This window comes from Arthrobacter sp. 2MCAF14 (genome assembly GCF_052115645.1).
Lineage (GTDB): Bacteria > Actinomycetota > Actinomycetes > Actinomycetales > Micrococcaceae > Arthrobacter.
This window is the reverse complement of the sequence record NZ_JBFRHB010000002.1, coordinates 113,429-341,544: the sequence shown is the minus strand read 5'-3', so window position 1 is coordinate 341,544 and position 228,116 is coordinate 113,429. Positions and strand designations below refer to the sequence as shown.

Sequence of the window (228,116 nt, the reverse complement as noted above, 5' to 3'; positions counted from 1 at the left end):
CGCGATCTCGCCGTCGATCCACGTTTGGACAGACCAAGGTAACGGGTACTCTCCGCTTGGCTCACCAATCGCAACAGGCAAAGGGGACGGCACGGTGCTCACTGCGGCGAACTCGCGCATTGCAGAGCGTTCCGCGAGAAGGACTTCGCGGACTTCGCGAGCGTCACCGCCTTGTATTGGGAACCTGGCGGCGCACCCTGTTCCCACCCGGTACAGGTAATTGACCGTTCCGGCACTCTCGACCGCGGTTACTTCCGGTTCTGAGACCGAAGGAAACAGGCCCCCCACCAGGCGCACGGCTTCAGTCCGGCCTACGCTGAGCTGGTTCTCATGCACGGTCACTCCCCAAGCCTACGCACGGGCCGTACCAGCCAGCCGGCAGGCTTGCTGGGCACGCCGCCGGGCTGCCGTCCGGACGATGTCTTTCTCCCGACGTGAATCCGCCGTAAAGTCCCCGGTAGGCTCCGTCTTGGGCCGTGAAACGAACACTTGGAGGCTTTTCCCATGTCCCGAATCATGCGGTTCGACCACGTCGGTGTCACCGTTCAGGACCTCGACCAGGTAACGGCGTTCTTCGTTGGACTCGGGCTCGAGGTCGAGGGCCGGACCTTCGTGGAGGGCGAATTCATCGACACGGTCATAGCGATACCTGATTCCCGCACGGAGATCGTCATGTTGCGGACACCTGACGGAGGAACAGGGGTTGAGCTATCCAGCTTCGTCAGGCCGGACTCCGAGCCGGGATCGCCTGCCGCCATGGCCAACGAACTAGGGCTGCGCAGCCTGTCCTTCGAAGTCGACGACCTTCAGGCCCACGTCGACCGGCTTGCCGCCGAGGGATACGGGTTGGTCGGCGGTATCGGCCAGTACGAAGGAGCCTGGCGCATGGCGTACGTGCGAGGTCCAGAGGGAATCATCGTGTCCCTCGCTGAGCGGATGACCTAAGGCTCGACACGGGCCGCATCACGCCGAGCAGGTTTTCGGTGCATGTCAGCGTTTTTCATCGTTTCCGTGGGGTAAGCGTGGGGCGAACATAGATCTGGATCGGCCCGCGCAAGGGTTCGCGTCGATAGGCGACTCCGTCGCGGAGCATGTTCCAGGGACATCTTCACCGGCCCCCTGTGGCACCTGATCAGGAGGTCCCTGCCGGATCTGGCGAGGTCCTCAAACAGGTTCGCCGACCGCCTCAGAACCCGGTCGGAAAAGCCGAGCCAGTAACCCGGCGGAGCCGGTCCTCGCGTCGTCCACGGCGGACGGTGGCGCGTCAAGGGCCTGACGACGTCGCTAAATGGCCCGCGGATAAAATCCGGACGGCTGATCGGCCCGCGGCGTACCGCATGCAACACCGCCGCCGTCGGGCGTGAGCCAGTCCGGATGCGGCAGCCAGTTGCGGGTTTCTCTGCACGGGGTGCGGGCGTAGGCTGTGACGGGACAGTCAGCCACCACCGCTGAGGAGTGAGCAATGATCGGAAAGAACAAGGCTTCCCACGCTGCGAACGAAGCCGCACTTGCTGCCCAGGACCGTGCCGGACAATGGATCAAGCACGCGGCCGACAAGACCTCGCCGCAGGCGGAAGCCGCCATCCGGTGGGCATTGTCCCGGCTCGACGAGGCCCATGTCCCCGACGTCGTTCACGGGGTGGTTCTCACGCTGACAGGAAACAGCAAGGTCGCCAACCGGGCACGAAAGGCTGCCTCCCAGGCCGTGCTGCGTGCGGAACGGAAACTCCGTCCCGCTGGCCAACCTTCCGGGAAGACATTTCTTGTTTCCGCGCTTGCCGCTGTTGCGGCCGCCGTTGCGGGCGTCCTGGTCTGGCGGATGGCGACCAGCCGTCCCGGCACGAGGGAGTCACAGGCGGAGCAGCGGACCCCCGCCGCCTGAGTCCCTTCTCCAAGTCCCCTGGAGAAGGAACGCCGTGATGCCAACAGGGACGGTCAAGTGGTTCAATGGCGGAAAGGGCTACGGTGTCATAGCCCCCGATGATGGGTCCGAGGACGATTTCGCCCATTATTCGTGCGCGCCTTTGCGGATCCGGTCCCCGTGTTTGGCCACTGACGGCATTGCGGCATCCGTCGGATCAGCCCCGCCAGACCACCGTGATGGCCACGCCTGTGGGCACGGCATTGACGTGCAAGGATACGTCCAAACCGTTTGGGTCACGGCACGGTCGCTGCGGTTACTTCTTGGATCAGCTGGTTCAGGGCGAGGGCCATAGCGCGGCCCCAGTCCGCTGGATGGGTGCTGGCCGCCTCGACGGTCACCGAACGGACGGACTCTGCGGCGGGTTGGGAGTCTGTGTGCATGACCGGTCTCCATCCGGAATCTGCACAGGAAGTGCAGGCCTTGATGCGCAGTCAGACCTCCAAGGCTAACCGCGTCTGACTGGCCTGTCACGGCGGCTTCTCGTCGCCGTCCCGGTGCTTGATTTCGTCAATCACCATGTACTTGATCTTCTTCCGGCGGCGTTTCACGAAACGACGCGGGGTAAGTCCCAGGGGCGGCAATCCGAGCGCCCTTCTCCTGCGGGACAGGCGGATGTTCGCGAAGATCAGATAGAGGAAGAAGCCCAGCGACGGAATGAGCAGGACAAATATCCACGGCAAGTTGCCCACGCGGCGCCTCCTGTCCCAAGTGTCCGGCAGGGCTGGCCTGGACGTCAAGATTACAGCAAGTCCCCTAAAGGTCTCTTCCAGAGCGGTCTAGGACCGGCGCCCAGAATCGAAGCAGCCACGCTTCCAAATCCCCCTCGCGCCAGGCGGAGCAGGCGTGGCCTGGGGGAAGGCGGATGGAAGCGGTGCAACGGACAGCCCTTGGCCGTGTCCCCTCTCCGGGAGGAGTACTAGAGCTGGGTGCCGTAGATGAATTCCTTGGCGTGGTTGACGGCTTTTCTGAAGGCGTCGTTGCGGAGCGTGATCTCTTCTTCGGTACCCGTCTTGCCTGGCTCGAGGTAGGCCGTGTGTCCGGGGTGCAGCACCCAGATGTCTCCGAACGGAGGCAGGTAGAAGACGCCGAAGGAGCGGTGCCGGGGGTCTCCGCTCCAGATGGGGACCACGGCGACGGCCGCGCCGGTGTCGGCGTTGATCCATTGGGCCCGGGGCAAGGGCTGGAGATGGACCTGGACCGCCGGGTCCAGGAACGGGGCCGTGCCTTTGCCCCAGCGTTGTTCAAACCGTTCGTGAAACGCCGGCATCAGAAGATCATCGTAAGGGTGCCAGGCGCTCATGGCAGGCTCCTTCCAGGCTCGTGCGGTGTGACGGTAGCGGTGCAGGGCGTGATTCATTCACCGGCGGATCCACCACAAGATCCGGTAACCGGGGCGAGGCGGTTCATCGGCCCGTCCGGCTTCGCGGTCCGGCAACTGGTGGAACAGATCCCGCTCTCCGGTGACCTCCTCTCCGGTGACCTGCTGTCCTGGTGCCGGTTTCCCGGGGTCTTCCCAGCGCACCGGGCCGATGATCAGGGCAGGACCGGGACGAGGGTGTGCTGCTGCACCGGAGGGGCCGTGTGGTTGCCGCGGAGCCGGCACTGGTTCCGGTCGCGGGGATCCCCGCCGCTGCCGGTCGTAGGCGGCCCGCTTGACCGGGTCGCGGAGAACGGCGTACGCGTCCATGATGTCCTGCAGTTCCCGCGCGCCGGATTCCGGACCGGCGGGCACCGGTCCGGGGGCGCGGGTGTCCGGATGATGGGTGCGCACCAGCGCCCGGTAGGCGTGGGCGACCTCACGGACCGTCGCAGCGGGCCCGAGATGGAGAACCGCATAGGGATCCGGGTTGCGCTCTTTCATGGTCCCGAATTTCCTGCCGGAGTGTTGCTGTCCGGGCCCAAGGACGCGCCAGGGCAGCGGTGACGACCTGTGAGATGGTCCCCGGCCTGTGGGGGCCGGGGACCATCGGTGCGGGAGACATCGTCGGGGGCCGCCTTTTCGGTGCGCAACTGGCGCGGTGGCGTGGCTGGTCTGCATCGCCCTTCACTCTCCTGGCGGCCGGTCCAATGCTCCCGGTCTAGCACGCCTGACCCCGTGCGGGCTCTAGGCGTTGATTTCCTGGCGCTGGCTCTCGGAGGCGATTTCGATCCGGCGTGGTTTGGCTTTCTCTGCCACCGGGATCCGCAACGTCAGCACTCCGGCGTCGTAGCTGGCCTTCACGGCGTCGGTATCCAGCGCGTCGCCGAGGATGAGCTGGCGGCTGAACACGCCGCGGGGCCGTTCGGCGGCGATCAGCTCGGTGTTTTCACCGGCCGGGTCCTTGCGTTCTGCCTTCACGGTCAGGACGTTGCGTTCGACGTCGATGTCCACCGAATCAACGGCGACCCCGGGCAGGTCGAGGGCGACGACGAATTCTTCCCCGTCCTGCCAGGCGTCCATGGGCATGGCCGCCGGCCGGGCTGTGGTGCCGAGATCCTGCTGGGCGAGCCTGTCGAGCTCGCGGAACGGGTCGGTACGCATCAGCATGGTCTTCCTCACTCCTTACAGATCGGTGCGATCATTTCTTCCCAGCCCACTTGGTTGCTGTGGTGGCTGGTATAGATTTTTTATAGCACCGGGGTGACACTGATGCAAGAGGATTTCCGGGGTTTTGAGGAGGAGCGGATGGAGCCGAAGCGCGGGAGAACCACGGGACTGTATGCCATTTCGGTGGCCGCCGAGCTCGTGGGGACGGGGCAGCAGAACCTGCGCCTGTATGAGCGCAAAGGCCTGCTGGAACCCGGACGCACTGACGGCGGAACACGCCGCTACAGCGAACAGGACCTGGACACCCTGCGCCGGATCAGTGAGCTGCTCGATGATGGTCTGAATCTGGCCGGCATCCGCATGGTCCTCGACCTTGAAGCCGTGAACCGGCGATTGGAACGGGAACTGGCGGCGGCCCGGTCCCGGCGCTGAACAGCAGCCGGTCCCTGCCCGGAACCCGGGGGACCGCGTCGCGGCCGGACATAGATGCCCGGCCAGCACCAAAAATCCGGCCTACCCGCCTCGGCGGTTCGATCCGCTCCTGGCGGCAGCGGGACAGAAAAGCGTTCAGAAGCGCTGACTCGCGAACTTCCGGCGGGAACACTCGCTCGGCCAACCACTCTGCCAACCGCGCCTCATCAGCGGAAGCGATCTCACGGGAATCAAATACTGACCGGATATCGGAACGATGACGCTCGATTGTCCGCCCGTCCATAGGGACGAAGCAAGGTTTTCTTCCGGAACGCCGACCTGCTCGCGGCCCAGGAAGCCGAGGATCCCGGCAAGAAAGGCGGGCTTACGGCGCGTGCCCCGCGTCATGGTGATGGCGGGCATCGCAGCAATGACACTTCCCAGGGCGTAGGCACTGACAAACTACCCGGCGGTTCCCTCGGTGATGTTCAGCCCGGCAGCGGTCTGCGGCAACGGGCCAGCGGGCATGGTTTCGGTCGCGACCAGCAAGAGCCCGATCAGGGCCATGATCAGCAGCGCCACCCATGGAAGCGTCCGGCCGGGACCGGAGAGTCACCGACCTGTACCGAGGTCTTCGTGTCCTCATAGGTGCCGATGTTTTCGTAGGGTAGGGTCCACAGGCGCTTTGCCGGCGTCATCCTGAAGGGTTCCGCGAGTCAAAATGGTTCCAATCTTTTTGGGGTGAAGTCTTGCGAGTGCTTGATCGGGCGCTAAAATTCAGGGTGGCCGTGAAACGGCCGCTGCGGTCCCGGATCGCCGCAGGGACATCGAACATTCCGATCCGTACGATCCCCCTGAAGTACCCGACGTGCTCGTAGTACAGGACCAGGACCTGGCTAGGCGCTTAGTAGCCGATGGTGGCGGGACAAAGCGCTCCCGCCAGAACGATCCAACCTTTTCAAGGGTCAGAACGCCCCGAGACCCTGCTGCCGCTAAGCGGTGTATCCGCCGTCGACAGGAAGTGCGACGCCGGTGACATAGCTGGCGTCGTCACTGCAGAGCCAGAGCACGGCTGCGGCGATCTCTTCGGGCCGCCCGAGCCTGCCCAGCGGGATCGACGCGACAGAGTGTTCGGGATCCAGCTCACCACCTGCAGTCATCCGCGCGACCATCGGGGTGTCGATGGTGCCGGGGCAGACGGCGTTGACACGCACGCCGAGCGGCGCATACTGCAACGCGACGCTCTTGACCTGACCGATCACGCCGTGCTTGGTCGCGTGGTAGGTGGCGCGTCCGCTGCCGCCGACGAGCCCGCCGAGCGAGGAGCAATTCACGATCGCGCCGGATCCCTGCTTCCGCATCTGCGCCAGTTCGTGCTTCATCGATGCCCAGACGCCGCGCAGGTTGACGGCGACGATCTTGTCGAAGGCCTCTGCTGTCTCGTCCGCTGAGTCGACGGGCGGAAGCATGATTCCCGCGTTGTTGAACGCCATGTCGAGGCCGCCGAAGGCCTCCACGGTGCGGGCGACAGCGTTTGCCACCTGTGCCTCGTCGGACACATCGCACTGCACTGCCAGGGCACGATGCCCCTTGGCGTTCAGTTCAGCCGCGACACGCTCTGCCGCTTCGCCATCGAGATCGACAATGGCGACGGCGGCGCCCGCCTCGGCGAACGCCCGGGCCGTCGCAGCACCCATCCCGGCACCCGCGCCGGTGACGAAAGCGGCCTTGCCCTTGAAGTCATAACTGACCATCTTCGTAGTTCCTTTCCTATCCGTTTTAGACGTGCTGCCCGTTCCTCGGGGTGACTTCCACTGTCGCTTCCCGCGGCCCTGGAGCGACCATGGGCGGCAAATAAGGGCTTCCGGCATATTTCTCGCGGTAGGCAGCATCGATCCGCCTGTTCAATTCCGGGTCGCCCGGGACAAACTCCACCTCGTGGGTCTCCCCCGCGGCAATAATGCGGCCGGCTCGCTGCCCCATCGCGGAGCGGTACCAACGGGATCTTTTACCGTTCCATGCCCGCACAAACAGCCGCCCGTCCACCACGACCGACCAGATCCAGGTCGGCGTTCCGTACGTGCTGCCGTCGGCGCGGAACGGCGCGATGTGCAGGTCGTCGCTTGCGGCGATGCGTTCGAGCGCCTGGGCCCAGTTCGTCATTTCGGTCCTCCTTGGATCGTGCTTCCCGTGTAATCGGCCAGTGAGTTGAGGAGCGCAGCCTGGAAGCCTTCATCACGTACCGCCCGATGCGGTGCCTGGGTTTTCTGGTGGTGCCAGTAGCGCCCGCTCGTGAGAGCTTCCGGACTGTCGCTTACCGCGAGCCAGGCCTGCGTGACGTGGCCGAGGCGGAGGTCGTCGCCGGCGCCCGGGCCGCCCATCCGGGTCGGTACCCAGCCGGGGTCGACGGCGTGTGCCGACACCTCGGGCCACAGCCTCGCAACGGCCGCTGCCAGGGCGGTGACGAAGAGTTTGCTGTCCGAGTAGGAATGGGTTTCCCGTTCGCCGCTCCAGTCCACGCCGTCAATTTCCGCGTGGCCGCCGTGGTGCATGCTGCTGCTGAGGTAGATAAGGCGGTCAGGCCGCTCCATTTCCGCAGTGAGCACGAAAGGAGCGACCACGTTCACAGGCAGCAGGGACGGCCCGCCGATGACTCCCGCGTTATGGATCACGGCGTCAAAGCGGCCCAGAGCGTTCGCCTGTTCGGCCAGACCACGCACCTCATCGAGCCTGGCGAGGTCGCCAACCACAGCCTGCGCGCCGCGGTCGAGAAGATCCTTGACGGCGGCCAGCCGGCCGCTCGTGCGGGCATGCACGACCACGGCATGGCCATCGTCGAGCAGCGCTTCGGCCGCCGCGCGGCCGAGTCCGTCGCTGGATCCGGTAATGAGGATGCGGGACACGGTTTTCTTCCTTCCGTTATGGAATGCTGCCTCGTGAAACTCAGGAGAGGGGCGTCACGAAGGTGCGGAAGTCCTCCCCTTCGCTGTAGATGCGCCAAAGGGTTCCAGCCAGGGCTGCCGGTTCGTGCGCGGGGTCGCCTCCTCCGATGCCCAACGGAATAATGAGCTGTGCAACGTGGATTCCTTCCGGTGCCAAGGCGTCGTGGAGCATCTGGGCGTACGCGGATTCGGCGGCGAACGCGGCGGAAGTTCCGGCATAGTTATGGTTGGGCCGTATAGCGCTGGAGCCGTTGACGAACAACGCGGTTCCGCGGCCGAGGGCACGCATGCCGGGAAGTACCGCGTTCATGGCGGCCGCTGCACCCAGCGCGGAGAACTCGAGCGCCGAGCGCAGCTCTTCGCGCGTTGATTCAAGCACGGGCCGGAGATATTCCTTGGATGGCACGGGGCTGAACTGAAGGATTTCAACAGGCCCCAGTTCCTCGGCCGCCCGGGCAAGGGCGGTGTTGAGCGACTCATGGTCACGGACGTCGGCGGTGTAGCCGCGGGCGGGGATTCCGGCGTCGGCCAGCTCCGCGGCGAGAGCGTCGACGTGTTCCTGGGTGCGGGACAGAAGGGCAACATTGAAGCCTTCGGCTCCGAAGCAGCGGGCAGAGGCGAGACCCAGGCCGGGTCCGGCACCGATGATCGCGATCGTGGTTTTCATGGTGTTCTTTCTCTCGTGGAAGGTACATCAGGACAAGGTGCCCCGTTCATCGGGGCTGGCGGACGCTGCGGTCCTGCGGCTGTACAGCCCGGCATCAAGCCCATGTGACCGGGCTCGCACTTCCCCTCGACCGCGGATACGCCGCTCAGTGGGGGGTAGCACCGCGGTCGTCAGGGGTCCATCCGCGTCCTTTCGGACACAGACTGGACGGCATTTCCATACTCACTGGCCGCCCATGAGGCGAGCAGCTGCATGCGCTCTGCCGACGGCGACCCGGGCTCTGCGGTATAGATCGTGAGCGTCAGGCCGGGCTCAGCGGCCATCTCCAAACCTTCGAAGGCGAGGGTCAATTCACCCACGATGGGGTGGTTGAAGGACTTGAAACCTGTGCCGTGATGGCGGACGTTGTGCGCACCCCAGCGGCGGCGGAACTCCTCGCTGAGGGTTCCCAGTTCACCAATGAGGTCGTGAAGCTCCTTGTTGTGCGGGTCCCGGCCGGCCTCCGTTCGCAAGATGGAAACCGTCACCTCCGCGAAGGCATCCCAGTCCGGGTAGAACTCGTAGGCACGTTCATCCAGGAAGGTGAACCGGGCGATGTTCGGCGGTTGGCCCGGCATGTCGTAAGCATGCTTGTAAAACGCGCGCCCCAAAGGATTGACCGCCAGCAGATCCATCCGGCCGTTCCGAACGAACGCGGGACCGGCAGTGATCGCATCAAGCGCCCACTGCAGACTCTCATGCGGCGCCCACGACTTCGAATTCCGTCGCCGTGGCGGCCGGGCAACCGGCGTGGCCGCGTACGCAAGATCGAACAGGTGCGCCCGCTCGGCGTCATCCAGGCACAAGGCCCTGGCGATGCTCGCGAGCACCCGGGCAGAGGCGCCGCCGATCGCGCCGCGCTCCAGACGCGTGTAATACTCCACGCTCAAACCGGCAAGGATGGCCACCTCGCTGCGGCGCAACCCCTTCACACGCCGGTTCGTCCCAGCAGGCAAGCCAACTTGCTCCGGGGCTACCTGGGTGCGGCGCGAGATGAGGAAGTCGCGTACTTCCGCTCGATTGTCCATGTCTTCCACGCTAGGCTAAGCCGAACGCCGGAGGGAGTCCCTTCCAGGGCCCCCATCACGCGGGCTCCGCAGCGCGAGTCCTCGAGCACGACCGTGAGCCACGGCCGCGCCCTCTGGCCCTTGTCGTCTATGACCATCAGCATCTCAGGGACGGTCGTTCGAGTAAAAAGGACGAGGCGCGTACCGGCAAGACCATCCCAAAACCAAAGCCGGCTTCCGGACGGTGAAGCTGCGTCCCTTCGCCAAGCAAACACTCAAGCGCAGGTTTTCAGCGGACCAGCCGGCAAACGACGCCGTGCTGTTTCGATCATCAGCGGGAACCGTGCGCAATCCGAACAACTCCGGCGCCAACGGCCGGACGCGGTCCGGCTCCGCATACGAATGGGTGACCCCGCGTCTTCCAAGACGAAGGCCCCCGACCAGGCCAGGGCCCTTGGCCCGCACTCTCGAGAGCGGGTCCGCGACCCTCAGCTTTCGCACCCTCTTCGGACACGTCGCCACCCGGACCCGGGCCGCAGGCATCACGGCCGGCCTTGTGGCGCTCGCGCTGCCCACACCCACCCAGTGCCGACCGCCATCCTCCGAACTCATCGAGCACTGCACCGCCAGCTATCAAAAGTAGCCAGACACCCCCACGAACGACGCCGGAATCCCCGCCAAGACGGGGATTCCGGCGTCTCACACAGCGTGACTTCAGGCTAGAAGGTCCAGGGCATGGCGTCGTGGTTGAAGTCGCGCAGCGAGCCGAACTTGCCGGCGTTGAACGCGAGGCCTTCGCCGTCGCGGTCGCGGCAGGCGACTACCTGGCCGAAGAACACCTGGTGGTCTCCGATGTCGTATTGGTGGACTACCTTGCATTCTGCCTGGGACAGTGCACCGGCGATGACGGAGAGGCCGCCTTCGGTGGTGTCGAACTCGCCGGCTTCGAAGCGGGCGCCGCCGCGGGTGGCGAACTGCCGTGCCACGGCTTCCTGCTTGGCGCCGAGGATGGAGATCGCGAATTTTCCACTGGCCAGCAGGGCGTCTCCTGTGCGGGTGTTGAAGTTCAGCGAGATCATCAGGATCGGCGGGTCCAGGCTGATGGAGGTGAGGGAGTTGATGGTCATGCCGTACTGCTCGCCCTCGTGCTCGGTGGTCACCACGGCCACGCCGGTGAGGAAGCGGCCCATGGTCCGACGTGACCAGCGCATCAACCCGAAGGATGCCGCTACGCTCGCACATGTCGTCTCCGCGATCATGTTCCTCGCGATGGCGTCCGCGGCAAACATCACCAAAACCGTTGAAGACCTTCTCCTCGAGATCAGAGACCAAGTCCGCGTGATCTTGCCGCGCTGATCGGCGCGCGTACGATCACCAGTCCGGAACTGCAACTGCCCTCGTCATAGACGGCGGATCAGACCCCACGCCCCCTAAGGGGTCCCGGGGCGTACAACGGGGTTCGTTGCCGTCGGCAGGTATCCCAACCATTTGTGAATCCGATGTAACTGCATCCACGCGGGACATAGCGCCGGGGGCGGCCGGCGAACTCCTGGACCAGCTGAGCCAAAGGCCACTGAAGGAAGAAGTGCACCAGCAATGTGATCGTGCAAGCCGGCAAGGGAAGTCGAGCTGAAAAGGCGGTCGTGAGAACGCCTAAACTGATGACGGCTCACCAAAGGGAATCGTCATCTTTGTTGAAAGCTGTGTAGTGTCTGGCGGAAAGAGCTAGGCGTCAGCTCGTTCGCCCTCTCCCACCCGGCGTGCGGCTACGGCCTGGATATTGCCGCGTGCGAGGAACCGGCCCAGGACCTGAATCACCACTAGGGCCGGAAGGACACCGTTCGGGAAATCCCCCGTCGTTCGAGATCAGGCTTGGGAAAGACTGACGAAGGCGTGTGGTTAAGCGAGGCTATTCGTCCCAAAACGTGGGGTTTCCGTGGAGTGGGTTCAAAACTCGCCACAAGAAAGACCCTCCGCCCCAGCGTTTCCGCAGGTCAGAGGGCCTTCATTGTGGAGCTAAGGAGATTCGAACTCCTGACCTCTTCTCACGGGAGGGCATATTTCATTGCTTGCCACGGGCTGGTGTTGGCTTGAAAATCCGCGGAATCTAGCCGTCTTTAGGGTGACGGGCAGTCAGTGACATGTCATCGGTTTTCATCGTTTCCGTGGGGTAAACGTGTGGCGGACATGGACCAAACCGCTTCTACTGATTGTCGAGTGCTCCGTCCCGTCCGCGGCGGGAACGAGCGGTCTGAGTCTTCACCGGGAGAGGTCATGCTCGTGCGCGGAGCAGAGCAGTCAGCTCCCAAGGACCGAGGTCGAGGGCTCGGGAATGAGGGTAGTTGCCAATGGTCTTCTGCGCGTCCGCCCAGCTGGGGTCTCCCATGTCGACGGGTTGGGGGTGCGGGGTGAAGTTTCCAAGGACGAGCAACTCGTGGTCGTCGTGTCGTCGCATGAACGCGTAGACGGCCTCGTTTTCGGTAGGAGCGTCGTAAAGTCGCCGTACGCGATGACTGGCAGGTCATGGCAGAGGCCGAGAGGCTCCGGTAGAAGTTGAAAACGGAATCGTCGCGGGTAATCCCTGCTCCTCGGCGTTGATCACCGATGCGTTGTGATTGACGGACATCCAAGGGGTGCCGGTGGTGAAGCCGGCGTTGGAGAGTCATCGTCGCCGGGCGCCCGCGGAGCTCGTCAGTAATCCGGCGCCGGCCCCCGGCCTTCGGGGTGTCTGTTGCGAGGGACGTGCCGGCGCCGGAGGTCTCGTGAGTCTGGGCGGCGGGCCGCGGCCCGCACTCGCAGCACATCCCGATTCGTCGACGGTTCGTGCAGAACCGCACTTCCAAGCGGGTCTTGACGTCTGAGCCCTCCTGCCGGGATCGTGTCAGCCCAGCTTTACGCGCTCCTCAAGCAAGATCTCCTTGGGAAGCGGGAAGTACACACCTTGGTCAAGGATGGCTCGCTGACCGTCGCGGCTTAGGACGTAACGGAGATATTCGCGCGTCCCCTCGGCCTGGGGTCCCTCTGCTCCCGGGTCGATAACAAGGTAGACATTGCGGGCCAAGGGGTACTTTCGCGTCGCGAATGAGTCCGCGTCCGGGGCGTAGAAGGCATCGCTGCCGCGCCGGGCGAGTTGCAAGGGTTTGACCTGCTCGATGCCGTCAGCGTGATACAGGCCTGCGAGGGCGATCCCGTAGGGATCATCGGACAGTGCCGCCATCATGTCTTTCGTGGTCAGGGATCCGGGGGCCTGTTGCTTCGATCCTGCCTCCACATATTCCCGGTAGTTCGGATTCCACTTGCGTCCGCCGCCAAAGACCTCCCGTTCGAAGAATGTGGTCATCCCTGTCTGAGCGAAGCCGTAGGTCTGAATGGGCGTGTCCGCCCAGTTGCCCTCCAGTCCGAGTTGGCTCCAGAAGCGAATGTCACGATCCGCACCCCGTGCTGCCTCGGGATTCCAGCGGATTTCTTTGAACCCGCCTGTCCTCTCGGCACCGAAGATCCCGTCCAGCTGGCTCACGGTCAGTCGAGCGATCGGATTGCTTTCGTGTACGAAGGCGGCAAGTCCGTAGCTGCCCCCTGCGACGTCCAGGGCCCCGGTCGCCACTGCTATCTCGGCGGGCATGCGCTTGAGCTTCTCCCCGAACGAGAGGAACTCGGTGAGTACCGATTCCCGTCCGCTCGCGCCGAGTTCGGCGACCCCCGTCATCACGCCGATGATCCCTGATGCCTTGCAGAGGTCGTCTTCGAACTGGGCATCCGGGTGGAATCGACGGAATCCGTCTTCCCACCGAGGAACCATGTCAGCTAGGGAGACACCGAAATGGCGCAGCACACCGGAGAATCGAGCGCGAGGGACGTAGGGCGGCAGTTCGTCGACCGACCGGACAATTTCTTCGCTGTATTCCACGATCATTCGCTCTGGTCGCGAAGCACAGTGACGGTGCTGTCGTCGTTGAGGATGAACAGGCTTCCCGCAGTGGTGTGGATCAGTCCGCTAATCGCTCCAGGCGCGGGGTCGTGGCCAAGCTCGGTGAGCCCTATGGGTGAGTCGGAGACGAAGTCGTAGACCATCAGTTGACGGCAGGAGGAGCCGACGATGAAGAGCCGTTTCTGAGGGTTGACGACCCAGTTCGCCGGCTCATCGACGACGTCGACGGTGCGCGCCACGACATGGTCCGTCCCGGAGACCGCAGCCACTGTTCCCGCACCCGTTGATGCATCGCCCGCTCCCAGCACCCACATCTCGTCCCGGCCGTTGATGGCCTTAATCGGAAGCATCCGGAACGGCCGATGATTCACCGGAATGGTAGCGAGGACCTCATCATTGGCGATGCGAATGACCGTCACGGTGTCGTCGGCCTCGTTGGAGATAAAGATGTTTCCGTGCTCACGGAAGATCGCATTTCTGTTGGGCCGGTGCCCTACGGGAATCCTTCGGATGACCTGGTTGGTGTTGTCATCGAACACGGTTACGTCATCTGATTCCGTGCTAACGACGTAGGTCTTGCCTACGGGTTCGGTGATCGGCTTGTAGCTCGCGCCCCACGGCTGGCCCCATTTCGGCAGGCCGCCAACTGGGATGGTCGCGACTATCCGAGCAGAAGCCACCTCGACGGCGGTCACCGTTCCGTTTCCCTCGTTGAGGGTATACACGATGCCCCGGTCGAAGGCGGGCATGGTTCCGGTGGGGGCGCTCCCGGCAGGCAAGGCGACCCTATGGAGCACCTCACGGGTCTGCGGCTTGACGATTGCTGCTTGATCGGCGGAACGGAGCGCGACGACCCCGACCGTGCATCCAGCATCGAAGGAGAAGTGCGCCGCACCGCCTCCAATGTGCCACCGATCGATTACGTGACCGTCTGCATGGTCAAGCACTGTGACGGTGTCGCCCCCGGTGTCGGAGACCCAGACGTGCCCGGCCTCCTTCACGTATCCGATATGGAGGTGCGGGCCAGCGCCCACATCCAGACTTGCGATCTCCCGATACCGTACGGCCGTGCCGACGGCGGGGGTCACCGCCGGACCTCCGGACGCTGCAGCCCAAGGTCACCGTGATCGGCGTGGGTTGGCGGCATCCTTCCGATGTCTACTGGCCGTGCGCCATTCCGCTTGGTGTTCTCTACTGAACAAGTGCTCGTCATTGTGCTGCGTTCCTCTCGTTCCGGCATCGAGTCCGCCGACTCCTCACACGATCGGCCACAAGAGACCAACCAAAACGAAACCTATACTTAAAATCAGCCGATTGCTAGATCAAATTAAAACAGCTGTTAGTAACAAGACGCACGAATATGGGGTAGTAGCTGAATGAGATGCGAGAATAAAAGCAGGTCGACGGAAGAACTACCGCAAGTCGGGTGCCCTGTTGAACTGGGCTCTCCTCTGCCGTTCCGGAGCTGGCACCGTCGATCTCTGCTGGGTAGCCGCAGGCATGATCGAGGCTTTCTACCGGCCCGGCCTGAAGATCTGGGACTTCGCCGCCGCGCAGCTCATCGCGACGGAGTCCGGCGCCCACTTCGCACCCGCGTCCGGACTGGGGGCAGCACGAGACAGTAGTCACCGTCGTTCCCGAACTCGAGATCGAGCTTCTCGCCGCGCTTGACGCCTCGGGCGGGCGTCCCGGCATCCACACGACAGCCGGACACGCACGGGACAGAGAATGAGGACCGTTCTTCCTCAGTACGCGGTCTTCGCTCCCTCCGGGGGCGGGGCTCGCCTTCCAAGGCGTGATCTACAGTACGTACCAGTGGTCGCAGCGGACCTTCGACGGTACGGACCAGATCTTCGAGATGTTGAAACGCCCGGACACAGTTCAGATCGTCGCCGTGAAAAACGATGCAATAGTGCTGCTTCGTGAACGGCAACCGGGAGGATCGCCGTACTACCTCGATCCCCGGTGGCAGGCATGACCGGGAGAACGAAACTGAATTGGACGCGGCCCGCAGGGAACTTCGAGAAGAGACCGGCATGGTCTTTTCTGACTGGAGGCTACTGGACGTGACTCAACCGCACCCCAAGGTCGAGCACTTCGTCTACGTTTTCCTCGCTACCGCATTCGAATACTCGACACCGCCTAGCCCAGACAGTGGCGAGCGGATCCAGGTACAACTCGTCGATCTGAACACACTGAAGGCGATCGCAATCCAGTCTGATGCGCGGGGAATGCCTGCCAGAATCCTCAATCAGGCGGACACCATGGAAACACTCCCCCAGTTGCCGACCCATCACCCGTAGAACGTCGCCTGGACAACCTCACTTGGGTGACAGTTTGAGAAGGACGAGCTCGGCGTTGACGCTCCCTGGCACCGGGGCGGCGTACGGGTCTGACGACGACGGCCAACCGGTCACTCGATCGGTCCGCCACATTCCGGCGCCGCCCGAGAACACCAAGGGCAGCCCGGGTAGGTCGTTGACCATGACATCCTGGATCGCCCCTACGGCGCTCTGCTCCTGTTTGCTGCCCGGCGCTGCCGCTGCATATGCGCCGAGCAAACCGGGTGCATTCGAGTTCGGGTACCGCTCGTAGTTGAGCTGGGTCCCCGTTCCGGCCGGGGCGCTGATCGGCTGTTGGTTGATGATGCGGTTGTAGAAGTCGTACACCGAGGGCGTTCCCCCGTTGGTGCGCATGGTCAGGTCATAGTTACCCATCTCGACATCTTTTACATAGGCCTGCTGCTGTTCCGACTTCACCGTGACCTTGATCCCTGCAGCCGCCAGTTCGGGCACCATCACACGGGTCATGCCGAAGAGGTCGGCCTGGGGGTAGGTCGTTGGCACCGTGAGCTTGAAGTCCAGTCGCTGGCCATTCGGGGAGACGAATACGTTGTCCGAGCCGAGTTGGTAGCCCGCGGCGGTGAGAATCTTCTTCGCCTCGTCGGGATCCGCCTTGCCATACTTCCGTTCGGAGTACGGCGCGGCGATCAGATCGCTTCGCGTCTTGACATCCATTCCGGTGGGTGAATCGACCGGGGCGTTTAGTCCCGCCGTGCCGACCTTCGAGATCTCGTTGCGGTCGAGTGCGATGTCGATCGCCTTGCGCACCGGGAGCTGGTCGAGCGGGGCGTGGTCGAAGTTCGGTAGGAGCAGGGCTACTGATGGGTTGATCATGGTGTTCCAGTAGTCGATTGCGTTCGGAGCGAGCTTCTTGACTGTCGCACCGTCAATACCGGCCGTTCCGATCCAGTCGACGCCGCCGGACTGCAGGTTGGCAATCATGCTGCTGGACGAGTCGGCCGCAAGGTACTGCACAGTGGCGAACTTCCCACCCTCTTGCCAGTAGTACGGGTTTTTCTGCAGCGTGATGGCCTGCGGAGCAAACGTCTTGAGCATGTAAGGACCGGTGCCGACCGGGTTGGGGTTGGCGTACTTGACCGGATCCTGGACGTCCTTCCAGATATGCTCTGGCACAGTCTCGGTGCGCCACCACATGACTTGGTAGGCCGGCTTACTGAAGTGGACGACGGCGGTAGTGTCGTCAGTCGCCTCGGCTCCAGTCAGCGGGAGGGATACCGCGTTGAACGCCGGGTTCGCCTTCATCAAATTGAACGTGAACGCCACGTCCTTAGCCGAGAATGCCGTGCCATCAGACCACTTCACCCCCTCCTTCGTCTTCAGGGTGAGGCTCTTGCCGTCCGGGCCCCAGGTGTACGAGGTCACGAGCCAGGGCCGCGTCTTGCCGCTGCCGAAGTCCTCCTGCAGCAGAGGCTCGAAGATCGCGTAGGCCGCAAACCCTGAGGCACTCGACGAACTGGCGATAAGCGCGTTGAAGTTATCGGTGAATGGTCCGGAGGCGCCTGCTGTCACCTTGAGGGTTCCCCCTGCCGCGTTTGAGGCACTGGAGGCGGTGCCGGTGCACGCCGCCGTGGCGAGCACGCAGCCAACCACAGCGACGGCGATGGTGACCCTCGCCCGGAGTACAGGATTCGTTGTCGTCAGGAACTTCATTGTTCTTCTTTCGTTGTGCGCGGCGACCGCGCAGCGCGTGATCGTGCCGCAGCGTGGGGGCCCGGCGGCGCGCCGGCAACACGAAGCTAACGGAAGCTATAGTTCTGCAAGACAAAAGAGTAGACCTTGCTGCAACACAATCTCAATAGAAAAATTAACCATCGTTATTTTCAAAAAAGGATTAGAGTTGAAATGCAACGTAACTAAGCGCGAGGAAGCCCCACAGCGCCACCGTGTCCTTCCTCAGGAAAGGAAAACAATGTCGCCATTACAGACAAGCGCCGCATTATCCTGGAAGACCTTGCCCGGGTATGAGCCCCATGGCGAGTTGAGCGGCAAGCTCGTGGCCTGGGGAGACCCGGCCTTTCAGGAGCTCTGGGACGGCTGGGTCAGCCACTTCAAGGAATTCCATCCCCGACTCGAGTCCGATTCCTTCCTCCGGGGCACGTCAACCGCTGTGGGAGGCCTTTACACGGGTGTCGCAGACATCGGTCTATTCGGGCGGGAAATCCGCAAGCTGGAGCGTACGTCGTGGAAGCGCATCTTCGATCACCAGCCGGAGGGGTTCGCGATCGCAACCGGAGCGTTCGACACGTTCGCCAAGACTGTGGCGGTCGCGGTGCTGGTCAACGCCGAGAATCCGATCACAGAACTAAGCTTCGCCCAGCTGGACGCGATCTACTCGGCCGACCGCCGGCTCGGTTATCCCGAGCCCATCATCCAATGGGGTCAGCTCGGCCTCACTGGCGAGTGGGCCGACGCGCCGGTCCACTCCTATGGTCTGGACCGCGACACCGGAACGGCGCAGCACATGTGGCTGCGGGTGCTGAAGGAAGGACCGTGGTCCGATCGGCCCGTGCTGCCGAAGGGCGCTCCGACGCGCATGTACGCGGGTTCCGGAGGGCACGCCGCCAACGCGCTCGTCACGACTCTTGAGAAGGACCGCTACGGCATCGGCTTAGCGGGTTTTCGGAACGTGACCAAGGAATTGAAGGCCGTTCCGATTGTCGAGGACGCGGGTCATGCGGTCGAGGGGACGCGGGAGACGACGGCCAGTCGCGAATATCCACTCAGCAGGTCAGTGTACGCGTTCGTCCGCGAGGCGCCCCACACCCGCTGGGACCCGAAAGTGATGGAGTTCATGCGATTCGTGTTGAGCCGCGACGGGCAGGCCGTAGTCGCCGCGGAAGGCGACTACCTGCCCCTCCCGCAATCAGTCGCCGGCCCGGAGCACGATCGACTGATGGACCTGTCTTCGCCCACGGAGTAGACGGGTGTCGTGCGGCCCTGGTCGGTTTACCGACCCGGGCCGCACCGTCAGCAACACGCTCACCCGGATGTCGTACTCGAAGTACCGACGCAGGCAACCTCAACGGCAGCTGCTTCGAAGACCCGGCTCGGCTGTAAGCCCTTGAGGAGCTTCGGCACCTTGCCGGTTGTGATTTCCTCGGCAGCCAGCCTCCCGGTGACGGCACCCAGAGTCACGCCGGTAGGCGCGGTGGTGACATACAAGCCTGGGCGGCCGTCCCAGAAGCCGACAACGGGAAGTCCGTCGAAGGAGTACGGGCGGTGGGCGATCTGGATGCGTTCTGCTCGGACCGCGGCCGGGTCGACGTCGGTCACCCCCTCCCCCAGCTGCGCGAACAACTTCCGTACGGCAGGCTCAGGCAGAGTCCAGTTCCGGCGGTTGATCTCCGCGTCGATGTCAGAGGAGCGGACGACAACGCGCCCGCTGGTATCGGGCCGCACGCTAAGCCCGGGAACGTGCAGCACGGTCGTTAGCTTGGACGTACCGGGCGAGGTGGTGACGGTGACTCCAGGGGTGCCCTCTGTGCGCACACTTACCCCTTGCGTTTCCAGAAGTCCCCCGATGCCGGCACCCGCTGAGACTACGACAACATCGCTCTCGATCCGCTCACCGCCCTCAAGGATGACCCCATTGATGCTTTCTGCGTCCGATAGGAGTTCGTTAACTTTGCTCGAGTGACGTACGGTTGCGCCGTAGCCGGTGGCAGCGGCGAGCAGCTCGTGGATGAGCAGGGGCACCGTGATGTGCCCTTCGCCGGGAAAAAATACGCCCAGCTGGTAGTCGTCGCGTACGCGGATCACTGGGTCGAGGCGCGGGATCTCCCGAGGGGCCACGGGAATTGCCGCGTAGCCGGAAGACTCAAGCAGCTCCGCCCGCGCTAGAAGCCTTTCGGCTTGGACCGCGGTTGCGGCCACCTGGAGATGACCGTCCCGATGAAGCCAGGAAGAGCTGCCCAGCTCCCGGGCAACGAGCGCCCATTCGGCAATCGAGATCACGCTCAGCTGGTGGTAGGGGCGGAGCTCCTTCGCGTTGGAGTTAAGCCAGGCGAAGCTGGCTGCACTGGCTCCTTCCCCGGGAATCCCCTTATCAAGCAGGGTCACGTCAACACCGCGTTTTGCGAGTTGGTAGGTGACAGATGCACCAAGGACTCCGGCACCGACGACGATGACTTTCACTATTGATTCTCCTTCTGGTCCACCCTCATTTGATGTGGGCTGTGTGGGCGTGTGCTGGTGGAGGCGTGTGGGTGTCGGGGCCCGAGCACAGCGCCACGGCGCTTTCGGTTCTGTGTAGTGCATCGTGCGGGCAGTCGTCTGACCTCGGGTGGATACGGTCTTGGAACAGGTCCCATTGCGCACGCTCGTGTCAATCGCGACCCCGTGCCTGCTCTCATGGCCCGGGGTCAGGCGCCAGTCCTACTTTGTGCCGGCTGGCCGTATGGCCGTGAGCACTTCCTCGGCATTGTTGTGGTTGGCCGTCGGGACGGCGTATTGGTCATCCTGGCGTGGCCACCCAATGAACCGGTCGGTCCGCCACATTCCTACACCCGAGATGTGGAAGAGGGGGATGATCGGCGCTTGATCGACCATGAGCTTCTCGAGCCCGGCGAGGGCGGCCTTCTCCCCTGCACTGTCAGGCGCGGAAGCCGCGAAGTCGGCGAGAAGCCGGCCCGCCTGCGGGTTCGCGTAGCGCTGATAGTTCGCGTTGGCCGACTTCCCCCGGGGCGTGAGGTTGTCTTGGCTGAAGATCCGCGAGTAGAGGTCGTAGACCGGGAGGATGCCGCCGAGTGCTCTCAGTGTCAGTTGGTAGTTGCCATTTGAGGTGTCGGTGTGCCAAGCCGGCTGTGCCTCGGTCTTGATTGTCGTGGGGATGCCGGCCGAGACGAGGTCAGCGGCAATGTCTTGGCCCGCGCGCACCCAGTCCCCATATGGGTTGGTGGCCGGCACAGTCAGCGTCAGCTGGAGCGGCTTGCCGTCAGGCGTGGTGAAGGTGCCGGACGTCCCCGCCGTGTAGCCCGCGGATATCAGCGTCTGCTTTGCAGCCTCAGGCCCCGTACTGGAGAAGGTCAGGTCCTTGTATTCGGGGGCGATGGATTTCGCCCTGCTCTTGAGGTCCAACCCCGTCGGCGAGTCGGCCGGTGCGTTCTTGTCCCCGAAGGCCAGCTTCGAGACATTGGCCCGGTCAACGGCCTGACTGATCGCCAGGCGAAGATGGGGGTCATTTGTGGGTGCTTGGGCATCGTTGGGGTAGAGGAAGATCATGGCCGGGCTCGGGTTGGTCACCCAGTAGCCGATTTTGGACGGCGCCTGTTTCGCGATGGCCGCCGGGTCTACGGTTCCAGTGGTGATCCAGTCGACTTGGCCCGCCTGTAGGGCGGCGAGCATGCTGCTCTCAGAGTCGAAAGAGAGATATTGTGCTGTATTGACTTTTGGCTGCACGCCCCAGTAGTGGCTGTTGCGCGCCAGGGTGATGGCTTGCGGGCTGAAGGACTTCAGGGCAAACGGGCCGGTGCCGACCGGGTTGGGGTTGGCGTACTTGACCGGGTCGGCGACATCCTTCCAGAGGTGCTCGGGCAAAGGTGTGGTGTTGGACCACAGATACTGGAAAGCAGGCTCAGTGAAGGTCACCACCGTGGTGTCGGGTGCGGGAGACGATGCCGAGGCGATCGGCAGTCCGTAGAAGTTGAGGGCAGGGTGCTTGCCCATCAACTGGAAGGTGAACGCTACGTCCTCCCCTGTCATGGGCTGCCCATCGGACCACTTGACGTCATCTCGCAGCTTAATCGTCAGCGTCTTGCCTCCATCGGACCAGTCACCGGATTTGGCGAGCCACGGCTTGGTCTGAGAGTTTGCGACATCATCGATCATCAGCGGCTCAAAGATCACGTAGGACGAGTTGCCGCTCGCATCCTTCGACGCGTTGAGGAGTGGGTTGAACTGACTGGTGAACGGGCCGGTCGCACCTGCGGCTATCCGGACTGTCAGGTCGTCCGTCCCGGCAGACTTCGCTGTGTTGCTGCAGGCCGCCAAGAGCATCGAGGCTGCCATAAGGACCGTCAGCGCGGCCCTTTTTCTGTATTTGGACTTCGTTGTTCTGTTCCCGGACTTCATCGTCACGAACTCCCTTTCTGGAACTCGAGCGGAAATTCACCGCTACCGCTCGACCGAATCGGTTGGAGCCAGCTCCCGACTAGGGGGCGGTGCGCGGGAAGGCGTCCCGCGCACCGCTCTGGCGCTATTGCCCCTGAATGAGGCTCTCGAGCATTGCCCGGTCATTACGCACCACGCGTTCGGGCAGCGGCAGGAACAGTCCGTCCTTCGCGACGGCCGTCTGTCCCTCTCGACTGAGTGCAAAGCGCAGGACCTCTGCGATGGCTGGCGAAATAGGCTCGCTGCCGGCGCCGGGGACGAACAGATACAGCCGACGGCTGAAGGGATACTCTTGTGAGAGCACGGTCTCGGGCGTGCACTCGACTGCGGGCTCGCCGACTCCCCGCGAGAGCGCGAGGCCCTTCGCTCCGGGGGCGCTCAGGCCGTGGCCGAACCCCGCGTACCCGATCGAGTATCGGTCCTCGGCAACACGCTGCGGAATCGTGTCGACCTGGTCCAGAAGCTCGATGTCTTCGCGGAAGTCGCCACCAAGGAGTGAGCGCTCCTGAACGAACCTGTCGAAGCCGATATCCGGTGTCTGCCCCCAGAGCTTGATCGGCTGGTCTGCCCATTCGCCCTCGAGGCCGAGGTCCCCCCATGTGCGGATGGGGTCTAGGCCCTGGTTGCGGGTTGTCGAGTAGACCGCGTCAAGCTGGTCGAGGGAGATCTGGGTCAGGGGATTGTCCTTGTGGACAAAGACTGCGACGGCGTGGGTGGTTCCAGGAATGTCCAGGTTGCCGCCGCAGCCGGCGAAGCGACGCGGGAGCCCGCCGAAATGCGCGGTGAAGAGGTCGCGCTCGCCCCAGAGCATCTCGCGCCCGATGAAAGCGAGGTCGGCGTCACCGTCAACGAATGTCTGGGCGGCGACACTCGAGGCTACGATCAGCGTCTCGATGTTCAGGTTGGGGTGATATTGACTCAGGGCCTCGACCCACCGGGGGACGGTTCCAATTGTCCTGTCGGAATGGACGAACCGCACGTTCCCGCTGAGTGCAGGACGGTGCGGTTCGAACGCGGGCAGTGCCGGGTCGACCTCGGGTGTGGGGCCGCTCAGGATGGGCATCTCGCGGGGGGTTTTGGTGATGACTGGCATTCGATCTCCCAATATATATCGGACGGGTCTGTGTAGTGATGACACCTCACATAGTGGCAAATTAACAGTTGTTACTGTGAGTTTATATCACCGGCGACGAATAGGTGTCAACGAATTCACATTCAGCGCTGCGGCGACGGAGTCGGGGGGCCGGTGGGACTGTCATCGCCACCGAGTAGAGGCTCGATGGTACGGTCTGGGGGCGGTCTCAGACTTGGTTTCGGGCCTGCGTTGTCATCCGGTTGTCTGCCTCAACTCGACGGGTCAGCTGGCCCGCCGTCGTGGCCGGCCGGTAGTCGATGCCAAGGTGGGGAGTTTCCATGACCTCGCCCCCGAGCTGGCGGGAGTTCATCGCGGCCTCGAGGATGCCGCTGGTGAGCACGGTCCGTTCGATCGGGAACGGTGACTGCCCCGTGAACAGGAATCGGTCGACGAAATTCGCCAGATGGTCGAAGTTCCAGGTCGGCGGCTTCTTCTGTCCCGGTGCCGCCACGCTTGCGCCCACCATCGGGACATCGGTGAGCTTGGACCCGGTGGGCGTCCAGGTGACAAGTGGGTCAGCGGTCTCTGCCGAACTCACAGCGATGGCTCTGCGCAGCATGAATCCGGTCAGCAGCAGCACGCTCACCCGCGTGCCGTCGTTGTAGTTTACGACGACGGCCTCTTCGGCCCCGCGAGGCGAGGTGGCCAGTTCATTGGTCTTGGATGACGGATACCGCGTGTAATATTCGCGGGCGCCGCCGGCATAGTGGGGCACGGCTTCGATCGCAGTATTGGCGAGCTCGCGCGACCACAGGCCGCCCTTGGTGAACGCGTCCCAGAACCGCTCTCCCGAGACGAACTGCACCGACGCCACACCGGTCTCGAATCCGGCCCGCCGTTCGATCATCGACTGGATCAGTTCAAGCGGGTGGAAGATGGGCGGCTCTCCCGAACCCGTGGCGACGGCGACGACCTCCTTCACCCGCGACCCTACGGGGATCTCGACGGGAGGGCAGCGCACGGTCACAGGAACCGAGGAGCCCGCCATGAGCGGGATCGACAGCCGGCGGGACGTCTCGTAAATCTCGCTGATCGCGGCCCAAGTGTTCCCCAGGTGTTTGTCGAGGAATACCGGAACCGGTCGCCCCGACCGCTCGCACTCCGCTGCCACCTGCATGAACATCTCGTGACGCCAATCCTTCGGCCTGCCGCGCCCGTCGAACTCCTCGGGCCGCCCCGACCGGGGGTTGCGTTCTGCGATCAGAACGATGCCGTCGACGTCGACCCCTACGCCGGTCATCGACAGCGCATCGATAAGGCTCCCCGCCGCCCGCACGCCCCACTCCTCCGTACGCCGCGATCCGAGATCGGTCGGTCCAGGATCGAGCACGTGCAGTGACGCCAACTCGCAGAGAGGTTCGGACGGCGTCCACAGGACCTCGTAGCCGTCGTGCAGGCGTCCCAGAATCAGGTCGGCGTGCGATCCAGACCAGAATTCGTTCACCACCGCCGCGAATCTCGGCCGCTTGCCGCGCGAGTCAATGGTTGACACAGCTTCACTTGCCCACATGTTTCGTTTCGCCTCTCTTTCGGACGCGACGATCGCGCCGCAGAATCGGCAGGAGCGCCAGGCCGAGGATCAACGTCGGGATCCCGCCCGCCAGCAGACCCCACCGGCTCCCGAACTCCTGTGCGATCCAGCCCATCAGTGGAGCGCCGATGACCGTGCTTCCGCCCCAGCACATGGCCCACAGCGCCATGACGCGGCCTCGCATATCTGCCCGTGAGGTCAACTGCAGATTGGCCTTCGCGCCGGAGTTGAAGGCAATGCTCGCAAATCCCACAAGGGCCAGGGCCACGAGTGCTAGCACCAGGGTGGGGGCCAACGCAGCGAGAATCATGGTGGCGCCCCAGGCGGCCGCTGTCAGCGACAGTGTGAGAAGGCTGGATGCGGCGCGCCGCCCGGCCGCAACCAGTCCCCCGACTATGGAGCCGACGGACATGGCCATGACCAAGGCACTGTATGTGGCCGCGTTGCCCGCGAACGCGTCCGTCGCCAACAAGGGCAGTGTTGTCGGGAACTCCCAGGCGAGGGTTCCGGTCACAATGATCATCAGGAGCGTGATCGCGAGATCCCGCGTCGTGAAGGCGTACCGCACCCCCTCACGTACCTGACCGGGAGCGCGCGGCGCCCGCTCCGACCGGAACATCTCCGACGGGCGCATCATCACGAGGCTCACGATCACTGAGCCGAAGGAAGCAGCGTTGCAGAAGAAGCAGGCCGGAATGCCGATGATCGCGACCAAAGCACCCCCCACCGCGGAACCGAGCACACGAGCAAGATTGATCAACACGGAACTCAGGATGATGGCGTTGGACAGGTCCGAATCGTCGACCAGTTCAGAGATGATGCTCTGGCGGGCGGGGTTGTCGAACACCGTGAGGCAGCCGAGAATGAAGCTCAGCCCGAGCAGGAGCGGATAGGTCATCAAACCGGTCAGGGCGAGCACGCCGAACACCGCGGAGCAGATGGCGCATGCTGTCTGAGTGAACAACAGCATGCGCCGCTTGTCGTGCCTGTCGGCTATCACTCCGCTGATCGGACCGGCAACAAGATACGGGAGAAGGCGGATACCCACAGCCAGTCCGAGTGCGGAGCCACTCCCTGTCAGATGAAGGGTGAGGAACGCGATCGCCAATGTCTGCATGAAATTGCCGGCGACGGATACCGACTGCCCCACGGTGTAGAGCCGGTAGTTGCGGACGCGCAATGAACTGCCTGCGGCCAGGAGCCTGCCGCGCATGAGCTCCCCCGTGAATGTCATGAGGCGGGAACGCTAGAGATGCGTTCGAGCAGGAGGAGTTCGCCTGCCCTCAGCAGCTCGCGCTGTTCGCGCTGTTCGCGACGGTTGTTTCCCGGGTGACTCACCGGTCGCTGACAACGGCGGCGGACGGCGCGGCGACTGCGGCGCCAACCGGTGCCAGTTCGCGGATCCAGGTTCGCAGCATGAGCCTGTCGCGGTCCTGTGGGTCGTCTCCGAAAGTGGTTCGACCATGCAGGAGTCGGCGGTTGTCGATCACCGCGAGCTGGCCGGGAGCCAGTTTGACCTCGATGCGGTCGGGGGCGGCCACGGCCGAAGCGACCTCCTGGTCGAAGCGGTCGAGCGCGTGGACCTGCTGGTCCGTGAGCGGCGTTCCGAGGGGGTGCTTGTGCCCGAGTTCGATGTATTCTCGCAGGTAGTTCACGTGCCAGCAGCCGTCGGGCTGATGCTCCAGGACGGGCCGCGGAACGGGCGGCACGCCTGCTTCGCGCTGGTCGAAGAGGAACGGTTCTTGCAGCACCGCCAGCGACTCAGGGTCAAGTCCCCGGATGATTTCTTCGGTGGGGACAAGGATGAGGCCGCCTCCGACCTTGGCCTGGCGGATGCACAGAAGGGCAAACCAGTCGGGGGCCGTATCCGGGCGGTGGGGACCATCGGTGTGGAATTGTCCTCCTTCCCGGCTGTCCGAGTAGCGGCCCGTGGCTCCCTCGCCGAGTTTCACGCCGCGGTATTTCACCTCGCGAACGAGCTGGCCGGCACCGTCCTGGGGAAGCAGGCGGCCGAGGGCGGAGGAGGCAGCGGTGGCGCATTGGTCCGCCAGTTGCGGTTCCTCCACCGGGAGGCCATCGATGATGGCCAGGCCGTGCTTGGTCCAGCCCGGGCTTGTGAAGACGTCCTCCCGGAAGGCAAAGACGGAAGGGTCCTCGAATCGTCCGTCTTTGGCGGCGTCGAGGGCGGACTTCGGAAATATGAGGTGATCCATGGGCTGGCTCCTTAAGGGCGGGGGTTGTTCGCGGCGGGGCCGCGCTGCGGATACAGATCCGGCGAAGGCCCACAGCTGGGGCCTTCGCCGGAATCTGGAGGAACCGGTGTCAGGATGCGACGACGCTCTGCTCCTGGACGAAGGCATTGGTGTAGAGGGTTGAGGGATCGATGCCTACGGTCTTGACCTTGGCGCGGGTCTGTCCGCTGACGGTGTCGTCGAACGGTGCGGCCTTGATCGCGTTGATGATGAGCTGTGCGGATTCGGGCGAGATCGCGTAGTCGCCTTGGGACAGGGTGGGCCACCTCTTGGCGATCGCCTGGACGGCCTCTGCCGATTCCTTGCCGGCGAGATAGGTGGAGGACAGGAGCTCGGCAATCTGCTCGGGGGTGCTTGAGCGGACGTATTCAAGGGTGCGACTCATGGCGTTGACCAGGCGTTGGACAACGTCAGGGTGATCCTTCGCGAACTCCGGCGTGACGAGCACCGATTCGGCGGGCCAGACCGCGCCGAACTCGGCGACCGTGCTCTCGCGAGTGCTCAAGTCGTACAGCGTTGAGACGAGCCCCGTTTCCTTCATGTAGCTCGTCATGGGCTCCATGAAGGTCAGCACATCGACGGTGCCGTCCTGAAGCCCCTGGGTCACTGCCTCGCGGCGTCCGTCGACCGCGGCCATCACCGGAGTGTAGCTTCCGCTAGGCAGTCCGTCCCGGGTGGCCAGGTAGCTTGTTACAATGCCCTTGGCCGAGTGGCTGGCGCCCTCGGCGATCCGGCGGCCGGCGAAGTCCGCGGCGGAGCGTATCTCGCTCTTCGACACCTCCGACACCATCACAGTGATGCCGGGCGCGTCGTGCAGGACCATGACAGCGACCTGGGGCTTGCCGTTGACCACGCCGAACACGGCATGCTGGAACCAGTTCACCTGGGCATCCAGATGGCCACCGCCGGCCTCGAGGTCCTTGATCTCCTGCTTATTCAACAGGGTGACGGCGAGATTCTCGTCATTGAAGTACCCGAGATCCTGGGCGACGTAGGCGAGCCACGATGCCTTCGAGCCGAGCCGTAGCGGAAACTGCGGTTCCTGGGATTCAGTCATTGAACCCTCCTTCTGGAGTGGGTTCCGGCCTCGCAGGATGCGGACCGGCCCGCTCGCGTTCGCTAATGCACTACAACCTATCACTAACGAATACTCATGAATAGATCTATCAGCTGTTACTTTTTCAAGAGTCTAAACAGGCGCTGACCGGCAGTGGCACAGAAAGAGCGGCACCCGGGGACATAAACCCCGGAAGCCGCTCGTTCAAAAGGCTCTTGACCAACGGACCTACATGTCAGAGTGCCGCACTGTCAGCCTCGTAGACGCGGGCCGCGAATTCCTCCAAGGTGGCGGCGCAGTCCGCCAACGCGTCCGAAACCTTGTCCGCCAGGGACGCGCCGAGCATGTCGCGGGCCTTGACCTTCTGATACCAGCCCTTGAGCTTTACGAGGTCCTCCTCGTTTTCTTCGAGCTCGCCGTAGGTGAAGTGCTCCTCCCTGACCTCCTTCTCGACACCGGCATGGAAGTCCCTGCACTTGTCGAGGATCTCTTCGTACTCATCGTTGCGGGCTTCGTTGAACATCTCGACGAGGTCCGTTTCGCCGATGATCGACGTGGAGTTGATGAGGAATGCCTTTCCGGACATCGACTCAACGATTTCATTCCGAAGTGCCCGCATGGCCCGCTCGCTTTGCGCGGTGCGGGGCATTGCAGCGGCGGAGTTCTGCATGTAGATCGCTCCCAGATTGCGAAGCTTGCGCCAGACGGCGGCACGCAGCCGGGTCGGTTCACTTGGCACGCGGTAGACAAGGAGCAGCCACGCCGGCGAGCCTTGGGCCCTGGCCCCCGCCTGCCGCTCGGGCGCTACAGCCGCAGGATCCGGCATTACGGCCTCAAGATCCGATGGGGCCTCTTTATTCGTATTGACGCTCATCTGGTCTCCTCACTCGAGCAAGTCAATCGTACCCCGCGGACGCTCGAAAGTGTCGTGACGAACAACCCCTTGAATCATTGACGATCGCCAAGTCCTAAGTGCTAGATGACTTCTTCACCAAACGATCAGCCGTTCCTATCCCGACGTAACCCATTAACTTGATATCGGATTGACCGTTGCTTAATGGATCTAACAGTCGTTAGTATAATCAACGAACGTACATTCTTATAGAAACCAGAAAGGTGGTTGTCATGGGTTCAAGTACCGATTGGGGCTTGGCCATCTCCGTGTTCGTGGCCGCGATCGTGGAAATGGTCGAAGCCCTGACGATCGTGCTCGCCATGGGCATGACCAGGAGTTGGAAGTCCACACTGTACGGTGTCGGCACGGCGCTCGTAGCACTGACCGGCTTCACCGCCGTGACGGGGTACGCGCTGGCAAACTGGCTGCCGCGCTCAAGTCTGCAGCTGATCATCGGGGTCCTGCTGCTGATCTTCGGACTGCAGTGGCTCAAGAAGGCCATCCTGCGCTCAGCCGGGCGAAAGGCCATGCACGACGAGGCGCGGATCTACCAGAACAAGGTCAACGCGGCTGCCGCGGCAGGTGAAAAGGTCCGATTCGGGCTCGACTGGTTCTCCTTCGTCGTCAGCTTCAAAGGCACCTTCCTCGAAGGCGTCGAGGTCGTCTTTATCGTCATCACGTTCGGCCTCAACGCCAACAACATGCCCGTCGCCATCATGGGCGCCGTCGCCGCCGTCGTCGTCGTCCTGCTCGCCGCGATCGTGATCCACGCCCCACTGACCAAGGTCCCGGAGAACACACTCAAGTTCGGCGTCGGGCTGCTCCTAACCACGTTCGGCACCTTCTGGGCCATCGAGGGCCTAGGCGCTCTGACCCCCTCCCACACGAGCCTGGAGTGGGTGCTGTCGGACATGATCCTCCTGCCGATCCTCGCCGGATGGGTACTGCTCTCCGCGATCCTCGTCAAGATCCTGAAAGTGCCCGCGGACCAGGTCCCGGTCATCGAAATCATCCAACCCGTCAGCGTGCGAGAGGACGCCTAAGCCATGAAATTCATCAAAGGATTCTTCCACTTCTGGTACGACTTCATCATTGGCGACGACTGGAAGATCGCAGTGTCGGTCCTCATCCCGCTCGTCATCGGAGCCGGGTTCGTCCTGAACGGATTCGAGGAGTCGCTGCTTTTGCCCCCGATCCTGGCCGTCGCGCTGGCGGCATCCTTCGTCGTGGCCCTGGCCATCGACGTGAAGCAGCACCCGAGCGACTAGCCTCCGTGGAACGCTGCTTCCCCGAATGTGGGCCGGTGCCAGCGCTTGGCCTGGCACCGGGCCGCTTCCATATCCGTTGTAGAAAAGGAGTCGTCGTGACCAAAGCCGCACACTTGCGCAGCCTCATCCGAGAAGGAAGGGGCCCCGTCCTGACGGCGGGAGCCCATGACGGGCTCGGAGCCGTCCTCGCAGAGCGAGCCGGATACCGTGCGGTCTGGGCGTCCGGGCTCGAGGTCTCGGCGGCGCACGCCGTTCCGGACATCGGGCTCCTGGGCATCAGCGACTATCTGGCCGCCGCCCGGATCATGAACCAGGCCTGTGCGCTACCCGTCATCGCCGACTGCGATACCGGATTCGGCAACGAGCTCAACGCCGCCTACACCGTCCAGCAGTACGAGGCGGCCGGCGTCGCAGCGATCTGCATCGAGGACAAGGTCTTCCCGAAGGTCAACAGCTTCGCCGGTCACCGCCAGATGCTCGCTCCGATCGGCGAGTTCGCGCACAAGATCCGCGTAGCCAAGGCCTCCCAGAAAGACCCGGACTTCATGGTCATCGCCCGGACCGAGGCCCTCATCGCCGGAGCCGGCATGGACGAGGCCATGGACCGGGCGCACGCCTACGCCGACGCCGGAGCCGACGCTATCCTCATCCACTCCAAAGCCAAGACCCACGCCGAGGTTGAGGAGTTCATGTCCCGCTGGGCCGGTCGGCTTCCCGTCGTGATCGTCCCCACCACCTACTACGAATGGAGCGCGAGCGACGCCGGCCGCGCGGGAGCCTCGATTGTCATCCATGCCAACCAGGGGCTCAGGGCCACTGTCAGCGCGATGATGTCCGCTTTTGCCGTCATGCTCAACGACGGATGCTCGAGCGCCCTTGAGGGACAGATCGCAAGTGTGAAAGAGATCTTTGACCTGCAGCGCATGGACCAATGGCTGGAGCTGGAAGCATGATCACCTGCTGTGACCTCATCGCCGGCCTCGAAGCCCGGGGCTGGAACCACGGGTCCGGCGTACCCTGCAGCACCTTCGCGGGCCCGATCGCCCACCTGAGCGCGTCCGGACGCTACCGGGCGGCCGCCAACGAGGGCCTCGCGCTCTCCGCCGCGGTCGGCGCCCAGCTCGCCGGTCGCCGCGAGGCGCTCTTCCTCCAGAACAGCGGGATCGGCAACCTTATCAATCCCCTGACATCGCTTTGTCAGCCATACGCCGCCCCCGTGCTCACCCTCGTGAGCATGCGGGGGTGGCCGGACCCCGGCGCAGACGAGCCCCAACACGCTGTGATGGGCCAGACGACGGAGGCAATCCTCTCGACTCTCGGCATTTGGCACACCGTACTTGCCGCCGAATCCCTCGAACCCGCCCTGGATGAAGCAAACCAAGCGATCTCCCACGGGAAGAACGCGTTCCTCCTGCTCCCCCACCGCTCCATCAGCCAGCACCCCGGCGCCTCCGCGGCCATCCGCACAGCCGGGCCGGACACCGCAGAGGTGACCTCCGCAGTCGCGGCCGCCTGCCCGCCCGGCGCTGCAATCTTCGCAACGACCGGCTACACGTCACGCTACCTCCACGACGCCCAGGACCGCCCCGGGAACTTCTACATGCAAGGATCGATGGGGCACGTCTCATCCCTGGCACTCGGCTACGCCGCCGCCAGGCCGGAGAAGACCGTGATCGTGCTCGACGGCGACGGTGCCGCGCTCATGCATCTGGGAAGCCTCTCCACCATCGGCGCCGAGCGGCCGGCCAATCTCGTCCACGTGGTCATCGACAACGGCGGGTACGAGTCGACCGGATCACAACAGAGCACCTCCGGGACCACCGACCTCGCCGCCGTCGCGAGAGCCTGCGGATATCCCGCCGCCTCTACGGTGGACACCGTGGAATCCCTGCAGCAGCAGCTCGCATCCGCAGCCGCGACCCCCGGCCCGCATTTCATCCTCGTCCGGTCGGGCCGCACGGTCAGGGAAGCCCCGCAGCGCGCCGGCGCCTCCCTTTCCCTGCCGCACATCGCGGCGCGGATGCGGAGCGCGGCAATTCCAGAAACGGCAGTCGCCAGCCATGCATGACCTCCAGAGACTACTCTTTAACGCCTCAAAGCTTGGGCGCGCACCGCACCTGCTCGAGGGTAGCGGCGCATCTTCGGCGCTGAGCAAGATCGTTGGCCGCTCCCCTCGCCGGGTACTCGTCGTCGCCAGCCGGCGGACCGTCGAAGAAGTCCCGGGCCTCGCTTCCCTGATACGTCACGGCGCGCACCACTATGGACTAACACGACCCAATCCTTCTGTCGATGACGCCCTGGACCTCTCACAGGCGATCGAGGAGATCCGTCCGAACACGGTACTTGCCGTCGGCGGCGGCTCTGCAATCGACCAAGCGAAGGCAGCCCGCCTGCTCAAACCCGCCCTCCGCTTCCTGGACTCCGGGCTGCGCGGGGACACCTCGTCGCTACGCGCCGAACCCCCGCTTCTTGTCGCCGTCCCGACGACGGCAGGAACCGGCGCCGAGATGACCCCCTTCGCCACCCTGTACCGCGGATCAACCAAGGTCTCCCTCGACCTCCCGCGATGCCGCCCCGACCTTGCCGTCCTTGACGGCGAGCTCACACTGACCTGCCCGGACCGGCACAGCCTCGCTGCGGTCCTGGATGCCGTGTGCCATGCGATCGAGTCCGGTTGGAGCCTGGCCAGCACACCGTCCAGCCGCGTATACGCGAACGCCGCCAGGGACCACCTCCTCGCCCACCTCACCCACAGCGCACCTCCTTCCCCAGATCTTCCTTCCCCAGGGGGCCGTTGGGCGGACCATTCGCCGGCGTCCGACTCCGGGCGCCACCTGCTTTTGCTCGCAACAGCAGTTGCCGGAGTAGCGATCTCCCAGACACGGACAACCGGAGCCCACGCCTTCGCGTACCACCTCACTGCCGCATACGGCGTTCCCCACGGCTTCGCCTGCGCGGCAAGCATGTCGTGGATCGAGGCCCAGGCCAGAGCACGCCAACCCGAGACCGTGGACGAAGCCACCCGCACCGCGGTGGCGGCGCTCAGGAAGCACCTCGACGGCGCCAGGACTTCCCGGCTCGTCACCCTGCCCTCCCTCGACGGCGCGGCCCTCGAGGACTACGTCGATGCCGGCCTCAACGTCCGGTCACGGATGGCAACACACCCGGTCCCCATCGAACGGGCGGAAGCCGTCCGCCACATCGGCCGGGACGGCCGCCTCGGCGGGAACTCCGCCGCTAAAGCTTCACGAAAACTGCCACAAACCGCTTGACCAACCCCTCAACAAAAAGTTAGGTTAGGTTAGGCTAAAAAACTAACAGCTGATAGATAACCCTCGTGGATGAGGACCTTCAGCTTGTTGGATACGTCAAAGGTCATCAGAGTCGAGGCCAGCGTCAACGGTCGCGACCGCGAACGAAAGAGGGCAGCACATGCGCTTCCTCGCACGACGCCTAGCGTTCTATCTCGTCACGGCGTGGGCTGCCATCACCATCAACTTCCTGCTCCCCCGGCTCATGCCCGGGGACCCGGTCCAGGCGGTCATGGAGCGGTTCAACGGCCAACTATCGCCTGAATCCAGCGAAGCGCTTGCCGTTGCTTTCGGCCTGGACCGCAGCAAGAACCTTTTTGAGCAGTACGTGGAGTACATCGAGCACCTGTTCCGCGGAGACTTCGGGCTTTCTTTTACCTACTTCCCGACACCTGTCTCCTCGGTCGTCGCAGACAGCCTGCCATGGACCATCGGCCTACTCGGCGTCTCGACCCTCGTGGCAACCCTGCTCGGGACGCTCCTGGGCTGCATCGCCGGATGGCGCCGTGGGACGTGGATGGATTCGGTCCTCCCTGTCGGGGCATTTCTGCGGGGAATTCCGCATTTCTGGGTGGGTCTGCTGCTGGTCGCGGTCTTCGCTGTTGGATTCGGGTGGTTCCCGGTGAGCGGCGGGTACGACCCGTCAATTCCGCCCAGCTGGAGCCTCGACTTCGTCGGCACGCTCCTCTACCACTCGATCCTCCCGGCGCTGACAATCGTCATTGGCTCGCTCGCCGGCCACATGTTGATGCAGCGCAACATGATGGTGACAACCCTTTCCGAGGACTACGTCGTCGTAGCGCAGGCCAAGGGACTCTCCTCAAGACGGGTCATGCTCAACTACGCGGCCCGGAACGCCATCCTCCCCGCTGTCGCGGGTTTTGCCATGGAGCTTGGCCTCGTCGTCAGCGGATCGCTCCTAGTGGAGAAGGTCTTCTCCTTCCCGGGCATCGGCTACGTCATGTTCCAGGCCGTGAGCAACCAGGACTTCCCGCTGCTGCAGGCGATCCTTCTCGTCACGACGTTCGCCGTCCTGGTCGCGAACCTGTTCGCGGATGTGGCGTTCTTCGTCCTAGACCCCCGTACCCGGAACGCGTGAGGCATACATGACATCCGCAGTCGAAATCACAAAAGTCGTCTCGAGCACCCGCACACGCCGCAAAAAGCGCCACTGGCTCCGCTCCCGCAAAGTACTCATCGGCGCATCGATCCTCGCTGTGTTCGCCGTGCTCGCGATCATCGGGCCCTGGATCGCCCCCTACGATCCCTCTGCCACGGGACCTGACGTCCTCGTGCCGCCCTCCCCTCGGCACCTGCTCGGCACCACCGCATTGGGAGAGGACGTCTTCTCCCAAGTCCTCGCCGGCACCCGGCTCAGCCTTGAGGTGGGCTTCCTCGCCGCGCTGATCAGCGAGACGGTTGCCATCCTTGTCGGAATCACCTCCGGATACCTCGGAGGATCCGCCGACGAGTTCCTGTCACTGGGCACGAACATCTTCCTCGTCATCCCCGTCCTTCCCTTGCAGATCCTGATCATCGCCTATCTCGGGAACGTCAGCTGGGTGGTCACGGCGGCCGTCATCGCACTGACCGCATGGTCCCACGGCGCTCGGAAACTGCGCGCCCAGACAATGTCGATCCGCAAGCGGGACTACGTCGAGGCCGCCCGCGCGGCCGGGGAGCCGGCCTGGCGCATCGTCTGGTTCGAGATCCTGCCCAACGAGACAGCCATCATCGCCACAGGATTCCTCTTCAGCGTCCTTTCCGGCATCATCGTCCAGACGGGCCTGGCGTTCCTTGGCCTCGGCGACGTCGCCAGCTGGAGCTGGGGATCGGTTCTGCGCTGGTCGGAATCAAGCAACGCCTTCCTGACCGGCGCCTGGTGGTGGTACGTGCCGCCCGGACTGTGTCTCGCGGTGGTCGGCATGGGGCTTGCCTTGATCAACCTCGGGATCGACGAGGTCGTCAACCCCCGGCTGCGCGGTGTCGGCCGGGTCAAGACGGCACGCGAACGCTCGCGCCTGACGCGCCGCCTCATCCAGCTGGACCACGACGCCGAGAAGACCGCCGCCGCTTCCGACGGCGGGAACTCGGTCCTGGAAATCACTGGGCTCCGCGTCGACTACCAGACTGCGCACGGAGCGCTTCCGGCCGTCAGGGGCGTCGACCTGACCCTACGTCGTGGAGAGGTGCTGGGCATCGCGGGCGAGTCCGGATCGGGCAAGTCGACCCTGGCCTTCGCCGTCACCCGCCTCCTCCGGGCACCCGGTGAAGTTGTCGGCGGTTCGGTGAAGTACTTCGGACGCGCCAAGGACGGATCCTCGCTCCCTCCGCTTGATGTCCTCTCAGCGAGCCAGGCCCAACTGCGCCGCTATCGGTGGGAGGAGACCGCCGTCGTGTTCCAGGCTGCCATGAACTCCCTGAACCCGGTGCTCACCGTCCGCACCCAGCTTGACGACACCATCCGAGCCCACCGGCCGGCCATGGCTGCCGCCGACCGGGAGGCACGCGTCGGAGAACTCCTTGAGCTCGTCGGGATTGACCGGTCTCGTCTCGGTTCCTACCCGCACCAGCTCTCAGGCGGACAGCGCCAACGCGTCATGATCGCCATGGCACTTGCGCTCGACCCCGCCGTCGTCATCATGGACGAACCCACCACATCTCTGGACGTCGTCGTCCAGCGCGACATCATCCGCTGCATCATGGACCTCCGAACCCGCTTGGACAGCTCATTCATCTTCATCACCCACGATCTGTCCCTTCTGCTGGAGATCGCAGACAGGATCGCTGTCATGTATGCCGGCGAGCTCGTCGAGCTTGGTGACGCAGCCCAGATCCAACACCAGCCGCGACACCCTTACACCCGCCGCCTGCTGCTTTCTTTCCCGGTCCTTCGCGGTCCACGCAGGAAGCTCGCCGCGATCGACGGTTCCGCACCGAACCTGCGGAGCATCCCAACCGGGTGCGCATTCCACCCCCGGTGCTCCCTCGCCACAGACGTCTGCCGGCAGGAAGACCCGCCCTTGCTGTCCCTGCCTGACCAAGCCGGCCAACCCACCACCGGCGGTACCGGCGGCGACGCACGACTCGTTGCCTGCCACCACGTGGATGAGACCCTACAGCTGCGTCCAGTCGACGCTCTCTTGCAAGAGGAGTTGCCCAGATGAACGCCGGAATCGATGTGCTTCCCATGTCCAAGACCATCAAGAAGCCCGTGCTCGAGGCTACCGGTCTCGGCAAGACCTTCAACCTCAGCAGAGCCGTTGGCGGGCAACGGAGGGTCGTGGCCGTCGACGCCGTCAATCTAGCCCTCTGCGCTGGGTCCACCGTGGCGCTCGTCGGAGAGAGCGGTTCCGGGAAATCCACCGTCGCCCGGCTCCTGGCCCAGCTTCTCCCGGCATCAGCCGGAGTAGTGCGACTGCACGGGGAACCCGTGCACCCCCGCACCGGACGCCAGCGGCGCCGCTATGTCGGGGAAGTCCAGCTTCTCCTGCAGGACCCGTTCGCGTCCTTGAACCCTGTCCACACCATCCGCTACCAGCTCACCCGGGTGCTCCGATTGCACGGAAACCGCTCCGGGCGCCAGCGCGTCGAAGAGCAACTGGAAGAACTTCTTTCCACGGTCCAGCTCCACCCGGCATCCCAATTCCTGGACAAGTATCCGCACGAGCTTTCCGGAGGTCAGCTGCAGCGTATCGCGATCGCACGGACCCTCGCGGCGTCGCCCTCGGTCCTGCTATTGGACGAGCCGGTCTCGATGCTTGACGTGTCGATCAGGCTCGGCATCCTGAACCTGCTCGCGACTCTCAAGCAGCAGCAGGAGCTCGCCATCCTCTACATCACGCACGACATTGCCTCCGCCAGGTACTTCGCGGACGAGATCCTGGTGATGTACCGCGGACACGTCGTGGAGCAGGGCCCGAGCGAGAGTGTGACCCAGCATCCGACACACCCCTACACCCAGCTGCTGATCGAGTCAGCCCCTGACCCCGCTAGGCGGGGGCGCAACGCGGCCGAAGTGGCAGGGATCGGCCAAGGCGGAGGTGCCGCGTCCGCGGCAACGCCGACCGGCTGCCCCTTCGCCCGGCGCTGTCCCTACGCGATGCCGGTCTGCTCGACCGAGATGCCGGCCGTCTCCGCGGTGGATACTGAGGGCCACGAAGTGCGTTGCTGGCTTAACACCCCGGAATCGGCCAACCAGCGACGGGTGCCTCTGCACTGAGTCGCCTCTCTGGACAGAAACCTCACATCTCGCCCGTGTCCTTCGGTTCCGGTGGATCCACCGCCTTCCGTCCCGTCCGCACGGCGCTGCGGACCGCGATTGCCGCGGCGCAGGTCACCAGGACCGATATCGAGCCTCCGAAGGCGAGTGCCGCAGCCGGCCCGAACCGTTCGGAGAGGTATCCAAGGATCGGTCCCCCCAACGGTGTACCGCCCGCCGTCGCTATCACGAACGCGGACATCACCCGGCCCCGGAGCTCGTACGGGGTGACCACTTGGATCAGCGAATTCGCGGTTGTATTGACGCTCAGCGCGAGAAATCCCAGCGGGACCAGGATGGTCACAAACCAGCCGTAGCTAGGCATGAAGGCGGACGCGAGTTCGGTGATTGCGAAAAGCGCCGTCACGAAGACGAGGTACGAAAATCGAGGCCCTCCCCGCCAGGCAGAGAACAGCGCCCCGGCCATGGAACCGACCGCGAGCGCCGTCAGAAGGAACCCGTAGCCTTGGACGCCGGTGTCGTAACGGCCTCTCGCACTCAGAGCGAGAAGCACCGGCCAGTTCATGGCGAAGGTGGACGTGACAAAGACGAGTCCGAGCGTGGCCCCGACCCGCCGGTCCTGGAGGATGTATGCCCACCCAGCCCGGATCTGTCGCCGCGCAGGTAACGTAGGCGGCTCAATGAACAGCGACTCACGTCGCATCAGCGCCACCGATGCGATGACCGCAAGGAAGGACACTGCGTTGACAAGGAACGCAGGGCCCGCACCGACCAGAACAATCAGGGCGCCGCCGATGGCGGGCCCGATCATCCGTGAGACGTTGAACGTCGCTGAGTTGAGCCCGACCGCTGCCGGAAGCCGGTCTCGCCCGACCAATTCGATGAGGAACGATTGGCGCGTGGGGTTGTCCAACGCCGTGGCAATGCCCATGACCCCGGCAAGGACGTAGACGTCCATGAGCGTGAGTTGCCCGGTGAGCGCAAGGAAGCCGAGCGCCGCGGCCGTCAGGGCGAGCAGCGACTGCGTGATGATGAGTAACAGCCGTTTGGAATAGCGGTCCGCAAGGAGTCCGCCCCATGAACTCAGCAGCATCATGGGGGTGTACTGGATCGCCGAGACCAGGCCAAGTGCCACGCCCGAACCATTGGTCAGATCCAGGACGAGCCAGTCCTGGGCGACCCGCTGAATCCAGGTTCCCGAGACTGACAGGAGCTGGCCTGCGAGAAAAAGCCGGTAGTTCCGAAGGCGCAGAGCATCGAGGGGACCGCGCGCGGTTGACGTGCGCCTCCGCGAGAAGCGACCAGTTCCACGAGGAGAGGATGGCGTCAGCAGTCGAACTCAACCCCTGCCCTCAACGCAGGGCGCGCAATCGCACGGACAACGATCAGTCATAGATGTGGGCGTAGTTGACGCAGACAAAGCATCGGGGGCCCGTGCCGTCATGTCGGCACTGCGCCTCGCGCGCTTCATGCTCCGCTTTCCGCTTCTCCAAGTAGGCGTGCAGCCGAACCCGCAACCGAGCCAGCATCGATGTCATGCCTTCCTCCTTCAGTGGTTAGTGAAGGCAGCCTCGTCGCCACTTTCTAATGAAGAACACATTAAAAAACGAACAACCGATATATTTCAAACTAATGTCTGCTACACATAACCTATCATTTTTGTTATAACCTAGATAGTAGGAGTGCTGAATGTATCTGCAACACCTGCCCGGCGGCGTAATCGTACGACCAGCCAGGGCTGACGACCTGCCACGCATAGTCGGCCTCCTCGAATCCGACGCACTCGGCCCGGCGGAAGGTCTGCCGGGTGCGACCGAGGAAAGCTACCTCCGGGCGTTCGAAGCCATCTCCGGTGAGCCCTCCAATGAGCTGTGGGTGGCCACCGACGAGGACGGCGATGTGATCGGCACTCTCCAGCTTGTCTTCTTCACGACTTTGAGCTGGAACGCCGCTCTCAGGGCCCAGCTCGCGGGAGTGCGGATTGCTGCGAGCCAACGCGGGCGCGGAACGGGTTCCGAACTGGTCGCGTGGGCCGTGGAGCGGGCGAAGTCCAAGGGCTGCCGCGTCGTCCAGCTTTCGTCTGACAAGAGGCGAGTCGATGCCCATCGTTTCTACGCCCGGCTGGGCTTCGTACCCAGCCACGAGGGACTGCGGCTGGTCCTGCCGTGAAAACCATCCGCGCGCTCGTCGCTCCCGATGCGTTCAAGTCATCGCTTTCGGCTAAAGAAGCCGCCCGCCACCTCGCCGTCGGCATGGCCACGGCACCGGCAGACTACACGACGGTCGAGTGCCCCATCGCCGATGGCGGCGAGGGGACCATCGCTGTTCTGGAAGGCCTGGGCGCGCACATCCACCGCACCATCGTCACCAGCGCACTTGGCCATCCGGTCCCGGCATCGTGGGCCGCACTCGACGGCACCGCATATGTCGAGGTGGCCCAGGGATCCGGCGCCCACCACGTACCCACCCACACCGCGCAGACCTGCCTGGCTGCGACGAGCACCGGCGTCGGAGAGCTGATCGCCGCCGCCCTTGACGCCGGCCACCGCAGAATCGTCCTGACCACGGGAGGCAGCGCCGTCAGCGACGGCGGAGCAGGCATGCTCCACGCCCTCGGTGCGGAATTCTCCCCGGATGATTCGGGCAGCGCCGGCGGTGGGTCGCTCTCGCGGATACGCGGCGTGGACCTGTCGACCATGGATCCGCGGCTGCAGGAAGCGGACATCACGGTGGCCGTAGACGTCCGCAATCCGCTCCTGGGAGACGCGGGATCGGCAAAGACTTTCGCCCCGCAGAAGGGGGCCGGGGCCCGGGAAGTGGAACTCCTCGAGGCCGGGCTCGCCCGCTGGGCGCATCTCATCGACGGTTCCGGACGCGACCGGGCCCATGAGGCAGGCGCGGGAGCCAGCGGCGGAATCGGCTTCGCGGCAATGACGGCGCTGAGTGGTCGACGCGTTGAGGGCGCCGACTTGGTACTGGATCTCCTTGGGATCGACGCGCTGCTCGGCGAAGCCGACGTTGTGGTGACCGGAGAAGGATCGCTCGACACGCAGAGCCTCTTCGGCAAGGCCCCCCTCGCCCTCGCGGCCCGCGCCGCGGCCCGTCGGATCCCAACCGTTGTGGTCGCCGGCCGCGTTGAGCTCACACCATCACAACTCGCCGGTCACGGCGTTATCGCATCATGGAGCCTGGTCGAGCTGGCCGGCTCGACCGAAGCCGCGCTCGACGATCCCGGCCGATGGCTCCAAGAAGCGGGCCGCCTCGTGGCAACCCGGGCATCGCAGCTCACATAGCGCTCCGGGCATACGTCGGCGGCTGGACGCACCAAGTCGTCCAGCCGTCGGCGCACGGGGTGGCGTTGTATCTGCGACGCCGTATCAGTGACGGGCCGGGGCCAGCCGGGCGGCGATGTCGACCACGGAAGGCTTGTTCGCCGTCGGAAGCCCATACGGATCCTGTTCGGAGGGCCAGCCGGTGAACGCTTCGGTCCTCCAGACCCCTGCGGCAGATGGATTGCCGAGCGGAATCACCGGAGCCTCGTCCACGAAGATCGACTGGAGGCCGTCCAGAGCCTGTTTGAAGGCCGGGCTCGAACTCTCGGACGAAGCCATGGTGTTCAGAAGCTCCCCCGCCTTGGGGCTGCTGTAGCGCTCCCAGTTGACCACGGCTTGTTTCCCCGGGGCGGGAACAGGCTGGGAGACAAGCCTGCTGAGGTTGTCGTAGAGGGAACCGGCGCCGCCGGCAGCCCGCATCGACAGCTGGAAGTTGCCCAGGCCCACGTCCGAACGCCAGGATTGCTGCGATTCGGGTTTGACGGTCAGCTTGATCCCGGCAGCTTTGAGGCTTTCGGTCATGAGGGTCCCGGCGCGGACCCAGTCCCCGTACGGGTTCGTCGTGGGAACGGTCAACGTCAAGGCGAGTTGTTTGCCGTCGTGCGAGACGAAGTAGCCATCCGGGCCCAGGGTATAGCCGGCCGCCTGGAGGGCCTGCTTCGACGCCGAGGCGTCGCCGCTGCCCAGCGAGACGTTCTTGTACTGGTCTGCGATCATGCCCGTAGCCCCCGCACCGTCGAGTCCGGTCGGTGACTGGACGGGTTGTGCGCCCGGGCCGAAGGCCAGCTTCGCGAGGTTAGGCCGGTCGATCGCTTGGCTGATCGCCTTCCGGACCGCTGCGTCATTGGTCGGTGCCACGGTCGCGTTGGGCAAAAGGTAGATGGAAACTCCGAACGTCGAAGCCCATGAGGCCAAGGTCGAAGGTGAGTGTTGAGTGATTTGTTTGGGATCAGTATTCGACGACACGATCCAATCCACCTGACCTCCCTGCATGGCGGCGACCATGCTGCTCTCGGAGTCGTAGGCAAGGTACTGTACGCTCTCCACCGCGGGTTTGCCCGCATCCCAGTAACCCGGATTCTTGTCGAGGGTGATCACCTGGGGCGTGAAACTCTTGAGCGTGAAAGGCCCTGTGCCGACAGGCTTCGGGTTCGCATAGGTCACAGGGTCCGCCACCGAGGACCACTGCTTCTTCTGGACCGGCTCAGTCACGTACCAAAGGGTCTGGAACGCCGGATCAGTGAAGGTCACAACAGCCTGCGTCGGACTCGCCGCCGTAGCCGACTTGATGGGCAATCCATTGAAATTCAACGCCTTGAACTTGGTCATCAGCTCAAACGTGAACGCCACATCATCAGCCGTGAACGGAGTGCCGTCCGACCACTTCACCCCCGGACGCAGATCAATCGTCAGCTGCGTGCCATCCTTGTTCCACGTCGCCTTCTGGGCAAGCCAAGGCTTGGTGGTGTCCTTGACATAGTCAACCAGCATGAGCGGCTCATAGATCATAAGCCCCGAATAGCCGCTCGAACTTCCGGACGCTTGCAGAAACGGGTTGAACTGGGACGTGAACGGCCCCGTGGCACCCGCAGCCATCCTCAAGGTGTGCGAACCGCCGGCTCCTTGGCCAGTACCTCCCCCGCCGCATGCGCTCAGCGCCAGGAGCAAGAACACGCTCACGCCGACAACGAACTTCCTGGACAGCTTCATCAATCTCATCGCGCACCCCGTCGTGGCCCTGTCGCATCCCCGTAAACGACCTTGGTTTCAGAATATGTCAATCCCCAAATGTATCAACTGTTAGATTTGAGAGTATCAACCGTCCACTGAATAGGTCAACGGATGTCAGACACAATCACCCAAACATACTGTTTCAGCATCCACCCAAGGGCCTTACAGGGGATTTTGCAGTCAACGACGATCGATGCATTGTCATAGGTTGTCGCTGATTGAGGTGGGTTAAAGGGGAGTCGCTTGCAATTACTCTCACATCCACTAAACCACCAAGGAACAGCAATGACATCTCACCTGACTACGTTTCGAAGGCTCGCCCATGATCCAGGCAAAAATCTCCTCCGTCCGGATGATCGAGCTCTCGGCGCTGCTCCCCGCAGATCCGTCGAACCGGGGATTCCCCCCGCAATCCAGGGCCATCAGCGTCTACGACCAGTACCATCCGGCGGAAGGATGGCCGGCACCGGCAGACCCGCGACGCAAGTCGTCCCTGTATCTGGAGATCGGCACCACCGCTGGCGTCACGGGCAGATACGGACCGACTGACAGGAGGCCGTCGCTCCCCTGGAAGGGTCATCTAGGAAGCCGGCACATCCGTCTCCGAGATGCTGCACAACCTGGGCGGATACATGGCCGAGCGCGCCACGGACGTCCTGGATGTTCGGGCGCGTATCGTGGCCGAACTTCCCGACGTGCCCGCCCCGGGTATCCGGTCCTCAGATGCACTCTTCATTCTGGTGGCCGAGGACCTCGCCCCGGCAGACACCGCCACCCTGAATCCCGTGGAGGCCCTCGCTCTGGGTGCCCTTGGGCCGAGGACCGCAGTCACACACGGCCATCATCGCCCGCTCGCTCGGCCTGCCCGCCGTGGTCGCTGCGCACGGTGTTGATTCCGTTGCGACGGCACCGAGGTTTTTGTGTCGGTACCGCGGCCCGCTGGTCGTAGCACCCTACACCCGTTCTTCGATCAAGCGAGCAGAGCCGGTGCATGTCACGCAATGAAGATGAACCCCGCAAGCTTGCGTTCAGGTTGATCGCCCAGTTCCGCAGCGCACTGAAGAAACGATCGCCGTGGTCTGACTCGGTTTTTTGTCCCAAAGCGTGTGGTTTCCGTGTGGCTAGCCTCGTTTCCGGTACAAATAAGGCCCTCCCACCGAGCGTTTCTGCAGGTCAAAGGGCCTTCATGTCGAGCAAAGAAGATTCGAACTCCTGACCCTTCGAGACGGCGGCCCTACAACCCAGCGTTTCCGCAGGTCAAAGCGCCTTCACTGTGGAGCTAAGGAGATTCGAACTCCTGACCTCTTCTCACGGGAGGGCACATTTTGTTGTCTGCCAAAGGTTAGTTTTGGCTTGGAAATCCGCGGAATTTAGGCGTTTTCCGTGCGATGTCGGATCTACGACATGTCAGCCTTTTTCATCATTTCCGTGGGGTAAACGTGTGGTGAACATCGACCCTGATCGACCTTCTCGGGAGTCCTGCGTCAAGGGCACCAGGTTGAGGTAAAAGGAACCGCCAAACAATGACGAATTCGCAGCTCACTCTTCGCCTCCGACGAACAAACTGATATTCTAGCTGACCATGGCCAACTCGAACATCACCCTTCGTCAACTACGAGCATTCCTCGCGGTCGCCGAACAGCGCAGCTTCTCGCGGGCAGCAGAACGATTGATGGTGTCGAACCCCTGGGTGAGCGAAACGGTGAAAGACCTCGAGCGGCAGCTCGGGTTCCAGTTATTCGAACGCACCACAAGGTCGGTTGAGGTAACGGAAGCGGGCCAGATCTTCGCCCAGCTGGTCGGTCATGTGCTCGAAGACTTAGACTCCGCAGTCAAATCGGCACGACGAACGGCCGAGCGGAAGAATTTTGAACTCACACTGGGTTACACGATCGGGGCAGGCCTTGAGGTCGTGCCCTGGCTCCTGCGATCGTTCGCGGCAACCTACCCTGATCGGCGCTTGAAGACAGTGGAGTTCGATTTCTCCGACCCAACCGCTGGCCTTCGGGACTCGAGCGTACAAGCTGCGATCATCAGACCTCCTATCGGGCTCACAGGGCTGACCATGCTCGAATTGGTCTCGGAGGAGCGCGTCGTGTGCCTCCCTGAAGGCCACCCGTTGGCCGCACGAGCCAGTGTCGAGGTCGCCGATGTGCTCGAATGGCCTATCATTGCGGCGCCGGAGTCTTCGGGCATTTGGCGTGACTACTGGGTACTCGCCGACTATCGCACAAGTCCGGCCGAGATCGTTGGCGAAGCAAGCACTCGTGACGCCGAGCTGCACATGGTCGCTCGTGGTCTCGGAATCAGCGTCACGTCCGCTGGCGCCGGGCGATGGTATTCCCGCCCGGGCGTTGTCTTCCGACCCATTGTCGACATTCCCCCGTGTACCGTCGCTCTCGCCTGGTGGCCGGAGTTCACTCCGGTCGTGGCCGACCTCGTCGGCATAGCCAAAGATTTCGGCTCACATGTGGCCGGAGTCGCTTCCACGTAGTCGCCGGCAGTTCACGAGTCGGTCTCCGGAACCCTTTATTCGCTCCACGTGAACAATGAGTGGTGTTGTTCGTCATTGTTTCGCTTGGTGTTCATAGTTATGGTCAATGAAACCGGGAGGCGCCATTGCCTCTCGTGAAAATCGACCAATTTGTAGGGTGCTTCCATGGCTTCAGCTCCGACTTCTTCCCCCGCAAGCCCCATACTCAAGCGAAGCTTGAAGACGTGGGCGGCAGTTTCTCTCTCGATTGCTGCAATGGGCGCAAGCCTGGCAATCAACCTCAACCCGCAGGGTGCGGGCGCCACAGTCGGGCGCGCCGTACCCCTCACCTTCCTTCTCGCTACCATCGGCGTCTTGCTTGTTGCCTACGGGTTCGCCCGCGTCTGCAGCAAGCTCAGTCACGCTGGTTCGGTATTCGGTCTGACCGGGGCCACAATCGGGCCACGCGCCGGAGTCATTGCGGGATGGTCGCTGCTCGGTGCGTATCTTGCTTTCATCATTACCACCGCGATGACCGCAGGTATCTTCGGTGCTGACTTTCTCCGCTTCCTCGGCGTCTACGACACGACTCCCGACATTGTTCCCTGGCTCCTCGCACTCTTCTCCCTCGGAATCGCACTCATCCTAGGAGTCTCGCCGATCAAGACATCAATGAAGACACTGCTCTGGGTTGAGATAGTCACCATCGCATTGATCGTCATTATCATGATCGTCGTCGTCGCGAAGGTTTCCACTGTAGGCGGGCCGGGAGGACAGCACTTCACCCTCGACATGTTCACTGTGCCCCCGGGAGTCGAACCCAGCGCACTCTTCTTGGGCATCGTGTTTGGCTTCCTTTCATTCGCTGGCTTTGAGGCATCCGCCGCGCTCGGCGAAGAAGCCGAAAATCCCAAGAAGGCCATTCCGCGAGCAATCTTTGCCGTGCCGTTGTTTGGAGGCGTCTTCTACATCTTGGGGACGGCAGTGCAGATGCTTGGATATGGCACGGATGCGTCCGGTGTTCAGACGTTCTCGGCATCAGCATCGCTCTTCGGTGACCTTGGTCAGCAGTACATTGCTGCTCCGGTCGGTGGCCTCGTCACGCTCGGTACGGCGATCTCGGCGATCGGATGCTGCTTGGCCACCGTGGTGGCGGCTGCTCGCCTGCTGTTCGCGATGAACCGTGGTGTCATGCCAGAGCGCGGACTCGCCCGCCTTTCACCCAAATCAGGTGCGCCGATCAGGGCCACCGTCTTCGTAGCCGTTCTAGCTGCGTTCATCATCGCATTGACGCGAGGCGTCTTCACGACGAAGGCGTTCGACCTGTTTGCGGCGTCGGGAACCATCGGCACGCTCGTTCTGCTCGTCGCCTATGCTCTCTTCTCGGCTGGAGCCTGGTACTTCCTTGTTATTCGGAGCCCTCGTCGCGACGCGATCAAAGCGGCTCCCCTTGACTACGTGGTTCCGATCTTGGCTGTAGCGCTGGTGCTATACACGCTCTACAGCAACCTCATTCCCTGGCCATCCACGGGCGCTGGTCAAGCAAACGTGTTCATCGCCGGTGTATGGACTATCGCCATCATCGCGGTCGCCCTCTTCGCACCGCGACTGGCGCGCCGCATCGCCAAATCGATCGATGCCGACGAAGGTTTGACGGTGACAAAAGGCAGCGCGCTGGACGAGGCTGATAGGTTTCCCGCAGACGTCCCAGCATCAGAAATTAGAAGTTGATCCGCTGTGGGCATGCTGTCCATAGATGACGGTTGGACATACAACGGATTGCGGTTGATCCGGCTCGAGAATCGGCACATCGCTCTGGAGGTTCTTCCCGAACGCGGCGCGAACATCCACCGGGTCATCGACAAGGCCCGCGATCTCGACCTGCTCTGGAAGTCACCGCGAATAAAGCCACACATCGCAGCGATCCACGCGGACTTCGATGACCACTGGGCCGGCGGGTGGGACGACGCATTCCCGGGAGGCCGTGCCAGTCGCAACCGCTACGGCGATCTGCTGCCATATATGGGAGAGATCTGGACGGCTCAGGCGAACTACTCGATCTCCTCTTCCGACGACGAGGTCTCCATAACGACGACGGTCGCGACTCCTGTCACTCCGGCGGAGCTCACACGCACGATCACATTGAAGCGGGACGCGCACACCTTCAGTCTCTCGTACTCGCTTCGCAATGTCGGTACACTGCCGTTCGACTACAACTGGGGCATTCACCCCAGTCTGTCGATCCGGCCGGGAATGCGCTTCGATATCCCGGCCACCGAAGGGCTTGTCGACGAGGCTGGCGGACACTGGCTGGGCGAGCCTGGAGATAGGTACGACTGGCCGGAGCTGCGGGGCTTCGACGTGCGCCATAGTGAATTCTCTGATCGGCACGCCTTCGCCCTGCACTACCTAACGGGTCTGAAAGCGGGATGGTTCGCCTCAACCGACACAGCCGATCGCCGTGGATTCGGTCTCAGCTTCGACCGGGAACTCTTTCCCGTCGTCTGGTTGTGCTTGGTCTATGGCGGATGGCGTGGGTACTACCAGGCGCTCATCGAACCATGGACTGGATACCCGAGTCCATTGGATGAAGCTGTCGCAGCCGGTCGCGCGCGCTTGCTCCAACCCGGAGAAGAACAGCACACCGAAGTCACGGCAGTGCTCTACGACGGAGTTCAATCGGTCAGCGATCTTCGCGCCGACGGAACCGTCACAGGCTGAACCGCGAAAGGAAAATCAATGAAGCACGACACACGAGTCCGGCTCGGCCGCACCAACGTCACCGTCACAGTTCTCGGATTCGGAGCGACGGCGATAGGTGGAATGTACGAAGCCGTAGAAGAGGAACAATCCGATTTGACCATCAAAGCAGCCTGGGACAGCGGAATCCGCTTCTTCGACGCCGCACCTCAATACGGCCGAGGCAACGGCGAAACCAGGCTCGGACGGGGACTGGCCAGCTATCCCCGGGACGAATACACCCTCTCTAGTAAAGTCGGGCGGCTCCTGCGCGCTGACGCACCACCGAACAAAGACGATTTTGACTCCGACGGCAAGCCTTATGATGTCGATGCCCCGTCCGTTTCGACGGTCTATGACTATTCACGTGACGGCGTGCTGAGATCCATCGAAGAAAGCCTCAAGCGGCTCGGAGTAGATCGATTGGATATCGTGCATGTGCACGATCCAGACGACTACCTGCCCGAGGCACTCGCCACGGCGTTCCCGACGCTCATCGAGCTTCGTGATCAAGGAGTCGTGGGGGCTATCGGCGCCGGAATGAACCAGACTGCAGCGCTCGAGACGATCGCGCGCGAATCCGACCCGGACACACTGCTTCTCGCTGGCCGTTATACGCTGCTTGAGCAGGACGCGCTCGACACGTTCCTGCCGCTCTGCCTGCAGAGAAACATTGCCGTCATAACTGGAGGCGTTTTCAATAGCGGACTGCTCGCGAATCCGGCGGCCGGCGCGCGCTATAACTATGACCGGGCACCCGACGACGTAATCGAGCGCGCACGGAAACTCGATCAGGTATGTGCGCGCCACTCCGTTCCGCTCAAGGCCGCCGCGCTTCAATTCCCGCTAGCACACAGTGCTGTCGCAGCAGTACTCACCGGAACCCGGACCGCAAGCGAAATGCACGAGAACGTCGAGCTCTTCGACCTCGAGATTCCTTCAGAACTGTGGGAGGAACTTAAAGCCGACGGGCTACTTCGCGCGGATGCTCCGGTTCCGCAGCCGTGAGCGGCAACCTCCGGCTCGTCGACGCACACCACCATCTATGGGATCCGAACGACGGCTCATACCCGTGGATGACCGGGCCATACGCTCCACTGTCGAGGAGGTTCGATCGCGAGGAGCTTGAGCCGATCCTCGCCAGGAACGGCGTGACGGCCACTATCTTGGTTCAAGCGCGGGCCGACATCCATGAAACCGTCAAGTTCCTTGAAGAGGCTCACCGATCGCCTTACATTGCCGGTGTTGTCGGGTGGATCGATCTGACAACTGCTTCCGTTGGGGACCAGATCGACTACCTTCGCTCGCTGCCCTCGGGCAACCTGCTGGTGGGAGTCCGCCACGCAGTTGCCGACGAACATGACTCCGAATGGCTGCTGCAGACCGAGGTGTCAGCTGGCCTGGATGTGATCGCCGAGAAAGGATTGACTTTCGATCTCGAAGTGACAACGCGTGAACTAAACGCAGCAGTGCAGTCGGTGCGCGAGCACCCGACTCTTAACTTCGTTCTCGACCACCTCGGAAAACCGCCCATTGAAAAAGGATGGAACTCGGCGTGGGCCGCAGGACTCGAACTGATTGCAGAGCAACCCAATACCTGGGCGAAAATCTCCGGGCTCGTGACCGAAGCGGCGTGGACCACCTGGTCAACTGCCGATCTCACCCCAGTTGTTGACTGTTCGCTGCAGCTATTTGGAGCCAGTCGACTCATGTTCGGATCCGATTGGCCTGTCTGCACGCTCGCCGCGACCTACGACCAAGTGCTCGCAAGTGCTCGCGAGGCACTCGCAACGCTGTCATCGAGCGAACGCGATTTGATCTTCGCCGGCTCCGCCGAAGCGTTCTACGGCCTAGCACCAACCGTCCCGTGACTTCCAAAGAAAGAATTAGAGAGATGACCGACACCCTTACCATCCAACAGGACCTTCAAAAGCGTGCCCTTCGCGCCCTTGCCGGCGGCGTGTCAAGTAATACGCGGCTACTGAACCCGCATTTGATCGTCGAGCGCGGAGCCGGCAGCAGGCTCTTTGATGTCGACGGACGCGAGTACATCGACTACCTGCTCGGCCAAGGCCCGAACTTTCTCGGATACGCTCCGCCGCGCGTCGTCGAGAAAGTCGCAGCAGCGCAACGCGACGGCATCATCTTCGCGGCAACACATCGTCGAGAAGTTGAGGCAGCGGAGCGGGTGCTGTCCGTGCTGCCGTGGGCGGAGACGCTTCGCTTCGGCAGTTCGAGTAGTGAAATGGTGCAGGCGGCCTTGCGGATAGCTCGTCAAGTGACCGGACGAACCCACATTCTGAGGTTCCATGGCCACTACCACGGCTGGTTCGACAACATCCAGATTCTAACCGGGGACGGCGTCGCCGGGGTTGGGAGCCTCGGACAGGTGCCCGAAGCGCTTCAGCAGGTCATCACGATCCCCTGGAACGACGTCGCGGCCTTCGAGCAGGCGATGCTTGACCACGGCGATCAAATTGCGGGAGTGATCATGGAGCCGATGATGCTGAACGCGGGTGCCATCGAACCCCGGGCGGGATACCTGGAGAAGGTGCGTGATTCGTGCACGAAGAGCGGCACGGTTCTGATCTTCGACGAGACGATCAGCGGCTTTCGACTCGGGCTTGGCGGCGCGGCGGGCCGATACGGCATATTCCCCGATTTAGCCGTCTACGGAAAGGCCATGGCCGCTGGGTGGCCTTGCGCCGCCCTCGTCGGAAAGCGGGACCTCTTTGCGGAGGTCGTGACTGGTCGGCTTACGCACGCGGGCACTTTCAATGGCAACGTCATCGCCGCAGCGGCGGTGCTCGCGTCGCTCGACGAGTTGGAGAGCGGCGAGGTGTACTCGGGGGTGGAAATCGTAGGCACGCAACTAATCGAGGGCCTTCGGGGCTTGACCCGCAAATATGAGCTTCCGATTCGTATCCAGGGTGTGCCGATGGCGTTCCACATGCGGTTCGACGATAGCGAAGCAGAGATCACCGACTACGAGCAAATGCTCGCCCTGGACCCCACGCGGTACGGCGAATTCGCCGAACAACTCATCAAACACGGGGTATGGGTTGCATACCGCGGAATCTGGTACGTTTCGGGAGCGCACTCGCCGGCCGACGTTGAAGAGACGCTCGAACGCATCGAACCTGTTTTTGCCCGGGCCAGTCGAAACTGAGCGTCCACAAACCACCCACTCGGAAATACCGAACGAAAGCGACACAATGAGCACGACAGATACCACATCGGGAGAGCGCGCCGCCTCGCATCGCCGGCGTTTAAGTTGGCAGAGCGGCAGTTGGACGACCTCTCCAGCTGCATTCAAATTGGTGGGCGACGCACTCGAAGTGACCGCCGTTGAGGGCAGCGATGCTTGGCGGGTCACGTCGTACGGTTTCGTTCATGATGACGCCCACGCACTGATAGCCCCGCTCGAGACCGACCAAGCAGTCGAGGTGACGTTCGAGGCCGCCTTTGAGCAGCAGTTCGATCAGGCAGGCGTGTTCCTGCGGGTGGATGACGAAGTCTGGGTGAAGGCAGGCGTCGAGTACGTGGATGGGGAGCTTCAACTCGGCGCGGTCGTCACGCACCATTACTCGGACTGGTCCTCGGGCCCAGTACCCGAGTGGCAAGGTAAAACACTCACTGTGCGGGTCAGCCGCTCAGGGGATGCAGTCACGATCCGCGCCCGCGCCGAAGACGGTCCCTACCGCCTTGTGCGGGTGGCATGGCTCGATCCCGAGGCGCGAGTCGATGCCGGCCCATTCTTGTGCGCCCCATCTCGAGCGGGCCTCACCGTGCGCTTTTTGTCCTGGACCGTTAGCGATGCCGACGCGGCGCTCCACTGACATCCCGACGCCGTTTCGCTGTTCGACGCTAACCGCCGAAAGCACATGTGTTACGAACGCTGCATACGGCGACTTACAGCGGGACAAATCTAGGTGAATTCCAAGCCTGACCAAACGCGCTTCGTTCAACCTGTGAAACGTAACTGCACCCTGATCCGTTGCGGCGACGAGTTCTTCGGCGATGCGCACAGTCCACGAACCCCCGGTTGAATCTGCGCTCAGACCGGTGATCATTGCGTCGGGCGCCAACCACCATACGGGCCCTACCTCACTGAACAGAGTCGGGGGATGAAATGGCCCTAATCAAAGGAACAATCTTGAAGAAACGACCAATTGTGACGCCTGGCCCGAGGCCCCCAAAACTGTACAGCACGGTGTACGGCACGGGTCACCACTGCCCTGAGACTGGCTGGTGGGAACCTGCCGAGAAGACCGGTGAGGCCCTGTTCATCTCCGAAGGAGAGTTGATGCCAGCCATCAACGGCCTGCCGGTCGTCTGGAAGTTATCCCCGGACATGGCACAACGTCACTTTGGCTAGCCCCGGACTTGAAAAGGAAAGCCCCGCTTTCCAGCTGGTGCAGGCTGGGCGACGCCAGAACGAAAACTGCCTGCGGCTGGGAGATCTTCAATGAGGAACATGGCCCCGTCCACATAAGACCCGCATTGACTGTTCAAAAACCGTCTCAATTTCCAAAAACCGTCTCAATTGCAGGAGGGAACGACATGCTAAGAAAAACATCTAAAATACTCGTCGTCGGAGGGCTAGCCGCAGCACTGGTGCTGACCGGATGCACATCCACGAGCACCGGCAGTACACAAGAAGCGGCGTCTTCGCAGAGCCACCTTGCTAAGATCCTCGACAAAAAGTCCCTTCGGGTAGCAGTGAGTGCTGATACTCCAGGCTTTGGTGTCGTGGACGCGACGGGAAAATACCAAGGTTTTGATATTGACTTGGCCAATGCGTTGGCCGAGTCACTCGGCGTCCAAATAGAGTACGTCACGACTACAAACGAAAGCCGAATTCCGCTGCTGCTGACAGACAAAGCGGATGTTGTCATAGCTACCCTCACGGCGACAAACGAGCGGGCTCGACAAATTGAAATGACGATGCCTTATGCGGCCAGTGGTCAGGTGTTTATGGTGCCCGCCGACTCGCCAATTAGAAGCTATAGCGATCTTGTTGGAAAGACAGTAGCCACGTCGCGAGGAAGTACAGGCGAGCAAATCCTTCAGAAAGATTTCGCGACGACTAAAATCGGGGACTTCAATACCGTCGCGGACTCGATTCAGGCAATAAAGAGTGGAAAGGTCGATGCGGTCATTGAGGAGACCCCCATCCTCGCTTCGTTAGTCAAGGAGGATCCAAGTCACTTTCGAATCCTGAGCGGGACTGATCTGATGCCGGTGCTCTTTTCGATGGGAATTAAGCCGGGTGATCAGCAATGGATGAACTATCTGAACACTTTCATCAGGAACTACAACGTTTCCGGAGCCAACCAGAATTCGCTCCGGCATTGGTTCGGTCTGGATATGCCGGCCTTCCTGAAATAGTCCGGAAGCTTTCTGCGACTCTCCCTGAAGGTGGGAAGGCCTAAAGCACCTTCCCCACCTGACTTCGAAAAAGGATCCGCAATGACGCTATTTTTTGGCGATCTGATTCCCTTCATCCCCCAATTTCTGCGCGGCATCGGGATAAGCCTGTACGTTACGATTATTGCGATGTTCGCCGGCGGTGTCGTGAGCGTCTTCCTCTACCTCGGGAAGAGTGGGCGTACACGATGGCTAGCCGTCTTCTGCTCGGTATACATAGAGGTCTTTCGGAACACTCCGCTTCTCGTGCAGCTATACCTGATCTACTTCGGTCTCCCGCAACTGGGCATTGACCTGGATCCTATCTGGGCGGCCATCATCGGTTTGACTTTGAATAATGCCGCATACACGGCCGAGATCTATCGGGCCGGGTTCGAGGCGATTCCAAGAGGTCTTCGTGAAGCGGCGAGTGCTCTCGGACTGAGAGGTGGCGACACCATCAGATACGTTCTGTTGAAGCCTGCAAGCCGAAACGTATTCCCGGCACTTACTAACCAATTCATCCTTCTTTTCCTCGCTTCGTCTGTCGGATCAATAATCTCTTTGCCGGAACTGACCGACGCGATGCTGGGTGCGAGTAATGCTACGTTCAGAGTCTTTGAGTCACTTTCAGTGGGCGGCGTCCTCTACTTCACCGCGTCGGGATTGCTTGCTCTAGGTTCGAGAATATTCGAAGCGCGGCTATTTGTTTGGGCGGCGAAATAATGTTTGAGGCTTTCGGTTGGAATGACCTAATTCCCCTCGCTCAGGGAGCAATTTTGACCCTCGGCCTGTGCGTAACATCGGGGATCTTCGGGACCATCTTTGGATTACTCCTTGGTCTCGCCAGCACTTCACCGAGCAGGATCGCCCGGGCAATCAGCGCCCTATATGTCTACATCATTCGCGGAATTCCCATTCTCGTCATCATCTTCATGATCTATTTTGGACTTCCGTTGATGTTTCCCGAGTTGGAACTTTCCAAATTTTCCTCGGCTGTGGTGGCATTGTCAATCTACGCCGCTGCCTATGTAGCAGAAATTGTCAGAGGAAGCATAGAAGCTGTTCCCCCCGGACAGGGCGAAGCAGCCGATGCCTTGGGCCTCGCCTATTATCCGAAGTTCAGATACGTGATCGTCCCCCAGGCGATGAGGATTATCGTCCCGCCCGGCATCGGCTTCCTCATCGGCCTAGTAAAGGACTCTTCGCTGGTTACAGTCATCGGATATGTCGAACTCACAAAATCCGGGAATATCGTTGCGAATCTCACTAACAATCCGATCGCTACATTTCTGACCGTCGGAGCCATGTATTTTGTCATCTGTTACGGGATATCCCTTCTTGGCCGATGGTATGAGAAAAGGACCGGAATCCATGTTGAGTCTCGAAGGCTCAAGATGACCGCGAACATTTAGATTGAGAGTTAATAATGATCAGCGTCCAAGATTTACACAAAAAGTTCGGATCTCTTGAGGTCCTCAAAGGTATCGATTGCCATGTGAAGGAGCAGGAAGTAGTCTGCGTCATTGGACCATCTGGATCGGGGAAGAGCACCTTCCTTCGTTGCTTGAACGTCTTGGAAGAGATCACGTCGGGCGCGATCGTCATCAACGGCCACACACTGACGGATTCAACAACGAACATCAATCTGGTGCGCACAGAGGTGGGAATGGTCTTCCAGCACTTCAATCTGTTCCCGCATCTGAGCGTCCTTGAAAACATCATGCTGGCCCCAGTCCGGGTGGCAAAGACCAAGAAGGCCGACGCGCGATCGAGGGCTGAGATGCTCCTCGACAAAGTCGGGCTGACCTCCAAGAGGGACGCCTACCCGATCAACCTATCCGGAGGGCAACAGCAGCGGGTCGCCATCGCCCGCGCCCTTGCGATGGATCCGAAGGTGATGCTGTTCGACGAGCCTACGTCGGCCCTTGACCCGGAAATCGTCGGCGAGGTGCTCACCGTCATGAAGGACCTTGCCCGGGACGGGATGACGATGGTCGTAGTTACCCACGAAATGGGCTTTGCGCGCGAAGTGGCGGATCGGGTGATTTTCATGGACCAGGGCCTCATTGTCGAGGAAGGCACCCCTGACGAGATTTTCGGCGCCCCAAAGAACCCTCGGACGCAGAATTTTCTCAGCAAAGTTCTGTCCGGCCAAACCGACGGTTGTCAGCACCCGCCGGCCCTGCACTGACGGGAGCCGTTGCATACAGGCGACCAGGCCAATGATTCCGGTTCCGCGCCGCAGCTTGACCGAGAACCACCCCCACGCCGCAGCAGAGTTCCTCCCGCCACCCACAACATTCTCAGGAGTAGGTTCATGTCCACTAACATCAGCCCAAGCACGTCAAATATCGCCCGAGAGCAGAAGGGCCGCAAGCACACCGAATGCTACTTCGACCTCGAAGGCAAGGTCGCTGCAGTCACAGGCACAACACGCGGCATTGGGCGGGCCTTAGCGGTGGGTCTGGCCAGAGCCGGTGCCAAGATCGTGCATCTCAACCGCTCGTCCTCTGAATCTGTTCAGGACGAGTTAGCGGCACTAGGAGGAAGCAGTTTCCACGTGCCACTTCAACTGGACGATGAAGAAAGCTCATTCACAAAAGCGGCTGAAAAAGCGATCGCCTGGCGGGGCCGGGTGGATATCCTGGTCAACTCTGCAGGGCTAGTCAAGCGAGCCCCTGCGCTAGAACAATCGGCGGACATGATCATGGAGGTGACAAAGATCGACCTTCTCGCCCCCGTGCTCCTGGCCAAGGCCTTCGCGCCATACATGATTGCCCAGGGCTCAGGCAAAATAATCAACATCGCCTCACTCATGAGCTTCCAAGGAGGCGTCGACGTTCTCGGTTACGCCGCGGCTAAGTCGGGATTGGCCGGGGCAACGAAAGCAATGGCAAACGAATGGGCCATCCATGGCGTGAACGTCAACGCTATCGCGCCCGGTTACATTGCGACCGAAATCAACGAGGACCTGAGGAATGACGAGAGCCGAAGGTTGGAGTTTCTTCAGCGCATCCCGGCCGGGCGGTGGGGGACCGCAGAAGACCTAGTCGGGGCGGCGATCTTCCTGTCCTCTGGCGCCTCAAACTACGTCAACGGGCACGTGCTCGCCGTCGACGGTGGGTGGCTCTCACGCTGAATCCTCCAATGCTTGACTAGCGCTGCGGCGGAAGCTGGCCCGTCAGAAAACCTCCCGAAAGCATTTCATATCCTTCAGTTTTCTCACGAGAGAAGAGATTCATGCCTTCCATTACATCCATCAACACCCAGGACGTCCGTTTCCCGACCTCTTTGGAACTCGACGGCTCCGACGCGGTCAATGTGGACCCCGACTACTCGGCCGCCTACGTGGTCGTCCGCTCCGACGCGGGCGACGAAGGCCACGGCTTTGTGTTCAGTTGCGGCCGCGGCAACGAAATTCTGACGGCCGCAATCGATGCCTACGCGCACCTGCTCGTGGGCCGAGACATTGACGAACTGATTTACGACCTTGGCGGAACATCCAGGCGCCTCATCCATGACTCCCAGCTGCGCTGGCTCGGGCCGGAAAAGGGCGTGACGCAGATGGCGTGCGGCGCCCTGATCAGTGCCCTGTGGGACATTCGGGCCCGCCGCGCGAACAAGCCGCTGTGGCTCCTGCTGAGTGAAATGTCCCCCGATGAGATCGTGGATGTGGTTGATTTCACGCATATCCGCGACGCCCTCAACCCCAAGCAGGCGCTGGACATCCTGCGCGCAAGCCAGGACGGAAAGGCCGCCCGGATCGCATCGCTCAAGGCAGAAGGCTACCCGGCGTACACGACCTCGCCGGGATGGCTGGGCTACAGCGACGAAAAGCTGGTCCGGTTGAGCAAGGAAGCCGCCGCCGATGGCTTCTCGATGATCAAGCTCAAGGTCGGCGGCGACATCAACGATGACCGGCGCCGTATGGCCCTCGCCCGCGAGGCCGTGGGCGATCTCCCTATCGCCATCGATGCCAACCAGCGGTGGGAGGTATCTGAGGCCATCGAGTGGGTCAAACAGCTTGCGGAATTCAACCCGTACTGGATCGAAGAGCCCACCAGCACCGACGACATCCTAGGCCACGCCGAGATCAGGAAGGGCATTTCCGGCGTTCGCGTGGCTACCGGGGAAGCCGTGTCCAGCCGGATCGTTTTCAAGCAGCTATTGCAGGTCGGTGCCATAGACGTGCTCCAGCTCGATTCCACCCGTGTGGGAGGCGTCAACGAGAACATCGCCAATCTCTTGCTTGCGGCCAAGTTCGGCGTTCCCGTCTGCCCGCATGCGGGCGGCGTAGGCCTCTGTGAGCTGGTCCAGCACTTCTCCTTCTTTGACTACGCCGCCGTCAGCGGCAGCCAGGAGGGCCGCATGATCGAATATGTGGACCACTTGCACGAACACTTTGCCGAACCGGTCCGGATCATCAACGGGCGCTACGCCGCGCCGGAGCTCCCCGGCACTGGCGCCGAAATGTCCGATGTCTCTCGCACCCGCTGGGAATTCCCAGCAGGTGCAGGCTGGCGGGAAGTGGGCAACCGCGCGGCGGTCACCCGGACGAACCCAGCTCCGGCAGAGCGCACAGCCCTACACCGACCAAACCTGTGAGCCCTCGAAGCTGGGGATGACGACCCACGCCGCCTTCGGCGCCGACGGCAGGCTACGGAATCCGAGAAACACGCCGTCCTTTAACCCCATCCGGAGTGGACCATTCCGCGAGTGGTAGCGGAGGAATATGACGGCGAGGACCTCGAGCCGAACTCAAGCCATTCGGCTGGATCCGCACCTGAATTCTTCTGCACCGGGCCCGTAGGCGGCCGAGTTCGTGCCCATCTTTGCCGTCAACTACATCATTCTCACTTCGATTGCGCCATTGCACCGAAACTCCCTAACGAGACTCCTGAGGAACCCATGCACCTGGTAATTAGCAACAACGACGTTCTGCCTACAGATGCCGGCATCGCGACGCTGGTGGGTCGTGTATTCGATCCGGAAGTAGCCGGTCCCTGCGTTGTCGTCGTTCGAGGAAGCGAACTGGCAGACATCACTGAAACTTTTCCTTCCATGTCGGACCTGCTCGAATCTTCGGACCCTGCACGAGCAGCCCGCTCGGCGAAAGCGAGACGAAGCTGGTCAATGGAGGATATCCTCGAGAATTCCCTCTCCGAAGATTCAAGGGGACCGCATCTGCTGGCTCCTGTTGACCTCTCGGTTATCAAGGCGGCGGGTGTGACTTTTGCTGCTTCTTTGATCGAGCGGCTGATCGAAGAGCGCGCGGGCGGAGACCCCGCCAAAGCTGAACAGTTCCGAGGAGAGCTCGAAGCGGTGATCGGCGCGGAGATTGCCGCTGTCGTGCCGGGAAGCAAGGACGCGGAAAGACTTAAAGTCGATTTGCAGGAGCGGGGACTCTGGTCGCAATATCTGGAGGTCGGGCTCGGCCCGGACCCGGAGATTTTTACAAAAGCACCCGTATTGTCCGCAGTCGGTTGTGGGCAGCTGATCGGCGTCGCCGCCGTCTCCTGTTGGAGTAATCCAGAACCAGAGATTGCTCTCGCCGTCTCGTCGACCGGACGGATCGTCGGCGCGACGCTGGGAAACGACGTCAACCTACGTGATGTGGAGGGCCGCTCCGCCCTGCTGCTTCCAAAGGCAAAGGACAACAACGCCTCTGCATCGGCCGGTCCTTTCATCCGCCTTTTGGATGACAGCTTCACGCTGGACGATATTCGCGTGGCAGAAGTCCGCCTTGAGGTGCTTGGGGAAGACGACGGATTCGTCATGGATGGCGTCAGCCAGATGGACAAGATTTCCCGCGACCCTGCCAGCCTTGCCGAATATGCCGTTGGCGATGCCCATCAGTACCCGGACGGAATCCTCCTTTATACCGGCACCCTCTTCTCTCCCACACGGGACAGGGAAGGCCTGGGCCTAGGTTTCACGCATCACCTCGATGACATTGTCCGTATCTCGAGCCCGAAGCTCGGCATGCTCGTAAACCGGGTCGCCCAGTCGGAAAAAGCCCCACGGTGGGAGTTCGGCCTACGAAGATTTATCAGCAACCTCCACAGCCGCGGACTAAGCGCAAACGTGGGCGCCTGATGCCTCGCATGTTGGGAACTGACCACATTTTCAGTGATCTCGAGTACGAGATCATTGCAGCGACAAGGCAAGGAGATCAATCCTCGCTAGCGGTAGCAAACGGGCGGCCCGAGGACCTCATCACCGAGTATCAGACAGCCACTACAGGAGGAGCAGTTCTATGAAGACCACAGTCGAAGAGACCAACGCCCGTATCGAGGCAGCACACCGGGCGTTCGACCAAACACGCCGTGCAAGCCCACAAGCAAGGTCTGTCTGGCTTGGCGCGATTGCAACGGCGCTGGAAACCCACGCCGAGGAACTCGTCAGCTTGGGCCAACAGGAAACCCACTTGGCCGAAGCGAGACTGCGTTCCGAGCTCAAGCGCGCCGTCTTCCAGCTCCGACTCTTCATCGCGGAAATAGCATCCGGCGAGAATCTTGATGTGACCATCGACCATCTGGATGCGGCCTGGGGGGCTGGCCCCCGGCCGGACATCCGTCGAATGAATGTCCCGCTCGGAGTAGTGGGCGTTTTTGGTGCTTCGAACTTTCCGTTCGCTTTCAGCGTGATGGGCGGCGACAGCTCATCCGCCCTGGCCGCCGGCTGTTCGGTGATCCACAAGATCCATGAAGGACATCTGAACCTGGCATCGCGGACCGGGGAGATCGTCATCACCGCACTGCAAGCAGCCGGAGCACCGGACGGGTTGTTCTCAACGATCACCGGCCGGTCCGCGGCCGAGGCCATGATGGACCACCCGCTGGTAAAGGCTATTGGATTTACCGGTTCGACATCTGGCGGCAGGGCACTTTTTGACCGGGCCGCCTCCCGCCCCGAGCCCATCCCCTTCTACGGAGAGCTGGGAAGCATTAATCCTGTTTTCGTCACAGAGCGCGCATGGGGGCTACGCAGGGACGAGATTCTCTCCGGCTTTGCGAGCTCCTTCACAATGGGAATGGGACAGTTCTGCACAAAACCAGGGCTGCTGTTCGCCCCTGTTCGCGGCAGTGAGGAGGCCGAAGAAGTGGCTGCGTTCTTGCGAGGCAAACTCAACGACAGGGAGTCCTCTCCTCTACTGAGCCCGAAACTCCATGAGGGGTTCACAAAGGCGCTGGCGGCAGTGGGCAGTTCGGATGGGGTCTACAAACTGGTTGCCGGGGATGACGCCGAAGCGCCACGACCAACTATTCTCGCCACGAGCGCCCCGGTCATCCAGCAAAATCCGGAGTTGCTTAGAAGCGAGATGTTCGGCCCGGCGACTCTGCTGGTTCAATACGAGCCGGGGACCAAGCTCGAAGACTTGGCCGCGCTGCTCGAGGGCCAGCTCACCACAACCGTCCACGCTGAACCTGATGAAGATGTAACGGATCTGTTGGCGATGCTCACCAAACGCAGTGGCCGCATCATCTGGAACGCGTGGCCCACAGGCGTCAGCGTCACGTACGCCCAGCAACACGGGGGCCCATACCCGGCCACAACTTCCGGCACCACCTCAGTTGGCACCGCCTCCATCGGCAGATTCATGCGCCCCGTAGCCTACGACTCGTTCCCCCCTTCCCAGCTGCCCGATCCCCTACGCGATGACAACCCTTGGCGCATTGCCCGACGCGTAAACGGCACACACGAACCCGCTCCAAAAACCGGGACAAGGGACGCAGGGTAGTCGGCAACTCGATCATCTCAACCCGCCGATCCCATCCCGTCGCGCCAAGGGGGACCGCTCCGCGTTCGACCGAGACGCGCCGCATCCTGTGAGATCTCGCCGATGTCGCAGATCTCTGTGATTTGACCGTCGACCTCTATTGCGGTCTGGTCGGAGAGGCCAAGAACTTCGTCGTGGTCTGAACTGATCATGAGGACTCCGCGGCCCTTGTGTCGTGCAACCGAGACCTGCTGGTAGATCACGGTGGACGATTCGGCGTCGGTTCCTGCCTGGGCTCGTCCTGCAGAAGAATCACCGTCTGACTATCCAGCTAGCACCTCAGCATCACCTTCTCTGGTTGCCGGTGAAGAGGCTTGAAATTGGGGCCGGATGCTGGCGGGCGAACACCGACGCGGGCGACGATCGCCGTGCCCGGCTTTTCGAGGATACTCGGCGTCCTGAGCCAACAAGCCGGGGAGACCGAGGATCTCACCGCTTCGCCGGGAGGAAAAGTCACGAAGAGGAAGCCGGTGAGGCAGTCGACCATTCGCAGTGCCTCGGGCTAGGAGCAATGTCCAGCCGGCGATAGCGGACACCCCCTTCATTGTGAAGCGCGTGCGCATTTCCTCTACCTCCGCCGCACACCGGCTAAAACCAAAGTCCTTGCGCTGCGACAACTTGAATCACTGGGCTACAGGTCATCCTCGAGCCACTCCTCCAGTGCGGACAGAGCGCCACCGTCTCCGACGCCTCATTTTCATGGAAGATGGGCCGCCTCCGGACTTGTTGGTCTCCGGAGGCGGCCCCTGATTCGGTGATCGGTTCGGCGTGAGTGAGCGCCGGTGGTTCAGCCCATGAGTTGGTGCAGGAAGCGCGCCGTTGCGGGCAAGGTGTTTGCCGGATCGCCGCTCGTCGAGCACTCCAGGTTTACGTAGCCCTTGTATCCGACCTCCTGCAGCGCGGCGAAGATCTCGGACCAGTCGAGGATTCCCTGTCCCGGGAGCAAACGGTTGCTGTCTCCTAGGTGCACGTGGACGATCCGGTCGCCTGCGTGTCTGAGGGCATCTCCCATCCGCTCTTCTTCAATCGACATGTGGAACGTGTCGGGAAGGAGGCCCGCATTCGGGTGGGCGACCGCATCCACGATGCGGGCGTTGTCTGAGATCAGATTAAGGTACCTGCTCTCGTATCGGTTCAGAGGTTCCAGGAGCACGCGGCCTTGGGTGCCGGCCACGATATCGAGCATCTCCCGGTAGAAGGCGACGAACGCGCCTTCCTGCTCTGTGCTGAGCTGTTGGTACGGGTCGAACAGGGGCATCGGATTCTGCGGACCGTACTGGAATTCTATTTCCGTGACCGCTCCGATCTGGGCGCATACTTCCGCCGCCTGCCGATACATCGCCCGGCAGCGTTCCCTCAGCTCCGGGTCGGATGACATGGCATTGCCGTAGACATCGTCGATCAGGACGAACTCGGCCGGCCGGATGCCGGTGCGTTCCTCGAGAGAGACCAGTTCCGCCTTGGTCTCTTCATTCCAGTCGGCAAACGGTTGGAAGACTGCGATCGCGTCGTAGCCCCAAGCGCGCAGGTGACGCGCTTTCTCGGTGATTGTGGCCCCGGGGACCATCGGGGACGAACAGCATAGTTCCACGTATTTTCTCCTTGTTGTCTAGTTTCGGTAAAGGCGATTCAGGTAGTCCTCGTACAATCGGTACCGCGCCGCATGCGTTGGCGTCCCCGACGGCCTGTATCGCACGATTTCGGGCCTGTTGAGTGTCGTGGCCTCTTCGATTCCCCCGAGAAGACCGTCTTCGACCAGAGCGAGGACCGCGGCGCCGCGGCAGGTTGCCTCGCGTTCGTGTGGGACGAGTACGTCCACACCGCACACGTCGGCCTTAAGCTGACTCCAGAAACTCGATGCCGCTCCGCCGCCTGTGGACACCATCTCGTGGATCGGGGTGTCGCCTGGTGAGAGGTATTCGACATTGCGGCGCAGGAGGTGGGCGATTCCTTCCTCTACCGCGTACGCCAGGTCGATGCGGTCGTGGCCCAGATCGATGCCGAGGAATCCGCCCTTCGCGTTGGCGAAAAAGTCTGGAGGGTTCACTCCGGTGAGATAGGGCAGGAAGATCGGGGCGTCGGTGAATTGACGCGCCTGCAATCGCTCCTCGAGGTCCTCGTAAGCCATGCCGGCCAGGCCTTCGCGCCGGTACCACTCGAGGGCGACGCCGCCGCTATCGACGCCGTTGAACAGCAGCGTCTCCTCCGGCCGAAGTCCGGCATGAAATGAGACGCGTCGCGTTGGATCGAACGTCCAGTCTTTCGCCAGCATCGAGAGTGAAAGGACGGTGCCGGCAGATTCACTCACCACACCGTGCCGGTAGGACCCGGTCCCGACCATTGCGCAGAAGTGGTCGAGTGCCCCGGCGTTGACGCGATATCCGGCCGCCTCGGGAAGCCGGGCGAGCACTTCGGCTTTCACGGTTCCTATGTCCAGACCTGCACGGACGACTGGCGGCAGGGACTTGGCGCTTATGGAGCAGAAGTCGAGCATCTCATCCCAGTATGTCCCTGCCGGGACATCATAAAAGTAGGTGAATCCACGCGTGGTGACCTCGCCGACTCTTTCGCCGGTGAGCCTTTGGAGCAAATCGTCTTTGACCATCAGCACGTTCGTCGCCGCAGTTAGTTTGGCGGGTTCGTGCAGGGAGAGCCACCGCAGCTTTGCGGCGGGCCAAGTGGCGGAGGGTTCCGGTTCACCCGTTATGGCGAACGCACGTTCGGCACCGAAGTGCTCCGCGAACTCCCTCGCCTCCGTCGTCGCGCGGTCATCCAACCATGAGATCGCGGGCCGCACCGGGGCGCCGGTGCCGTCGGTGAGCACGAGCGACTCGGCCTGCCCAGTGAGCACGATGATCGCCTGGTGGGCAGCTGTTTGGCCATGACGATCGGCACATCGATGAATGAGATCGAGCACGAGGTCGAACAGGGCCACCGGATCGAACTCGACCCGCTCGCCTTCCCGGTGATACACGGCCGGCGCCTGAGCCATCGCCAGCCGCGTCAGCTTGTCGTCGTACAGCACCACCTTCACGTTTGTGGTGCCGACGTCGACTGCGTAAACCAGCATGTCTACTCGCCCATGACCATGAAGCGGACGGTGCGCTGCCTTGGGCGTACCGAGTCGAGGTCGCCGAAGTACACACGCCCGAACTCGCCCAGCACCAAGCGTCCGCTTTCCACGGGGATGATCTCCGACCGGCCCAGGATCGAAGACATGATGTGCCCGTCCGTGTTGAGCCCCCACTCCGGGAGCTCCCCTCGCAGCTCGGCGGCGTTTCGGATGTGGATCGGTCCGGGGTGGAGGTACTGGCCTTCATGCCTGGTGGGCGGCACGATCTTGGCAAGCACGTTGAGAGTGTCCTGGAGGAGCAGCTGCGTGCCGTAATACGTCCTGTCTTCTGACTCTTCCTGCAGCAGCACGCAGCAGCTGGTGTGTTGTGAGTATGCGACAGCGATCCCGTCCGACACCCCGGTGCCGCTCACGAACTCCTCGAGTTCCCGGGTCACATCGAAGAACTCCTGACGTGCGGGGGTCTCGATGGTGATGGAGTGAAGCTTGGTGGTCATGAGATTCCTTTCATGCGGGTCATTCAAACAGGGACGGCAGCACAGCGGTGGGCGGGGCCGTAACCGATGCCGGGGGCTCAGCTCATCGGCAGGCCCCAGGTCGCATCCGTACTTGGTTTTTCGGCGTTTTTCATCCATCGGCCCCCCCTCAGGAGGCCCTTCCGATGCCACATCATCGACGTCGCCGCCCCAGGAGATGCCCTTCGTCTTCCGAGAGTACTCTCAGCCGGAATCCGGGAGGCTTGACCGACCAGCCGTGGGACATGCCTCCTGAAAACCGCGTCCCGGCAAAAGCACGCCCTGGTTCGAACGGCGTAATCGCGATGCCATGGGAAGTCGGCCCTGAGCCCCCTGAGCCAGTAGTGCCTGCACGGGGCGTCGTGCTCGATTGCAACACGACCATGGGCTCCTCTCCCCCGGGGCGGTCTACTCGATGGCCGAAGCCGGACGTGACCGTCGACGACGTAGGGCCCGACAACGCGGCCAGCCCCCGCGCCACTGTGTGATAGCAACCACTGTATGTGATAAATTCACATCATTGCAACCCAAAGATGTGACTCTTGCAAACTTTGTGATGCTGAGTCACACTATTACTAGGAACTTCGGTGGTCTGATGTGAAATTTCAACAGATTTTGAAACTTCGTACCAACCCCGTCCAGAACGGAGGGAGAGAAGAATGGCTTTGAGCCCCAAGGAGCGGCAGGAGGCGATCGAGGAGTTCGCGCGCACCGGAGGCGAGGTCGAGATCGCCTGGCTTGCCAAGCATTTCGGCGTCTCGGAAATGACGATCCGCCGTGACTTCGAAAGCCTGGAAGATGCCGGCGTGTTACGGCGACTCGTCGGAGGACGCGGGATCATGTTGGAGCCGAAGACCCATGAGCCCGCGCTCATGAACAGAGCGCTCGAACGGTCTGCCACAAAGGCCCACCTCGCACGGGCGGCGGCCGACCTGATCAAGGCCGATGAGGTGGTCTACATCGACGGAGGAAGCACCGCGCTCGCTATCGCTCGCGAATTGAAGACCCGGGAGGTCCCCCTCACAGTCCTTACCAGGAGTCTGCTCGTAGCCGTCGAATTCTCCCAGGCCGCCAATGTCGACATCTACCTCTTGGGCGGCAAGGTCAAGGCTGCCGAGATGCTGACAACGAGTCCCACCGTCTCCGACGATTTGGCGAACTACAACGTGGACACCTACATCATGGGGATCTCAGGCGTGCATCCCACTCGCGGTCTGACCGACTACGATCCGGACGAAGCAGCAGGCAAACGCGTCGCGATTGCGAGAGCTGACCGTGTTGTACTCACGTTCGACCATTCCAAACTCAACAGGGTTCTTCTCGCCAAAGTTGCAACGTTCGATGACATCGACGTAGTAGTGACGGACGCTCCCCCGGGGCACGAGGCTCTCAACGAACTTCCGCAGGACCTGACGCTCGTTCTAGTCGATCCCGAAACAGAGGCGCTCAAGGCGTCATAGCGCCCAAGCGAAACTCCACCTCAGACACGGTTTGTCATCGACGATGCGCCCCCTGAGCAAGCCAAACATCGCAACGCCAATCGCATTCCCCGTCTCTGACAGTCGCCCCATATCGGGCGAATGACCTCCGTCAATCGCAACAACCACTTGGACCGAGTAGCGAAAATGCACACACAACAAACCATCTTCCCCACACTGCGCCGCACAGCGCTCACCAGCCCCTTCTTCGAGATCGGGCCCAAGAGCTTGTTGCGCCGTCACGAACTGGAGGCCCTTGCGTGGGCCGCGGGCGCAGCCGGAACGGAATTCGGGGTTCGTGTGGTGCTCACCGTGCCCACGGCACTAATAGCACCCATCAGTGACCTAAACACCGGAGTGCTCGTGTTCGCGCAGGGAATGGACCCGCAGCCCATGGGAAGCTCCGTTGGCCGGGTGATCGCGGAGTCTCTCGTGGATGCCGGGGCCACCGGAGTGATGCTCAATCACGACAGCAACCCCATGGACATCGCAGACCTCGCCGCCGCCGCAGAGCGAGCGCGGCTCAACGGTCTTGACACGATTCTCTGTGCGAGTTCCGAGGCTGAAGCATTGCGCTTAACCTACCTCGATCCTACGGTAATTCTCTTCGAACCCCCGGAACTGATCGGCAAGGCAAGCACGGGCGCCCGGGAGTGGATTGTGCCGGCGAACAACGCGATCCGTCGTGCTGCCCCTGCCGTGATGATGATGCACGCAGGCGGCGTTGCCTCGCCCGCGACCGCCCAGGCCATCATGGCCCTCGGCGCGGACGGTACCGGCTCGACGAGCGGCGTACTCGGCGCCGAGGATCCGCTCGATGCTGCACGCGCGTTCATCGCCGCAACACGTGCGGGGTGGGACGCGGCCCGAAGGCCGTGATTCCGCCCGTGTCAGACCCCAACAACCAACCTCATGTCCCAACAACCAACCACTTGCCTCGATCCACCAAGGATCACGACACAAGGAGAAACACAATGGACACCAACCTCAACGGCAAGACCGCCGTCGTCACCGGAGGAGCACGCGGCATCGGCCTGGCGGTCGCTCGGTCGTTGGCCGCGGAGGGCGCCAACATTGCACTGCTCGACCTGCTGGACAATGTTGCGGAAACCGCCCAAGAGATCGCTGATAAGTACCGTGTACAAACGATCGGCCTGCATCTCGACGTCACCGACCAGGACGCGACAGCCGCGGCCTTCGACGCCGTCGGTGAGCGACTCGGTGTCCCGCAGGTACTCCTGACCGCGGCCGGAATCGAGATCAATGGCGATTCCGTGGACGTTTCAGCCAATGCATGGCGCAAGGTCATCGACGTGAATCTGACCGGGACATTCTTCGCAGCACAGTCATTCGGTCGCGGACTGCTTACGGCCGGGCTGCCCGGAAGCGCAATACTGATCTCGTCGATGTCGGGCTCCATCGTGAACGTGCCTCAATGGGCGGCTTCGTACAACGCGTCAAAGGCAGCGGTCGCCCACCTCGGTAAGTCGTTGGCGGTCGAGTGGGCCGCCTCAGGCATCCGGGTCAACTCCATTGCCCCCGGGTACGTTCTCACTGACCTGACCCGGCAGATCATCGACCGCGAACCGGCCCTCGAAGCCGACTGGATCTCCCGGATTCCCCTGGGCCGCATGGCAACACCCGAGGACCTTACAGGGCTCGTGGGCTTCCTTGCCTCGGACGCTTCCAGCTACCTGACCGGCCAGCAGATCATCATCGATGGCGGATACACCGCGATCTGAGTGCCGGTCTCGGCTGTGCTCCGGCTGGATGTTGGTAAGCACCTTCCGAAGCCGGGTCCCGGCTTCGCGAAAGAGCATAAGAAGATTTCCCCGATGCGTAGGTTCGAATAATACGGAGGACGGCAACCAAAATGACGCTATTACAGCTTTTTGCGTTGGTCATGGTTCGGGGCGAGGTCGACAATTCACTCTGCCTACGGAATACACGACACCAACCGCCGAAGTCTGGCGCCCGAAAACCCGTCGAGTGAAAACGCGCCATTCCAACTAAACAATTGAAAGGGTGAGACGTTTCTGAGCCGCTGACACAAACCATGCGGACCTCGATTGGTGAATACTTTCAATTCAAGCCAATCAATGCATAACAAACTAATTTCACTGACGCCATAAGGCGTCGATGTGATAGGCCAATACCCCGCACAGGCCGTTCGAAGGTGAACGGCATAGATTCCTAGGACAGAACGATCATGAGCAATGACTTCAAAGCTTCAGTTCCCAGCAGCTCGTCGTCATCGAGCACCAGCGCCCAACTGATTCCTCCCCCCGACGACACTGCAGACGAGAACACTCGCCTCGCCGAGTTCGGGTACAAGCAGCGCCTCGACCGATCGATCGGCCGTGTCGCCTCTTTCGCAATCGGCTTCTCCACGATCAGTGCGACGACAGCCGTCTTCTCCAGCTTCGGAGCCGGCTACTTCACGGCCGGAGCCCCGTTCGTCTGGACACTGCTTCTCGCCGTCGTTGTCTTCGCAGTATGGGCACTGATCGCAGGGGATCTGGCCGCAAAGATCCCCCTGGCCGGATACGCGTACCAGTGGACCAGCCGCATCAACGGCTCGACACTGGGATGGTTCACCGGGTTCGCAGGAATCATCGGATGGGTGTCAGGGATGACCGGCGTGGCCTACACCTTCGCCGGCTACATCGGCTCCGTATTCGACTGGAACGAAACACCAGAGCAGCAGATCTGGATCACGGTCGGCGTGATCATCGTCTGCATGCTGATCAACGCCTACGGCGTCCGACTGACCACGATGATCAACAACATCGGAGTGAGCCTGGAGCTTGTCGTCACCGTTGCCGCGACGCTCATTGTGGGTGTTCTCGCGTTCGCCGTCCCCGAGCATCGCCAGCCGATCTCGGTGCTGTTCAACGGCGGGACAGCGGACGGCTCTTACGCAGCCGCGTGGCTCGCCGCCGCGATCGGCCCGTTCTTCGGCCTGATCGGCGTCGAAGCGAGTGCAGACGTCGCCGAAGAGACAAAAGGAGCACGCCGGGTCATCCCTCGGACCATGTTCTACGCACTGATCGTCTCCAGCGTGATCGAACTTCTCATGTACATCGTCTACGTGCTCGCGATCCGCGACCCTGCCGCAGTAGCGGCCAACCAGGGCGCCCCGATCGGTGAGATCATCGCCCAGCAGGCCGGGCCGGTCTTCTCGAAGATCGTCGTTGCCGTCGCCCTGACCAACATCTTCGTGTGCCTGCTCTCGAACATGCTGCTCGCGACGCGCCTGACGTATTCGCTTTCTCGCGACAACATGCTTCCGTTCTCGCGCCAGCTACGGTTCGTTTCTCCGAAGCACCGCAGCCCAGCCAACGCCGTCTTCGTGATGGCCGCGATCGCCATCGCGCTCACGCTCTCCGCGCTGGCGGACGCCGCAGCCTTCACGTACTTCCTCGGCATCTGCACGCTCGCGTTCTTCACCGTCTACATCCTGCAGACGGCGGGCCTGATCGTCGGCCACCGAAAGGGCCGCATCCCGAAACCGGAGCAGGATACGTTCGACCTGGGACGTTCCCGGATGCCGATCTACATCGTCGGCTTGGTCATGTTCCTGATCGTGGAAGCCGGGCTCCTGTTCCTTCCTCAGTTCGCCGGCAACGGATGGGTCTTCCTCGGAGTCATGGCGGCGGCGGCGATCTGGTTCTTCACCGGGATCCGTCCCCGGCTGAAGAAAGGCGAAGCAGGACCCCTTTACGCCTCAACCCATCCGCACGAGTTCGAAGACTCTCCAGCCACAGGGACCATCGGCCGTGTGACCGCCGCCGACCGGGCCGAGCGGACCAGCTGATCAGAAGCCAAGGCACCACCAATCATCAGCTCTGGCTCCGATCATCGGAACCGAACGACCGACCCCTCAATGTGTGGCTGAGCTGACGCCCTTCGGACCGAACCAAAGCACGAGGGGTCCATCCGGCCCCGCGATGACAAACTCCGGAGGAACCTGTGCCAAAGCACGGACCGGCCGGCCCTAATCAGGGGACAGCCGGAGGGGTGGCCCCGGCGGGCCGGTGTCGAGCCCGCCGGGGCCACCCCGCGTTTGCTCAGCGCAGACCCGCACGTCCTATTGTCGACCCGGCCCGAGACTCCGGATCAGAGCCGACCCGGGCCGGTTTTCGAATCAAGGAGCAACCCGTGAGTGCGATCCCGGACCAACCCGGTCTAAACCCGCCACGCGTCAACCAATGGGTCCCCGAACCCGGCATCTTCGTCGAACTTCGCTGCCAAGGAGTGACGAATCGTGCAGGCCGGATCGAAACCGTCATGCCTGACGGAACCGGATTTTGGCTGGAAGCCCACGGACCCGACACGCGCCTATATGTAGACGTTGACGCGGACCTCCCCGAGATATGGATCCGTTCCGACAGCGCCTCGGGCGAGTTGGAAGAACCCAGGCCCTGCCGGACACCTGCGCTCGGGCCCTTGGCCTCTCCACGAGTTGCTCTCTGGGCGCCGACGCCGTTGCCGCCATCGTGACCGCCCCCCGCTACCCGGCGCTGCTGGCCCGCAGATGACTTGAATCCTTTGCGCTGTGTCGGGGCGCGGAGGATATTCGGTGCGCAAGATTTATTGGAAGCTGCGGCGCGAAGGCCACGACATCGGCCGCGACGCGGTCGGGCGCCTGATTCACACCGGCGGGCTGTGCGGGTGCTTCGCAGTGGACACAAGTCCTTCACCACGCACCGCGACGGGGCAGTGAAAGGTTTGCCTCGTCCGCGAGTTCAACGATGGTTACCCGTCGCAATCCGCCGTCGGGATGGTCATGCAGCGATACTTTCGACAGAGACTTGAAGGTGGTCCTGACCGCGGCAGGTGAGCCGTCTCGCTGGAAGTGTCCATGTTCGCATGCTCCTGGCCGTTCTGGTGGTAGGGGATGGATCCTCGGGGCGACCTCCGTCAATTCGCGTCGCGGGCCGGAGCGGGGCTGTGCTGTCAGGCCTTGGATGGCTTTCGGACGATCAGTTCGAAATCGAAGATTTCCGTCACGATTGGATCGTCGGCGGACCTTTCCACAAGGATCTCGACCGCCCTCCGGGCGATGGCTTGAGTGGGCTGGCGGATGGATGACAGAGAGGGCTCGGAATAGGCGGAGGCCTCGGTGCCGTCGACGCCGACGACCGCGAGTTCCCCCGGGACGCCGAGTCCGAGGGAATACGCAGCGAAGAGCACCCCGTGCGCCTGTTCGTTAGTAGTGGCGTATATGGCGCGCGGGGCATCTGCGGAGCGAAGCCACTCGGCGGTCACTTCGGAAGCTCCTGCCTGGAAATGGCGGAGGCTCGTTCAGTTGGAGGCCCTCCAAGCCGTTGGCTTGGCACAACTCCCGGCGGAGCGGCCGTGGGTGGTCGGTGCCCTTCTAGGCGAGAGAGGACCACGAAACGCCGTCATCACGCTCGGTGCTGCCAGCGCCATCGTCATGGAGAACCTCGAGGCCTGGCAGATCAAACCCTTACATATTGACGCCACGAAAATCCGCTCGCTAGACACAACCGGCTGCCGGGACGCCTTTGCCGGCGCGCTGGCCGCCGAGCTGCCAATGGAAAGGACCCATTCCAGCGGAAAGTAGCGTCAGGCTCACAGCTTATCGCCGTCGCCGGAAGGACGTTTTCGTCCCAAAACGTGGGGTTTCCGTGGAGTGGGTTCAAAACTCGCCCCGAAAAATGCCCTCCGTCCCCACGTTCCCGCAGGTCAAAGGGCCTTCATGTGGAGCTAAGGAGATTCGAACTCCTGGCCTCTTCGATGCGAACTCGGAATAACGCTGGTTCACGCAGACTCACGAATTCAAGGTCTGACCTGCAGCTACTTGGTGTTGGCGTCATACCGGATCACGGAGGATCACATCCGGATCACGTTCGCTCACGGTCAAAGTGTTATTCAAAGTGTTATATCCCCTTGTTCTTCAGCAGTCGTGCAAAAAGTGACACCCGTCAGGCCGTACGGCGAATAGAAGTCCACATGAACACTGAAAGCACTACTGGAAATACCACTGGAAGTACCCGCGAGATGCCGTCGAAGTTGATGACACGAAACGAGGCGGCGGCATATTTGCGCCGGTCTCCCGGAACACTGGCCAACTGGGCTGCACAACGGAAAGGACCCGCGTACTACCGTCAACTGGACGGCGCGGTGGTCTACGCAATCGAAGACATGGCCACGTGGCTGTCCTTGCAGCGGGTAACACCGAGGGCCGCATAATGGCCAATCACGAGACTCGGCCCGGATCATGGGGGAAGATACCTAAGGCCAAGAGACAGCCTGACGGCCAATACCTGGCCAGCGGACGGTACAAGACCTTGGAAGGCAAGCTTGTCCAGCGAATGCGATCGGGTACGACAGCACGTAAGGCCGAGGACGCAGTTCTCTCCGTCTTTCAGGCGATGGCTGCCGAGGACAAGGCTAGGGCGAAGGCCGCCGAAGCCAAGTCGTCCACGAAGATTCAGCAAGGAGCGGAAGCACTATTTGCTGAAGTCGTTGAGAACTGGATCTCATATATCGAGGCGGGCGGCCAGGCACTGCGTGTCAGTACGGCCTACGAGTACACCCGCATGGCGAGGGCCGACATCGTGCCTGCTCTTGGAGCCCTTACACTGGGCGACATCGACATCAAAGCTTGCGCTGACTTCCTCCACGGCATCGTCGACGGCGGCCGCTACTACGCGAAGGCCGAACACAACCGGGTGATCCTCTCCAACATTCTGACTTGGTGTGCCGGACTGGGCCTGATTCCCGGGAACCCAGTCAGGCAGGTTGCCCCCCTGCCGCGGCCTCGCAAGAAACCGGTCCTGATAGTCGAAAAGGAGGACATGGCTCGCGTTCTGGCCTCAGTACGAAAGCACGGAGAAGATCAACTGCAGATAACTAGGCCGGGACCGAGACAGAATCTGGACATCCCCGACGGTGTGGAACTGCTCCTGGCCACAGGAATGCGGATTTCGGAGCTCCTGGCCCTGAGGTGGGAGGACGTATGGATCGACCAGCCCGATGACGGCTCGTACTGGGTTCAGATCAACGGCAAGGTCGGATGGGAGCAAGGACGCCCCATGCTCCGCCATGACTACATCAAGACAGGCATTAAGAAGCTCGATCTTCGCATCAGCCCCGACGTGGCAGCAATGCTTCGTGCCAGGAGAGCCAACGAACGGCGCACCAATCCCAACGGCGCGATATTTCCAGCCCGGGGCGGCGCCTGGATGCAGCTAAACAACTTCCGTCGTCGGTGGCGCATAGTCCGACAGGAGCTTGACATCGCCTACGACCTCCCTGAAGAGGAGCAAGAAGTCAGGGGAAGGAAACAAGAACGCCGGGAGTCCTGCGACATTGCGACCGCAACGCCCCACACGTTCCGACGCTCTGTCGGCACCTTCATCGGCGAAACCGTTTCGATCGACACAGCAGCCCAGCAATTGGGGCATAAGCGCACCGCCGTGACCGTCCGCTCGTATCTGCGAGAGCGGCAAGAGGCACCAGACAGCAGTGAGCATCTGGCCAGCGTCATGTACAAACGCGGCCGGCCTGGGGATCCGAGTGTGAGTCAGCCATCGTAGTACGGCTGAATCTGCCGTTTCGATAACCTCGAAGCTGGCTTCGCATGTTATTCCCATACCTACCAATGTGGTTTTGCTTGGAGTCCACCGGTAACGACAGGCACCCGTCGTTCGCGTCCGGCGAGAGCCGGCGAGAAAGGTAGCAGGCCCGCATCGTGAGCGTCTGCAGAGCGGCCGAAACCGTGCCGCTCTGAACGGCAAACTGTCCGTCCGTGGCACGAGGAGGCTTCCATGCGCTCGGGACCTCGGTTCCGCGACTCCGGCAACGCAGCCATAATGGCGTGATGGATTACGACCTCCGCAGACTAAGGACGCTCACGGGCGTCAGCCAGGCGGAGCTCGCCCGTCTGGCGGGTGTCTCGCGTTCGACGCTTTCAGCCTTCGAATTAGGGCAACGTACACCGAGCCCTGCGATCGCGGAGCGGGTCCTGAGCGAGCTTCGGCGGCCGTCTCTCACGCTGTTCGGGCACCGCAAGGCGTTGCAGCAGCTGGCACGGAAATACGGCTTCCACAACGTAAGCGTGTTCGGTTCCTGTGCCCGTGGCGAGGACGGTCCGAACAGCGATGTCGATCTTCTCCTCGACGGTAGCGGCATCACCCTTTTTGACATCGCTGAGTTCATTCAGGACGCCTCGGAACTGCTTGGCGGCATCAGGGTCGACGTCGTCATCAGTGGTGGCATAGGCGCCGCGATGGACAGGATAGTGGCTGAGGCGGTCCCTCTCTAGCCTTACTGGGGCTTTCCTGCCGTAGGCGGCGCCGATCAGGCTCGGCGAAGATGCCGACAAGTGGGAGAGATTACGAGTCTTCGCACTGTCCTGGGCACATATCAGAGGCTGATCCGGTGTTTTGTTCCCTGTTTCAGGGGTCCAGGTTCCCGGAAATACGGCAAAAAGGGAACAGAAAAGGGAACAGGCTTTTTGGGCCAAGATCCCCGCCGATAAAGGGAAGTAGGGGTGCCTATAGATAGATAGATATGTCTTGTTCCCTCGCGTTCCCCCCAATGGGTATAGCCCCCCTCGTACGGCTTCACTCTCTCTTCACCGCTTTCTCTCACACTCTTCTCTTACGAAGCCCCACCCCCTCTCCCGAGGGGGAACAAGCGGAACAAGCCCCAAACGGGCCCACATCCCTTTATCGGCGCGGATCTTCACGGCAGCCGAAACCGGAACAGGCCAGGAACAAGGAGAACAGGCCCTCAATGGCCGAACGGGGCCCTTCTGGCGCTGCATTTGTACCGTTCAGACAAACAGGGGCTGAAGGTGCCCCTCTTCAGTCTTCCCGTCGAGCTCTTTCGAGGGCGGCTCTGCGTTCAGCCTCCGTAAGCACCCCGGCGAAGGGCGTCATCTGTCGAAGGTCATTTCCGAGGTCGCCCAGCTGCAGCATCCCTGCGGCCAACTCCTCATCGGTGCCATGCAACAACCGCTCCCACTCATCCAGCCAGCCCTCGCGCATACCGCTTCCGGGTCTCTGTCTTTGCCGTGCCAGGTTCCGGAGTCCGATGCGCCGTATCTCCTCACCCCGTTCCGGGAGCAGCGCGGCCACAGTGAGGTGCAGCTCGTAGCCAAAGAGGTCTTCCCGACGTTCCGGCCGTTCGCCCGTCACCACGTCGCCTCGAAGTGGAGGTGGGCAGCCCCTACGACCTGGGCGGGTTTGGCCAGATGATCCGCCGGGGTGTCCTGCTCGTAGAACAGAGAGGAACCATTGACCATCCAAAGGCAGAGGTCAGTGTCCGTGACGCCGGCATCGCGGGCTACGGTCAGCAGCTGCGGGATAACGGGCAATACCGTACCGTCGGCGAACTGATATTTCGGGCACCAAAGCTCGCCAGCGTATTCGAAGGCAAGCAGTCCACCGGAGCGGCGTAGCGCCAGGACGCGGGCAGGATCCGGCGCCGATGGGTCCATCAGTTCAGCGGTCTCCGCCAGCGTGTATGAGCCATCGCAGAGCAGCTGCATCCAGCGTTTCTTGGCGGCCAAAGCGTGAGCCATTGCTTCGTCGTGGTTCATTCCTACACCGCCTTCCGCATGCCGATCGAGTGCCCTGGCGGCGGTTCAATGCCGGGGAGTGCGGCCGCGCGACGCAGTTCTTTCAGGGTCAGGCCCCGTTCCTCATCCGGCCGGACGATGCGGATCTCGGAGATATTTGGATGCATCGCTGCCAGATTTTCCTCGAGATATTCCGTCGGCCCCGTGGCCGGCTCGTCATCGATCCAGATCACTCGGACCCCGGCCTCCCAGTCGTCCTCCGCGGCATTGCTCACCGCAAACCGCTTCCAGGGCCGCTGGGAACGGGCGTACATGAAGATCTCCCCCGGTGACGGCTCGTAGAACAACTCGAGCTCTGGCAGGCCGATCGCCCGAGCCAGCCACGGCGCCCTCCAGCCCCATGAGGTGAGCCAGCGGATGTCGATGCCTGCCGCATGCCAGCTATTGATGGCCTTGATGACGGACGGGCGGACACGCACGGTGGTCGGCGCGTACGGGGGCACGATCAAATCGAACTCCTGAAGGCTGCGAAGCCGCACTGTCGTCCAGGGATGCCTGGTCGGCATAATGGTGCCATCCACGTCCAGCAACACCAGTGTCTTCATGTATCACACATTACGGTGGTGCCGCGGCCGTAAGCGTTACAGCGCCTCGCTCCATGGGTTGACCATCGACCAGTATTCCTCCGGCGGCATCCCCTCAAGGGCGTGGAAGAAAACCATGTCCGGTTCGACGTAATGGGGACACCCGTGCTCAACCCTCAGGATGGCGTCCCGGTCGATAGCCCCGGTAACCATCCCGACCATATTCAGCCAGCACGCCTGGCAGATTTCGTTCGGGAGGACCATGTTGGTCTTCGTGTGAAACGCAAGACGGATCATGTCGGTGAGGCGGCCGATGGGCGGCGTGATGCGTTGGACCTGGGGTAGTTCAGTTGTAGTCATAGTCTTAAATTGTGCGGCAAGGGTCTTTTCTCTCACCGACTGGGCGAAATCAGCCCAGAAAGTTCCTCATTTGTGACCAAGGTCACGGATTTTTGGGCTCGGCGGCAATAGTATCGCCAACACCCGATGACAGTGGAGGCCAGTGATGCCAGGTCGGCACAGCTCTGGCTCGGAGGGCAGCCCTGGACCGGCCCGAATAGGCTGGTCGAATGACAGACGAAGTTTCCCAGCTGGTCGTTGCCGGGGATTGGCATGGCTCGGTCGGCTTCAGCCTTGATGCTGTTCGGGCGGCCTCAAAGATCGGGATACGGCACATGATCCATGTCGGTGACCTCGGTCTTGACTGGCCGGGCCCTAAACGCGGCCGTTTCGAGGCTCGGCTGAATCGTCTGCTCGTCGAGAAGGACATGCGGCTGATCGTTTCCGGCGGCAACCATGACAATTGGGACACCATCATGAAGCTCCCCGTCGGGGCCGATGGCCTGGCCGTCTGGCGCTCAAATATCCTGATCCTTCCCCGTGGTGGCCGAACAGTGATCGAAGGCCTAACGGTCGGCGGTCTGGGCGGGGCCTACAGCGTCGACCAAAGGTGGAGGACCGAGGAGAAGGATTGGTGGTCTGACGAAGAGCCTAAGCAGGAGGAAGCTGACAAACTGGTGGCCGGCGGTCCCGTAGACGTCCTCGTGACGCATGACGTTCCGTGGGGCGTCCCAATGAAGGGCGATTTCGACCTGCCCCGGGAGGTCGAAGAGCGCGCCAACGAGACTAGGCTCCTTCTCCGAACCGTCGTAGACCGGCTGCAGCCTCCTCTGGTATTCAGTGGCCACTGGCATCAGCGACGGATCGCCGAGCTGATGCACGCCGGTTCCGGGAAGACCACCGTGCACGTCCTGGCCGACGAGAATTCCAGGGCAGGCAACGCTGTCCTGTTGCGGGCGGACACCCTGAAGGTCGAGCCGCTGATCGTCCTAGGGAGCTAGGCCGCAATCAGGGTGCCTGACCTGGCCGTTGGACCCTACCCCGGTGACAAGGCAATACGACCCAGCTAGCGGTAGTGCTCCAGCTCAAATGTCCAGAGGGTGTCTGGACAATTGACGCGGGTCACCGGGACATCCCGGAGTCATCGTTCGTTCCGGCACATAGAAATGCCCTCGCCCACGCGGAAGATGAGGGCATTTCTATGCCGGGACCGTGGCAGTGCCGCAAAGAATATCAACCGATTTAGGGTGCCATATTCCCTGCTATCGGCGTTCTGCCAGTTCGCGCCGGCGGGCCAGATGCTTCAGGATCTGCTCCTCGTGCGCCTTGACGTCTTCGACTGCCCACACTCGGCGCTGCCGCGGTGACTTCGTCGTCTTTGCCGGCGCCCCAACCACCCCAACAGGCGGGGGCAGAAGTTTCTTCCGCTCCGCCCATTCACCCGGGTACCGGGGTGCGACTCCGAAGTGTTCGGCGATCATCTCGGCGTCCATCAGGCCCAGGACGTGGGGGATGCCCTCGTAGTCCTCACGGCGCGCGGCCAGGGCTTCGAAAGTGACAGGCTCCCGCTCGATCCGGGGCGCGTTCCGTTTCACGTTCTGACGGGCTTCCAGGATGGCCGGCAGTGCAGCCTCGAGTTCGTGGACATCCCAGATCATCGTTCCGCCCAGGACGCCGACAGGCCGGGGCAGGGCGGCACCAACGCCATGGTCATAGTTGGTGGTAACGACGCCATGGTTATAGTTGGCGGTCACGAGGGCATTCAGCCGGGCACGGTTGAAGCCCAGAGCAGTTTGCACTCGGCCGGAGTCCACGGCGTTTCCGATGGGGTCAAAGTCGATGGTCATTCTTTGCAGTGTACGACACTACGCAAAAATGGGATCCGTTAGGGTGGACACCGATACGGCTTTAGGCTACGTTGAAAAAAAACTGCAGGACCCCAACCAGTAAGGAACGACCGCCATGTCAGCTACCATCATCGCCTTCCCTTCCGAATCGTCCCGCAAGCCCCGCTGGGTGCTTAGCCCGGAGGAGATCAGCGGCCTGCATGGCGGGGAAATCGTGAGTGAGCTGGCGGACATCGTGACTACAACCGAGGCCTTCGGTGACCCGATCGCGGCCGATGCCATGTGGCTGCTCACGGCACTAAACGACAAGCTTCCCGAGCTCTACGAGGTCTTTGAGGAGCTCTACGAAGAGCTCGAGGTCTCCGGCCGTCTAACCGCCGACTTGATCGAAGGAATCCTCAAGGCTGCCGAGCCCGCCATTGACCAGCGCCAGGCCTACTTGGTCCACCAGCGCGAGTTTTACCAGCGCGAGTTCTACGGCCTGGCCGCCGCCTGAGTCGGAAACAGCAAGAGGGACACCCCGCCGGCCATCCGGCGGGGTGTCCCTGTTAATCCCACCCTACATCAACGAATGGACCACCCCTTGCTTCCCGTACCGGACTTCTTCGCGTCCCTCGGCGCCACCCTGCACCCCGTCCAAGTGCCCGGCATCGGCGCCTGGGAGATCGTCCTGGCCTTGCTGTGGGCCGCCGGCGCGTGCTTCATTCCCCGGGTCTGGCGGATCTTCAGCCCCTTCGTCGCCCTGGTCCATGAGGTCGGGCATGCCACCGCAGCCCTCTCTGCCGGTCACCATGACATCAGTGTGAAAGTCCACTCGTACGGCGACGGCGGCTTCGACAGTAAAGTGCTCGGGACGCGCGGGCTCAAGTGGGCCGTTTTCTGGGGCTACCCCATGCCGGCGCTGGTCGGCGCTGGTCTGTTCAGCGCTGCCCTGGCCGGCTGGGCACCGTTGGCGCTGGCCGTCGATACTGCTGCCCTGCTGTGGTCCCTGATGGTCACGCGGAACCGGTTCGGGTTCCTGCTCGCGCTGGGCTGCTTCGTGACCGCCGTAACGCTGGTCTGGCTGGCATCACCCGCCGCGGCCGGGCACGTGGCCCTGTTCCTGGGCCTCGCCCTACTGGTCGCCGCGATCCGTGATTTCTTCATGGTCAAGTCCTTCGGCCCGGAGAATGTCGAAGGGGACACCCCTTCGGACGCCAACATCCTGGCCGAGAATTCAGGCGCCCCGGCCCGCTTCTGGCTGACCCTCTTCGCCGGCACCATCGCCGCCGCCTGGTACGGCGCCATCGCGGCCGCCGCGCCGCTGTTCCTGGCCGCCAGCTAGACGGTCCAAAGGCTCCGCCCCGGAGTCAGAAGGGGATACCAGTTCCGTACACTTGCTGGTAGGCTCACAGATATAGCGCACGTCAAATCGACATATACAATCCATTCCAACGACTCCAGCGCTGAACAGGCCCGGAAAGGCAAGAATGAACACCGCAGTAACGCGAAGCATCCTGACCGGAGCCCTGGCCGCTTGCCTCATCTTCGCCAGTCCCCTGGCGGCCGGCGCCGCAGTGCTGGCGTCGGCGCCCTCCAGCACCCAGTACGACGGCGCACCGATCCCCTCGTCCATTGCCGACCTGACTATGCACGCGACGACGCTCCAGGACGTGTTTCTCAATACGGAGCCTAGCTCCGGGCTTGACGTGATGCTGAAGAGCTCGGTCCACGCAGTAGGGTCTCCGGGCCTCGTCCGCGTCTCGCCGCCATTCACGGCCAACGATGAATCCTGGGTCGCCGTCGAGGTACCTGCCGAGGCCCACGGCACCGACCGCGCCAAGAGCGCCCTCGCCGATCCGGGTGTGGCATATGTCCGGGCCCTCAGCGTGACCTATTCGGCGCCGGCGCCGGTAGCCTCCAAGGCACCGAACGTGGTGAACCCCGTTCAACCGAGCAGCCAGCCGACCACACCGGGCCCTAGCCCCGTCGCTACGCCGAGCGCCACCGCTACTCCTACTGCAGCGCCGAGCGCCACTGCTACCCCGCCAGGCATTGCAGCGCATCCTGCGCCAGTTCGGGATACTGTCCCCCAGCCGAACTGGCTGGCCGCCGGCGGAAGCGTACTCATGGGCGGGCTGTTCATCGTCCCGCTCTACAGGCTTAAGCGCAGCGGCGCCTAGAGGCTCAACCCGAAAGCCGGCGGCCGCCGTTCCCGGCCGCCGGCTTCTGCTGCCACTGCAAAACACAGCGGCCATCAACAGCCAATGTCCATATGGGGTACTCTATTTGATATGGAACACAACAAGTCCTTGGACATGGACGCTGAAGAAAGTCTCGCAGAGCTCATGCTGGCCCTGACCGAGCGAAACTTCGCTCCGCCCGGCGACACCACGTCCGGCAAGCCGCCCCTCACAGCCGTCTCGCTGCTGGCCGCCGGGCATGCCATCCTCAAGGCCTACCAGGCGCGCCTGCCGGACGACGTCAATGACGCCCGGGACGACGGCGCCACGCTGGCCCAAATCGCTCGGGCACTGGAAAAGGCTGACGCTTCCACGATCCACTCAGCCTTCGGCAAGCGCAGGGATCAGGACACGATTGAGGCGAGCCAGGAAGTCCGAAGAGCTGCTGCACGGGAACGCGCCGCCAAGTCCAGGCAGCGGGCCAGGGAGAAGTACCAGATTCCGGAACTCCCCGGCGTCTCAGCACTGAAGGCGGCTGCCATCATGGGGATCGATCCGCGGACCCTCAAGAGCCGCGCCAAGAAGGGCAACGATCCGCACATCAAGGCTGTCACCGCGACGACGGCCAATGGCAAGGAGGTCACGCGCTTTATTGTCACCGCAGCGGGCGCAACACAGAGCTAGTAAACACCCCAGCAGGGGTTCGAAGGGCCGGAGAAATCCGGCCCTTTTCTGTGCCTGACAAGGGGTTACCACTTTTGCACGATTGATGGTAGGGTCAGAAATATAGAGCACATCATATGGACATGGGCAAACATGAATGTACATAGACAACGAGATCGAGAGAGGCTTTCATGAGTCAGACCAAGCAACAGGCACCACCGGCATCCAGCTCAGCAGCAGTCGAGGCGAATAGTCGACTCAATATGTCGGTGCTCAAATTCGCTTGTTTTTTGCTGGTTGTCGTCTTCGGATTCGTCTTCGGATTCGTCCAGGATCGCCCCAAAAATGTCTACGAGCGAGAAGATACGAACAAGAATTCACAGGGTAACCAGCTGGTCTCCACCATCTTCTACTCGGTTGCCGCTCTGGTTGCCGTTGTGGTGCTTGGCCCACTGGGGTTCATCCCCCTGGCGCTTGCTGTTGTAGTTGTTGCCCGCCGGCGCTGCGCTGCAAAATTCGTCCCTTACAAGCTCAATGTCCTTGTTGACAACATCGCCGAGGTCCTAGAAGACCAGCGCCTCAAGTACGCCGTCCTGGGCATCATGGGACTCACCGTGATCCTGCATGTCCTGCGGATGGTCACGGTCCCGGTGGGCGGATTCGATTCCGTCGCGTCAGCGGCCATGTGGGCACTGTGGCTGTTCGTCGCATTTCAGGCCGCGGCAGTGAACTTGTCGGCCGCAACCGAGAAAGCGCTCCTGTACAACGACTTTGCCGCCATCTTCGCTAAGGCCTTCGGCGGCACGACCGACGAATGGCACAAGGCCAAGATCGACAAAGACGGTGAGGACATCGTTGTCACGAATTTCCCGTTGGGAGCTGTGCTCAAGTACGACGGCGTCGACGAGATCCTCGCAAAGATCGCCCCGGACTGGGAGCTCGACCCGGAATCGGACAGGCACAAATTGACCCTGCACCCGGTCTCACACGAAACCGAAGCGCGCCGAGAAGCAGAGACCGTTTCAGGCGGCCTCATCGGCGCCCGGGTCGAGACCGAACAAGCATCCGAGCCGGCCTTCGCCGGCTTCTCCATCACCGACGACGATCTCCGTTAGGAAAGGGGCACCATGCTGAGCTTCCTCAAAACCCGCAACGCTTCCGGCTACAGCCAGAAGGACTACAAGATCGCCAACCAATACGCGGTTCTCTACCGGGAAGGCGATGGCATCGGCGCCGCTGCGGTGCTATCTAAGTACGGCTGGGACCACGATAAGGTGAACGACGTCCTCAATGACTTCGACCCGGACGGTGCAGCAGCTGCCCAGCCCGAAGAGGACGACACGGACCCCGAGCCTTTCTACGGTACGGAAACCCCTGAGCCGACCAGCTCCGCCGTGGAAAAGCGGATCGTGAACGTTCCTGCCACCTACGGCGACTCGCTCGTAGGGCGCGCAAACCTGATCGCCGCACTGTGGGGCAAGTTCGGCGAGGGTTGGCAGGTCGAGTCTTTCGATGCCTCGAACCCCGCAGCCCGCACCGTCACGGTCGTTCGCGGTGAGCTGCCCTCGATGCGTCCCGGGCGCGAGGTCTTCGGCGCACCGAACGCGACGGCCGGAAACGGCGAGGCAATTGCCGCATCCCACGCCGCTTACGGCCGGACCATGCTCGGCTACGATCCCTACAGGCGCTTGGCAGAGACCGCGGTCCTGCCGCCGGCGACGATTGAGCTGCGTAACCGGCTGCTGCGTAAGAACCCGAGGCAGAAGTCCTGGGAGCTCGAGCTCCTTCCGATCTTCGGTGTCCGTAACGGCGAAGGTTACCTCGCGAGAGTCATCATCACCCGCGCCGATCAGCACTCCCCGGATCGGGACAAAGAGGTCGGCTACTGGATCGGTCTCGCCAAAAACACCATCGGGCATCAGGGCTGGTATGCAAAAGTCGATGACCAGCTGGGTACCGTCGAAATGATCGCCGGCGTCAAGCATCACATTCCCGACATGGTTGGTTACGACTACGCCGCAGTGGACGCAGGCTCCTGGGGCGACGTCCCGATCGGCACCGATGGCTACGGCGACCCGGTCCAGCTGGATCTGGCATCGAACCCCCACACCATGGTCGTTGGAAAGACCAACTCCGGTAAGTCCGTCGGCCTCCGCGCAATCATCTTCGCTGCGTTGGTGCACGGCTGGGACTTGGTAGTCATCGACCCGACCAAGCGCGGGCTCGACTTCACCTGGGCGCGAGGTTACGTCCGTGACGGCGGGTGGGGCTGCCTCAACTTCCCCGAAGCCCAGGCCACCATCGAAGCTGTTTACGCAGAGGGGAAACGCCGCCTTGAAATCCTTGTAGAACAAGACGTGGAGAAGTGGACCGAACTTCCCGAAGACTTCCGCCGCGCCAACGGTTTTAAGCCGATCATGGTGGTCATCGATGAGTTCACCTCTCTGTCTAAAATGCGGGCCGTGCCCAAACTCCTTGAGGACCACGACCAGCGCAAAATTGATGCTCTGGAAGCGAACCTGGCGAAAGAGATCCTTCTCCTGACGACCGACAACATCCTTCGCGAGCTGCGCTTCGTGGGAGTCCATGTCTCCATTGGCACACAGGTCTGGAACGTCACCGACATCGGCACGGGTGCCGGCGGCATGCGCACCAACATGGGCAACCGTCTCCAGTTCGGGCGGGCGTCCAACGGCCAGCTGGGCATGGCTTTCTCGGACGCATCAGAGGCTGGGGAAGCCTACGAACTGGCGCATAACATCAAGGCTGAACTGACGGACGCGGCAGCATCCGGCAAGAAGGGGCGCCCGGGGCGAGGGATCGCCGAACTCGACGGCGTCGGCTATGTGCCCTTTCAAGGTGCGTTCGCGACCAAACAGGAGCTCGCAAACGAGCTCGAGAAGCGCGGGATATACCCGCGTGACGCGATCGTCACCATCGGGGGGACGGCGTTGACGGACGCGGACGTGACCGATCTGGGCACGCTGGACTTCGGCGACCTCGATCTGGACGACCTCGAAGAAGATGCACCGGATGCTGAGGTGCCTGTTTTGGCCGCAGCAGCCGAGACGGTTCCCGAGGAGACAAACGACGCGCAGGAAGCCGAATGGGCCGCCACGCAGGTGCCGGCCACGGAGCCCGCTGCAGCGCCGTTCGATGACGAAGACGACCCGTTCGCGGAAGAGGCCACGCCGGTCCGGACCCCCCGGATCATTGCACCGGTCGAAGAGGACCCGTTCGCTAGCCCTCCGAAGAAGGAGAAGGCCGCGGCACCCGTCGCGGATTCCTGGTGGGACTGATCTACCGCACACCCAACAACCCCGATCAAACTAACGAAAGCAGCGTCTTGGAAACCACGATCCGCCCGAATGTCACTCCGAAAGCAGATTCCAATGTGTGACCTGAAGGGTGAGGGCGACCGCTGCGCCAAGCACTCCCCCGAAGCGCGTGCTGAAGATCTCGCTTCCGAGAAAGTCCAGACCATCGCTGGAAAGCTGGTCGCGGCGGGGCGCGCTTTCATTGAGGAAGTCCGCACCGCCAAGTCCGGGGAGCCTACTCCGGCCCTCTCCCGCTGGGGCGCCATGCTCCAGCAGCTGATGATCACCTTCGCCAAGGCACGGAAGGATCTGGCAATGAAACGGGTTAAGGCGCGTGAAGTCCGGCAGGCCCATGACCTGGCCTTCATCGAGCGGCTCCGTCAGGAAGAGCAGGACCGTGTTGCCCGTGATGAGAAGCGGTGGGGCGAGGAAGCGATCGCGCGCGCGGACAAGGCTGCGGTCGCCGCTGAAGAGGCCACGCTGGCTGTAGAAGCGGCAGAGGACGAGCTCCTTGACGCCGAAGAGGAGCTGGCCTGCGCGCTCCCGGGCGACCTGGCCCTGTCCCAGTATGAGGGGCTGCAGTTCCAGGTCGGTCTGGCCCAGGCTGACCTGGATGACGCCCAGGACAACTATGCCAAGCTGCTCGAGAAGCAGAAGCCGGCCGACATGATCCCGGGCGCTGATGGAAAGCCGTCCCGGAAACGCCAGGCGCTACTGAAGGCTGAGAAGGATCGGGATGCGGCCCTGCGGAGATCACGTTCGGCCAGGGCACGGCTCGACTCCACCCTGACGCACGATCAGGCTGAAGCGCTGCGGGATGCGGCGGCCGGACGGCTGGAGGAAGCGCAGGAAGTCCTGGCGGCAGCAAAGAAGGAGCGGCAGCAGGCACGGTGCCTGGTGCGCGACTCTTCTGCGGTCGAGATGAAAGGCGAAGTGCTGGCGGCCTGAGCCGGTACAGTTACGCGGCGATCTTCGCCACCACGACGCCACCACCGGTGGCGGTGTTTGAGATTGCCGCGTAGCCGGGCACATCGATGCTCATGCCGCCCAGGACGTAGTCGTATCCGCCGGGCAGGACTCTGATGGCCAGGGACGTGCCGGGGCTGAGCAGGCAGGCAGCGACTTCCTTGTCTGCCTGGGCCTGGGTGCGGAGTCCGCCGGTGAAGTTGAAATCAGCAGCGAGGTCCGCGCGGCAGGCTTGTACATCGGAAGTCACCACCTGCAGGTGGGCTTTGGCGAAACCCTCGGCGCCGAGATCCGCGGCGTAGGAGCCTACTGCCCCGGTTACGCTGGCGGCAACGGCGCCACCAGAGAGGGTGAGCGCTCCGATGAGGGCGGCGGCGAGGATCTGCATGGTGGTCAGCTTTCTGGCTCAATTGTCCAAAGAGCTTTGGACAATTAGCGTGCTCTGTCGATATGTGGAACTACAAATGGACATTCTACAAAATGGAGAATACCATATAGACATGCGCAATGACAGAACCATCCGCCAGGCCGCCCGTGCAGCCTTCCCACTCACGATCCTCGGCATCGCTGCCGCCCTCACTATGTCCGGCTGCGCACCCGCCCTGACTGCCGCACCGGCCTCGAATGCGCCGGCCGCTGCCGGCCAGGACCTGACGGGACTCCAGGGAGGCAACGCCGGCACCTCGGCATCGAATCTGCTCTCCGTGGTCAATGCCCCGCGGATGGATGGCGGCTCGGTCTTCACCGGCCAGATCGTCCACGACGGAAGCCCCGACCCCACGGTCTCGGTCCAGGTCTACGACGCCCCTGGCGGCGCACCGCTCGCCTGGCTGGATCACTCCCAGTCCCTCCCGGTCATTGCCCACGCAACCGGCAATGCGCCCAAGGGTGTCAGCGCCACGACCGGCGGCTGGACCCGCATCATGCTGCCCTCCCGCCGCTCTCTCCCGAGCCAGACCCCCGCGGGTCTCCTGCCCTATATCAACCAGGGCACTGGCTGGGTCTGGGATGCCGATGTAGCGGTCGCCGGCGCTGCCAACACCCGCGTCATCGTGAACAAGACGGCGGGCACCGTCACGGTCGGCTCGGTTGATAACACCTCACACAAGTCCTTCCCGGCCGTGATCGGCACCAACGTCCCCGTGGGACCGACCTTCATCGCCTCCCCCGCCTACCCGCCGGCACCTTGCGGGGACCTCTCCCTGACCCTCATGGCCGCCCAGGGCACGAACGCCGACTCCCTCCCCAGGCAGACAGTGAACCCCACGGCCATTGCGGGTCCGAGCGAGCACTGCCTCGCAGAGGGCGGCATGGACCTGACGGACGCACTGCCGAACATGGTCCGGCTGTCGCCGGCTGACGCCCGGGAGCTCGAGTCACGCATCGTTCCGGGCACGCCGGTGGATGTCATCTCCGCGGATGCTGCTCCTGACGGAACAACGAACACGACGGTCATCAGGAACCAGATCGCCGCAGCCGTGGATTCTGCTTTCGCCAAGGCAGGCCAGCGATGAGCGCCGAAGCACTCGTCGGGGTAGATGCCGACTTGGACGCACTCCTGGAAGGTCGGCTCAACGATTTCCGGCGTGAAGCTGCAGACAACGTCGGTGCAACTGAGCTGTGGGTGGCCGGCCGGATGGTTCAGGCCGCACGTCGTGTCGAACAGGACGTGGCATCCACGCTCCGCCGCAACGGCGCCACCTTGCGGCAGCTCGCCGACGATGCCCGGCTGCCAAGCCGGCAGGCAGCACGCTCGAAATTCTCCGGCACGGGCCGCGAGGCGCTGCCGGGCCGGACGGCCGTGGATGTTGCCCGCCAGCTGGGGATCAGCGATCAGACGGTCGCCTCGAGCTACGCGAAGTACGGCGTGGAACTCAGGGCGTACCCGGCCGAGCCTCGGGCACTCAGGCGCTATTTCCTGCCTGGCGATCCCGGGCATTCAGCCACCGAGTAGCAGTGCGACGAGTTTTCACCGGGGTGCAACGTTTCTGTTGCGCCCCATCAGGCCCGCCAGCCGGGGATCCAAGACCATGAAACGACACGGGAAAGACACTATGACCATGCTCCGCCGCCCTGCCAGCAAGCTTCGACGATCCCGACCGATCCTGGGACTAGTGATGGCCGCCGTCATGATCGGCTTCGCCGCCGCACCCACCCCACTTTCGCCACAAGCCGCCCAGGCGGAGGCAAACGCACTGTTCTCCGCGCAGGAGACAGCCGTATACGCGGCGTCTCCCGCCGCAGCCGTCGCGGCACGTGCAGTTTTTGCGCCGCGCAAGTCGTACCCAATCGCTCCGGCCATGGGCCTTGTGGAACATGACCACCCTCTCGGAGTCCCCGCACCGCTCGCTTCGCCCAGCACTTCCTTTGCCTTCCGGCGCACCAACGCGGATGGCACGCCCGTCCGCTACGACCCGTGCCGTCCCATCCATTACGTCACCCGTGCCGCGAACGAACCCGAAGGAGGTGCCCAGATCATCAAGGACGCCGTCACGGCTCTCTCTCACGCGACCGGGCTCATGTTCATTGACGATGGTGCCACCACTGAGGCCCCCACACGTAGAGCTGCTGTCCGTCCCGACTTCCAGCCGGAGCTCTACGGCGACCGCTGGGCTCCGGTGCTCATCACTTGGGCGACCAGCGCCGAGGAGCCCGAATTCCCCGAGATCAATGCTTCCCACTATGCATTTGGAGGCAGTGAGTCGCGGGCCAGCGGCAATTCCCCGCAGGTATATGTCACCGGCTCTGTTGAACTCAACGCGAAAATACTTAACGACGCCATGGCTAAACCCCACGGCGCCGAGATTGTCCAGGCCGTCCTTGGACACGAGCTCGGCCACGTCGTCGGCCTGGATCATGACAACAACGAGGGGCAGCTAATGAATTGGCAGGTCAGCTGGAAAATCCACGATTACCAGCCGGGTGACCTGGCCGGGCTCGCCATCCTCGGCCAGGGCAAATGCGTGCCAACGCTGTGAACGTGTACAGCCACCGTCTCCGGCGCCGCATGGCGGCCACCCTGCCAGCCATAGCCCTTGCGGGTGCACTCGCTCTGACCGGACTTGCCCTCCAACAGGCGGCATCTGACTCAACTGCCTCAGCGTCCGACCGGAATGCACTCCTGGCCGCTCTTGCCCCGCCCCTGGCGCCGGCGTCCATCGCCCTGGCCTACGCCCCGGAATCCGCCCAGCCGCTCGGGAAGCCGGCACCGCTGACGGTCCCCAGTACCTCATACGCATTCTTGAACGCCTCCCCCAACGGGACCCCGGTCGCCTACGACCCGTGCCGACCCATCCACTACGTCACACGCGAGGCGAACGTTCCGGCAGAAGGCGCCCGGCTCATCCGGGAAGCGGTCGCTGCAGTCTCCGCTGCCACGGGCCTGGTCTTCATCAACGACGGGACCACCACCGAGGCGCCCGCGGCCAAGCACTCATCCTTCCAGCCGGATCGCTACGGCAACCGCCCTGCCCCCGTCCTGATCGCCTGGGCGACCCCGGCAGAGGAACCCAGCTTCACACTCGCGGCACGCGGGATCGTCCTGGGTGTCACCGGCAGCGAGGCGTTCCAGACACGGGACGGCCGGTTCACGTACGTCAGCGGCCAGGCCACCCTCAACGGACCGGGCCTTCAGAAGATGATCAAAACCGCCGGCATCGACGCAGCCCGCGGCCTGATCGAACACGAACTCGGCCACCTCGTGGGGCTCGAACACGTCTCGGATACGACACAGCTGATGAACCCGACCATGACGCCTGGCATCTCCGACTACCAGCCCGGAGACCTGACCGGATTGGCCATTCTCGGCCAAGGCAAATGCGAGCCTGGGCTCTGACCGGGCATCCGGCGGAGAGCCGGAGGCTCACCCCCTGTCACTTTCAGAAGTCGTCTGCACAGCCCGCACGTTGAGGGGATCCCTCAGCACGAGCTCGGGCACGCCACCACGCGATTCATGCCGGGCAATAAGCGCCTATGCTCTGTCGGTGGTGGCTTGCGAGGCACACGAGCCGCTGCCTCGACAGTCACGGTTGGCCGCCCTTCAGCTCCAGGTAGTCAAGGAGGCGCGTCATCGCGCGGATCGCTTCCTGGGCGTCCTGCTGTTCGACTCTTGTGCCACCCTCATGGACGGCGATATTGCGCTTCGCAAAAAGGTCGTCCCCAGCTGTCGAAACATCCTGGGGTGCCCCAGCGAGACGACGCTTCACGTCTGCACCACCCCCGCCGCTGGCCATCTCGACCGCGAGACGTGCGGAGAGCACGGCCTCGCGGTATCGGCCACTCTCGAAATACGTCACGGCCGTACGTGAGTGCGACGCGGCCGCAGACTCCTCTTCCAGAATGCGGAACGCATCCCGGTACGCGGTATCCGGTGTCGGGCCGAGCAAGTATGTGAGCTGGGCGCCGTCTTTGAAAAGGAGCACGTCATACGAGTCCACGGCAGTGCCGCCAGAGACCAGCACGTAGTCGTGGTATCCGTCCATCTCATAGAGATTCGGCATACGCTTGTACGCGCCTGTGAAGAGAGGGCTGGCAAGGAACTCGATCAAGTGGTCCTTAGTCTTGCCATACATCTCGACCTTACGGCCGGTAACCTTCTGCCGGAGTCGGAGGCCTAGATGCCCATTCTCGCCGGGGTACTCCTCGACGTAGCACCAGACGGAGAGGGGCGGAGAGATTATGTGCGCGGACAAGATGTTAACCGTCACGGAGAACTCGTCATCGAACCACACGACGATCTCTTGCGCGTTCTGGGTGAGAATTGGCGCGACGATGACGACGTGCTCCTTGCGGTTCCGAGGCTCGATAAGCCCGCCGCCGTGGGCATAGCAGTCCTGCAGCAGGTTCGACATCGGCGCGAACGGCTGAAGCATCGGTTGGTCAGTAAGAACCCGCACCGTCCGCCGGGTCAACTTCTCACGAAGGCGGAGGTCACGCATTCCGTCAGGGCGTTCGAAGCACTCCACGTAACACTTGATCATGCCGGAACTCTGCGCGCTGCGGGCCGTGACTTTAGCTGCCTGCGCCGCGCGGCGTGCTTTCGAACTCGGCGAGCTCATTCTGACGTCCTCTCGCTCACGTTCACCCGACCAATTCAACCGTTGGCGGTTTGACACCTTCAGCCACGACCTGCTCGCGGACCGAAGCGCATCGAAGTCCTGCAATAGCTTCGCATTTTGGACAGATCCGATCAGACGGAGATGAATCGATCCGCCTACCAGCTCGCCATCCGAAAACCATACCTGCCCAGAGATGCCGGACGGCGCCCTGAGATCTGTCGGTCATCGTGCCCGACTGGCGATCCTTTACCGGGCATTTGCTTTCGCCAAACCTTCAGGCGAGCAGGGCACTGGCCGTGAGAATCTGCATGCCTAGGATCCTCCCGTCCCGGGTGCCCTTCATTACGCATGGGCGCTCGACTCGATGGCTACGGCGAATCTCCTTCGTCTTCTTCGGTCTCTTCGTCTTCGTTCGACTCCGTCTCATCGTCCGAGGAAGACTCGGTTGCTCTCGCCAAGTACGCCAACCCATTGACGTCGTACTTGGGCATAGACGCAGCGAGCTGCTGAGCCAGGTTCACGCTGGGCAAGAGCCCTGCGATGTCGAGCTTGGGCATAGAGGCAGCCATCTGCTGAGCCAGGTTCGCGGTGCCGATGAGGCCAGCGATGTCGTACTTGGGCATGGCGGCGGCAATCTGCTGAGCCAGGTTCACGCTGGGCAAGAGCCCTGCGATGTCGAACTTAGGCATGGCGGCGGCCATCTGCTGAGCCAGGTTCGCGGTGCCCATGAGGCCAGCGATGTCGAGCTTGGGCATAGAGGCGGCCATCTGCTGAGCCAGGTAACTTCCAGCTGCAGAAGAGTTCGCAGACAAATTGGCGAGGGTTCGCCGAGCCACGTCGGCCGCCCTTTCTTTGAGTCTCTTTAGAGCCTCCGCACACCGCTCGTCAGCCATGTCGGGCAGCGAGGGCTCTCCAGGCGTCAGGAGAGTTGGTGTCTGGTCCTCTTCGCTTGCCGAGAAGAGGACTTTCACCTCCCATACACAGGCGATGCTCTGCGTGTCGTTGCCGTCGGTCGCAACCCCGTACAGCAGCCACCGCGCGTTGGCCGTGTACCAGATGTCACCCTCGATCTCATGGCCCACGACGTCCATGACGCTAAGGAGTTCTGCTTCGGGCGAGGTCATCCATGAACGCCACTGCACCACAACATCAGTGGCGCTCATGCCTGCGAAACCCGTGGGCGAGCTGAGGATCTCCACAGCCGTCTGAGCCAACCGAGACTGTATCGGAAATGATCTGAGCAGGTCACCTACAGCTTCCGCGTCCTTCCCAGAGACTTCCTTGGTGAACTGGGAGACGACCTGGTTGAAATCCGCAAGACGCGTGAGCCGGCCCTCAAGGCCGCGGAGGTCCTCATCCATCGGATACGCATAGGCGGTCCCATCTCCAAAGTCGTCGGTATTGTTTGTAACGAAGCAGATGTTCTCTTCGGGATTTTCCTTGAGAAATTCCAGGATGGAGAACCAGATAGCCACATCCCGCGCACCCTCAGAACGGTCCCTATCCCGCTTCGCAGGCGGAAGCGCCATTGCCTCGCGAGCCAAGGCGCTGCGTGCGATCTCACCACTCGTGTCGATCACTTCAAAGATCTCGCGGTAAGCATCTCGCCAGTGATTCAAAAGGCGCTCCAAATCAAGTGGTTCCAGGGAACTCTCCAGCTCCCACGGAAGCACGTCTTGTAGCTTCTGCAGGACGGTTACTGCTGACCTGTGCCTGTCGAGGTAGAACACCGCCTTATGCGCAGCCATCTCTTCCAAGACCATCCACGGCACGGCAACCCTATGGTGCCCGGACTCCCGCAGCTTCCGGATGATGTCGGCCCGGGGGCCGTTGGGCGGCAGAAGGTTCACGGCATTCGTATCGAAGATGATCAAATCCAAGCCTCCGTCTCACTCAAGCGCCCTGGGTCTGATGGAGACTCGCGCTATTTGATTACCACCAGCTGATTGCCGTCGGCTTGGCCCAGCATAGAACGCCTACTTGAACCCAGCGGACGGGAATCGCCGATTTAGCAGTGGAGGCGCTAGGTGTTGTGCCAATGGACCATCCGAGGGTCGCGAGCCCGAGGTCCTCGACCCCCTTCCGCCGGCCGGGCGAACTGAGCGGTCGGAACGTTTGATGGGAAAGAACCTCTAGCGCTCGCTGGGCACGTTGGCGCCCCTCGTCGTCGGCGGGGACGCGCCGGAGAGATCTACGGCGCTCCGCTGCGCTGGCCGGGAGAGTTGTGGGCCGCGTTTGCTCTAGCCGGTTTCGGTCAGCTGCTGTTCGGCAGGGCCACGGGAGTCGAAGGGCCATTGGAAATGGGATACCAGCAGGCTGTGCTTATTGCCCGTATGAGTGTCACGAGGCGTTCGCTGAACCGGGGAATGATCGTCATCGGAGCCCCGTTGGGCGGCGTCACAGCCACCGTCGCGGGAACCGAGACGGCGCTCTGGGCCTCTGTCCCTAGGCCGTGTCCGCCGAGCGCCGTCGCTACCCCGGTACCGAGACAATTCTCAGTGGGAGAGGCGTCCGTTCGGAGCCCGCTACGGTGTGCATCGTGTGAGACATGAGACTCAACGCCTGACTTCCGACCATGCCTCGAACTCAGCGACGGCTCGTTTCAGACGCCTTATCGCTTCGTCGGAGGAGGCATCGGTGGGTACGATCCCCTGCCTGGTCTCTATGACTGCATTGACGGCAGCCGCAAACTCGGCAAGGGGGACTCCTGGATTCATTGCTTTGGCTGCCCGCCCGACGACCTCGCGCAACTGTGCCGGATTCAGTTCGTTGGACAGGACGGCATGAACCACGTCTGTCATCGCCCGGCGTAGGGGCGTCTGTCCGTCTCCGAAAAGGAGGTTGAACACCTCGTAGGTCATTCGGACCGGCCGACGGTTGCCGTCGGACTCGACGACCTGGACGTAGTGGGCCGACACATCCTTCGTGACCTCTCCGTACCTCACCATGAGCATCTGGCCGGCGAAATCGCTCCCGATAGCCATGGGTGGGTTGAATGGCAAGGCTGCCATTCGGTGTTGCCCTTCCGGCAGTAGTGCTGGCGAACCCCGCCACACCCCGTCATCGGGTGTCTGGAAGGCAAAAATCGCCTGACCCGTGGACTGGTTCCGTGGATCCTTCATGTTCGGACTTGTTGGCGTCTGCACGGGCTTGAGAGCGACGATGGGGGCGCCCGTGGAAAACTGACGGAAGATGCTTTCGCGTGGCATCCCCACAGCCTCGCCGATCTTCGCCCAGGAGACACCAGCGTCGGTGCACTCTCCGACGGCTGCCCGAAGGGTCCATGCCACTTGCGCCTGAGCTTCGGCGAGCAGTTGCGCCCGCCGAAGCGGCTCACCGGACAGGCTCGCCATCTCGATCAGTCTGACCGCATTCTCTGCGCGCGACCGGACGATCGGCGACATCGTGGGCTCAGTCATTTTTGCCTCCAGAAAGGAAAGGGTACGGGTCACTTGAGGCGGCCAGTACATCAAGAGTAAACCTTAAGTCACGGCCCATGCAACAACATATTGTGCGGGGACGTGTATTAATGCTTCCCGGATACGCCTGATCGGCGGCCGCCCAGTTCGCGTAACGCCCAAACGGCCGCAACCGTCTTCTTCGAGTTTCCCGTAAGCCCTTTGCGGGCTGCGTTGCGGCGACTCACCTGGCAAAGAATCGGCCTTGCCCCTGACGCGTTCTGGGATCCATCGGGTAGCCAAGCTCCTCAAGGCAATCCAGTACCTCGTTGGGGTCATAGGTCCAGAATGCCACCAGGTTCCGTCCCGCCGCAGGAATCCCAGACCGTGAAAAAGTATCCAGGCCCCTCATCGTCCGGTAAACCAGACGGACGTCATCCCATTCCAGTCTCCATGACCCAAGGAACCTGCCTAGCCCATGCCGCCCCCGGAACTCAAGCTGCTCCTTTGTCGGCACGAGAAGGGTCCATGTCGTGCCCGCCCTGAACTTTCCGGGGACAGCGAGCCCTCCCCTGAATTCCGGCTGCATCTGCATCTCATTCCAATCCACCCCAAGGTGATCTCACACCGTACCGGCTTGGTCGGGGAAGGCGATTGTGACGTTCCTGCCCGATCCTGTTCTTCCCCGCAGGCGATCCGCCCGGATTGGGATCGCTTACCGGACGCTCCGGAGGGGATGACCTTTGCGGCCGCAGCGGGACAGGAGCGTCTGCGGTCAGCATTCATGGCCGAATTATTTCCTCAGTTAGACGGCGGATTCTTCCAACTCTTCCGGAACCGGCAACCGATTCAGCCATTCCCTGGCGTCGTCGACGGACGTGAAGTATCCGTGCGGGCACTCCTGCTCACGCAACAGGGCCGCGGCCATTACCCGGTCGACCATTGTGGCCCCGACCAGTGCCACAGCGGACACAAACCGCCTCCCCAGCAGCGTCACTCTGGCGCCGGGACTCATAGCCACGTCCACGACCTCGAAAAGCATCGGCTGCAGCCGGCCTCCCGTCACGCCCCGGACGGCTGCGACGACGGCGTCAGCGTCGGCGGCTGACACCGATGAGCCGGGCGCCCACCGCAGATGGAAGGTACCTTGGGCATCCACGTTCAAGCTTGCGTTTGCGCAGGTCAACGCGATTTCCATCATGATGGTCCCCTTGGTCCTCAGATGACCTGCAGGACTCGTCACCACAAACCGCCTTCTGAGGTCGCCTTGACCGGCGACGGGGCGGATTCTAAGGATCGACGCAACGTTCGAGTGAGCCAGATATGCCCTTCGAGGGAAAGGTAGATCGGCACACCACCTCCGTGGTCGTCACATCGAGTCTCTTCACGCGTCGTTCTGTCCTCTATATACGTCTGCTGTTCCCGGCTAGGCGCGGCGTCCTGCCCGGCGGACATAGAGTGACAGCTGAGATGGACTACGGAAGGGAAGAATAAGCCGTGGATGATCAGGCACGACGTGAGGCTTACACGGCCCTGTACTCGGACATCCGTGACCTGGTGGGCGCAGCGCCGGCCCCGTCAGGCACGCTCTACGGGAGCGGAGAGAGGGCCAGGCTAAGCGATGCGGCCGCCGTGGCCCTGTCTTGGGGCTGGATGATCCGGCTCCTGCGCACGGGAGAAGCGGCCATCCAGCTGGAGGCAGCCGGTTACGGCGAGGAGGCGTCGCCGTTGGTTCGATCAATTTTGGAGCATGCAGTCCGGCTGTACTGGGTCGCCCAGGTGGGCGCCGGCGCGGTGGAGGTGGCCCTCCGGGAACGCAACGAGAGCATCAAGAAGATGCGTGAGTCCCAGTCGGCGACGTGGTCCTACACGGACGAGGAGATAGCGGCGCTTGAGGCGCTCCAGATGGAGTCCAGCAAGGAATTCCTATCCCTCGACACCCAGAGTAGTTTGCGGAACTTCGTCAGGAAGCACCCGGAGAAGCTGATGCCGGTTTACCAGGGGTGGCTGCTCGAGACGCAGCGGAGTCACCCGACTCTCTCGAGTGCACGTCCCTACTACACGATCGAGGACATCGAGGCAGGCTACATCCTTGACCACGAGCCCGACGAGGTGAACCACCAGATCAGCGGCCAGGTCTGCGCAGCCGCACTGTTCGGGGTCAGCTCATACGCGGAGGCAACGAAGACCAACGGACACTTCGAGGAACCGCTGGGCATCCTGAACGCTCGTTACATCGAGCTTATTCAGGGTTAACCGCCGCTGCCTCACCGGGAAGCGTCTTGCAACTCCCTAAGGACTTATGAGACGAACACGTGAGACAGGCTTTATGAGACATTCCCGGCCACGGAAATACCCTACTTCGGGCGGTTCGAGTTCGCCTCGCCAAACTAGAGTTTGCGAGACGCCTCCTGGTGCTGACTTAGACTTCAAATATGAGCCAACATCCAGAGGGCCGCCCCACATCCGACGCTTCAGACCGAGATGACGGTGGCCCAGCAGACCTCTTCGAGGGGCCACCGCGATCGACCGAACGCATTGACCGGGTGCTGGCCCTTGTCCGGCGGGAATGGGTGGAGCACAAAGATGAACGCTTCTTCCAATTTGTCAAAAATTTTCAGGCCAGGCTTGGCATCAGTGCCTACGCCTCCATTCTGGAGGACGACGCGCTCATCGCGTTGCTTGATCAGCGCACGAACCCCAGCAAGGAACAGGGCGAGAAGAACGGTATCCAGGAGTAGCTGCGCTCCCGGCGCGTCAGCTGGCACGGCTGCCGCCCACGGCGTAGACATAAGGCCTATGGAAACAACAAGCCCCACTCTTGCATCCCGCTCCTCGGAAGAACCGACTGGCGGCGTCCACCGCGTGGTGTTCTCCGACCCTGAAGAAGTGAAGACTACTGCCGTCCGTGACCTTGACGCCGCACCGGTGCCCGCCGTCTTCTCCAGCCACTACTGAACCGCCCCCGCCCGGGCGTATTGTGACGTCCATGCCCGATACCTTGCCCGCCGGGCTCCACTCGCCGGCCTTGGCAATGGCGAAGGCCGTGGACCGGATCCCGCCCCCGGATGCCCTGCCGGGCGGCTGCATTTATGAACCCAAATTCGACGGTTTTAGGATCGCAATTTCCGTTGACGCGAAGGGCGCCACGCTCTTTTCCAGACAAGGCAAAGACCTTTCGAGGTACTTTCCTGACCTGGTGGCCGCCGCGATCGCATACATCCCGGCCGGTTGTGTCGTCGACGGCGAAGCGCTGATCTGGTCGAATGACCGCCTCGACTTCAACTCGCTCCAGCAGCGCATGATCACCGGCAGAGCTGCTCTCCCCGCCTTCGTCAAAGAGCGCCCCGCCTCCTTCGCAGCTTTCGACATTCTCGCCGTCGCCGGGCACGACACCCGGAACATCATGCTGCGGGACCGACGCGCGCTCCTGGAAGAACTGGCCTCCGACTGGCGGCCTCCACTGAACCTCTCCCCCGTCACCTCTGATTACGACACGGCCATGCAATGGTTCGAGGACCTGCCCGCCACCGGCTGTGAGGGCCTTGTGGTCAAGGGATCCGGGCAACTATATGAAGGTGGCGTCCGGCAATGGCTGAAGGTTAAGCACAGAGATGACATTCACGTCGTCTGCGCTGCCGTCATAGGCCGCCGGGACCGGCCCTTCGCTGTCGTCGCCGGGCTGCCCATGCACGACCGGCTCTGGATTGTCGGGCGCACCTCTCCGTTGACTGCCGCCTCCTCGCGAACCCTTGCCGCCCACCTGCACATTCCCCGCCCGGACCACCCGTGGCCTGAGCAGATCAGTCCCGGCCTGTTGGACCGGTTCACCAAGGACAAAGAACCCGTCCACCTGACCCGGGTCGAACCCCTGGTCGTGGAAGTCTCCGCCGACGTCGCCTGGTCCGGGAGATCGTTCCGGCATCCGCTGCGCTACCTACGCGCCCGCCCCGAACTGAACCCAGATGAGGTGAAGCTGCCGGATCACTTGTCCGCCGCGTAGCATCTACCACTGTCCTTGGTGGAACGGATCGTCATCAGGGGGCCGCCGATGCCGCGTGGTCTGGCAGGGTCATTTCGGCACCCGCTTCGGCTTTCTCATGCCACGTCTAACGACGAAAGCCCTTACGAACTCCTCGCCCTCCTCCAAGAAGTACGAATGGCCGGTCACCGGAGGTGGGGCTTTAGGGTGCCTCTTCGGAGGCCACTCTGGCGCAGGTGGCAGAACGTTTCCCGGCCGAGGCTTACGTTCCTCAGCTGGCAATCTCTCATCCCAATCGAATCTTGCTGCGCCCGGAACCCATTGCCTGGGCCAGGAAAAGTCAACACGACCCTCGCCGAAGTTGCAGCCCCTGAAATTTGTCGGCGAAACGAATTCCGCCTCACAAAATGAGGTCTCCGTTCCAAGGAACATCGCCCCCTCAAACGTGACTTCGTGGTGGTGAGTAGAGAAGGCTCCTTGGAACGAGGTCTTTGCCCCGCTAAACACGGCCCCCTCGAACGATGATGACGAGCTAAAACCCGCCACATCGAACGAGGTCTCCGTAGCACTGAACCTAGTCCCCTTGAAACTTACCGCGTTGAGCTTCGCCGCATGAAACGAGGTCTCTGCCCCGATGAACATCGCTCTATCGAAAGTGGTTGGGTACCCGACGAATATCGCCCGATCGAAGTTTGCATCCTCGAGTACTGCGCCCCGAAAATCGAACGCGCACGGCGACCACGATTCTCGCACATCTCTTTGGAGATGGGACTTGATGACCCTGATGATGGTCTGTCTTACTTCCTTGTCATTCTGCCGATAAAGGTATCGGCGGGTAGATTCTTCCCCTTCGCGGGCCGGGACCTTGCGCTGGAGTTCAGCCTGGTGGTTTGACCCCAGCTCTGGGGAGTACGGCAGCCGCAGGTAACCGCAAAGCACATCAACGCACTGCTGTCTTTCATGAGCCACTGTTTCGTCGGCAACGCCTGCCATGGCATAGACCCCTGCCATACGAACAGCCACGTCCGAGTGTCCCAATTGGCTGGCTGCGGCACCGAACCGCTCTACGAAGCGGCTCTGCTCAATTCCACCTTGCCGCCGGTAGGCGACGACGAGGGCAACAACACCGCCGATACCCGCGACGATTGTGAGCGAGAACTGGGTGAGGTCTTTTGGCTGGATGGGATCCCCTCCGTGGGGAAGGACCCATTGAAGGACCATGTGGGCTATGAAAGCGATGGCCGTGGCGGCGATGACAGCGCCAAACACTGCGGTCGATAGTCTCGCACGACGTGCGAACCGCGAGGCCTTCTGCCAAGACTCTCCGGCCCCTTTACGCGTTCGTTCTTTCCAGGAAGGTCCGTTCCCGCGTTTGTTCATGCGGTAATGGTCACACCTCACCGTCTAATTTGGGAGGTCCTAGTCGATATTTAGAACCAAAGCAATTGGTGAGGATTACCTACGGCTTCGAAATAATGGACTCTGCCAGGAGCCGGCCCGAACTGGACCCGGCCGAAGTCCAGGTCCCTGACCATCTACGTCACCGGTGGCCTGGTTCCGTGTCCGCAACGGTCAGAGGATCGCGAGCTGCCAGGAAACCCGGCCATGGCGCGGGACATGAAGCAAATGTGGGCCCCTTCAATACATCCGGGCCCGGGAATACCATGAGGAATAGTCGTTCACACACCGCCCACGCACGAGGCAGACCATGCCACCACGCAACGACATCGAAGCCCCCCGGAGCAGCCACCACCCGGCCGCCGGTACGCCCCGCCTTGGCCACCGCATCAGGGAAATCCGCCAACAACTGCATCACCGCCACCCCACCGTGACCCGGTACCAGGTCACCGACGCTCATGCCGCCCCGCGCCCGCTCGCCCTGGCGCCGTCGATGTCCGTGACTTCGGACGCCTACCAGACACGCCTCTATACAATGTCCCGGAATCACGACACCCGGGTAAGGCTCGCCGCCGTCCGCGAAGCCATTGCCACCTCCCCCTACATGTGGGAGGACCTGGTCGCTGACGGCGTCAAGGAATGGGTTGAGGAATCCATTGACGATGATGTCCTCCTGGCGTCCGCGCTCGAGTCCTTGGGATCCTTGACTCCCGAGGAGCGTCCCTACCTGGGCAAATACGTAGCCGAGAGGATCTACGAGATCCTCACGAACGCTGAAGCTGCATACTGGCGCCGGGCCGTCCCTTTCCAGCAGCGCTGAGAGTCATCATTTGAACTCCTGTCGCCTGAGCGCAACCCCCGGACCAGATTGTCATAACCAATCAGGCAAACTGATTGCATGGAAGTTGAACTGACCATTGAGAGCCCGGACGGCGAGCAGAGCCGCGTTAGCGCCACCGGCGCCTCCTACGAAGACGCGCTAACCAAGGCCACAGAGCTCGTTCCGGAAGGGTACCGTCGCATCGTCATCCGAAAACACATCGGCTGACCCATCGGGCCTGCACATAAGCCTTCCGGCCGCTGAAACACACAAATGCGTTTCGCGCAGCGGTTCCGTGCTCCGCCGACGGTGTGTCGCATCCTAAGCGCGAAACTCCCGGAACCCGCCGTTTTCGACCGGGATTCGACATCCTGACTGACTCGGCTGTTGAACATTGTGGGTGCAGAATGGGGGCATGTGCAGACGCTGCGACACACCTGAGCTGATTGACCTGACAACTGCGCGGCTCCTTTGATGCGCGAGCGGCAACTTCGCCGGTTGCTCGATGTGAAGCAGGACGACCGCTTCCCGATCATTGGAGAAGGTCTGGCTCGCCTAGGAGAGCACGTTGACGGCTTGGCGAAATCTGTCGTGACGCTAGAGAGTGCCGGAGACATTCGTGGCGCTGCCGCGCTTGACATTATTTGCACGGAGGAAGCGGCGAAGATTCTCATTCTGCTCGACATGTCCCGGAGCATGCACAAGCAGAAAGAGTTCACGAAGTGCTTCCGAGACTTTTATGACCACCTTCCCCGCGCCATCTACGCCTACGTCCACGAATCAAATCCGTCCCTCTACGCCGAAGTCATGGGCTACGTTGAGGATTGCCGCCCCAGCCACTACCTTGACGGGCCCAATGACGCCGACTGGATCTTCCGAAACAGTCTCAAGCGCCAACGCGAGACCACGCTGTACGTGGACTACGAGGAAACGGAACCTGGAAAATATGAATGGACGGGCGGAGATCCGGAGCTCGTCCAAGTGTCGCGACCGATAACACGTCTGGTGCTTGCCATGCGGACGGCAGGGATGCTGACAGAGGCCGGCGCCCGGGCTGTGGCCATCGCATGGGCGAACTCATCCTTTGACGAATCGACGCGCTGGGAATATTGCCGGGACAGGAATACCCGCGTGCTGCAGGCTTTGGTAACAGCAGAAACGGAAGCAACAAGGGAGCTGGCTGATGCATGGCGAACCGTGCAGGAGAAATGGACCTTTCCCCTGACCAAGCTGAACCTATCCGTGGATGACAGCACCACCATCGACCAGCTGAAGGATGAGCAGGCCGGGTATTACAACCGGATGATGTTGGACGAAATGGGACCCCTTGACTACCGCGATTACTGAGATTCCTGCCCCCTCCCCGCTGCTTGGCACGTGGCGGCCGGCATCGTTCCGCCATGCCTGCTGTCAGTTGACCCTTGAACGGCAGCCATCGGAATCCTGACGACTGCAGGCGCGGATGTGGCGGCTTGTCCTGGCGACTGTGTACAAGCTGCTGCCAACTTACGCGGAGGATTCAGGGGGCCGAACCGGACCTGGTTCGCCAGCTGCGGGAGAAACCCAAAGTCAGTAGTTTTCGGCCACGTATGCGTAGGCGTGGTCGAAGAGCTCCCCTGACGCTGGCAGACCGTACCGGACCAATACCTTGCGAATCGCGATGCGGACTGCTTTGTCGCCCTCTTTGCTGTTGTTCCAACCGTCCCATCGGACCTCCTTGACGATGGCGTCAATGTCAGCGACAACCTTCCCGACGATGACCGGAACGTCGTGGGGTTTGTACTCTTCAAAGATCTGGGTGAGGGCGCCGACGTTCGGGTCCGGTAGCAGGTCCAGCCCGACAACGCCCGACTCGTCCTCTGCCTTCTCAGCTGAGGCGAGGTCACGGGCCAAATCGAGCAGGTCCCGCAGGAAGTCCACCGAGTCGCGTGCCTGGGCAAGCTGGCGTTCCCGGAGCCGTTCCAGACGCTCGGCGATCGTGCGGTAGACGGAATGGGTGCCGTTGGCACCTTCGAGCCGTTTCCGCAGCCGTGTGGCAATATTGTCCACGACCTCAGCGGCCGTGGTCACGGTGTTGTCGCCGCTGCCCTCGTCAGGATCGATAACCCCGGCTTCGATGAGCCGTTTGATGGTGCCTTCATCTGCGATGACGACGTCGACCCCGGTGTCTTTGACGGTGACCTCGCCAATGTGGCCATGTACGAGCTCCAAGGTCTTGGCGCCAAGTCGGTGCCAAAGCAGGTCGCGGGTGTCGTCGGCCGGCGCAACGGAGGCATACACCTTGGACAGCCACCGGTAGTCGGCCCGGTGGGCTTCGAGTCGCAGGTCCGGATAGGCAGCCTCCCAGATGCCCTGCAGCATTCCGTACTGGGCCGCGAAGCGCTCCATGGCCCTATCGTCGGGGATCCGGTCGTGTGCGGCCTGGAGCGCCTCAAAGCCGCTGGCGGAGCGGTCGATGCCGGCGAACCGGTCCAGGACGTTGGCGATCTCCATGTCGAACTGTTCCAGGAGCGAGTCCGTTTCGATTTCCTTGCGGGCGTGCTCCGGGTTGGCTGGCGACATGGCCCTGGCGAAACCGTCACCGAGGCCGACGTAGTCCACAATCAGCCCGTAGCGCTTCTCCTGGCCGGTGGACGCGTTCTTCCAGTTCCTGTTCGTCCTGGTGATGGTCTGGTACAGGGTGTGCAGCTTCATGGGCTTGTCCAGGTACATGACGCCCTCGATTGGCGCGTCAAAGCCGGTGCCCAGCTTCGAGGTGACGACAACGAACTTCAGCGGGTCCCCGAGCTGACGGAACCGGTTGAGGATGGCCTCTTCCTTGTCATCGGTCAGCCGGAATTGCTGCCAATCGCTGTCGTCCTTGGTCTGGACGGACATGACCACAGCTGCCTCATCGGGGCCGGTACCGTCCTGGGTGCGGGCTTCCAGCTGCCGGGTCAATTCCGAGTGGTACGCCACGCAGAGGCCCCTGTCGTAGGCGACAACCTGGGCTTTCATGCCCAGCGGGTCGATCGTGGAGTAGAAGTGCTCGATGATGTCGGCGCAGACCTTACGGACCCGTTCCGGGTTGGCGAAGAAGGTCCGGGTGTCGGTGGCCTTGGCCGCCACAAACTCCTGCTCCTCCTCGGTCAGACCCTCCTCGGCGGCCAACTCACCGAAGGCCTTGTCCAGGTCGGCTTTGCGGATGTGGAAGTCCACCAGCCGCGGCGAGACGTGCATGGGCACCGTGGTCCCGTCGGCGATGGACCGGTCCGAGTCGTAGGTGTTCATCGCATGGTTGGGGTCATCAGGGTCGCCGAAGAGCTCGTAAGTGTTCCGGTCCTCATCGGCGATGGGAGTGCCGGTGAAGCCGAAGAAGCGGGCGTTCGGGAACGCGGCCCGCAGGAACTTACCCAGCTGTCCTTCCTGGGTCCGGTGGGCTTCGTCGACCAGGACGATGATGTTCTCCCGGGTATTGAGGACACCGGCGCTCTTGAACTTATGAACGGTCGTGAAAATGATGCCCCGACGGTCCTCAGACAGGATGCGCCGCAGCTCCGCGGCGTTCTCCGGCGCCTCCAGGGATGGCATGCCGGCCCTCAGGAACTGCCGGTACATCTGTGTGACCAGCTGGATCCGGTCCGCGATCAGGATGATGGACGGGTTCTTCAGCTTCGGCTCGTTGACCAACTTCACCGCGGCAAATAGCATCGCCAGCGTCTTGCCCGAACCCTGGGTGTGGTGGATTAGGCCCTGCTTTTTGGTGCCGTGCAGCGCACGGGCGTGGATGGCCCGGACGGCCTCCACTTGCGGGTAGCGAGGGACAATCTTGTGCAGGCGCGGCAGGCCCGAGTGCTTGCCTTTGAGTTCGTACGCGGTGAAATCGGCGATCACCGACAGGACGGTTTCCGGGTTCAGGAGCAGTTCGACGCTGCGTTTCACCCGCGGCCAACCCGAGGGAAGGATGTCCTCCTCCGTGGATCCCCACACGCCCCACGATTCGATGTCCTGCCCGACGGCCCCGTAATGGAAGTCCTTGCCGTCTGTCGCGACAGAGAACGCATTGGGCACGAAGAATTCCGGCCAGCCTGGCTCGTAGATGGCGTGGATCTCGTGGGCGGCCTTCAGCCAGGTGATCCGGGCGTCCAGCCGGGTCTTGGTCTCGACCACCACAAGCGGTATGCCATTGACCCAGAGTACTAAATCAAATCTGCAGGAATGCCCCGGAGTGCCGAAGGTGACCTCATCGGAGACGGCCAGGATGTTGTTGGCGGGATTCTGGAAGTCGATCAGCTGGACCGGGTCGAATCCCTCCCGGCCCTGGAACCGGTGGGTTTTCTGCCCGCGGAGCCACTCCAGGAAATGCTGGTTGGTCGGGACCAGCCCGTCCTCCCGTGCCGACAGCATCAAGCTTCGCAGCGGCGACAGCAATTCTGCCGCGCGCTCCGGGACTTCGGCAACAGCAGGATTCAGCCGTACCAGTGCCGCGCGCAGATCAGCCTCGAGCAGCACGTCCTCGGTGTGCCGGTCCAGCTGATACCCGGGAATGTGCTTCCACCCGGCGGCCACCAGCAAATCCAGGACCGGCTGCTGCACCGTGTTCGACTCGTTGAACCCCGCCACGTTACGCCCCCGGCTCTTCGTCGAGGACCCACGCCAGTTTCAGTGGCAGCTTGTTCCGCGTCTCCTGCGGAAGGTCGGCATAGACCTTGAAAAGTTGCTCCATAAGGGCCTCCGAATCCCAAAAGCCCATACGTGTCCGTTGATGGGAGAACTCCCTCTTGGCATTGGTGTTGATTCCTCCCCACGCGACGAGAAGCCCTTGGTCCGCTTGATTGCTGGTGACGGCTCCCTGCAGTCCGCGAACAACAGGGGCGCCAATCTGTGACGATTCGGACTTGACCTCAACAACAAGCGTCGGGGAATCCAGCCCCAATGGTCCGCGTCCGGCCAGGATGTCCACGCCGCCATCAGGGCCTTCCGGCGAAACATTGCAGACGTATCCCAGGACGGTCAGAATGTCGGCAACCAGGTACGTGAGCTTGTGGCCGGAAAAGTTCTCAACGATATGTGTCCGGATCCTGTCCTTGATTGCATCCATCGTCGGAACAGTCTCGGGGTCGAGCACACCCGCCGCCTCAATGTCGGCAGTAGTCGCGCTCGTGGCCTGCGCCAAGCCTGGCATTGCGCCGAAAAATCCTGGGTCGGCCCCGTTGCGAAGAACTGCATGCAGTCGGTCGTCGGCGTTATGCCGAGACGGGCTAAATACCGTCATTGCCCCGTTGATCATGTTCAGTAGGTCATCCTTCAACACCGAGCGAGAAAAGTGCTCCGGGTGCCAGTCGACGTCAATATGATGCCGGCGCCGCCTGTCCGCGGCGGAAGCGTCATACGAGTACCCGGCCCGGCAAGTCCCGAAGGCCAGCTCCCCGCTACGCTTCAGCGGCATGATGATCAAATCTCCAGGTTGGATAACGCCCTGCAAGGCCCACAGCTGGCCTGTGTAGTTGGCCCGCCGCATCACGGAATCGCCGGGGAACGCAGCGTCGACGAGTGTCCTCACATCCTCACGGCTTCGGCAGGCAGACATGTCGCCGATCTCAGGCCATCCGACACCCGCCCGACCCGAGCTAAGGTTCCAATCCTCGTCTTCCCCGCTCGCTCCCGCCCGAACCACCCACGTCGTCATACCCCCACCGCCTCCATCGAGTCCGCCCCCATCAGCTCGTCATACGTCTCTGGAATTCTATGCGCACCGGAGAGGAGGGCAGAAAGCAGTTCGGCGCGGAGCGAGCGGAGAGAATCAGCGGTCGCCCGGAGCTTAGATATGACGTCGAGCTGGCTCTTGTTCAGCGACCCGATTCGACCCTGCTCTTCCGGGTCTGCAGGCCACCCAACGGACAACTGCCGGATTGCTTCCTGAGAAATGTTCTTCATGCTTCCTGACGAACCCGTTCCGCTCATTTGGATCTGCGTTCTGGCTTTCGAAGTGGCGAGAACAGCTACCAGAGAAGCCGGATCGACTCCGGCCTTAGGAACCAACCGCAGCGTCTTGTCTGAAAGGAACAGATTCGGGTAGTCGTCATCCACCAAGCAGGCCAGCCCCACCCGTTCGGGCGTATTGGCGCGGCTGATGAGAATGTCTCCGGCTCTAACCGACATGGAGGCGTTGAAAATATTAGGGTTGTCGACGGTCTTGGATTCGGACGGGAGAAAACCAAGTTCGCTAACGGCACTGACCTTTAGAACGCCGTACTCCTCCGCAACAGGTGGGCGGCCTTCTGCCGATGGGCTCTTACCTCCAGATATTCCTGCAAGCAAGTCGCCCACATGAACTAGCGGAAATCCCTTGAAGGAATTGTCCAGCAGTCTGTGTGTGATGGACCAAAGGGTATTGGCCTGTTCATCGGCCGCATCGATTGCTTTGTCCACGGCGCCGATCAGGTCAACGGTGCGCCGCTGCTCATTGATAGTCGGTACTGAGACTGAGATTGACGAGAACGTCTTCCACGGGAGGCTGCGCCGGCGGTTGATACTTCCCTGTGCCATGTCTCCGTAGGTTGCCAGCATTTCGGGGGACCGCAACAGGTGTTCGAAGTACCGCGGGTCGTGATCCTCGCTGGTCCAGCGAAGGATCGTGTACATGGGGCTGACCACGCCAAGAAAGTCGTGGCTGTTCCGAGCGATGGAGCCTTCATCGATGTGAATCGTTGAGTAGGCCCAGCCCGCGGGGCCAAGCGTTTTGTAGGTGTTCAGCTTGTCGGATGCCACGCGGCGTTCGTGATAGTCGGACCCGAGTACGACGCCATCGTATTTTGAGATGGCAAATACCGGAGGTTCTTCAGCATATTCACCAAGGCGCTCATTGCTGACCTCGAAGACGTCTCCGAGCCGGATGGGCTTCATCGGATCAGAAGACAAAGCCGGCCGCCTTCAGCTTTTCAGCCAGCACAGCTTCGGCAGCAGCGAGCTGCTCGCGGCTTTCCTGGTAGGCGATGAGGGCTTCTTCAACATTGACCTCGGCGATGGTATCGGTCTTGATGTAACGGCCGATGTTCAGGTCGAAACCATTGGCCTCGATCTCATCCAGCCCGACCAAGCGGAGGCTTAGGCCGTCTTCACCGTCGATGTCAGTGCCATCTTTGTAGGCAGCGTCGATGACCTTGATGTCGCAATCTGACATGGTGTTCTGGTTCTTGCCGGGGACGAACCGTTTGGACGCGTCGATGAACAGGACCTTGTCCCGCCGATCCGCCGGCTTCGCTTTCCGGAAGATCAGCAGGCAGACCGGGATAGACGTCGAGTAGAAGAGGTTGTTGGGCAGGCCGATGACGGCTTCCAGTAGGTCCTTGCCGATCAGGCATTCACGGATGGCGCCTTCTTTGCCGCCGCGGAACAGCACCCCATGGGGCATGACGACGCCGACCCGGCCGGTGTCTTCCCTCATGGAGGCGACCATGTGCTGGATCCAGGCGTAGTCGCCGTTCTTGGCTGGCGGGATTCCGCAGACGACGCGGCCGTAAGGGTCGTTGGCCCAGCCCTCGGCGCCCCAGTTCTGGAGGGAGAACGGCGGATTGGCGATGACGACGTCGAACTTCTGCAAGCCGTCACCGTCCAGGAGCTTCGGTTCGCGGAAGGTGTCGCCGCGGACGACCTTGAATTCCTTGAGCCCGTGCAAGTACAGGTTCATCTTCGCGATGGCGCTGGTGGTCAGGTTGATTTCCTGGCCATGCAGGCGGAGCGTCCTTGGGTCGCCCCCGGCTGCTGTCACCGCGGTGACTGTTTCGACGAGCATGCCGCCGGAGCCACAGGCAGGGTCGGCGATGGTGTCTCCCGGTTTCGGGTCAAGGATCTTCACGAGCAGGTGGACAACGTGGCGGGGCGTGAAGAACTCGCCGGCCTTCTTGCCGGAGGCTTCAGCGAACTCCCGCAGCAGGTATTCGTATGCGGATCCGAGCATGTCGCCGTTGACGCTGTCCGGGTCCAACCGGACGGAGTGGAAGGAGTTCAGCAGCGCGGCAAGGGCTGACTGTGGGAGCCGCTCCTGGTTGGCCCAGTGGACATCACCGAAGACACCGGCGAGGGCGTCAGGGTTGGCCTGCTGGATCCGCTGCAGGACGTTGTCCAGCTTCACCCCGGTCTGTTGCGCGGTTTCGATGACATCGGCCCAGTGGCAGTCGTCGGGGATGACGAACGTGTGGTAATCAGCTTCAATCTCATCCGTCAAGGCTGCCCCGAAATCTTCGACGGCTCGTGCATGCTCGTGGTCCCAGCCGTCGCTGATCCACTTGAAGAACATCACCGGGAAGACGTAGGCCTTGAAGTCACCGGGATCGACCGGGCCACGGAGGGCGTTCGCCGCCGACCAGAGTGTCGATTCAAGCTGCCGCTGGGTCAATTGACCCGGATCTGAAATTGAGAGCGTCAAGGTAGTCCTTCTTATAGTGCATCCGACGGTGACAGGCACCAGTCAAGACTGTATCCAACTTCTCCTTGCTTATCCGTGCAGCCCAAAGCTAGGACGACATCCCAGAACCGAGAAGCCGGCAGGCCAGCTTTCTGAACCCAAGCGCAGGCCCCCATCGCTGTGCTTCCTGGTGCGACCTGAATGAGAACAATTTCGGCCCGGGGCGACCAACCGGACCGATCGCACTTCTGATCTTGAGTCGTCCGGACTGACGTCGCCCGGGAGATTCTCCCAAGCAAAGAGTCAGCGGTGAGTCTCGTGATTGGCCGCCCCGGTCCCGAGCTTCCTGGCGCAGCCCCCGCCGGCGGTGGACTTTGTGAAGCGCCTCCACAGAGGGTGATGGCACACTTTAGTTCATGGCTGAGATCGAATACCGAGGGCAATCCACGCTGCTGGCCACCATTGTTCCGGCGCGGGCGGCGTACTTGGTTCAAGAAAACAGCAGGGATGGTTTTAGGCGGGCAGTGCAGGAAGCAAGTACTCGCTGGGCCGGCATGACGGAACCGATAGTCCCCGTATCGGGGGATGGACATATTGACGAGGCGACGCGAAGGATGCTGGATCTGGCAGGTGTTGATGGGCTGGTCAACGTGGACCTTTCCGTCGCCGAGGCAGAAACGGCGTCTGAGGAACTGGGGTTACCTTGGGTCCCGCTTGACCAGGCTCGCTGGGCGGATCCTCTTATCTGGACATGTAACCCTGCCGGTGTTGGTACGACTCCAGTTCAGGGGAGTTCTTACGTCGTGGCTGACGCAGACGCAGACGCAGACCTGTGGATGGTAACCGCCGCTGGCACCTTGCCCACCGACTACATCACTGGGATGCAGGACCAGCTTTTCCCAATACGCAGCTCAAGCCGCCCGGATTATTTCGGTAGGTCACAGCTGGGTGAGGCCACTTGGTTGAACCAGACCACGACCTCGTTCGGTGAAACGTACGGTTCTCAGATCCCATTGAATTATCCTGCCGTACTGTGGATCACCAAAGACGATGATCTCCAAGACTGTTGGGAGTTCTGGAATGTTCGTGCCCTTCGCCCGGTCCGGGATGCCAGCAGCGTTCCGATGGTGCTGTTGCCCGTTGGAGAGGTCCAACATTGGCTGGAATTCGACAGGCAATTGGCCGCGTATCTTGCCCGTCCCGACCAATTCTCCCCGGACGTCGTTCTCACCAGCCGTACGGCGAGTGAAGCAGAGATGCTTCAGATCGCCGACGTCCTGCATTTGCAGCCTAATGGGAGCGACAAAGTTCAACCTGGCGGCGGCTACCCCATTCCGGACGAGCAGCGTCACCATCCGTACACATATACGATCTGGAACGATGTCAGCCAGTTTGTTAATTTTCAACGCGTTTATGGGACGGATATGGAGGTCGACGTCCACATATTCAAAGACACCACTACTGTCCAGTTCAGCTCCCCCGTGGTGTTCAGAGGGGGCGGGAACGCGCTGCTGAGGCTAAACGGTGCACCCTTCGAGGGGCTACCGCGTCATAAGAATGTCGCCTCGCTTATCGCGAAGGGGGCGACGTGGCATAAAGACAGCCTTCAGTTGGGCGTCTTTGCGCAGCAGGACTACCGCCTTCAGATTCATGTCCCGAGCCTGCCCGAATCCTTGCACGTGCTTCTGCAAGACGTCACGGTGTCCTACAAGCTATCCGATAAGGGGAGCCTAGCGGACGGACTGCAACAGATGCGCGGCGCCGAGTCGCTACTGAAGCCAGGCATATTCGAGACGATCCGGGAGCTCATCTCGCCACGATCCACCCAGTTCCTTAAAGATCTCAAGAGGCTAACCAAGAATGGTGAGATAACCCCTGAAGTTGAAGAGTTCGCCCATGCCTGGGCCGGTCAGGGGAAGAGAAGATACAAGACTGCCCTCGACCTGCCAAACAATGAAGCGTGGTTGGCGGCAGATGTTCTGGAGGACCTATGCGCAGTGTCGTGGGCGGAACGCGGCTTTGAGATTAAGTGCAGCCGATGCCGCACCTCCAGCTTCGTCCCACTAGCCGGCGATTCGTCAAGGGGCCCCGCCAAATGCCCGGCGTGCCGCGACGAGCAGAAGTACACCAGCAGCAACAGTAAGACGTATGATCGGTCGATTTTCTATAGGCTCGATGGCTTCGTGGACACGGCAAGCGATCAAGGCGTTCTTCCACATCTCCTCGCCATCGCGGAACTAACCCAGCGGGAACCAAGGTCCTGGTTCTTGCCCGGGGTAGACCTCAAGTTCAAGGATGGTACAGAAATGGAAGCCGACATCCTCGGCGTGTACGCGGGTCGGTTCCTTTCCGGTGAGGCGAAGATGAGTGGGAAGGATTTCAATACCAAGCAAATAGATAACGACATCCACCTTGCGGCTGCGGTGGGAGCCGACATCTACGTCATGGCCGCGCCGGATGACATTCCGGAAACCGCGAAAGCTGAAGCGGTAGAAAAGTGTGAGGCATCCGGCATCGATCTCATCGTCTTAGACCGCACGGACCTGCGTCCAACCTGCGTCCTCTCCAACGGGGGCTAACGGACTCTGCTAGCCTCGGGCTTCCCAAAGCGGGGGTACAGGCGTCTTTCATGACGGGTCCTGTCGTTGACACTGCCGAAACCGCCGGCCTGCATGCCGTCAGGACGGTGGTCGCTGGATGATGCTCGCCGCAGCAGCCGGTTGACTTACCGGGGCCGTGATGGATTTCGTTGCCCGGAAGAAATGGGCCACCGCCTGCTCGCGGCATGGGACGCCCTCTCGTGGGCAGGCTTAGCCCAGGGCCGGCGATGCAGCCTCCAGTGCCTTAATGATGCTCCCCCAGTTTTTGTGCGTGGCGGGAGCCAACGTGGCAGCGCCATGGGCGGCCTTTCGATCCGCATCCAGGTAAAGACCGTGCTCGCCGGCAATGCGGTGGAATGAGCTGTTGTGGTGCCGCCCCCGGTCGGAGGTGTCGCTTATGCCTCGCGTTGTTGCCACTGAGTGCGCTGCCTCATGGAGCAGGACGGCGAGCTGCTTCGCGGCGCCGGCCTTGGCGAAAGCCGGTCCGATCCACAACTCCGGCGGCTCGGACGTCCGGTAGTGGGCGAATTTGTGCCCATCAGGCCCCGTAGCGGTAACTGAGAGTACGACGGGCTGCACGTCCGGATGCAATTTACAAATCGCTTCCCACGCCTTCGCGACGGCGGCGATGAGTTTTTTATTGACAATTCCGGTGGAGTTAATAAATCGATTGTACCATCATTCTAACCAAATTTGGTTATTATCCTAACCACCATTGGCTAGTGGAATTCGCAGTACCAGAAAGACCCGTTGGCTCTTCCGGCAATTACGAGCCATGGTTGAATGGGGCCAGCGCAGGGATGCACGCGTGATGAGCACCAAGCACAATCACTCCCGCCGCCGAGATCACTAAGGTTGTTAAGATCTACGAGTGTCATTGCTTCTGACTACGGTAAACCTCCAGCACTCGGATCACGATTTCAGGCCCTTTTCTGCCTGGACCCAGCAACTGTCGCCGCCACCAGGCTGAGTGCTTCGTGAGGTCTCTCAACCAGACGAGGAGTTCTACGGCTGTGGATTCGTCCAGTTGGCCTTTTCGCGCACTCCGGTAAATTGCGGCGATCACCCGCTCACGCACCGCTGCATACTCCGCAGTCAGGACGCTCCCATACTCCTCAGACAGCCCGGTGTAGATGGATTGGTACGTCTCTGGCGGCGGTTTGGGTTTGGAGGCGTGCTCAATCTCAGCCTTGGCCTTCGCTTCCTCGAGGACGCTTTTGATGCTTGGCGAGTACAGCCCGTTCCGGCGCACGATCCAGTCCCTCAGTGGACGCCAGGCGGTTTGGAGTGAACCGCCTCCGTGGAACCCGAAGTAGCCCAGGTCGCATTCTTTGGTCTCCATGTCGATACGGACACGGAATGCATACCCGCCCCGTTCAACCTGGCTCCGGCACGCCTGAATTTCCTCGTGTCCGTAAAGCCATTGAACGTGGTTCATGCACTTGAGGTAGATGTTCGAGCGCCGTTGCATCTCCGCGTGCGTGAGCGGCGATAGCTGGATCTCCAAACCGAGACGATGGGTGTCCTCCGCGTCCCGGACCACTAGATCGCTGCGCCCCTTCCTGTCGGACGTGGCCACCTCTAGATCGCAACGGAGTGAAGTGGTCCCTTCGATCCATCGTTTCAGTTCTTCCTGAATCGCCAGGTGGGTGTACCCGTCCCTTGCGGTAGCGTCACTCAAGTCGCAGACCGCCTGAGGCGCGTGGCTGAAGTAGGGGATGCGCATGTCCCCCGCGGCGAGCTTCAGTTTGCTACCGCATCCGCCCACCGCTATGGAGCAGAAGAACGACGTACGGGATTCTTGGGCTTCGGACCGCATGCGCCTCGCGGCGTACTTCTCTGCCGGGGCGGTCACTACATCGCGAGCTTCCGGGCTTCCCACGACGGCATAGATGGTGTCATGACGCCTCATGGTAGACATATCGTTAGCCCACCGCACCATCTAATTGGATCGGAATGCCACGCCCTTCAGTCGGCATCGCTGCCGGTCGTGGCGAACTACGGCACCGGGATGGACAGAAGCTTGTCATCGCTGTTTCGAACCGTCTTGCCCACGCGCAGATTCTCGAGTGCGGGGGTCGTGTTGACACCGTACTGAATGCTATGCAGCACGATTGTCAGTTCCTCGACGTTTCTCCTGATGAGGTCCAGGATGCGCCACGACTCTAGAGGAGTGAGCACGAGAGACCCTGTCATAAGAGAACTCGCGTCGTGCTCCTGATTAGGAAGACCCAACTCGTCCTCCCCCATCTGCTCTTTTCCACGGATCCCCAGGGCTGCGATCTTCTCGGCAAAGTCGTTCTTCCCCTCCGCCGTTCGGAACGAATTCCGCAGATGCGAAAGCTTGTTCCGGATCCACTGGGCATTCTTAATCGCCGGCGTGGTGATGGTGACGCCGAGATAATCCTCATAGAACTGGTTGCACTCCTCGAGCCTCCACGTCCCCTCAGTGGAGAGCTTCTTCAGCCCGGACCCGTACCGACGAAGCAACTCATGTGCTGACTCCTCGAGGAACACTTCGAAGAGTGTGAAGGCATCTTTGATCACAGCCGACGACAGTTGCTGCCAGTACTGCTCCCAGAAGATGCCCGTCTCGTCCATGAAGTGGTCGTAAGCTTCAGGACCTTGGTACGTATCGGGGGCGATGGACCTGCGCGCCTCAATCTCGGCCTCCTCCTCCTTTGAGGTAAACCAGGCGCTCATACCTTTCGCACTTGTAAGCAGGAAGCTCCGAAGCTCCAGCTCGTCAAAGTGCCAGACTGCGTACCGGCCAGTTGTCACGGCATGTTCAAGACCGACTATTTTCGCTTCGAATTTCACAAGCCGAGCATATGTCAGCGGCGCATCTGCCGCATCGAGGCGTGCCATATCAGACGTCTGGAAGGACGCCGCAAGGCTATCAGAGCCTACCTAGGCCCCGGGCGACGATGGAGATCCCGGCCATCCAGCCCGGCTCCTCCGCGCCCGTATGGTGGTGGTCCAACGGACCCTCCCGCACCCAGCGCCCGATTGGGGTTCCTTCACCGGACGCGCAGAGCGGTGCCCGTGGCGGGCGTGCGGAAGCTGTCGGCGTTGTAGGAGTAGCTGGTAGTGCTGCCAGGGCTTCACGTGCGGCGTCGCCCTTCGCTCCGCGGACCGGTTCGACGGCATCGCGGGTCTTCACGAACACCCAGCCCTCGGCGGTGATCTTGCGTCGTGCTGCAGGCCAAGGATGACCTGGCTGGTGTCATTGCCGAAGCCGCGGCGGAAGCGTGCGGTCACGCCGGAGCCGATGCCGGCGGCGAGTTCGCGGGCGCGGGACTGGAGGTCGCTCAGGATCTCCTGGGCGTCTTCGATCTCGGTGATGGTCGCTGAAGCGTTGGGCAGCTTGTAGGCGCAGGGCATGATGTCTCCTGGTGGGGCGGGATGTGCTTGTCCCGCCCCATGTGCGCGGAGCTGCCGGCCGATGTCACCGCATCTGTGGTCAGGCTGGGTCGATCCAGCGCCGGATGGCCCCGTCAATGTGCACTACGGCTGCACGGAAACCCGGGTAATCCATGGGATCGGGCCTATCGACCCCGGCTGTCATGGCATTCAGGTTGATGGTCTTGCATTTGATGCCCAAGGACCGGAGTGCTGATGCCAGCGCATCCCAGGGCGGCATGGTCTCGTACTTCTCGGACATCTCGTCGAAGGCGTCCTCGAGGGCCTCACCGTCGAGTGCTTCAAATGCCCTGGAAATCCTTTCGCACGGCAACGAAGGCAGTCAGGACAGGTCCGTGTGCATCCTGCTCCGGAGGCGGGGTATTGGCGAGAGGTCCCGATTCGATTCGCTGAACGTTGACCGCGCCGGAGGCTCCACTCTGCTCCAGGTCGAACTCGTTCTGTACTCGGCCGGCGCGAATGAGAAGATCCAGTTGCTCTTCGCCTTCACTTCCAAGGTCGTCCAGCCACTCTTGCATGCCGGGGCCCCTGCCCTGCCAGCCAGACATCCATCTGCCCGGCTCCACTTCGGTCATACCCATATCCGCCATGGCCTGAAGTTCCTGCTCAGTCGGCTTTCCATCCTGTTTCCCGCTCATACGTCATTCCCCTGTCGTCCGGTTACTCGATCGTAAGCCGTCAGATGGGGAGCCGGATGGAGGCGAACCGGGTGGCCACCTCGGAAAGGGACGGGTACTCCTACCCGTTTTCCAAACAGCTCGACGGGGTGTTTTCTGCTGGAGCTTCCGAGACGGACGCCAGCTGGGAGAGTCACTGGTCGCGCGCATCGTGAGAGCTCCCCCAAGTCGGACATCCGTTCATCTACTTTCCGGCGGCCCACCAGAATAGGAGAAGACCTGGATCGAGACGAGTCGCCTCAGTCAGGAGCTTGCCCTTCGAAATGATATTGCTGAGAGTGTAGGCTGCACCCACTGAGGGAAGCCCAACTCTGACAGTGTCAGTTCCGCCCAGGCATGTCGACGCCAACGAGAAGTAGGGGAAGTCCGCGATGGACTCTCCTGGCTTCGCTGCGTTCTTTTCCAAGATGCAGTCGACCCGCGAGCGTAGATTGGCCCCGGTGTTGGAGTAGAAGGTCTTTACGACCTCCTGACCTGGGGCGCCAACAGGGTAAACGATGATGTCCGTGGTGAAAGCATCAGGGGCAATATTCGGCTTGTAGTCGACCTGAATCCGAACATGATCTCCTCCACGCAGTACACCCAGCCCGGGTATCGGTTGCGCGCTCACGGCTGGAGTTTGGAAGAATGCGCTCCACGAAGCGAGGCCGTTCTTGCAGTCTCCGATGACACCTGCCTTCGTTGCCCCGAATGCGCTCACAGTGTCCATTCCCGTCCAGTACGACACCTGCGACGGCTTCGAGTCGCACGTCAAGAACGGGATGTCGAAGCTGGTTTCCGCGTGAGTTACCGGCGAAGTCCCGATGGCTTTCGGCTTGCCTGAGACGCCGGCCCAATTCGGAATGTTGGTCCGGGAGGCTGGCCAGATTTTGTCATAGACAAAGGCTGCCGCCACCTCAGTGGAACCGTTGTAGTCGAAATGGGGACAGTCAACCGCCTTGCCTTGAACCGCTGCAATGCAGTTATTCAGATCTTGGTCGAGTGTCTTTGGTGTGGCGTTGCAGACCGGATCTCCATCCAAACAAAAGCTTCGCGTCTTGGCCGCAAGATCGGCGCTGAGAAAATTGTTGGGAAGCGCGAGCAGTCCGGCACTGGGGCCGAGATATGGAACGACATATTTGCGAACCGCGTAAGGTGCGACCCCGATGCCCGTTGGTTCCTCCACGAACGACCCTCGATCAAACGAGCCCTGTGGTCCGAAATATGGATCGCCAAAGAGCACTACGGCAGAGACCCTTTTCTGTACTGCATGGTCTAATTTTCCGTAGACGCGCATTAGCACGTCAGCCCCTTGGGAGTACCCGCTAAGCACCAACTTGCCTTGGCATCCGCTCTGGATGAAGCTGTCAATGTAAAGGACGGTAAGGCTTACGCCGAGATCGACACTGTTTGTGTATGTGTTTAAGGCGTCCCTGACACCCAGAGCCTGCGCAACCTTGGAGCCAAAAACACTCGTCTTGGTCGACACAATATTTTGGAGAGCCGAAATCGACACCGGCTTATATGGAATTCCGTGCGCGCTGATAGTTGTTCCAGTGTCCGAGAAGGTGCCCGCCATGTACTTGTACAGGCTGGTCGATTCTTTGCCGAGCGAGTCGTAACCGGCATACACACTGCCTGGCTGGTCGAGCTCTCCGCTTCCGGCAAGCCCGATCAGGTTCACGTCCTTGCACACTGGTGCCCCGTCGGCGGAGGCAGCGGACACGTTGACGAGAACCAGTGTGCTTCCAAACAACACGGCTGAGATCCAGGTGGCGATCAGGCGTAGGGTGGACCTCGATTTCCGCCTTCGCACCTGATGGTGATTCGACCCGGACATAAATCTCTTCGACGTTTCATGTTGCATGGCGGTACCTTCGGCGATCGGGCTGCACCGGGGATCTATTCGGGTCTCCGCGTCCATGGGTCAGCCGTGATGTGTGCTTTGCGCCCCCTGAATAGCGGTTCGCGCATTCGGGTTCGAACCCTGACATCGCTAGTTACTGAACAATGGGGCCAATCGTCGTTGGCATCCCCGCCCCGCGGCAAGCATAGGCAAACTTATCTTTCACCAAACGAGTGGCTGCTACTTGCGGTTGTGCGTTGCCAGCACCTGTACGGATGCCTAACTATTTCGAATCGAAGAATCCGAAGGAGGACCCAGTACGGCGGATAGGATTCTCAAAGTCACCATTCATCGACCTCGAAAGCAGGACTATGGCCATCTTGCCGGGCACGTGGCGTGAACCGCACCGCGACGTAGAAATCCACTTCCCGCAAGCCATCGAAGAATGGGCCGAGGCTTCGGTGCCGGTGCTCGAAGAGGTGGCACGGACGTATGGTGCCTGCATCACGTACAAGGATCTTGCCTCCCGCCTCTTCGACGCGACGGGAATTCACACTCGGATGCTTGTCCAGAATCTGAGCGCGAGGCTGTTGAATCGGGTGATCCGGATTTGCCTTGACCGCGATTTGCCGGCGCTGTCCTCACTGGTCGTCCATGCGACCGACGGCATGGTCGGATCCGGTTTTGACGAGGTGCTGCGCGCCGCCGGTCGTGTACTGCCTGGGACCGAGCTCGAACGTGAACGGGCCGCGGCGGCCGAGCGTTTGACCTGTTACCGGGCCTACTGCCCGGAGGTGCCGGCCGATGCGGTGGCACAACTGACCCCAACATACGAGGCGCGGATCAACCCGGTAAAGAAGGATGCCCCAAGGCCAAAACCGGTGTGCGTCGTGCACGGGATCCAGTTGCCGGCAACCGGGGTCTGCGACGACTGCGTCTAAGAAGGATTCGGCGGGAGCAGCACCAATTTGTCGATCGGTCGTCTCTCGCCGCAGGTACCGAACCCGCTGCCGATGAGACCCCGCGCGGCTTAGCGGGGCTCGCCGCCGACACGCGTCCACCAAAATCTTTTCAGCACGGTCACGGAAGGCAAGAAGGTGCGGACGTATGCGGTGCGGGGTCCATGCCAATCTCCTGGCCCGACGCGGTAATGGATGCCGACAATGAAGTCGACATGCAGTGGCATCGTCGCGCGGTAGCCGCAGGTATAGGATCTCGAGCCGCTCATCGAGTCGTTTGCCAACGAAGTCAGACGGGCCGGGAAATGGCCAACGACCACAGACGAGCAACTCAACATTGCATGAAGGCTTGATCCCGGCTTAAGCAGGGCAGGCAGCGGCTCGGCTGGTTCGTGCTGAAACGGGATCCGTGTCTTGAAAGTTGAAGGGTTCTACCCTGCCGTTGTGAATATTCTCTTGCCGTTCATCGAAGTGGCCTCCGGCCCCACTGTCCAGCGAGCACCCCGGAGCTTAACGACCGCAGAGTCATTGGCACGAAACGAATCGGCATCCTACTCCGTACTGTTGGCAACGAGGGCTGCCTGATTTGAAGTTGCTCTTGACATTCCCACACCGTCGGAGCATCTTGTTAGGGAGATTCAATGCGCTAGGAACTGGCCATTCATTTCAAAGCTAGTGCCGCGTTCCTTTAAATTGACTACATTAGACCCGCCACTACAATCGCGCACATTACCCTAAGCAATTAAGCGTGCATAGGGCTAGTTGGACGCCGGCGACGGCAACGCCGCTATTGCGGCTGGTTGTCGCATCTTGAGTTGACTTTCTGTTCAACTCAATCAGGAAAAAGTCTATTCGGTCAGGAGAAAAACTGATGTCGGAGAGTACAAGCGTGCCACAAAACAGAAGTCTTGTAACTGGTCGTACATCTCATCAGATCTACGTTCTCGAAGATGGTAAGCGACGGTGGATACCGGATCTTTGGACAATGCATGCAATTGGGCTTTCGCCAGCAGATCTGGTCATACTCGACGATGATGAGCTGGAAGCCAGTGAGCTATCAGACGCAATTCCGTCCGAAGTACCGACGCCAGAATTGCCAGAAGGTGGGATCATCGAAAGCGAAAATGATGTATTTATCGTTCAGGACGGACGACTCGTCATCGTTGACAACCCGCAAACCCTGCTCACAGGAAACGGATTCGACCCCTCCAAGGTGACTTGGCTCCCCGAATCAGTGATTAGGAGCATGCAATGAGCAAGCTGATCGCCGGAACCGCAGGGAACGTCTATAAGGACTTGGGCGCTAATCACCATATGTGGACCTCCGCCCAATTGTGGGACAACAACAGCCTGACGGCCGTAACCCGCACCCAAAGCGGCACATGGTTTGGTGGATACACAGGCGGAGTCGTTGTAGTTGCGACGGATGCTGCTGGCACCGTTCTGGCCAAATCAACCCTCCACTCGTTCGGAGTCAACGGGACCGTTTTCGGCGGCAGTGACCGCACGGATGGGTGGAACGAAATTCTCAACCCAGGACAACCACTGGCAGGCCGTGCCGTCGCGCTCTACCCCTTCCAGGCCTGGGCCCCTACGTGGAGACTCAAGGAGCCACTTATTCAGGTGGGCTTCCTTCTTTATGACGTCATTAGTGCAATGGCATCCTCGGGATGAATCCGAAAGCGCCCTGAACCGCCCCGCAACCCCAGGGTTACTCCTGCTTGCGGGACGGTCCCATGGCCCAGTGCTCCTGTAGCTGTCCTGAGTGGAAGATCGGTTGGCGCCTGGCTTTGGGCGTGGATCCTGCAAGTGATCCCGAGGAGGCCGCTGCCTTCGTCGAGTCACTCAGACAACTGGACCTCGATTGCCCGACTACTTGGGAGGTCGCCAGGCACATGGGCTCCAACCCGCGCTTCGACGGGAACGACTTTCGTTTCGTTGACAGTCCGTTGCATCGGGAGCAAAATGTTCGTGCAATATCTCCGAGAATTGGACTAATCCTTGGAGCGTCCGGTGGCCTGGGCCGAGCGTACACCCGTGACGCGATTGCGGATGTAGCGGTAATCAGGGCCGCCCCGGGACGCCGATCTGGCTAGGGATGTGGGGCAAAGTGGTTACGAAAAGACGACTGATGGACCCGGGTAATTCCGTTCGGTACACATCCAAACCGCGTTCCTGGCGCAGGTGATCGCAATGTCAGGAAACCAAACAGTACCAGCCCAGGGTGGTGCAGATCCTACAAGCCCTCCAAGCTCGACAGGTCGAGTGTTCATTTCGGCGGACTCCCTGACCTTCCCCACTGCTGCCGCGGTATGTGCGGCCCTAGTGAATAGTTTCGGAGTATTTTCCGATAAAGCATCACATAACGTCTGGATCGTTCTGGGGGTTGCGGTAGTGGTCGGCGCGATTATTATCGTTGTCGGTTGGCCGTCCGACACTTCTACTCCGAAGCAGAAGTGGGTCTACGCGGTCACCGGCTTGCTGAACATACTTTTGCTTTTCGCAAGCACGATGGGACTCACTTCGATGGCGACACAAAGCGTGCCAGGCCTGCCGAGTTGATGGTGAACCGCCCTTGTGAGAGTTGCTTTGCCTTATCGCTTCCCAAAGGCAGCGTCTGACCAAGTGATGGGCATGCAAAGAATTCTTGCACGCACGGCCCCGAAAATCCTTTGCATCTAGGTAAGAAAGCAGCGCTCCCCCACGTCCTACTTTCAAATAATGGAGATTGTGTCAAGTTGAGCATAAAATAGGCATTTTGGTGGACAGATTGTCGCCGAATCAGAACTTACTCTGACATTATGGCAGTTCTCTCTTCGGATCAGTAGGCATAGTTCAGTGCAGAGTTTGAAAGCGCGCCGGACGCTGGCTTCCGATGTCTGAATGACGAGCAGCCCGGTTGGGTTCACCACAATTGTCGCCACGGCCCCGCACGAAGCTGGGTCAAAACCATCTCGGCTTTCATTGCGTGCACCAGGCCGGACTCGGCAAGCCGTCAACGCCGCAGCCGGTCCGGCACCAGTGGCGGACAAGGTCCGGTCAGGCCCGGTTTTTCTGCAGTTTGAGTTCCTCCGGGATGTAATCCCCGGGGAAAAGTCCGAAGCTGCGGTTCGACGTCGGACCGCCTTTCTGATGCTCCAACTGAAGCGTCCGCTTCTCCGCCTGCTCAGCAGGAGTCAATGCCTCATCCCACATGCGATACCACTCGCGATCTGCCTGTAAACGATCGCGTCGCCTGTTTTGCCGCACCAGGACATCGACATCAATGGGCTCTTCTGATGGTTTCGGCGGGGCGATGTTCCTCGCTGGTGACACTGGTTTGACGGATCCTGGTGTCGGCGCGTTTGGCCGGCTCGGGCTGCTATGCGAGGGCTCTGGATGTGGCCTTGCTCTTCTTTGTTCAGCGGCGCCTTTGGCTATTGCGAGGGGCACCCCGACAAATAGAGCAACAAGAGCCCATTGGGCGAACTTGAGGAACAGGTACATGAGTTTGGCCAATGCAATCACTGAATACCAGACCAACTTGCCCATCAGCCAAAACAAAGGCCACAACAGGAAACCCACGAGTCTAAACATCATTGCCTACCTTAGTCCTGGAAGACCTCTTTCCGGGACCCTTGAGAAAGTACCCGGGCAAGCGAGCAGCGAGGCGGCAGGGCTGTGCCGCTCAAAAGCTGTTGCGCAGTTGAACCGCCCTTTGGCGGACTACGCAGATACGGCCGACACGCGGGCAAGTTTTTGTGGATAAGGACTCACAGGTTTTCCACAATTGCCTCGGGTTCGGCGGAACCACCTGTGGATCAAGTGTGGACATCATCCCTGAGCCCTTCGGAGTGCTGGCCTGCGAGCACCCTGGTCGGCCTACGATAGGTTCCCCGATGACTGGAGAGGACGAGTGGGGAACATCGACAGTAAGCCTCGTATGAAGGCATCCGCATGGCAGGTCGCTCAGGGCGGTCGTTGACCTGTGGTCGCTATGGCACTAAGACCCACTTATGTCGGCGCCGGGCGTATCGCGAGGTGATCAGTTGATCGCGATCCCACCCTACGAAAAGAGCGGGCGGGATCGCTCCCGCACGCTCCCTTCCGTGCATCTACCCCTTGCAAGCTCCGTACGAAACGCCCCGGGTCAGGTCGACTTTGAATCCGAACTCCCTCTTGAGGACCCAGTTTCCGGCCAGCTCCCAGAAGTTCCCGATGTCATTGCAAGTGAAATGGTGCCCAGCGCCGGAGACCCACCCGGACTTGGCATCGACTTTCCACTGGCGAGTTGATCCGCCACACCCTACGTGGACCTGGTATTGCCCACCCCTATTGAGGGTGAAACGGAAGTCGGCCTCACTGAGGCCGCCCAGGTGAATCGGCATGCTCCAGCTCGCCCAACCGGACGCGCTCGATTGTGCCTGAATCCAGACTCCCTCCACCGTGCTGTTGATACAGCTAACTCGGCCCGTGACCGTTGTCGCGCCAGCCGCATCAGCCCCGCTTACACCTGCCCCGACAACAAGCCCCGTCGCAATCACACCAGCGGTAGCGAGCATTCGCAGACGATGCATAGTCCCCCTTTCAATTGCCGCCCAGCGCGGCTTAGGACAGCATCGCGGTCAGGAAGGGACAACGTCAATACTCCGCGCGCAGATTTCACAGCCGTAATCCGTTTAGGCTCATTTCGTGGAAAGCTAGCTGTGATAAGCCGGACAGAGGAAGGTACCGGAGAGCGTCTTGCTGGTCCAGGTGTTGGACGGACCAGCTTGCCCAACTCGCCGAGCTCCGCGATTCCGGGGTGGTCACGTCGGAAGAATTCGAAGCCAAGAAAGCTGAACTCCTCGAACGCCTTTTGAGTCAGAGACGAAAAACGACAAGGTCTGGAGCTACTCAGGCACCACCTGCCCTCAGCTCCCCCGGACTATCAAGGCGACCGAGAATGGCTGGAAGGCCATCGACGCCGAATACGGGATGCTCACCACCATGGACGTGGCCCGGCCTATCAAGAGCCTGCACTATGCACACAAGAAGCCCGCCGGCCGGTTGGCCGGTTAGCGGGCTTCTTGTTCTTCTTGCTGCAGGCTAGCCGTTGGTGACCGTTGCGGCCCGGACCTGCGTCCGGTCCACACTGACCCCCACGGCCAGGGCCAGGTAGGGCGTACCGGCCGGGATGCTACCGGCGGTCAGTGCCCGTGCCCTAAGCCGGATGGCCGCCCCGGGACTGGCAGGAACCGTGCCTGAGGCTGCCGATCCGCTCGACCCGCCTGCCACTGTCAGAACCTGGGACACTGTCCCGCCCGTGCACAGATTCCCTGCTTCATCCCAGGTCGTCGAGCAGGACTCGATGGTGAACTGAACGTTGGACGGGGCTGAAGCAGCGCCTGTGTATCCGGCCTGGGTAATAGGCAGGGTGCCGGTATTGGCGGTGTTGAAATACACGATCGGGTACACCGGAGAGGCGTCGCTGCCGCTGTTGGCGAACGTGAGGTTCAACGGGCCGGCGCCATACGGTGCCGCGGGGTTCAGCGTGGCGACAGCTCCCCAGGTCCCACTGCCCACGGCCTGGGGAGCCGCGGAGGCTCCCGCCAAGAACGCTGCCTCGGCGGGAGCGGATGACCACAGCAGCAAGACTGCGACCGCCGAAGCGACCGCAACCTTGCTACCGTACCGGCGCGGGTTCACAGGGCTAGTTGTTCGTGGTGGTGGCGGTGCGCTGGGTTTCGCCGAAGGTCCAGGTCAGCGACGAGGACTGGCCCTGGATCGTGTTCATCGGGGGCGTCCCGTTCGTCGTGGTCTCGGTCTGGTCCGGCAGGGTCACTGAGACCTTCAGGTTCAGGCTGGAGCCCGCCGAGAGCGTGCTCGCGCCCAGGGCTTCGGGAGTTGCGCTGGTGATGGTGCTGAGCGGCGTGCCCGCGACCCCCAGCGGGGTCGTGGTTCCACTGCAGGCTCCGGTGGTCGTCGTCCACGGGACAGTGCACTGGGAGACGGTGACCTGCAGGCCCTTGGTGGCGCTGGTGGTGAGTAGCGAAGGGGTGGAATCCGAGGCGGCCAAGGTCAGGTTCTTGGCGTCCAGGTTCCCGAGACTGTTCAGGGTGACGTAGCGGTTGGCGATGTCGCCGGGGGCGAGGTTGGAGATCGCCTGGCTGAACCCGACACCGCTATTGGCCATCGTCAGGAACATGACTCCGGAGCTGACGGTCTGGGGGGAGCCGTTGCTGGCCTGCGCGTTCAGGGCGGCGTAGACGCCCGTGCCGGTGGCGACCAGTCCGACCACAGCGACAGCGCCGACGGCCCACATGACCGGGGCCGAGAGTGCGGCAGCGCCGGCCGGGGCCGAGAGAGCCGGGCCCGAGGCGGAGAGAGCGGTAGCGCCGGCAGCGGAACGACGGGCGGTACGGCGGGAGAGGATTGACATGATGAGTCCTTACGGGATTTGTTGGAGCGGAATGGGATGGAGCGGTGGTGCCGTACTCATTAGTGGGCGGACAGGGGCATAAAATCTGTGGCGCGCTGCACGGCACGGCGCCGGTTTCGGATGAACCAAGCGGCAACGGCGCCGGTCGCCATCAGTCCAACGAGGCCGATCAGCACGGCCCGCTGGATGGGCTGCTGGATCCAGAGCAGGGCGGTTCCTAGCGACGGGATCGACGTGACCACGACGGTGGCATGACCCGCGCTCACCGTGGTATGCCAGGTATCCTGGGCGGGGTTGGCGTCACCCTTGGTGGACAGGATGGGCTGCTGTGGAGTGCCGGCAATGGCCATGATGCGGTGAGCAAACGGAACGCTCTCGCCCGGAGGGGTGAAGACTGCAATCTGGCCGGGGCGCAGGCTGGCCACGTCCGCGGGGGCGGTGATCAGGAGGTCACCGGGGGCAAACGCCGGGCGCATGCTTCCGGTCAGCACAGGGGAGAATCCGATGTGCAGCAATGGGGCAACAACAATCAAGATCATCAGAACTGTTGCACTAATGCCAATGATTTTGCACAGCAGACGAAGAGCGCCAGCGGCCGCGGAGGAGTCCCTGCGGCTGCCGTAATTGAACGGCACGGCACTCGATTGAGCTGCACTCATGGCACCCCTTCTTAGGTCTGTTTACTCTTGCAAGTCTAGTTAGCAATCTACGTAAAATGAAACGGAAGCCTTACATTTCCCCTGTCAGCATAATGCCGGGAAAGTCAGTCCCGGCATTATCGGGCTACGCGGCAGCTACGGCCTGCTGACGGTCCAGCTTCGCGTCCCATTCGACGAGTTTTGGCGGATTGTTGCCGCCCCAGAAGTCGGCGATGGAACCGTCGGCGTTGCGGACGATGACCAGGGGTGCAGACATGACGCCCAGGGCCAGGCCCATTTCGCGGTTGGCGGTGATGGTGGCGTCCAAAAGCTTGTAGGCGGTGTTCTTCTGGGCGAGCTTGCGCTTCGTGGCGTCGCACTGGACGCAGGCGGGCTTCGAGTAGACCTCGAGAGTGAAGTCGGAGACGGGGGCTTCGATGAGGGCTGCGGACATGGGGGTTCCTTCTTTCAGTGGCGCATAGGGAGTGTGGAGCGGGGTTGTAAAAATCAGGCGTGGGCGATCTCGTCGGGGAAATCCGGCCATTCGAAGCCGGTGAGCCAAGCCCGCGCAATGCGGATCTCTCCATCCACCACGAAGAGCGGCACCCCGTCTTCTGCGGCCAGCCGGAGGACCTCCCGCTCACTGCATCCCATCCGCCGCGCGACGGACTTCGGCGAGTAGGCCAGTGGGACGACTGTCAGCATGCCGGCCGGCGGAGCCAGTGTTTCGGTCATGAGAGTCCTTTCGCGCTAATTAGTGACGCAGAATTGTTGCACTAGGGGTCAAGAAAAGGTGCCTAGTCCTCCCAGGCAATCTCGTCATCAAGGTCAGCCGGCAAGGCTTCGTCCGGAGTGAAGTCATCCGGCATGAAATCGTGGGCGCCGGCCGGGACGGCAGCTGCGGACGCACGAGACGTGGCAGGTGCGGAAACCTGCGGCTCGAGATAGCCGTAGCGGTGCTCCTCCCCGCCCGCATCGTAGACGTTGCCGACCCCGGTGACGGTCTTGACGGTCGTTGCGCCACTCTTCAGGGTCACGGTCACCTGGCCTTCGACGACTAGGGAGGACGGTCCGAAGACCACCCAGGTTTCCTGCTTGTTCTTACGCATCTTGACGATGGCTTCGTTCTGTTCAAGGGTTGCGGTGCTCATGCCCGGCTCAATTCACGGTCGGCAATGGCTGCCCGCAATGCCAGGTCATCGGCGCGCAGTTCTGCGATGCGGGCGTCGAGGTAGGCCATCGGCGAAAGCATGATCCTCCCGGACGGGACGTGCTTGACAGGTGCCGGCGCGGGCTTCTTCGGAGGGTTCATGGCGGCCAGCTCTGCCATCCGGGCGTCAAGGTAGACGAGCGGTGACAGCGGGGTGGATCGGGGCATTGGAGCCTCTTTCTGGTGGACGGTCCGTGGGGCTTCAAAGGCTCCGAGAACGGTTTTTACTACCCCCTCAGTTTAAGGGCGCTAATCGTAAAGTGCAACACTACTGTCTCACTTTACGGGAGAGAACCCGGCCTGATTCACGAGGTGAGGGAGCCTGTCCCGCGTAGCGCGAAAGAGAGGCCGAAGGGCAGGGTCAGGCGGCGGGTGCCCTGAAGCATCACCCGCCGCCCGGAACGCAGGCCAGCGTTCCGCCACTGCAACTGGCGACCGGTACAGCCTAGGGCGTGAGGCCCTAAGACTCACGCCGCCACACTCAGTGCCAGGGTGACGTCGGCCCCCGCCTCATGCAGGGTAGCGATGGCCAGTTCGATCTGCTCGGAGTCCAGCAGGACGCAGCCGTCGATCGGGGCCCACCGCGGGTCTTTGCTGACGGGGTTTGCGATGTGCACCCCGGCCAGGGCTAGGTGGCCGGCCACGATGGGGGCGAGGCGCGCGGTACCGCATGCGGGGCCGGCGTACAGGACACCCTCGTGGTGGAAAATGAAGATGTGGGGGATTTTCGTCGGGCAGGTCTCGAAGTCCTGCCCAGAACAGGTTTCCCACGGCTTGGGGTTGGCGGCTGGGAGGCGCTGGACGGCGGGCTTGGTGAGGGTTTCGGTCATGGCACTATCTTTCTGGTCGGCACCCTTGCGGGCACTGTGGTCGAACGCCGCATTTTGCGGTGCCGGTGTGGTTTCTATGCGTCGTACGACCCGACGGGCGTCGTTTTCTGTGACAGGGGTGTTAGATAGCCGCGGATGAAGTCCAGACCGTTGCGCTGGAAGGTCCCACCCAGGCAGTGGACGTGACGGACGACGGTCGACCGGTTCTTTCTGGTGACCTTCACGGGCCCGAGCTGCATCAGGGCAACAGGGCCCACAACTTCCCAGGCACCGGTCAGTCCCTGGGCGTACCGGACGGTGTTGTAGCGGGCTGCGCCGCGCCGGCGGCGGTCATCCCTGAGAGCCTCGAGCTCTCGTTCGGTGTTCACGGGAGCCTCCTTCGGCGGTCGTGCATCAGTGAGGGGTCAGTGTCTACTTGTCGGCCAGGTACTTGACGGCCAGGGTGACCCAGTCCTCGATCATGTCCGCGGGGCTGCGGGGCGGCTCTTCATAGCTGTAGGTGGCCATGACGGGAACGCAGTCACTGCGAGGCCCGACGTAGCCGGCAACCGTGCCCGACCCGGAACTGCAGGGCACGCCCAGGGCAATGAGGCCATCGACAATCCCCGGCGTGACCTTGGTGGCGACAGCGTCCAGAAAATCGTCGGCCGCACTGCAGCTCTCCCTGCCGTCCTCGTACTCCTCAGCCCACACGTCCATAGGGAAGAGAGCCTCGTATGCGCCGCGGACAACCTCGCGGACGGCTTCTGGTGTTGCGGTCATGATCTTCCTTCGTGAGAGTTGAGCTGTGTTGCGGGTAAGGCCGGAGGGGCAGGGCGTGGAGAGCGATCGTGTTTTTGCCGCACACATGAGGTTCAGAGACCCACTGGTCCTCCGGCTCCCCGGCTGCGGTCAGTGCCCCTGCCCTGTATGCACTTGTTTGTTCATAGTTCCACATTAATAGATAAGTGGCACTATCGCGCCCTTTTGGCCCTCCATACCGCCACTGACTTTATAACGATTATGTAACAGTACAAATGGCGGGTTTTGTTCCCTGATTCCGTGCCCGCTCCGTCTGTCAGAGCCGGACAAAAATCCCGCCAATACAGGGATGTAGGCCCGGCCGGGACTTTTTCAACCTTCCCTTCCAGGCACGGTGACTGGAAGCACAGTGGAAGGGAGCGGGAGCTTGCGCCGCAGAGAGTGAATTCCGCGCGAGGGGGTACGCCAAACAGGGGGAACAGAGGGGAACAAGCACATCCTTCGAGCCGCCGCCGACCCTGCTTCCCTGTATTGGCGGGGTTTTTGACGGTCTCCCCTTGTTCCCCTTCCTGTTCCCCTTTTGACGATTCGGGGGGAACCACGACCCCAAAAAGGGAACAGTGGCTGCCATGAAGCCCCGTTTACGGCTCGTCGGCGGCGCAGGGAGGCGAGTTGCAGTGACAAACATGTTCCACTAACTTCAGTTCTGCAGGCCTTGAGCCCTTACTTAGACGAAGCCGCACCGAGGGGTGCCGGAGAACAAAACACCGCAACCCGGCACTCGACGCTTCGAAAGGCTCTGCGCAACATGACTGCAACTCTCCTCTCCACGACCCTCACCGCTGACCACCTGACCTACCTGGCCGGCGAAGGCATCTCCGAGGATGTGGCCACCGCCCACCAGGCCTACTCGGTTCAGGCCCGTATGGAACTGCCGACTGAGCTGCAGTGGGCCTGGGACGGCGTCGGCATCGTCTTCACGCACTTCCTGCTGGACGGCACCACGGTTCCGCAGTACCGTCCGGACGCACCGACCCACAAGGGCGACGACGGCAAGGCGCTGAAGTACGTCTTCCCGGCCCGGATCCAGAACGGCCCGTTCGTCAGCCCGCTGCAGACCGGCCTGATCGCCGCCGGCACTGCCACGGAGGCCGCCGGTGTCGAGGGCACCAAGGGCTTCCTGGCCGTCATCTCCCTGCTCCACGCTGCGGGTGCCCTCCAGGACATGCTGGTCCTCGGTCTCCCGGGCTGCTGGGGCGGCGTGCAGGACGGGCTCTACTCCGCCGACTACGCCGACATCGTCCCCGCCGGCGCTGCCTTCACCGCATTCCTGGACGGCGACGTCGCCAAGAAGACGGGAGTGTACGACGCCGCCGAGCGCCTGCTCAACCACCTCGGCGTCATCGGCCTGGAGCCGAAGCTGGCCGTGCTGCCCGTGGGCGGCGCCAATGGGATCAGCGACTACCTGGGCAATTCCCTGAAGACCATGAGCGCAGCCCGCAAGCTGGACACCGTCCGCAACCTGGCCAAGCGGGCCCGCAAGACGATGCCCCGCCGTCCTGCCGAGAAGAAGGCCAACAAGAGCGCTGGTGGCGCAAAGGTCATGTGGGATCACGAAGTCATCGCGACCTTCTACCTGGACGAACAGGGCGTCGAGCACATCGGTGACGTCCTCCTGGACGCCGCGGTCCGCCCGGTCGCCATCCGTGTCGAGATCGACGACCTGAACCCGCGGGCCGTGCCCTCGTCCAGCTTTGACCTGCAGATCCGCAAGGGCAGTGCCATCTACAGCCTCAACCGCGTCAGCTCCAACAGCCTCAACACCCCGCGCACCTGGCTCTCCACGCTGCCCGGCGCCTTCGGTGAAACCATCACCATGAAGCCCCGTATGGGCGAGGACATCGGCGAAGCGATCCGGGCAGGCTCCGGGCACGCCGGCGCCGAGGTTCCGGTGTTCACCACCATCAAGCGCTCCGGCTGGTACACCCGCCAGGAAGGTGAGGACATGGTGACCCGCTACGTCACCGGCAACTTCGCGATCGGCCCGGAAGACTCCACGGACGACCTCACCGGCAACATCGCGGACGGCCGCTCCGACGGCCTGATCTACGCCGAGGACCCGCACTCCCTCACGGAGGAAGAGTGCGCCGCCGCTATCCTCGAGGTGCTCCGCGTCGGTGACGACCTGATGATCGACGGCACCGGCTGGGTCATGGGCATCGGCATGCACTGCCGCGCCACCGGCGGCGGCACCCGCACCGGCGGTATCATCTTCACCGGTACGCCGGGCTGCGGCAAGACCAGCCTTCTCCGCGGCCTCAGCAGCCTGCAGGCACCCGGTGTTGACCTGGATACCTTCGAGGGCACGGTGAACGCCGTTGGCGGCATGGGCCGTGGCCTGCACCACGCGGTCAAGTACGTGGATGACTTCCGGGACAAGTCCGCCGGCGGGTTCCGCGCCGCCCAGCAGCAGCATGCAGCGCTTTCCGCCCTCTCCCGCCGGATGATCGGTGGTTCCGAAGGCGTCAAGGCCCGCGAACGCGTCGACAAGGCATCCGGTGACATTGTCGCCGGCGTCAAGGAGTCCGCTGAGCCCGTCATCATGGTCACCGCCGAGCTGGCGGCCATCCCGACGGGCAAGGGTACCGAGTCCGACATGGAACGCCTCATGGTGGTCTCGATGGACCGGCCCACGTCCTTCCGTCGAGGCGGAGTCAACGAGCTCAAGGAGCTCTCCGCCAACGGCACCCTGCACCGCGCCAACGCCGCCTTCATCCGCAACGTCGCGGTCATGATCAACGTCACCTTCGGCTCGATGGAGGCCTTCCAGCAGTACAAGGATGGGCTGCACGAGCACTACATGGAAGAGCTGGCCGAGATGGAGCCTGAAGTCCAGGCCCCGCGCCGCTACGAAGTCGCAGCGAACGTCCTGGTGGGCTACCACCAGTTCCTCTCGGCCGCCTGCTACTACAACGCAATCGAACCCGATGAGGTCGACCGCCGCATGAAAGAAGCCAAGGCCATGGTGGCCCGCGTCATGCTCAACCACCACCGCGTGTTCCTGGGCGGCGCCGAAGGTACCGACTCCACGGTCGTTGACCAGCTGGTCTCCGCCGTCGTCTCCGGCCGCTACAACATCGACGACCCGACCGTCACCCTGACCGGTGGCTCGACCCGTCTGGGCTGGCCGCTGACGCTCAAGGACGGCACCCAGGGTATCGCCATCCTGCCGGCCGTCGCCATGGCCATCACCGGCCTGCCACGCCAGTCGCTCAACGTCGCCATGATGCCCTACATCATTCCCGGCAGCGATTCCGCTTACACTCGCAAGGTTCGCAACGGCACCAAGGGCACCCTGGACGCCTACTTCCTCACTCTGGGAGCCTGGGGTTCTGACGCGGAGCTGGAATACGACGAGGCCGCCTAACCCCGGCGGTTCGGCCTCGGCCGTTGCCTTCCGAAGCTGTGATAGACACCGACCCGTGAAAGCCCAAGGAGTGGACCTAGTTCTTCTCCTTGGGCTTTCCCGGCGGCAACGCCTTCCGAACGCCGGGCCGCGGTGTACATCTCCACTGCCGCGGCCCCTGCACGGTCCAGTTCCGGCTTCAGCTGCTCCTGGATCGCCATGATCAACGCCGGCGCCAATGCACCTGGCAGGAGCCCGTGGGCGCCCGCTTCGGTCTGTTCGGCCTGCTCCGCCCGGACCAAGACATGCTCGAGGAGTTCCGCCACTGTCTCCGCGGCCAGGGCCGTCACCCAGTCCGGCTGCTCAATCTGTCTCATCGCCATCCGCCAAGCTTACCTATTTGCCGGTATATGGCACGCCGTTGTAGTGTCAAACACTATGGCCCGTCCCACACTTAAGCCCGGAACCCACGGCAATATCGCATACACCCATCATGGGGGGCGCGTGGAAGCTACCGCCTATGCCCGCGGGCTCGACGAGGTACGCCGCCGCATCAAGGCCTCCGGCCCCACGGAGGACGCCGCGCGTAAAGCCCTGGTCGCCAAGATCGATGTGCACAATGCCGACGTTGTCGGTAGCCGCCTCACCCGCGCAACCACTGTTGCCGAGCTGGGGCTCATCTGGCTGTTTTCGCTGCGGGGCCTCTCTGCCGGATCGATGGAATCCTACGGCCGCGAGGTCAAGCGCTTCATCACCCCGGAGCTGGGCGGACTGCCGATCGAAGCCGTCTCCCCCGAGAGGCTGGAAGCCTTCCTGGGCAACCGTCCCGGCGCGGCCGGCCGCGTCTCCCGTGTGGTCCTGCGTGGGATGTTCGAACTGGCTGTGAAGGCCGGAGCCCTGCCGCGCACCCCGGTCCCTGACAGCCACCTTGTCTCGGCCACACCGGCCCGGCGCACGATCACCCGCGTGGAGTACCAGCGCCTGCTGACCCAAATCAGCGTCTGGCAGGAGGAGGAGACCGCCGGAGGGGAACGCAGCAAGGACCTGCACGACCAGGTCATCCTGCTGCTGGCCACCGGCGTGGGTAAGGTCCCGGAAATGCTGGCCGCCTCATGGGAGGACTTTGACCTGACGGGCATGATCCCTGTCTGGACCATAATGGGCACCGTTGAGCGCTCGACGGAGCGCGGGCTGCACGTGCGGCGCTACACGCCTTCAGAGGTCAGCAAGATCAAGCTGCCGGGGCCTGCAGCACACATGCTCTACCGGCGCAGTGCCGCCCTGGGCACGCTCCGGCAGGGCCTGGTCTTCCCCTCCAGGACCGGGGGTCCGGTGGATCCGGCCAACTGGCGCAGGACGCTCACAGCTGCTGCCGGAGATGACTTCCAAGGACTGCACCTCACCGCGCTGTCAGGAGCCCCTGCAAGGGTCTAGGAAGTGCTAGACGAACGAGGGCCCGGGCCATGCGGTCCGGGCTGTTCTGTGCCCCCTTCCAGGGCCGCCGGTAGACACAGTTACGGATCTGGACGGTGACCGGTCAACGCAGGGAAGCGCCAGGCATCGCCACCGCGTCGGAGGTGCCGGATCGACCAATGGGGCCTGTTCCCCCTGTTCCTGGCGTGTTCCGGTTTCCGGCGTAGGAAGTTCCGCGCCGATAAAGGGATGTGGGCCCGTTTGGGGCTTGTTCCCTCTGTTCCCCCTTGGGGGAGGGGGTGGGGCTTCGTAAGAGAAGAGTGTGGGAGAAAGTGGTGAAGAGAGAGTGAAGCTGTACGAGGGGGCTATACCCAGTAGGGGGAACACGAGGGAACAAGACATATCTGTCTATCTATAGGCACCCCTGCTTCCCTTTATCGGCGGGGATTTTGGCCCAAGAAGCCTGTTCCCTTTTCTGTTCCCTTTTTGGCGTATTTCCGGGAACCAGGACCCCTGAATAAGGGAACAAGGCGCCGGATCCGCCTCTGAGTGGCACCTGAACGGGCGCCCTGCGCCGCTGACACCACCATTCCGGTCGACGGAGGCCGTCCTCAGTGGCCACCGGCCTTCCAGAGGCCTGCGCCCAGATGATCTGCTGCTGGGTCTGGCCGGCCACATCGGCCGAAGCGGTGCCCCGGAATCAACTTGTCGCTAACGGACAGCGGCAATGTTTTCTCCAAACCTTGGTCTTGAACCGAGGGCCGAAATGCATGCCCCCCGCGGCGCCTGAGCCAGATCGCCGTTTTGTCATCGGCCCTCCGATTTTAAGTGATCCTCATCACTTTTTGTACTGTTTTGGGTCCCAAAAGACCCTCTTCGGTGAGAGCAAGTTCCGCCGCCGTACTCATTAGGTTTACAGGAATCAACCGGTTCCAAGATGACATGAAATACACACCGGAATGAGAACAAAACATGACGCAGGCGACCATCACCCTAATGACCCTTTCCCTCGAAGAAGCAGTGAAGGCCATTGGCTCCTTCAACACCCTGGATAACCTCCCCGACTCCATCTGGGAGCCCGTGCAGGATCTCGCCGACGCTGCCCTGGCCTGCTTCCCCGAAGCACAGGCCGCCTTCTGGGAACTGATGGATTCCCAGGAGCCGTTCGCGCCGGAAACGGAGGGCTCCTTCAACTACATCGTCGATGCTCACCGCCTGCTGCTCCCGGCCGTTGAAGCGGTCTCCTACCCGCTGATCGCCAAGAACGGCGACGAGGACGTGGTCATCAACATGAACACGCCGCTCATCGTGATGCTGCCGCAGACCCAGGCCATGGGAGTCCTCCAGTTCGCGGCGGAGTCAGACCCGAACGGTGCCTTGACCACCGATGCCGAATTCGACGCTCTCCTCCAGATGACCGAGTCCCTGCTGGACCGCTACCCGGCCGCCCAGGACGTCACGTACGCAGCGCAGGAGATGGACCTCGACTACAACTACTTCGCCGGAGCTTTCGAGAGCCTAGTTGCAGCACAGTCAAAGGCCCTGCAGAACCTGACCGGGTCACAGGACGCATCCGTCCCGCTGCCCCTCCAGCCGGCCATGGCCGCCTGAGCGAGGTTGCTTTAGAGGCGCGGCCCCACGATTTAGCGTGGCGTCTATCATCGGATGAGCTGCTGCCGGACCCGGCTGCAGCGGCTAAAAACGGACGGACAGTGAACATGGCAACTCAGGATGACGGCAACCTGGCCCAGTTGATGGCCAATCTACTGACGAGCCACCGCCCGCTCGTGGAGGAAGATGTCGACGCCGAGATCAACCGGCGCTTGGCCGCCATGATGGACGCCGGGGCCGCAGGCCAACCTCCCGCCTGAGAAGCGCAGAAGAGCCCCTCTCCGATTGCCGGAGAGGGGCTCTTGACGTACCGCGAAGCGGCGGTCCTACCGGCGGAAACCGGCGGACGCTATGCACTGAGGATGAAGGCCCGCAAGTCGTCATCCCGTGGGAGCTGAATCATCTCTGCTCGGCGAATCCGTGCTTTCGCGGCCTGGGACAAACCGAAGTGGGTGCCCCTTTGGCCCTCGTTTGACTTGATTTGGCATAGACGACAACCCGAAGTATGATTAGTACAACGTAGGAACATAGCAAGAACTGCGAAGGGCGCAACATGAGCACCGAGGCCATCCTCACCACTGGATACCACCGCCCGGACACCGCGGTGAAGCTAGCCATCCTCAAGGGCCGCCACGGCTACACGGAAGCCCGGGCCGCGGCTCTCTACGGCAAAAACATGACTCTGGCCCTTATCCGTGAGGGCGAGATGCTGGTTGCAGAAGGCACACTCAGGCCAGGCCTCGCCGGCTACGCCAGGTTCGTCCCGAAAGGTTGCCGTACCGTCAGCGAAACTTGGGACGTCGCGGGCATCATTGGGCACACGAACGGCTACGGGAACGCCGTCGTCATCACCTCCAACGCCCTGAGGGAATTCGACGGAATCACCACCGACGACGTCCTCGGCTACCTGGCAGCCCGTGAACTGGAGGCACGGGAGATCACGAACGGTCAGGCCGCGGCCGCCATCGCCCGCAGCTGCCGTGAAGTCCAGACAAACCAGGCCGACGACGCCCGGATCCTGGCCTCCTTCGACGTCGCGGCTCCGGCCCTGGCCCTGGCCCTGGCTGCGTAACCGCCATGGCGGTCCTCCAGTTCCCCGCCGCCGCGCACTCTCCCGCCGAGCTCATCAAAGCCCTGCTGGCCCTGCCGCTCCAGAACAGCAAGGCCCGCGCCGCAGCATCGGTCACCACCGAGATCCTGCGCGATCCCTGCAGAGCGTACTGGGCCGATGGCGCCGCCCAGGGCGGCGCCATCGAATCGGAGCTGCGCTTCAGGGCGATGCTGCCGCTGCTGGCCGGGGACCGCATCGAGCGGTGGACGCGGCTCGCACAGCTGGCCGTCCGGGTCGAGATGAAGCATTGGGAAGATCCCGAATACGCCATGCACGCCGACACCGCCGACGAGGTCCTGATCGACTTCGCCGACGAGGTCCTGATCGACTTCGCTGGCTACACCGACACCGACGATGACCGCCTGGAAACGAGCCGGGATAACCGGGACCTCTGGGCGGATCTGGCCGATAACGCAACCGCCCACGCACTGGAAGAGAACGCACTCGCGTTCTCCCACGCAGCCTGACCACCCGATTCGCACGCAGAGAAAGAGACGACCATGACCGAGCCTCACCGCCAGCCGGGCTCCCTGTGGGATTCCTGGACGGCAGATAAGCAGCAGCGGTACCGCGAACGCCACGCCGCCGTCGTCCAGCGTGCCTCGGCGCAGGTCGGTGCAAAGTACGGCACCCCGGTCGAGATCGTCCCATCAGACATCAAAGGCAGCACCGTCGTCTATAAAGCAAGAGTCGGCCGGTACGCGAAGGCCTTCACCATGGACACCATGGCACCAGCCGCGGAGCAGAGGGCCCTCCTCGATCTGCAGATCGGCAGCCTCCAGGCCACCTGTGAGCTCCGCACCATCCTCGATTTGCACGGAACCATCGACCAAGGAATGAAAGCAGGACCACGACCATGACCACCACCGACACTCCCACGGATCTGATCCCGCTGGCCGCCGGAGCCATCGCCCTGGGCTACGCCCCCGGTTCCGTGTACGTTCTCCTTTCCAAGGGTCGCTTCAACGCCGTGCCGGTCTACTACACCACCAACGCCGATGGGAGGAAGCGTTATGCCTTCGTTTCCCGTGCGGAGGTGATGGCTGCGCTCCAGAGCCGGCCGCACCTCACGAAGGCCCAGTACGCAGCCATCGAGACGGCACACCGAGAAGCGGACCGGACCGATGCAATGTCCCGCCATACCTACACCACCGATGCTGAGATGCTTGCCGCCAAGGAGTGGCTCTCGACTGAAGAGGTCGCCCGCGTCCTGGGAGTCAACGCGCCCCAGGTGAGGGCACGTGCAAAGAGAGGCACGCTGCCCTTCGAGCTCGTGGAGGATCCGAATTCGCATCGCGGCGCCCGCCGGGCAAAGGCCCTCGATGTCGCTGCATACCTGGCCACCCAGGAGCCGGCCTGGCCGATGGCCGAGGACTTCGCCGCGGTGCCTGCCCTGGGCCTGGATGAAGTGAAGCTCGCTCTGGGCGATGACAGCCCAGCCGGCGCCGACGACCCGGTCACGGAGGTCTTCCTGCGCTCCCGCGAGGTCATCTCCACCGGGGACTTCGCCCTCATGTTGGGGATCACCAAGGACGGCCTGAAGCGGCGCATCCAGCGCGGCCACGTACAGACGGTCGAGGACGAGTCCCTGACGGGCTCGACCCGCAAGCACAAGCGCATCCGCTCCGACTACGCGGCGGATGTGCTGGCCGGGCGCGCGACGGCCTGACCGCCCAAGCCGAAGAAGCACCACGGAGGACCTGTCAATGCGGCGGGTCCTCCTGCTTTTTGTGCCTCCTGGCGCAGGGCAATAGCTACGGGATCGCTGCCAGCACAAACATCTCCGACCTCGCCGCAATGATCTCGGCCGCAGACAGCGCCCTCTACCAAGCCAAAAGCCTCGGACGAAACCGCATCGTCACCGCACCTCCTCATCGGGAAGCCATAAACACACGGGGCGGGGGACAAGGTCCAGGTATGCGCATTGACCGGGGCCCTGCTCCCGCTGGGCGGATTCGCCCTGTTCACGGCCGTCCTCGTCGCGATCGGCGTGTTCATGTCGACCGCCAAGGAAGCCGGAGTCGTTTTCGGGCCGCTCGTGGCCCTGATCTTCGTCCCGTTCTACGCGATCAGCCTGATCCTTAGCGACCCGCACTCCCCCGCCGTGCAGGCCTTCACCTACTTCCCGTTCTCGGCCCCGGTGACCGCCATGCTGCGCAACGGTTTCGGACGCTCAGCACCCCGGAAGCCATCATTGTCATCGCGGAACTGTTCATCCTCGGCATCCTGGTCCTGCGACTGGCGGTCCACTTTTTCCGCTACGGATCCGTCTAGTACTCCAGCAAACTCTCCATGAGGCGCTTGAGAAAACGGACGTCAGAGTACGCCAAGTGGCGTCTCGATACCCGTATCTGAGGCTAACTGTTGAGAACTGGCTTCAAGAACCAGTTTTGAGAACCAGAAATCCGCTTGTTTTCCGGGGTTCTCATCGAACGGTCTGGTGTTCTCGGAAACCTGGGTTTTCAATAACCCTCTAGTGGTGGCACAACCATCCTTTTGTCTGTGCCGTGACTATATTTGCCATCAAAGGTACTCCGGCCCCGGTCGGCACGGGTCCCATATCTGCGTATGAGGGGGCGGCTGGGCGATGGCTCGACGGCGAAGCACAAACGAGGATTCGTCAGGGTGCGCGTACGCGGCGAGTTGGCGGCGGGAAGTTGCCAAACTGCCTCCAGCCGAGGTTCCGTTTGCCGCAGGCGTCTTCGACGAGCTGCCAGAGGTCGCCGGCGAGGAGCAGTTCGAGCTCGGGCTGGCCGCCCTGACGCCGGCCTGGCAATCAGGACTGGCGAGTGATCTAGTACGAAACTGTCACTTGTACCTGCGGCGCAGAGATGTTCGGGAGCTTCTCAAGCCGTGACCTCCTGGGGACCTTTGCGGCAACAACAGACGGAAGCCGGCTAGAGGCAATGGATGTCGGCCAGTCGCATGCCGTCACCCTGGCCTGTGGTGTCGTCCAACTTCACGATGGCGTCCTTGCCCTGGGCCAGTGGGGCGGTAATGCTGTTGGCGAGGCCCAGCGATGACGAACCGTGTTCGATGCTGGCCGCTACATACAGCCCTCCAGGGCATCCTGCTGCAGCCATGGTCGTGACGTGCACGACGCTGCATTTCAGATAACCGCAGGTGTACTCGGACTTGGGTGCGTATTGGTAGTAAAACGGTCCGGAGAAACGGGTCCATCCTTGGGCTTCCATCTGGGTGCGGATCGACTCGGACGTGCCGGCTTGTTCGGCTGCCTTGTCGGCGGCTTGGCGGGCACTAGAAGCGGCAGCATCTTTTTGGTACTGGTCGGCAACCCTGGCGTTGTCGGCCTGGACCTTCGCCCAGAAGGCATCTGAGTCTTCCTTTTTCTTCTTGGCGGCTGCATCCTTGGATGCCTGCGCGGCCGTCTGGGCATCGGCAGCCTGAACCGCCGGGAGCCCGGCACTGAACCACCAGGCCGCCCCGGAGCCGGCCGCCAGGACCAAGACCAGCACGAGAATTAGGATGATGCGGTGTTTCCGCTTAGGAGTAGCCGGCTGACGGTCGTTCGCCTCAGACTCGCCGTCGAGATCGTTCATCATCGTACTTCCCCAATATTCAATGCGGTGGCCGCCAGTTCGGCGCATCCACAACATGATGCCACGACGAGGGAATCAGATGCGCTTCGGCACCACGAGTTCGTTTCAACCCGTCAGCGCGGCGCGCAGAGGCGACGCCATGGCAGGCATGCCGCTGACATTCCGATGTGCGGTGCCGCGTCGAGGCCTCTCGATACTGGTCTGAGCGGACACGGCCGAGACCCACGCCCACAATAGCTTTCAGGGAAGGAGTGTAGAAGCTAATCTTGTCCAAGCGTCATGCCTGCAGGTATGACGTTTGGTGGGTAACCGCAATGCCGTGCATTGTCGGCTCGCGTTCACCTCGGTGATCTATGTTTTGGGGTTGGTTGCATTGAGGTTTCCGCGAGTTCTCATTTCGCTGCTCGCCAGCGTGATGATCCTGCCGATTTCCGGATGTGTGAGTGCTTCCGTACCCAGTGCGGCACCGACAGACCCCTGGACGATCAGCCCCGGCTCGACCCCGAGTGCAGCGCCTGCTCCGATCTATTCGGTGGCTCAGCTGCGTGCAATGGTTGCAGGCGTCCGCGCGATCGACGGGCCCGCAGCCTCGGTACTGGACGACGCCCAGCTCAAAAAGATCCAAGGCATCCAGTCGCTGAGTTCAGCCTTGCTGAGAACTGACCCCGCTGAATGTCTGAGCCTTCTGCACGATGGGAGCCTCTCCGATGACCGGATACCGGCAGCCGCGGCCCTGATCGGCCCGCTCGGGAGCACTTCAACAATTACCGCGTCCTCCGATGATTCCGGGCTGTTCTGGCAGGGCATCTACAGTCTCGAAAAGACCCGGACCCGCTGCTCACCATCAACCCTGACATTCGATGGCCAGACCGCCCGCTACGAGCTTTCCCCGGTTCTTGCGGACCTGCACGGACAGAAATCAACCGCCAACGTCCAGACCATCACCGACCAAACAGGACCGCATTACACGCTGAGCATGGTGGCCATGAGCGGAACCCTGTTTGTCACCGGCAGCAAGAAAATCCTGGCCGCGCAGCCTAGCGACGCCGAAATCAAAGAGTTGAGCGGCTACATCAACACCGTCATCGACGGAGCAGGCAAAGCTATCCCCTCGGCGCCGGCAACAGGGGTCGGCGCATAGACGGTGCGCGAGGCACGGCCAACCCGACAGAACCCGCAGTCAACACCGACGCCAATCGAAAACAGGGGGACTACATGGATAGAGAGACCAACGACCACATGCCGACCCAGCCGGACGAGACGATTCAAGGCGCCGCGCTGCCATTGTCGACGGAGGCAGATGGCCAGAACAGCCAACGTCAGTCAGGCCCCAGAAGAAATACCTTGTTCATTGGCATTGCCGCACTGGTCGTCCTCTGCGGCGTCGGGGCTTGGGCGCTGTATCCCCAGACGCTGAACGGCGGCCCGCATGCGGCAGCGGCCTCTACGACTCAGGCCGCTCCCCTGCCCACCGCGACCGCACAGCCAACCCCGACCTTGCGTCTGACCGACTACACCGACCCGACCCACGGCTTCGAAGTGAAACTACTTAGCCCGCCCACCCACACTAAGGTTGCAATTCCCCTAACAGCCGATACGACAGCAACCGCGGACGTATTCAACGCCCAATACCACGGACAATCCGTTATCGCTGTCCCATTGCCGTGCATGAACCCCGCACACACGACCGAGATCCTGCAAGGCTTCATGGATTCAACCGTGAACAATTCCGGAAAATCCACCTCAGCCCCACCAGTGGTCGAAACCCGTGATCCGACAACCCTGCAGTCGTTTCCTGCGATCCTTGGCAAGTTCACATACACCGACGCGGATGGCCGAAGGCTCACCGCTCAAATCCTCACCGTCATGCACGGCTCAACCCTCATCCAGGCCCTCGCCATATCCGGCTCATCCCCTGATGCCTTCCTTGATGCCGGACAAAAAGCCTTCATGGACTCACTCCGCTTCCTGGACCGGCCAGCACCCAGTGCCCCGATGTGCGACGCTTCCCAACCCCCAGGGGCGGCTGGCTAAGGATTCACAATGTCCGCCGTCTGGACGGCGTTCCGCCGGCGTCGCCCCGTAGAATTCGTGTGAACAAGCAGCGACGCACTTTCCGAGGAGCCTGCCTTGCCAGTCATTGACCCGCAATATCTGTCGTTCAAGTACGAGCTCAAGTACCGAGGAGCGCCCGGCGTCGGCCATGACCCGGAGGACTATCCCCTCGAATGGAAAGTGGGCATCACCGCCTCGATCTTCGACGACGAATTCAGCGACCCGGACGAAGACGTCGAGATAGGCGAAGCGTATGTCACCGTGATTCCAGATGCCGGAGAGATCGAGCTGTTCCTCACCCTCGACGCCGTGGACCAGGACCTGGCGAACCTTGCGGAGATGCTGACGAACGAAGGCTCGGGCCTGATGGGCGAGGCCGGTTACTTTGACGGCGACGGCGGCGACCTCATGTACGTCGAAAATATCTTCATCAAGCCCGAATTCCGCGGCACCAGGCTCGGGCACTCAATCATGGACGCCATCCTTCGGACCATCGGCCGCTCCTGCCCGATGGTCATTCTGCAGGCCGCCCCGGTCCTCGATGAGGACGACTTCGAAGGCGGCCCGGAACATATGGCTGCCAAAGCTGCACTCAGCAAATACTGGCGGCGCTACGGATTCATGCCCGTCGCGAAGGACTACATGGTCCTCGGCGAAGCCTTCACCTTCGAGCCGGACTCTGTGCAGTTCGGGGGCCTGACCCTGGTCCAGCCTGATTCCAGGCTAGCCCGAGCTGGGGGACACCGAACCTTACTGGGCTGAACACGCAGCTGCGGTCACTGGCCACTCAGGGTGGGTCGATCCTACTTTCGTCGGTTCCCGCTCCTCTCAGGTCATCGGAAATACTTTGAACGCATCCTTTGACTGGCTTACGCCCCAGAGCAAGACGGACCCGTCAGGCCTTCGGACGGCGATGGATCGCTGGACGCTCAGGATGTCCACGTCCTGCGGGTAGTCGTACTCGGTGTGGGATGTGAACTCTTCTGCGAATCTGCGGTTGATGATGGGGGCAAGCACCTTCCACTGCCGTTTCTCATACGTGGACAACCCGAAGGAGAGAGCAATCGCGATTCCAGCGAGGATGAACACGGGCCATTTGGGAATTTCTGCCGTGCTGAACAGGATGACACCCATCAGGACCCAGAACAGGAGGAAGAAAACACTCGAGATGATCCTGGCGGCCTGAATTTCCTCGCTTCGGGAAAAGCAACGGTGAAGGCCGTGCGACCAACATCCATGATGCTCCCCCGATCCGAGCTGCAAAGTGCGGTCCAAGTAATCGAAAACTGCTCATAGTCTGCCACTCCTCCGTCAACCTGGGAGAGGCGGAGCCGCAACGTTCCGCGTTGATCCCTGGTTCGGACCAATTCAGCGTTGCGGCAACTGCCCGGGAGTGGGACGTCCTATACATTGATGCGAAGAGATGACCAACGGTCGATCATAACCGCCACACAGCATGTGGCAGCAAAGCCTAGAAAGGGCCTGCCGTGTCAAGCATTCCACCACCGCCCCATAACCCTGCGCCCCCTCCTGGCTGGTACTTCCATCCGGAAAGCGGCGCAAAGAAATGGTGGACCGGCAGCCACTGGCTCGATGCAAGGCCGAAGAACCCGAAGACGGTCCCCCTTGCCGTGTTCATCGTCGTGACGGTGGTGGCCTTCGTCGTCGGGATCATGGCCGGCAGCGGTGGAAGTTCATCAGAACTTGCCGCAGCCAAATCGAGAATCAGTCAGCTGGAGGCTCAGCCAACTGCGAACGCCCCTCAAAATGTGTCCGGAACGCCATCGGCGGGTCCCACAGCGTCATCAACTCCCATTCCCGCGGCAGTAACGCTTTCCGGAGACGGCCAAATGACGTCAAAAAAGGTCGCTCTCAAAGGCGACTACTCCGTCAGCTGGAAGACGCTCGGCTCCTGCTACTACAGTGCCACCCTAAAAAGTGGAGCCGACAGCCTGAGTGACCCCGAGGCTTTCACTGCCAACCATGAGGCTTCGGGAACAAACAACGTCTATGGCCTCAAAGCCGCCGATTACTACCTAGACGTCATCACGGGTCCCACACCCAGTTGCGGTTGGACCGTTACTATGATGCCGGTCCCGTAGGAGACGGTCACAGCGTCCCGCCGAGGCCAGGATAGGAGCCTCGGTAAGCCCGGCCACATGCATGCTGACATTTGGCGCGGGCCATCGCGGCTGCGATGCTCCTGCCCAGGGGAGGAGGTGGACCAAGACTCGGTAACGCCAAAGGCCACCAGAACGATGCCGGTGGCCTTTAGTGTGAATGATTCCCCTGGCCCTAGGCGGGAACGTCGAAACGCTGGCCTTCGGGCTTGGACGGCAGAATCATGAAGATCAGCAGCGCCAGGCCCCCGAGGAACGGGACAAGGCCTAGGAGGATCATCCAGCCGCTGAAGTTCACATCGTGCAGGCGCCGGACCACCAGGGCCAGTGAAGGGATAAGGGTGGCCAGACCCCAGATGACCAGGAGGATGTAGCCGATGACCGCGCCCGGCCCAGGAACCATGGCGCCGGTGTCGCTGACGGTGGCGCCTGCGGAGATGATGATGTTCAGAATGATGGCCACGACGCCGGAGATCAGGGCCCACCACCAGTATTCGCTGCGGCTGGCCCGGCCGGTGAAGGTGGCGTACTTCTTGAAGAACCGGCGTGCGGCCTCACCGATGGGCGCACCGTAGTACGGGTACCAAAGCGGGACGGGGCCGGCAGGGACGGTCTGTTGCTGCGGGTACGACAATGGAACTCCTTCGTAGAACGAGTGATGAGGCTTATCGTAGGGGCCGAAACCATCTGAAAAGTTGTCCGGCAGATGAAATTCCCGCGGCGTGTCGGGATACCGCGATCAGTCGCCGAGACTACGAGTCGAGCATCTCGCCGGCCGGCTGAAGAAAGGTGTCCCGGTCACGATGGTGCTCAGCTGCGCTGCGAAGTCGGCTCTAGGAGCCGATCACTTCTCGCGCCTCAGGACACGGAGGGCATCCACCCGGTTTTGCTTCCGAGCTTGGTGTAGGCGTGCTCGAGGTGTTTCGCAACAGTCCTGGGGCTGCACCCGAGCAGGCGTCCGATCGAGGTCGCCTTGAGGCCTTGTCCGAGCAAGCGCATGGCCTCCTGCTCGCGCGCTGCAAGTGAGTAGCTTTCCGCGCCGGCCATCTCCGATGCACCGTGCGCGTTGCCTGTATATGCAGAATCGAGCAGCCGCATTATCTGGCCTACCTGCCGGGACACGGACCACGTAACGGGTAATCCGCGCGAGGAAACGCGCCGCTATTAACAAGTGGCGGCCACTCAAGCGATTGCCAAACGGACTGAGTATGGTCTTCCCTGTGCCCGGCCGCCCAAGCCCGCCCGGTATGGGCGGCACCAACACCGACGTCAGGGTTCGCCCGTACCGCATCCGAAACGCATGGTCTCCGCCCGATGGGTGATTGCTTCCTTCCGCCGAACCGTCAGGAGACCTCCATGCTCGGAACGTCCAGGACCCCGCGGTGGAGGCGCCATTTGCCGCGATGGCACCCGCGATGACTAGCTGCCGAAATATCGCCGGACTGGCGGTCGTCCGGATTGCGTGTCGTGACGGAACTCTTCGGTCGACCGGCCAGGGCAAGCGAAAGACACCCCTTTGAGGATGTCATCACAGCGAGCCGGAAAGCCTGCCCCAACCCGAACGAACACTTCGCCCAACCATCCGGGCTCATCCCCTCGACAAACCAAAGACCACCCTCCACAAACAACCTCACGACATGGAGTGATCGCATGCGTAGCCTTTCTTTCTCCCGCGTTGGTGCCGCAGCCGTTCTGGCTGTAGCGCTGGCAGGCGCCCCGATCTCAATGGAGGCGGCGTCTGCCGCCCCTGCCGTGGCCGCTACCATCCCCGTCGGCAGCTTTCCCTTTGGGGTGGCGGTGGATCCGGGCACACACACCGTCTACGTCACCAACAGCTCCGCCGGCACGGTCTCCGTGATCAACGGGACCACAGTGACCAGCACCATCCCCGTCGGCATCGGTCCGATTGGGGTGGCGGTGGATCCGGGGACACACACGGTCTATGTCGTCAACTTCACTAGTCGCACGGTGTCGGTGATCAAGGGGACCGCCGTGACGGACACCATACCGGTCGGGTTCCGCCCGAATCGGGTGGCCGTGGATCCGGGGACGCACACCGTCTACGTCACCAACGCACCCAGAGGCGACGGCACGGTGTCCGTGATCAACGGGACGACCGTGACCGACACGATCACCGTCGGCAGCCGTCCGCTTGGCGTCGCTGTTGATCCTGGCACGCATACCGTCTACGTCGCCAACTCCAACAGCGGCACGGTGTCCGTGATCAACGGGACGACCGTGACCGACACCGTCCCAGTCGGATACGATCCGACTGGGGTGGCTGTCGATCCGGGCACACACACCGTCTACGTCACCAACGATGGCGACTTTACCGTGTCGGTGATCAACGGGAGCACAGTAACCGCCACAATCCCCGTCAGCAATCCGATTGCCGTGGCCGTGGACCCGGAAACACACACCGTCTACGTCACCAACGACGAGCCGTTCATGGCTAACGGCACGGTATCCGTGATCAACGGGAGCACCGTGACCGACACCATCCCCGTCGGCAGAAATCCGGATGCCGTGGCGGTGGATCCGGGAACCCACAACGTTTACGTCGTCAACTCCGGCAGCGACACCGTGTCCGTCATAATTACGAGCAAGGATGGGTGCAAGGACGGCGGATGGATGAACTATCCACAGTTCAAGAACCAGGGGCAATGCGTCGCGTACGTGAACCATAGCCGCGGTTAATCAGCCCGGATTTGGCGGACGACCGGTCGGAGAAAACTTCGCCACCAGAGGACTTCTTCCACGAGCATCCGCTTTGTGGAAGGAGCCGAAACTCCGGATCGCAGGGGTATACGCCGCTACGCATGTACTGATACAGTGTTTATGTAAGCAAGGAACAAAAGAGACCAAGCGCCAGGGAGCACAAAATGACCGCAGCAGACGTATTCACCGAAACCGCCGCCATCCGCGAAGCCGGATTCCTGCGCAGCCGCTTCCAGGCCGAGGGGATCTCCACCTTGGCCTATATCGCCACGGCGGACCTTACCGAGGCCATCACCGACCTGGCCGGCGGCGCCGTAGACGGCTTCAGCCTTCGCGCCGCCTCCAATGAGATGTTCGCCATGGATGAGAAGAGCCGTATGGAAGCCATCGCCGGCCTCGCCGAAGATGACCCGAAGTCCTACCTGGCGGCCCACCTGGCAGCCTAGACCCACCAGAAGGGAGAAAGCCCCGCGCCAATACGGTGCGGGGCTTTTCCTTGTCCCCCTGCCGGGCTCTGTCGTCGTGTCGGTTACGCCGTGGCCATCACCCCCAGGTTGAAGTTGCGCATACTGAGGTCTTCCTCCCATATCCAGCCAGTCCGATGTGCCCGCCGTAGTGCCCACCGAACAGCCCCTGGACGCCCGTGTAGCCGTCGGTATAAGGGTCGCGGCCAGAGTAGGAGTTGGCGAAGTGGTCGCCCCAGACATTTGCCGGAATCCCTCAATACCAATGTCTTGGAGATCCTCCCGCGAGCCGTCCGCCAAGGTCGTCCGGTACACCAGGAACGCATTCTCCATCTTGCGGATTATTGGCTGTACGTGTTCGTAGCGGTGTGCCTGCTCGTGGATAGCAGAGGCCGTGTAGTGGCCAAGGCCCGCGTCGTCCGGCTGCTGGCCGGACCCTATGCGACGCGTCCTTCGTGATAGTTGAGGGGCCATGGCGGGCCGGCGGATTGACACCGCACCATCGTCCCCAGTGTTTGCAATGGATTCCGGCCCGAAAATGACCTCGAAAGGGCCTCTCAGGATTTTGTTTCAGTACCCATCAACGCTATACTTATTAATAGGACAAAGGAACATACCGAAGGCGAGCATCATGATCAACGCAACAGGCACCCGCATCGCAACAGCCCTCGGTTTCGTCACCGCCGCCTACGCCGAATCCGGTAAAGACTTCGAAGCCCTCTACGACGCAGCCTTCGCCGAGCAGACCCGTTACGGCATCGGCACCGACCTCGGCGGCGCCGTCCAGTCCTGGCTGGACGCTCACGCGGACCAGGCCGAGAAGATCTCAGACGCCCTCGAAACGCTGGGCATCCCGGCCGGCGGCCCGAACGAGGTTGGCCTCTACTCCATCGGCGACGTAGACATCGCCCTGGCCGACGAGGTCCGCGGCATCTTCAGCATGGAGCGCATCGAAGCGGACGTCGAAGCCGCCGTCCGCACTGTCGTCGAGGACCAGGCCTGGGAGGCCGAAATGCAGCTGGTCATCCGCGAGGAAGCACTCCAAGACTCCCGCGAAGCCCAGGAGCGCGACGATATGGTTCTCGGTAACGACTGGTAACCGTCGGCACCAGCAGCAACCCCGAGTGCACCTACCACTACTGTGAGCCGCGGCCGCTGTGCCCCAACGATGACCCGTTCGACGAGATCCTCTTCGGACACTTCAACTCCCCCGTCCACGGCAAGGCATTTGCCAGCGGCAAGGCCGCGGTCACGGCCGGCCCTTTCCCCGGAGCCGAAGACCGCTGCGGGAATGCGACGGTCTTCTACACCGTCGAGCGCCGCGACTCACGATCCGCCCGCGATCGGGCTAACCAGCACTGCCGGACCAAAAAGGGGACTCCGGCCACGGATTTAATGCCGTGGCCAGAGTCCCTTTGTCAGATTTCGAGTATCCCCATCTTGGCCCGTTGGCCACTGTCTTTCAGGTAGGCAGGCGGTTCATCCGTGTGATCGCCAACGATCCTCCGGTAGGCCTGGGCACCCTCGGGCAGCGTGCCTGTTGAGACGATCAGGTCCATCACGCTGAACCCCGAAGCGCCGTCGCCGTTGAAGAAGTCGACGGCGTTCTCATTGCAGATGCTGAAGCCGGAGTCACCGTACATCGAGGTGATGGCTTCGCGCGGCGTGAAGCGGCCACCGCCGTTGTCGGTACCGTTGATCGCTGCGGTGCGCCCTTCGGACCAACGGAAGTAGGCCTGCTCGAGTGCCGTAGCGCAATCCACTTCAACATCGACAATGGTGACATTCTCGTATTCGTTGAGCTCCAGCATCCGGGCATATTGCCGCGGCAGCCCGGTCCAGGAGAGTGTCCCCTCGATGATGACGTTTTCCCGCGCTTCCAGGGACCGTTCGATGAGGCGGTCCGCCAGCAAGACGGATTCGTTGTGCACCAGGCTCGAGAGTTCATTGGGCATGATGCAGTGGCCATCGGCCAGCCGGCGCATGAGGAGTTCGTCGAAGACTCCGTCGCGGACAGCCTCGTCCAGTAGCTGAAGTTTGATCTTGTCCGCGTCGATGACCCGCCAGCCGGGGCCGCCCAGATCCAGCGTCCTCACCATGGTGGACTTGCCGGCGCCGGGCGGTCCGGCGGTCACGACAGCGGCCAGGCCATCTTTTGCAATGTCCCCTTCGCCGTCAGCGATGAGCTCGTCCAGGAGCCGGCGTTGAAAGCGGATCCGGTCCGGGCTCACCAGATCGCCGGGGCGGTACGTGGCCAGAACGGAATGCCGATGCAGTTCCGCGCCCGTGGCGTTCAGGGCATTGAGCTCCGCTTCGACCCTGCGCAGGGTCGCGTCATCCACCTACGCGGCCGTCGGGTGGACGGTCTGCAGCAGCGCCTCGTAATCGGCGACGTCGATGAGGTCCCGGTGCACGGCGTCAACGACCTGGTCCCAGTCCCCGCTCGTGAGCGCACCCTCAGGGTTGCCCGGTTCGGCGTCCTGGCCGAAGGTGTAGGGCCAGCCCATTAGCTCGTGCATCATGTCTTCATGGCTGATTTTCTCGGCGTGGAAATCGAGGATGACCTCTCGCGGGGTCCGCTCCAGAAGCTCCGGGAAATTCTCGATCCTACGAAGAATCCGGTGAACCTCGGGCTGTGAGATCGAGAGCCGGCGGGCAATCTCTGCCTGCGTCAGCCCCTTGGCGTGTGCCATGGAGCACGAGCGCAGCATGTCGATTCGGTTCAGCTCCCGGTTGGCGAACGTCCTGGCCAGGTGGTCTTGAATGGTGAGCATCGCGTCACCTCCCATCTCGAAAATACATTTTGTATAGCCCTCAACGTACCGCTTTTGCCGTCCGGACAGAAGAGCCGCAAGCTTTGAGATGCGCGACCGACGATTGTCAGCGCCCCTATGCGGAGTCTCGTCAATCGAAGCTTCCCAAACTCACCCGAGACACCAAATTCACCAAATTCACCCAAATTCACCTGCAAGGATGTCCGGTCGCCGAGGTGGACGAAGATGCTGCCCTCATCCTTGGCAAGGAAGGAGACGGAAACAACTTCAGCGGCGCCTTTCACTTCTGCTCCGCCAAGCCGCCCCAGACCAACGGCAGCCCGTTCGCGGAAGTCCTGCACGGATGGCTCGGATCCTCGAACAACCTCCCCTCTTACGCCAGCGGGAAGGCCCGGGTCGTTGCCGGTCCGTTCCACGGCGAAGATGACCACCGCTGGGGAGATGTACCTAGTCCGCCGCTGCCGTGACAACACGCCGGGAACCTACTTCAACATCTAACAGCTCGAACTTCCTTCCCCGCCAACCCGGGGGTGTTCCTTTACGCAGATCAGGTGTCCGCCGGCCAGCCCCGGCCCGGGTGCCTTTTTGCCCAGGAACCAACACACAGGGATATAGGGGCCATCCTGAGCGCGTCGTCGAAGCGCTCTGCGACACACATAGCGCAGAGATCATCACCGGCGCCGCCGGTCCACGTCAGTGCCGAGGATCAATCGGATTCGTCGCCGGAACCGTCCCAGTTGTTATCCCCTCGACTGCGGATCACCCGTCGTAGGCGTCTTCCAGCAGGGCCTTGGCCGCGGCCGCTGTTTCCTGAAAACGGTCCTCGCGGATCGCCTTGATGGGCGAGTCGTATCCGAGTCGCGGATTGACGGAAAGGGCCCATGCCTGGGCGGCTTTCCTCCCCTGGGAACTTTCGATCTCATGCAGGACATTCTGGGCGAAGCGGAGACGCCGCTGGACGGGCTGGGCCGGCTCCAGATCACCACGCACCCACTGGCGGACCTGGTCCAGATCCTGGACGCCGGCGAGGGCGGCCACGAGCCTGGACGCGAGGACATCACTGAGTTCTTGGACGACCTCAGGCGTTTCCATGAAGGCCGATTCATACCTCGGGCCCTCTGGTGTAGTCGACATTTCGGGTCTCCTCTCGAAGTTCCCAGCGTATGCCTGAATGCCGGCTCCAGTCCTGCCGATCCATCAGCCGGGCGGACCCCGACTGGCCACCGGCGCCGTCGTCACCGTGGCGGCTCCCGGTCCGGGCCGTTTGCCCTGTGCACTCTTGGGGTCCCCTTGGGCGGAGGGGAGGCGTCCCGCGTACGGATCCGTCACTAGCCAGATCCGTAGTTGTGTCTACCGTCAGGCCCTGGAAGGGGGCACAGGCGCCCTTGGACTATGTGGTCCGGGCACTCGCTCGTCCGGAGCTTCCGGGCCCTTACAGAGGCTCCTGGCAGAACGGCGCCTTTCGCTGGAGAGCCCGCCTTCGTGCAGCAATAGTGTCCCCTTCTAGCTCTTTTCTGGAGGTGGATAGCCACAACAATCCCGGAGCCCGTCCGGCAGAGGACGGCGGCGGCGGCAGAGAGGGCCCGCACCGGGAATCGGTACGGGCCCTCTGAGAGACGCTGTGCAGGATTGGCGTCGCCTAGGCTGCCAGGGTTACATCCTCTTTGCCGGGCAGGATCAGGTCCACAACCTGGCGGGCCTTGGAAACCTCGTAGCCACGCCGGCGGAGTCGCGAAAATAGTTCCTTGGCGAAGGCAGCCCGGTCGGCTTCGGCCAGTTCCTTCTCGGCCATGGTGGCCATGGCGGCGCCCATCCATTCGCTCTTCGCGGCCGGTGCTTCCGTGGCCAGGGGAATGGCCTCGTCTGTACCCAACAGCGGCTGTGCGTGGGACATCACCCGATCGACCATCAGGGATATAGCGTCGCCCTTGAAGCCACGCAGTTTCAGGCGCCTGGTGAGCTCGAACTTCAGGGCCTTGCGCCGCTCCTCAGTGAGAGGATCACGGGCGATCACCTTGGACGCCTCGGCCAGCCACCACTCGAGCTTTGCTTGTGCTGCTTCCCTGGCGGTTTCACTCTTCACCGCGGTGGCCTCGGACGGGTACCACTCGACCGGACCAAAGATCGCATCGAGTGCCGGACGGGCTTCATCACGTACCTGGCGGACCCTTCGCAGCTCCTCCTTACGGGCTTCGGCGTTGGCCTCGTACTCGGCCTTGGCGGCGGCGGCAGCCTCGTAGGCTCCAGTGCTTTCGGCGCAGGCATCCAGGGCCGCATTGAGCCGGTCGGAGAGGTCACTTTCCGCAAGAGTGGCGTCCCCTTGTGTGGCCGGGTTCAGCAGGTCCAGGCCGGCCTTGGTCAGGACCTTCCTGGCAGGTGCGATGGACCGTGCCGGAAGGCCCAGCTGAACCGGGTCAACACCGGCCGCGGAGGCCAGTGCCAGGAGCCAGGATTTGAAGCTCAGCGGGGCGGTCCCGTTCCCGTAGGTCCACGCCGGGTGAACCACGGCCCGGGTCAGCAGGGCTGTCAGCCTGTCGCTCTCGGTCGGCTCGCCGTCCCATCCGGCCAGTGTGCCGATGGCCTCATACTGACCCGGGAAGATGACCTGACCCTGCTCGTCCTTGACCCGCGCGGTGACCCGCTTCTGGGCCGGCGTCAGGTACCAGCTGATCTTGAACCGGCCTGCCGAGTCGGCTCGCGTGACGCCCACTGGCTGGACCCAGTCCAGCGCCACCAGATCGATCATTGCTGCCCTGGCGGTCTGGCGGGTGACGCCCATGCGGAGCCCCAAGAAGGAATGGCTGATCATGACCGTGTTCCAGCCTTTGTCGCTGTCGATCGACTTCAGCTGCTCGTTGCAGAGCACGGCCAGCGCCGCCCGCGCACGGATCTGCTTCGCCGGCGTCAGGACCGGTGCCCCGTCAGCGCCGACCCGGACCGGGGTCAAGATTCGGCCCAGGGTGAGACGCGCCGCGGAAATGCGGTTTTCCGCCGCCGCTTGAGGAGAAGAATTAAGAACCACTGCGCGGGCGCGATCGAGTAGACGTCGGAGTGCAGGACGATTCGAAAGCAGTGAGGAAAGACCGGGATGAGTTCCAGTGTGCTTCTTCAGAAAGGTGAGCAGTTCGGATTGGCTTATACCTTCCGAGAAGGCCCGCGTGGCCAAGGACAGGACGAACACCTGAGGGGTGACGGTCGAGGATGAAAGGGACGCTGCAGTCATGACCAGGACATCGATCGGAGAGGCAGTAGGGGAATATGGCGTGGTCATGACAGAAATATTAACACCTCTATAAAGCGCTTGAGCGTAGCGACAAGCGCTTTGACAAGAGCTGTAAATATTCGCGTTGGAATTAGCCGCCGTGTTTATGACCCGTCTGCCGACGTCAGCAGTGAGATGGACGCGGTAGGGAAGGGCGGCAAAGGCCTTGATGGTTCTCCGAGGCCGGAAAGCTCGAAGGGCATTTGGAGGCCTGGACTGCAGCAAGCGGGGTAGCTGATCGGTGCAGTTCTTTCAGCAGACTCTTCGTTTTCTGTTCGTTCTTCTGTTCGGTTAGCTTCACGGCTGAACGCCTTCTCCGGGCTTCGCCCTCCGCCGGCTTATCAGGGGCGGTCTGGAAAGCAAGACGTCAGACGATGAGATAGCTGACCGGGTAAAGCTGGCTTCTTGATGACCAATTAGATTCCCTATCTGTTAACTCTTAGATTCCTATTCGTTGACTGTTCGACTGACTTCTTGTTGTTCTTCTTGTTGACTCTTAGGTTCGCCTTCGGCTCACTCCCCCGGAGATTTTTCAACCGGCCCTGGTCCTCTCCCCTCGCGAGGCCCGACCGAGCGAGTCTGCACCTATTCCGGACCGGGTCACTCTGCAGGGTCACGGCCCTGTCTGGACCGGGTCATAGGCCGGCGGCGCAAGGCATTCTGGACCGGCTCACGGGCTTGTCCGAACCGGGCCGCCAGGGCATCCCGGACCGGGTCACGGCGACATGCTGGACCGGCTCACCAGGGCGGCTCACGGGCCTATCTGAACCGGCTCACCAAGGCATCCCGGACCGGGTCACGGCGACACGCTGGACCGGCTCACCAGGGCGGCTCACGGGCCTATCTGAACCGGCTCACCAAGGCATCCCGGACCGGGTCACGGCGACACGCTGGACCGGCTCACCAGGGCGGCTCACGGGCCTATCTGAACCGGCTCACAAAGGCCCATCCGGACCGGGTCGCTCCGAACGGTAACGGCCCAACATGAACCGGGTCATAGACTCTTCCGAAGGTGCAGTATTACGTGCCGTGGGCGGGAGGCTCGCCCTGGCTCATCGAGCGGTCTGTCGGACGGCCACGGGACGGGTTGACGCGGTGAGTCGTCGACGAGGACGGCCTCCGACGGGCATCAGCGTTCACTGCCTATCTGCCCACCGATCGTGAGCCGACTGTCGACGGACATCGACCGCGCGGCCGATGTCCGGCCAGGACGCTCCGGCGGCTTTGGCAGCCGCGACGGTCTTGTCCAGGCGGTGCCCCTCGTGGGCACATTCGCGCGCTGCCATCTTCACACCGGCCACAGCTTCAAAGGGTGCGATGTGGCCTTCCATTCATCGTGGATAGCATCTTCGACCTGTATGTCTAGGAAGACTTGCGCGACACGCCAGCGGTGACTACGTTCGGCGGCGCACATATGTGTCCATGTACGATGATTTTGTTCCTGGTCAAGGGGACAACAAAGGGCCGATCCGTAAGGACTGGTTCATTGCAAGACAAAGGGAGCCTGTGAAGGACTACCAACGATTTACGATCTGACCGCCGGCAAGCAGTCAATCCAGATCGTGAGTCTAAAGCTTCGAAGGCCCGCACCAAGTGCGGGCCTTCTTCTTTTAAGAGGCGAACTGACCCTGGCGTCGGATGTCGCTCAGGTCAATCTCCTAAAGGTGTGCAGACACCTGGTTCGGGGTATCACACGTGATTCGAACGGTGGTGAGTAGAAGGCTCTTTGCGGTCGTGTTGACTTCCATTTGCTCCGCTTGGCATGCGTGCCACCACGCCGGTGGCACCTGGTATCCCATCAGGACTCACCCAATTCTCGATGAACCGTTTCACCGCTTTCTCGGGTCGATGGTCCGGCGCCGCACCCGCGATGCTTCCACCCAGACTTCTTTGCGGCCTTCGTAGTAGTCCATCGGCCAAGGCACTGAAACCAGCACGTGCGCCCGGGTCCACCCGTATGCGAAGGCTGGTACCTCGTGGCTTTGCCCGTTGTTGTAATCCAGCATCACGAACACAGGCAGCGGCTCATTGGGCCTCGTCGCGCCCTCTACGGCCACAGGATCCACCGCCGGCACCACAGGCACGGGCCTATGCGCATGCGGCGGCTGCCAGAACTTCTTTTCCTCCACAGCCAGAGTCTGCCACCGCGGACAGACAACGAGCACAGGAATGAGAATTGATGGGTTCGGGCAAACCGGGAAACGCTGAAGGGCCACCAGCATCACACCGGTGGCCCTTCAGGTTGTTCTAAGGCGTGGACTTAGGCGGGGACGTCGAACCGCTGGCCCTCGGGCTTGGGCGGAAGGATCGTGAAGATGAGCAGGGCCAGTCCGCCGAGGAACGGGACGAGGCCGATGAGGATCATCCAGCCGCTGAAGTTTGCATCGTGGAGGCGGCGGACAGTGAGGGCCAAGGAAGGGACGATGACGGCCAGGCCCCAGATGACCAAGAGGATCACGCCGACGATCATGCCCGGACCCGGAACCATGGCGCCGGTGTCGCTGACGGTGGCGCCTGCGGAGCCGGCCACGGACATGATGATGTTCAGTGCGATGCCGATGACTGCGGAGATGAGGGTCCACCACCAGTATTCGCTGCGGCTGGCACGGCCGGTGAAGGTGGCGTACTTCTTGAAGAACCGGCGTGCGGCCTCGCCGATGTGTGCGCCGTAGTACGGGGCCCACAGCGGGACGGCACTGCCAAACTGGGTGGTCTGTTGCTGCTGCTGCGACAAATGGATCTCCTAAATAGGCGAGCAAGCCATCCATCAAGTTGTACTTCAGATGAAATTTCGGTACGGCGTGTCGGAACTAGCGATCACCCTCAGTTGTGGTCCTTCGCGGGCTTGGCAGGTAGGAAATCCGACACCTGAGACAGTGAGCACAGGTAGCAGGGTCAGGCGGCTGGTTGGATAAGCTCGGGGCCGTTGTTCCGCACGTAGTTGACCTTGTCGCTCACCACGCGGGGCACAAGATGCGGTTCGGGCATCGAGTCGAGTAGGGCCCGGACGTCGGCCTCTGACGTCGTTTCGGGGTCAAGCCAGTCCGAGAACATCTCGGGCGGCACGATTAGCGGCGTGCGGTCATGGATGTGGCCCACCGCGTCGGAGGCCGCCGTCGTGATAATCGTGGCCGTCCGCAACCACTTCTCAGGGTGCCCGTCCGGCAACGCCGGATCCGGCCAATTCTCAAACAATGCCGCGAAAGCCATGGTCTGGTCATCGGCATCATGCAGGTAGGTCGGAATTTTTCCGCCGCCGGGTTTCTTCTCCCACTCGTAGTAGCCGTCGCCAACGAGCAACCCGCGCCTTGCCGACGCGGCCTTCCGGAAGGAGGGCTTTTCGGTGACGGTTTCCATTCTGGCGTTGATGAGTCGCGCGCCGCCCTTTGGGTCTTTCGCCCACGACGGCACGAGTCCCCATCGCGCCGTTACCAGCTTCCTCGTCACCGGCTCGTCGTCCCCGGAGCTCCGGTCCAGGATCAACGGGACCGTGTCAGTTGGGGCCACGTTGTAGGAGGGTTGAAGGTCATCGACGTAGGACTCTTTGACGCTGAAGGCGGCCATCAGGTCGGCAACCGATTTCGAAACAACGTAGCGTCCGCACATGACTTCATCATGCCGCAGGATCCCGGTGGTGTCAGGACACGGCCTCGTGAATGCTTGTCGGCCAGAGCCGCCGGGTGGACCTTGGATAGTGGAACCATCGGAGCCTCGGGCTTCTGGCCGAGCACAGCGGAAGCGGTGCGTCTGTTGCGGCCGGTTTATGGCCGGCAGTAAACGTAAGGATGCTGTGTACTGCTCGCCCACGTGCCGGGACCAGGAGTACCGGCGCCGACGTCGCACCGCCGCCGTGAACCTTGTTGAGTTGGAATGGCTTCTCTCCCCAGGAGCGGGTGGTGCGCCTCGGTGTGCCGAATGCGGCCGTATGTTCACACTGGACGTGCGTCGGGTATCGCGGTCAGATCGTCGCTACTGTTCCGGCGCTTGCCGGACACACTCATGGAGAGCCCGCCAAGCGTCGGCGCAAGCCGTCACAAAGTCGGGGACTGTGACAACTCGCGCCGACGGCTAATCCGGTTTCTTAGGAATTGGTCCTGATCGCAACCATGCGGCTGCCCTCGGGCACCTGCGCTCTGGCCGCTGCCAAAGCTTGTTCATAGGTCGCGGCCGTCCCGGTGACATGGCTGAAGCTGCCGTCCGGCGCTTCAATGGTGCAGGTAACTTCCACCCGGACGTCCTCCTACTATCGATTGCATGACGGTTCAAAAACTCGCGTACACGTTCGAGGAAGCGGCTGAGCAGTCGGGCTACTCCGAACGCACGATCCGCTATCAAGTCAAGGCTTGCAATCTCGTCGCCCGATATGCCAACAGTAAGGGCGTCATCCGGCACGAGGATCTTGCCGAGTGGCTTGACTCGCTTCCGGCGGAACCACCCGGCGGGCGGGGTTCTGTGAGCAGAGAACCCGGGGCAACTGACTTGCCGTGGGCAAAAGAAGACCCGGGACCTGCGGAGGATGCAACAACCAAGCCGCTCACGGCACCGAAGGCGCTCTTCCGCACCCCTGAGCAGGTCGCTCCCGATCTGGGTATGAGTGCGACCGCTCTCCGGCGATACTGCAGAGTCTCAGGCATCAACACGCGACTCGGCAAGAACCGAATGATGCTCCACGCGGACGATGTCGAGCGCCTGGTGGTGTGGATACGAGAAAACCCAGACAAGCCAAGTGTGTGGTTGACCGATCCAGAGAATGACCCCTTCAGGTAGACCCCCAGTCCGCAGAAAGTCCGCAAGAGGTCCGCAATGGGTCAGTTTCCGCCCATCGCGGCCAACCCTGAAAAGCGGAATCTAGCGGCTGTCAGCATCGATCAATACCGCCCAACCAGTTGCGGGCAGTTCGTGAACTTCCACAGCTAAGACTTTGCTGCTGCACAGGTCGTCATCCAGAAGTACGACGACGGCGCGTAGCTCCTTGAGCGGGCAACGCGCCGTCGTCGTTAATGCGGTTGTCGTTAATGGGACCAGGCGCGTCAAGCCGGGCAACTTTTTGGGATGGAGGTCCGGCGAGTCGCCCCCGTCGCTGACATGCTCCGAACGTTTGAATTTGCTCGCTACGTAAGAGGGCCGAATAGAAGGGCGCGCGTTAGCCGCGGGCACCCTATGCGCAAGTGGGGCGACTGTAGGTCGCCGGCGCCCGTTTAAGCCCCTCTAAGCGCCGCTACGGGGCCACGGAGGTACGGGCCGGGAACGGGCCGGAGATCGCCTCCTGTAGACGCGTGGCGCGTGGCGCGTGGCGCGTATGCGCAGGCGTTTCAGCCGGGAACCCGCGCTCAGTTCACCTGGACCGAGGTTCCCGCGGTCGCTTATGCCGTCGCTCTTTCACCCGCGCGAGCCCCAGCGTACCGTCGGCACTCTCACGAGGAGGCCGGATGCAGCCGTAGAATTTGACCCCGGAGTGGTCGCCATACTTCGAGTACCTGGCTTCGTCTGCGGCAGCCTTACTAGGGCTTGCGTTCGTCGCCCTTCAAGTCAGCCATCGTCGTCTCGCAAGGAATCCGATATACCGCTCGGAGGCGCGCACGTCGCTGACGGAACTGGCTGCCGCCCTGTTCTTACCTTGATCTACTTAATGCCTGCGCACAGTTGGTTCTGGGCTGGTGCCGTGGCCGGCGCAATGGGTTTCATGGCTCTCGTGTGGCACGGAGTCGATTACAGGACGTACCTGCGCAAGAACCAAAAGGACACGGCCGCGGAAAGAAGCATTCACCGTTTTCAGTGGTGGCTGACGTTGGGCGTCTTCATCGTCACCTTCGGTGGTCTGCAGATTCCAGTCGATGAGCTGAGGGCCGCCCTCGTGCTGTGGCTGGTGTTCTCCGGCTTGGCCGAAACGTGGTGGATGTTTTTTGGCCACAACCAAAACCCACATGCACTAACACCAACGACGCCGAACGTTGAAGCCCACGATCGTAAGCCCATCACCCCGCACACAGACATCCGGTAAATAAGTCCTGGAGCCGGTCCCAAGCCGAGACAGCCGCCTCGTCTTGCCCGCCAGGGGACACCACTCGTGCAAGCAATCCTCGGATCTCCTCATGCCGGCTCAGGTACCGTCGAGACGCAGGGTTAGGTCCACCAGCCGGGCATTCTTGGACCGGCCGTGCCGTGAGTGTCCCTCACGGCCGGGGAACCGGCAACTGCTCAGGAATCAGCTGAAGTCGACCGTGGAGTACAACGCGTTGCCGCCGAAGGTGCTGCGGCGAACTTGCAGGCCAACGGTCTTCAAGCCCCGTTCGAGCACGGCGGCGAAGAGCTCCGACTCCTCTTCGCGGTAGCGCCCGCCCACAACCCCCACGACCTCGCCTTTGACGTCGAAGGTCAGGACGGGAACACCTTTGTATTTCCCCGACGTCTCGGCGCTGACACTGATGTTGGCGTTGCCCAAGTATTCATCGGTGCCGCCCGCCAGGCGTTCCAGCGTCTCCTGCACGGTGCCCTGACCCTTGAGGCGGACCTGAACGGATTTCGGTTCGGAGAGCTGGATGCCCGCACGGTCCGCCGGGGATGCCTTGCGCCATTGGTCGAGGCGCACGGGGAAGGGAATCATGAGCCGGACGCGTGTCCTGCTGTGCAGCTTCGAGCCAATGACGTTCAGATCCACCGCCCGCTCTTCCATGGTTATCCCGCTAGCGGCGAAGACGGTGCCGGCCGGGCCTATCTGCAGAAGGACCTTCAGTAGCGCACGTTCCTGCTGCTCGTCCATGCTGAGATTGCCGATGCGCAGCCCCTCCCAGAGGACCTGCTCGCCCCAGGCTTGGGCAGCCACTACGCCCATCCACCTGGTGATGAGCCTGATGCGGTATGACACGCACGTTTCCCTCGGTGGTCTGTGGATGGACCCCGCACTGCCTGAAACCTTTGGCGATCTGCACATCACGAACGCGCCTCTGGCTGAGGGCAGGATCACCATCGATATTGCCAATTCCGTCCCCTCCGTTAAAGGACTGCCTCAAGGTATCGAATTACGAAAGGGCCACAGGCCGTGGATGCCAGAACTTGTGGAGCAAGCACGCCTACGCCCGAAGACTTAGTAGGCTTGAACCACAAGCCAAACGGACTGCTGGCCGCGACCGCCGTCGAATTGACAGAGAGCCCGTGCTCCTGACAGCCGTCCAACAATCGTTCACCGGCCAGCGACCACCACAAGCCACGCGCCATCATCCTCTCCCCGTCCACAGACAACGTGGCCGTGGCACTTGCCGACGTCGCCGCTGGCGAGATCATCGAACTCGACAGCACGACCACGCACATCACCGGGCCCATTCCAGCTCGACACAAGTTCACCACCAGTGCCCTGAACGGACACGCCGCTGTCATCAAACAGGTCGAGACCATCGGGCACGCCACCCAAGCCATACGGCCTGGTGCTCATGTCCACATCCACAACGTGAGCAGCGCCAGCCTCCCCGAAGAACGTGACGACACACTTCATGGCTATCCACGAAGTCCGGCAAGCGAGTGGCGGAATCAATAGCCAGAGGTTCCGTCCGTCATTATGAGCCATTATGACAAGCAAGGAACGCATTGAAAGGGACACCATGACCAAGGCCCGCAGCAACGCACAAACAAAGTTCCTCAATCTCCTGGCAACCGTCGTCTGCACGGCCTTCAGCGCCGCGTGGCTCACCATCCCGTTGACCCTGGCCATCGCCTGGGCGCTCCGCTAAACAAGTGACCCCGGTCCGCCTCTGCGGTCCGGGGTCATTTCTTGGTGGCCGTACTCGGTTGCTCAGTGCGCCGGCTCGGTGATGCCGTGGTCCTTGATGAAACGGGCGACGTCCTTCGCGTCGAAGAGGTAGGCGCCACCGATCTTCTCCCGCGGTTCGGGAAAGCCGCACCGGGCATTCTCCCCGTGCGCGATTCGATTCATGCGGCTCCGGGCATTGCCGTAGGTGACATGGACTGCAGCTGCGGTTTCCTGGAGGGTCATGTGGACATAAGCAAGGCTCGTAGTAGTCATCCACCGACCCTACAGGCTAAAACAGATGTGTTGCACATGTTCAGCTTTAACTGCCACTCTGCTTCTTCGCTTTAGCCTCCAGATCACGACGCCTCCGGAAGGCGATGATGTCAGCTTCATCCCAGAGAACCACGTTTCCTAGCTTGCGAGGGAGCGGCTCCGGAAACTTCGACGGAGCACCGCCCCTTCCGGTTCCGTCCTTCCGTCGGCTCCCCCATGAACGGATCGTCCCGCGTGGGTAACCAAGATAGGCGGACACCATTTCTGCATCCATCAGCCCACGGAAGGCATCCGCCTCCCAAGGCAGTGACTCCTCGTCAATCACGACGCTGTCCCAGCTCTTTCCGCGCTCGGGCCGAACGCCTGCCCGCGGTTCACTCGCTTCGTTATCAACCACGCTTCTCTCCTCTATCAAAGGTCTGGGCCCATTCGGGGTTGCCCGCACGAACCTTGTGCCCCGCCAAGGCCGCCCGCAGCCTCACTACGTCATCGACGTCGTAGGCGTAAGCGCCATTGAACAGGAACGGTTCGCCCGGCCGCTCTGGGTCCTTCACGGGTTCAGGCAGTAGCGTCCAGACCGCCTTCGACGGCGGCCGCCCCTGCTCCACCCAAGCCTGGCGCCGGCTTCTCCAGACACGGAATGTCTCCTCCGAAACCGAAATGTACCCGGCGAGGTCTTTCGGCTGCACTAGGCCCCGGAGGCTCCTGGGGGCTTCAGATCTCATATTTCAAGCGTGTCACATCCGCAGTGGATTGTCATGGATGCATTTCAGAAATGTCGTGTAGAATGTAACTAAACCATTACATTTAAACAATCACAGTTTTGGAGCATTATGCCCCCCGCAAAAGCCGCCCGGATCAGCCCGGAGAGCCGTCCCGTCGCCTTCGCGGCCGCAGGCATCGCCGCCGCGATCTACATCGGTGCCTTCGCCGCTAGCTTCTCCGGCCTCGCATCCCTGGCCGTTTTTATGGCGATCCCCGCTGCGCTGCAGTGCGTAGTCCCGGCCGTGATCGACTTGGCGCTGCTCCTCTTCACCCTGGCAACCCTGCTTCACCGGGCCCGTGGGCAGTCCACCTGGATGACCAACGCCGCCACCGCCTTCTGGATCCTGGTCTCTATGGCCGCCAATACTTTCCATGTCCTGGTCGCCACGCCAGCATCCAGCTGGGGCGTGGGCACCTACGCCGGCGCAACGCTGTCAGCGTTGATGCCGCTGGGCGCCCTGGGCGCCAGCTTGGTGCTAGAGAACCTGTTCATCGAAGACCCCGCTCCGGCCGCCATCCCTGTCGTCGCCCCGACGGGCGAGGTCGCTTCGCCGGCAGAGGCCGAAGCAGCAGCACCCTCCCGGGTCATTACCGCAGAACGTCCGGAGCGCACTGCGACCCCCGCCGTACCGGTGCTGGCTGTGGCCGCAGCCGCCGCCCCTCGGAAGGCTGTAGTGGCTGCCGTCTCTGCACCGTCGAAGGTCCACCGCGCGACGGCTGACCCCAAGGCCGCCTGGGCCGCCGCCTCGAAGCCCGAGCAGGTGAGTATCGCGCTGGGCATGAAGGGAAAAATGTCCAACCGCCAGATCGCTGCCGAAATCGGCATCTCGGAATCTACCCTCAAGCGACTCCTCCGCAAGACTCCCCCTTTAGAGCTCCTCGAGGCTACTGCTTAGGACTTCCTATAAAGGAAACTCTCTACTGCCTCTATAGATACGTATCTCCGTTTATCCTAAGGACAAGGAACATCCTGAGTGCCGTAGTCGTACACACACCGCAGACGCTGGTCTCCCGACTCGCCTGGGCTGCCGCCTTCTGCGTCGCCGTGAACCTGATTGCCGTCTTCCTCGGTTTCGCCCCGCCGATCGTCACCATGACCCGGATCTTCTGCGAAGTGGTGCCGACGTTCCTCCAGGGCCTCCAGGAAGCCATCGGCGTCATCCGGACCGCCGCCTCGAAGTAGGTGCGGCTCGGCCGCGGCGATCTCCTCGACAGAGGACGCGTCGCGCCCGCTTAATGACCTGTTCCAATTCGGAGGTGGTGAGCGCGTCATGTGTCCGGCGGGTCCGATCCGCTCCTTGGCGCGTACGAATAATCAGGCTTTGACCGTTACTGGCGTCCTCCGAAGCCTGCCGTCAAAGGCGGCGTCAGGCAGACCGGAAAGTCGCAGCCTAGAAGCCGGGCGCGAGCTATGGCGTCCTGGGTGTGATCTAGGCGGGCGTCGTATAAGGTTTCTGTGGCAATTCAGGCGTAGCCGCGGGAGCTTCCTCGAGGTCATCTGTGACCACAAAGAGGCCGACTTGTCCTTTTGCCTCCAGGTAAGCCACGCGCCCTTGGTATAGCTCTGAACCCTTGGTTCCTCGTGCCGTCGCAAAGAATTGCGAAGGCACCTCGGCCTTCCTGCCTTCCTGCCTTCCTGCCTTCCTGCCTGTACTCTGCTAAGGCGTGCAGGCACCTAGGCGCCGCCTGGCGAAGAGCGTAGATTCAAGTAAGGAACTCGGCATTCGTTCAAAGGAGCCGATGATGGCCGGATGGAATGCCGAAAACTTGGCAGGTTCCACGGGTCCTGGGGCCATAACACTCGTTGAGGGTTCATCCTTCTGTATTTCGCTTTCAAACGGGGACATCCTGCCCCATCATCCTCATGGCGTCTTCTATCGAGACACGAGAATACTTTCGCGTTGGTGTCTTGCCGTGAACGGCGAACCGCTTGAGCCATTAGGTGCTTGGACACCTTCGCCATTTCAGGGAACCTACCTCGGGAGGGCAGCGGGCGACGCCGGCCGTGCAGATAGTACGATGACCGTCGAACGGAAACGGATAGTTGGGGCGGGCATCATCGAGTACATCACCATCCACAACTATTTCCGTGAGCCGATTCGCTGTGAAGTGACGCTCTCGGTGGACGCCGACTTCGCCGATCTGTTTGAAGTCAAAGACGGGCGATTTCATCGACACTGGGAAAAGTTGCGGCTGCACGAACGCGATGAAGTCAGGATCGAGGCCGTCTGGCAGGATGTCCGGAAGGGTGTCACAGTGCATGCGCCAGGCTGCACAGTGGATACCGAGGGAGTTTCCTACCAGATGCTCATCCCTGCCTACGGCGAGTGGAGCGTGCGCTTGGTCGTCGTTCCTTCCGTGGAAGAAGATAACGCCGAAGACATAACACGGCTTCTGCACCCCACCCCGGACTCCCCCTCGCCCCAGGAACTCCGCAAGAAGGCCTGGGTGGAAACTGTCTCTGTTCTCAGCATTGGAAATCAGTCTGTCGAGAAAACCATCCTGCGCAGCCGCGATGACATCGGTGCCCTGCGGATTGTGGACCCGCAGCGGCCAGACCGGATGGTCGTTGCTGCAGGTGCTCCTTGGTTTATGGCGTTGTTCGGTCGCGATTCATTGCTGGCGTCTTTTATGGTGCTGCCCGTTGACGCCTCACTGGCCTTGGGAACGTTGCAGACGCTGGCCGAAAGGCAGGGTTCGGTCGTGGATCCCCGCACCGAGGAACAGCCGGGCAAGATACTCCATGAAGTGCGGTTTGGCGTGAATATGGGTGTCGCACTTGCTGGCAAGTCCGCCTACTATGGCACGGTGGATGCGACTCCGCTCTTCGTCACACTGCTCGGTGAGGTCGCCAGATGGGGTGTAGCTGCTGAGGATGTCGCAATGCTGCTCCCGCATGCGGACCGAGCCCTGGACTGGATCCGAGAATACGGCGACCGCGACGGGGATGGCTTCGTTGAGTATGAGCGTCTGAACCAGCAGGGGCTCGTCAATCAGGGCTGGAAGGATTCTTGGGATGGCATCAATTTTGCTGACGGCCGCACCGCGGAACCTCCGATTGCTTTGTGTGAAGTGCAGGGCTACGTGTACACCGCCTACCTTGCGCGGGCGTGGATAGCCTATGAAGCCGGCGACCTTGCTTTGGCTACTGAGTTGCGGGACTGTGCGCACCGGCTAAAAAGACAGTTCAACGAAGAGTTCTGGCTTCCGGAGCGTGGTTATTTCGCCGTGGCATTGGACCGAGACAAACGTCCGGTAGATGCCTGCGCGTCAAATATGGGGCACTGCCTCTGGTCTGGAATCGTAGCTGAGGACAAGGCGCGCCAGGTTGTTGACCGGCTTATGTCCCCTGAAATGTTCAGCGGCTGGGGCGTGCGCACTTTGGCGTCTGATATGCGTGCCTATAACCCGGTCAGTTATCACAATGGCTCGGTCTGGCCGCATGACAATGCACTAATCGTTGCCGGTCTGATGCGATACGGATTCGTGAAGGAAGCACAGCAACTTGCCTCAGCGCTGATGGAGGCGGCCGAGTACACGGATAACAGATTGCCCGAACTGTTCTGTGGGTTCAGCCGTTCTGATTACCTTTCCCCTCTTCCCTACCCCACGGCGTGCTCTCCTCAGGCTTGGTCCTCGGCGACACCTGTAATGCTGCTTCGAAGCCTTTTGCGTTATGAGGCTGACGTGTCCGAGGGTTCGTTGTGGATGGATCCGGCGCTTCCTGAAAGCTGGGGGACCCTGCATTCAACTAATGCAAATATCGGTGGCGCCCGGCTAAAGCTTGATGTATCGGGGACTCAGGTTGCTGTAGAGGGTTTGCCTGAGGGAATGGTCCTTCGGAAGGGGACTCGGCCCTCGTTGGGCGACCTACTGAAGGGTACCGGAGGAATGCCCTAGATGTTCCAGGTCCGGCCGGCGGAGGTGATGAGCGCCTGGAACCCTATGCACATGCGCTAAGCGTGCCCTGCGCGAATGACCAGTGATCCGTCACTCTCGTAGACCATGATCCGTCCTCGGCCGTGGTGTAAGTCGACCCAGAAAACTGTGGCGTCCTCATTAATTTCGTCAATCTGACCAGGCAATGGGGGTTGGCCAACGCGCTGAACAACCACTTCATCTCCGGCGTTCAAGTAGATCCAATCGTCGTATGTCACGGGTCCAGGCTGGTTGTGGTCATGTGCTGCAGTGATGGACGGGTTCTTAGAAGGCAAGGTCTCGTTCAAGGGTTAGACCGAAGGGAACTTCGCGGGTAACTTCCACGGTGTATCTGTTGTGTTTGTGTCGTGTGACCCGGACTCCCCCACCAGTCCGGCGGTTAATCGCTTCTTTCTCCGCAAGCGCAATCTCCTGGTTTAAGCGAGAAGCCAAGTCGTTGGCGCGCGATACTGTGATCTCACGGCGATACTCGGCCCGTTCGGCTTTCCCACGAAGGTCGGCGCCATGTGCTGCTGACGGCTGTTGTCCTGTGGTGGGCCTGGTTGTTATCCGCGGTCCGCTGACGTCAAGTGCGGCGGCAAATCGGCTCATGCTGCGGGGTCGTCCAGGCTAGCGCTGCGAACAAATTCGCCAGACCTGTTGTACACCACCGGATTCCCCTCTGAAGGACTGATGCTGCTGACTTCGCTTCCCACCAGCTTCGGAATCCAGGACCAGAAGAGCTTCTTGCCATGCTCGCTGAAAAGCGCATCGTGGATAGGAAAAATGGTTGCCGGACTCACAGAACGAACGAACTCGACTGCCTCGGACAGCTTCCCCCAAGGAGAAGAGATGGGAACGGCAAGCACTTGGATATTTTCGGGAGTGTATTCATAGCTGTCCCCCGGATGAAAGAATCTCGGTCCGTCGACAGGACTAAGCACCACACCGATATTCTCCTCACGAGGAAAATCTTCGTGAATGACTGCGTGGAGACCGCCTACTGACGTTACGTCAACGTCACCGATCCGCAACGATTCATCCGGCAGCAGCAAGCGAAAATTCGCTTTGGCCAGAGGACCGAGCCCCGCCGCTGTGGATGCACCGGCGAGCAACACCGCGTCGGTGTTGAGGGCCAATAGATCTTCGAGCCGCTCGGGCGCGACATGGTCGTGGTGCCCGTGGGTGACAATAACGGCATCCAGTCCACTGAGTCCGAAAGCTTCGTCAGAGGAGAAGCTGCCTGGATCGATCAGTATGCGCGCGTCGTTCACGTCGACGAGAACTGCTGCGTGTCCCAGTTTGGTGATTTTCATTGTTTCTTTCAGGGCTTTGGAATTTGTCATGGAGAAAAGGGGCCCGGGCTACTGTGAAGTTCACCCGAGCCCCTTTTGAATGTGTTCCGCTCACTTAGGGCATGAGACGTGCAGCAGTCCTTACATCACTGTGCCTGCATAGCGAGGGCACGCGCCTCCGGGCCCAAAAGTGCGATGGTCCGCGCGTGCTCCGGGTGCTCAACCGGAACAATGCTTGAGAACACTGCAGTCCAGCAGTTCGGGCAGCAGTATTGGCGGAAGACAACTTCTCCGTCCACGTACGTTGCATGGCCAGAAGTGACCTGTGGCCCGGCAGTTCTCGGTGCGCCGTCGAAGGTCCCTAGCCAGAGCTCGTCGTCGGTGGCAGTGTCGGCCAGTTGCACTCCGCAGTGTGCACAGGCGACGAGCACTGAATCGTCGACGCGGACCTCAATCAGGTTGTCGTCGATCCGGCGACCGTGACTGACGTTCAGAATCGGGCGTGTGCTGACTGGTTCGACTGTGGACCGCTGCTTCCGCTCGTCCAGGATCCGTAACCGGAGCGATTGGGTGCGTGCCTGGTCTACGTGTTCCGAGGTTTCGTCGTAGGCGACGCCGTAGATTTCTTCTGCGGCCGTAACGGTCACTTTGCCGGCAATTAGATCAGCTTCGACCGCTTCCGGTGACCGGAGCAGCGGGTCACCATAGCCGCCGCCGCCCTGCCAGTGCATGTAGAGGACCTCGCCCGGTTTGACATCGCTTTGTGCGTAGCATTGGCCGATCTCGATTGCGCCGCCCAACTCGTCAAGTGTTTCAGGAATGACTCCTGCTCTGAGCATGTCGAAGACGTCCACGTTTCGCACGACCAGGTCGAGACCGGTGTTTCCCGGATAGCCGCCGGACAGGCCTGTATTCTGTGAGACGGCTTTGCCGGCCGATGCCAGGACCAGCCCCATTGGAACGCTGGTGCCGTGGGGGGTGAATGCAAGCGACGCGCTGACACCTCCACGCATACGACCGGGACCGCCGGAGTCAGTCTCCTCCCGGCGCCAGAGCACGAGCATCGGATAAAGGAACTCCGACATTTCCGTGTCAGGGATACGTCCCATCGGAATGCAGAAGAGCCCTCCCGTGTCCATGCCGTCAGCCTGCGGGCGAGCCCCATATCCTCCCGCCATGGGCTCCATGAGGATGTTAAGGAACGGTACGGGTACCTCTCCGCGTTCGTCCAGTCCGGCGATGACGGCAGTGTCCCAAGTGCCACAGCAAGCAGCCTGCACGCTCTTGCCCAGATCCACGGAGCGGTCGAGCATCTGCGACAGGCATTCTGCTACGAGTGTTCCGGTTAGCCAGGCCGGACCGATGGGTCCGCGGCTTACGGCAGCCGGGAAAGTGGCGTTGTTGATCGTTCCTTCCTCTGAGACCAGATCGAAACAACGCATCAGGCCGCCCGCGGACCACGGTATGTCGTGGGCCAGGATCGGTAGAAGCGCGATCATGACTCCGCCGCGCATTCCTGCGTAGGTGCAGTTGATCATTCCGGCCTGCGGGTCCGTTCCGGTGAAGTCGAAGGTAAGGTGATCGTCCTTCTTCGTCATGGCCACGGTGATCTTGTGCAGCGACCGATCGCCTTCGTGAGACTGATCCTGATAGCCGGTGGCACGCCACGTGCCATCGGGCAACGATTTCAGCTTGCCGCGAAGCCTGTTCTCGGAATCGGCCATCATGCGCTTCATGACGGCTTTGACGGTGTCGGCGCCGTAGCGCTTAATGACTTCAAGAAGACGTTGCCGGCCTACGTTGTTGGCGCCAACTTGGGCCCTGAGGTCAAGGCCAACGAGCATGGGAACTCGTGAGCGCCTCGTCCACATGTCGGCCATATCGGCCTGCAATTGGCCACCCCGGACAACCTTTACCGGTGGTGTGGGCAGCGCTTCGCTGAAGACGTCCTGAGCAGCCGGCGAAAACGAACCAAGTCCAACACCGCCTAGGTCAGGCTCGTGGCAGATCCCGCTTGTCCAGGCAAAGAGCTTTCCGTCATGGAATACAGGCTGATAGATGATGACGTCGCTTTGATGCAAGCCTCCACCGACCCACGGATCGTTGCAGAGGAACATGTCGCCCTCTTCAATGCCTGGGTTTGTTGCGCGGTTCTGAAGCGTCCAGTAGACCGCGAGGTCGACGGCGCCGACAAGCCCGGTGTTGTAGAGACCGACTTGGACCTCCTGACCGAATTCGTCTCCGATGGCGAAGTCGAAGTCATTGGCGTCGGTCACGATGGGCGATCCAGACATCCTCTTCAGCGCCTCGCCCATCTCCTCTGTGATCGACCAGATGCGGTGGCGGATGACTTCGTAGGTCAGCGGGTCCACCGCGTCGATCTGCTCCTGCGTTACGGAGTGGATGGGAAAACCCTGCGGGAGGGAATTCATAAGCTCATCTGGACTCTTTGGTCGGCTGGAATACACTTCGGAACCGGGGATAGTCATGCTCATAGCTGGGAACCTTTCTGAGTCAGAATGACAAGATTTCCGAGCTTGTCGATCTCGCCGCTCATGCCCTCTGGGACAACTACGGTCGTGGTCGGTACCTCGATGACTGCCGGTCCCGTGATTTGATGGCCGCTTCTGAGTTTTGTGTAGTCGAAGATGGCAGTATCCATGTAGCCGGCGGAGCTGAGGCGCACGGGTCGTGTGGCAATCTGGGCCGCCGACGGATCGGCGGTGTCGGCAGCGTCAATTGGTGGCAGCTCGAGGGAGACGGCGAGTTTGCCTTCAGCCCGGACCCGATACGTGATGGCTTGGATCCCGGCTGCGCTGAATCCCGAACCTTCTCCGTAGAGTTCGGCGTAGCGACGTTCGAACCGCGCAGCCGCCTCTTCCAAACTCTCCGCCGTGATCGCCTGGTCCATAGGGATAGGCAGTTCAGCCAGCTGCATTGAATAGCGCATGTCGGTCTCGCGGTGCAGTTCTACGGACTTGAAGTTGAGCCCCTGCCGTTCGAGGGAGGCCAGTACCTGGTTGCCCAGTTTCTGGAAGTTCCGCTCAACGCTCCTGGCATCGAGGGGAAAGGTGGCCGGATCGGATAGTTCCGCTGTCAACACGACATCTGATGTGGCCAGGCCAAAGGCCGAAAAGGCGGAGGCAACCGGTCCCAGGGGAACGACCGCCTGCTGTACGCCCAGTTCCGCGGCGTATGCTGCACAGTTCGCGGGGCCTGCGCCGCCGAAGGCGTAGAGGATGAAGTCTCGGGGGTCATGCCCTGCTTCAACAACTGTCTTGCGAAGCAGGTCACCTGTCTGCGCATTCTGCACTTGATAGATGGCCGCGGCCGCATCTTCAACGCTCATACCCAAGGGCTCTGCGATGCGTGTGCGGATCGCTTCACGGGCACGCTGGATGTTCAGAGATTTCTTGCCCCCAAGCAAGCCACGTTCGGGGAGGATTCCCAAAACCAGGTTTGCGTCGGTGTTGGTCGGCTCCGTTCCGCCTTGGTCGTAGCATGCCGGCCCAGGTACTGCCTGTGCGCTTTTGGGTCCAACCTGGAGGTTTCCGCCCTTGTCGATCCAAGCGATGGCACCTCCGCCGGAACCGATCGCGTGCACTTCAAGCGTCGGGACGTTGATGGGGTGGTGATTGATGACCGTAGTGGACGACCGAACCGGTTCGCCATCCACAACGAGTCCTACAAGGAAGGTCGTCCCTCCCACGTCGGTTGTGACGATGTTTGGGTGTCCCAGCTGAGCTCCTAGTGCCACCGAACCTACTACTCCACCGGTGAGCACAGACCCTACAGTACTGATTGCATTTGCAGGGGCCTCTTCAGCGACAATGGCACCGCCGTTGCTCTGCATCACCAGAAGCGGGCCCTTGAGTCCCTCTTCACGAAGTGCATTCTCCAGGTTTCCAAGGTAGTGCTTGAGCCCTGGGCCAATCTGGGTGCTCATGATGGTGGTTGCGTTTCGGGCAAATTCCCGGATCCTTGGACTGACCTCAGATGAGATTGAGACAAACATCTCCGGGGCGATTTCGTGGATGATGTCGCGGATTCGTCGCTCGTGGGTAGGGTTGCGGAATGACCACAGCAGCGAGACTGCGATCCCTGAGACGTTCTGATCGATAAGATCGCGAACGGTCATCCGGACGTCGTCCTCGTCCAGCGGGACAATGATGTTTCCGTCACGGTCTACGCGCTCGGTGACCTCGTGGGCATGGCGCTTTGGGATCAGACCATGGGATTTTGATTGGGTCACAACGCTTTGCAGCTGCTCTGGTGAGCCGCCAAGGTACCGGCCTTCAACGTTCATGATGTAGATGGAATCGCGGTGACCGCGTGTGGTGATGAAACCAACTGGCGGGACGTTGCCCATAACAAGTGCGTTCAACGACGACGTCGTGCCATGCGCGATATGTTGTGTATTGGCCAGCACCTGCCGCACCGTCAGGCCCATCTGTTCCGCCAGGACGCCGATAACGTCCAGAACGCCTTCAGAGTAATCTGGCGGTGTGGATGGTGCTTTCGCTCCGACGATGTTTCCTTCATCGTCGGCCAAAACAGCGTCGGTAAAAGTGCCCCCAACGTCGATTCCAATGATGTATCCCACTTATACGCTCCTTTGCGTGACAATTCTGGGAAGCCAGTGATGTGTATCACTCCGGCTTATATATTCAAGCTACTCTTGCTGTCTTGGTCCGCCCACGGGTTTCTCCGTTGCAGAAAACCGGGGACAACACCTACTTCAGCTGGCGCACCAGGTAGTCCCAAACGTTGCTTATGGCGGTCTCGTTGTAGATCCGTTCGCGCTTTGCCAGCGACTCCTCGGGCGCGGACCAGGCCGGCACGCCGCCGTAGCCCAGCGTCACGAGCTGCTGTTCGGCTGCCCGTTCCAACAAAATTGCCGCGACAGTTGCTGACTGAAGATCCGGGCCTACCGCGACGATCCCGTGATTGACGAGAAAGACAGCCCGGGCGCCTCCAAGGGTTTCCGCGAGGGCCACCCCGAGTTGCTGTGTAAAGATGAGATCGGCGGTCAGGGTGAATCTCGGGACCGATGGCGGGACGAAAAAGTTCGCCGCGTGACTGACCGGCACCAGTTCCTGACCTGCCGCGGCTAAAGCGACAGCATGCGGGGAATGCGTGTGGACAACCCCTCCAACATCTGGACGGGCCGCGTAAATCTCAGTATGGATGGGGTACTCAAGGTGACGGCGCCCCTCCCCTTCGACGACGGCACCTTCCCTGTCCACAAGGTGGACGCGATCTGGAGTGACTTCTTGGAGGCCCCAGCCACTGGCCTTGATCCACGCTCCACGTCCTTCCGGATCACGGGCTGAAGCATGCCCCCAGATGAAATCGCCTTGGTCAGCTCCGCCAAGGATCCGGGAAGAAAGCGAGACGAGTTCCCTAATGTCGGTGTTCATGATTCCCGTTCCTGAGTCATCGGTGAAGAAGGCCGCCATTGACGCTTATGGTCTGGCCGGTGATGTAGCCACTGTCATCGGAGAGCAGAAAGGCGGCCAGGCTCGTCATGTCGTCCGGTCCTGCTGTCCGGGGCAGTGCCTGACGGGCAAGCATGGCTTCCTTTTGCTCCGGTGTGACTGTGCCGCGGTCGACCTCGGTGTAGACGGGGCCAGGGGAGAGGGTGTTAACGCGGATATTCCATTGCCCGAGTTCCTTGGCCATGGAATAGCTCATCCCCGCGACGGCGCCCTTGCTGGCCACGTAGTGGGTGTACCCGGTGCGGCCCAGCTGGACAGCGTCGGAACCGATGTTCACGACGCTTGCCTTGCCGGAAGCTTTTAAGCCTGCCAGCAGTGCTGAGGTCAACAGCCAGGGGCCCTTGACGTTGACCGCCATGAGGGTGTCCCATTCTGCTTCGGGGATCTCCCAGAAGGGCCTCATAGTTATGGTGGAGAAGATTGCGGCATTGTTAATAAGCCCGTCTACTCGACCATATTCGCCAATCGCTTTCCGGGCCAGATCGGCGCACGAAGAGGCCGAGGAGACGTCGGCCTCCACCGGCAAAACCTTGCCCTTGTGCGATAGCGATTCCGCCAGAGCAGCCACGCCTTGGAAGTTCCTGTCGGCGGCGATGACAGTACTGCCCTCATTCGCCAGCCTTTGGACGTAGGCGGCGCCGATACCTTGCCCTGCCCCTGTGACGACAATGACCTTTCGGTCCAGTCCGAGATAACTCACGATTCTCCTCGTTGAGATGATGATGAGCCCGAAGGCTCAGTAGGCGATGTTGATCGTCTTGAGTTCGGTGTAGCTGAGCAGTTCTTCAATGCTCTCTTCGCGGCCGAACCCTGACGCTTTGACTCCCCCATAGGGGACGTTGGGGAAGTGTTTGGCGGAGTCGTTGATCCAGGTGAATCCCGCTTCAATTTCCCGGACCACCCGCAGTGCGCGGTTCAGGTCAGCAGTCCATACGCTCGCGGTGAGTCCATACGGGGAGTCATTGGCGATCTCCACTGCCTCTTCTTCGGTCTCAAAGGTAAGGACCGACAGCACCGGCCCAAAGATCTCCTCCTGGGCGACAGTGTCGCCGGGCTTCACATTCGTCAGCACCGTCGGGGCGATAAAAAGACCTTCTGCAAAGGCTTCTCCGTCCGGACGGCCGCCGCCTGCGACAACAGTCGCCCCTTCCTTCCGTGCCGTCTCGATGTAGCCCATGACGGAATTGAACTGCTTCTCGTTGATCACCGTGCCCTGATCCGTTCCGGGGTCGAGGGGATCTCCGAGGCGGTGCGCTTTGAGCTTGTCAGCGATTTTGGCGACAACCTGCTCATGGACACTGCTATGAATGAGCAGCCGCGAGTTGGATCCGCATGACTGACCCGACCAGGCGAAGTTCATGCCGTTGATGGCGCCTTCGGCGGCCTTGTCCAGGTCGGCGTCAGGGAAGACAACCATGGCGTTCTTCCCTCCCAGTTCAAGGGAAACCTCCTTGACACCGGATTCGGCGGCCGCTTTCTGGATGGCTAGTCCGGTCTCTTCCGAGCCGATGAAGCCGATTCTCCGGACCAGTGGGTGGCGCACGAGTGTATCTGCGACGGTTCGTCCCTGACCTGTCACGACCTGGAAGACTCCAGGAGGGAAGACATCCTGAAGTAGCTCCCCGAGTCGAAGTGCTGACAGCGGCGCGGTTTCTGGGGGCTTGAGGATGGTGGGGTTTCCGGCCAGGATTGGCGCGAAAACCTTGCCCGCGAACATGAGCGGGTGGTTGAAGGGCACGATTCTGACGACGACGCCCACCGGCTCCCTCACAGTCAGGTGAAGGCCGGTGCTGGCAGGAATGGTGTCACCTTTCATCTCAAGCGCTAGGCCGGCGAACAGACGCGCATGGGCGAGGGTCAGCCGGACGTCCATCCGCGAGTTCTGCAACGCAGAGCCACCATCAACTGAGTCCAGATAAGCGAGTTCCTCACCGTGGGCTTCAATGATGTCCGCGGCCTTGAGAAGTGCAGCGGCACGCTCCGGAACCGTCGTTAAGCGCCACATCCGCCGCGCAGCGTAGGCTGCTTCCGCCGCCGTGTCTGCGTCCGCCTTCGAACCGTTGGGGACCTGGGTAATGGTGTCCCTGGTGAAGGGACTGATTCTCTCGTAGACCTTCGAACCTTCCGCATCCCGAAGTTCGCCACCGAGCAACAGCTTCCATTGGCGCTCTCGCAGGTTGGTCTGGAACGGGGTGCGTTCTTCAATTTGATTCAGCATGATTTGTCCTGTCCTGTATGCCCTTCATGGTGTACGTCGGTGAACTGGCTTCGCTGCCTCCACACCGACTCTTGTTCCCAGGGCCAGGAGACCAGTTCACGCCGCATAGAAGCGTCTTTCAATGTCTTTCTTCGTAGCAGAAATTACGCAGGACCGGGAGGTTGGCGCAGAACTAAACGGCCACGCTGGGTGGCAAGTACGGCCCGAAACAAGAGAGTCTTTCCCATCCTGCAACTTGGGGGTATTGTTTCCGCTGTGAAGAAAGCAACCATTGAACACAAGCGCCCTCCGTACCCGATTGATTCGGTGGATAACGCGTTGCGGATCCTCAGTATTCTTCGCGACGAGGGGGCCGTTCGCATCACCGATGTTGCGTCGAAACTCGACGTTGCGTACTCCACGGCCCATCGCTTGATGTCGATGCTCATGTACCGGGGGTTTGCCCTGCAGGATGATTCCCGGCGCTACGTGGCCGGGCCTGCGCTAGGAGCTCCGGTCATCGGGTCATCCTGGACACAAACCCTGCGGGAACTGACCCGGCCCTCGCTTGAACTTCTTTGTTCCCGCCTTGAGGAGACGGTAAACCTCACAGTCCGGGTCGGCATCCACGCTAGGGTTCTGATGACTGTCGAAGCGACTTCTGTACTCCGTATCGGTGACAGAGCCGGCTCAGTCTTGCCGGCGCACACGACTGCCGGAGGTCGGGCGTTGCTGGCACATATTCCTCCGGAGCAACTCGAGCGGCTGTATCGTGGCAAGGGTGCTGAGCTCGCGGGAAGCTATCTCCCGGACAAGGAGTTCGAAGAACTTCTTGCCGAACTTGAGCGGACCCGGAAACGCGGATACGCCATTTGCCGCGAGGAAGCCCAAATAGGTGTCGCCGCACTGGCAGTCCCTCTTTCCACCCCTCCCGGCAGGTCGATGGCCACGTTCTCGGTTTCCGTGCCAGTGGCGCGGTTGGAATCGCTTTATGCTCCCGACAAGCTGGACCTCATCTTCCACACCCAGGATGAAATCGTCAGTATTCTGAGGTCCGAGGCCGGCGGCGAGAACGGCCGGTCAGAAATAGGCGGTCGGTAGGATGTGGAGGTTTCACTAAGGGGTTAGCTTAGTACGAATGAAGCTACCGGCCGCTTGTAGCGCCGCTTGCCCTTCCGGCAGTCGCGCGGCAAACGCCTGGAACACATGCACCATTTCAGGCCAGCATTGAAGCTCAACACTGACATCTGCAGCCCCGGCATGGGCCGCGAGCCGGATGGAGTCGTCGAACAGAATCTCCCGTGATCCGACTTGAATAAGCAAGGGCGGAAGTCCAGCCAAGCTGGCATGCAGGGCGTTGGCTCCTGAGTGCCTGGGTGATCTGCCGCGCAGGTAATCCACGGCCGCGCGACGGAGGCCGTTCAAGGTAAGGGAAGGATCCACGTCGGCCCGGGTGCGCAAAGACTCGCCGGTCAGTTCCAGATCAATCCAGGGCGAGAACACGACGCACGCGGCTGGCATGGGCAAACCTTGCGCCTTGGCAGCAAGGAGTAGGCTGATGGCCAGTCCCCCGCCCGCCGACGCACCCGTAAAGACAATACTCTCCGGCTTTGTGCCGTCCTCGATAAGCTCGGCATACACATTTAACGCATCCTGCACTCCTGCCGGGAACGGATGTTCGGGAGCGAGACGGTAGTCGACTGAAACAACCCTGGCGCCGGCCGCAACGCCGACCTGAGAGGACAGCGACAAGGATTCTGTAGCGCTTCCGGCGACATACGCGCCCCCATGGAAGAAAAGGACGGTCGTGGGGAGGTCTGGTGCATGCGAAGTCTCAATCACCTCGACGCCTCCAACCGTTCGACGGCTTAGGGTGATGCCAGCATCGATTTTGTTCCTCGCGGCCAAATCAGCGAAACGGCTCCGAAGTTCGTGGATGTCATCGCTAAAGTCCGGGACGGACTGTGCCAGCATCTCGACGACGGAATTCAATTCAGCGGAGGGCATCTCTGCCACCTCACTTTCCAGTGCAATCTTCTCGAACACACAGCAAGACCGGCGGGCATGGGGGATCGGAAGCAAAACAGGTGTCCCATCAGACCCCGGTATACGCAGAAGGGGCGCAGCCCGGGCTCGTCTAGTCGCCGACAAGCGTCAAGAATCGCTCGGAGGCTTTCGAAAAAGTGAAGTCATCCAGTACGACGTCTTCAAGTTCTGTCTCGAAGTCCGAGAGGCTTCCGGGCCACTTCGTTACCACCCGACCGGTCCCGCCCAGCCTGTACCAGCTATGGCATCCCCCGGCTATGTAAACACTTCTCTCCATCATCTTTTCGAGGCCGGAGTTGAATGTTGCTTGCGCCTGGGCTGTCACCTCAATGACGGGGCTTTGCTGACGGACCGCCTCCTCCAGGCATTTGGTGATGTACCTCGTCTGAGCCTCGATAACGCCGATGAGCGATCCAGAAGCTTGGGTATTCGGACCGGTAACAAGAAACAAGTTGGGGAATCCCTTGACCATCGTTCCCTTGTAAGCTTCGGGGCCCTCCTGCCATTCCTCCGTCAGTGGCCACCCGCCGGCCCCTACGATCTCAACATGGCTAAGCATTTCTGTTGCACGGAAGCCTGTAGCAAGTACGACAATGTCAGCGTCGAACTTCTCGCCGGTTTCCGAGACAACACCTGAGGCAGTGAGCCGTTCTATCCCCGAGTCGATGACAGTAGTTTTCGGATCGGCAAGGGCTGGGTAGAAACTGTTGGACACGACCGGACGGCGACAGCCGAAGCGAGAGTCGGGGGTGAGTATTTCCCGCAGCTGTGGATCACTGACAGCAGATTCCATGTGCTCTCGCCAGACAGTTTCGGCTGTCTGCAGAAACTCCTCGTCCATGACAGCCTGGGCGTGCGTGGAGTGGTTCCAGTAGTCGTATTGTTCTTTTCGAAGCTCCTTAAGGATTTCTGGATGGTTTCGGAAATGCTCCTTAGCCATCTCGTCGTAGAATTCCTCGGGCTTCGGCATCACATGGGGGGCCGTCCGGATGACCGCCAAGACGGAGTCTGCCTGTTCAACTGCATGTGGGACTACTTGGATGGCGCTGGCCCCCGCACCGATCACTGCGACACGTTTTCCTGTCATGTCAATCTCTGGCAGCCATTCCGCAGTGTGGACAATCTGGCCTTGGTAGTCGCCCAGACCCGGCAGATCCGGAATCAAGGGCTGGTTGAGCGTTCCGAGGGCGGAGATAAAGTATCGGCATTCAATGACCCGTCCCCGGGAGGTCTCCAGACGCCAAACCACTTTTTCGCTAATCCACTGCGCTCTAACCAGGGCTTCCTCGAAGCGGATGCGCTCCCGGAGTCCCAGCTCATCGATAACGCGATTCGTGTACTCGAGGATCTCCCGTTGGCTGGCGTAGTTGCATGACCATTCGGAGTTTTGCGCGAATGAGAAGCTGTAGAGATGGGCTGGAACGTCGCATGCTGCATTCGGGTAGGTGTTGTCCCGCCAGACGCCCCCGGCTTCGGGGGCCTTTTCCAGAAGAACGAAATCCGTTCGGCCGCTCTCCAGCAGGTCGTGGGCGGCCGCGATACCGCCGAATCCCACTCCGGCTATGACTGTTTCGAAGAATTCAGTCTCTGCTGCTGGATTCATTTGTTTTCTCCTAGGGTTTCAAGATTTCCGTTCGCGGCCGCTTGAAGTTCCGCGACGAAGGCACGGAATCCGGCGGAGCGAGTTCGTGGGGGGATGGGCACAAGGTCCCGAAGCATTGCTGTGAGCTCTGTCGGTTGGCTTTGCCGGGGAGGAATCACCGAGTAATCAAGGCCGCGCCCCACTTGGACGTTGGCTTCAGGGAAGATTTCCGCAAGTGTTTCAACCAGTTGCTCGACTGTAGTTGTCTCGGCAGATCCAACGTTGTAGGCCATGAAGAGTTCATTCATGGGGCTGTCGCCAGCGGCCGCCGCTACTGCCTCTGCAACGTCTTGGACGTAGACAAGTTCGGTCTGGGAAATGATGTTATCTGGAACTGTGACGTCGTCTCCACGCATTGCACGCAGGACCTGCGCCTCAATGGCAGCACTGCCGACGCCGCCACCGAGGTTAGGGCCGTAGCCGTAGATCACCGTCGGCCGAAGAGCAATCGTGGGAAGCTGCTGATCTGCTGCGAACGCGCTCAGCATATGCTCGAGGGCCAGCTTCGAGGCGGTGTAGTACGAAGTGAACCTGGTCTTGAGGGGTGATTCTTCGGTAATCGCCTGCTTCTGATCATCCGCATAGACGCTCCAGCTACTAACGACCACCAACCGGCCGGCACCGGACTCCTTGGCAAGGCATGCCAACCGCAGCGACGCCGCCACGTTGATCTCGAGTGTTTCCAGAATGTCTTCTTGTGCGCGGGCTGCAATCAAAGCGGCTGTGTGGACAACGGAGTCCAGACGCCCCAGGCCGCGGATTGCTCGTTCGGTTGCCGCGATGTCCGTAAGGTCAACTTCAAGGAGAGTGAGTCGGGTGTCATCCTTGATGACGTCCGATAGGTAGCCGCTGTTGAGTTGGCGGTCCAGCAGGGTAACCCGCCAACCGTTCTCGAGCAGCTTGCATGCGGTGTAGGCTCCGACCATGCCTGCGCCGGTGATCAGGGCATGACGTTCGTTCATTGTTTTCCTTTTTCTTAAAAAGCGCATCGCTACCGTCGGAGTTCGTTCTTGCCCAGTTCAGGCATAGCCAGGGCAGCCACCAAAGTGATCAGAGCGACACCCACAACGTAGTACGCCGCGGAGATGGGTGAACCCGTTGCTTCGATCAACAATGTCGATATGAATCCGCCAAAACCACCGAACACGGTGACCGCGATCGCGGTTGCGATGGAAACGAGAACCCCGCGTCGCCTAAGGGCGAAAAGCTCGGTAACGGTTGCCGTACCCACGCCAGCGATTGCTGCAGTCGGGAGAGCGAACAGGCCTTGTGCCACAATCACGGCCAGCAACGACCGGCCATTGACGATCAGCAGGAACAGCGGCACGGACAGTACGACATAAGCAATTGCACTGCCGAGAATGAACGGCCGACGGCCAAAGCGATCAGAAAGGTGCCCAGCGAGAGGAAACAACACAACAGCCAGGAAGCACCCGATGCAGGTGGCCCACAATGCCTCTTGCTGGTTGATCCCGGCGAACTTGCTAGTGAATGTCGGCATGTAGTTGATGGTCACGAACGAAGTGACTGCCCAGAGCGCGGTGATGCCGATGGTGAGGAAAAATCCTTTGACGGAGCTCAGCTGAATTTGGTCGTTACTCTGACTCGGAGCGCCCGAGTCCTGGGATGATTCAGTCTGATCGGAATCGCTGAAGACGGGGGTCTCTTCCACTCGGCGACGCAGGTACAAGACCACCGCGGCGAGGAAGGCCCCAAAGATGAAGGGGATGCGCCATCCCCACGCCTGCATTTGTGCCGGTCCAAGGATCGAAGTGAGCACTGCGACAACGATTACGCCCGTCAGCAGACCGCCGTAGGTCGCGACCTGATGGAAGCTACCGAAAAGCCCGCGTCGTTTGGGGGCTGCCCACTCCACAAGGAAGACGGCAGAGCTGCCAAATTCGCCTCCCGCCGAGAAGCCTTGGAAGAGTCGGCCAAGAACCATTATGGCCGGCGCCAGTAGGCCGATTTGTGCATATGTTGGTGCGATTCCCACCAGCAATGAGCCCGCTGCCATCAGAAGCATCGATAGCAACATGACGAACTTGCGACCCTTACTGTCCACCAAGGGACCGAGGATAAAGGCCCCGACAGGACGCGCCACAAACCCAACGCCAAAGACAGCAAAGGTCGACAACAGGGCCGCGCCAGGATCGCTGCTTGGGAAGAAGTTGGCGCTGATGGCAACGGCTAGGAAGCCGTAGACGGTGAAGTCGTACCACTCCATGACGTTTCCAAGTGTCGCCAGCGTTGCTGCACGCGTCCGCGCCTTCTTGGCTATGTGTGACTGGGTCTGCAAAGCACTCGACATTGAGGCTCCTAAAATTCTTTGAGGTAGAAGGGACCCGGAGGGCCCGGTGGATTCAGTGTAGGGTCGCCCACCATTACTGTCGGATCTTTTCTTCATTACGGAAAACTACTGAAGCGCTAGCCCAGAAGGACCCATTGGCGTTGCCCTGGCACACACTGTCCGCCGCCGCGCCGGTTTTGCGTCTTATCAGCGACGGTCACCGCGGAACGACCGAGTATCCTACGAGTTACGAGTCCACATGACTCATGAGACTTCTGCTTTGCAGAAAGAGTTGCGCTGCAGCGAGATATTGAGGGATGCCAGCGAACGCCCAATGAAGTCACGCCTAGACAGTCAACGCCGAAGACCTGGAGGCATCAGCCAAGAGGGATTCGGCAACGGTAGTCGTCAGGCGGACCACGAATGCCTTGCGCCGCGAGGATCTGGCATGACGGTCACTAACGAGGAGCGCATCCACCTGCGGAAGGACATGCCATCCGCCACAGAGAGTGAACACAGTGAGAAGAAGGTCTGCGGCGTCCGTCCTGGAAATCCCTGGAAGAACTTTCAGCGCCTCATCAACCTTCGAACCCCACATGCCTGCTCTGGCGGCCCGGTCCGCAACCCGATCACCACGTTCCAGACCCTCCCAGAAGAGAAGGCGCGACGCAGCGCCTTCCTCGGCGCGATAATCAAAAAGCCTTCCAGCAAATTCACCCATAGCCGTAGGCCCGCACCCGACGATGGGGACATCGTCCACGACACTGCCCAGTTCGGCAGCCAGCACGGCGTCGAACAGACCTTCCTTGTTTCCAAAGTATTGATAGATGCGTTCCTTGTTGATGCCGGCACCGGACGCGATGTTGTCAACTCTTGCCCCCGCCAGCCCTTTCTGACCGAATTCAACGGCCGCGGCCGCCAGCAAGAGTGCTTTAGTGCGTTCAATATCCCAAGCCATGTCCATTTTCCAAGCCGTGCGCAGGGAAGCCGGAGGGACGGATCGAATCTCTAGGACGGCTTCCAGGGATCTGGTTACAAGCAGACTCCCAGTTTGCGCTCGCGAACAGAACCCATTTCTTGCTGGCAGAAACGACGCCGCCTTCATGGATCCCTTCCCTACCGGCGAGGTCGACGACCGACCTTGGGGGCACGGTTCTCCCTAGAGAACGCAGGCAAGAGCAGCACCTAGATCATGCTGGGCCCGGAAAATTTTGTCCAGATTGACTTGTTTTTTATAGAGAGACTCGAGCCGCGAAACAGGTGTTGACACAGTGATGGTCGTGAGAGGGCGGCCAGTCGCGGAAGTAACAGGCACCGCGGCTGACGCAACGCCAATCTGGGTCTCACCCCAGCAGAGGGCATATCCACGCTGACGGGTGGCCTTGAGCTCCCTGATTAACTGTCGGTAGACGCCATCGGGGAGCGCCAACCCGAGCCTATCTGCATTCTTACTCCTGTAGAGCCGCTGAGAGAGTTCCAATGGTTCTGCGGCAAGCAGCGCTCGGCCCGCCGAAGTGGCGTGAGCTGGCAGCACCGCTCCCGTCCGATCCCCAATTCGTCCCAAACTCCTCGCTTCCACCGTCATAAGCACGCGCGCGTGCATACCGACACGGCTGGTGAGATTCACGGTCTCACCGAGTTCGTCGCACAGCTGTTCCAGCAGAGGTCTGGAAGCATCGACCATCTTCTTGGTATCGCCACTGGCGATAATCGGCGCGCTTAATGCGGGTCCCGCAAGATAACGACGACTGTCGTCTTGGATTGCGAATCCCTGATAGACGAGCATCGCCATTAGACGATGAGCGCTAGAAGGCGAAATCTGCAGCTGCCTTGCTACTTCCGTCACTCTCGTCGATCCCCCGTCACGCAGCATGTGGATTGCCCTAAGGGCGTGGTCTACCGCGTCAATCGCGTAGATCGGCCGGGAATGTTGGGTCGCAGAGTGATGACTCACGTGCAGAAACGGTACAGCGTCGGTACGAGACATTCCAGTGACCAGAATACTTTTGCTCACGTGACGCAAGTCATGGATCCTCTTCTTATCGGCACTTGACCGAAGCGTTTGTACAAGAATGCTGGCATGCCGCAGGGCACTAGAGTCGATGGACTCTACAACTAGGCCACCGCACCGTTGCCAGGCGGAATTCGCTTGCGTCAAGCGGGGTTGACCACCTAGACAACCTCGAAGCGTGCAACGCAAACGAACACCTCCGCCACGAGGACCTTCCCCACGGTAGCCTCACCGACCCGGCCAGCCCATCCCGACCGGATGGAGTTCTGGAACCGATACCACGGTCTTGGCAACGCGCCGTCCTGGCGCCCTCAGCGTGCAAGTTCTCTGTTCTCGCGCGCAGGCAACCTACAAAGGAACGAAATATGGATTCAATTAACGGCGCGGAACTTCTGGTCCGCACCCTCGTGCGCCTCGGAGTCAAGGATGCGTTCAACATCGTCGGGTTGGGATTGTTCCCCTTGGCGGAAGCTTTCTACGCTCACAAGGACAAGGTGCGCTACATCTCGGCGCTCAACGAGACCAACCTTGGGCTTATCGCCGAGGGGTACGCCCGTGCCAACCGGTCAGCGGCATTCGTTAACGTATACCATGCGTCCGGGACAGGCCTAGGCATGATGGCGTTGACTACGGCTTGGGCAGAGAGCGTGCCATTGGTCTTCACCACGACGACCTCGAGCCGCAAGCTGGCAGGGCGCGATCAATATGCGGCGGTCCCACGCGCTGTGACTGAAATGAGCGAGCAGTTCGTCAAATGGAGCTGTGAGATTCCGTCCGCCGACCGCATCCCCGAGATCGTTGAGCGGGCATTCCAAATCGCAAATACACCACCGTTTGGGCCGGTTCATCTGGCTTTCCCCATGGATGTTTGGCTCGAAACAACGACTGACACCTCATCCGGGGTAAGGCCAACAGATCTGCTCGCAGACTTCACGGCAGCACCAGCAACGATCACCCGGCTGGCACGCCTCCTCCGAGAGAGCGCCAACCCGGTACTGGTTGCAGGCAGTGAACTCGCCCGCTACGGCGCCGTCGACGCAGCGGTGCTCCTCGCCGAAACTCTTGGAGCCACCGTACTCAGCGAAGACAAGATCGCTGACCTCGGCTTCCCGACCGTGCATCCCCAGTTCGGCGGAAAGCTGACCGCAAATCCTGACGCGATCGCCGGTGCCGACCTGGTGCTCCTCCTGGGCGTGGAACTGACGGAATCCGGCCTCACCGCCCCCATTGACTTTCGAAATGCAATGACGATAGTCCTGAGCCCGGACCCGCTCCTGCTAACACGCCAGATCCGCCCCGACATCGCGGTGCTCGGCATGCCCGCCTCGACACTTTACGCGGTGCGTCAACAGCTCGTGGCAGACCCGATCCCGGAACTCGTTCGCAAGAGGCGTCTGTCCGCAGCACAGGCAATCCATGAGGCTCGGGAGGTCCGAATCGCAGAGATCCGGGCTATCCGCTTCGATGATGATCAGCTGGCGATCGGTCGGATCGTTACCGAGATTGAAAAGGCCATGCCACAGGGCACGATCATCGTTAACCACTGCGCATCTGGCGAACCCTTCGTCGAAGAGCTCATGCCGCGTGCCGACACCGACACATTCTTCGGCATCTCCAGTAAGGCAAGTGCCCAGGGTTGGGGTGGGCCCGCAGCAATCGGCATTCAACTGGCACGCCCCGACCAACGTGTTGTAGCTCTCCTCGGAGACGGAGGCTTCATGTTCTCGTCAACGGCAATCTACGCGGCAGCCCAGCTACAGGCGCCCGTAATCTTCGTGATCCTCAACAATGGCGGCTGGCGCGACATCGGAGCCTTGGCGCGTGTGGCGAAGAGCCCGCTGTCCGAAGCGGAGTCACACTTCGGATGGACCTTCGACAACCCAGCTATAGATCACGCTGCCTTCGCGGCGAGTCTTGGGGTCGCAAGCCGATGCGTCGAAACACCATGGCAGCTCCGCTCCGCTTTGGAAGAAGCCTTCGCTTCTCCGACTACAATGCTCATCGAGGTCATGAACTCCCCCGAGGACGCCGACGAGTTCTCCCGCGCATTCACCCAGTCCCTAAAATAGCAACGGGCCGCACTGAGTTTTGTTGTAAGGCAGCGCGCTACCGCTCCTAGTCGATCTGCAGCTGGTCGAGTTCGATCCGATTGCTCTTGTAGGCGCAAGGACTCAGCCGTCGTTAGCGGCATAGATCGCGCCGGCATCCATCGGCGGCCGTAGCCTCGCACCCGCTCGAGTATCGCCCGTCACCATGCCTGGCGCCATGCCCGTCGCTGGACGGTATGACCGCGGGGACGTCCTGACTCACGGTGACGGTGAACGACCAATAATCGTGCTGGGTGACCAGTACGTCTCCTGCACGGCTTTGGGGTGCCTTCGACGCTAGGCAACGGCTGCCGCAAGGTCGGCCTTGAGCGCATCGCCGCCATCGGCGTCTACCTCTAGAGGCGTCTCGGACTTCTGAAACCAGGCCATTGATCTTCACCTCTATCAATCGCAGGACTGTCTCAGCTGGAATACCTGAACATCGATTCCACACCGGTCGCCTACAACTCTGGCACTGACTGGTCCCCCGTTGGCCATGTCAGGTACGCGGCACAGCGGCCGGCGAACTTCTCGATGACTCCGGCACAGCTGGCCAGTGACTGGGTCATTCCCGATACGGCTCCGCGCAACGCAATCCTAGACTCCCTCGGTAAGCCTCACGGGGCCCCGCTGGCTTACTCGGAAGCCGCTGGTGTGTAGGCACTTACCCTGCCTGCAGAAGTGACGTCCCTGGAAGGGTTCAAGTATGCACAGGGAATTAACCAGCTCAGCATCTCCAACACTGTCGTTACGGACCTCGGACCGCTGAAGGAAGCCGTGAAACCTTCACTGCCCCCCTATGACGAACGCCCGTCGAAACTCTTGCACAAGGCCCGGTGATCCGTCGGCACCAGTGCAGAACCCACCCGCGTGGTGGCTCCGCCTCGTCGCTAGAATGACCGACATGACACACAAGACATACATTGCGATGGGGACTTCTGAGTCGGTTTCCGGCCCAAAGTGTTACGAAAGTGTTTATTCCAAGGGGCCAACGGCCCCAAAACCCTTGCAAACTGTGGAGCTAAGGAGATTCGAACTCCTGACCTCTTCGATGCGAACGAAGCGCTCTACCAACTGAGCTATAGCCCCTAGTCAACCGTGCGTTGCCAGTGTCCCTAGGCTACAAACTATCTTCGCGCTTTGCCAACCAAGACTCGAACGTGTCTGTTCCCGTCCGCTGGCTTGGCACCAAATTCAGTCCGCTCCGAAGATATTTGCCCATCGCTCCTGGCAACGGCACCTCCATGATCCGCCCATGTCCGGTAGTTTTTCGCCAGATCTCAGCGAGTTCACGCATGGTCCGGATGTCCGGTCCGCCGATGGTTCGTGTCCGGTGCCGCTCTGTTGAGGGCTCCCCCACGGCTTCGGCAAGCAACTCGAACGCCACATCCGCTGGCGAAATCGTTTGAAAGCGTGCGCCTTTGAAGACCGGGATGAGGCGGACTTTCGCCCCGGCCTGGAAAACCGCCGTCACGAGGCTGTGGAACTGGGTGGCCCGCACAACAACCGTCTCAAGCGCCGAATTGGCGTAGACCCGTTCTTTGTCTGCTTTGGAGACGTAAAACGCCGCGTTGCTTTGGTCGCAGTTAATGATGGAGAGGAGAACCGCTTTACGGACACCGGCACCGGCGGCCGCGGCGAGCAGGTGCGCGCCGCCGTCGGCGAAATTCTTGCGGGCCTTCCCGAACTGCCCTTCCAAGCAGTCGATCACGACGTCGGCCCCGTGCAGGGCTTCCGGCAGCCCGGCGCCTGTGGTGACGTCAGCCTGAAAGTAGCGGGCGCCGTCGTGATGGACCGATGACGTGCCCGACGGCGGGCGGCGGCTCAGCACCGTCACGCCTAGTCCGGAGTCGAGCGCCAAACGGACGACTTCACGCCCCACCTGTCCGGTGCCACCTGCGACGCAGACAGTAGTCAAGGGAGGCTATGCCCGGCGGCGCTGCAAAACGTCGTCGAGGTTGCTGAGCGCGCTCTGAGGCTTGCCGTGCTGCGCCTGGACCGACGGGGCCGCGGACGGCGCGCTGGCCGGCTTCAACGTCGGCTTACCGAGGGGCTTGGGAGCTTCAGGCAAGTCGAGGGGTTCTGGTGCCGGCCGGGGTGCCTTGGCTGCGTCGACGTATGTTGGTTTGGGAACGTCCACCGGCTGCCATTCGGATTCCTTGGATTCCGCCGTAAACCGGACTGTGTTGTCGCCGGCGGCGACGGCAACGTTGAGGGCCGCCTGACGAAGTTCGACGGCGGTCAGGCGGGTCGCTTCTCGGGCATGGGCTTCGGCGTCGAAGATCTTGGTAGCCGGGCGGTCGGAGGCCGGACGACCGACGCGGGGACTCTCAACCGTGGGACCCATTGCATTGCGGAATGCCCTGTTCATCTTCGCCCTGCGGTCCCTGATGGCCAGCCGGCGAAGCAGGAAGACGGTACCGACCACGCCGACGATGGATACCAATGGCACCCAGCCCGAAACGAGGCCAAGAATGCGCAGCACGCCGGAAACGGCTGCCGTGAGTAACAGGAGGAGCCCGGCGAGAGCAAGGGCGCAGCGCCCGTATCTGACTTTGAAGACCGCCGCGTCCGATGCAGCATCACGCCGTTCGCCGGCGCCAGCCGGTACCTCGGGCAATGCGGTTGCGGTGCTCTGCATGGTTTCCATTGCTTTCTCCTGCCGAGGGGTGATTGACAGAACCACCCCGGCTTGCAGTTCATGAGCGTCTTCGTCGATCACATCTGCTGGGATGTCACCGGCCACTTGGACGTGGTTGTGACGATTCCGCAGTATGTATGGCGCAACCCAAACAATCCACAGCGCGACAGCAATGACCAATATCACCGAGCTGCTGAGAGGGAAGTCCACAATCAAAACCGTAGAAGCAAATACGCGGAGGCTACCGCATTGCCCACGGTGTGTCGCCGGAGAGTCGGCAAATCAATGGATTTACCGACTCTCATACACCCCAGCGGACTAGTTGGCCCCGCGTCTCAGCCAAGCAGCCAGCAAACCCCCAGGGACCTCCTCCGAGGTCAATGCAAAGCTTCGATGGTCAGCCCATTCGCCGTTGATGTGAAGGAAACGCTCACGGCGGCCTTCGTCACGGAATCCCAGCTTCTCAACGACCCGCAGGCTCGGCCCGTTCTCGGGCCGGATATTGATCTCCATCCGGTGAAGGCCAAGGGCCTCAAAGCAATGGTCGGTCGCCATGGCAACCGCAGTGGGCACTATTCCGCGACCGGCCCGGGCCTGGTCGACCCAATAGCCAAGAGTGGCAGTCATCGCCGATCCCCACATAATCGAGGAGACCGTCAGCTGCCCGACGATCCTGTGCTCCGGGAACCCGGGAGTCCGCTCCGTGATCACAAACGGAAGGGCACTGGCTTGCCGAGCTTGCGCGTTAAGGGAAGCCACCATCTGCCGGTAGTTCGGCAGGCGACCGCCAGGGGCCGGGTTGGAGGCTTCCCAAGGCGCCAGCCACTCACTATTGCGTGAGCGGACCTCGGCCCACTCCTTCTTGTCCCGGAAATGAATGGGACGCAGGATGAGGTCGCCGCTCTCCAGCGTCACCGGCCAAATGGCCGACCCCCACACGGGCAGCTACTTGCTGAGGCCGGCGGTAAAGCCCGGCAGCCACTCACGCAAGCCAGGCCCGAGGTCTTCACTGTCGCACGCAAGCTGGACGCAAGCTTTGAGGTAGCTGAGCTTGTCCCCGGTATCGTACCGACGGCCGCGGAAGACGACTCCGTAGACGCCGCTACCTTCGCCGTCGCCCGCAGCGAGCACTTGAAGCGCATCCGTCAGCTGGATCTCTCCCCCACGGCCCGGTTCGGTTTTCTCGAGAACGTCGAAAACCGAGGGGTGAAGCACGTAGCGGCCGATCACGGCCAAGTTGGACGGAGCTTCATCGACAGCAGGCTTTTCCACAAGTTGCTTGATGCGGACGTAGCCGTCCTCGCCGATGTCTTCGATGTCCGCGCAACCGTAGGCGCTGATCTGGGAGGGCTCCACTTCGATGAGGGCCACAACGGAGCCACCGGTTTTGTGCTGGACCTCGATCATGTCGCTCAGGAGTGTGTCCCGGGCGTCGATAAGGTCGTCACCGAGAAGAACGGCAAAAGGTTCGTACCCGACGTGCTGCTTTGCACGCAACACCGCGTGTCCCAGCCCCTTGGGGTCACCCTGACGGACGTAGTGAATGTCGCCGAGGTTACTGGTAGCCTGCACCGAGTCCAGCTTGGTGGTATCACCCTTGGCCTCGAGGGTCGCTTCCAAAGCCGGTACCCGGTCGAAGTGGTCCTCCAACGCACGTTTGTTGCGGCCTGTGATCATGAGGATGTCGTTGAGTCCCACGCTCACGGCTTCTTCGACGACATATTGGATGGCCGGCTTGTCGACTACCGGGAGCATCTCTTTGGGCATGGCTTTTGTAGCAGGCAGGAACCTGGTGCCGAGTCCGGCAACGGGGATAACGGCCTTGCGGACGGTGCAGTTGTTGGAAGTCACCGGACTAATCTAACGGAAGGAGCTGGACATTGGGCAAAAGGAACCTGTGCGGATAGAAGGGACTCCACTGTTTCTTCCCCGTCCTCAAGCCGCAAAGCAGCGTGAACTGGAGCAAAAATGACTTTGAAAGACGATATCCGCCGGGACTACCGCAAGCGCCGGCTGACATTGACCAGGCAACAGCGCGCTGACGCTGGAACGGGGATTGCCCTCGGTGGCCTCTCATGGGCGGATTCCGTTGCCCGGGGGAAACCGTCGACTTTTGCGGCCTATGTCGGAGTGGCCGCCGAGCCGCCGACAATGCCCTTGCTTGCGGCGCTCCACGCCGCCGGCCACAGGATCCTTCTTCCCGTCTGTGAACCGGAACGGCTTCTGAGCTGGGTCTATTGGACACCGGATACGGCCTTTGTCCGCTCAAAGTACGCGCCGATTGACGAGCCGGTGGGCGAACGATTCGACAGCGACGTCATCAGGGATGCCACTGGAATCTTCCTCCCGGCCACCGCCGTCGATGAAGACGGAAACCGTATCGGCCAAGGGGGCGGCTACTACGATCGGCTCCTCGACAAGCTCGACGCCGACGGGCAGCGTCCGCCGACTGTCGCCGTCGTATATGACCACGAAGTGCTGGCCGCGGGGACAATCCCGGCCGAACCGTTCGACAAGCCCGTGGCGGAGGCACTTACCCCCTACCGGATCGTCCGGCTGGTTCCGGCCGATTGATCGGGGCTTCCGACCTGTCTTCTCCGCCACATTTTGTGGTAGCGGCCCCGACTCCGGATGATAGAATTGGCACTCAGGCCCTGGGACTGCTAATGGACGGAACAATCCGCCTTGGCGGCACAGGACCTGTAGTTCGTCCCGGAGGAGGATCACCAGTGCCCACATATGCCTATGCCTGCAAAGACTGCGGACATGCCTTTGACATCGTTCAGTCGTTCACGGACAGCTCCCTGTCCGACTGCCCTGAATGCCAAGGGTCGTTGCGTAAGAAGTTCAACAGCGTGGGCGTCGTCTTCAAGGGATCGGGCTTCTACCGCACCGACTCCCGGGACTCCAAGGGAAGCACTGTTTCGGCCGCTCCCGCCGCACCAGCTGCGCCTCCGGCTCCAGCGTCGGTTCCGGCGGCTGCCGCGAGCTGATTGCGGTTTCCAGCGGCTCCCGGTTTTCCACATAGCTCAACGTTCCACATAGCTCAATAAAGCCCTGCCGCGGGCCTGCGTGCCCGGTTAGCGTGGCACCATGCCCGCAATCCCGAACGTACCCCCGGACCCCATGTCCGCCGGATCATTGTCGCTTCCGCGCGATAGACTCCTCGCACCGATCAACAAGGCCCGCACCGGCCGTCTTCAGGCTCTTCCCTTCAGGGCTGGCGGGCGCCGGGGCGCTACCGCGGGACCATCCAAACACCGCAGCTTCGGTAGCTGGTTAAACCGCAACCGCCGCCTCGTCGTGGCCCTCCTGCTATGCGTGGCCGCCGGGATCGCAGTCCATCAGCTGACTCCCGCTTCGGAGCGACGAGCCACGGTCCTGGCGGCCGCACGGGATCTTCCCGCCGGGTCCACTTTGACGGATACCGACCTCAAACCCCTCGATGTCCTTCCTGATGGAATTCCAGCCGGGGCACTCACCCCGAGAACCGGATACGGCGGAAAGCAGCTTGCCTCGCCGCTGCAGAAGGGGCAGATCCCCACGGACGCCCAACTCCTGGGGCCGGGCCTGCTGACCGGGACCGCACCCGCGACGGCGGCCGTTCCACTTCGCATGGCCGATCCCGCTTCAATTCAGCTCATCTCGCCCGGCCAGTTGGTCAACGTTGTGCTCACCGCAGCAGATGGATTTGAAGAGCCCGGCAAGAAATCCGAACTCTTGGCGTCGGCGGTCCCGGTTTTGTGGACATCCGCGCAAGGAGGCAAAGCGAACCAATGGTTGGGCACGAACGAGGCGGACGGCCTTGTGGTTGTCGCCGCCAATCCGCAACAGGCCGAAATCCTCGCCGGAGCTTCCACTCGCGGGAAACTGTTCTTTGTCCTCGTCAATCCCTCTGACAACCGGCCATGAAATATTCAGCCCCAGTGCGGGGGCCTTTGTTCCTTCAGCCAGGCGTCGTGGTCGTAGCCAGGCTCATCACCCCAGCGGCGCGGATCGTCCTCGGAGGCTTTCTTGGGCAGAATGCTTTCTCCCGCATGCTTCCGCTCGGGCGCGGGCTTCACTTTTGTTTTCTCCTGCTCGTCCAACTCGATATCAGCGCCTGCCGCATCGGCACTGGCGTCCGCAGGGTGCTTGGATTGAGTGCTTTTGCTTTCCGCCATTGCGCTTCCTTAGGGGATCGCCGGTCCCGAGCCAGGGCCTTCCGTACTACCAGGTCCGGCCGCGGCCGACTCCGCCTGACTGTTCAGTTCCAATTGTTCAACATCAATGTCCAGGAATCCATCCTGGACTGCACCGTACGAGGGTGCTACCGGCTTCTCCAGTCCCAAGTAGGACCCGATGCGGTCAGCGCAGGACGAAGGATCAGTGAATACTTCAATGGTCCACAAGGACATGTAACGCCAGCCAAGTCGTTCCAGCAATTGGGGCCGCAGCCGGCTGCGCTCCCTGACGCTCATGCGGCGGTATCGTTCCGTGCCATCCGATTCAATGGCCACCGGGGTGGGCATTTCGGTGTCATCACGGCCTATGGTGTGCACGGGGTCGGCTGCCGCGGCAATGTCCAAGGCTCCGTCATAGTGGTGCCACACCCGGGCTCCACGGGCACGGAGACGCTCGCCCAGATCCGCCACCAACGGATCCTCACCGAGCGCTTGCTCGCTGGCAGCAGCCCTGGTGGCAGGTGTCCCCAGTTCCGAATTCCCGGACAGTTCACGGTCAAGGAGTTCATGGAAATCAACGGCGCCGTGAGCCAGCCGGTCCAGATCGAGGTCCTCCGGACGGAAGCAGCTCAGGACGTGCATCGATCTCCGGGAACGGGTCATTGCCAAGGCAAATTTGTTTCGCCCGCCTTCGACGGACAGGGGCCCGAAACTGTGCAGCGCCCGGCCGTGCGGAGTGCGCCCGAAGCCCAAGGAGAAGATGATGTGGTCGCGGACCAGTCCCTGTGCGCGCTCCAAATCCACCACGCGGAAAGACTCCGCACCGGCGTTGAAGAAACCCGACAAAAGCGGATAGTTAGGAAGCTGGAGCCTGATGGCTTCGCCGATCCTTGCCGCATGGCGAAGGCTTGCGGTGACCACGGCGAGCGAGGTCCGCGGCCGAAGGCTGGCATGTTGAAACACCAGGTCAACAACGCGGTTCACTTCGGCGGCGACCGATTCAACACCTTCGTGATCCGCCCCCGGCAAGCCGGTGCCATCCGGGATGTATTCAACTACTACCGAGCGGTCCAGCCCCGTCACGGATTGCCCGTCCGGCAGCCGACGCAGACCGCCGTTGTAGTAGTTCTTGCTCAACTGGAGTACCAGATCTTCGTCAACCGCCCGATACACCCAGTTCAACTGCCACGTGGGCAGGACCCGGGCCAAAGCACTGAATGCACTGTCCACTGTGTCCTGGCTTGCGGCACCGGCCATGGGTGGCTCCACCGCAACGCTGAAAGTGCGGGCATTGGCGATCTTCGCGTCGCCAAAGGCAACCACTTGCTGGGCTCGGGCGATGGCCGGCAGCACGGCCTGCAAGGATGTGCTCTCGGCGTCGAGAATCACCACCGCATCGAATTTCTGCTCTGCGGGCAAGAGGCTGGTCAGCAGGTACGGACTGATGGACCACACGGGAACCAAGCGGGAGACAAGGGCAGGCGCCTGGGCGCTGAGCGCCGAGAGGGTAACGCGGCCATCCTTGATCAGGTTCCGGAGGAGTTCCGATTGGCGGGGATGTTCAGCAATTCCAGCCCGCCACATTTCGGCGAGTTTCCACCGGAGACGGGCAGCTCCGCTGGCGATGTGCGCGTGGTCAGCCAGCCGGTACTCCGCTTCGAGGCGGCGGAGGGAATCGCCGTCGGACATCGCGAGATAGTCGTCACCGCTGATCATCGCTTCCAGGGCAGACTGCCACCAGGCGAGGTCAAGTTCCGCGGCAACGGATTCGGCAGGCACTTCGCGTTCAGCCAGGTCAGCAAGAAGCTCGGCGAGTCCGTGCTCGCGCATATTCTCGACCAAAAGCGTGCGCTCCGGGAGCGTCTCAAGGGTTCCCGTGTCCGCCACAAGGCGCTCAAGACGGTCCATGAGATCTTCGTAACGGGTCGCGTGGAGGTCGCCCCCACCGGCCGTGTGTTTGAGGCAATCGCCCAGACGGCGCAGATCCCGGTCCAGTTCACGGTAGCTGGCGCCGAGGTCCGCAAGTCCGGACGGCACTGCCGGATGGCGCTGGCTGGTCGCGTACTGGGCCCACAGTGCCCGCTGTTCCTGAACGAGCGCCAAGGAGCTGTGCAGATCCGCAATGTGGACACCGGGGCGGACATATTCCTTCGCCACGCGACGCAAGCGGGAGCGCTGCATCGAGGGCATCTCGACTCCCCGCTCTCGGCGCCAAGCGGAGGTAGCCGTAGCCGAAATCAGATCGTGGACTGGCCGGTCAAAAATATCAGGGGTGAATTTGTCCAGGCTTTCCCGCACCGCCATCAGGAGCTCAAGCTGCGCGCCCCATTCGGCGAAGTTCGCCCCAAGCCGGATTTCGGAGTGCTCCGCAACCTGGTTCATCCGATCCCGCAGCCGGGGAAGTTGTTCGGCGGCACTACTGGCCAGTTGCTGGGCTTCCTCGGTCTCCTTGCGCGTGACCAGCCGCGCGCCGTACCAGGGGCTAGACGTCGATGCACGGCTGAAGCTGCCAAGCTCGGCAGCGCGTCGCAATCGTTCAGCCAGCTCAGCCCGGTCTTTGATATTGTCCAGCACGCTGCGCTTCAAGCGCACCGTCGTGGCGGGGGCCGGGTGGATGGAGGTCAATTCCGCGAGGGACTGCATTGCCTGGTAGGGAGAGCATCCCCAGCGCTGGCGCACGTTGTGCAAAGACGCGACATGGTCCATGAGCGCATGGCGGTGCTCGGTCAGGGTCTTGTGGAGATTCGCAAGTTGCGGTTCCAGCGACTTTTCGTTGCGGATGATCGCGCTGACCAGCTGGCCTTTGAGCTGCTGGGGCGTGGCACCGTTGCCCGGCCTGAACAGCATCGATTCAAGGCCCAGGGCTTCAAAATGAGCCGCCAGGCCGTTGAGGCTCGCCCGCCGGTCACCCACCACAAGCACCGATTTCCCCTCGTTGACGAGGGCACCGATCGCGTTGATGGCCGTCTGTGTCTGGCCACTGCCTGGCGGGGTGCTCACTACCAGCGAATCCCCTGCCCGGACGGCATCCACGACGTATTGCTGATCCGAGTCCGCATCCAGGAGGAGCGATTCTTCGGCGGGGTCGCGCTCGTCGAGGTTCGGGAACCGTCCGGATTTGATGGGTTCGGGTTGCACTTCGCCGCCGTTGGCGGCTTCAAACAGGGAGGCAACGACGCTGCTGTTCTCGTTGATCCAGGGGTCGTCCAAGTTCCCGGACAGATCCGCCAACGTCGTGATGAGGAGATTCGGGGTTACTTCCGCACCGTGGATCGGTTGTACCAGTGTGGCAAGACGGTCGAGGACCGGCAGGGGGTCAAGGCGCGCGGTGTTGTAGGCCATGCGGCTCACGGCGTTGACGTCAAAGACGATTCCATGGACGTTCTTCAAGTGCCGGACCAACGCCGGGTTGATGCCCGCTTGTTCGGTCAGTTGCAGCTCGTAGTCATCTTCGCCCGGCCGCGCCGTGAGTGAGATTGCGGCCAACATGACAGGGGCGGAGACTCGCTGGGGCTTTCCGCCGACAGCCGAGGTCCACACGACCGTGCCGCAGGACAGATAACCGGCGTCGATCCCCCGGTCGTTTCCCAATTCGAAGATCTTCGAGCGAAGGTTCCTGGCGGCACGCGCGGCAACAAGATACTGCTGGCGATCGCGGATCAGGGTGGAAAGCCGGGTCCGACGCCCGGCGAGGAGCTGTGCCAGGCCTGAAGGGTGGCCGTTGCTGAGGTCTATCGACCCTTCCGGCGTCTTGACGAAGCGCAGCATGGTGTCCGCGCCAGTCACGGGCTTGAGCCCTGACAGCCATTTCCGGAGCTCTACAGAACTCTCTTCGTGGCTTTGACCTACTGACACCGCTGCCTTCTTTTCTGTTATAGCTCGAGACGACTTGGACCAAATCGGCATACTTTCGAGGGTAGCGGGAATCGACCGGCAGTCCGCACCGCAACACTGGTGCAAAGGCAAATTAGCCCTGATTTCAGGGGAAATACAAAGTGACCGGCCTCTGGAACAGAGACCGGTCACTCAGAAAGCTATTCCCATTCGATGGTTCCCGGCGGCTTGCTGGTGACATCAAGTACCACGCGGTTGACGCCGTCAACCTCGTTCGTGATCCTGTTGGAGATCCTGGCGAGGAGGTCATAAGGGAGCCTCGACCAGTCGGCAGTCATGGCGTCCTCGGAGGAAACAGGACGCAGCACGATCGGGTGTCCGTAGGTGCGGCCATCGCCCTGCACGCCAACGCTGCGGACGTCGGCCAGCAGTACGACCGGCATTTGCCAGACGTCGTTGTCGAGTCCAGCCGCTGTGAGTTCGGCCCGCGCGATGGCGTCCGCCTTGCGAAGGAGGTCGAGCCGTTCCTTGGTCACGTCGCCCACGATGCGGATGCCCAAGCCGGGTCCGGGGAACGGCTGGCGTCCGACGATTTCCTGCGGCAAGCCCAGCTGCGCGCCCACGGCGCGAACCTCGTCCTTGAACAGGGCGCGGAGCGGTTCAACGAGTTCGAACTGCAGGTCCTCGGGAAGGCCGCCCACGTTGTGGTGGCTCTTGATATTCGCGGCACCTTCGCCGCCGCCGGATTCGACGACGTCCGGGTACAGGGTGCCCTGAACAAGGAACTTGATGCTCTCGCCCTCGGACGCAGCCTCGGCGATAATGGCCCGCTCTGCTTCCTCGAACGCACGAATGAACTCGCGGCCGATGATCTTGCGCTTGGTCTCGGGATCGCTGACCCCGGCCAGGGCGGACAGGAATCGCTCCTGCTCGTTGGCGACATAGAGTTTGACGCCGGTTGCGGCGACGAAGTCGCGCTCGACCTGTTCGGCTTCGCCTTCGCGCAGCAAGCCGTGGTCCACGAATACACAAGTCAGTTGATCGCCCACGGCGCGCTGCACGAGCGCTGCGGCTACGGCCGAGTCGACGCCGCCGGAGAGGCCGCAGATGACTTTGGAGTCGCCGATCTGCCGGCGGATCCGGTCCACTTGCTCTTCGAGGATGTTGCCGGTGGTCCAGTTCGGCTTCAGTCCGGCTCCGTTGAACAGGAAGTTCTCCAGAACCTGCTGGCCGTGGACAGAGTGCTTTACCTCCGGGTGCCACTGCACGCCGTAAAGATGCTTCTCTTCGTTCGCAAAAGCAGCCACAGGTGCGCCCGCAGTGGTCGCCAGGACCTCGAAGCCGTCAGGAGCCTCGTGAACGGAGTCTCCGTGGCTCATCCAGGTGTTCTGGGAGTCCGGAACACCCGCAAGGATGGAGCGGGCTTCGCCAACGGTCGTGGCCTCGGTGGCACCGTACTCCCGCAAACCGGTCTGTGCGACCTTGCCGCCGAGCGCGTTCGCCATGGCCTGGAAGCCGTAGCAAATACCGAAGACCGGGACGCCGGCCTCGAAAAGGTCCGCGCCAACCCTCGGGGCACCCTCGGCATAAACGCTTGAAGGTCCGCCGGAGAGGATGATCGCTGCCGGGTTCTTGGCCAGAAGCTGCTCGGTGGTGAACGTGTGCGGAACAATTTCCGAGTACACATTCGCTTCACGGACGCGGCGGGCAATCAGCTGCGCGTACTGGGCACCGTAGTCAACAACCAGCACCGGCTTCTGGGAAGTCTGAGCTTCAGAACTGAAGGGTGCGGTGGGAGTAGTCACCCTAACAGCCTACTTTGCCGGGATGCCCCGGTGCACCTTGAAACCGGTCGTGAAGCCCGGAATCAGCTCCGAAAACAGTCCGACGTTAGCGATCTCACAATGTCGCCGGGCCAGGCCCGTCAGTAGCGTTTGGACGCCTGCGGATTCGCGGCGAGCTCCATCTCTACCTCCGAGTGGAACTTCTTCTCCACGATGAAGGACATGAGAGGGACAACGCCGCCCAAGGCGAGCAGGATGAGCTTCGTGAACGGCCAGCGCATGAGCGACCACAAGCGGAAGTCCGAGATGAGGTACAGCACGTACATCCAGCCATGGACAATCAGCACGGCGATGGAGACGTTGACGCCGCCCAGGACCGCCTTGGACTCGGCGTCGGCGAATCCGAAACCGAAGGGCTGGCCGGTGATTGCGTTGGTCCCGCCGGCAAAGAGGTACACGCCGAACACATAGCGTGCAACGAGCTCGGCGCACAGGAGCAGCAGCATGGTGCCGGTGAGGTAGGCCATGACTTTGTAGAACTTCAGGGCCGAGCGGATCTGGGCCGTCGTTCCACCGAAGCGGCGTTTCTTGGCCGCGCTTGGCTTCGCGGCGGATTCTCCGGACTGTTCGGGCTGGATGGCCGGTTTGGGCTCAATCATGGCTTTACCTGTTCTGGCTTGGTAATTGCTGGCAAATCGTCTGATGGGAATTCGTCGTCGGGCTCGTCCTCGTCTTCTTCGAGGGTGCGCCGGTAGTCATCGGCCACCATCCGCCACCAGATGTAGAGGGCGAATCCTGCAAAGACCACCCATTCCACGGAGTAGAAGAGGTTGAGCCAATTGATCTGTTGGTTGGGTGGTTGGGCCGGGATATTCAAGGGCTTCAGCTGCGCCGGAAGTGCGAGGGCCTTGCCCGCCGACACTTCGGACGTCGCTGCGACGAAGCCGGGATAGCTTGAGACTTCCCAAGTGTTGATGAGTTCGGCGACCGAGACCGCAGAGGCGCGACCCGCTCCGGCGTCGACGTTTGGCACCGGTGCCTCGGACGGCAGGAGCCGTCCGGTCAGTTCAATAGTGCCCGACGGCGGCGGCCCGGCTTGGGCGGGATCGGCTACCCAGCCGCGGGCCACGGGGATCCAGGTCTTCGCGGTTGCGCCGACGCCGTGGAGGGCGGGGGCGCCGTCGACCGCAAACGCGGTCACTACCCAGTAGCCTTTTTGCCCGGCGAGCAGCCGGCCCTCCACAAGGACCTGCCTGGCGGGGTCGTAACTACCCTTGGCGCTGACCATTTGGTCTGACGCCGAACCCGGGAAGAACGTTCCGGGCTGCAATTCCCCGGTAAGCGGCTTGACTTGCTCCACAGCGGGGTCGTCAACCGGGACATCGCTCTGGGTGGATCTGCCGAACTGCCACTGGCTGAGCAGCACAAACACCCCGGAGAGCAGGAGCGCGAAGACGAGTCCTGCGATCCAGCGGGGCTTCAGAGCGGTTTTCAACACCCCTTAACCGTACTTCGCCAAGCTGTAGAACAGCTAAACGGGAGGTCACACGAAAGGGCCTGCCCCTCCTAGAGTGGGGCAGCAGGGTCCCTACGTGGCGCGGAACGCGACACGAAAGGGCCTGCCCCTCCTAGAGTGGGGCAGCAGGGTCCCTACGTGGCGCGGAACGCGACACGAAAGGGCCTGCCCCTCCTAGAGTGGGGCAGCAGGGTCCCTACGTGGCGCGGAACGCGACACGAAAGGGCCTGCCCCAATCTCAGTGGTCGAAGAACACCAGGCTGGAGTTGATCAGTTCGGCGATGACTTCGGGGTCGTGGGCGCGCCTGAGGGATTCCCTGAATGATTCCTTGGAAAGGGAGCGGGCCAAGGTCGCGAGGACTTCCAAGTGGTCCGAGAATGAACTGGCGGGCGTAGCGATGAGCAGGACCAACGTGGCCGGTCCGTCGCTGGCGCCGAAGTCCAATGAGTGACCGAACTTCGTGACACCGACGGCAATGGAGACCCGGGAAACAAACTCGCTGCGGGCATGCGGAAGGCCAATGCCGCCCGGCAGCCCGGTGGCAAGTTGGTGTTCGCGCGAGTTGACGACTTCGAGGAAGCCCTCAAGGTCCGTGATGCGCCCGGCGGCGTAGAGCCTTTCCGCGAGCTGCCCCGCGGCATCTGTTTTGTCGACCGCTTCCATCTCCAGGATGACGGTCTCCGGCGTTGTCAGTTCGGCATCATACGGGTCCAGTGGTTCCGCCAAGTCGTTTCCCTCCAGTGTGGCCAGCCAACCCGGGCCGCTCAGCGGAGGGGAACGATGTCGTCGACACCCATGCGCGCAGCATCGGCCGATTCGTCGTCGGGCTGCTGTTGGCTAAGCCGTTCAGCTTCCACCCGGGCCAGGTAGTGCTTGATTTCGCTTTCCCGCTGCGCGTCGCTCCAGCCAAGAATTTCTCCCATCAGCTTAGCGACAACAGGGACAGCGGAAACACCTCTGTCCCACGACTCGATCGAGATACGGGTGCGTCGGGTCAGGACATCATGGACATGGCGGGCACCCTCATGGGTCGCGGCATAGACGACCTCCGCCGCCAAATAGTCGTCTGCCCCCGGCAGCGGCTCGGCCATGGCCGGGTTGTCCTTGATGATCGCCAGGACTTCCGGGGTCATGGAGCCATAGCGGTTGAGCAAATGTTCCACCCTTGCGACGTGGACCCCGGCCTCATCAGCGGTTCTCGCCCGCCGGTTCCATGCGGCTTTGAAGCCTTCAGCGCCCAGGAGCGGGATGGTGTCGGTGCAGCTCGCGGGTACGCGCTCGTCCATGGCCCGCGTCGCTTCGTCCACCGCGTCCTTCGCCATGACCCGGTACGTGGTGAACTTTCCGCCCGCAACCACCACCAGGCCTGGAACGGGGTGCGCCACCACGTGTTCGCGTGAAAGTTTGGCCGTGGAGTCGCTCTCCCCCGCCAGCAGCGGACGGAGGCCCGCGTACACGCCCTCAACATCCTCACGGGTCAGTGGACGCTTCAAGACACGATTGACGTGTTCAAGAACGTAGTCGATGTCCTTCGTGGACGCGGCAGGATGCGCCTTGTCGAGCTTCCAGTCGGTGTCCGTCGTGCCGATGATCCAGTGCCGCCCCCAGGGGATGACGAACAACACCGATTTTTCGGTCCTCAGGATCAATCCCACCGTCGACTGGAAGCGGTCGCGCGGGACCACAAGGTGGATGCCTTTGGAGGCGCGCACCTTGAGCTGGCCGCGATCCGTCACCATGGCCTGGGTCTCGTCCGTCCAGACTCCCGTGGCATTGACCACTTGCTTGGCGCGGACTTCGATGACGCTGCCGTCTTCCTGGTTTTCCACCTTGGCGCCCACGACGCGTTCGCCCTCGCGCACGAACGACACCACGCGCATCCTGTTCACGGCATGCGCACCGTAATGCGCCGCAGTCCGGACGACATTGACCACCAGTCTGGCATCGTCAACCTGTGCATCGTAGTAGCGGATGGAGCCGACGAAGGCATCGTTCTTGAGGCTGGGTGCGGCCCTCAGTGTGCCGCGCCGGAAGAGGTGTTTGTGCATGGGCACACCGCGGCTGTGGCCGGAGGTGAGGCCAAGAGTGTCGTAGAGGAAAATCCCGGCACCAACGTAGGGGCGCTCCCAAAAACGCCGGGTGAGCGGGTACAGGAACGGAACCGGCCGGACGAGGTGCGGTGCGATCAGTTGGATCAGCAATCCGCGTTCCTGGAGGGCTTCCTGGACGAGCGCGAAGTCCAGCATCTCCAGGTATCGCAACCCGCCGTGAATCAGCTTCGAGGACCTTGACGACGTGCCCGAAGCCCAGTCCCGGGCCTCGACAATACCCACGGACAAGCCGCGGGTCACCGCGTCCAAAGCCGCACCGGCCCCGACCACGCCTCCCCCGACAATCAGGATGTCGAGCTCCTTGCCGGGTTCGGTGGTGCCCTTGAGAACTTCTATGGATCTGGCCCGCGCCTGCGGACTCAATGCACCCGTTGATGCATCATTCCTTTGCGAACCATCTGCAACACTGCTCATTGGACGCCTCCCATCGCACAAACCCGTAGTTCCCCACACTACTTCTTGTCCAGCGGCTTGGGCAGGGTTTCGCGCGAGCGCTACAGCGGCCCGAGCGGGAGCTACCCGCCGGAGTAAGGCGAGACGACGACGTCGACCCGCTGGAACTCCTTCAGGTCCGAATAGCCCGTGGTCGCCATGGAACGGCGAAGCGCGCCAATCAGGTTGGAGGTGCCGTTGGTGTGGTGGCCCGGCCCGAAGAGCACTTCTTCGAGGGGACCCACGGTGCCGACATTGACCCTGTCGCCGCGGGGCAGCTCAAGGTGGTGGGCTTCCTGGCCCCAGTGCCAGCCCTTGCCCGGGGCTTCTTCTGCACGGGCCAAAGCGCTGCCGAGCATGACGGCGTCGGCGCCCATGGCGATGGCTTTGACGATGTCACCCGAAGAACCCATGCCGCCGTCGGCGATCACGTGCACGTACCGACCACCGGACTCATCCATGTAGTCGCGGCGGGCGGCAGCGACGTCGGAAATGGCGGAAGCCATCGGCGAATGGATACCGAGCGCACGGCGCGTAGTGGTCGTTGCGCCGCCGCCGAAGCCCACCAGGACGCCGGCCGCTCCGGTACGCATGAGGTGCAGGGCCGGGGTGTAGCCGGCGGCCCCGCCGACGATCACCGGAACGTCGAGTTCGTAGATGAACTGCTTGAGGTTCAGGGGCTCATGATTCTTGGAGACGTGTTCGGCCGAGACGGTGGTGCCGCGAATGACGAAAATGTCTACGCCGGCGGCCACCACGGTCTTGTAGTGCTCCTGGGTGCGCTGCGGTGTCAGCGAGCCGGCCACCGTCACCCCCGATGCTCGGATTTCCGCAAGCCTCGTGGTGATCAGTTCGGGCTGAATGGGCGCTTTGTAGAGCTCCTGCATGCGCCGTGTGACTGTCGGGCTGGCCGTTTCATCCGCAAGGGCAGAGATTTCGTCCAGCACGGACTGGGGATCCTCGTACCGAGTCCACAAGCCCTCAAGGTCCAGGACGCCCAGGCCGCCCAGCCGGCCAAGGGCGATGGCCGTTTCAGGCGACATCGCGGAGTCCATGGGTGCGGCGATCACTGGCATCTCAAACTTGTAGGCATCAATCTGCCATGAGACGGAAACGTCCTTGGGGTCGCGCGTCCGGCGGTTGGGGACGATCGCGATGTCATCCAGGGAGTAGGCACGACGCCCACGCTTGCCACGGCCAATCTCAATCTCGTAAGTCACTGCTCTAGGTTATCCCAGTGCGGCGCGATGTACCGGCAGGGTGACGCACACCATGGCGGCAGGCAATGCCTCATAAACGAGCGAGCCCGCCACCTCCATGAGGGAGGTGGCGGGCTCGCTTCGGACTGCCTAGGACAGGAATTACGCCTAGCGGGAACCGTAGTTCGGAGCCTCGACGGTCATCTGGATGTCGTGCGGGTGGGACTCCTTGAGCCCGGCCGCAGTGATGCGGACGAACTTACCGCGTGCTTTGAGTTCGGCGATGGTCGGAGCACCCGTGTAGAACATGGTCTGGCGCAGGCCGCCGACCAGCTGGTATGCCACCGAGGAGAGCGGCCCGCGATATGCGACGCGGCCTTCGATGCCTTCCGGGATGAGCTTGTCATCACCGGAAACATCCGCCTGGAAATAGCGGTCCTTCGAGTAGGACGTGTTCTTGCCACGGGACTGCATGGCACCCAGGGAACCCATGCCGCGGTAGCTCTTGAACTGCTTGCCGTTCACAAAGATCAGCTCACCGGGCGACTCGTCGCAGCCAGCCAGCAAAGAGCCGAGCATGACGGTGTCGGCGCCGGCCACGAGGGCCTTGCCGATATCGCCCGAGTACTGCAGGCCGCCGTCCGCGATCAGCGGAACACCGGCAGGGATGGCCGCCTTCGAGGACTCGTAGATGGCCGTGATCTGGGGGACGCCCACACCGGCAACAACGCGGGTGGTGCAAATGGAGCCCGGGCCCACGCCCACCTTGATGCCATCGGCACCGGCGTCGATCAGTGCCTGGGCGCCTTCACGGGTGGCGGCCTGGCCACCGATGATGTCAACGTGGGCAGCAACGGGGTCCGACTTCAGGCGCGTGATCAGGTCCAGGACACCCTGCGAGTGGCCGTTGGCGGTGTCCACGAACAGTGCGTCGACGCCGGCGTCGATCAGGGTCATGGCCCGTTCCCAGCCATCGCCGAAGAACCCGATGGCGGCGCCGACGCGGAGTCGGCCTTCCTCGTCCTTCGTCGCGAGCGGGTACTGCTCGGCCTTCGTGAAGTCCTTGGTGGTGATGAGGCCCTTGAGGCGACCCTGCTCGTCAACGAGGGGCAGTTTCTCGATCTTGTTGGTGGCCAGCTTGTGCGAGGCCTCTTCGCGGCTGATGCCTACGTGGCCCGTGATGAGCGGCATCTTGGTCATGACGTCGCTGACCAGCCGCAGCGGGAAGTCGGACTCCGGCACGAAGCGTGTGTCGCGGTTGGTGACAATACCCAGCAGCCGGCCATCGGGGTCGATGACAGGCAGGCCGGAAACCCGGTAACGCGAACACAGTTCGTCCAGTTCCTGAAGGGTGGCTTCCGGGTGGATGGTCAGGGGGTTGGTGATCATCCCGGACTCGGAGCGCTTGACGCGGTCGACGTGGTCGGCCTGGTCTTCGATGGACAAGTTGCGGTGGATGACGCCAAGGCCGCCCTGCCGGGCCATGGCGATGGCCATGCGGGACTCGGTGACGGTGTCCATGGCGGCCGAAAGCAACGGGGTCTGGACCGAAATTCGCTTGGAGATCCGGGAGGAAGTGTCAGCCTCGGACGGAATGACGTTGGTGTGCCCCGGCAGCAGCAGGACGTCGTCGTAGGTCAGGCCAACAAAGCCAAAGGGATCGTGTTCGGGCTGGGTCATGAGTGCGCCTCTTACCTTGGTTCTTGGGGGTTGCTCTGGTAGGGGTTGCAGCTGATGACCAGCCCGTCATTACGGGACTGGCCTGTGCAGAAAGGTTCTGAATAAATAGTAGAACCTCGCCGCCGATCCCCATATTCCGCGAGGGCAATGTGAGCAACAGCACCCGGCACCAGCCGTCGAGCCGCTCGACAGCCTAGCTCGGGCCGGCTAGCTCCATCCGGTCGCGGCCAGCCACCGGTCCCTGAACATGGGCGCCATGCTCGCAACATAGGTCTTGGAGAGGTGGTTGTTGTCCAAGTAGACAAAGGTGTTACCTACAACGCCAGGGCATTCGCCGCCGTTACAAATCAGATCGGTCATGTCCAGTATGGACAAGCCGACGTACCTGCCTTGAAGTGATGCGAGTGGGTTTTGGGGCGAAAGCAGCTGGGCCTCGCCGGGATTGCAGTCGGGGTTGTGCTGTCCTTTGGTCACGACGCAGTCTGCCATGTTGAAGTCGAACCTCGGGTTGTCACGAACGGCAATGACGGATATGCCTTTGTCTGTGAGCATCTTCACGGTGTCTTCAAACCCGACGGTCAATTTTTCATCAGGTGACGATGGAACGGCTGCAGTTCCCACGAGGAACACGGCGCTCGGCGGGTGCTCGTCGATTTGCTGGTGAACGGCGTCATCAAAATCCTTGCATTCCGAGCTCAGTCCCGAGGTGTCCACCGTGAACGGACAGCCGCCGAGCAGCAGGTTGTACAGGCGCCATTGCTCTTGTTCTGCCAAAGGAGCCAATGCCGCCAACCACTGCTGCGCATGCGAGTCACCCAGCGCCAGGATGGTGCGGTCCGATCCAGCGGGTTGACTGTTTTGATTACACCCCGGCTGGAGGATGTTCGAGGCAGGCTTCAGATCCCCGCTGCAGTGGTCGGACAGGCCCGCCCAGTCCTGTGGCAATTTTTCCGGGGTAGGAAGGAGAGCTGCTTTCGGGCTGACTTCGTTAACATAGCCGGGCACCAAGGCGGCAGCGCCCGGGTTGTCCTTTTCCGCCTGGGCCATCGCAATTTTGGCGCTCACGTACTGCTGCACATTGAATGCGAGCAACGGAACAACGGCAACTGCCAAGCAGGCGACCATCGCAATGGCGGCACGCCGCCGGTTCACTTCCGGCCATTTCCACTCCCGCAACGGCTTCTCGACGAACTTTGTGGTGAGGAAAGCCAAAACCAGGGCGGCCGCAATGATCACAGTCCCCGAGAGCCACCCGGCCTGGTCTTTGCCGGTCCAGATGAGAGAGATGACCAGCAGCGGCCAATGCCACAGATACAACGCGTAGGAGTTGTCGCCCAGGCGTACGAGAGGCTTGGAGCTCAGGATCCGGTCAACACCGAAACGGCTGCCCGTCTGGCCGGCAACAATAACGCAGGCCGCCGCCAGGGTGGGCCAGAGGGCCACGAAGCCAGGGAAAGCCGTCTGGACCTGGAGCACGATCCCACAGCTCAACATTGCCAGAATGCCCACCCAGCCCATCATCACGCGGACGGGCTTCGAGAACCTCAACGCCGGCAGGCTGAGGGCAACCAGCGTTCCTATGGCGAACTCCCACAGCCTGGCAAACGTGTCGAAATAGGCAGTCGTCTGGTCGGTTGCGGTCGCAATGACTGAATAGGTGAGCGAGACCGCGAAGAGCAGGCCAAATACGTACAACAATGCGACACGATACCGAAGGCGGTACTTTTTACAAGCCAGGGCGACGAGCGCGAAAATGACCGGCCACAGGATGAAGACCTGGGCTTGGATCGATAGCGACCAGAAATGCTGGAGCGGACTCGCCTGGCTATGATCAGCGGCGTAGTAGTTGACTGCCTCCCGCTGAAGTAGCCAGTTCTGGACGTAGAAAAGCGATGCCCAGACCTGGTCAACCAAAGCCGCCCAACGGGTCTTGGGGAGCACCACGAAAATTGCGGCCAATGTACCCAGCAGAACGACCACAGTGGCCGGAAGCAGCCTGCGGAACAGGTGAAGCCAGTGCCTCAGCAGGTCCATGGGGCGGCCCTGCTCATAACGGCTTGTGAACTGCAGTGTCATCAAGAAAGCAGAGACCAAGAGGAAAACATCGACGCCGCCGGAAACGCGGCCGAACCACACGTGGTAGGACACCACCATGAGCACAGCAAGCGAGCGCAGGCCTTGAATTTCGGGGCGGAACTTTGACTTTCGGCTGGTGATACTGGAACGACTCTGCCCCTTGATAGAAGCTGCCGTTTGCACAGTTGACACCACAATGCCCCTCAATGACCTAGATCGAACCATAAATCTTACTGATTCGTAATGTTCAATGCCAATCGAAAATTCATCCGAAGAGCACCCATCCTTCAATTGAGCCATACCTAGCTGGGCGTTCACAGGGTGATTGCCCGGTACCAACTGTGGGCCCGTCTGCGCCGAAACGGCGAGCCAAATGCAGGAGGCCCGGCCCCAAAGGGGACCGGGCCTCGCGCATCAAGCAACCAGGATTAGTGGCTGTGACCTGCGTGCTCGTCTTCCTCGGCCGGCTTCTCGACAACCAGGGTCTCGGTGGTGAGAACCAGGGCTGCGATGGATGCGGCGTTCTGAAGCGCGGAGCGGGTGACCTTGACGGGGTCGATCACGCCGGCGGCGATCAGGTCCTCGTACACACCGGACTTCGCGTTGAAGCCGTGGTTGTCTTCCAGCTCGGCAACCTTGGCGACGACGACGTAGCCGTCGAAGCCGGCGTTCTGGGCGATCCAGCGAAGCGGCTGGGTCAGGGCCCGGCGGACGATGCCGACGGCAGCAGCCGCGTCGCCTTCCAGTGCCTTGACGGCAGCGTCCTCGTCCAGTGCCTTGAGGGCGTGGATGAGAGCGGAGCCACCGCCGGAGACGATGCCTTCTTCAAGGGCAGCACGCGTGGAGGACACTGCGTCCTCGATACGGTGCTTCTTTTCCTTGAGCTCGACCTCGGTGGCTGCGCCGACCTTGATCACGCCGATGCCGCCTGCCAGCTTTGCGAGCCTTTCCTGCAGCTTTTCCCGGTCCCAATCGGAGTCGGTGCGGGTCAGCTCTGCACGGATCTGGGCGACGCGGGCTGCGACGTCCTCGGGAGTGCCGGTGCCGTCAACGATGGTGGTGTTGTCCTTGGTGACGGTGATCCGGCGGGCGCTGCCGAGGACCTCGAGGCCAACCTGGTCGAGGGACAGGCCGAGCTCCGGGGAGACAACCTGTGCGCCGGTCAGCGTGGCAATGTCCTGCAGCATGGCCTTGCGGCGGTCACCGAAGCCCGGAGCCTTGACGGCAACGACGTTCAGGGTGCCACGGATACGGTTCACGATCAGCGTGGACAGTGCCTCGCCGTCGATGTCCTCGGCAATGATGAAGAGCGGCTTGGCAGCCTGCAGGGCCTTCTCGAGGAGCGGCAGGAATTCCTGCAGCGAGGAGATCTTGCCCTGGTTGATCAGGATGAGCGCGTCTTCCAGAACAGCTTCCTGGCGTTCCGCGTCAGTGACGAAGTACGGGGAAAGGTAACCCTTGTCGAACTGCATGCCCTCGGTGAGGACCAGTTCGGTCTGCGTGGTGGAGGACTCTTCGATGGTGATGACACCATCCTTGCCGACCTTGCCGAAAGCCTCGGCAAGGAGCTCGCCAACCTCATCGCTCTGGGCGGAGATCGCGGCAACGCTGGCAACCTGGGTGCCTTCTACTTCGCGGGCGTTCTCAAGAAGGCGGGCAGCCACGGCCTGGACCGAAACCTCGATGCCGCGCTTGATTTCGCCCGGGGCGGCTCCGGCGGCAACGTTGCGCAGGCCTTCCTTGACGAGTGCCTGTGCCAGTACGGTGGCCGTGGTGGTGCCGTCGCCTGCGACGTCATTGGTCTTGGTGGCGACTTCCTTGGCCAGCTGCGCACCAAGGTTCTCATACGGGTCGTCGAGTTCGACTTCGCGGGCGATCGTCACGCCGTCGTTGGTGATGGTGGGAGCTCCCCACTTCTTGTCCAGAACGACGTTGCGGCCACGCGGGCCAAGGGTGACCTTGACGGTGTTGGCGAGCTTGTCAATGCCTGCTTCGAGCGAGCGACGGGCAGCGTCGTTAAACGCAAGCTGCTTTGCCATGGTTGTGTCCTTTCAAGACGGAAAACCCGCACCGCTGATTCGACCGGAAGAAGTCCGACTTGATCTGCGATGCGGGATCCAGGGAATTACTTAACGACGATCGCCAGAACGTCGCGGGCGGACAGAACGAGGTATTCGTTGCCGCCGGTCTTGACTTCAGTTCCGCCGTACTTGGAGTAGATGACGACGTCGCCGACGGTTACGTCGACGGGCACGCGGTTGCCGTTGTCATCGAAGCGGCCGGGGCCAACTGCAACAACTTCGCCTTCCTGCGGCTTTTCCTGTGCAGTGTCCGGGATGACCAGGCCGGAAGCCGTGGTCTGCTCTGCTTCGAGCGGGCGGACAACAATGCGATCCTCGAGAGGCTTAATGGAGACCGACACTCGGATCTCTCCTTTACGTGAGGTAGTACATGGACTATCAAACCAGGGGTGCCGTGGCGGGCTTACCGTCGTCGCGGTGCCGGTAAGTGCCTGGCGGCATGATTAGCACCCGCCTAGGGAGAGTGCTAATCAAGACTCTATGTAAGCATTAGCACTCGGTCAAGGCGAGTGCCAGAATTCCGTCACGGGTGAACGTCCAATGGCGGCTTCCGGCTCACACGCTTATTGCCCGGCGAGGTCGTCGAAGTCAACGTCCTCGCCGTCGTCGTACTCTTCCGTCTGCGCGGTTCCGCGGTTCAGATAGAGCACTACGCCGCTCGCGAGCGCGACGACGCCGAACACCACCAGCCCGACGATCGCTCCGATGCGGGCACCGGTGTAGGTGTCACGGATGTCCCGGGCCTCATCCGTGGCGTCCTGGACGCTCTTTCCGGTCATGGAGTAGGTGGCCGCGTTGAACGAGTCTAGGAAGAAAATAATGATCAACAGCGCGATGCAGACAATGGCAATCAAGGCACCCACGATGAGCGCAGGACGGGCATACTTGGAGAGATTTCCGGCGAAGGGACGTTTATCGGGGACAGAGGGAGATCCATTGGCGTCGTCAGGCTGGCGTACTGGGTTGTCTTCCATGGCATCAACCCTATCCGCCCGAGCGCTCCCGGATCCCTCCCGACCCCGTATGACGGGCGAGCACTAGGCTAGTTCCCATGGCTGACACACCCCAGGAACAGATCGCCCCCTTGCTGACAACGGAAGGTTGGGAACTGCTGGCGTCCTTGGGACCGTACCGCGATGACGAAGCCTTCGCCCTGAATGCCCGCCTGCGCAAAGACGGCCACTCCCCTGCGCTCGTTGCCGCCGTCCTCACCCAATCCAGGCTCCGCACCCGGGCCGAGGCCAAGTTCGGCGAATTCGCCCGGCAGATGCTCTTCACCCAGGCCGGCCTGGAGCAGGCCACCCGGCTCAATGTTGCGGCCAGGCATGCCGAACGCTTCGCCAACGCCGGCACGCAGCACGTCGCGGACCTCGGCTGCGGGCTTGGAGCAGATTCCATGGCCATGGCCTCCATGGACATCAAGGTCACCGCCGTGGAACTCGACGAGACCACCGCAGCCTGCGCCACCATCAACCTCATTCCTTTCCCGCACGCGACGGTAGTGCACTCCGACGCAACCTCGGTGCCCCTCGACGGGGTCGACGGCGTGTGGCTCGATCCGGCGCGACGCACGACGTCGTCGTCGGGAACCAAAAGGATCTGGGACCCCGAGGCGTTCTCGCCGCCGTTGTCCTTCGTTGAATCATTGGCCGCCACGGGCAAGTCCGTCGGGGTCAAAATGGGTCCCGGAATGCCGCACGAATCGGTTCCAACCGGCTGCGAGGCACAGTGGATCTCGGTGGGAGGGGACGTCACGGAAGTCACGCTGTGGTTCAACGACGTCGCCCGTCCCGGCATCCGCCGCGCTGCCCTGGTGCTCGGGCCACAGGGCGCCGCCGAGATCACCAGCGGCGAAGATTTCGACGGCGGCCCGGTGCCCGATGTCGGGCCCGTGGAGGGATACCTTTACGAACCGGATGGCGCGGTGATCCGCGCGGGCCTGGTGGCCGACGTCGCGCTCCGGCTCGGTGGCCACCTGGTGGACCTACACATTGCCTACATTTGCGCTCCGGAACTGGTGGAGACCCCGTTCGCCCGCGCCTACAAAGTTTTGGAAGTCATGCCGCTGAACGTCAAGGCACTCAAAGCCTGGGTGAAGGCCAACGGCGTCGGCGTCCTGGACATCAAGAAACGCGGCACCTCCGTTACCCCCGAAGAGCTGCGGAAACAATTGCTGCCGGCCGGAAAGAACTCGGCTAAAGCCCGCGGCAACAAAACAGCCACCTTGGTCCTCACCAGGATCGGCGAGGAAAAGGTGGCTGTCGTGGTGGAGCCGGTAGCGGCTGCTTGAGCTGATCCCGGACTTGGGGCGCCCTATTGGGCGCGCGTGAACTCCTCGGCTGCGGCCACTTGCTCCGGCGTCGGCGTGATGCCCGTGTAGAGCACGAACTGTTCAAGGGCCTGGATGGTAGCTACCTCGGCGCCGCTGATCACGGTCTTTCCTGCCGCGCGGCCGGCCTTGATGAGCGGCGTCTCTGCAGGGAGGGCGACGACGTCGAACACCACCTGCGCGGCCGACACCGCTGCTTCGGGGAAGGACAGCGAGCCGGACTCGGGACCACCGGCCATGCCGATCGGTGTGACGTTGACGAGCACGTCCGCCGTCGACTCCCCTACTTCTGCCTGCCAGCCGAAGCCATAGAGCCCCGCGAGGGCTTGTCCGGGCTTTTCATTCCGGGCAACCACCGTGACGCGGGAGAAACCGGCGTCGCGGAAGGCAGCCGCAGTGGCCTTGGCCATGCCGCCGGAACCCCGGAGCAGCACGGACGACGCCGGGTCGATCGCGTTGCGCTCGATCAACTGGGCGATCGCAGTGTAGTCCGTGTTGTAGGCCGTGAGTACGCCGGCGTCGTTCACGATCGTGTTGACCGAGTCGATAGCGGCGGCTGAAGCGTCCATGCGGTCGACGAGGGCGATGACGTCTTCCTTGTAGGGCATCGAGACGGCGCAGCCGCGGATGCCCAGGCCGCGCACGCCGGCGATCGCGTTCGGAAGGTCGGTGGGAGCGAAGGCCTTGTAGATCCAGTTCAGGCCGAGTGCCTCGTAGAGGAAGTTGTGGAAACGCGTTCCGTTGTTGCTCGGCCGGGCAGAGAGAGAAATACAGAGCGTCATGTCTTTATTGAGGATCGGCATAACGGGGCTTCCTTCGCGTAGCGGGTTCTCTGCCCAGCCTAGACGGGGAGCTAGCCTTGGCGCGCCTTGAAGCGCGGATTCAGCTTGTTGATGACAAAGGTGCGGCCGCGCCGGCGGACCACTTGCGCGCCGGGGATCTTCTTGAGGGCACGCAGCGAATTCCTGACTTTCATGGGGTTCTCCTTCTGGGGTTTTGACTTGTTTGATTGCGGTTTGTTCCACCGGGGCTGAAGCCCGGCTAAAGGGTGGATTCGAGTTCAAAAGGGTCCTCGAGTCCGGCGAAGCCGATCCGCATCTCCGCTTCGCTCAGCGCGCATCCGTCCAGGAGTGCCCGGATTTCGGCGGCGTCGAGGTCCTCCCCTCGTCCAGTCACGGCCAGCACCGTACCCCGGTCGCCGAAGCGGGGATGCCAGTCAAGGACGGCGTCGACGTCGGGGAGTCCCTTTCCGTGCTGCGGGGCCTCGCCGTCGAGGACAGGGCCGGTGCCGGTGCCGGCGTCCGCGAGCCACTCGCCTGTGCTCTCGAGCCAGACGCGCGGCCCGATTCCCTGCACCGCGATCCGGACCTTGGCCGCCGAGGCAATCCACAATCGGCCCCGCATCCAGTGGGATCCCTCGGCCAACTTGGGCAGTGCTTCCTGGAAGCGACCTGGATGAAGGGGACGCTCCACTTTGTGGAGCACGGTCCGGAAACTCCCCGACCCTTCCTCGAGCGGCACCCTCACGGAACCACGACGAACCCTGGCGAGAGCCTCGGCCCCGTCGTAGCAGCCGGGGCGGAAGTCGTCGTCGCTCGCGGAAACGGCGGCGTGCGGCGCAAGCTGCCCGAGCAGTTCCAACCCTTGGGCCCAGGCCTCGCTTGAGTCCGGGCGCAAGCCTGCCAGCTCCGCCCCAAGACCGGCGTGCACCATGACGGTATCCGCGTGGCCCAATTCCCCGATGAGAAATTCTCCGCTGGTGCGCTCATCCTCGGGCATGGCCGTGAAGCCGGATTCATACAGCGTGTGCTTGTCCCAGATGTGGTCTTCCAGTCCGGAGGGATCGATCGCCAACACGGCGTTGTCGATGACGGCGGGCCGTCCCAGGCCGCGCTTGAGTTCCGCCACCGCCATGTCCACGGAGACACCGGGCGGCAGGCCCAGGACGATGTGGTCATGGCCGGAGGACGCGAGGCGTTCCGCCGTCGGGACAACATCCAGGCGGACCGTGCAGCTTAGGCAGCCGTGTTCCAAAGGGGTTTGCGCTTGCTCCACCAGTTCGCCGTTGCGGAAGATCCTTCGCAAGACGATGGAGCCATCCAGGAGGTCGTGCAGGACCACCACCGAATCGCGGTGGGTCCGCCCAAGCCTGGCGGTGGCTGCTTCGCGGCATTGGCTGTCCAGTGAGCTGACGACAGAAAGGTGCATGCCCACTATCTTAGATGCAAATCATTCTCATTAGCAAAAAGCTTTGCTTTCCTTTTTTACCTCACGGTCCCATCATGCGGTACCGTACCGCCCCTGCATTAGACTTGAGCCAACCGCTGACGGCCCCACGGCGGGCTTTGCTCAGGGCGTTTTTGGCAAATACCGAGGGGACCCACGTGCAGATTGATTTCGCTTCATCCAGGCAGTCGACCCTGGGGGTGGAATGGGAGCTTGCGCTCGTCAACGCACGCACCGGCGAATTGGTCTCGGTGGCGAATGAGGTCCTGCGGGGCGTTGCATCGCGGCATCCGGATTTGAACGAGGACGACGAGCATCCGCACATCAAGCGGGAATTGCTCCTGAACACCGTGGAACTTGTCACGGGCGTGTGCAACACCGTCAAGGAAGCCAAGGAAGACCTGGCCCGCTCGCTGCAGGCTGTCAGGGAAGTCACGGACCCCATGGGCGTGGAGCTTTTCTGCGCCGGAAGCCATCCTTTCAGCCCGCCGCAGCTTCAGCCGGTCTCAGACAAAGAACGCTATGCCAAGCTGATCGACCGCACCCAATGGTGGGGACGGCAAATGGTCATCTATGGAGTCCACGTCCACGTCGGACTGGACCGCAGGGACAAGGCGCTCCCCATCCTCGACGGGCTGGTCAACTACTTCCCCCATTTCCAGGCGTTGTCCGCTTCCAGCCCGTTCTGGGGCGGCGAGGACACCGGCTATGCGTCACAACGCGCCCTCATGTTCCAGCAACTGCCCACGGCCGGTCTGCCTTTCCAGTTCCCCAGCTGGGCCGAATACGAGTCCTATGTCCAGGACATGTTCACTACTGGAGTGATCGACACCCTGTCTGAAATCCGCTGGGATATCCGGCCTGTGCCGAATCTGGGCACCATCGAGATGCGTATTTGCGACGGCCTGGCCACCCTTGAGGAAGTGGGCGCAGTTGCAGCCCTGACCCAATGCCTCGTGGACGAGTTTTCCACGATCCTGGACAACGGCGGCAGCATTCCGACCATGCCGCCGTGGCATATCCAGGAAAACAAGTGGCGCGCCGCCCGCTACGGCATGGAAGCGATCATCATCCTCGACGCCGAAGGCAATGAGCAGCTCGTCACCGAGCACCTCAAGGAAACGCTGCTGCGCCTGGCGCCTGTCGCCGAAAAGCTGGGTTGCTCGGCGGAACTGGCCGACGTCGAAAAGATCATCGCCCGCGGAGCAGGCTATCAGCGCCAGCGCCGCGTCGCCGCCCAGCACGACGGCGATCTTCACGCGGTCGTCCAGGATCTCGTGCAGCAAATGCGGTCCGTTCCGACCGCCTAGCCTCCGGCCGTATAGCCGCCCGCCGGGTTCCCGCGCCTACACCGAAACGGTGGTCACCGGCAGGGAGGAATCCGGAGCGAACGTGACGCCGCTGGGAGCGATTCCCGCCATGATGAGCTGCGAGCCCAAGGCCGCCACCATGGCACCATTGTCGGTGCACAGTGATAGCGGCGGAACATGCAGAGTGATCCCCGCAGCGGCGCAGCGTTGCCCTGTCAGCTCACGGAGCCGGGAGTTGGCTGCAACCCCGCCGCCCAGCAGGAGATCCGTGATGCCGTTCTCCCGGCAGGCCAAGACTGCCTTGGACGTGATGACGTCCACTACCGCCTCCTGGAACGCGGCGGCGATATCGGCAACGGGAACGTCCTCGCCCCGGGCTTCGAATTGTTCAACGCAGCGCGCGACGGCGGTCTTGAGGCCGCTGAAGGACCAATCGTAGCGATGGGGTCCGGGTTCCTCCGCGGTTCCCATGTACTTGGGTTGCGAAAGTCCGCGCGGGAAGCGGATGGCCTTGGCGTTGCCCTGCTTGGCGAGTTTGTCGATGGCCGGTCCGCCCGGGTAGCCAAGGCCCAGGAGCCTCGCCACTTTGTCGTAGGCCTCCCCTGCGGCGTCATCGATCGTGGAGCCGAGCATCTCGACGTCGTCGGTGATGCTGCGGATGCGCAGGATTTCCGTATGCCCGCCGGAAACGAGCAACGCACCGAGGTTTTCCGGCAGCCGTCCGCCCGAAAGTCCCCCAGTGCCACCGGCGGCGCCGCCGGCGCCGTCGAGGAGTCCGACGCCGACATGCGCCACCAAGTGGTTGATCGCGTAGAGCGGCTTGCCTGTGGCAACAGAGAGAGCCTTGGCCGCGCAGACACCCACCATGAGCGCCCCCGCCAAGCCAGGCCCGGAGGTCACGGCGATGGCGTCGATATCGTCGAGCGTCACCCCTGCCTCGTGCAAGGCCTCCTGCAGCGTGGGTACGAAGGCGTCCAGGTGCGCACGGGAGGCGATCTCCGGAATGACGCCGCCAAAACGGACATGCTCATCCATCGAAGAGGACACCGTGTTGGTCAGCAGCGTGGTGCCCCGGACAATCCCGACGCCGGTTTCGTCGCAGGAGGACTCGATCCCCAGCACGAGCGGCTGGATGGTGTGGGAGCGGTTCATGCCGGTGTTCCTTCAGTCAATGTCAGCCTCATGATGAGGGCGTCCGTGCCGTCCCGGTAGTAGCGCCGACGGACGTGGATCTGCTCGAAACCGAACCGCACGTAGAGTGCCTGCGCTCGTGGATTGTCGGCACGGACTTCCAGGAGCACTTCCACCGCTCCGCGCCGGCCGGCCTCTTCGATCAGTTCCGTGAGAATGGCGGAGCCTATTCCCCTGCCTTCGAATTCGGGCACGACGGCGATCGTCTGAACGTCCGCGATCGGCTCGATGCACATGAGCCCGGCGTAGGCCACAATCTGCCCGCCGGCTTCGGCTACCACGTAGCGGCGGGTATCAACCTGGGCAAGTTCATCGAAGAACATCTGCATCGGCCACGCGTCCACCGGGAATAGCCTGCGCTCCAGGACCTCGACCGCGGTGACGTCGTCGGCGGTCATGTCGCGCAAGGTCACGCCGTCGAGCTTGAACTGGTACGAGGGGTTCACAGGGCACGCTTCCTAGGGCCCGGCACTTGCGCGTCGGATTCCCGCAAATACAACGGGGTGGAATCCGGCAGTTCCGCGCCGGCCGCCAGGAGGGCCATGGCGAACTGGCCCAACGAGGCCGCGTCGGGCTGCGTGGTGCTGAATTCCTCGTTCGCGTTGACCACGTCCGCGTAGATGCCGCCGCCGGCACCGAAGACGGGGAGATCGGGCAACTCCGAGGCGAAACCGACGTGCGGCCCGTCCACGAGTTGCGGGAGCTGGCCATCGTTGAGCGTGTAGCGCGCCCAGTAGACCTCTTTGCGACGCGCATCCGTGGCCACCAGGAACTCGGCATGCGCCTCGGTTGACTCGGCCACTTCCAATGCGATCGCATCCAGACTCATGAGACCGAAAAGGGGTTTGTTCCAGGCAAATGCCAAAGTGCGGGCGGTTGAAATCCCTGACCGGAGGCCCGTGAACGGCCCAGGGCCGACGCCGGTGACGATGAGGTCGATGTCCGTGCCGCTTACACCGGCGTCTGCCAGGAGCTTCTCAATGCCGGGCGCCAGGACCTCGGCGTGGCTGCGGGTGTCCTCGGTGGCGAAAGATTCCAGCACGCTTTCCATGGCATCGTCAGAGATGAGTGCCGCACTCGCCACGGCTGAAGTATCAATGGCCAAGATCAGCATCAGGCGTTCTCCTCCAGTATTTCGGGCACGGCGCTCCAACGAGGGCCAAAGCCGCGGAAAACGATGGTGCGCGGTTCGTCGTCGTCCTCCGGGTCGAAGTCAAGCACGGCGTCCTGGCCTGCTTCATGGCGGGTTGCCGCCCTCTCCATGCCGCCTACCGTCCGGTGCATCTCGATGTCCAGGCGACTATCCGAAAGGTGTTCCACGCGCTCGCGCCCCCACTCGACCACTGTAACGGAGTTGTCCATGGTGTTTTCGAGGTCGATGTCGTCGATTTCCGCGGCGGATGCCAACCGGTAAGCATCAACGTGGACCAGATCGGGGCCGCCGGGGCGCGGCCCGTCCGGCAGGTTGGGGTGGATGCGCACCAGGACAAACGTGGGCGAGATGACGCCGGCACGGACGCCCAGTCCTTCGCCGAGTCCCTGCGCGAAGGTGGTCTTGCCTGCACCGAGTTCGCCCGTCAGGACCAGCAGGTCACCGGGCTCAAGGACCCCGGCGAGCGCCGAGCCCAAAGCATGTGTCTGCTCCGCCGTCGCGACCTTGACGGTCCGTACCCACAACGCATCACTCAACGGGGTCTGGTCAATCGAGGCCCCGCTCACCGGACATCCGCCCCCGGAGTCTCATTGATGTAGATCCGCGGCACGCGTGGGCTGATCCGGGTGACAATCTCATAGTTGTTGGTTCCCGCGGCGGCTGCCCAGTCGTCCGCCGTCGGGCCGCCGTCGGCGCCGTCACCAAACATGACAGCTTCGGCGCCCAGCCAACCGGCTTCGTCCGTCACCGCGTTCCCAAGGTCGATGACCATCTGGTCCATGGCGATCCGACCCACAACGGGATAGTTGACTCCGTTGACCCGCACCGGTCCGCCGGTGGCGACGCGCGGCACGCCGTCGGCGTAACCGAGCGGGATCAGGCCCAGGGCACTCTCGCTGGACGTACGGTAGTTGAGCCCGTATGACACCCCCTGGCCCTCGGGCACCCGCTTGCAATTGGAAACGAGGGTGCGCACTGTCATGGCCGGGCGGAGACCAAGTTCCGCGGAGTTTTGTCCTTCGAATGGGGACAGCCCGTAGAGTCCGAGACCCACGCGGACCAGGTCGAAGTGGGCATCCGGGCGCGAAAGCGTAGCGGGCGTGTTGGCCAGATGCCGCACTTCGGTGTCCACTCCGGCGTCCTCGGCCACGGCAATTGCTTCCCGGAAAGCTGCCAACTGCTCATCGGTCTCGGGACGGTGCGGTTCATCGGCCACGGCCAAGTGCGAGAAGATGCCCACCACGCGCAGGAGGCCCTCGTCCTGGTACTCCATGGCTTGGCCCACCAATTTGTCCCATTGGGCGATAGTGGAGCCGTTGCGCCCCAGGCCGGTGTCAACCTTGAGGTGGATACGGGCCGGTCGTTCCTGTTCGCGCGCCGCGGCGACCACCGCGTCCAGCTCCCAGCCAGAGATGCCGACGTCGACGCCGGCGGCAACTGCCGCCTGGAAGTTGCTTTGGGTAGTGTGCAACCAGGCGAGCATGGGGGCGTCAATTCCAGCAGCGCGCAGCGCCAAAGCCTCCGATATATGGGCAACGCCAAGCCATCGGGCGCCGGCTTCAAGGGCTGCCCGCGCCACCTGCACCGCACCGTGCCCATAGGCGTCGGCCTTGACCACGGCCATGACGTTTGCGGGCGAGGCGATAGCCACGAATTGGCGTACGTTGTGCCGGATGGCGTCCAAGTCGATGACGGCTGATCGTTCGAGGACCGTGGCCGAACCCGATTTCGTCGTGGGCTCGAAACTGGCAGCTGCTTCGTAAGTCACCCTCACGATTCTAGTGCCGCGACGGCGTGCGGGTTGACTGGGGTGAGCGGGTCGACTGGAGGTAAGCGCCGCTCAGGCGTCCGAGTTGTGGGCGATCGTGGCTGTTGCACGACGTTGGGCCCCGGGCGGGACGTCCGCCACTATGGCTTCGAGGAAAGCGAACCGTTTGAGCCACTGGCTGGACTGCCGCTCCCTCCGGGCGTTCGCTCGCTGCCACCAGTCGGCGATGTCACCCCAACCAGGCGCAGCGAGCGAGCCGCCCACTTCCTGCACCGCCAGCGAGGCGCAAAGGTTGGCAAAACGGAGCCGGTCTCCCAAAGGCCATCCGGCCAGGCAGCCCACAATAAACGCCGCGCCGAAGCAGTCGCCCGCTCCGGTGGGGTCGTACGCCGTCACGGGGAGGGACGGCACCCACTCCTCCTCGCCGGTTTCGGAATCCACGGCCATGGCTCCTTGCGCTCCCAGCGTCACTACAGCCACCGGAACGCGGTCGGCGAGGGTGTAGAGCGCGGACCAGGGGTTGTCTTTGCCGGTGAAGGCCATTGCTTCCCGTTGGTTCGGCATGAAGGCGTGGAAATTGCTGAGCTGGTCCAGCCGCCTTGAAGACCACTCTCCCGTCGGATCCCATCCGGCGTCGCCGAAGAGTTTGACGCCGGCTTTCGTCGCCGCCAGCATCCAGGGCTCTGGCTCCTCGCCGAGATCCGCGACGGCGGCGAGCGCATTGGGCGGCTCGCCAATCAGTTCCGAGGCGCTCATGGGCGAGGGATGGCCGTGAGTGACCATGGAACGATCCTGATCGACGCACAAGGAGACGGTGACCGGAGAATGCCAGCCCTCGAACCGCCTGGACAGGGAGAGGTCCACGTGCTCCTGGCTTTCCAGGATCCGCCAGTTGAAGTCCCCGTATCCGTCATCCCCGAAGGCCGCGGCGAGGCTGGTCCGCAACCCAAGCCGGGCAGCCGCGATGGCTTGGTTGGCCACGCCGCCGGGGCAGGTCCCCATGCCTTGGCTCCACACTTCGGTCCCGGGTTCCGGGCTGCGGTCCAGTCCGGTAAAGATAATGTCTTGGAACACGGTGCCTGTCAGCAGGAGATCGCAGCCTGAAGGGACCCCGTCCTCCCGCGCATCCCCGCGGACAGCGGCGAGGGGATCGAATCCAGTCCTGGGCGTTGCGTCCATGCACGGCAGACTACGCCGCGCCCACGATTGTGCATAGCTTTTAGAGCTCCTGGTACATGACGTGCAGCCCCACGTAGCCGAGGGTCGGATGATGGAAGGCCTCGGGGATGGTCGCAAGGATGCGGAACCCCATGGACTGCCATAGTCCGACTGCGCGGACGTTGCTTTCGACGACGGCGTTGAACTGCATCGCCTTGAACCCGCCGTCCCGGGCGGCAGCCAAGGAATAGGCACAAAGTGCCCGGGCGATTCCTTGCCCGCCGTGATCGGCATGGACCATGTAGCCGGCGTTGGCCACGTGGCTTCCGCCGCCACCTTGGTTGGCGTGCAGTTCACCGGTACCCAGCACGTCGCCGTCGCTCACTGCCACAAAGGTCAGGCCGGGCGCTTCCTTGAACCACTTGCCCCGGGCAGTTTCTTCTGTAGTATCGCGGTCCCAGGTGAAGGTCTCCCCTGCACGGATCACGGGTTCCAGGACAGCCCAGATCCCGGGCCAGTCGCTTGCCTGGGCTGGCCGGATCTCGTAGCTAACGGCCGCCGGCGCTCCTGCTTCGCTGATTGATTGGCTCACGTCCATTACGGTATCAGCCCGCCCTACGATGCTGGCGCTGGTGGCCCGGCTGCAATGCCGGGGAGCTCAGGAGTAGTGTTTTCGCTGGGACGCAGAGGATTTATCGCTTTGCGGAGCTTGTTTAATTGCGTTGGATACAGGAGGTAGCGGTGTCGTTGATCCGTCGCGTGGCCTTCCTGTCACTCCATACTTCGCCCATGGAGCAGCCGGGTTCGGGCGATGCGGGCGGCATGAATGTCTACGTCCGGGCGCTGGCCATGGCGTTGGCTGATCTCGGCGTGGAGGTAGAGATCTTCACGCGTTCGACATCCGCCGGGCAGCCCGCCGTCGAACATCCCGGGCCCGGGGTCTGCGTCCACAACGTCCTGGCAGGTCCGCCCCGAAAACTGCCCAAGGAGGAACTTCCCGACCTCCTCCACGCCATGGTTGCCGAGGTCGAGAGGATCCGGCAGCGGCAACCGCACGGCCGTTACGACGCCATCCATTCGCACTACTGGGTGTCCGGCGTGGCCGGCCTCGAACTCTCCGCATTGTGGAACGTGCCGCTGATCCACACGATGCACACGATGGCGAAGGTCAAGAACCTGGTGCTCGAATCCGGCGAGCGGCCGGAGCCGCGCCTGCGTGAAGACGGCGAACAGCGGATCGTGGACGGAGCCACGCGCCTCGTGGCCAACACTCCTGCCGAAGCCCAGGAGCTTGTATCGCACTACGACGCCGATTTCGACCACATCGACATCGCTCCCCCGGGCGTTGACCTCACCGTGTTCACTCCCGCGTTCCGGGCCCGGTCCCGCGCCGAGCTTGGAGTCCGGCCCGGCAGTTTCCACTTGCTCTTCGCCGGACGCATCCAGCGGCTCAAGGGCCCGCAAGTATTCATCGAGGCTGCAGGCATCCTCCGCAAGCGGCGGCCCGACATCGACCTCGAACTGACCATCCTGGGCGCCTTGAGCGGCGCCAAGGACTTCAATCTGCAGTCCTTCATCACGGCCGCTGGGCTCGACGACGTCGTAACGCACCGCGCGCCGGTCAAGGCGCCGAAGCTGGCGGGCTGGTTCCGTTCAGCCGACGTCGTGGTGATGCCTTCCTACAGCGAATCGTTCGGGCTTGTTGCCCTGGAGGCGCAGGCCTGCGGCACTCCGGTGGTCGCTACCAACGTGGGCGGCCTGTCCCGTGCCGTTGCCGACGGGCGGACGGGTATTTTGGTTGACGGCCACGATCCTTCCCGCTGGGCCGACGTCATCGAAGCCCTTTACGACGATCCCCGGACCCGCGAAGACATGGGCCGTGCCGCTGCAGTTCATGCGGAGGCCTTCGGCTGGCACAGGACGGCGGCCATCGCGCTCGAGAGCTACCACGCAGCCATCGGCGCTGTCCTCGTCCGCCCAAGCTAGACCCTCGCTCACAAACAAGCCCCCTCCCGGCGACCCGCGCTCACCTATCAGGGCAATCCCCCAAACGCTCGCTCACCTATCAGGGCAATCCCCCAAACGCTCGCTCACCTATCAGGGCAATTCCGACGACGCCCGCTCACCTATCAGGGCAATCCCGACGACGCCCGCTCACCTATGGGGGCAATTCCCCAAACTCTCGCTCACCTATGGGGGCACGACTGATAGATTGTCGCGGACAGTGTTCCGCACCGAGTTGAGGACAAGGATGTCTGAAGACAAGATCTTGAGCGACCTCGAAATTGCCCAGAATGCAGCGATACGTCCCATCGAGGAGATCGCGGAGCGTGCCGGGATCAACATCGATGCGTTGGAACTGTACGGCCGGTTCAAGGCGAAAATCGATCCGGCCAAGCTCCGTCTCCCGGACGCCAAACGTGCGGGCAAGATAGTCCTCGTCTCGGCTATGTCCCCGACCCCGGCGGGTGAGGGGAAGTCGACAACCACGGTAGGCCTCGCCGATTCCTTGGCGCGGGCCGGGCACCGCGTGATGATCGCGCTACGCGAACCGTCCCTTGGACCGATCCTCGGGATGAAGGGAGGCGCGACCGGGGGCGGTTACTCACAAGTTCTTCCCATGGACGAGATCAACCTGCATTTCACCGGCGACTTCCACGCGATCACCTCGGCCAATAATGCCCTGATGGCCCTCGTGGACAACCACATATTCCAAGGCAACGAGCTCAACATTGATCCGCGGCGTATGACGTTCAAACGGGTCCTCGATATGAACGACCGCTCGCTGCGCGAGGTCATCATCGGCCTCGGCGGGCCCGCTCAAGGCGTGCCGCGACAGGACGGCTTCGACATCACCGTGGCCTCGGAAATCATGGCCGTCTTCTGCCTCGCGACGGACTTGGATGATCTCCGCGAGCGCCTCGGCCGCATCACTTTCGGATACAGCTATGACCGGCGGCCGGTCACCGTGGCCGATCTCGGTGTCCAGGGTGCGCTGACCATGCTGTTGAAGGACGCCATCAAACCGAATCTCGTGCAGACGATCGCAGGAACCCCGGCCCTTGTGCATGGCGGCCCGTTCGCCAATATCGCGCACGGCTGCAACTCGCTCATCGCCACGCGAACGGCCCAACAGCTCGCCGACATTGTGGTCACGGAGGCCGGATTCGGCGCCGACCTTGGTGCCGAAAAGTACATGGACATCAAGTCGCGCATCGCAGACGTGGCACCGTCGGCCGTCGTCGTGGTCGCGACGATTAGGGCTCTGAAGATGCAGGGCGGCGTCCCGAAGGAGCTTCTCAAGGAGCCCAACGTCGAGGCGCTCGCGGCCGGCGTCGAGAACTTGAAACGGCATGTGCACAATGTCGAGAAGTTTGGCGTCACCCCCGTTGTTGCAATCAACAAATTCGCGACGGACACAACAGAAGAGCTCGAATGGCTGCTGGCTTGGTGCGCCCAGGAGGGAGTGCAGGCGGCGGTGGCGGACGTCTGGGGCAGAGGTGGCGGGGGCGACGGCGGTGATGAGCTCGCGGCGAAGGTCGCCGCGGCGGTGGCGGCAGCAGCGCCGTCGGACTTCCGGCACTTGTACCCTCTGAGCCTGTCTGTGGAGGACAAGATCCGCACGATCGTACAGGAAATCTACGGCGCCGACGGCGTTGAGTTCTCGGTCCCTGCGCTCAGGCGCTTGGCGGACATCCGGAAAAATGGCTGGGGCGGAATGCCCGTTTGCATGGCAAAGACACAGTATTCATTCACCGACGACGCCTCCCAGTTGGGCGCCCCCAAAGGGTTCACGGTGCACGTGCGCGAGCTGATTCCCAAGACCGGGGCGGGCTTCATTGTCGCACTGACAGGTGCAGTCATGACCATGCCCGGTTTGCCGAAGGAGCCCGCCGCGATGCGGATGGACGTCGATGACCACGGAAATCCAGTGGGCCTCTTCTGACCCTCGCTCACATATAGGGCACTTTCGCGGAACGCCCGCTCACCTATAGGCCCACGAGGACGACAAGTTCTACAGCCGAATCCCGGACCTGTGGATAACTTCTGCGGGCGCCGGTCGGTTTGCGGCACAATGCGGGTATGCGAAACGAGTTTGCCCTTCCCGCTGAACTGCTTTCAGGTCCGTTCACGCTCACCCAGGCCCAAGCCCAAGGTGTCCCGCGCAGCCGCCTGCTTCGCGCCGACGTCGAACGCGTCAGCCGCAGCCTCTACCGTCCGATCGACTGGGACTTCGATCTTGAGTCCGCCGCCCGTGCGCTGTCGGCCGCTACCCCAGGGGCCTGGATCTCCCATGTGACGGCAGCGCGCCTTCGCTGTTCCTGCCTTCCGCCGTGGCTTGCCGATTCGACGGAACTGCACCTCAGCAAGCCGCGATCGGTGCCTGGAGCGCGTCGGAAAGGCGTGATCGGGCATAGGGTGATCGCGGCCGAGGACGAGGTCGAATCCGTTGATGGAATACGCATAAGCACGCGCCCACGCACTTGGCTGGACATGGCCCGGCTGCTGCCTTTGAACGACCTCGTCTGTATGGGCGACGAGCTGATTCGCGTACCCCGCCAGGCGTTGGAAGGACGAGACACACCGTTCGCGACCCTTGAAGAACTGCACGCCTTGGTGGAGCGACATCCAAATTTGCAGGGCGTCGTGCGTGCCCGGCAGGCGCTCGAACTGATGCGCGTAGGCGCGGATTCGGCGCCAGAGTCCCTGCTTCGCTTGGCCATGCTGGACGCTGGAATTCCCGAACCCGAACTTCAACTCAAGTTGCGAAGTGACGATCCGTTCTCGCCGTCGGCCGATTTGGGGTTCCGTCAAAGGCGGGTCGCCATTCAGTACGACGGCGGCCATCACCTCGCGGAGGCGCAGACACTAAGTGATCGACGCCGGAACAAGGCCTTCGAAGCGGCCGGATGGACCGTCCTCGTGTTCCGCAGGGACGATTTGGCGGATGGTTTCGAGCTGGCTACCAAGAAGATCAAGAAGGCACTGCGATCGGCGTGGGTTGATCCCGCCGTCGCATCCGGCTTTGCCAGCGCCGTGTAGTGAGCCGGCGTTAAACGACAGACGCCCGCTCACTTATCAGTGAGCGAGCGTCCACCCAAAACCCGGCATACGTGAGCGAGCGTCCGGCCAAAAGCCGATATAGGTGAGCCGGGGTTAGCGCTCGACGTCGCCGCGGATGAAGGCCTCGACCTTTTCGCGGGCGAGGTCGTCGTTGAACTGCTCCGGCGGGGACTTCATGAAGTAGCTTGAAGCAGAGAGCAGCGGGCCGCCGATGCCACGGTCCAGGCCGATCTTGGCGGCGCGGATGGCGTCGATGATCACGCCGGCCGAGTTCGGGGAGTCCCAGACCTCAAGCTTGTACTCGAGCGACACCGGGGCATCGCCGAAGTTGCGGCCTTCGAGGCGGACGAACGCCCACTTGCGGTCATCGAGCCAGGCGACGTAGTCCGACGGGCCGATATGGACGTCGTCGGCGTGCAGGACGGCCTCGACGTTGGAGGTCACGGCCTGGGTCTTGGAGATCTTCTTGGATTCCAGGCGGTCGCGCTCCAGCATGTTCTTGAAGTCCATATTGCCGCCGACGTTGAGCTGGTACGTGCGGTCCAACGTGACGCCGCGGTCTTCGAAGAGCTTGGCCATGACGCGGTGGGTGATCGTGGCGCCGATCTGGCTCTTGATGTCATCGCCGACGATCGGCACACCGGCGGCGGTGAACTTGTCGGCCCATTCCTTGGTGCCCGCGATGAAGACGGGCAAGGCGTTGACGAAGGCAACGCCGGCGTCGATGGCGCACTGGGCGTAGAAGTGCGCGGCGTCCTCGGAACCAACGGGCAGGTAGCAGACCATGACGTCGGCCTTGGCTTCGCGCAGTGCGGCGACGATGTCCACTGCCTCTTCCGGGGCCTCGAGGATGGTCTCGCGGTAGTACTTGCCCAGGCCGTCCAGGGTGTGGCCGCGCTGCACGGTCACACCAGTGGAAGGCACGTCGGCGATCTTGATGGTGTTGTTCTCGCTGGCGCCGATGGCGTCAGCGAGGTCGAGGCCGACCTTCTTGCTGTCGACGTCGAAGGCAGCGACGAACTGGACGTCGTTGACGTGGTACTTGCCGAACTCAACATGCATCAGACCCGGAATCGTGGCCTGGGGGTCGGCATCGCGATAGTAGTGGACACCTTGGACCAGCGAAGCGGCGCAGTTACCTACGCCGACAATGGCGACACGAATCGGATGTGAAGACACGGAACTCCTTTGAGAACTAACCTCAGGTGCCTAGCGCGTCAGTACCTGAATGTACGACGGCGTCTTAAAGGCACAGCGCCATTCGGCGCTCTTAGCATTGTAGCCAACCCAAACGGGGCCGGCTTTGTTCCCAGCCAGCCCCGCAAGTGTGTTAAGTTTCCGAATCTACTTCTGCGCCCACAGATTGATGTCGGATTCGACGGCGAACTCGTCAATCGCTGTCAGTTGCTCCGGCGTGAAGTCGAGGTTGTTGATCGCGGACACGGTGTCCTCGAGCTGGGCCACGCTGGACGCCCCGACAAGCGCCGAGGTCACAGGCGAACCCTTGGGCTGAGCGCGCAGGATCCAGGCGATGGCCATCTGGGCGAGGGTCTGGCCGCGTCCTTCGGCAATGGCGTTCAAACCTCGCACCCGGCTCAGCTTTTCCTCGGTCAGCGCTGATTCGGACAGGAACCGTTCCTTGGCGGCGCGTGAATCCGCGGGGATTCCGTTCAGGTACCGGTTGGTGAGCATCCCCTGTGCCAGCGGGGAGAAGGCGATGGATCCAGCGCCAACCTGGTCCAGCGTTTCGTAGAGGTTGGGCGAACCGTTCTCGGTCCAGCGGTTGAGCATGGAATAGCTGGGCTGGTGGATGAGCAGCGGCGTGCCCATCTCCTTGAGAATCCGGGCTGCCTCGAGGGTCTGCTCCGGGGTGTAGGAGGAGATTCCGGCGTAGAGGGCCTTGCCGGAACGGACCGCGTGGTCCAAGGCGCCCATGGTTTCTTCCAGCGGGGTTTCGGGATCGGGACGGTGGCTGTAGAAGATGTCCACGTAGTCCAGTCCCATGCGCTGAAGCGACTGGTCGAGGCTGGAGAGCAGGTACTTGCGGGAGCCCCATTCTCCGTAGGGGCCGGGCCACATGTAGTAACCGGCCTTGGTGGAAATGACGAGTTCGTCGCGGTACGGCTTGAAGTCGTCCTTCAGGTGGCGGCCGAAGTTCGTTTCAGCCGAACCGTCCGGCGGGCCATAGTTGTTGGCCAGGTCGAAGTGGTTGACTCCCAGATCGAACGCCCGGCGGAGGATGGCGCGCTGCTCTTCGAAACGCTTGTCGTCGCCGAAGTTGTGCCATAGTCCCAGCGAGAGCGCGGGAAGTTTGAGGCCGCTGCGTCCGACGCGGCGGTAGGGCATGGTTTCATAGCGGTTTTCCGCAGCCGAATAAGTCATACCTACCATCCTGCCACCGCCTTCGAGGCTCGAAGTGCGATGTCCGTCATGTGGGCGCGGTCACGTAAGGCCCCACGGTGACTTCAGGCTCGCGCTCACGCACGGCGCACGACGGCGGCGCTCTCGCCCGGGAGGGTCAGCTTTCCGTTCCCGACGGCGGCCGTGGAGTCCGTGGCGAGCAGGACTTCGCCATCCATCGCCTTCGTCAGGGCCCGGTCCCCGAAGTTGCAGGCAACCCTTACGGCGCCCCTGCTAAGAACCAGCCATTTGTCCTCTTCGCTGAAATCGACGTGTGTGTCAGTGAATCCGCCGCCCGCAAGCTCCGGAGTCGAGCGCCTGAGGTTCGCCAGCGCCCGGTAAAGGTCCAGCAATCGGGCGTGATCGCCGTCGTGTGCTTCCTCCCACTTGAGCTTGGAACGTTCAAACGTCTCCGGATCCTGGGGGTTGGGCACCAACGCAGGGTCCCAGCCCATCCGTTCGAATTCCTTGAGCCGGCCCTTTGCCGTCGCCTCAGCCAGCCATTCCTCAGGATGCGAGGTGAAAAACTGCCAAGGCGTGGACGCACCGAATTCTTCGCCCATGAAGAGCATCGGCGTGAACGGCGACGCCATAGTCAGTACGGCGGCCAGCGCGAGCCTGCCGTAGGACAGGCTCGAGCTCAGGCGATCACCGGCCGCGCGGTTGCCGATTTGATCGTGGTTTTGGTTGCAGACCACCAACGCGGCAGGATGAACGAGCCCCGGGCGGATGGGGCGGCCATGATGCCTGCCGCGAAAGCTCGAGTAGCTCCCGTCGTGGAAGAAACCGTGTTCAAGTACCTTCGCCAGCGCGCCCAAGGAATCGAAATCCGCATAGTAGCCAGCTGTCTCCCCGGTGAGGTTCACATGCACGGCGTGGTGGAAGTCGTCGCTCCACTGCCCTTCCAGGCCGTAGCCATTGGTATCCCGGCGGTAGATCAGGCGCGGATTGTTCAGGTCCGATTCCGCGATCAAGGTCTTGGGGACGCCTGTTTCCGCTTCGATGCCATCCGCGAGGCTGGCTAAGTCTTCCAGGATATGGACGGCCCGCTCATCGCGCAGGGCGTGTACGGCGTCTAGGCGCAGCCCGTCCACGTGGAACTCGCTCAACCACATAGCGGCGTTGTCCAGGATGTATTGACGGACTTCGTCGGAGCCGGGGCCGTCCAGATTCACCGAGTCGCCCCATGTGTTCCCTTCGCCGGATTTCAGGTAGGGGCCGAATTTCGGCAGGTAGTTCCCGCTGGGCCCGAGATGGTTGTAGACCACATCCTGGATCACACCTAGTCCGGCAGCATGCGCGGCATCCACGAATCGCTGATAGGCCTCCGGTCCCCCGTAGGCCTCATGGACGGCGAACCACAGCACGCCGTCGTATCCCCAGTTGTGGGGGCCGTTGAAGGCATTGACCGGCAGAAGCTCCACGAAGTCGATTCCCAATTCAACGAGGTAGTCCAGTTTTTCCGCTGCAGCGTCCAGCGTGCCTTCCGGAGTGAAGGTACCGAGGTGAAGCTCGTAGATGACAGCGCCGCCGAGCCCGCGTCCCGCCCAATCTGAGTCGTTCCAGGCATAGGACGTGGCGTCGAAGGTGCGGGAAAGGGCATGGACCCCGTCCGGCTGGCGCTGCGACCTCGGATCGGGAAAGGGCCCCTCCCCGTTCACCAGATAGCCGTAGTCGGTCCCGGCCCGCCGGGGTACGTCTGCCGTCCACCAGCCCGCGGCGCCGTCGTCGTTCGACCGCATTTCGTGGTGCTGACCCTCCGCAAGCAAAGTGACAGATTCTGCAAACGGGGCCCACACGTCGAACTGTTTCCCCGCGCTGGTCTTCTCGGCCATCGCTTC

224 protein-coding genes, 1 tRNA gene and 3 pseudogenes (1 of these 228 cut by a window edge) are annotated in these 228,116 nt (G+C 62.1%); 102 read left to right on the top strand and 126 right to left on the bottom strand.

Annotation, left to right across the window (positions count from 1 at the left end):
- Positions 1-342: the 5' portion of an aminoglycoside phosphotransferase family protein gene (locus tag AB4074_RS03555; RefSeq protein WP_441412125.1), read on the bottom strand. It extends 564 nt beyond the left edge of the window; 342 of the gene's 906 nt are visible here — the first part of the coding sequence; the start codon lies at positions 340-342; its stop codon lies off the left edge, out of view.
- Positions 343-504: 162 nt separating this feature from the next.
- On the opposite strand from AB4074_RS03555, the gene AB4074_RS03550 reads away from it, so the two are divergent.
- From AB4074_RS03550 to AB4074_RS03540, 3 genes and pseudogenes are all read left to right on the top strand, one after another.
- Positions 505-945: a VOC family protein gene (locus tag AB4074_RS03550; protein ID WP_441412124.1), complete on the top strand. Its 441-nt coding sequence runs from the start codon at positions 505-507 to the stop codon at positions 943-945.
- Between the two features lie 517 nt (positions 946-1,462).
- The gene (locus AB4074_RS03545; protein WP_441412123.1) at positions 1,463-1,882 is read left to right on the top strand and encodes a hypothetical protein; all 420 of its coding nucleotides are present in this window, start codon (positions 1,463-1,465) and stop codon (positions 1,880-1,882) included.
- Between the two features lie 37 nt (positions 1,883-1,919).
- Positions 1,920-2,015, top strand: a pseudogene (locus tag AB4074_RS03540) (cold-shock protein); the annotation flags it as partial.
- 142 nt (positions 2,016-2,157) lie between these two features.
- Here the strand turns inward: AB4074_RS03540 and AB4074_RS03535 are convergent.
- From AB4074_RS03535 to AB4074_RS03515, 5 genes are all read right to left on the bottom strand, one after another.
- On the bottom strand, positions 2,158-2,304 hold the full coding sequence (locus tag AB4074_RS03535; protein WP_441412146.1) for a hypothetical protein: 147 nt from the start codon (positions 2,302-2,304) through the stop codon (positions 2,158-2,160).
- An 87-nt stretch (positions 2,305-2,391) separates the two neighbouring features.
- Positions 2,392-2,613 carry a hypothetical protein gene (locus AB4074_RS03530; protein WP_441412122.1) on the bottom strand — a complete coding sequence of 74 codons (222 nt, stop codon included), beginning with the start codon at positions 2,611-2,613 and terminating at the stop codon, positions 2,392-2,394.
- Positions 2,614-2,840: 227 nt separating this feature from the next.
- On the bottom strand, positions 2,841-3,224 hold the full coding sequence (locus AB4074_RS03525) for a hypothetical protein (RefSeq protein ID WP_441412121.1): 384 nt from the start codon (positions 3,222-3,224) through the stop codon (positions 2,841-2,843).
- A 57-nt stretch (positions 3,225-3,281) separates the two neighbouring features.
- Positions 3,282-3,785 (bottom strand): J domain-containing protein, encoded by a 504-nt coding sequence (locus AB4074_RS03520; RefSeq protein ID WP_441412120.1) that lies wholly within the window; start codon positions 3,783-3,785, stop codon positions 3,282-3,284.
- 243 nt (positions 3,786-4,028) lie between these two features.
- The gene (locus AB4074_RS03515) at positions 4,029-4,451 is read right to left on the bottom strand and encodes an Hsp20/alpha crystallin family protein (protein WP_441412119.1); all 423 of its coding nucleotides are present in this window, start codon (positions 4,449-4,451) and stop codon (positions 4,029-4,031) included.
- Positions 4,452-4,589: 138 nt separating this feature from the next.
- Here AB4074_RS03515 and AB4074_RS03510 point away from each other — a divergent pair, with 138 nt between their 5' ends.
- Complete coding sequence (locus tag AB4074_RS03510; protein WP_441412144.1) at positions 4,590-4,883, top strand: MerR family transcriptional regulator; 294 nt, start codon at positions 4,590-4,592, stop codon at positions 4,881-4,883.
- On the opposite strand, the gene AB4074_RS03505 is transcribed toward AB4074_RS03510, so the two are convergent.
- The 6 genes from AB4074_RS03505 to AB4074_RS03480 all read right to left on the bottom strand — a co-directional run bounded on the left by AB4074_RS03505 (position 4,768) and on the right by AB4074_RS03480 (position 9,538).
- Positions 4,768-5,166, bottom strand: a complete 399-nt coding sequence (locus tag AB4074_RS03505) for a DUF4158 domain-containing protein (protein ID WP_441412118.1) — start codon at positions 5,164-5,166, stop codon at positions 4,768-4,770. The genes AB4074_RS03510 and AB4074_RS03505 overlap by 116 nt on opposite strands.
- Before the next feature lie 688 nt (positions 5,167-5,854).
- Positions 5,855-6,616 carry a glucose 1-dehydrogenase gene (locus tag AB4074_RS03500; protein WP_441412117.1) on the bottom strand — a complete coding sequence of 254 codons (762 nt, stop codon included), beginning with the start codon at positions 6,614-6,616 and terminating at the stop codon, positions 5,855-5,857.
- Between the two features lie 25 nt (positions 6,617-6,641).
- Positions 6,642-7,025 (bottom strand): DUF2255 family protein, encoded by a 384-nt coding sequence (locus AB4074_RS03495; protein WP_441412116.1) that lies wholly within the window; start codon positions 7,023-7,025, stop codon positions 6,642-6,644.
- On the bottom strand, positions 7,022-7,765 hold the full coding sequence (locus AB4074_RS03490; RefSeq protein WP_441412115.1) for an SDR family NAD(P)-dependent oxidoreductase: 744 nt from the start codon (positions 7,763-7,765) through the stop codon (positions 7,022-7,024). The genes AB4074_RS03495 and AB4074_RS03490 overlap by 4 nt, the downstream gene beginning before the upstream one ends.
- Before the next feature lie 40 nt (positions 7,766-7,805).
- Positions 7,806-8,471, bottom strand: a complete 666-nt coding sequence (locus AB4074_RS03485; protein WP_441412114.1) for an SDR family NAD(P)-dependent oxidoreductase — start codon at positions 8,469-8,471, stop codon at positions 7,806-7,808.
- Positions 8,472-8,641: 170 nt separating this feature from the next.
- Positions 8,642-9,538, bottom strand: a complete 897-nt coding sequence (locus AB4074_RS03480; protein ID WP_441412113.1) for a helix-turn-helix transcriptional regulator — start codon at positions 9,536-9,538, stop codon at positions 8,642-8,644.
- A 433-nt stretch (positions 9,539-9,971) separates the two neighbouring features.
- On the opposite strand from AB4074_RS03480, the gene AB4074_RS03475 reads away from it, so the two are divergent.
- Positions 9,972-10,160: a hypothetical protein gene (locus AB4074_RS03475; RefSeq protein WP_441412112.1), complete on the top strand. Its 189-nt coding sequence runs from the start codon at positions 9,972-9,974 to the stop codon at positions 10,158-10,160.
- Positions 10,161-10,236: 76 nt separating this feature from the next.
- Here AB4074_RS03475 and AB4074_RS03470 read toward each other — a convergent pair whose 3' ends face one another.
- Positions 10,237-10,707 carry a flavin reductase family protein gene (locus tag AB4074_RS03470; protein ID WP_441412111.1) on the bottom strand — a complete coding sequence of 157 codons (471 nt, stop codon included), beginning with the start codon at positions 10,705-10,707 and terminating at the stop codon, positions 10,237-10,239.
- On the opposite strand from AB4074_RS03470, the gene AB4074_RS03465 reads away from it, so the two are divergent.
- The gene (locus tag AB4074_RS03465) at positions 10,706-10,873 is read left to right on the top strand and encodes a hypothetical protein (protein WP_441412110.1); all 168 of its coding nucleotides are present in this window, start codon (positions 10,706-10,708) and stop codon (positions 10,871-10,873) included. The genes AB4074_RS03470 and AB4074_RS03465 overlap by 2 nt on opposite strands.
- A gap of 916 nt (positions 10,874-11,789) precedes the next feature.
- On the opposite strand, the gene AB4074_RS03460 is transcribed toward AB4074_RS03465, so the two are convergent.
- The 3 genes from AB4074_RS03460 to AB4074_RS03450 all read right to left on the bottom strand — a co-directional run bounded on the left by AB4074_RS03460 (position 11,790) and on the right by AB4074_RS03450 (position 14,533).
- Positions 11,790-11,972: a hypothetical protein gene (locus AB4074_RS03460; RefSeq protein ID WP_441412109.1), complete on the bottom strand. Its 183-nt coding sequence runs from the start codon at positions 11,970-11,972 to the stop codon at positions 11,790-11,792.
- A 426-nt stretch (positions 11,973-12,398) separates the two neighbouring features.
- Positions 12,399-13,424 (bottom strand): PstS family phosphate ABC transporter substrate-binding protein, encoded by a 1,026-nt coding sequence (locus tag AB4074_RS03455; protein ID WP_441412108.1) that lies wholly within the window; start codon positions 13,422-13,424, stop codon positions 12,399-12,401.
- 2 nt (positions 13,425-13,426) lie between these two features.
- On the bottom strand, positions 13,427-14,533 hold the full coding sequence (locus tag AB4074_RS03450) for a hypothetical protein (protein WP_441412107.1): 1,107 nt from the start codon (positions 14,531-14,533) through the stop codon (positions 13,427-13,429).
- Between the two features lie 346 nt (positions 14,534-14,879).
- Here AB4074_RS03450 and AB4074_RS03445 point away from each other — a divergent pair, with 346 nt between their 5' ends.
- Positions 14,880-15,116, top strand: a complete 237-nt coding sequence (locus tag AB4074_RS03445; protein WP_441412106.1) for an inositol monophosphatase family protein — start codon at positions 14,880-14,882, stop codon at positions 15,114-15,116.
- A gap of 251 nt (positions 15,117-15,367) precedes the next feature.
- Complete coding sequence (locus AB4074_RS03440; RefSeq protein WP_441412105.1) at positions 15,368-15,748, top strand: NUDIX hydrolase; 381 nt, start codon at positions 15,368-15,370, stop codon at positions 15,746-15,748.
- A gap of 18 nt (positions 15,749-15,766) precedes the next feature.
- Here the strand turns inward: AB4074_RS03440 and AB4074_RS03435 are convergent, their stop codons facing one another.
- The gene (locus AB4074_RS03435) at positions 15,767-17,458 is read right to left on the bottom strand and encodes an ABC transporter substrate-binding protein (protein WP_441412104.1); all 1,692 of its coding nucleotides are present in this window, start codon (positions 17,456-17,458) and stop codon (positions 15,767-15,769) included.
- A gap of 259 nt (positions 17,459-17,717) precedes the next feature.
- Here AB4074_RS03435 and AB4074_RS03430 point away from each other — a divergent pair, with 259 nt between their 5' ends.
- Positions 17,718-18,728 (top strand): PstS family phosphate ABC transporter substrate-binding protein, encoded by a 1,011-nt coding sequence (locus AB4074_RS03430; RefSeq protein WP_441412103.1) that lies wholly within the window; start codon positions 17,718-17,720, stop codon positions 18,726-18,728.
- A 59-nt stretch (positions 18,729-18,787) separates the two neighbouring features.
- Here AB4074_RS03430 and AB4074_RS03425 read toward each other — a convergent pair whose 3' ends face one another.
- The 8 genes from AB4074_RS03425 to AB4074_RS03390 form a co-directional block, all read right to left on the bottom strand.
- Complete coding sequence (locus AB4074_RS03425) at positions 18,788-19,942, bottom strand: NAD(P)/FAD-dependent oxidoreductase (protein WP_441412102.1); 1,155 nt, start codon at positions 19,940-19,942, stop codon at positions 18,788-18,790.
- A 240-nt stretch (positions 19,943-20,182) separates the two neighbouring features.
- Positions 20,183-21,877 (bottom strand): ABC transporter substrate-binding protein, encoded by a 1,695-nt coding sequence (locus tag AB4074_RS03420; protein WP_441412143.1) that lies wholly within the window; start codon positions 21,875-21,877, stop codon positions 20,183-20,185.
- A gap of 124 nt (positions 21,878-22,001) precedes the next feature.
- The gene (locus tag AB4074_RS03415) at positions 22,002-23,009 is read right to left on the bottom strand and encodes a PstS family phosphate ABC transporter substrate-binding protein (protein ID WP_441412101.1); all 1,008 of its coding nucleotides are present in this window, start codon (positions 23,007-23,009) and stop codon (positions 22,002-22,004) included.
- Positions 23,010-23,217: 208 nt separating this feature from the next.
- Complete coding sequence (locus tag AB4074_RS03410) at positions 23,218-24,543, bottom strand: hypothetical protein (RefSeq protein WP_441412100.1); 1,326 nt, start codon at positions 24,541-24,543, stop codon at positions 23,218-23,220.
- Positions 24,544-24,547: 4 nt separating this feature from the next.
- Positions 24,548-25,816: an MFS transporter gene (locus tag AB4074_RS03405; protein WP_441412099.1), complete on the bottom strand. Its 1,269-nt coding sequence runs from the start codon at positions 25,814-25,816 to the stop codon at positions 24,548-24,550.
- A gap of 100 nt (positions 25,817-25,916) precedes the next feature.
- Positions 25,917-26,795, bottom strand: coding sequence for a TauD/TfdA family dioxygenase (locus tag AB4074_RS03400; protein WP_441412098.1), 879 nt, complete (start codon positions 26,793-26,795; stop codon positions 25,917-25,919).
- A gap of 109 nt (positions 26,796-26,904) precedes the next feature.
- Positions 26,905-27,891 (bottom strand): ABC transporter substrate-binding protein, encoded by a 987-nt coding sequence (locus AB4074_RS03395; RefSeq protein ID WP_441412097.1) that lies wholly within the window; start codon positions 27,889-27,891, stop codon positions 26,905-26,907.
- Between the two features lie 235 nt (positions 27,892-28,126).
- The gene (locus tag AB4074_RS03390; protein ID WP_441412096.1) at positions 28,127-28,765 is read right to left on the bottom strand and encodes a Chromate resistance protein ChrB; all 639 of its coding nucleotides are present in this window, start codon (positions 28,763-28,765) and stop codon (positions 28,127-28,129) included.
- A 251-nt stretch (positions 28,766-29,016) separates the two neighbouring features.
- Here AB4074_RS03390 and AB4074_RS03385 point away from each other — a divergent pair, with 251 nt between their 5' ends.
- From AB4074_RS03385 to AB4074_RS03350, 8 genes are all read left to right on the top strand, one after another.
- Positions 29,017-29,829 (top strand): COG4280 domain-containing protein, encoded by an 813-nt coding sequence (locus AB4074_RS03385; protein ID WP_441412095.1) that lies wholly within the window; start codon positions 29,017-29,019, stop codon positions 29,827-29,829.
- Positions 29,830-29,832: 3 nt separating this feature from the next.
- A complete protein-coding gene (locus tag AB4074_RS03380; protein WP_441412094.1) occupies positions 29,833-30,054 on the top strand; it encodes a hypothetical protein in 222 nt (73 codons plus the stop codon).
- 95 nt (positions 30,055-30,149) lie between these two features.
- Positions 30,150-31,007, top strand: coding sequence for an isocitrate lyase/phosphoenolpyruvate mutase family protein (locus AB4074_RS03375; RefSeq protein WP_441412093.1), 858 nt, complete (start codon positions 30,150-30,152; stop codon positions 31,005-31,007).
- Entirely contained in the window at positions 31,004-32,122 is a 1,119-nt protein-coding gene (gene aepY / locus AB4074_RS03370; RefSeq protein WP_441412092.1) for a phosphonopyruvate decarboxylase, read from the top strand. The genes AB4074_RS03375 and aepY overlap by 4 nt, the downstream gene beginning before the upstream one ends.
- Positions 32,115-33,326 carry an iron-containing alcohol dehydrogenase gene (locus AB4074_RS03365; protein ID WP_441412091.1) on the top strand — a complete coding sequence of 404 codons (1,212 nt, stop codon included), beginning with the start codon at positions 32,115-32,117 and terminating at the stop codon, positions 33,324-33,326. Before aepY ends, AB4074_RS03365 begins: the two co-directional genes overlap by 8 nt.
- 160 nt (positions 33,327-33,486) lie before the next feature.
- Entirely contained in the window at positions 33,487-34,464 is a 978-nt protein-coding gene (locus AB4074_RS03360) for an ABC transporter permease (protein WP_441412090.1), read from the top strand.
- 7 nt (positions 34,465-34,471) lie between these two features.
- A complete protein-coding gene (locus AB4074_RS03355) occupies positions 34,472-36,532 on the top strand; it encodes a dipeptide/oligopeptide/nickel ABC transporter permease/ATP-binding protein (RefSeq protein ID WP_441412089.1) in 2,061 nt (686 codons plus the stop codon).
- A complete protein-coding gene (locus AB4074_RS03350; protein ID WP_441412088.1) occupies positions 36,529-37,587 on the top strand; it encodes an ABC transporter ATP-binding protein in 1,059 nt (352 codons plus the stop codon). The genes AB4074_RS03355 and AB4074_RS03350 overlap by 4 nt, the downstream gene beginning before the upstream one ends.
- A 22-nt stretch (positions 37,588-37,609) precedes the next feature.
- Here AB4074_RS03350 and AB4074_RS03345 read toward each other — a convergent pair whose 3' ends face one another.
- Both AB4074_RS03345 and AB4074_RS03340 read right to left on the bottom strand, forming a co-directional pair.
- Entirely contained in the window at positions 37,610-38,839 is a 1,230-nt protein-coding gene (locus AB4074_RS03345) for an MFS transporter (protein WP_441412142.1), read from the bottom strand.
- Positions 38,840-38,972: 133 nt separating this feature from the next.
- Positions 38,973-39,125, bottom strand: a complete 153-nt coding sequence (locus tag AB4074_RS03340) for a hypothetical protein (RefSeq protein ID WP_441412087.1) — start codon at positions 39,123-39,125, stop codon at positions 38,973-38,975.
- A gap of 151 nt (positions 39,126-39,276) precedes the next feature.
- On the opposite strand from AB4074_RS03340, the gene AB4074_RS03335 reads away from it, so the two are divergent.
- The gene (locus tag AB4074_RS03335) at positions 39,277-39,756 is read left to right on the top strand and encodes a GNAT family N-acetyltransferase (protein WP_441412086.1); all 480 of its coding nucleotides are present in this window, start codon (positions 39,277-39,279) and stop codon (positions 39,754-39,756) included.
- Positions 39,753-40,880: a glycerate kinase gene (locus AB4074_RS03330; RefSeq protein WP_441412085.1), complete on the top strand. Its 1,128-nt coding sequence runs from the start codon at positions 39,753-39,755 to the stop codon at positions 40,878-40,880. Before AB4074_RS03335 ends, AB4074_RS03330 begins: the two co-directional genes overlap by 4 nt.
- An 84-nt stretch (positions 40,881-40,964) precedes the next feature.
- On the opposite strand, the gene AB4074_RS03325 is transcribed toward AB4074_RS03330, so the two are convergent.
- The gene (locus tag AB4074_RS03325) at positions 40,965-42,629 is read right to left on the bottom strand and encodes an ABC transporter substrate-binding protein (RefSeq protein ID WP_441412084.1); all 1,665 of its coding nucleotides are present in this window, start codon (positions 42,627-42,629) and stop codon (positions 40,965-40,967) included.
- Positions 42,630-43,234: 605 nt separating this feature from the next.
- Between AB4074_RS03325 and AB4074_RS03320 the strand changes: the two are divergent.
- From AB4074_RS03320 to AB4074_RS03245, 16 genes and pseudogenes are all read left to right on the top strand, one after another.
- Positions 43,235-43,642, top strand: a pseudogene (locus AB4074_RS03320) (PEP-utilizing enzyme); the annotation flags it as partial.
- 590 nt (positions 43,643-44,232) lie between these two features.
- A complete protein-coding gene (locus AB4074_RS03315) occupies positions 44,233-45,144 on the top strand; it encodes a LysR family transcriptional regulator (RefSeq protein WP_441412083.1) in 912 nt (303 codons plus the stop codon).
- Positions 45,145-45,309: 165 nt separating this feature from the next.
- The gene (locus AB4074_RS03310; RefSeq protein ID WP_441412082.1) at positions 45,310-46,854 is read left to right on the top strand and encodes an APC family permease; all 1,545 of its coding nucleotides are present in this window, start codon (positions 45,310-45,312) and stop codon (positions 46,852-46,854) included.
- A 12-nt stretch (positions 46,855-46,866) separates the two neighbouring features.
- Positions 46,867-47,844 (top strand): hypothetical protein, encoded by a 978-nt coding sequence (locus AB4074_RS03305; protein WP_441412081.1) that lies wholly within the window; start codon positions 46,867-46,869, stop codon positions 47,842-47,844.
- Between the two features lie 18 nt (positions 47,845-47,862).
- Positions 47,863-48,870 carry an aldo/keto reductase gene (locus AB4074_RS03300; RefSeq protein WP_441412080.1) on the top strand — a complete coding sequence of 336 codons (1,008 nt, stop codon included), beginning with the start codon at positions 47,863-47,865 and terminating at the stop codon, positions 48,868-48,870.
- Entirely contained in the window at positions 48,867-49,733 is an 867-nt protein-coding gene (locus AB4074_RS03295) for an amidohydrolase family protein (protein WP_441412079.1), read from the top strand. Before AB4074_RS03300 ends, AB4074_RS03295 begins: the two co-directional genes overlap by 4 nt.
- Positions 49,734-49,756: 23 nt before the next feature.
- Positions 49,757-51,031: an aspartate aminotransferase family protein gene (locus AB4074_RS03290; protein ID WP_441412078.1), complete on the top strand. Its 1,275-nt coding sequence runs from the start codon at positions 49,757-49,759 to the stop codon at positions 51,029-51,031.
- A gap of 46 nt (positions 51,032-51,077) precedes the next feature.
- Complete coding sequence (locus AB4074_RS03285; protein WP_441412077.1) at positions 51,078-51,701, top strand: DUF1349 domain-containing protein; 624 nt, start codon at positions 51,078-51,080, stop codon at positions 51,699-51,701.
- A gap of 664 nt (positions 51,702-52,365) precedes the next feature.
- Entirely contained in the window at positions 52,366-53,253 is an 888-nt protein-coding gene (locus AB4074_RS03280; RefSeq protein WP_441412076.1) for a transporter substrate-binding domain-containing protein, read from the top strand.
- A gap of 81 nt (positions 53,254-53,334) precedes the next feature.
- The gene (locus AB4074_RS03275) at positions 53,335-53,997 is read left to right on the top strand and encodes an amino acid ABC transporter permease (protein WP_441412075.1); all 663 of its coding nucleotides are present in this window, start codon (positions 53,335-53,337) and stop codon (positions 53,995-53,997) included.
- Positions 53,997-54,686 carry an amino acid ABC transporter permease gene (locus AB4074_RS03270; RefSeq protein ID WP_441412074.1) on the top strand — a complete coding sequence of 230 codons (690 nt, stop codon included), beginning with the start codon at positions 53,997-53,999 and terminating at the stop codon, positions 54,684-54,686. The genes AB4074_RS03275 and AB4074_RS03270 overlap by 1 nt, the downstream gene beginning before the upstream one ends.
- A 14-nt stretch (positions 54,687-54,700) precedes the next feature.
- On the top strand, positions 54,701-55,465 hold the full coding sequence (locus AB4074_RS03265; RefSeq protein WP_441412073.1) for an amino acid ABC transporter ATP-binding protein: 765 nt from the start codon (positions 54,701-54,703) through the stop codon (positions 55,463-55,465).
- Between the two features lie 126 nt (positions 55,466-55,591).
- Positions 55,592-56,413 (top strand): SDR family oxidoreductase, encoded by an 822-nt coding sequence (locus AB4074_RS03260; protein ID WP_441412072.1) that lies wholly within the window; start codon positions 55,592-55,594, stop codon positions 56,411-56,413.
- A 101-nt stretch (positions 56,414-56,514) separates the two neighbouring features.
- Entirely contained in the window at positions 56,515-57,879 is a 1,365-nt protein-coding gene (locus AB4074_RS03255) for an L-fuconate dehydratase (RefSeq protein WP_441412071.1), read from the top strand.
- A gap of 303 nt (positions 57,880-58,182) precedes the next feature.
- Positions 58,183-59,370 carry a fumarylacetoacetate hydrolase family protein gene (locus AB4074_RS03250; RefSeq protein ID WP_441412070.1) on the top strand — a complete coding sequence of 396 codons (1,188 nt, stop codon included), beginning with the start codon at positions 58,183-58,185 and terminating at the stop codon, positions 59,368-59,370.
- Between the two features lie 160 nt (positions 59,371-59,530).
- Complete coding sequence (locus AB4074_RS03245; RefSeq protein ID WP_441412069.1) at positions 59,531-61,015, top strand: aldehyde dehydrogenase (NADP(+)); 1,485 nt, start codon at positions 59,531-59,533, stop codon at positions 61,013-61,015.
- An 826-nt stretch (positions 61,016-61,841) separates the two neighbouring features.
- On the opposite strand, the gene AB4074_RS03240 is transcribed toward AB4074_RS03245, so the two are convergent.
- From AB4074_RS03240 to AB4074_RS03230, 3 genes are read right to left on the bottom strand one after another with little or no spacing between them, the layout of a single operon-like run.
- Positions 61,842-62,645 (bottom strand): sugar phosphate isomerase/epimerase family protein, encoded by an 804-nt coding sequence (locus AB4074_RS03240; protein ID WP_441412068.1) that lies wholly within the window; start codon positions 62,643-62,645, stop codon positions 61,842-61,844.
- Between the two features lie 18 nt (positions 62,646-62,663).
- Entirely contained in the window at positions 62,664-64,124 is a 1,461-nt protein-coding gene (locus tag AB4074_RS03235) for an FGGY-family carbohydrate kinase (RefSeq protein ID WP_441412067.1), read from the bottom strand.
- Positions 64,125-64,126: 2 nt separating this feature from the next.
- A complete protein-coding gene (locus AB4074_RS03230) occupies positions 64,127-64,624 on the bottom strand; it encodes a YjbQ family protein (RefSeq protein WP_441412066.1) in 498 nt (165 codons plus the stop codon).
- Between the two features lie 677 nt (positions 64,625-65,301).
- Here AB4074_RS03230 and AB4074_RS03225 point away from each other — a divergent pair.
- The 4 genes from AB4074_RS03225 to AB4074_RS03210 all read left to right on the top strand — a co-directional run bounded on the left by AB4074_RS03225 (position 65,302) and on the right by AB4074_RS03210 (position 69,937).
- On the top strand, positions 65,302-66,102 hold the full coding sequence (locus tag AB4074_RS03225) for a DeoR/GlpR family DNA-binding transcription regulator (RefSeq protein ID WP_441412065.1): 801 nt from the start codon (positions 65,302-65,304) through the stop codon (positions 66,100-66,102).
- A 165-nt stretch (positions 66,103-66,267) separates the two neighbouring features.
- On the top strand, positions 66,268-66,999 hold the full coding sequence (locus AB4074_RS03220) for a triose-phosphate isomerase (protein WP_441412064.1): 732 nt from the start codon (positions 66,268-66,270) through the stop codon (positions 66,997-66,999).
- A 95-nt stretch (positions 67,000-67,094) separates the two neighbouring features.
- Positions 67,095-67,862 carry an SDR family oxidoreductase gene (locus AB4074_RS03215; protein WP_441412063.1) on the top strand — a complete coding sequence of 256 codons (768 nt, stop codon included), beginning with the start codon at positions 67,095-67,097 and terminating at the stop codon, positions 67,860-67,862.
- 467 nt (positions 67,863-68,329) lie between these two features.
- Positions 68,330-69,937 carry an APC family permease gene (locus tag AB4074_RS03210; protein WP_441412062.1) on the top strand — a complete coding sequence of 536 codons (1,608 nt, stop codon included), beginning with the start codon at positions 68,330-68,332 and terminating at the stop codon, positions 69,935-69,937.
- Between the two features lie 1,142 nt (positions 69,938-71,079).
- On the opposite strand, the gene AB4074_RS03205 is transcribed toward AB4074_RS03210, so the two are convergent.
- Positions 71,080-71,391, bottom strand: a complete 312-nt coding sequence (locus AB4074_RS03205) for a substrate-binding domain-containing protein (RefSeq protein WP_441412061.1) — start codon at positions 71,389-71,391, stop codon at positions 71,080-71,082.
- A 64-nt stretch (positions 71,392-71,455) separates the two neighbouring features.
- Here AB4074_RS03205 and AB4074_RS03200 point away from each other — a divergent pair, with 64 nt between their 5' ends.
- The 4 genes from AB4074_RS03200 (at position 71,456) to AB4074_RS03185 (ending at position 74,416) form a co-directional block, all read left to right on the top strand.
- Positions 71,456-71,710 carry a PfkB family carbohydrate kinase gene (locus tag AB4074_RS03200; RefSeq protein WP_441412060.1) on the top strand — a complete coding sequence of 85 codons (255 nt, stop codon included), beginning with the start codon at positions 71,456-71,458 and terminating at the stop codon, positions 71,708-71,710.
- Between the two features lie 389 nt (positions 71,711-72,099).
- The gene (locus AB4074_RS03195; RefSeq protein ID WP_441412059.1) at positions 72,100-72,339 is read left to right on the top strand and encodes a helix-turn-helix domain-containing protein; all 240 of its coding nucleotides are present in this window, start codon (positions 72,100-72,102) and stop codon (positions 72,337-72,339) included.
- Entirely contained in the window at positions 72,339-73,688 is a 1,350-nt protein-coding gene (locus AB4074_RS03190; RefSeq protein ID WP_441412058.1) for a tyrosine-type recombinase/integrase, read from the top strand. Before AB4074_RS03195 ends, AB4074_RS03190 begins: the two co-directional genes overlap by 1 nt.
- A gap of 284 nt (positions 73,689-73,972) precedes the next feature.
- Positions 73,973-74,416 (top strand): helix-turn-helix domain-containing protein, encoded by a 444-nt coding sequence (locus tag AB4074_RS03185; protein ID WP_441412057.1) that lies wholly within the window; start codon positions 73,973-73,975, stop codon positions 74,414-74,416.
- Between the two features lie 544 nt (positions 74,417-74,960).
- On the opposite strand, the gene AB4074_RS03180 is transcribed toward AB4074_RS03185, so the two are convergent.
- From AB4074_RS03180 to AB4074_RS03165, 4 genes are read right to left on the bottom strand one after another with little or no spacing between them, the layout of a single operon-like run.
- Complete coding sequence (locus AB4074_RS03180; protein WP_441412056.1) at positions 74,961-75,293, bottom strand: hypothetical protein; 333 nt, start codon at positions 75,291-75,293, stop codon at positions 74,961-74,963.
- Positions 75,290-75,697 (bottom strand): hypothetical protein, encoded by a 408-nt coding sequence (locus AB4074_RS03175; protein ID WP_441412055.1) that lies wholly within the window; start codon positions 75,695-75,697, stop codon positions 75,290-75,292. The genes AB4074_RS03180 and AB4074_RS03175 overlap by 4 nt, the downstream gene beginning before the upstream one ends.
- Positions 75,698-75,699: 2 nt before the next feature.
- On the bottom strand, positions 75,700-76,281 hold the full coding sequence (locus tag AB4074_RS03170) for a hypothetical protein (protein WP_441412054.1): 582 nt from the start codon (positions 76,279-76,281) through the stop codon (positions 75,700-75,702).
- A 36-nt stretch (positions 76,282-76,317) separates the two neighbouring features.
- Complete coding sequence (locus AB4074_RS03165) at positions 76,318-76,620, bottom strand: hypothetical protein (RefSeq protein WP_441412053.1); 303 nt, start codon at positions 76,618-76,620, stop codon at positions 76,318-76,320.
- 209 nt (positions 76,621-76,829) lie between these two features.
- Here AB4074_RS03165 and AB4074_RS03160 point away from each other — a divergent pair, with 209 nt between their 5' ends.
- The gene (locus tag AB4074_RS03160) at positions 76,830-77,600 is read left to right on the top strand and encodes a metallophosphoesterase family protein (RefSeq protein WP_441412052.1); all 771 of its coding nucleotides are present in this window, start codon (positions 76,830-76,832) and stop codon (positions 77,598-77,600) included.
- Positions 77,601-77,861: 261 nt separating this feature from the next.
- On the opposite strand, the gene AB4074_RS03155 is transcribed toward AB4074_RS03160, so the two are convergent.
- Positions 77,862-78,446 carry a hypothetical protein gene (locus AB4074_RS03155; protein WP_441412051.1) on the bottom strand — a complete coding sequence of 195 codons (585 nt, stop codon included), beginning with the start codon at positions 78,444-78,446 and terminating at the stop codon, positions 77,862-77,864.
- A gap of 115 nt (positions 78,447-78,561) precedes the next feature.
- Between AB4074_RS03155 and AB4074_RS03150 the strand changes: the two genes are divergently transcribed.
- The 7 genes from AB4074_RS03150 (at position 78,562) to AB4074_RS03120 (ending at position 85,536) form a co-directional block, all read left to right on the top strand.
- Positions 78,562-78,942: a hypothetical protein gene (locus AB4074_RS03150; RefSeq protein ID WP_441412050.1), complete on the top strand. Its 381-nt coding sequence runs from the start codon at positions 78,562-78,564 to the stop codon at positions 78,940-78,942.
- A gap of 75 nt (positions 78,943-79,017) precedes the next feature.
- Positions 79,018-79,770 (top strand): M50 family metallopeptidase, encoded by a 753-nt coding sequence (locus tag AB4074_RS03145; RefSeq protein ID WP_441412049.1) that lies wholly within the window; start codon positions 79,018-79,020, stop codon positions 79,768-79,770.
- Positions 79,771-79,915: 145 nt separating this feature from the next.
- On the top strand, positions 79,916-80,608 hold the full coding sequence (locus AB4074_RS03140; protein WP_441412048.1) for a hypothetical protein: 693 nt from the start codon (positions 79,916-79,918) through the stop codon (positions 80,606-80,608).
- A 111-nt stretch (positions 80,609-80,719) separates the two neighbouring features.
- Positions 80,720-81,292, top strand: coding sequence for a hypothetical protein (locus tag AB4074_RS03135; RefSeq protein WP_441412047.1), 573 nt, complete (start codon positions 80,720-80,722; stop codon positions 81,290-81,292).
- A 170-nt stretch (positions 81,293-81,462) separates the two neighbouring features.
- Positions 81,463-82,386 carry a hypothetical protein gene (locus AB4074_RS03130; RefSeq protein WP_441412046.1) on the top strand — a complete coding sequence of 308 codons (924 nt, stop codon included), beginning with the start codon at positions 81,463-81,465 and terminating at the stop codon, positions 82,384-82,386.
- A 12-nt stretch (positions 82,387-82,398) separates the two neighbouring features.
- Entirely contained in the window at positions 82,399-84,570 is a 2,172-nt protein-coding gene (locus AB4074_RS03125; protein ID WP_441412045.1) for an FtsK/SpoIIIE domain-containing protein, read from the top strand.
- Between the two features lie 93 nt (positions 84,571-84,663).
- On the top strand, positions 84,664-85,536 hold the full coding sequence (locus AB4074_RS03120) for a hypothetical protein (RefSeq protein ID WP_441412044.1): 873 nt from the start codon (positions 84,664-84,666) through the stop codon (positions 85,534-85,536).
- Positions 85,537-85,546: 10 nt separating this feature from the next.
- Here AB4074_RS03120 and AB4074_RS03115 read toward each other — a convergent pair whose 3' ends face one another.
- Positions 85,547-85,942 (bottom strand): hypothetical protein, encoded by a 396-nt coding sequence (locus AB4074_RS03115; protein WP_441412043.1) that lies wholly within the window; start codon positions 85,940-85,942, stop codon positions 85,547-85,549.
- A gap of 112 nt (positions 85,943-86,054) precedes the next feature.
- On the opposite strand from AB4074_RS03115, the gene AB4074_RS03110 reads away from it, so the two are divergent.
- From AB4074_RS03110 to AB4074_RS03095, 4 genes are all read left to right on the top strand, one after another.
- Positions 86,055-87,068, top strand: a complete 1,014-nt coding sequence (locus tag AB4074_RS03110; protein ID WP_441412042.1) for a hypothetical protein — start codon at positions 86,055-86,057, stop codon at positions 87,066-87,068.
- Positions 87,065-87,508 carry a hypothetical protein gene (locus tag AB4074_RS03105; RefSeq protein WP_441412041.1) on the top strand — a complete coding sequence of 148 codons (444 nt, stop codon included), beginning with the start codon at positions 87,065-87,067 and terminating at the stop codon, positions 87,506-87,508. The genes AB4074_RS03110 and AB4074_RS03105 overlap by 4 nt, the downstream gene beginning before the upstream one ends.
- Before the next feature lie 106 nt (positions 87,509-87,614).
- Positions 87,615-88,532, top strand: a complete 918-nt coding sequence (locus AB4074_RS03100) for a hypothetical protein (RefSeq protein WP_441412040.1) — start codon at positions 87,615-87,617, stop codon at positions 88,530-88,532.
- Positions 88,533-88,534: 2 nt separating this feature from the next.
- Positions 88,535-89,389, top strand: a complete 855-nt coding sequence (locus tag AB4074_RS03095; protein WP_441412039.1) for a peptidase — start codon at positions 88,535-88,537, stop codon at positions 89,387-89,389.
- Positions 89,390-89,576: 187 nt separating this feature from the next.
- On the opposite strand, the gene AB4074_RS03090 is transcribed toward AB4074_RS03095, so the two are convergent.
- From AB4074_RS03090 to AB4074_RS03075, 4 genes are all read right to left on the bottom strand, one after another.
- Positions 89,577-90,533 (bottom strand): hypothetical protein, encoded by a 957-nt coding sequence (locus tag AB4074_RS03090; RefSeq protein ID WP_441412038.1) that lies wholly within the window; start codon positions 90,531-90,533, stop codon positions 89,577-89,579.
- Positions 90,534-90,979: 446 nt separating this feature from the next.
- Positions 90,980-92,485, bottom strand: coding sequence for a PIN domain-containing protein (locus AB4074_RS03085; RefSeq protein ID WP_441412141.1), 1,506 nt, complete (start codon positions 92,483-92,485; stop codon positions 90,980-90,982).
- Positions 92,486-93,166: 681 nt separating this feature from the next.
- A complete protein-coding gene (locus AB4074_RS03080) occupies positions 93,167-94,030 on the bottom strand; it encodes a hypothetical protein (protein ID WP_441412037.1) in 864 nt (287 codons plus the stop codon).
- A 784-nt stretch (positions 94,031-94,814) separates the two neighbouring features.
- Positions 94,815-95,252: a DUF7793 family protein gene (locus AB4074_RS03075; protein ID WP_441412036.1), complete on the bottom strand. Its 438-nt coding sequence runs from the start codon at positions 95,250-95,252 to the stop codon at positions 94,815-94,817.
- Positions 95,253-95,506: 254 nt separating this feature from the next.
- On the opposite strand from AB4074_RS03075, the gene AB4074_RS03070 reads away from it, so the two are divergent.
- The 4 genes from AB4074_RS03070 to AB4074_RS03055 all read left to right on the top strand — a co-directional run bounded on the left by AB4074_RS03070 (position 95,507) and on the right by AB4074_RS03055 (position 98,012).
- On the top strand, positions 95,507-96,265 hold the full coding sequence (locus AB4074_RS03070; protein WP_441412035.1) for a hypothetical protein: 759 nt from the start codon (positions 95,507-95,509) through the stop codon (positions 96,263-96,265).
- A 179-nt stretch (positions 96,266-96,444) separates the two neighbouring features.
- The gene (locus AB4074_RS03065) at positions 96,445-96,750 is read left to right on the top strand and encodes a hypothetical protein (protein ID WP_441412034.1); all 306 of its coding nucleotides are present in this window, start codon (positions 96,445-96,447) and stop codon (positions 96,748-96,750) included.
- A 58-nt stretch (positions 96,751-96,808) separates the two neighbouring features.
- Complete coding sequence (locus AB4074_RS03060; RefSeq protein ID WP_441412033.1) at positions 96,809-96,967, top strand: hypothetical protein; 159 nt, start codon at positions 96,809-96,811, stop codon at positions 96,965-96,967.
- Between the two features lie 31 nt (positions 96,968-96,998).
- On the top strand, positions 96,999-98,012 hold the full coding sequence (locus AB4074_RS03055) for an ATP-dependent DNA ligase (RefSeq protein ID WP_441412032.1): 1,014 nt from the start codon (positions 96,999-97,001) through the stop codon (positions 98,010-98,012).
- A 69-nt stretch (positions 98,013-98,081) separates the two neighbouring features.
- Here the strand turns inward: AB4074_RS03055 and AB4074_RS03050 are convergent, their stop codons facing one another.
- A complete protein-coding gene (locus tag AB4074_RS03050; RefSeq protein ID WP_441412031.1) occupies positions 98,082-99,371 on the bottom strand; it encodes a pentapeptide repeat-containing protein in 1,290 nt (429 codons plus the stop codon).
- 328 nt (positions 99,372-99,699) lie between these two features.
- Between AB4074_RS03050 and AB4074_RS03045 the strand changes: the two genes are divergently transcribed.
- From AB4074_RS03045 to AB4074_RS03035, 3 genes are all read left to right on the top strand, one after another.
- Positions 99,700-100,209, top strand: a complete 510-nt coding sequence (locus tag AB4074_RS03045) for a hypothetical protein (protein ID WP_441412030.1) — start codon at positions 99,700-99,702, stop codon at positions 100,207-100,209.
- Positions 100,210-100,287: 78 nt separating this feature from the next.
- Positions 100,288-100,437, top strand: coding sequence for a hypothetical protein (locus tag AB4074_RS03040; protein ID WP_441412029.1), 150 nt, complete (start codon positions 100,288-100,290; stop codon positions 100,435-100,437).
- Positions 100,438-100,716: 279 nt separating this feature from the next.
- On the top strand, positions 100,717-101,556 hold the full coding sequence (locus AB4074_RS03035; protein ID WP_441412028.1) for an AbiV family abortive infection protein: 840 nt from the start codon (positions 100,717-100,719) through the stop codon (positions 101,554-101,556).
- Between the two features lie 222 nt (positions 101,557-101,778).
- Here the strand turns inward: AB4074_RS03035 and AB4074_RS03030 are convergent, their stop codons facing one another.
- The 4 genes from AB4074_RS03030 to AB4074_RS03015 form a co-directional block, all read right to left on the bottom strand.
- On the bottom strand, positions 101,779-104,811 hold the full coding sequence (locus AB4074_RS03030; protein ID WP_441412027.1) for a type I restriction endonuclease subunit R: 3,033 nt from the start codon (positions 104,809-104,811) through the stop codon (positions 101,779-101,781).
- A gap of 1 nt (position 104,812) precedes the next feature.
- Positions 104,813-105,751: a restriction endonuclease gene (locus AB4074_RS03025; protein WP_441412026.1), complete on the bottom strand. Its 939-nt coding sequence runs from the start codon at positions 105,749-105,751 to the stop codon at positions 104,813-104,815.
- Between the two features lie 122 nt (positions 105,752-105,873).
- Positions 105,874-107,094, bottom strand: coding sequence for a hypothetical protein (locus AB4074_RS03020; protein ID WP_441412025.1), 1,221 nt, complete (start codon positions 107,092-107,094; stop codon positions 105,874-105,876).
- A 4-nt stretch (positions 107,095-107,098) separates the two neighbouring features.
- Positions 107,099-108,616, bottom strand: coding sequence for a type I restriction-modification system subunit M (locus tag AB4074_RS03015; protein ID WP_441412024.1), 1,518 nt, complete (start codon positions 108,614-108,616; stop codon positions 107,099-107,101).
- A 395-nt stretch (positions 108,617-109,011) separates the two neighbouring features.
- On the opposite strand from AB4074_RS03015, the gene AB4074_RS03010 reads away from it, so the two are divergent.
- Entirely contained in the window at positions 109,012-111,174 is a 2,163-nt protein-coding gene (locus AB4074_RS03010; RefSeq protein WP_441412023.1) for a hypothetical protein, read from the top strand.
- Positions 111,175-111,405: 231 nt separating this feature from the next.
- Here the strand turns inward: AB4074_RS03010 and AB4074_RS03005 are convergent, their stop codons facing one another.
- The 8 genes from AB4074_RS03005 to AB4074_RS02970 form a co-directional block, all read right to left on the bottom strand.
- Positions 111,406-111,774: a hypothetical protein gene (locus tag AB4074_RS03005; protein ID WP_441412022.1), complete on the bottom strand. Its 369-nt coding sequence runs from the start codon at positions 111,772-111,774 to the stop codon at positions 111,406-111,408.
- A 295-nt stretch (positions 111,775-112,069) separates the two neighbouring features.
- Positions 112,070-113,116 (bottom strand): competence protein CoiA family protein, encoded by a 1,047-nt coding sequence (locus AB4074_RS03000; protein WP_441412021.1) that lies wholly within the window; start codon positions 113,114-113,116, stop codon positions 112,070-112,072.
- Between the two features lie 77 nt (positions 113,117-113,193).
- Positions 113,194-114,063, bottom strand: a complete 870-nt coding sequence (locus AB4074_RS02995; RefSeq protein WP_441412020.1) for a hypothetical protein — start codon at positions 114,061-114,063, stop codon at positions 113,194-113,196.
- Between the two features lie 31 nt (positions 114,064-114,094).
- Complete coding sequence (locus AB4074_RS02990) at positions 114,095-114,358, bottom strand: hypothetical protein (RefSeq protein WP_441412019.1); 264 nt, start codon at positions 114,356-114,358, stop codon at positions 114,095-114,097.
- The gene (locus AB4074_RS02985) at positions 114,355-114,579 is read right to left on the bottom strand and encodes a hypothetical protein (RefSeq protein WP_441412018.1); all 225 of its coding nucleotides are present in this window, start codon (positions 114,577-114,579) and stop codon (positions 114,355-114,357) included. Before AB4074_RS02985 ends, AB4074_RS02990 begins: the two co-directional genes overlap by 4 nt.
- Positions 114,580-114,658: 79 nt before the next feature.
- Positions 114,659-114,859 (bottom strand): hypothetical protein, encoded by a 201-nt coding sequence (locus AB4074_RS02980; RefSeq protein WP_441412017.1) that lies wholly within the window; start codon positions 114,857-114,859, stop codon positions 114,659-114,661.
- A gap of 40 nt (positions 114,860-114,899) precedes the next feature.
- Positions 114,900-115,256 carry a hypothetical protein gene (locus tag AB4074_RS02975; RefSeq protein ID WP_441412016.1) on the bottom strand — a complete coding sequence of 119 codons (357 nt, stop codon included), beginning with the start codon at positions 115,254-115,256 and terminating at the stop codon, positions 114,900-114,902.
- Positions 115,257-115,479: 223 nt separating this feature from the next.
- On the bottom strand, positions 115,480-117,141 hold the full coding sequence (locus AB4074_RS02970) for a cutinase family protein (RefSeq protein WP_441412015.1): 1,662 nt from the start codon (positions 117,139-117,141) through the stop codon (positions 115,480-115,482).
- A 350-nt stretch (positions 117,142-117,491) separates the two neighbouring features.
- Between AB4074_RS02970 and AB4074_RS02965 the strand changes: the two genes are divergently transcribed.
- The 3 genes from AB4074_RS02965 to AB4074_RS02955 all read left to right on the top strand — a co-directional run bounded on the left by AB4074_RS02965 (position 117,492) and on the right by AB4074_RS02955 (position 119,753).
- Entirely contained in the window at positions 117,492-118,061 is a 570-nt protein-coding gene (locus AB4074_RS02965; protein ID WP_441412014.1) for a hypothetical protein, read from the top strand.
- 889 nt (positions 118,062-118,950) lie between these two features.
- Positions 118,951-119,334: a hypothetical protein gene (locus AB4074_RS02960; RefSeq protein ID WP_441412013.1), complete on the top strand. Its 384-nt coding sequence runs from the start codon at positions 118,951-118,953 to the stop codon at positions 119,332-119,334.
- Positions 119,331-119,753 (top strand): hypothetical protein, encoded by a 423-nt coding sequence (locus tag AB4074_RS02955; protein WP_441412012.1) that lies wholly within the window; start codon positions 119,331-119,333, stop codon positions 119,751-119,753. The genes AB4074_RS02960 and AB4074_RS02955 overlap by 4 nt, the downstream gene beginning before the upstream one ends.
- Positions 119,754-121,118: 1,365 nt before the next feature.
- Here the strand turns inward: AB4074_RS02955 and AB4074_RS02950 are convergent.
- Complete coding sequence (locus tag AB4074_RS02950) at positions 121,119-121,658, bottom strand: hypothetical protein (protein WP_441412011.1); 540 nt, start codon at positions 121,656-121,658, stop codon at positions 121,119-121,121.
- A 1,018-nt stretch (positions 121,659-122,676) separates the two neighbouring features.
- Between AB4074_RS02950 and AB4074_RS02945 the strand changes: the two genes are divergently transcribed.
- Complete coding sequence (locus AB4074_RS02945; RefSeq protein WP_441412140.1) at positions 122,677-123,150, top strand: SHOCT domain-containing protein; 474 nt, start codon at positions 122,677-122,679, stop codon at positions 123,148-123,150.
- Here the strand turns inward: AB4074_RS02945 and AB4074_RS02940 are convergent.
- The 10 genes from AB4074_RS02940 to AB4074_RS02895 form a co-directional block, all read right to left on the bottom strand.
- On the bottom strand, positions 123,147-123,746 hold the full coding sequence (locus tag AB4074_RS02940) for a hypothetical protein (RefSeq protein WP_441412010.1): 600 nt from the start codon (positions 123,744-123,746) through the stop codon (positions 123,147-123,149). The two genes, AB4074_RS02945 and AB4074_RS02940, sit on opposite strands and share 4 nt — an antisense overlap.
- A gap of 4 nt (positions 123,747-123,750) precedes the next feature.
- Complete coding sequence (locus AB4074_RS02935) at positions 123,751-124,479, bottom strand: hypothetical protein (protein WP_441412009.1); 729 nt, start codon at positions 124,477-124,479, stop codon at positions 123,751-123,753.
- Between the two features lie 59 nt (positions 124,480-124,538).
- Positions 124,539-125,138, bottom strand: coding sequence for a signal peptidase I (locus AB4074_RS02930; RefSeq protein WP_441412008.1), 600 nt, complete (start codon positions 125,136-125,138; stop codon positions 124,539-124,541).
- Positions 125,139-125,262: 124 nt separating this feature from the next.
- Positions 125,263-125,571 (bottom strand): glutaredoxin family protein, encoded by a 309-nt coding sequence (locus AB4074_RS02925; protein ID WP_441412007.1) that lies wholly within the window; start codon positions 125,569-125,571, stop codon positions 125,263-125,265.
- A 53-nt stretch (positions 125,572-125,624) separates the two neighbouring features.
- Positions 125,625-125,852: a hypothetical protein gene (locus AB4074_RS02920; RefSeq protein ID WP_441412006.1), complete on the bottom strand. Its 228-nt coding sequence runs from the start codon at positions 125,850-125,852 to the stop codon at positions 125,625-125,627.
- A 62-nt stretch (positions 125,853-125,914) separates the two neighbouring features.
- On the bottom strand, positions 125,915-126,268 hold the full coding sequence (locus AB4074_RS02915; protein ID WP_441412005.1) for a hypothetical protein: 354 nt from the start codon (positions 126,266-126,268) through the stop codon (positions 125,915-125,917).
- A complete protein-coding gene (locus tag AB4074_RS02910) occupies positions 126,265-126,495 on the bottom strand; it encodes a hypothetical protein (RefSeq protein ID WP_441412004.1) in 231 nt (76 codons plus the stop codon). Before AB4074_RS02910 ends, AB4074_RS02915 begins: the two co-directional genes overlap by 4 nt.
- Positions 126,496-126,794: 299 nt before the next feature.
- Complete coding sequence (locus tag AB4074_RS02905) at positions 126,795-127,157, bottom strand: hypothetical protein (protein ID WP_441412003.1); 363 nt, start codon at positions 127,155-127,157, stop codon at positions 126,795-126,797.
- Between the two features lie 74 nt (positions 127,158-127,231).
- On the bottom strand, positions 127,232-127,525 hold the full coding sequence (locus AB4074_RS02900) for a hypothetical protein (protein ID WP_441412002.1): 294 nt from the start codon (positions 127,523-127,525) through the stop codon (positions 127,232-127,234).
- Positions 127,526-127,568: 43 nt separating this feature from the next.
- Positions 127,569-127,919 (bottom strand): hypothetical protein, encoded by a 351-nt coding sequence (locus AB4074_RS02895; RefSeq protein WP_441412001.1) that lies wholly within the window; start codon positions 127,917-127,919, stop codon positions 127,569-127,571.
- A gap of 787 nt (positions 127,920-128,706) precedes the next feature.
- Here AB4074_RS02895 and AB4074_RS02890 point away from each other — a divergent pair.
- Positions 128,707-131,325: a hypothetical protein gene (locus tag AB4074_RS02890; RefSeq protein WP_441412000.1), complete on the top strand. Its 2,619-nt coding sequence runs from the start codon at positions 128,707-128,709 to the stop codon at positions 131,323-131,325.
- Here AB4074_RS02890 and AB4074_RS02885 read toward each other — a convergent pair.
- Positions 131,322-131,687: a hypothetical protein gene (locus tag AB4074_RS02885; protein ID WP_441411999.1), complete on the bottom strand. Its 366-nt coding sequence runs from the start codon at positions 131,685-131,687 to the stop codon at positions 131,322-131,324. The genes AB4074_RS02890 and AB4074_RS02885 overlap by 4 nt on opposite strands.
- 55 nt (positions 131,688-131,742) lie before the next feature.
- Here AB4074_RS02885 and AB4074_RS02880 point away from each other — a divergent pair, with 55 nt between their 5' ends.
- The 8 genes from AB4074_RS02880 (at position 131,743) to AB4074_RS02845 (ending at position 137,735) form a co-directional block, all read left to right on the top strand.
- A complete protein-coding gene (locus AB4074_RS02880; protein ID WP_441411998.1) occupies positions 131,743-132,738 on the top strand; it encodes a tyrosine-type recombinase/integrase in 996 nt (331 codons plus the stop codon).
- 975 nt (positions 132,739-133,713) lie between these two features.
- Positions 133,714-134,328: a hypothetical protein gene (locus AB4074_RS02875; protein WP_441411997.1), complete on the top strand. Its 615-nt coding sequence runs from the start codon at positions 133,714-133,716 to the stop codon at positions 134,326-134,328.
- A gap of 107 nt (positions 134,329-134,435) precedes the next feature.
- Positions 134,436-134,588, top strand: coding sequence for a hypothetical protein (locus AB4074_RS02870; protein ID WP_441411996.1), 153 nt, complete (start codon positions 134,436-134,438; stop codon positions 134,586-134,588).
- A 293-nt stretch (positions 134,589-134,881) separates the two neighbouring features.
- Entirely contained in the window at positions 134,882-135,400 is a 519-nt protein-coding gene (locus tag AB4074_RS02865; RefSeq protein WP_441411995.1) for a hypothetical protein, read from the top strand.
- Positions 135,401-135,405: 5 nt separating this feature from the next.
- On the top strand, positions 135,406-135,906 hold the full coding sequence (locus AB4074_RS02860) for a hypothetical protein (protein ID WP_441411994.1): 501 nt from the start codon (positions 135,406-135,408) through the stop codon (positions 135,904-135,906).
- Between the two features lie 33 nt (positions 135,907-135,939).
- On the top strand, positions 135,940-136,299 hold the full coding sequence (locus AB4074_RS02855) for a hypothetical protein (protein WP_441411993.1): 360 nt from the start codon (positions 135,940-135,942) through the stop codon (positions 136,297-136,299).
- A complete protein-coding gene (locus AB4074_RS02850; RefSeq protein WP_441411992.1) occupies positions 136,296-137,108 on the top strand; it encodes a hypothetical protein in 813 nt (270 codons plus the stop codon). Before AB4074_RS02855 ends, AB4074_RS02850 begins: the two co-directional genes overlap by 4 nt.
- Positions 137,109-137,363: 255 nt before the next feature.
- The gene (locus AB4074_RS02845; protein WP_441411991.1) at positions 137,364-137,735 is read left to right on the top strand and encodes an ABC transporter permease; all 372 of its coding nucleotides are present in this window, start codon (positions 137,364-137,366) and stop codon (positions 137,733-137,735) included.
- 601 nt (positions 137,736-138,336) lie between these two features.
- On the opposite strand, the gene AB4074_RS02840 is transcribed toward AB4074_RS02845, so the two are convergent.
- Positions 138,337-139,002: a hypothetical protein gene (locus AB4074_RS02840; RefSeq protein WP_441411990.1), complete on the bottom strand. Its 666-nt coding sequence runs from the start codon at positions 139,000-139,002 to the stop codon at positions 138,337-138,339.
- A 529-nt stretch (positions 139,003-139,531) separates the two neighbouring features.
- On the opposite strand from AB4074_RS02840, the gene AB4074_RS02835 reads away from it, so the two are divergent.
- From AB4074_RS02835 to AB4074_RS02825, 3 genes are all read left to right on the top strand, one after another.
- Entirely contained in the window at positions 139,532-140,140 is a 609-nt protein-coding gene (locus AB4074_RS02835) for a hypothetical protein (protein ID WP_441411989.1), read from the top strand.
- 74 nt (positions 140,141-140,214) lie between these two features.
- Positions 140,215-141,033, top strand: coding sequence for a hypothetical protein (locus AB4074_RS02830; RefSeq protein ID WP_441411988.1), 819 nt, complete (start codon positions 140,215-140,217; stop codon positions 141,031-141,033).
- A gap of 96 nt (positions 141,034-141,129) precedes the next feature.
- On the top strand, positions 141,130-141,816 hold the full coding sequence (locus AB4074_RS02825; RefSeq protein WP_441411987.1) for a hypothetical protein: 687 nt from the start codon (positions 141,130-141,132) through the stop codon (positions 141,814-141,816).
- A gap of 66 nt (positions 141,817-141,882) precedes the next feature.
- On the opposite strand, the gene AB4074_RS02820 is transcribed toward AB4074_RS02825, so the two are convergent.
- On the bottom strand, positions 141,883-142,188 hold the full coding sequence (locus AB4074_RS02820; RefSeq protein ID WP_441411986.1) for a hypothetical protein: 306 nt from the start codon (positions 142,186-142,188) through the stop codon (positions 141,883-141,885).
- 353 nt (positions 142,189-142,541) lie between these two features.
- Between AB4074_RS02820 and AB4074_RS02815 the strand changes: the two genes are divergently transcribed.
- The gene (locus AB4074_RS02815) at positions 142,542-143,156 is read left to right on the top strand and encodes a hypothetical protein (RefSeq protein ID WP_441411985.1); all 615 of its coding nucleotides are present in this window, start codon (positions 142,542-142,544) and stop codon (positions 143,154-143,156) included.
- A 193-nt stretch (positions 143,157-143,349) separates the two neighbouring features.
- Here AB4074_RS02815 and AB4074_RS02810 read toward each other — a convergent pair whose 3' ends face one another.
- Together AB4074_RS02810 and AB4074_RS02805 are read right to left on the bottom strand one after the other, a co-directional pair.
- Entirely contained in the window at positions 143,350-143,808 is a 459-nt protein-coding gene (locus AB4074_RS02810) for a DUF805 domain-containing protein (protein ID WP_441411984.1), read from the bottom strand.
- A 224-nt stretch (positions 143,809-144,032) separates the two neighbouring features.
- Positions 144,033-144,272 carry a response regulator transcription factor gene (locus tag AB4074_RS02805; RefSeq protein WP_441411983.1) on the bottom strand — a complete coding sequence of 80 codons (240 nt, stop codon included), beginning with the start codon at positions 144,270-144,272 and terminating at the stop codon, positions 144,033-144,035.
- 552 nt (positions 144,273-144,824) lie between these two features.
- On the opposite strand from AB4074_RS02805, the gene AB4074_RS02800 reads away from it, so the two are divergent.
- The 3 genes from AB4074_RS02800 to AB4074_RS02790 all read left to right on the top strand — a co-directional run bounded on the left by AB4074_RS02800 (position 144,825) and on the right by AB4074_RS02790 (position 147,455).
- Positions 144,825-145,871, top strand: a complete 1,047-nt coding sequence (locus tag AB4074_RS02800) for a beta-propeller fold lactonase family protein (RefSeq protein WP_441411982.1) — start codon at positions 144,825-144,827, stop codon at positions 145,869-145,871.
- Between the two features lie 185 nt (positions 145,872-146,056).
- Positions 146,057-146,338 carry a hypothetical protein gene (locus AB4074_RS02795; RefSeq protein WP_441411981.1) on the top strand — a complete coding sequence of 94 codons (282 nt, stop codon included), beginning with the start codon at positions 146,057-146,059 and terminating at the stop codon, positions 146,336-146,338.
- Between the two features lie 649 nt (positions 146,339-146,987).
- The gene (locus tag AB4074_RS02790) at positions 146,988-147,455 is read left to right on the top strand and encodes a hypothetical protein (RefSeq protein ID WP_441411980.1); all 468 of its coding nucleotides are present in this window, start codon (positions 146,988-146,990) and stop codon (positions 147,453-147,455) included.
- A gap of 319 nt (positions 147,456-147,774) precedes the next feature.
- Here AB4074_RS02790 and AB4074_RS02785 read toward each other — a convergent pair whose 3' ends face one another.
- Together AB4074_RS02785 and AB4074_RS02780 are read right to left on the bottom strand one after the other, a co-directional pair.
- Positions 147,775-148,698 (bottom strand): zeta toxin family protein, encoded by a 924-nt coding sequence (locus AB4074_RS02785; RefSeq protein ID WP_441411979.1) that lies wholly within the window; start codon positions 148,696-148,698, stop codon positions 147,775-147,777.
- Entirely contained in the window at positions 148,699-149,130 is a 432-nt protein-coding gene (locus AB4074_RS02780; protein WP_441411978.1) for a hypothetical protein, read from the bottom strand.
- Between the two features lie 215 nt (positions 149,131-149,345).
- On the opposite strand from AB4074_RS02780, the gene AB4074_RS02775 reads away from it, so the two are divergent.
- The gene (locus AB4074_RS02775; protein WP_441411977.1) at positions 149,346-149,597 is read left to right on the top strand and encodes a hypothetical protein; all 252 of its coding nucleotides are present in this window, start codon (positions 149,346-149,348) and stop codon (positions 149,595-149,597) included.
- 292 nt (positions 149,598-149,889) lie between these two features.
- Here the strand turns inward: AB4074_RS02775 and AB4074_RS02770 are convergent, their stop codons facing one another.
- The 7 genes from AB4074_RS02770 to AB4074_RS02740 all read right to left on the bottom strand — a co-directional run bounded on the left by AB4074_RS02770 (position 149,890) and on the right by AB4074_RS02740 (position 156,620).
- Positions 149,890-150,264 carry a hypothetical protein gene (locus AB4074_RS02770; protein WP_441411976.1) on the bottom strand — a complete coding sequence of 125 codons (375 nt, stop codon included), beginning with the start codon at positions 150,262-150,264 and terminating at the stop codon, positions 149,890-149,892.
- Positions 150,265-150,769: 505 nt separating this feature from the next.
- Positions 150,770-152,401: a hypothetical protein gene (locus AB4074_RS02765; protein WP_441411975.1), complete on the bottom strand. Its 1,632-nt coding sequence runs from the start codon at positions 152,399-152,401 to the stop codon at positions 150,770-150,772.
- Positions 152,402-153,528: 1,127 nt separating this feature from the next.
- On the bottom strand, positions 153,529-153,723 hold the full coding sequence (locus AB4074_RS02760; protein WP_441411974.1) for a hypothetical protein: 195 nt from the start codon (positions 153,721-153,723) through the stop codon (positions 153,529-153,531).
- A 498-nt stretch (positions 153,724-154,221) separates the two neighbouring features.
- Positions 154,222-154,521, bottom strand: a complete 300-nt coding sequence (locus AB4074_RS02755) for a hypothetical protein (protein WP_441411973.1) — start codon at positions 154,519-154,521, stop codon at positions 154,222-154,224.
- A gap of 131 nt (positions 154,522-154,652) precedes the next feature.
- The gene (locus tag AB4074_RS02750) at positions 154,653-155,126 is read right to left on the bottom strand and encodes a DUF805 domain-containing protein (RefSeq protein ID WP_441411972.1); all 474 of its coding nucleotides are present in this window, start codon (positions 155,124-155,126) and stop codon (positions 154,653-154,655) included.
- A gap of 161 nt (positions 155,127-155,287) precedes the next feature.
- Positions 155,288-155,998, bottom strand: coding sequence for an SOS response-associated peptidase (locus AB4074_RS02745; RefSeq protein WP_441411971.1), 711 nt, complete (start codon positions 155,996-155,998; stop codon positions 155,288-155,290).
- 475 nt (positions 155,999-156,473) lie between these two features.
- Positions 156,474-156,620: a hypothetical protein gene (locus AB4074_RS02740; protein ID WP_441411970.1), complete on the bottom strand. Its 147-nt coding sequence runs from the start codon at positions 156,618-156,620 to the stop codon at positions 156,474-156,476.
- Between the two features lie 26 nt (positions 156,621-156,646).
- On the opposite strand from AB4074_RS02740, the gene AB4074_RS02735 reads away from it, so the two are divergent.
- Positions 156,647-157,159: a hypothetical protein gene (locus AB4074_RS02735; protein ID WP_441411969.1), complete on the top strand. Its 513-nt coding sequence runs from the start codon at positions 156,647-156,649 to the stop codon at positions 157,157-157,159.
- An 862-nt stretch (positions 157,160-158,021) separates the two neighbouring features.
- Positions 158,022-158,393: a hypothetical protein gene (locus AB4074_RS02730; RefSeq protein ID WP_441411968.1), complete on the top strand. Its 372-nt coding sequence runs from the start codon at positions 158,022-158,024 to the stop codon at positions 158,391-158,393.
- 204 nt (positions 158,394-158,597) lie between these two features.
- Here AB4074_RS02730 and AB4074_RS02725 read toward each other — a convergent pair whose 3' ends face one another.
- On the bottom strand, positions 158,598-159,257 hold the full coding sequence (locus AB4074_RS02725; protein ID WP_441412145.1) for a hypothetical protein: 660 nt from the start codon (positions 159,255-159,257) through the stop codon (positions 158,598-158,600).
- On the opposite strand from AB4074_RS02725, the pseudogene AB4074_RS02720 reads away from it, so the two are divergent.
- From AB4074_RS02720 to AB4074_RS02710, 3 genes and pseudogenes are all read left to right on the top strand, one after another.
- A pseudogene (locus AB4074_RS02720) lies at positions 159,175-159,480 on the top strand (glycogen debranching N-terminal domain-containing protein); the annotation flags it as partial. The gene AB4074_RS02725 and the pseudogene AB4074_RS02720 overlap by 83 nt on opposite strands.
- A gap of 152 nt (positions 159,481-159,632) precedes the next feature.
- Positions 159,633-159,923 (top strand): hypothetical protein, encoded by a 291-nt coding sequence (locus AB4074_RS02715; protein WP_441411967.1) that lies wholly within the window; start codon positions 159,633-159,635, stop codon positions 159,921-159,923.
- Between the two features lie 31 nt (positions 159,924-159,954).
- Positions 159,955-160,116, top strand: coding sequence for a hypothetical protein (locus AB4074_RS02710; protein WP_441411966.1), 162 nt, complete (start codon positions 159,955-159,957; stop codon positions 160,114-160,116).
- 62 nt (positions 160,117-160,178) lie between these two features.
- On the opposite strand, the gene AB4074_RS02705 is transcribed toward AB4074_RS02710, so the two are convergent.
- Together AB4074_RS02705 and AB4074_RS02700 are read right to left on the bottom strand one after the other, a co-directional pair.
- Complete coding sequence (locus AB4074_RS02705) at positions 160,179-160,409, bottom strand: hypothetical protein (RefSeq protein WP_441411965.1); 231 nt, start codon at positions 160,407-160,409, stop codon at positions 160,179-160,181.
- A 389-nt stretch (positions 160,410-160,798) separates the two neighbouring features.
- Complete coding sequence (locus tag AB4074_RS02700) at positions 160,799-161,134, bottom strand: hypothetical protein (protein WP_441411964.1); 336 nt, start codon at positions 161,132-161,134, stop codon at positions 160,799-160,801.
- A gap of 108 nt (positions 161,135-161,242) precedes the next feature.
- Here AB4074_RS02700 and AB4074_RS02695 point away from each other — a divergent pair, with 108 nt between their 5' ends.
- The 3 genes from AB4074_RS02695 (at position 161,243) to AB4074_RS02685 (ending at position 165,074) form a co-directional block, all read left to right on the top strand.
- The gene (locus AB4074_RS02695) at positions 161,243-162,070 is read left to right on the top strand and encodes a hypothetical protein (protein ID WP_441411963.1); all 828 of its coding nucleotides are present in this window, start codon (positions 161,243-161,245) and stop codon (positions 162,068-162,070) included.
- 149 nt (positions 162,071-162,219) lie between these two features.
- Positions 162,220-162,357: a hypothetical protein gene (locus tag AB4074_RS02690; protein WP_441411962.1), complete on the top strand. Its 138-nt coding sequence runs from the start codon at positions 162,220-162,222 to the stop codon at positions 162,355-162,357.
- Positions 162,358-162,917: 560 nt separating this feature from the next.
- Complete coding sequence (locus AB4074_RS02685; RefSeq protein ID WP_441411961.1) at positions 162,918-165,074, top strand: amylo-alpha-1,6-glucosidase; 2,157 nt, start codon at positions 162,918-162,920, stop codon at positions 165,072-165,074.
- Positions 165,075-165,700: 626 nt separating this feature from the next.
- Here the strand turns inward: AB4074_RS02685 and AB4074_RS02680 are convergent.
- From AB4074_RS02680 to AB4074_RS02655, 6 genes are all read right to left on the bottom strand, one after another.
- Positions 165,701-166,438, bottom strand: coding sequence for an MBL fold metallo-hydrolase (locus AB4074_RS02680; RefSeq protein WP_441411960.1), 738 nt, complete (start codon positions 166,436-166,438; stop codon positions 165,701-165,703).
- A 95-nt stretch (positions 166,439-166,533) separates the two neighbouring features.
- Entirely contained in the window at positions 166,534-168,819 is a 2,286-nt protein-coding gene (locus tag AB4074_RS02675) for a hydantoinase B/oxoprolinase family protein (protein ID WP_441411959.1), read from the bottom strand.
- Positions 168,820-168,878: 59 nt separating this feature from the next.
- Positions 168,879-170,990: a hydantoinase/oxoprolinase family protein gene (locus tag AB4074_RS02670; protein ID WP_441411958.1), complete on the bottom strand. Its 2,112-nt coding sequence runs from the start codon at positions 170,988-170,990 to the stop codon at positions 168,879-168,881.
- Between the two features lie 130 nt (positions 170,991-171,120).
- Complete coding sequence (locus AB4074_RS02665) at positions 171,121-171,807, bottom strand: class II aldolase/adducin family protein (protein WP_441411957.1); 687 nt, start codon at positions 171,805-171,807, stop codon at positions 171,121-171,123.
- Between the two features lie 16 nt (positions 171,808-171,823).
- On the bottom strand, positions 171,824-172,585 hold the full coding sequence (locus AB4074_RS02660) for an SDR family NAD(P)-dependent oxidoreductase (RefSeq protein ID WP_441411956.1): 762 nt from the start codon (positions 172,583-172,585) through the stop codon (positions 171,824-171,826).
- A 36-nt stretch (positions 172,586-172,621) separates the two neighbouring features.
- On the bottom strand, positions 172,622-174,103 hold the full coding sequence (locus AB4074_RS02655; RefSeq protein WP_441411955.1) for an aldehyde dehydrogenase family protein: 1,482 nt from the start codon (positions 174,101-174,103) through the stop codon (positions 172,622-172,624).
- Positions 174,104-174,358: 255 nt separating this feature from the next.
- Here AB4074_RS02655 and AB4074_RS02650 point away from each other — a divergent pair, with 255 nt between their 5' ends.
- Complete coding sequence (locus AB4074_RS02650) at positions 174,359-175,183, top strand: IclR family transcriptional regulator (RefSeq protein WP_441411954.1); 825 nt, start codon at positions 174,359-174,361, stop codon at positions 175,181-175,183.
- Between the two features lie 15 nt (positions 175,184-175,198).
- On the opposite strand, the gene AB4074_RS02645 is transcribed toward AB4074_RS02650, so the two are convergent.
- The 6 genes from AB4074_RS02645 to AB4074_RS02620 form a co-directional block, all read right to left on the bottom strand.
- Complete coding sequence (locus AB4074_RS02645; RefSeq protein WP_441411953.1) at positions 175,199-176,128, bottom strand: alpha/beta hydrolase; 930 nt, start codon at positions 176,126-176,128, stop codon at positions 175,199-175,201.
- A 91-nt stretch (positions 176,129-176,219) separates the two neighbouring features.
- Positions 176,220-177,731 (bottom strand): flavin-containing monooxygenase, encoded by a 1,512-nt coding sequence (locus AB4074_RS02640; protein WP_441411952.1) that lies wholly within the window; start codon positions 177,729-177,731, stop codon positions 176,220-176,222.
- Positions 177,728-178,732, bottom strand: a complete 1,005-nt coding sequence (locus tag AB4074_RS02635) for an NAD-dependent epimerase/dehydratase family protein (protein ID WP_441411951.1) — start codon at positions 178,730-178,732, stop codon at positions 177,728-177,730. Before AB4074_RS02635 ends, AB4074_RS02640 begins: the two co-directional genes overlap by 4 nt.
- Positions 178,733-178,761: 29 nt before the next feature.
- The gene (locus AB4074_RS02630; RefSeq protein WP_441411950.1) at positions 178,762-180,081 is read right to left on the bottom strand and encodes an MFS transporter; all 1,320 of its coding nucleotides are present in this window, start codon (positions 180,079-180,081) and stop codon (positions 178,762-178,764) included.
- A gap of 325 nt (positions 180,082-180,406) precedes the next feature.
- Entirely contained in the window at positions 180,407-181,024 is a 618-nt protein-coding gene (locus AB4074_RS02625; protein WP_441411949.1) for a TetR/AcrR family transcriptional regulator, read from the bottom strand.
- A gap of 195 nt (positions 181,025-181,219) precedes the next feature.
- Positions 181,220-182,047 (bottom strand): IclR family transcriptional regulator, encoded by an 828-nt coding sequence (locus AB4074_RS02620; protein WP_441412139.1) that lies wholly within the window; start codon positions 182,045-182,047, stop codon positions 181,220-181,222.
- A gap of 389 nt (positions 182,048-182,436) precedes the next feature.
- On the opposite strand from AB4074_RS02620, the gene AB4074_RS02615 reads away from it, so the two are divergent.
- Complete coding sequence (locus AB4074_RS02615) at positions 182,437-184,140, top strand: thiamine pyrophosphate-binding protein (RefSeq protein WP_441411948.1); 1,704 nt, start codon at positions 182,437-182,439, stop codon at positions 184,138-184,140.
- A 1,034-nt stretch (positions 184,141-185,174) separates the two neighbouring features.
- Here the strand turns inward: AB4074_RS02615 and AB4074_RS02610 are convergent.
- The 5 genes from AB4074_RS02610 to galU form a co-directional block, all read right to left on the bottom strand.
- A tRNA-Ala gene (locus AB4074_RS02610) sits at positions 185,175-185,247 on the bottom strand.
- 31 nt (positions 185,248-185,278) lie between these two features.
- On the bottom strand, positions 185,279-186,076 hold the full coding sequence (locus AB4074_RS02605; RefSeq protein WP_441411947.1) for an SDR family oxidoreductase: 798 nt from the start codon (positions 186,074-186,076) through the stop codon (positions 185,279-185,281).
- 6 nt (positions 186,077-186,082) lie between these two features.
- Positions 186,083-186,808 carry a hypothetical protein gene (locus AB4074_RS02600; RefSeq protein ID WP_441411946.1) on the bottom strand — a complete coding sequence of 242 codons (726 nt, stop codon included), beginning with the start codon at positions 186,806-186,808 and terminating at the stop codon, positions 186,083-186,085.
- A gap of 309 nt (positions 186,809-187,117) precedes the next feature.
- Complete coding sequence (locus tag AB4074_RS02595) at positions 187,118-187,738, bottom strand: GNAT family N-acetyltransferase (RefSeq protein WP_441411945.1); 621 nt, start codon at positions 187,736-187,738, stop codon at positions 187,118-187,120.
- Between the two features lie 6 nt (positions 187,739-187,744).
- Positions 187,745-188,650 carry a UTP--glucose-1-phosphate uridylyltransferase GalU gene (galU, locus tag AB4074_RS02590; RefSeq protein ID WP_441411944.1) on the bottom strand — a complete coding sequence of 302 codons (906 nt, stop codon included), beginning with the start codon at positions 188,648-188,650 and terminating at the stop codon, positions 187,745-187,747.
- 117 nt (positions 188,651-188,767) lie between these two features.
- Here galU and AB4074_RS02585 point away from each other — a divergent pair, with 117 nt between their 5' ends.
- From AB4074_RS02585 to cpaB, 3 genes are all read left to right on the top strand, one after another.
- Positions 188,768-189,373 (top strand): 5-formyltetrahydrofolate cyclo-ligase, encoded by a 606-nt coding sequence (locus AB4074_RS02585; protein WP_441411943.1) that lies wholly within the window; start codon positions 188,768-188,770, stop codon positions 189,371-189,373.
- Positions 189,374-189,528: 155 nt separating this feature from the next.
- Positions 189,529-189,792, top strand: a complete 264-nt coding sequence (locus tag AB4074_RS02580; RefSeq protein ID WP_437771001.1) for an FmdB family zinc ribbon protein — start codon at positions 189,529-189,531, stop codon at positions 189,790-189,792.
- A 100-nt stretch (positions 189,793-189,892) separates the two neighbouring features.
- On the top strand, positions 189,893-190,711 hold the full coding sequence (cpaB, locus tag AB4074_RS02575; RefSeq protein ID WP_441411942.1) for a Flp pilus assembly protein CpaB: 819 nt from the start codon (positions 189,893-189,895) through the stop codon (positions 190,709-190,711).
- Between the two features lie 5 nt (positions 190,712-190,716).
- On the opposite strand, the gene AB4074_RS02570 is transcribed toward cpaB, so the two are convergent.
- The 13 genes from AB4074_RS02570 to AB4074_RS02510 all read right to left on the bottom strand — a co-directional run bounded on the left by AB4074_RS02570 (position 190,717) and on the right by AB4074_RS02510 (position 208,650).
- Entirely contained in the window at positions 190,717-190,962 is a 246-nt protein-coding gene (locus tag AB4074_RS02570) for a hypothetical protein (protein WP_441411941.1), read from the bottom strand.
- Positions 190,963-190,971: 9 nt separating this feature from the next.
- Positions 190,972-194,868, bottom strand: coding sequence for an AAA family ATPase (locus AB4074_RS02565; RefSeq protein WP_441411940.1), 3,897 nt, complete (start codon positions 194,866-194,868; stop codon positions 190,972-190,974).
- 128 nt (positions 194,869-194,996) lie between these two features.
- Complete coding sequence (gene guaA / locus AB4074_RS02560; protein WP_437771005.1) at positions 194,997-196,601, bottom strand: glutamine-hydrolyzing GMP synthase; 1,605 nt, start codon at positions 196,599-196,601, stop codon at positions 194,997-194,999.
- Between the two features lie 119 nt (positions 196,602-196,720).
- Complete coding sequence (locus AB4074_RS02555; RefSeq protein WP_441411939.1) at positions 196,721-197,239, bottom strand: DUF3817 domain-containing protein; 519 nt, start codon at positions 197,237-197,239, stop codon at positions 196,721-196,723.
- Positions 197,236-198,078 (bottom strand): SURF1 family protein, encoded by an 843-nt coding sequence (locus AB4074_RS02550; protein ID WP_441411938.1) that lies wholly within the window; start codon positions 198,076-198,078, stop codon positions 197,236-197,238. Before AB4074_RS02550 ends, AB4074_RS02555 begins: the two co-directional genes overlap by 4 nt.
- A 256-nt stretch (positions 198,079-198,334) precedes the next feature.
- Entirely contained in the window at positions 198,335-198,823 is a 489-nt protein-coding gene (locus AB4074_RS02545) for a PTS sugar transporter subunit IIA (protein WP_236812181.1), read from the bottom strand.
- Between the two features lie 38 nt (positions 198,824-198,861).
- Positions 198,862-200,622: a glycerol-3-phosphate dehydrogenase/oxidase gene (locus AB4074_RS02540; RefSeq protein ID WP_437771007.1), complete on the bottom strand. Its 1,761-nt coding sequence runs from the start codon at positions 200,620-200,622 to the stop codon at positions 198,862-198,864.
- Positions 200,623-200,723: 101 nt separating this feature from the next.
- On the bottom strand, positions 200,724-201,860 hold the full coding sequence (locus tag AB4074_RS02535; protein WP_437771008.1) for a GuaB3 family IMP dehydrogenase-related protein: 1,137 nt from the start codon (positions 201,858-201,860) through the stop codon (positions 200,724-200,726).
- Between the two features lie 147 nt (positions 201,861-202,007).
- A complete protein-coding gene (guaB, locus tag AB4074_RS02530) occupies positions 202,008-203,519 on the bottom strand; it encodes an IMP dehydrogenase (protein WP_236812187.1) in 1,512 nt (503 codons plus the stop codon).
- A gap of 207 nt (positions 203,520-203,726) precedes the next feature.
- Positions 203,727-205,787 carry an acyltransferase family protein gene (locus AB4074_RS02525; protein WP_441411937.1) on the bottom strand — a complete coding sequence of 687 codons (2,061 nt, stop codon included), beginning with the start codon at positions 205,785-205,787 and terminating at the stop codon, positions 203,727-203,729.
- A gap of 236 nt (positions 205,788-206,023) precedes the next feature.
- Positions 206,024-207,634 (bottom strand): chaperonin GroEL, encoded by a 1,611-nt coding sequence (gene groL, locus AB4074_RS02520; RefSeq protein WP_441411936.1) that lies wholly within the window; start codon positions 207,632-207,634, stop codon positions 206,024-206,026.
- An 86-nt stretch (positions 207,635-207,720) separates the two neighbouring features.
- Positions 207,721-208,017, bottom strand: coding sequence for a co-chaperone GroES (groES, locus tag AB4074_RS02515; protein WP_028265041.1), 297 nt, complete (start codon positions 208,015-208,017; stop codon positions 207,721-207,723).
- Positions 208,018-208,239: 222 nt separating this feature from the next.
- Positions 208,240-208,650: a hypothetical protein gene (locus AB4074_RS02510; protein WP_441411935.1), complete on the bottom strand. Its 411-nt coding sequence runs from the start codon at positions 208,648-208,650 to the stop codon at positions 208,240-208,242.
- 77 nt (positions 208,651-208,727) lie between these two features.
- On the opposite strand from AB4074_RS02510, the gene AB4074_RS02505 reads away from it, so the two are divergent.
- Entirely contained in the window at positions 208,728-209,966 is a 1,239-nt protein-coding gene (locus tag AB4074_RS02505; protein WP_441411934.1) for a THUMP-like domain-containing protein, read from the top strand.
- A gap of 23 nt (positions 209,967-209,989) precedes the next feature.
- On the opposite strand, the gene AB4074_RS02500 is transcribed toward AB4074_RS02505, so the two are convergent.
- The 3 genes from AB4074_RS02500 to AB4074_RS02490 all read right to left on the bottom strand — a co-directional run bounded on the left by AB4074_RS02500 (position 209,990) and on the right by AB4074_RS02490 (position 212,213).
- The gene (locus AB4074_RS02500; RefSeq protein WP_441411933.1) at positions 209,990-210,808 is read right to left on the bottom strand and encodes a shikimate 5-dehydrogenase; all 819 of its coding nucleotides are present in this window, start codon (positions 210,806-210,808) and stop codon (positions 209,990-209,992) included.
- Between the two features lie 50 nt (positions 210,809-210,858).
- Positions 210,859-210,981 (bottom strand): type B 50S ribosomal protein L36, encoded by a 123-nt coding sequence (ykgO, locus tag AB4074_RS02495; RefSeq protein ID WP_184740519.1) that lies wholly within the window; start codon positions 210,979-210,981, stop codon positions 210,859-210,861.
- A 65-nt stretch (positions 210,982-211,046) separates the two neighbouring features.
- On the bottom strand, positions 211,047-212,213 hold the full coding sequence (locus AB4074_RS02490; protein WP_441411932.1) for a GTP-binding protein: 1,167 nt from the start codon (positions 212,211-212,213) through the stop codon (positions 211,047-211,049).
- A gap of 176 nt (positions 212,214-212,389) precedes the next feature.
- Here AB4074_RS02490 and AB4074_RS02485 point away from each other — a divergent pair, with 176 nt between their 5' ends.
- Complete coding sequence (locus AB4074_RS02485) at positions 212,390-213,541, top strand: glutamate--cysteine ligase (RefSeq protein WP_441411931.1); 1,152 nt, start codon at positions 212,390-212,392, stop codon at positions 213,539-213,541.
- A gap of 36 nt (positions 213,542-213,577) precedes the next feature.
- Here the strand turns inward: AB4074_RS02485 and tsaD are convergent, their stop codons facing one another.
- The 7 genes from tsaD to AB4074_RS02450 form a co-directional block, all read right to left on the bottom strand.
- Complete coding sequence (gene tsaD / locus AB4074_RS02480; RefSeq protein WP_441411930.1) at positions 213,578-214,693, bottom strand: tRNA (adenosine(37)-N6)-threonylcarbamoyltransferase complex transferase subunit TsaD; 1,116 nt, start codon at positions 214,691-214,693, stop codon at positions 213,578-213,580.
- A complete protein-coding gene (gene rimI, locus AB4074_RS02475) occupies positions 214,690-215,130 on the bottom strand; it encodes a ribosomal protein S18-alanine N-acetyltransferase (RefSeq protein WP_441412138.1) in 441 nt (146 codons plus the stop codon). Before rimI ends, tsaD begins: the two co-directional genes overlap by 4 nt.
- Positions 215,131-215,174: 44 nt before the next feature.
- The gene (gene tsaB, locus AB4074_RS02470; RefSeq protein WP_441411929.1) at positions 215,175-215,846 is read right to left on the bottom strand and encodes a tRNA (adenosine(37)-N6)-threonylcarbamoyltransferase complex dimerization subunit type 1 TsaB; all 672 of its coding nucleotides are present in this window, start codon (positions 215,844-215,846) and stop codon (positions 215,175-215,177) included.
- Positions 215,846-216,421 (bottom strand): tRNA (adenosine(37)-N6)-threonylcarbamoyltransferase complex ATPase subunit type 1 TsaE, encoded by a 576-nt coding sequence (gene tsaE / locus AB4074_RS02465; protein WP_441412137.1) that lies wholly within the window; start codon positions 216,419-216,421, stop codon positions 215,846-215,848. The genes tsaB and tsaE overlap by 1 nt, the downstream gene beginning before the upstream one ends.
- A gap of 26 nt (positions 216,422-216,447) precedes the next feature.
- Complete coding sequence (alr, locus tag AB4074_RS02460; RefSeq protein WP_441411928.1) at positions 216,448-217,653, bottom strand: alanine racemase; 1,206 nt, start codon at positions 217,651-217,653, stop codon at positions 216,448-216,450.
- A gap of 72 nt (positions 217,654-217,725) precedes the next feature.
- Positions 217,726-218,832 carry a carbohydrate kinase family protein gene (locus AB4074_RS02455; protein ID WP_441411927.1) on the bottom strand — a complete coding sequence of 369 codons (1,107 nt, stop codon included), beginning with the start codon at positions 218,830-218,832 and terminating at the stop codon, positions 217,726-217,728.
- A 40-nt stretch (positions 218,833-218,872) separates the two neighbouring features.
- Positions 218,873-219,409 carry a GNAT family N-acetyltransferase gene (locus AB4074_RS02450; RefSeq protein WP_441411926.1) on the bottom strand — a complete coding sequence of 179 codons (537 nt, stop codon included), beginning with the start codon at positions 219,407-219,409 and terminating at the stop codon, positions 218,873-218,875.
- 143 nt (positions 219,410-219,552) lie between these two features.
- On the opposite strand from AB4074_RS02450, the gene mshA reads away from it, so the two are divergent.
- From mshA to AB4074_RS02435, 3 genes are all read left to right on the top strand, one after another.
- Positions 219,553-220,797, top strand: a complete 1,245-nt coding sequence (mshA, locus tag AB4074_RS02445; RefSeq protein WP_441411925.1) for a D-inositol-3-phosphate glycosyltransferase — start codon at positions 219,553-219,555, stop codon at positions 220,795-220,797.
- Positions 220,798-221,062: 265 nt separating this feature from the next.
- Positions 221,063-222,757, top strand: a complete 1,695-nt coding sequence (locus tag AB4074_RS02440; protein ID WP_441411924.1) for a formate--tetrahydrofolate ligase — start codon at positions 221,063-221,065, stop codon at positions 222,755-222,757.
- Positions 222,758-222,894: 137 nt separating this feature from the next.
- Positions 222,895-223,854, top strand: coding sequence for a DUF559 domain-containing protein (locus AB4074_RS02435; RefSeq protein WP_441411923.1), 960 nt, complete (start codon positions 222,895-222,897; stop codon positions 223,852-223,854).
- Between the two features lie 114 nt (positions 223,855-223,968).
- On the opposite strand, the gene AB4074_RS02430 is transcribed toward AB4074_RS02435, so the two are convergent.
- The 3 genes from AB4074_RS02430 to treZ form a co-directional block, all read right to left on the bottom strand.
- Entirely contained in the window at positions 223,969-225,054 is a 1,086-nt protein-coding gene (locus tag AB4074_RS02430; RefSeq protein ID WP_441411922.1) for an inositol-3-phosphate synthase, read from the bottom strand.
- Positions 225,055-225,219: 165 nt separating this feature from the next.
- The gene (gene mgrA / locus AB4074_RS02425; protein WP_441411921.1) at positions 225,220-226,257 is read right to left on the bottom strand and encodes an L-glyceraldehyde 3-phosphate reductase; all 1,038 of its coding nucleotides are present in this window, start codon (positions 226,255-226,257) and stop codon (positions 225,220-225,222) included.
- A 95-nt stretch (positions 226,258-226,352) separates the two neighbouring features.
- Positions 226,353-228,110: a malto-oligosyltrehalose trehalohydrolase gene (gene treZ, locus AB4074_RS02420; protein ID WP_441411920.1), complete on the bottom strand. Its 1,758-nt coding sequence runs from the start codon at positions 228,108-228,110 to the stop codon at positions 226,353-226,355.
- Between the last annotated feature and the right edge of the window lie 6 nt (positions 228,111-228,116).

What these genes read in the sequence shown, in the direction of transcription:
- AB4074_RS03550 (WP_441412124.1), top strand. Translation starts at nt 505, where the DNA reads ATGTCCCGAATCATGCGGTTCGACCACGTCGGTGTCACCGTTCAGGAC.
- AB4074_RS03545 (WP_441412123.1), top strand. Translation starts at nt 1,463, where the DNA reads ATGATCGGAAAGAACAAGGCTTCCCACGCTGCGAACGAAGCCGCACTT.
- AB4074_RS03535 (WP_441412146.1), bottom strand. Translation starts at nt 2,304, where the DNA reads ATGCACACAGACTCCCAACCCGCCGCAGAGTCCGTCCGTTCGGTGACC.
- AB4074_RS03525 (WP_441412121.1), bottom strand. Translation starts at nt 3,224, where the DNA reads ATGAGCGCCTGGCACCCTTACGATGATCTTCTGATGCCGGCGTTTCAC.
- AB4074_RS03520 (WP_441412120.1), bottom strand. Translation starts at nt 3,785, where the DNA reads ATGAAAGAGCGCAACCCGGATCCCTATGCGGTTCTCCATCTCGGGCCC.
- AB4074_RS03515 (WP_441412119.1), bottom strand. Translation starts at nt 4,451, where the DNA reads ATGCTGATGCGTACCGACCCGTTCCGCGAGCTCGACAGGCTCGCCCAG.
- AB4074_RS03510 (WP_441412144.1), top strand. Translation starts at nt 4,590, where the DNA reads ATGGAGCCGAAGCGCGGGAGAACCACGGGACTGTATGCCATTTCGGTG.
- AB4074_RS03505 (WP_441412118.1), bottom strand. Translation starts at nt 5,166, where the DNA reads ATGGACGGGCGGACAATCGAGCGTCATCGTTCCGATATCCGGTCAGTA.
- AB4074_RS03500 (WP_441412117.1), bottom strand. Translation starts at nt 6,616, where the DNA reads ATGGTCAGTTATGACTTCAAGGGCAAGGCCGCTTTCGTCACCGGCGCG.
- AB4074_RS03495 (WP_441412116.1), bottom strand. Translation starts at nt 7,025, where the DNA reads ATGACGAACTGGGCCCAGGCGCTCGAACGCATCGCCGCAAGCGACGAC.
- AB4074_RS03485 (WP_441412114.1), bottom strand. Translation starts at nt 8,471, where the DNA reads ATGAAAACCACGATCGCGATCATCGGTGCCGGACCCGGCCTGGGTCTC.
- AB4074_RS03480 (WP_441412113.1), bottom strand. Translation starts at nt 9,538, where the DNA reads ATGGACAATCGAGCGGAAGTACGCGACTTCCTCATCTCGCGCCGCACC.
- AB4074_RS03465 (WP_441412110.1), top strand. Translation starts at nt 10,706, where the DNA reads ATGGTCCGACGTGACCAGCGCATCAACCCGAAGGATGCCGCTACGCTC.
- AB4074_RS03470 (WP_441412111.1), bottom strand. Translation starts at nt 10,707, where the DNA reads ATGGGCCGCTTCCTCACCGGCGTGGCCGTGGTGACCACCGAGCACGAG.
- AB4074_RS03460 (WP_441412109.1), bottom strand. Translation starts at nt 11,972, where the DNA reads ATGCGACGACACGACGACCACGAGTTGCTCGTCCTTGGAAACTTCACC.
- AB4074_RS03435 (WP_441412104.1), bottom strand. Translation starts at nt 17,458, where the DNA reads ATGAAGTTCCTGACGACAACGAATCCTGTACTCCGGGCGAGGGTCACC.
- AB4074_RS03430 (WP_441412103.1), top strand. Translation starts at nt 17,718, where the DNA reads ATGTCGCCATTACAGACAAGCGCCGCATTATCCTGGAAGACCTTGCCC.
- AB4074_RS03420 (WP_441412143.1), bottom strand. Translation starts at nt 21,877, where the DNA reads ATGAAGTCCGGGAACAGAACAACGAAGTCCAAATACAGAAAAAGGGCC.
- AB4074_RS03415 (WP_441412101.1), bottom strand. Translation starts at nt 23,009, where the DNA reads ATGCCAGTCATCACCAAAACCCCCCGCGAGATGCCCATCCTGAGCGGC.
- AB4074_RS03405 (WP_441412099.1), bottom strand. Translation starts at nt 25,816, where the DNA reads ATGACATTCACGGGGGAGCTCATGCGCGGCAGGCTCCTGGCCGCAGGC.
- AB4074_RS03400 (WP_441412098.1), bottom strand. Translation starts at nt 26,795, where the DNA reads ATGGATCACCTCATATTTCCGAAGTCCGCCCTCGACGCCGCCAAAGAC.
- AB4074_RS03395 (WP_441412097.1), bottom strand. Translation starts at nt 27,891, where the DNA reads ATGACTGAATCCCAGGAACCGCAGTTTCCGCTACGGCTCGGCTCGAAG.
- AB4074_RS03390 (WP_441412096.1), bottom strand. Translation starts at nt 28,765, where the DNA reads ATGAGCGTCAATACGAATAAAGAGGCCCCATCGGATCTTGAGGCCGTA.
- AB4074_RS03385 (WP_441412095.1), top strand. Translation starts at nt 29,017, where the DNA reads ATGGGTTCAAGTACCGATTGGGGCTTGGCCATCTCCGTGTTCGTGGCC.
- AB4074_RS03380 (WP_441412094.1), top strand. Translation starts at nt 29,833, where the DNA reads ATGAAATTCATCAAAGGATTCTTCCACTTCTGGTACGACTTCATCATT.
- aepY (WP_441412092.1), top strand. Translation starts at nt 31,004, where the DNA reads ATGATCACCTGCTGTGACCTCATCGCCGGCCTCGAAGCCCGGGGCTGG.
- AB4074_RS03365 (WP_441412091.1), top strand. Translation starts at nt 32,115, where the DNA reads ATGCATGACCTCCAGAGACTACTCTTTAACGCCTCAAAGCTTGGGCGC.
- AB4074_RS03360 (WP_441412090.1), top strand. Translation starts at nt 33,487, where the DNA reads ATGCGCTTCCTCGCACGACGCCTAGCGTTCTATCTCGTCACGGCGTGG.
- AB4074_RS03355 (WP_441412089.1), top strand. Translation starts at nt 34,472, where the DNA reads ATGACATCCGCAGTCGAAATCACAAAAGTCGTCTCGAGCACCCGCACA.
- AB4074_RS03350 (WP_441412088.1), top strand. Translation starts at nt 36,529, where the DNA reads ATGAACGCCGGAATCGATGTGCTTCCCATGTCCAAGACCATCAAGAAG.
- AB4074_RS03340 (WP_441412087.1), bottom strand. Translation starts at nt 39,125, where the DNA reads ATGACATCGATGCTGGCTCGGTTGCGGGTTCGGCTGCACGCCTACTTG.
- AB4074_RS03335 (WP_441412086.1), top strand. Translation starts at nt 39,277, where the DNA reads ATGTATCTGCAACACCTGCCCGGCGGCGTAATCGTACGACCAGCCAGG.
- AB4074_RS03325 (WP_441412084.1), bottom strand. Translation starts at nt 42,629, where the DNA reads ATGAAGCTGTCCAGGAAGTTCGTTGTCGGCGTGAGCGTGTTCTTGCTC.
- AB4074_RS03315 (WP_441412083.1), top strand. Translation starts at nt 44,233, where the DNA reads ATGGCCAACTCGAACATCACCCTTCGTCAACTACGAGCATTCCTCGCG.
- AB4074_RS03310 (WP_441412082.1), top strand. Translation starts at nt 45,310, where the DNA reads ATGGCTTCAGCTCCGACTTCTTCCCCCGCAAGCCCCATACTCAAGCGA.
- AB4074_RS03305 (WP_441412081.1), top strand. Translation starts at nt 46,867, where the DNA reads ATGCTGTCCATAGATGACGGTTGGACATACAACGGATTGCGGTTGATC.
- AB4074_RS03300 (WP_441412080.1), top strand. Translation starts at nt 47,863, where the DNA reads ATGAAGCACGACACACGAGTCCGGCTCGGCCGCACCAACGTCACCGTC.
- AB4074_RS03290 (WP_441412078.1), top strand. Translation starts at nt 49,757, where the DNA reads ATGACCGACACCCTTACCATCCAACAGGACCTTCAAAAGCGTGCCCTT.
- AB4074_RS03285 (WP_441412077.1), top strand. Translation starts at nt 51,078, where the DNA reads ATGAGCACGACAGATACCACATCGGGAGAGCGCGCCGCCTCGCATCGC.
- AB4074_RS03275 (WP_441412075.1), top strand. Translation starts at nt 53,335, where the DNA reads ATGACGCTATTTTTTGGCGATCTGATTCCCTTCATCCCCCAATTTCTG.
- AB4074_RS03270 (WP_441412074.1), top strand. Translation starts at nt 53,997, where the DNA reads ATGTTTGAGGCTTTCGGTTGGAATGACCTAATTCCCCTCGCTCAGGGA.
- AB4074_RS03265 (WP_441412073.1), top strand. Translation starts at nt 54,701, where the DNA reads ATGATCAGCGTCCAAGATTTACACAAAAAGTTCGGATCTCTTGAGGTC.
- AB4074_RS03260 (WP_441412072.1), top strand. Translation starts at nt 55,592, where the DNA reads ATGTCCACTAACATCAGCCCAAGCACGTCAAATATCGCCCGAGAGCAG.
- AB4074_RS03255 (WP_441412071.1), top strand. Translation starts at nt 56,515, where the DNA reads ATGCCTTCCATTACATCCATCAACACCCAGGACGTCCGTTTCCCGACC.
- AB4074_RS03250 (WP_441412070.1), top strand. Translation starts at nt 58,183, where the DNA reads ATGCACCTGGTAATTAGCAACAACGACGTTCTGCCTACAGATGCCGGC.
- AB4074_RS03245 (WP_441412069.1), top strand. Translation starts at nt 59,531, where the DNA reads ATGAAGACCACAGTCGAAGAGACCAACGCCCGTATCGAGGCAGCACAC.
- AB4074_RS03235 (WP_441412067.1), bottom strand. Translation starts at nt 64,124, where the DNA reads ATGCTGGTTTACGCAGTCGACGTCGGCACCACAAACGTGAAGGTGGTG.
- AB4074_RS03230 (WP_441412066.1), bottom strand. Translation starts at nt 64,624, where the DNA reads ATGACCACCAAGCTTCACTCCATCACCATCGAGACCCCCGCACGTCAG.
- AB4074_RS03225 (WP_441412065.1), top strand. Translation starts at nt 65,302, where the DNA reads ATGGCTTTGAGCCCCAAGGAGCGGCAGGAGGCGATCGAGGAGTTCGCG.
- AB4074_RS03220 (WP_441412064.1), top strand. Translation starts at nt 66,268, where the DNA reads ATGCACACACAACAAACCATCTTCCCCACACTGCGCCGCACAGCGCTC.
- AB4074_RS03215 (WP_441412063.1), top strand. Translation starts at nt 67,095, where the DNA reads ATGGACACCAACCTCAACGGCAAGACCGCCGTCGTCACCGGAGGAGCA.
- AB4074_RS03210 (WP_441412062.1), top strand. Translation starts at nt 68,330, where the DNA reads ATGAGCAATGACTTCAAAGCTTCAGTTCCCAGCAGCTCGTCGTCATCG.
- AB4074_RS03195 (WP_441412059.1), top strand. Translation starts at nt 72,100, where the DNA reads ATGAACACTGAAAGCACTACTGGAAATACCACTGGAAGTACCCGCGAG.
- AB4074_RS03190 (WP_441412058.1), top strand. Translation starts at nt 72,339, where the DNA reads ATGGCCAATCACGAGACTCGGCCCGGATCATGGGGGAAGATACCTAAG.
- AB4074_RS03185 (WP_441412057.1), top strand. Translation starts at nt 73,973, where the DNA reads ATGGATTACGACCTCCGCAGACTAAGGACGCTCACGGGCGTCAGCCAG.
- AB4074_RS03175 (WP_441412055.1), bottom strand. Translation starts at nt 75,697, where the DNA reads ATGAACCACGACGAAGCAATGGCTCACGCTTTGGCCGCCAAGAAACGC.
- AB4074_RS03170 (WP_441412054.1), bottom strand. Translation starts at nt 76,281, where the DNA reads ATGAAGACACTGGTGTTGCTGGACGTGGATGGCACCATTATGCCGACC.
- AB4074_RS03165 (WP_441412053.1), bottom strand. Translation starts at nt 76,620, where the DNA reads ATGACTACAACTGAACTACCCCAGGTCCAACGCATCACGCCGCCCATC.
- AB4074_RS03160 (WP_441412052.1), top strand. Translation starts at nt 76,830, where the DNA reads ATGACAGACGAAGTTTCCCAGCTGGTCGTTGCCGGGGATTGGCATGGC.
- AB4074_RS03155 (WP_441412051.1), bottom strand. Translation starts at nt 78,446, where the DNA reads ATGACCATCGACTTTGACCCCATCGGAAACGCCGTGGACTCCGGCCGA.
- AB4074_RS03150 (WP_441412050.1), top strand. Translation starts at nt 78,562, where the DNA reads ATGTCAGCTACCATCATCGCCTTCCCTTCCGAATCGTCCCGCAAGCCC.
- AB4074_RS03145 (WP_441412049.1), top strand. Translation starts at nt 79,018, where the DNA reads ATGGACCACCCCTTGCTTCCCGTACCGGACTTCTTCGCGTCCCTCGGC.
- AB4074_RS03140 (WP_441412048.1), top strand. Translation starts at nt 79,916, where the DNA reads ATGAACACCGCAGTAACGCGAAGCATCCTGACCGGAGCCCTGGCCGCT.
- AB4074_RS03135 (WP_441412047.1), top strand. Translation starts at nt 80,720, where the DNA reads ATGGAACACAACAAGTCCTTGGACATGGACGCTGAAGAAAGTCTCGCA.
- AB4074_RS03130 (WP_441412046.1), top strand. Translation starts at nt 81,463, where the DNA reads ATGAGTCAGACCAAGCAACAGGCACCACCGGCATCCAGCTCAGCAGCA.
- AB4074_RS03125 (WP_441412045.1), top strand. Translation starts at nt 82,399, where the DNA reads ATGCTGAGCTTCCTCAAAACCCGCAACGCTTCCGGCTACAGCCAGAAG.
- AB4074_RS03120 (WP_441412044.1), top strand. Translation starts at nt 84,664, where the DNA reads ATGTGTGACCTGAAGGGTGAGGGCGACCGCTGCGCCAAGCACTCCCCC.
- AB4074_RS03115 (WP_441412043.1), bottom strand. Translation starts at nt 85,942, where the DNA reads ATGCAGATCCTCGCCGCCGCCCTCATCGGAGCGCTCACCCTCTCTGGT.
- AB4074_RS03110 (WP_441412042.1), top strand. Translation starts at nt 86,055, where the DNA reads ATGCGCAATGACAGAACCATCCGCCAGGCCGCCCGTGCAGCCTTCCCA.
- AB4074_RS03105 (WP_441412041.1), top strand. Translation starts at nt 87,065, where the DNA reads ATGAGCGCCGAAGCACTCGTCGGGGTAGATGCCGACTTGGACGCACTC.
- AB4074_RS03100 (WP_441412040.1), top strand. Translation starts at nt 87,615, where the DNA reads ATGCTCCGCCGCCCTGCCAGCAAGCTTCGACGATCCCGACCGATCCTG.
- AB4074_RS03090 (WP_441412038.1), bottom strand. Translation starts at nt 90,533, where the DNA reads ATGATCAAGTGTTACGTGGAGTGCTTCGAACGCCCTGACGGAATGCGT.
- AB4074_RS03080 (WP_441412037.1), bottom strand. Translation starts at nt 94,030, where the DNA reads ATGACTGAGCCCACGATGTCGCCGATCGTCCGGTCGCGCGCAGAGAAT.
- AB4074_RS03065 (WP_441412034.1), top strand. Translation starts at nt 96,445, where the DNA reads ATGAGCCAACATCCAGAGGGCCGCCCCACATCCGACGCTTCAGACCGA.
- AB4074_RS03060 (WP_441412033.1), top strand. Translation starts at nt 96,809, where the DNA reads ATGGAAACAACAAGCCCCACTCTTGCATCCCGCTCCTCGGAAGAACCG.
- AB4074_RS03055 (WP_441412032.1), top strand. Translation starts at nt 96,999, where the DNA reads ATGCCCGATACCTTGCCCGCCGGGCTCCACTCGCCGGCCTTGGCAATG.
- AB4074_RS03050 (WP_441412031.1), bottom strand. Translation starts at nt 99,371, where the DNA reads ATGAACAAACGCGGGAACGGACCTTCCTGGAAAGAACGAACGCGTAAA.
- AB4074_RS03045 (WP_441412030.1), top strand. Translation starts at nt 99,700, where the DNA reads ATGCCACCACGCAACGACATCGAAGCCCCCCGGAGCAGCCACCACCCG.
- AB4074_RS03040 (WP_441412029.1), top strand. Translation starts at nt 100,288, where the DNA reads ATGGAAGTTGAACTGACCATTGAGAGCCCGGACGGCGAGCAGAGCCGC.
- AB4074_RS03020 (WP_441412025.1), bottom strand. Translation starts at nt 107,094, where the DNA reads ATGAAGCCCATCCGGCTCGGAGACGTCTTCGAGGTCAGCAATGAGCGC.
- AB4074_RS03010 (WP_441412023.1), top strand. Translation starts at nt 109,012, where the DNA reads ATGGCTGAGATCGAATACCGAGGGCAATCCACGCTGCTGGCCACCATT.
- AB4074_RS03000 (WP_441412021.1), bottom strand. Translation starts at nt 113,116, where the DNA reads ATGTCTACCATGAGGCGTCATGACACCATCTATGCCGTCGTGGGAAGC.
- AB4074_RS02995 (WP_441412020.1), bottom strand. Translation starts at nt 114,063, where the DNA reads ATGGCACGCCTCGATGCGGCAGATGCGCCGCTGACATATGCTCGGCTT.
- AB4074_RS02985 (WP_441412018.1), bottom strand. Translation starts at nt 114,579, where the DNA reads ATGCCCTGCGCCTACAAGCTGCCCAACGCTTCAGCGACCATCACCGAG.
- AB4074_RS02980 (WP_441412017.1), bottom strand. Translation starts at nt 114,859, where the DNA reads ATGTCCGAGAAGTACGAGACCATGCCGCCCTGGGATGCGCTGGCATCA.
- AB4074_RS02975 (WP_441412016.1), bottom strand. Translation starts at nt 115,256, where the DNA reads ATGAGCGGGAAACAGGATGGAAAGCCGACTGAGCAGGAACTTCAGGCC.
- AB4074_RS02970 (WP_441412015.1), bottom strand. Translation starts at nt 117,141, where the DNA reads ATGCAACATGAAACGTCGAAGAGATTTATGTCCGGGTCGAATCACCAT.
- AB4074_RS02965 (WP_441412014.1), top strand. Translation starts at nt 117,492, where the DNA reads ATGGCCATCTTGCCGGGCACGTGGCGTGAACCGCACCGCGACGTAGAA.
- AB4074_RS02960 (WP_441412013.1), top strand. Translation starts at nt 118,951, where the DNA reads ATGTCGGAGAGTACAAGCGTGCCACAAAACAGAAGTCTTGTAACTGGT.
- AB4074_RS02955 (WP_441412012.1), top strand. Translation starts at nt 119,331, where the DNA reads ATGAGCAAGCTGATCGCCGGAACCGCAGGGAACGTCTATAAGGACTTG.
- AB4074_RS02950 (WP_441412011.1), bottom strand. Translation starts at nt 121,658, where the DNA reads ATGATGTTTAGACTCGTGGGTTTCCTGTTGTGGCCTTTGTTTTGGCTG.
- AB4074_RS02935 (WP_441412009.1), bottom strand. Translation starts at nt 124,479, where the DNA reads ATGTCAATCCTCTCCCGCCGTACCGCCCGTCGTTCCGCTGCCGGCGCT.
- AB4074_RS02930 (WP_441412008.1), bottom strand. Translation starts at nt 125,138, where the DNA reads ATGAGTGCAGCTCAATCGAGTGCCGTGCCGTTCAATTACGGCAGCCGC.
- AB4074_RS02925 (WP_441412007.1), bottom strand. Translation starts at nt 125,571, where the DNA reads ATGTCCGCAGCCCTCATCGAAGCCCCCGTCTCCGACTTCACTCTCGAG.
- AB4074_RS02920 (WP_441412006.1), bottom strand. Translation starts at nt 125,852, where the DNA reads ATGACCGAAACACTGGCTCCGCCGGCCGGCATGCTGACAGTCGTCCCA.
- AB4074_RS02915 (WP_441412005.1), bottom strand. Translation starts at nt 126,268, where the DNA reads ATGAGCACCGCAACCCTTGAACAGAACGAAGCCATCGTCAAGATGCGT.
- AB4074_RS02910 (WP_441412004.1), bottom strand. Translation starts at nt 126,495, where the DNA reads ATGCCCCGATCCACCCCGCTGTCACCGCTCGTCTACCTTGACGCCCGG.
- AB4074_RS02905 (WP_441412003.1), bottom strand. Translation starts at nt 127,157, where the DNA reads ATGACCGAAACCCTCACCAAGCCCGCCGTCCAGCGCCTCCCAGCCGCC.
- AB4074_RS02895 (WP_441412001.1), bottom strand. Translation starts at nt 127,919, where the DNA reads ATGACCGCAACACCAGAAGCCGTCCGCGAGGTTGTCCGCGGCGCATAC.
- AB4074_RS02890 (WP_441412000.1), top strand. Translation starts at nt 128,707, where the DNA reads ATGACTGCAACTCTCCTCTCCACGACCCTCACCGCTGACCACCTGACC.
- AB4074_RS02885 (WP_441411999.1), bottom strand. Translation starts at nt 131,687, where the DNA reads ATGGCGATGAGACAGATTGAGCAGCCGGACTGGGTGACGGCCCTGGCC.
- AB4074_RS02880 (WP_441411998.1), top strand. Translation starts at nt 131,743, where the DNA reads ATGGCCCGTCCCACACTTAAGCCCGGAACCCACGGCAATATCGCATAC.
- AB4074_RS02875 (WP_441411997.1), top strand. Translation starts at nt 133,714, where the DNA reads ATGACCCTTTCCCTCGAAGAAGCAGTGAAGGCCATTGGCTCCTTCAAC.
- AB4074_RS02870 (WP_441411996.1), top strand. Translation starts at nt 134,436, where the DNA reads ATGGCAACTCAGGATGACGGCAACCTGGCCCAGTTGATGGCCAATCTA.
- AB4074_RS02865 (WP_441411995.1), top strand. Translation starts at nt 134,882, where the DNA reads ATGAGCACCGAGGCCATCCTCACCACTGGATACCACCGCCCGGACACC.
- AB4074_RS02860 (WP_441411994.1), top strand. Translation starts at nt 135,406, where the DNA reads ATGGCGGTCCTCCAGTTCCCCGCCGCCGCGCACTCTCCCGCCGAGCTC.
- AB4074_RS02855 (WP_441411993.1), top strand. Translation starts at nt 135,940, where the DNA reads ATGACCGAGCCTCACCGCCAGCCGGGCTCCCTGTGGGATTCCTGGACG.
- AB4074_RS02850 (WP_441411992.1), top strand. Translation starts at nt 136,296, where the DNA reads ATGACCACCACCGACACTCCCACGGATCTGATCCCGCTGGCCGCCGGA.
- AB4074_RS02840 (WP_441411990.1), bottom strand. Translation starts at nt 139,002, where the DNA reads ATGATGAACGATCTCGACGGCGAGTCTGAGGCGAACGACCGTCAGCCG.
- AB4074_RS02830 (WP_441411988.1), top strand. Translation starts at nt 140,215, where the DNA reads ATGGATAGAGAGACCAACGACCACATGCCGACCCAGCCGGACGAGACG.
- AB4074_RS02820 (WP_441411986.1), bottom strand. Translation starts at nt 142,188, where the DNA reads ATGGGTGTCATCCTGTTCAGCACGGCAGAAATTCCCAAATGGCCCGTG.
- AB4074_RS02805 (WP_441411983.1), bottom strand. Translation starts at nt 144,272, where the DNA reads ATGCGGCTGCTCGATTCTGCATATACAGGCAACGCGCACGGTGCATCG.
- AB4074_RS02800 (WP_441411982.1), top strand. Translation starts at nt 144,825, where the DNA reads ATGCGTAGCCTTTCTTTCTCCCGCGTTGGTGCCGCAGCCGTTCTGGCT.
- AB4074_RS02795 (WP_441411981.1), top strand. Translation starts at nt 146,057, where the DNA reads ATGACCGCAGCAGACGTATTCACCGAAACCGCCGCCATCCGCGAAGCC.
- AB4074_RS02790 (WP_441411980.1), top strand. Translation starts at nt 146,988, where the DNA reads ATGATCAACGCAACAGGCACCCGCATCGCAACAGCCCTCGGTTTCGTC.
- AB4074_RS02780 (WP_441411978.1), bottom strand. Translation starts at nt 149,130, where the DNA reads ATGCTCACCATTCAAGACCACCTGGCCAGGACGTTCGCCAACCGGGAG.
- AB4074_RS02770 (WP_441411976.1), bottom strand. Translation starts at nt 150,264, where the DNA reads ATGTCGACTACACCAGAGGGCCCGAGGTATGAATCGGCCTTCATGGAA.
- AB4074_RS02765 (WP_441411975.1), bottom strand. Translation starts at nt 152,401, where the DNA reads ATGACCACGCCATATTCCCCTACTGCCTCTCCGATCGATGTCCTGGTC.
- AB4074_RS02760 (WP_441411974.1), bottom strand. Translation starts at nt 153,723, where the DNA reads ATGGAAGGCCACATCGCACCCTTTGAAGCTGTGGCCGGTGTGAAGATG.
- AB4074_RS02745 (WP_441411971.1), bottom strand. Translation starts at nt 155,998, where the DNA reads ATGTGCGGACGCTACGTTGTTTCGAAATCGGTTGCCGACCTGATGGCC.
- AB4074_RS02735 (WP_441411969.1), top strand. Translation starts at nt 156,647, where the DNA reads ATGACGGTTCAAAAACTCGCGTACACGTTCGAGGAAGCGGCTGAGCAG.
- AB4074_RS02730 (WP_441411968.1), top strand. Translation starts at nt 158,022, where the DNA reads ATGCCTGCGCACAGTTGGTTCTGGGCTGGTGCCGTGGCCGGCGCAATG.
- AB4074_RS02710 (WP_441411966.1), top strand. Translation starts at nt 159,955, where the DNA reads ATGACAAGCAAGGAACGCATTGAAAGGGACACCATGACCAAGGCCCGC.
- AB4074_RS02705 (WP_441411965.1), bottom strand. Translation starts at nt 160,409, where the DNA reads ATGACTACTACGAGCCTTGCTTATGTCCACATGACCCTCCAGGAAACC.
- AB4074_RS02700 (WP_441411964.1), bottom strand. Translation starts at nt 161,134, where the DNA reads ATGAGATCTGAAGCCCCCAGGAGCCTCCGGGGCCTAGTGCAGCCGAAA.
- AB4074_RS02695 (WP_441411963.1), top strand. Translation starts at nt 161,243, where the DNA reads ATGCCCCCCGCAAAAGCCGCCCGGATCAGCCCGGAGAGCCGTCCCGTC.
- AB4074_RS02685 (WP_441411961.1), top strand. Translation starts at nt 162,918, where the DNA reads ATGGCCGGATGGAATGCCGAAAACTTGGCAGGTTCCACGGGTCCTGGG.
- AB4074_RS02680 (WP_441411960.1), bottom strand. Translation starts at nt 166,438, where the DNA reads ATGACAAATTCCAAAGCCCTGAAAGAAACAATGAAAATCACCAAACTG.
- AB4074_RS02675 (WP_441411959.1), bottom strand. Translation starts at nt 168,819, where the DNA reads ATGAATTCCCTCCCGCAGGGTTTTCCCATCCACTCCGTAACGCAGGAG.
- AB4074_RS02665 (WP_441411957.1), bottom strand. Translation starts at nt 171,807, where the DNA reads ATGAACACCGACATTAGGGAACTCGTCTCGCTTTCTTCCCGGATCCTT.
- AB4074_RS02655 (WP_441411955.1), bottom strand. Translation starts at nt 174,103, where the DNA reads ATGCTGAATCAAATTGAAGAACGCACCCCGTTCCAGACCAACCTGCGA.
- AB4074_RS02640 (WP_441411952.1), bottom strand. Translation starts at nt 177,731, where the DNA reads ATGAATCCAGCAGCAGAGACTGAATTCTTCGAAACAGTCATAGCCGGA.
- AB4074_RS02635 (WP_441411951.1), bottom strand. Translation starts at nt 178,732, where the DNA reads ATGAACGAACGTCATGCCCTGATCACCGGCGCAGGCATGGTCGGAGCC.
- AB4074_RS02630 (WP_441411950.1), bottom strand. Translation starts at nt 180,081, where the DNA reads ATGTCGAGTGCTTTGCAGACCCAGTCACACATAGCCAAGAAGGCGCGG.
- AB4074_RS02625 (WP_441411949.1), bottom strand. Translation starts at nt 181,024, where the DNA reads ATGGACATGGCTTGGGATATTGAACGCACTAAAGCACTCTTGCTGGCG.
- AB4074_RS02620 (WP_441412139.1), bottom strand. Translation starts at nt 182,047, where the DNA reads ATGTCTCGTACCGACGCTGTACCGTTTCTGCACGTGAGTCATCACTCT.
- AB4074_RS02615 (WP_441411948.1), top strand. Translation starts at nt 182,437, where the DNA reads ATGGATTCAATTAACGGCGCGGAACTTCTGGTCCGCACCCTCGTGCGC.
- AB4074_RS02600 (WP_441411946.1), bottom strand. Translation starts at nt 186,808, where the DNA reads ATGGAAACCATGCAGAGCACCGCAACCGCATTGCCCGAGGTACCGGCT.
- AB4074_RS02585 (WP_441411943.1), top strand. Translation starts at nt 188,768, where the DNA reads ATGACTTTGAAAGACGATATCCGCCGGGACTACCGCAAGCGCCGGCTG.
- cpaB (WP_441411942.1), top strand. Translation starts at nt 189,893, where the DNA reads ATGCCCGCAATCCCGAACGTACCCCCGGACCCCATGTCCGCCGGATCA.
- AB4074_RS02570 (WP_441411941.1), bottom strand. Translation starts at nt 190,962, where the DNA reads ATGGCGGAAAGCAAAAGCACTCAATCCAAGCACCCTGCGGACGCCAGT.
- AB4074_RS02565 (WP_441411940.1), bottom strand. Translation starts at nt 194,868, where the DNA reads ATGCCGATTTGGTCCAAGTCGTCTCGAGCTATAACAGAAAAGAAGGCA.
- AB4074_RS02555 (WP_441411939.1), bottom strand. Translation starts at nt 197,239, where the DNA reads ATGATTGAGCCCAAACCGGCCATCCAGCCCGAACAGTCCGGAGAATCC.
- AB4074_RS02540 (WP_437771007.1), bottom strand. Translation starts at nt 200,622, where the DNA reads ATGAGCAGTGTTGCAGATGGTTCGCAAAGGAATGATGCATCAACGGGT.
- guaB (WP_236812187.1), bottom strand. Translation starts at nt 203,519, where the DNA reads ATGACCCAGCCCGAACACGATCCCTTTGGCTTTGTTGGCCTGACCTAC.
- groL (WP_441411936.1), bottom strand. Translation starts at nt 207,634, where the DNA reads ATGGCAAAGCAGCTTGCGTTTAACGACGCTGCCCGTCGCTCGCTCGAA.
- AB4074_RS02510 (WP_441411935.1), bottom strand. Translation starts at nt 208,650, where the DNA reads ATGGAAGACAACCCAGTACGCCAGCCTGACGACGCCAATGGATCTCCC.
- AB4074_RS02505 (WP_441411934.1), top strand. Translation starts at nt 208,728, where the DNA reads ATGGCTGACACACCCCAGGAACAGATCGCCCCCTTGCTGACAACGGAA.
- AB4074_RS02500 (WP_441411933.1), bottom strand. Translation starts at nt 210,808, where the DNA reads ATGCCGATCCTCAATAAAGACATGACGCTCTGTATTTCTCTCTCTGCC.
- ykgO (WP_184740519.1), bottom strand. Translation starts at nt 210,981, where the DNA reads ATGAAAGTCAGGAATTCGCTGCGTGCCCTCAAGAAGATCCCCGGCGCG.
- AB4074_RS02490 (WP_441411932.1), bottom strand. Translation starts at nt 212,213, where the DNA reads ATGCACCTTTCTGTCGTCAGCTCACTGGACAGCCAATGCCGCGAAGCA.
- tsaD (WP_441411930.1), bottom strand. Translation starts at nt 214,693, where the DNA reads ATGAACCGCTCCCACACCATCCAGCCGCTCGTGCTGGGGATCGAGTCC.
- rimI (WP_441412138.1), bottom strand. Translation starts at nt 215,130, where the DNA reads ATGACCGCCGACGACGTCACCGCGGTCGAGGTCCTGGAGCGCAGGCTA.
- tsaB (WP_441411929.1), bottom strand. Translation starts at nt 215,846, where the DNA reads ATGCTGATCTTGGCCATTGATACTTCAGCCGTGGCGAGTGCGGCACTC.
- AB4074_RS02455 (WP_441411927.1), bottom strand. Translation starts at nt 218,832, where the DNA reads ATGGACGCAACGCCCAGGACTGGATTCGATCCCCTCGCCGCTGTCCGC.
- AB4074_RS02450 (WP_441411926.1), bottom strand. Translation starts at nt 219,409, where the DNA reads ATGGACGTGAGCCAATCAATCAGCGAAGCAGGAGCGCCGGCGGCCGTT.
- AB4074_RS02440 (WP_441411924.1), top strand. Translation starts at nt 221,063, where the DNA reads ATGTCTGAAGACAAGATCTTGAGCGACCTCGAAATTGCCCAGAATGCA.
- AB4074_RS02435 (WP_441411923.1), top strand. Translation starts at nt 222,895, where the DNA reads ATGCGAAACGAGTTTGCCCTTCCCGCTGAACTGCTTTCAGGTCCGTTC.
- mgrA (WP_441411921.1), bottom strand. Translation starts at nt 226,257, where the DNA reads ATGACTTATTCGGCTGCGGAAAACCGCTATGAAACCATGCCCTACCGC.
- treZ (WP_441411920.1), bottom strand. Translation starts at nt 228,110, where the DNA reads ATGGCCGAGAAGACCAGCGCGGGGAAACAGTTCGACGTGTGGGCCCCG.